Annotated in this window: 217 protein-coding genes, 3 tRNA genes and 2 pseudogenes (1 of these 222 cut by a window edge); 134 read left to right on the forward strand and 88 right to left on the reverse strand. The window is 70.2% G+C overall.

Annotation, left to right across the window (positions count from 1 at the left end):
- Positions 1-460 precede the first annotated feature (460 nt).
- The 3 genes from AB0M73_RS03485 to AB0M73_RS03495 all read right to left on the reverse strand — a co-directional run bounded on the left by AB0M73_RS03485 (position 461) and on the right by AB0M73_RS03495 (position 2,870).
- A complete protein-coding gene (locus tag AB0M73_RS03485; RefSeq protein WP_363886315.1) occupies positions 461-1,060 on the reverse strand; it encodes a hypothetical protein in 600 nt (199 codons plus the stop codon).
- 291 nt (positions 1,061-1,351) lie between these two features.
- Complete coding sequence (locus AB0M73_RS03490; RefSeq protein ID WP_198047321.1) at positions 1,352-1,498, reverse strand: hypothetical protein; 147 nt, start codon at positions 1,496-1,498, stop codon at positions 1,352-1,354.
- A 178-nt stretch (positions 1,499-1,676) separates the two neighbouring features.
- Entirely contained in the window at positions 1,677-2,870 is a 1,194-nt protein-coding gene (locus AB0M73_RS03495; RefSeq protein ID WP_363886318.1) for an AAA family ATPase, read from the reverse strand.
- Positions 2,871-2,994: 124 nt separating this feature from the next.
- Between AB0M73_RS03495 and AB0M73_RS03500 the strand changes: the two genes are divergently transcribed.
- Both AB0M73_RS03500 and AB0M73_RS03505 read left to right on the forward strand, forming a co-directional pair.
- On the forward strand, positions 2,995-3,819 hold the full coding sequence (locus AB0M73_RS03500; RefSeq protein ID WP_363886321.1) for a transcriptional regulator: 825 nt from the start codon (positions 2,995-2,997) through the stop codon (positions 3,817-3,819).
- Positions 3,820-3,871: 52 nt separating this feature from the next.
- Entirely contained in the window at positions 3,872-5,671 is a 1,800-nt protein-coding gene (locus AB0M73_RS03505) for an APC family permease (protein ID WP_363886323.1), read from the forward strand.
- On the opposite strand, the gene AB0M73_RS03510 is transcribed toward AB0M73_RS03505, so the two are convergent.
- Both AB0M73_RS03510 and AB0M73_RS03515 read right to left on the reverse strand, forming a co-directional pair.
- The gene (locus AB0M73_RS03510) at positions 5,668-6,315 is read right to left on the reverse strand and encodes a TMEM175 family protein (RefSeq protein WP_363886326.1); all 648 of its coding nucleotides are present in this window, start codon (positions 6,313-6,315) and stop codon (positions 5,668-5,670) included. The genes AB0M73_RS03505 and AB0M73_RS03510 overlap by 4 nt on opposite strands.
- A gap of 11 nt (positions 6,316-6,326) precedes the next feature.
- A complete protein-coding gene (locus tag AB0M73_RS03515) occupies positions 6,327-7,565 on the reverse strand; it encodes an acetyl-CoA C-acetyltransferase (protein WP_363886329.1) in 1,239 nt (412 codons plus the stop codon).
- A gap of 57 nt (positions 7,566-7,622) precedes the next feature.
- Between AB0M73_RS03515 and AB0M73_RS03520 the strand changes: the two genes are divergently transcribed.
- Both AB0M73_RS03520 and AB0M73_RS03525 read left to right on the forward strand, forming a co-directional pair.
- On the forward strand, positions 7,623-8,924 hold the full coding sequence (locus AB0M73_RS03520) for a 3-oxoacyl-ACP reductase (RefSeq protein ID WP_363886330.1): 1,302 nt from the start codon (positions 7,623-7,625) through the stop codon (positions 8,922-8,924).
- The gene (locus AB0M73_RS03525) at positions 8,924-9,727 is read left to right on the forward strand and encodes a MaoC/PaaZ C-terminal domain-containing protein (RefSeq protein WP_363886873.1); all 804 of its coding nucleotides are present in this window, start codon (positions 8,924-8,926) and stop codon (positions 9,725-9,727) included. The genes AB0M73_RS03520 and AB0M73_RS03525 overlap by 1 nt, the downstream gene beginning before the upstream one ends.
- Here AB0M73_RS03525 and AB0M73_RS03530 read toward each other — a convergent pair.
- A complete protein-coding gene (locus AB0M73_RS03530) occupies positions 9,720-10,367 on the reverse strand; it encodes a TetR/AcrR family transcriptional regulator (RefSeq protein WP_043720704.1) in 648 nt (215 codons plus the stop codon). The genes AB0M73_RS03525 and AB0M73_RS03530 overlap by 8 nt on opposite strands.
- A gap of 75 nt (positions 10,368-10,442) precedes the next feature.
- Here AB0M73_RS03530 and AB0M73_RS03535 point away from each other — a divergent pair, with 75 nt between their 5' ends.
- The 6 genes from AB0M73_RS03535 to AB0M73_RS03560 all read left to right on the forward strand — a co-directional run bounded on the left by AB0M73_RS03535 (position 10,443) and on the right by AB0M73_RS03560 (position 15,643).
- Positions 10,443-10,982 carry an SCP2 sterol-binding domain-containing protein gene (locus AB0M73_RS03535; RefSeq protein WP_363886334.1) on the forward strand — a complete coding sequence of 180 codons (540 nt, stop codon included), beginning with the start codon at positions 10,443-10,445 and terminating at the stop codon, positions 10,980-10,982.
- 13 nt (positions 10,983-10,995) lie between these two features.
- Positions 10,996-12,210 (forward strand): acyl-CoA dehydrogenase family protein, encoded by a 1,215-nt coding sequence (locus AB0M73_RS03540; RefSeq protein ID WP_043720700.1) that lies wholly within the window; start codon positions 10,996-10,998, stop codon positions 12,208-12,210.
- Positions 12,211-12,479: 269 nt separating this feature from the next.
- Positions 12,480-12,659, forward strand: coding sequence for a hypothetical protein (locus AB0M73_RS03545; protein ID WP_363886336.1), 180 nt, complete (start codon positions 12,480-12,482; stop codon positions 12,657-12,659).
- Positions 12,660-12,777: 118 nt separating this feature from the next.
- Positions 12,778-12,990 carry a hypothetical protein gene (locus tag AB0M73_RS03550; RefSeq protein ID WP_363886339.1) on the forward strand — a complete coding sequence of 71 codons (213 nt, stop codon included), beginning with the start codon at positions 12,778-12,780 and terminating at the stop codon, positions 12,988-12,990.
- Positions 12,991-13,328: 338 nt separating this feature from the next.
- Positions 13,329-14,684, forward strand: coding sequence for an amino acid permease (locus AB0M73_RS03555; RefSeq protein ID WP_363886876.1), 1,356 nt, complete (start codon positions 13,329-13,331; stop codon positions 14,682-14,684).
- Between the two features lie 47 nt (positions 14,685-14,731).
- Complete coding sequence (locus AB0M73_RS03560) at positions 14,732-15,643, forward strand: glutaminase (RefSeq protein WP_363886342.1); 912 nt, start codon at positions 14,732-14,734, stop codon at positions 15,641-15,643.
- On the opposite strand, the gene AB0M73_RS03565 is transcribed toward AB0M73_RS03560, so the two are convergent.
- Positions 15,640-16,326, reverse strand: coding sequence for a hypothetical protein (locus tag AB0M73_RS03565; protein WP_363886345.1), 687 nt, complete (start codon positions 16,324-16,326; stop codon positions 15,640-15,642). The two genes, AB0M73_RS03560 and AB0M73_RS03565, sit on opposite strands and share 4 nt — an antisense overlap.
- Positions 16,327-16,577: 251 nt before the next feature.
- A complete protein-coding gene (locus AB0M73_RS03570) occupies positions 16,578-17,522 on the reverse strand; it encodes a MerR family transcriptional regulator (protein ID WP_363886348.1) in 945 nt (314 codons plus the stop codon).
- Between the two features lie 203 nt (positions 17,523-17,725).
- On the opposite strand from AB0M73_RS03570, the gene AB0M73_RS03575 reads away from it, so the two are divergent.
- The gene (locus AB0M73_RS03575) at positions 17,726-17,944 is read left to right on the forward strand and encodes a S1 RNA-binding domain-containing protein (RefSeq protein WP_363886351.1); all 219 of its coding nucleotides are present in this window, start codon (positions 17,726-17,728) and stop codon (positions 17,942-17,944) included.
- 48 nt (positions 17,945-17,992) lie between these two features.
- Here the strand turns inward: AB0M73_RS03575 and AB0M73_RS03580 are convergent, their stop codons facing one another.
- Genes AB0M73_RS03580 through pdhA form a run of 3 tightly spaced genes read right to left on the reverse strand, consistent with a single transcriptional unit; the run spans position 17,993 to position 21,546 of the window.
- On the reverse strand, positions 17,993-19,312 hold the full coding sequence (locus AB0M73_RS03580; protein ID WP_363886353.1) for a dihydrolipoamide acetyltransferase family protein: 1,320 nt from the start codon (positions 19,310-19,312) through the stop codon (positions 17,993-17,995).
- 15 nt (positions 19,313-19,327) lie between these two features.
- Positions 19,328-20,350 carry an alpha-ketoacid dehydrogenase subunit beta gene (locus AB0M73_RS03585; protein ID WP_363886356.1) on the reverse strand — a complete coding sequence of 341 codons (1,023 nt, stop codon included), beginning with the start codon at positions 20,348-20,350 and terminating at the stop codon, positions 19,328-19,330.
- Positions 20,350-21,546 carry a pyruvate dehydrogenase (acetyl-transferring) E1 component subunit alpha gene (gene pdhA, locus AB0M73_RS03590; RefSeq protein ID WP_363886359.1) on the reverse strand — a complete coding sequence of 399 codons (1,197 nt, stop codon included), beginning with the start codon at positions 21,544-21,546 and terminating at the stop codon, positions 20,350-20,352. Before pdhA ends, AB0M73_RS03585 begins: the two co-directional genes overlap by 1 nt.
- Before the next feature lie 405 nt (positions 21,547-21,951).
- Here pdhA and AB0M73_RS03595 point away from each other — a divergent pair, with 405 nt between their 5' ends.
- From AB0M73_RS03595 to AB0M73_RS03615, 5 genes are all read left to right on the forward strand, one after another.
- Positions 21,952-22,242 (forward strand): hypothetical protein, encoded by a 291-nt coding sequence (locus AB0M73_RS03595; RefSeq protein ID WP_043720680.1) that lies wholly within the window; start codon positions 21,952-21,954, stop codon positions 22,240-22,242.
- A 1-nt stretch (position 22,243) separates the two neighbouring features.
- Positions 22,244-23,671: a M20/M25/M40 family metallo-hydrolase gene (locus AB0M73_RS03600; RefSeq protein ID WP_363886879.1), complete on the forward strand. Its 1,428-nt coding sequence runs from the start codon at positions 22,244-22,246 to the stop codon at positions 23,669-23,671.
- 104 nt (positions 23,672-23,775) lie between these two features.
- Positions 23,776-25,479, forward strand: coding sequence for an ATP-binding protein (locus AB0M73_RS03605; protein WP_363886362.1), 1,704 nt, complete (start codon positions 23,776-23,778; stop codon positions 25,477-25,479).
- Positions 25,480-25,617: 138 nt separating this feature from the next.
- Entirely contained in the window at positions 25,618-26,889 is a 1,272-nt protein-coding gene (locus AB0M73_RS03610; RefSeq protein WP_363886365.1) for a hypothetical protein, read from the forward strand.
- Positions 26,784-28,301 carry a hypothetical protein gene (locus AB0M73_RS03615; protein WP_363886367.1) on the forward strand — a complete coding sequence of 506 codons (1,518 nt, stop codon included), beginning with the start codon at positions 26,784-26,786 and terminating at the stop codon, positions 28,299-28,301. Before AB0M73_RS03610 ends, AB0M73_RS03615 begins: the two co-directional genes overlap by 106 nt.
- On the opposite strand, the gene AB0M73_RS03620 is transcribed toward AB0M73_RS03615, so the two are convergent.
- Complete coding sequence (locus tag AB0M73_RS03620) at positions 28,267-28,668, reverse strand: hypothetical protein (protein WP_363886370.1); 402 nt, start codon at positions 28,666-28,668, stop codon at positions 28,267-28,269. The genes AB0M73_RS03615 and AB0M73_RS03620 overlap by 35 nt on opposite strands.
- A 26-nt stretch (positions 28,669-28,694) precedes the next feature.
- On the reverse strand, positions 28,695-29,429 hold the full coding sequence (locus AB0M73_RS03625) for a DUF433 domain-containing protein (protein ID WP_363886373.1): 735 nt from the start codon (positions 29,427-29,429) through the stop codon (positions 28,695-28,697).
- Between the two features lie 163 nt (positions 29,430-29,592).
- Here AB0M73_RS03625 and AB0M73_RS03630 point away from each other — a divergent pair, with 163 nt between their 5' ends.
- Genes AB0M73_RS03630 through AB0M73_RS03640 form a run of 3 tightly spaced genes read left to right on the forward strand, consistent with a single transcriptional unit; the run spans position 29,593 to position 32,112 of the window.
- Positions 29,593-30,507 carry an ABC transporter substrate-binding protein gene (locus AB0M73_RS03630; protein ID WP_363886376.1) on the forward strand — a complete coding sequence of 305 codons (915 nt, stop codon included), beginning with the start codon at positions 29,593-29,595 and terminating at the stop codon, positions 30,505-30,507.
- Between the two features lie 10 nt (positions 30,508-30,517).
- Positions 30,518-31,351, forward strand: a complete 834-nt coding sequence (locus tag AB0M73_RS03635; protein ID WP_363886379.1) for an amino acid ABC transporter permease — start codon at positions 30,518-30,520, stop codon at positions 31,349-31,351.
- Positions 31,348-32,112, forward strand: coding sequence for an amino acid ABC transporter ATP-binding protein (locus AB0M73_RS03640; RefSeq protein WP_043720673.1), 765 nt, complete (start codon positions 31,348-31,350; stop codon positions 32,110-32,112). Before AB0M73_RS03635 ends, AB0M73_RS03640 begins: the two co-directional genes overlap by 4 nt.
- On the opposite strand, the gene AB0M73_RS03645 is transcribed toward AB0M73_RS03640, so the two are convergent.
- Positions 32,089-33,189 (reverse strand): alpha/beta fold hydrolase, encoded by a 1,101-nt coding sequence (locus tag AB0M73_RS03645; RefSeq protein ID WP_363886382.1) that lies wholly within the window; start codon positions 33,187-33,189, stop codon positions 32,089-32,091. The genes AB0M73_RS03640 and AB0M73_RS03645 overlap by 24 nt on opposite strands.
- A 108-nt stretch (positions 33,190-33,297) precedes the next feature.
- Here AB0M73_RS03645 and AB0M73_RS03650 point away from each other — a divergent pair, with 108 nt between their 5' ends.
- The 7 genes from AB0M73_RS03650 to AB0M73_RS03680 all read left to right on the forward strand — a co-directional run bounded on the left by AB0M73_RS03650 (position 33,298) and on the right by AB0M73_RS03680 (position 39,782).
- Positions 33,298-34,155, forward strand: coding sequence for an ABC transporter substrate-binding protein (locus AB0M73_RS03650; protein WP_363886384.1), 858 nt, complete (start codon positions 33,298-33,300; stop codon positions 34,153-34,155).
- Between the two features lie 4 nt (positions 34,156-34,159).
- Complete coding sequence (locus tag AB0M73_RS03655) at positions 34,160-34,969, forward strand: amino acid ABC transporter permease (protein ID WP_043720668.1); 810 nt, start codon at positions 34,160-34,162, stop codon at positions 34,967-34,969.
- Positions 34,966-35,715 (forward strand): amino acid ABC transporter ATP-binding protein, encoded by a 750-nt coding sequence (locus AB0M73_RS03660; protein WP_363886387.1) that lies wholly within the window; start codon positions 34,966-34,968, stop codon positions 35,713-35,715. The genes AB0M73_RS03655 and AB0M73_RS03660 overlap by 4 nt, the downstream gene beginning before the upstream one ends.
- A 123-nt stretch (positions 35,716-35,838) precedes the next feature.
- A complete protein-coding gene (locus tag AB0M73_RS03665) occupies positions 35,839-37,197 on the forward strand; it encodes an extracellular solute-binding protein (RefSeq protein ID WP_363886390.1) in 1,359 nt (452 codons plus the stop codon).
- Complete coding sequence (locus tag AB0M73_RS03670) at positions 37,194-38,063, forward strand: sugar ABC transporter permease (protein WP_363886393.1); 870 nt, start codon at positions 37,194-37,196, stop codon at positions 38,061-38,063. The genes AB0M73_RS03665 and AB0M73_RS03670 overlap by 4 nt, the downstream gene beginning before the upstream one ends.
- A complete protein-coding gene (locus AB0M73_RS03675; protein ID WP_363886395.1) occupies positions 38,064-38,879 on the forward strand; it encodes a carbohydrate ABC transporter permease in 816 nt (271 codons plus the stop codon).
- Between the two features lie 12 nt (positions 38,880-38,891).
- Positions 38,892-39,782 (forward strand): ROK family protein, encoded by an 891-nt coding sequence (locus AB0M73_RS03680; protein WP_363886398.1) that lies wholly within the window; start codon positions 38,892-38,894, stop codon positions 39,780-39,782.
- Positions 39,783-39,847: 65 nt separating this feature from the next.
- Here the strand turns inward: AB0M73_RS03680 and mctP are convergent, their stop codons facing one another.
- The 3 genes from mctP to AB0M73_RS03695 form a co-directional block, all read right to left on the reverse strand.
- Positions 39,848-41,503, reverse strand: a complete 1,656-nt coding sequence (gene mctP / locus AB0M73_RS03685) for a monocarboxylate uptake permease MctP (RefSeq protein ID WP_363886400.1) — start codon at positions 41,501-41,503, stop codon at positions 39,848-39,850.
- On the reverse strand, positions 41,500-41,709 hold the full coding sequence (locus tag AB0M73_RS03690; protein WP_052395462.1) for a DUF3311 domain-containing protein: 210 nt from the start codon (positions 41,707-41,709) through the stop codon (positions 41,500-41,502). Before AB0M73_RS03690 ends, mctP begins: the two co-directional genes overlap by 4 nt.
- A 118-nt stretch (positions 41,710-41,827) precedes the next feature.
- Positions 41,828-43,531 (reverse strand): M4 family metallopeptidase, encoded by a 1,704-nt coding sequence (locus tag AB0M73_RS03695; protein ID WP_363886405.1) that lies wholly within the window; start codon positions 43,529-43,531, stop codon positions 41,828-41,830.
- Positions 43,532-43,602: 71 nt separating this feature from the next.
- On the opposite strand from AB0M73_RS03695, the gene AB0M73_RS03700 reads away from it, so the two are divergent.
- The 3 genes from AB0M73_RS03700 (at position 43,603) to AB0M73_RS03710 (ending at position 47,199) form a co-directional block, all read left to right on the forward strand.
- Positions 43,603-44,904: a hypothetical protein gene (locus AB0M73_RS03700; RefSeq protein WP_363886408.1), complete on the forward strand. Its 1,302-nt coding sequence runs from the start codon at positions 43,603-43,605 to the stop codon at positions 44,902-44,904.
- A gap of 122 nt (positions 44,905-45,026) precedes the next feature.
- Positions 45,027-45,926, forward strand: a complete 900-nt coding sequence (locus AB0M73_RS03705) for a septum formation family protein (RefSeq protein WP_363886410.1) — start codon at positions 45,027-45,029, stop codon at positions 45,924-45,926.
- Between the two features lie 49 nt (positions 45,927-45,975).
- The gene (locus AB0M73_RS03710; RefSeq protein ID WP_363886413.1) at positions 45,976-47,199 is read left to right on the forward strand and encodes an alpha/beta hydrolase; all 1,224 of its coding nucleotides are present in this window, start codon (positions 45,976-45,978) and stop codon (positions 47,197-47,199) included.
- On the opposite strand, the gene AB0M73_RS03715 is transcribed toward AB0M73_RS03710, so the two are convergent.
- The 6 genes and pseudogenes from AB0M73_RS03715 to AB0M73_RS03740 all read right to left on the reverse strand — a co-directional run bounded on the left by AB0M73_RS03715 (position 47,160) and on the right by AB0M73_RS03740 (position 54,108).
- Positions 47,160-47,333: a hypothetical protein gene (locus AB0M73_RS03715; protein ID WP_363886416.1), complete on the reverse strand. Its 174-nt coding sequence runs from the start codon at positions 47,331-47,333 to the stop codon at positions 47,160-47,162. The two genes, AB0M73_RS03710 and AB0M73_RS03715, sit on opposite strands and share 40 nt — an antisense overlap.
- A 123-nt stretch (positions 47,334-47,456) precedes the next feature.
- Positions 47,457-49,268: a phosphoenolpyruvate carboxykinase (GTP) gene (locus AB0M73_RS03720; RefSeq protein WP_363886419.1), complete on the reverse strand. Its 1,812-nt coding sequence runs from the start codon at positions 49,266-49,268 to the stop codon at positions 47,457-47,459.
- 452 nt (positions 49,269-49,720) lie between these two features.
- Positions 49,721-50,392, reverse strand: coding sequence for a hypothetical protein (locus tag AB0M73_RS03725; RefSeq protein WP_363886422.1), 672 nt, complete (start codon positions 50,390-50,392; stop codon positions 49,721-49,723).
- Positions 50,393-50,463: 71 nt separating this feature from the next.
- On the reverse strand, positions 50,464-52,248 hold the full coding sequence (locus AB0M73_RS03730) for a dynamin family protein (RefSeq protein WP_363886883.1): 1,785 nt from the start codon (positions 52,246-52,248) through the stop codon (positions 50,464-50,466).
- A 23-nt stretch (positions 52,249-52,271) separates the two neighbouring features.
- Positions 52,272-52,586: pseudogene (locus tag AB0M73_RS03735) on the reverse strand (nucleotide exchange factor GrpE); the annotation flags it as partial.
- Positions 52,573-54,108, reverse strand: a complete 1,536-nt coding sequence (locus AB0M73_RS03740) for a dynamin family protein (RefSeq protein WP_363886423.1) — start codon at positions 54,106-54,108, stop codon at positions 52,573-52,575. The gene AB0M73_RS03740 and the pseudogene AB0M73_RS03735, both read right to left, overlap by 14 nt.
- 71 nt (positions 54,109-54,179) lie before the next feature.
- Between AB0M73_RS03740 and AB0M73_RS03745 the strand changes: the two genes are divergently transcribed.
- Positions 54,180-55,397 (forward strand): histidine kinase, encoded by a 1,218-nt coding sequence (locus tag AB0M73_RS03745; protein WP_363886425.1) that lies wholly within the window; start codon positions 54,180-54,182, stop codon positions 55,395-55,397.
- A gap of 5 nt (positions 55,398-55,402) precedes the next feature.
- Positions 55,403-56,062, forward strand: a complete 660-nt coding sequence (locus AB0M73_RS03750) for a response regulator transcription factor (protein WP_363886428.1) — start codon at positions 55,403-55,405, stop codon at positions 56,060-56,062.
- Between the two features lie 31 nt (positions 56,063-56,093).
- On the opposite strand, the gene AB0M73_RS03755 is transcribed toward AB0M73_RS03750, so the two are convergent.
- Positions 56,094-57,008 (reverse strand): alpha/beta fold hydrolase, encoded by a 915-nt coding sequence (locus tag AB0M73_RS03755; protein WP_363886431.1) that lies wholly within the window; start codon positions 57,006-57,008, stop codon positions 56,094-56,096.
- Positions 57,009-57,134: 126 nt separating this feature from the next.
- Here AB0M73_RS03755 and AB0M73_RS03760 point away from each other — a divergent pair, with 126 nt between their 5' ends.
- The 11 genes from AB0M73_RS03760 (at position 57,135) to AB0M73_RS03810 (ending at position 67,367) form a co-directional block, all read left to right on the forward strand.
- Complete coding sequence (locus AB0M73_RS03760) at positions 57,135-57,917, forward strand: HAD family hydrolase (protein ID WP_363886434.1); 783 nt, start codon at positions 57,135-57,137, stop codon at positions 57,915-57,917.
- 12 nt (positions 57,918-57,929) lie between these two features.
- Positions 57,930-58,718, forward strand: a complete 789-nt coding sequence (locus tag AB0M73_RS03765; protein ID WP_363886437.1) for a hypothetical protein — start codon at positions 57,930-57,932, stop codon at positions 58,716-58,718.
- Positions 58,719-58,811: 93 nt separating this feature from the next.
- Positions 58,812-58,991 carry a hypothetical protein gene (locus AB0M73_RS03770; protein WP_363886440.1) on the forward strand — a complete coding sequence of 60 codons (180 nt, stop codon included), beginning with the start codon at positions 58,812-58,814 and terminating at the stop codon, positions 58,989-58,991.
- A 124-nt stretch (positions 58,992-59,115) separates the two neighbouring features.
- Positions 59,116-60,033 carry an ATP-binding cassette domain-containing protein gene (locus tag AB0M73_RS03775; protein WP_363886443.1) on the forward strand — a complete coding sequence of 306 codons (918 nt, stop codon included), beginning with the start codon at positions 59,116-59,118 and terminating at the stop codon, positions 60,031-60,033.
- A complete protein-coding gene (locus AB0M73_RS03780) occupies positions 60,030-60,758 on the forward strand; it encodes an ABC transporter permease (RefSeq protein ID WP_363886446.1) in 729 nt (242 codons plus the stop codon). The genes AB0M73_RS03775 and AB0M73_RS03780 overlap by 4 nt, the downstream gene beginning before the upstream one ends.
- Before the next feature lie 186 nt (positions 60,759-60,944).
- Positions 60,945-61,844: an ATP-binding cassette domain-containing protein gene (locus AB0M73_RS03785; protein ID WP_363886449.1), complete on the forward strand. Its 900-nt coding sequence runs from the start codon at positions 60,945-60,947 to the stop codon at positions 61,842-61,844.
- A 195-nt stretch (positions 61,845-62,039) separates the two neighbouring features.
- Positions 62,040-62,552 (forward strand): hypothetical protein, encoded by a 513-nt coding sequence (locus tag AB0M73_RS03790; RefSeq protein ID WP_363886451.1) that lies wholly within the window; start codon positions 62,040-62,042, stop codon positions 62,550-62,552.
- Between the two features lie 104 nt (positions 62,553-62,656).
- Positions 62,657-63,304: a tRNA (guanosine(46)-N7)-methyltransferase TrmB gene (gene trmB, locus AB0M73_RS03795; RefSeq protein ID WP_363886886.1), complete on the forward strand. Its 648-nt coding sequence runs from the start codon at positions 62,657-62,659 to the stop codon at positions 63,302-63,304.
- 155 nt (positions 63,305-63,459) lie between these two features.
- A complete protein-coding gene (locus AB0M73_RS03800; protein ID WP_363886454.1) occupies positions 63,460-64,587 on the forward strand; it encodes a nitric oxide synthase oxygenase in 1,128 nt (375 codons plus the stop codon).
- 266 nt (positions 64,588-64,853) lie between these two features.
- A complete protein-coding gene (locus AB0M73_RS03805; RefSeq protein ID WP_363886457.1) occupies positions 64,854-66,017 on the forward strand; it encodes a histidine kinase in 1,164 nt (387 codons plus the stop codon).
- 12 nt (positions 66,018-66,029) lie between these two features.
- Complete coding sequence (locus AB0M73_RS03810) at positions 66,030-67,367, forward strand: amidohydrolase (protein ID WP_363886460.1); 1,338 nt, start codon at positions 66,030-66,032, stop codon at positions 67,365-67,367.
- A gap of 1 nt (position 67,368) precedes the next feature.
- Here the strand turns inward: AB0M73_RS03810 and AB0M73_RS03815 are convergent, their stop codons facing one another.
- Positions 67,369-68,286, reverse strand: coding sequence for a DMT family transporter (locus tag AB0M73_RS03815; RefSeq protein WP_363886463.1), 918 nt, complete (start codon positions 68,284-68,286; stop codon positions 67,369-67,371).
- An 83-nt stretch (positions 68,287-68,369) separates the two neighbouring features.
- Between AB0M73_RS03815 and AB0M73_RS03820 the strand changes: the two genes are divergently transcribed.
- A complete protein-coding gene (locus AB0M73_RS03820; RefSeq protein WP_363886465.1) occupies positions 68,370-69,278 on the forward strand; it encodes a LysR family transcriptional regulator in 909 nt (302 codons plus the stop codon).
- On the opposite strand, the gene AB0M73_RS03825 is transcribed toward AB0M73_RS03820, so the two are convergent.
- A complete protein-coding gene (locus AB0M73_RS03825) occupies positions 69,253-69,936 on the reverse strand; it encodes an SDR family oxidoreductase (RefSeq protein ID WP_363886467.1) in 684 nt (227 codons plus the stop codon). The two genes, AB0M73_RS03820 and AB0M73_RS03825, sit on opposite strands and share 26 nt — an antisense overlap.
- Before the next feature lie 209 nt (positions 69,937-70,145).
- On the opposite strand from AB0M73_RS03825, the gene AB0M73_RS03830 reads away from it, so the two are divergent.
- A complete protein-coding gene (locus AB0M73_RS03830) occupies positions 70,146-71,126 on the forward strand; it encodes a hypothetical protein (RefSeq protein ID WP_363886469.1) in 981 nt (326 codons plus the stop codon).
- Here the strand turns inward: AB0M73_RS03830 and AB0M73_RS03835 are convergent.
- Positions 71,096-72,067 carry a GDSL-type esterase/lipase family protein gene (locus AB0M73_RS03835; protein ID WP_363886472.1) on the reverse strand — a complete coding sequence of 324 codons (972 nt, stop codon included), beginning with the start codon at positions 72,065-72,067 and terminating at the stop codon, positions 71,096-71,098. The genes AB0M73_RS03830 and AB0M73_RS03835 overlap by 31 nt on opposite strands.
- A gap of 1 nt (position 72,068) precedes the next feature.
- Positions 72,069-72,788 (reverse strand): type 1 glutamine amidotransferase domain-containing protein, encoded by a 720-nt coding sequence (locus tag AB0M73_RS03840; RefSeq protein ID WP_363886475.1) that lies wholly within the window; start codon positions 72,786-72,788, stop codon positions 72,069-72,071.
- Positions 72,789-72,876: 88 nt separating this feature from the next.
- Between AB0M73_RS03840 and AB0M73_RS03845 the strand changes: the two genes are divergently transcribed.
- Both AB0M73_RS03845 and AB0M73_RS03850 read left to right on the forward strand, forming a co-directional pair.
- A complete protein-coding gene (locus AB0M73_RS03845; RefSeq protein ID WP_363886477.1) occupies positions 72,877-73,758 on the forward strand; it encodes a DNA-processing protein DprA in 882 nt (293 codons plus the stop codon).
- A 164-nt stretch (positions 73,759-73,922) separates the two neighbouring features.
- Positions 73,923-74,510, forward strand: coding sequence for a hypothetical protein (locus AB0M73_RS03850; RefSeq protein ID WP_363886479.1), 588 nt, complete (start codon positions 73,923-73,925; stop codon positions 74,508-74,510).
- Here the strand turns inward: AB0M73_RS03850 and AB0M73_RS03855 are convergent.
- Positions 74,507-75,583: an inositol-3-phosphate synthase gene (locus tag AB0M73_RS03855; RefSeq protein WP_363886482.1), complete on the reverse strand. Its 1,077-nt coding sequence runs from the start codon at positions 75,581-75,583 to the stop codon at positions 74,507-74,509. The genes AB0M73_RS03850 and AB0M73_RS03855 overlap by 4 nt on opposite strands.
- Before the next feature lie 205 nt (positions 75,584-75,788).
- Between AB0M73_RS03855 and AB0M73_RS03860 the strand changes: the two genes are divergently transcribed.
- From AB0M73_RS03860 to AB0M73_RS03880, 5 genes are all read left to right on the forward strand, one after another.
- Positions 75,789-76,193 carry a DUF5318 domain-containing protein gene (locus AB0M73_RS03860; RefSeq protein WP_043720625.1) on the forward strand — a complete coding sequence of 135 codons (405 nt, stop codon included), beginning with the start codon at positions 75,789-75,791 and terminating at the stop codon, positions 76,191-76,193.
- Between the two features lie 252 nt (positions 76,194-76,445).
- Complete coding sequence (locus AB0M73_RS03865) at positions 76,446-79,076, forward strand: transglycosylase domain-containing protein (RefSeq protein ID WP_363886485.1); 2,631 nt, start codon at positions 76,446-76,448, stop codon at positions 79,074-79,076.
- Between the two features lie 35 nt (positions 79,077-79,111).
- Positions 79,112-81,052, forward strand: a complete 1,941-nt coding sequence (locus AB0M73_RS03870; RefSeq protein ID WP_363886488.1) for a transglycosylase domain-containing protein — start codon at positions 79,112-79,114, stop codon at positions 81,050-81,052.
- Positions 81,053-81,362: 310 nt separating this feature from the next.
- Positions 81,363-81,629, forward strand: coding sequence for a hypothetical protein (locus tag AB0M73_RS03875; protein WP_363886491.1), 267 nt, complete (start codon positions 81,363-81,365; stop codon positions 81,627-81,629).
- A 244-nt stretch (positions 81,630-81,873) separates the two neighbouring features.
- Positions 81,874-83,451, forward strand: coding sequence for a glycosyltransferase 87 family protein (locus AB0M73_RS03880; RefSeq protein ID WP_363886492.1), 1,578 nt, complete (start codon positions 81,874-81,876; stop codon positions 83,449-83,451).
- Here AB0M73_RS03880 and AB0M73_RS03885 read toward each other — a convergent pair.
- The 5 genes from AB0M73_RS03885 to AB0M73_RS03905 form a co-directional block, all read right to left on the reverse strand.
- On the reverse strand, positions 83,421-83,891 hold the full coding sequence (locus tag AB0M73_RS03885; RefSeq protein WP_363886494.1) for a hypothetical protein: 471 nt from the start codon (positions 83,889-83,891) through the stop codon (positions 83,421-83,423). The two genes, AB0M73_RS03880 and AB0M73_RS03885, sit on opposite strands and share 31 nt — an antisense overlap.
- Positions 83,892-84,159: 268 nt before the next feature.
- Complete coding sequence (locus AB0M73_RS03890; protein ID WP_043720620.1) at positions 84,160-85,359, reverse strand: SGNH/GDSL hydrolase family protein; 1,200 nt, start codon at positions 85,357-85,359, stop codon at positions 84,160-84,162.
- A gap of 37 nt (positions 85,360-85,396) precedes the next feature.
- Complete coding sequence (locus AB0M73_RS03895; protein WP_363886497.1) at positions 85,397-86,623, reverse strand: hypothetical protein; 1,227 nt, start codon at positions 86,621-86,623, stop codon at positions 85,397-85,399.
- Complete coding sequence (locus tag AB0M73_RS03900; protein ID WP_363886500.1) at positions 86,607-87,842, reverse strand: glycosyltransferase 87 family protein; 1,236 nt, start codon at positions 87,840-87,842, stop codon at positions 86,607-86,609. The genes AB0M73_RS03895 and AB0M73_RS03900 overlap by 17 nt, the downstream gene beginning before the upstream one ends.
- Positions 87,839-88,609, reverse strand: a complete 771-nt coding sequence (locus tag AB0M73_RS03905) for a deoxyribonuclease IV (RefSeq protein WP_363886501.1) — start codon at positions 88,607-88,609, stop codon at positions 87,839-87,841. The genes AB0M73_RS03900 and AB0M73_RS03905 overlap by 4 nt, the downstream gene beginning before the upstream one ends.
- Positions 88,610-88,729: 120 nt before the next feature.
- Between AB0M73_RS03905 and AB0M73_RS03910 the strand changes: the two genes are divergently transcribed.
- The 12 genes from AB0M73_RS03910 to AB0M73_RS03965 all read left to right on the forward strand — a co-directional run bounded on the left by AB0M73_RS03910 (position 88,730) and on the right by AB0M73_RS03965 (position 100,259).
- Positions 88,730-89,740 (forward strand): hypothetical protein, encoded by a 1,011-nt coding sequence (locus tag AB0M73_RS03910; RefSeq protein WP_363886504.1) that lies wholly within the window; start codon positions 88,730-88,732, stop codon positions 89,738-89,740.
- Between the two features lie 116 nt (positions 89,741-89,856).
- Entirely contained in the window at positions 89,857-90,168 is a 312-nt protein-coding gene (gene rpsF / locus AB0M73_RS03915; RefSeq protein WP_363886506.1) for a 30S ribosomal protein S6, read from the forward strand.
- 3 nt (positions 90,169-90,171) lie between these two features.
- A complete protein-coding gene (locus AB0M73_RS03920) occupies positions 90,172-90,678 on the forward strand; it encodes a single-stranded DNA-binding protein (RefSeq protein WP_363886507.1) in 507 nt (168 codons plus the stop codon).
- A gap of 51 nt (positions 90,679-90,729) precedes the next feature.
- Positions 90,730-90,972, forward strand: coding sequence for a 30S ribosomal protein S18 (gene rpsR / locus AB0M73_RS03925; RefSeq protein ID WP_211764534.1), 243 nt, complete (start codon positions 90,730-90,732; stop codon positions 90,970-90,972).
- 17 nt (positions 90,973-90,989) lie between these two features.
- Positions 90,990-91,445, forward strand: coding sequence for a 50S ribosomal protein L9 (gene rplI / locus AB0M73_RS03930; RefSeq protein WP_363886510.1), 456 nt, complete (start codon positions 90,990-90,992; stop codon positions 91,443-91,445).
- A 431-nt stretch (positions 91,446-91,876) separates the two neighbouring features.
- On the forward strand, positions 91,877-94,378 hold the full coding sequence (dnaB, locus tag AB0M73_RS03935; RefSeq protein WP_363886889.1) for a replicative DNA helicase: 2,502 nt from the start codon (positions 91,877-91,879) through the stop codon (positions 94,376-94,378).
- A gap of 276 nt (positions 94,379-94,654) precedes the next feature.
- Positions 94,655-95,179 (forward strand): YlcI/YnfO family protein, encoded by a 525-nt coding sequence (locus AB0M73_RS03940; RefSeq protein ID WP_363886512.1) that lies wholly within the window; start codon positions 94,655-94,657, stop codon positions 95,177-95,179.
- Positions 95,180-95,252: 73 nt separating this feature from the next.
- Entirely contained in the window at positions 95,253-96,098 is an 846-nt protein-coding gene (locus AB0M73_RS03945; protein ID WP_363886513.1) for a DUF4097 family beta strand repeat-containing protein, read from the forward strand.
- A 27-nt stretch (positions 96,099-96,125) separates the two neighbouring features.
- On the forward strand, positions 96,126-97,067 hold the full coding sequence (locus AB0M73_RS03950) for an ATP-binding cassette domain-containing protein (protein ID WP_363886515.1): 942 nt from the start codon (positions 96,126-96,128) through the stop codon (positions 97,065-97,067).
- On the forward strand, positions 97,064-97,864 hold the full coding sequence (locus AB0M73_RS03955; RefSeq protein WP_363886517.1) for an ABC transporter permease: 801 nt from the start codon (positions 97,064-97,066) through the stop codon (positions 97,862-97,864). The genes AB0M73_RS03950 and AB0M73_RS03955 overlap by 4 nt, the downstream gene beginning before the upstream one ends.
- Positions 97,865-97,878: 14 nt before the next feature.
- Complete coding sequence (locus tag AB0M73_RS03960) at positions 97,879-99,069, forward strand: cytochrome P450 (protein WP_363886519.1); 1,191 nt, start codon at positions 97,879-97,881, stop codon at positions 99,067-99,069.
- A complete protein-coding gene (locus tag AB0M73_RS03965) occupies positions 99,066-100,259 on the forward strand; it encodes a cytochrome P450 (RefSeq protein WP_363886522.1) in 1,194 nt (397 codons plus the stop codon). Before AB0M73_RS03960 ends, AB0M73_RS03965 begins: the two co-directional genes overlap by 4 nt.
- On the opposite strand, the gene AB0M73_RS03970 is transcribed toward AB0M73_RS03965, so the two are convergent.
- Positions 100,243-100,836, reverse strand: coding sequence for a TetR/AcrR family transcriptional regulator (locus AB0M73_RS03970; RefSeq protein WP_363886525.1), 594 nt, complete (start codon positions 100,834-100,836; stop codon positions 100,243-100,245). The two genes, AB0M73_RS03965 and AB0M73_RS03970, sit on opposite strands and share 17 nt — an antisense overlap.
- Positions 100,837-100,923: 87 nt before the next feature.
- Between AB0M73_RS03970 and AB0M73_RS03975 the strand changes: the two genes are divergently transcribed.
- The 6 genes from AB0M73_RS03975 (at position 100,924) to AB0M73_RS04000 (ending at position 104,340) form a co-directional block, all read left to right on the forward strand.
- Positions 100,924-101,331, forward strand: a complete 408-nt coding sequence (locus AB0M73_RS03975; RefSeq protein WP_363886528.1) for a DUF4345 domain-containing protein — start codon at positions 100,924-100,926, stop codon at positions 101,329-101,331.
- Between the two features lie 16 nt (positions 101,332-101,347).
- Positions 101,348-102,451 (forward strand): serine hydrolase domain-containing protein, encoded by a 1,104-nt coding sequence (locus AB0M73_RS03980; protein WP_363886531.1) that lies wholly within the window; start codon positions 101,348-101,350, stop codon positions 102,449-102,451.
- Positions 102,452-102,492: 41 nt separating this feature from the next.
- Entirely contained in the window at positions 102,493-102,663 is a 171-nt protein-coding gene (locus AB0M73_RS03985; protein ID WP_363886533.1) for a ribbon-helix-helix protein, CopG family, read from the forward strand.
- Complete coding sequence (locus AB0M73_RS03990) at positions 102,660-102,998, forward strand: VOC family protein (protein ID WP_363886535.1); 339 nt, start codon at positions 102,660-102,662, stop codon at positions 102,996-102,998. Before AB0M73_RS03985 ends, AB0M73_RS03990 begins: the two co-directional genes overlap by 4 nt.
- On the forward strand, positions 102,995-103,834 hold the full coding sequence (locus AB0M73_RS03995; protein WP_363886537.1) for a class I SAM-dependent methyltransferase: 840 nt from the start codon (positions 102,995-102,997) through the stop codon (positions 103,832-103,834). Before AB0M73_RS03990 ends, AB0M73_RS03995 begins: the two co-directional genes overlap by 4 nt.
- A gap of 131 nt (positions 103,835-103,965) precedes the next feature.
- Positions 103,966-104,340, forward strand: a complete 375-nt coding sequence (locus AB0M73_RS04000) for a VOC family protein (protein WP_363886539.1) — start codon at positions 103,966-103,968, stop codon at positions 104,338-104,340.
- Here AB0M73_RS04000 and AB0M73_RS04005 read toward each other — a convergent pair.
- Positions 104,321-105,229, reverse strand: coding sequence for an oxidoreductase (locus tag AB0M73_RS04005; protein ID WP_043720580.1), 909 nt, complete (start codon positions 105,227-105,229; stop codon positions 104,321-104,323). The genes AB0M73_RS04000 and AB0M73_RS04005 overlap by 20 nt on opposite strands.
- 9 nt (positions 105,230-105,238) lie before the next feature.
- The gene (locus AB0M73_RS04010) at positions 105,239-105,928 is read right to left on the reverse strand and encodes a DJ-1/PfpI family protein (protein WP_363886542.1); all 690 of its coding nucleotides are present in this window, start codon (positions 105,926-105,928) and stop codon (positions 105,239-105,241) included.
- Positions 105,929-106,029: 101 nt separating this feature from the next.
- On the opposite strand from AB0M73_RS04010, the gene AB0M73_RS04015 reads away from it, so the two are divergent.
- Both AB0M73_RS04015 and AB0M73_RS04020 read left to right on the forward strand, forming a co-directional pair.
- A complete protein-coding gene (locus AB0M73_RS04015) occupies positions 106,030-106,977 on the forward strand; it encodes a GlxA family transcriptional regulator (RefSeq protein ID WP_363886545.1) in 948 nt (315 codons plus the stop codon).
- A 30-nt stretch (positions 106,978-107,007) separates the two neighbouring features.
- Complete coding sequence (locus tag AB0M73_RS04020) at positions 107,008-107,367, forward strand: DUF3224 domain-containing protein (protein ID WP_052395447.1); 360 nt, start codon at positions 107,008-107,010, stop codon at positions 107,365-107,367.
- Here the strand turns inward: AB0M73_RS04020 and AB0M73_RS04025 are convergent.
- On the reverse strand, positions 107,354-107,647 hold the full coding sequence (locus AB0M73_RS04025; RefSeq protein WP_043720572.1) for a hypothetical protein: 294 nt from the start codon (positions 107,645-107,647) through the stop codon (positions 107,354-107,356). The two genes, AB0M73_RS04020 and AB0M73_RS04025, sit on opposite strands and share 14 nt — an antisense overlap.
- A 35-nt stretch (positions 107,648-107,682) precedes the next feature.
- Between AB0M73_RS04025 and AB0M73_RS04030 the strand changes: the two genes are divergently transcribed.
- Together AB0M73_RS04030 and AB0M73_RS04035 are read left to right on the forward strand one after the other, a co-directional pair.
- Positions 107,683-108,558, forward strand: a complete 876-nt coding sequence (locus tag AB0M73_RS04030) for an exonuclease domain-containing protein (RefSeq protein WP_363886548.1) — start codon at positions 107,683-107,685, stop codon at positions 108,556-108,558.
- A 108-nt stretch (positions 108,559-108,666) separates the two neighbouring features.
- Positions 108,667-109,521, forward strand: coding sequence for a GGDEF domain-containing protein (locus AB0M73_RS04035; RefSeq protein ID WP_363886549.1), 855 nt, complete (start codon positions 108,667-108,669; stop codon positions 109,519-109,521).
- 48 nt (positions 109,522-109,569) lie between these two features.
- Here the strand turns inward: AB0M73_RS04035 and AB0M73_RS04040 are convergent, their stop codons facing one another.
- Positions 109,570-113,010: a chaplin family protein gene (locus AB0M73_RS04040; protein ID WP_363886551.1), complete on the reverse strand. Its 3,441-nt coding sequence runs from the start codon at positions 113,008-113,010 to the stop codon at positions 109,570-109,572.
- A 198-nt stretch (positions 113,011-113,208) separates the two neighbouring features.
- Positions 113,209-114,093 carry a hypothetical protein gene (locus tag AB0M73_RS04045; RefSeq protein ID WP_363886553.1) on the reverse strand — a complete coding sequence of 295 codons (885 nt, stop codon included), beginning with the start codon at positions 114,091-114,093 and terminating at the stop codon, positions 113,209-113,211.
- Positions 114,094-114,293: 200 nt separating this feature from the next.
- Here AB0M73_RS04045 and AB0M73_RS04050 point away from each other — a divergent pair, with 200 nt between their 5' ends.
- Positions 114,294-115,430 (forward strand): AI-2E family transporter, encoded by a 1,137-nt coding sequence (locus AB0M73_RS04050; protein WP_363886554.1) that lies wholly within the window; start codon positions 114,294-114,296, stop codon positions 115,428-115,430.
- Positions 115,431-115,509: 79 nt separating this feature from the next.
- Here the strand turns inward: AB0M73_RS04050 and AB0M73_RS04055 are convergent, their stop codons facing one another.
- Complete coding sequence (locus AB0M73_RS04055) at positions 115,510-116,724, reverse strand: diguanylate cyclase (protein ID WP_363886556.1); 1,215 nt, start codon at positions 116,722-116,724, stop codon at positions 115,510-115,512.
- A 107-nt stretch (positions 116,725-116,831) separates the two neighbouring features.
- Here AB0M73_RS04055 and AB0M73_RS04060 point away from each other — a divergent pair, with 107 nt between their 5' ends.
- Together AB0M73_RS04060 and AB0M73_RS04065 are read left to right on the forward strand one after the other, a co-directional pair.
- On the forward strand, positions 116,832-117,986 hold the full coding sequence (locus AB0M73_RS04060) for a DUF5931 domain-containing protein (RefSeq protein WP_363886557.1): 1,155 nt from the start codon (positions 116,832-116,834) through the stop codon (positions 117,984-117,986).
- Complete coding sequence (locus AB0M73_RS04065) at positions 117,983-118,639, forward strand: response regulator transcription factor (protein WP_363886559.1); 657 nt, start codon at positions 117,983-117,985, stop codon at positions 118,637-118,639. Before AB0M73_RS04060 ends, AB0M73_RS04065 begins: the two co-directional genes overlap by 4 nt.
- Here the strand turns inward: AB0M73_RS04065 and ptsP are convergent.
- Complete coding sequence (gene ptsP, locus AB0M73_RS04070; RefSeq protein WP_363886560.1) at positions 118,636-120,294, reverse strand: phosphoenolpyruvate--protein phosphotransferase; 1,659 nt, start codon at positions 120,292-120,294, stop codon at positions 118,636-118,638. The two genes, AB0M73_RS04065 and ptsP, sit on opposite strands and share 4 nt — an antisense overlap.
- Positions 120,295-120,297: 3 nt before the next feature.
- Positions 120,298-121,191, reverse strand: coding sequence for a ribokinase (locus AB0M73_RS04075; protein WP_363886561.1), 894 nt, complete (start codon positions 121,189-121,191; stop codon positions 120,298-120,300).
- Positions 121,192-121,258: 67 nt separating this feature from the next.
- Between AB0M73_RS04075 and AB0M73_RS04080 the strand changes: the two genes are divergently transcribed.
- Both AB0M73_RS04080 and AB0M73_RS04085 read left to right on the forward strand, forming a co-directional pair.
- Positions 121,259-123,055 carry a DUF2339 domain-containing protein gene (locus AB0M73_RS04080; RefSeq protein ID WP_363886564.1) on the forward strand — a complete coding sequence of 599 codons (1,797 nt, stop codon included), beginning with the start codon at positions 121,259-121,261 and terminating at the stop codon, positions 123,053-123,055.
- 167 nt (positions 123,056-123,222) lie between these two features.
- Complete coding sequence (locus AB0M73_RS04085) at positions 123,223-124,260, forward strand: YncE family protein (RefSeq protein WP_363886565.1); 1,038 nt, start codon at positions 123,223-123,225, stop codon at positions 124,258-124,260.
- A 13-nt stretch (positions 124,261-124,273) separates the two neighbouring features.
- Here AB0M73_RS04085 and AB0M73_RS04090 read toward each other — a convergent pair whose 3' ends face one another.
- Both AB0M73_RS04090 and AB0M73_RS04095 read right to left on the reverse strand, forming a co-directional pair.
- Positions 124,274-124,540 carry a glutaredoxin domain-containing protein gene (locus AB0M73_RS04090; protein ID WP_043720545.1) on the reverse strand — a complete coding sequence of 89 codons (267 nt, stop codon included), beginning with the start codon at positions 124,538-124,540 and terminating at the stop codon, positions 124,274-124,276.
- Between the two features lie 47 nt (positions 124,541-124,587).
- Complete coding sequence (locus tag AB0M73_RS04095) at positions 124,588-126,741, reverse strand: MMPL family transporter (protein WP_363886570.1); 2,154 nt, start codon at positions 126,739-126,741, stop codon at positions 124,588-124,590.
- Between the two features lie 110 nt (positions 126,742-126,851).
- Here AB0M73_RS04095 and AB0M73_RS04100 point away from each other — a divergent pair, with 110 nt between their 5' ends.
- A complete protein-coding gene (locus AB0M73_RS04100; RefSeq protein WP_043720543.1) occupies positions 126,852-127,607 on the forward strand; it encodes a TetR/AcrR family transcriptional regulator in 756 nt (251 codons plus the stop codon).
- Here the strand turns inward: AB0M73_RS04100 and AB0M73_RS04105 are convergent, their stop codons facing one another.
- Positions 127,608-128,384, reverse strand: coding sequence for a hypothetical protein (locus tag AB0M73_RS04105; protein ID WP_363886573.1), 777 nt, complete (start codon positions 128,382-128,384; stop codon positions 127,608-127,610).
- A gap of 3 nt (positions 128,385-128,387) precedes the next feature.
- A complete protein-coding gene (leuS, locus tag AB0M73_RS04110; protein WP_363886575.1) occupies positions 128,388-131,192 on the reverse strand; it encodes a leucine--tRNA ligase in 2,805 nt (934 codons plus the stop codon).
- Positions 131,193-131,358: 166 nt separating this feature from the next.
- Between leuS and AB0M73_RS04115 the strand changes: the two genes are divergently transcribed.
- Positions 131,359-132,702, forward strand: coding sequence for a PQQ-binding-like beta-propeller repeat protein (locus AB0M73_RS04115; RefSeq protein WP_363886578.1), 1,344 nt, complete (start codon positions 131,359-131,361; stop codon positions 132,700-132,702).
- Here the strand turns inward: AB0M73_RS04115 and AB0M73_RS04120 are convergent.
- Positions 132,699-133,859, reverse strand: a complete 1,161-nt coding sequence (locus AB0M73_RS04120; RefSeq protein ID WP_363886580.1) for an esterase-like activity of phytase family protein — start codon at positions 133,857-133,859, stop codon at positions 132,699-132,701. The genes AB0M73_RS04115 and AB0M73_RS04120 overlap by 4 nt on opposite strands.
- 66 nt (positions 133,860-133,925) lie before the next feature.
- Between AB0M73_RS04120 and AB0M73_RS04125 the strand changes: the two genes are divergently transcribed.
- Positions 133,926-134,333 (forward strand): SdpI family protein, encoded by a 408-nt coding sequence (locus AB0M73_RS04125; protein ID WP_043720536.1) that lies wholly within the window; start codon positions 133,926-133,928, stop codon positions 134,331-134,333.
- Positions 134,334-134,352: 19 nt separating this feature from the next.
- Here AB0M73_RS04125 and AB0M73_RS04130 read toward each other — a convergent pair whose 3' ends face one another.
- Positions 134,353-134,925 (reverse strand): YqgE/AlgH family protein, encoded by a 573-nt coding sequence (locus AB0M73_RS04130; RefSeq protein ID WP_043720533.1) that lies wholly within the window; start codon positions 134,923-134,925, stop codon positions 134,353-134,355.
- A gap of 72 nt (positions 134,926-134,997) precedes the next feature.
- Between AB0M73_RS04130 and AB0M73_RS04135 the strand changes: the two genes are divergently transcribed.
- Positions 134,998-136,281, forward strand: coding sequence for an MFS transporter (locus AB0M73_RS04135; protein WP_363886583.1), 1,284 nt, complete (start codon positions 134,998-135,000; stop codon positions 136,279-136,281).
- A gap of 16 nt (positions 136,282-136,297) precedes the next feature.
- Here the strand turns inward: AB0M73_RS04135 and AB0M73_RS04140 are convergent, their stop codons facing one another.
- The gene (locus AB0M73_RS04140; protein WP_363886891.1) at positions 136,298-137,725 is read right to left on the reverse strand and encodes a CCA tRNA nucleotidyltransferase; all 1,428 of its coding nucleotides are present in this window, start codon (positions 137,723-137,725) and stop codon (positions 136,298-136,300) included.
- A gap of 116 nt (positions 137,726-137,841) precedes the next feature.
- Between AB0M73_RS04140 and AB0M73_RS04145 the strand changes: the two genes are divergently transcribed.
- The 9 genes from AB0M73_RS04145 (at position 137,842) to AB0M73_RS04185 (ending at position 148,190) form a co-directional block, all read left to right on the forward strand.
- A complete protein-coding gene (locus tag AB0M73_RS04145; RefSeq protein ID WP_363886585.1) occupies positions 137,842-138,372 on the forward strand; it encodes an NUDIX hydrolase in 531 nt (176 codons plus the stop codon).
- A gap of 73 nt (positions 138,373-138,445) precedes the next feature.
- A complete protein-coding gene (locus AB0M73_RS04150) occupies positions 138,446-140,635 on the forward strand; it encodes a DUF6049 family protein (protein WP_363886587.1) in 2,190 nt (729 codons plus the stop codon).
- A complete protein-coding gene (gene murJ, locus AB0M73_RS04155) occupies positions 140,632-142,290 on the forward strand; it encodes a murein biosynthesis integral membrane protein MurJ (protein ID WP_363886589.1) in 1,659 nt (552 codons plus the stop codon). The genes AB0M73_RS04150 and murJ overlap by 4 nt, the downstream gene beginning before the upstream one ends.
- 70 nt (positions 142,291-142,360) lie before the next feature.
- Positions 142,361-143,929: a protein kinase family protein gene (locus tag AB0M73_RS04160; RefSeq protein ID WP_363886591.1), complete on the forward strand. Its 1,569-nt coding sequence runs from the start codon at positions 142,361-142,363 to the stop codon at positions 143,927-143,929.
- Between the two features lie 54 nt (positions 143,930-143,983).
- Positions 143,984-144,595: an RNA polymerase sigma factor SigM gene (gene sigM / locus AB0M73_RS04165; protein ID WP_043720519.1), complete on the forward strand. Its 612-nt coding sequence runs from the start codon at positions 143,984-143,986 to the stop codon at positions 144,593-144,595.
- On the forward strand, positions 144,592-145,392 hold the full coding sequence (locus tag AB0M73_RS04170) for a hypothetical protein (RefSeq protein WP_363886593.1): 801 nt from the start codon (positions 144,592-144,594) through the stop codon (positions 145,390-145,392). The genes sigM and AB0M73_RS04170 overlap by 4 nt, the downstream gene beginning before the upstream one ends.
- Positions 145,393-145,505: 113 nt before the next feature.
- Positions 145,506-146,483, forward strand: coding sequence for a thioredoxin-disulfide reductase (gene trxB, locus AB0M73_RS04175; protein WP_363886595.1), 978 nt, complete (start codon positions 145,506-145,508; stop codon positions 146,481-146,483).
- Between the two features lie 30 nt (positions 146,484-146,513).
- Positions 146,514-146,840 (forward strand): thioredoxin, encoded by a 327-nt coding sequence (gene trxA / locus AB0M73_RS04180; RefSeq protein ID WP_043720510.1) that lies wholly within the window; start codon positions 146,514-146,516, stop codon positions 146,838-146,840.
- Positions 146,841-147,044: 204 nt separating this feature from the next.
- The gene (locus AB0M73_RS04185; protein WP_363886597.1) at positions 147,045-148,190 is read left to right on the forward strand and encodes an N-acetylmuramoyl-L-alanine amidase; all 1,146 of its coding nucleotides are present in this window, start codon (positions 147,045-147,047) and stop codon (positions 148,188-148,190) included.
- A 46-nt stretch (positions 148,191-148,236) separates the two neighbouring features.
- Here the strand turns inward: AB0M73_RS04185 and AB0M73_RS04190 are convergent, their stop codons facing one another.
- Entirely contained in the window at positions 148,237-148,875 is a 639-nt protein-coding gene (locus AB0M73_RS04190) for a GNAT family N-acetyltransferase (protein ID WP_363886599.1), read from the reverse strand.
- Between the two features lie 155 nt (positions 148,876-149,030).
- Here AB0M73_RS04190 and AB0M73_RS04195 point away from each other — a divergent pair, with 155 nt between their 5' ends.
- Together AB0M73_RS04195 and AB0M73_RS04200 are read left to right on the forward strand one after the other, a co-directional pair.
- Positions 149,031-150,350, forward strand: coding sequence for a PLP-dependent aminotransferase family protein (locus tag AB0M73_RS04195; protein WP_043720503.1), 1,320 nt, complete (start codon positions 149,031-149,033; stop codon positions 150,348-150,350).
- Between the two features lie 21 nt (positions 150,351-150,371).
- Positions 150,372-151,325 (forward strand): D-alanine--D-alanine ligase, encoded by a 954-nt coding sequence (locus AB0M73_RS04200; protein WP_043720501.1) that lies wholly within the window; start codon positions 150,372-150,374, stop codon positions 151,323-151,325.
- Positions 151,326-151,482: 157 nt separating this feature from the next.
- Here the strand turns inward: AB0M73_RS04200 and AB0M73_RS04205 are convergent, their stop codons facing one another.
- The 8 genes from AB0M73_RS04205 to rpmH form a co-directional block, all read right to left on the reverse strand.
- Entirely contained in the window at positions 151,483-152,472 is a 990-nt protein-coding gene (locus tag AB0M73_RS04205; RefSeq protein WP_363886601.1) for a ParB/RepB/Spo0J family partition protein, read from the reverse strand.
- Complete coding sequence (locus AB0M73_RS04210) at positions 152,469-153,386, reverse strand: ParA family protein (protein ID WP_043720496.1); 918 nt, start codon at positions 153,384-153,386, stop codon at positions 152,469-152,471. Before AB0M73_RS04210 ends, AB0M73_RS04205 begins: the two co-directional genes overlap by 4 nt.
- 107 nt (positions 153,387-153,493) lie before the next feature.
- Entirely contained in the window at positions 153,494-154,180 is a 687-nt protein-coding gene (gene rsmG, locus AB0M73_RS04215; protein ID WP_363886605.1) for a 16S rRNA (guanine(527)-N(7))-methyltransferase RsmG, read from the reverse strand.
- Positions 154,181-154,371: 191 nt separating this feature from the next.
- Entirely contained in the window at positions 154,372-154,905 is a 534-nt protein-coding gene (locus AB0M73_RS04220) for a R3H domain-containing nucleic acid-binding protein (RefSeq protein WP_043720493.1), read from the reverse strand.
- A gap of 28 nt (positions 154,906-154,933) precedes the next feature.
- Entirely contained in the window at positions 154,934-156,040 is a 1,107-nt protein-coding gene (yidC, locus tag AB0M73_RS04225) for a membrane protein insertase YidC (RefSeq protein WP_363886609.1), read from the reverse strand.
- A 4-nt stretch (positions 156,041-156,044) separates the two neighbouring features.
- Positions 156,045-156,311: a membrane protein insertion efficiency factor YidD gene (yidD, locus tag AB0M73_RS04230; RefSeq protein ID WP_084579817.1), complete on the reverse strand. Its 267-nt coding sequence runs from the start codon at positions 156,309-156,311 to the stop codon at positions 156,045-156,047.
- The gene (gene rnpA / locus AB0M73_RS04235) at positions 156,308-156,694 is read right to left on the reverse strand and encodes a ribonuclease P protein component (protein ID WP_363886611.1); all 387 of its coding nucleotides are present in this window, start codon (positions 156,692-156,694) and stop codon (positions 156,308-156,310) included. The genes yidD and rnpA overlap by 4 nt, the downstream gene beginning before the upstream one ends.
- A gap of 12 nt (positions 156,695-156,706) precedes the next feature.
- A complete protein-coding gene (rpmH, locus tag AB0M73_RS04240) occupies positions 156,707-156,850 on the reverse strand; it encodes a 50S ribosomal protein L34 (RefSeq protein WP_084579815.1) in 144 nt (47 codons plus the stop codon).
- 579 nt (positions 156,851-157,429) lie between these two features.
- On the opposite strand from rpmH, the gene dnaA reads away from it, so the two are divergent.
- From dnaA to AB0M73_RS04300, 12 genes and pseudogenes are all read left to right on the forward strand, one after another.
- The gene (gene dnaA, locus AB0M73_RS04245) at positions 157,430-158,974 is read left to right on the forward strand and encodes a chromosomal replication initiator protein DnaA (RefSeq protein ID WP_363886615.1); all 1,545 of its coding nucleotides are present in this window, start codon (positions 157,430-157,432) and stop codon (positions 158,972-158,974) included.
- 1,870 nt (positions 158,975-160,844) lie between these two features.
- Positions 160,845-161,981, forward strand: a complete 1,137-nt coding sequence (gene dnaN / locus AB0M73_RS04250; protein WP_363886618.1) for a DNA polymerase III subunit beta — start codon at positions 160,845-160,847, stop codon at positions 161,979-161,981.
- A 35-nt stretch (positions 161,982-162,016) separates the two neighbouring features.
- Complete coding sequence (gene gnd / locus AB0M73_RS04255; RefSeq protein WP_363886894.1) at positions 162,017-162,901, forward strand: phosphogluconate dehydrogenase (NAD(+)-dependent, decarboxylating); 885 nt, start codon at positions 162,017-162,019, stop codon at positions 162,899-162,901.
- Complete coding sequence (gene recF / locus AB0M73_RS04260) at positions 162,901-164,037, forward strand: DNA replication/repair protein RecF (protein WP_363886620.1); 1,137 nt, start codon at positions 162,901-162,903, stop codon at positions 164,035-164,037. The genes gnd and recF overlap by 1 nt, the downstream gene beginning before the upstream one ends.
- Before the next feature lie 202 nt (positions 164,038-164,239).
- Positions 164,240-164,755: a DciA family protein gene (locus tag AB0M73_RS04265; protein ID WP_363886622.1), complete on the forward strand. Its 516-nt coding sequence runs from the start codon at positions 164,240-164,242 to the stop codon at positions 164,753-164,755.
- Between the two features lie 272 nt (positions 164,756-165,027).
- A complete protein-coding gene (gene gyrB / locus AB0M73_RS04270) occupies positions 165,028-167,004 on the forward strand; it encodes a DNA topoisomerase (ATP-hydrolyzing) subunit B (protein ID WP_363886625.1) in 1,977 nt (658 codons plus the stop codon).
- A gap of 49 nt (positions 167,005-167,053) precedes the next feature.
- Positions 167,054-169,567, forward strand: coding sequence for a DNA gyrase subunit A (gene gyrA, locus AB0M73_RS04275; RefSeq protein WP_363886628.1), 2,514 nt, complete (start codon positions 167,054-167,056; stop codon positions 169,565-169,567).
- A gap of 114 nt (positions 169,568-169,681) precedes the next feature.
- A complete protein-coding gene (locus tag AB0M73_RS04280) occupies positions 169,682-170,479 on the forward strand; it encodes a DUF3566 domain-containing protein (protein WP_363886896.1) in 798 nt (265 codons plus the stop codon).
- Positions 170,480-170,528: 49 nt separating this feature from the next.
- Positions 170,529-170,602: transfer RNA gene (locus tag AB0M73_RS04285), tRNA-Ile, on the forward strand.
- Positions 170,603-170,862: 260 nt separating this feature from the next.
- Positions 170,863-170,979 (forward strand): annotated as a pseudogene (locus AB0M73_RS04290) (DLW-39 family protein); the annotation flags it as partial.
- Positions 170,980-171,029: 50 nt separating this feature from the next.
- Positions 171,030-171,102, forward strand: a tRNA-Ala gene (locus tag AB0M73_RS04295).
- Between the two features lie 222 nt (positions 171,103-171,324).
- Positions 171,325-171,876, forward strand: a complete 552-nt coding sequence (locus AB0M73_RS04300) for a DUF2020 domain-containing protein (RefSeq protein WP_363886630.1) — start codon at positions 171,325-171,327, stop codon at positions 171,874-171,876.
- A gap of 31 nt (positions 171,877-171,907) precedes the next feature.
- On the opposite strand, the gene AB0M73_RS04305 is transcribed toward AB0M73_RS04300, so the two are convergent.
- From AB0M73_RS04305 to AB0M73_RS04315, 3 genes are all read right to left on the reverse strand, one after another.
- Positions 171,908-173,521, reverse strand: a complete 1,614-nt coding sequence (locus AB0M73_RS04305) for a cation acetate symporter (protein WP_363886632.1) — start codon at positions 173,519-173,521, stop codon at positions 171,908-171,910.
- A complete protein-coding gene (locus tag AB0M73_RS04310; protein WP_363886634.1) occupies positions 173,518-173,868 on the reverse strand; it encodes a DUF485 domain-containing protein in 351 nt (116 codons plus the stop codon). Before AB0M73_RS04310 ends, AB0M73_RS04305 begins: the two co-directional genes overlap by 4 nt.
- A gap of 203 nt (positions 173,869-174,071) precedes the next feature.
- Positions 174,072-174,617, reverse strand: coding sequence for a hypothetical protein (locus AB0M73_RS04315; protein WP_157494782.1), 546 nt, complete (start codon positions 174,615-174,617; stop codon positions 174,072-174,074).
- A 92-nt stretch (positions 174,618-174,709) separates the two neighbouring features.
- Between AB0M73_RS04315 and AB0M73_RS04320 the strand changes: the two genes are divergently transcribed.
- Together AB0M73_RS04320 and AB0M73_RS04325 are read left to right on the forward strand one after the other, a co-directional pair.
- Complete coding sequence (locus AB0M73_RS04320) at positions 174,710-175,240, forward strand: peptidylprolyl isomerase (protein ID WP_043720475.1); 531 nt, start codon at positions 174,710-174,712, stop codon at positions 175,238-175,240.
- A gap of 1 nt (position 175,241) precedes the next feature.
- Positions 175,242-176,123 (forward strand): rhomboid family intramembrane serine protease, encoded by an 882-nt coding sequence (locus AB0M73_RS04325; protein ID WP_363886637.1) that lies wholly within the window; start codon positions 175,242-175,244, stop codon positions 176,121-176,123.
- On the opposite strand, the gene AB0M73_RS04330 is transcribed toward AB0M73_RS04325, so the two are convergent.
- Together AB0M73_RS04330 and crgA are read right to left on the reverse strand one after the other, a co-directional pair.
- A complete protein-coding gene (locus tag AB0M73_RS04330) occupies positions 176,100-176,531 on the reverse strand; it encodes a PH domain-containing protein (protein ID WP_363886639.1) in 432 nt (143 codons plus the stop codon). The two genes, AB0M73_RS04325 and AB0M73_RS04330, sit on opposite strands and share 24 nt — an antisense overlap.
- 180 nt (positions 176,532-176,711) lie before the next feature.
- The gene (gene crgA / locus AB0M73_RS04335; protein WP_043720472.1) at positions 176,712-176,978 is read right to left on the reverse strand and encodes a cell division protein CrgA; all 267 of its coding nucleotides are present in this window, start codon (positions 176,976-176,978) and stop codon (positions 176,712-176,714) included.
- A gap of 131 nt (positions 176,979-177,109) precedes the next feature.
- On the opposite strand from crgA, the gene AB0M73_RS04340 reads away from it, so the two are divergent.
- From AB0M73_RS04340 to AB0M73_RS04350, 3 genes are read left to right on the forward strand one after another with little or no spacing between them, the layout of a single operon-like run.
- Positions 177,110-178,123 (forward strand): class E sortase, encoded by a 1,014-nt coding sequence (locus tag AB0M73_RS04340; RefSeq protein WP_363886641.1) that lies wholly within the window; start codon positions 177,110-177,112, stop codon positions 178,121-178,123.
- Position 178,124: 1 nt separating this feature from the next.
- Positions 178,125-178,280, forward strand: a complete 156-nt coding sequence (locus AB0M73_RS04345) for a hypothetical protein (protein WP_198047316.1) — start codon at positions 178,125-178,127, stop codon at positions 178,278-178,280.
- 9 nt (positions 178,281-178,289) lie between these two features.
- Positions 178,290-178,934 (forward strand): aminodeoxychorismate/anthranilate synthase component II, encoded by a 645-nt coding sequence (locus AB0M73_RS04350; RefSeq protein WP_363886645.1) that lies wholly within the window; start codon positions 178,290-178,292, stop codon positions 178,932-178,934.
- A gap of 47 nt (positions 178,935-178,981) precedes the next feature.
- Here the strand turns inward: AB0M73_RS04350 and pknB are convergent, their stop codons facing one another.
- Genes pknB through AB0M73_RS04385 form a run of 7 tightly spaced genes read right to left on the reverse strand, consistent with a single transcriptional unit; the run spans position 178,982 to position 188,359 of the window.
- Entirely contained in the window at positions 178,982-180,994 is a 2,013-nt protein-coding gene (gene pknB / locus AB0M73_RS04355) for a Stk1 family PASTA domain-containing Ser/Thr kinase (RefSeq protein WP_363886647.1), read from the reverse strand.
- 57 nt (positions 180,995-181,051) lie between these two features.
- Positions 181,052-182,287: a serine/threonine-protein kinase gene (locus AB0M73_RS04360; RefSeq protein WP_363886650.1), complete on the reverse strand. Its 1,236-nt coding sequence runs from the start codon at positions 182,285-182,287 to the stop codon at positions 181,052-181,054.
- Between the two features lie 2 nt (positions 182,288-182,289).
- Entirely contained in the window at positions 182,290-183,780 is a 1,491-nt protein-coding gene (locus tag AB0M73_RS04365; RefSeq protein ID WP_363886652.1) for a penicillin-binding protein 2, read from the reverse strand.
- Positions 183,777-185,234 (reverse strand): FtsW/RodA/SpoVE family cell cycle protein, encoded by a 1,458-nt coding sequence (locus AB0M73_RS04370; RefSeq protein WP_363886655.1) that lies wholly within the window; start codon positions 185,232-185,234, stop codon positions 183,777-183,779. The genes AB0M73_RS04365 and AB0M73_RS04370 overlap by 4 nt, the downstream gene beginning before the upstream one ends.
- Positions 185,234-186,637 (reverse strand): protein phosphatase 2C domain-containing protein, encoded by a 1,404-nt coding sequence (locus AB0M73_RS04375; protein WP_363886657.1) that lies wholly within the window; start codon positions 186,635-186,637, stop codon positions 185,234-185,236. Before AB0M73_RS04375 ends, AB0M73_RS04370 begins: the two co-directional genes overlap by 1 nt.
- A complete protein-coding gene (locus AB0M73_RS04380) occupies positions 186,634-187,095 on the reverse strand; it encodes an FHA domain-containing protein (RefSeq protein WP_043720461.1) in 462 nt (153 codons plus the stop codon). The genes AB0M73_RS04375 and AB0M73_RS04380 overlap by 4 nt, the downstream gene beginning before the upstream one ends.
- A 46-nt stretch (positions 187,096-187,141) precedes the next feature.
- Positions 187,142-188,359: a DUF3662 and FHA domain-containing protein gene (locus tag AB0M73_RS04385; protein ID WP_363886659.1), complete on the reverse strand. Its 1,218-nt coding sequence runs from the start codon at positions 188,357-188,359 to the stop codon at positions 187,142-187,144.
- Between the two features lie 115 nt (positions 188,360-188,474).
- Here AB0M73_RS04385 and AB0M73_RS04390 point away from each other — a divergent pair.
- Positions 188,475-188,557, forward strand: a tRNA-Leu gene (locus tag AB0M73_RS04390).
- A gap of 329 nt (positions 188,558-188,886) precedes the next feature.
- Here AB0M73_RS04390 and AB0M73_RS04395 read toward each other — a convergent pair.
- Positions 188,887-189,996 (reverse strand): hypothetical protein, encoded by a 1,110-nt coding sequence (locus AB0M73_RS04395; protein WP_157494781.1) that lies wholly within the window; start codon positions 189,994-189,996, stop codon positions 188,887-188,889.
- 634 nt (positions 189,997-190,630) lie between these two features.
- Here AB0M73_RS04395 and AB0M73_RS04400 point away from each other — a divergent pair.
- Positions 190,631-191,251, forward strand: coding sequence for a hypothetical protein (locus tag AB0M73_RS04400; RefSeq protein WP_043720456.1), 621 nt, complete (start codon positions 190,631-190,633; stop codon positions 191,249-191,251).
- A gap of 16 nt (positions 191,252-191,267) precedes the next feature.
- A complete protein-coding gene (locus tag AB0M73_RS04405) occupies positions 191,268-191,924 on the forward strand; it encodes an NAD(P)H-binding protein (RefSeq protein WP_363886664.1) in 657 nt (218 codons plus the stop codon).
- A 196-nt stretch (positions 191,925-192,120) separates the two neighbouring features.
- Here AB0M73_RS04405 and AB0M73_RS04410 read toward each other — a convergent pair whose 3' ends face one another.
- The gene (locus AB0M73_RS04410) at positions 192,121-193,464 is read right to left on the reverse strand and encodes a D-arabinono-1,4-lactone oxidase (RefSeq protein WP_363886666.1); all 1,344 of its coding nucleotides are present in this window, start codon (positions 193,462-193,464) and stop codon (positions 192,121-192,123) included.
- 88 nt (positions 193,465-193,552) lie between these two features.
- On the opposite strand from AB0M73_RS04410, the gene AB0M73_RS04415 reads away from it, so the two are divergent.
- The gene (locus AB0M73_RS04415) at positions 193,553-194,758 is read left to right on the forward strand and encodes an amino acid deaminase/aldolase (protein WP_363886668.1); all 1,206 of its coding nucleotides are present in this window, start codon (positions 193,553-193,555) and stop codon (positions 194,756-194,758) included.
- 15 nt (positions 194,759-194,773) lie between these two features.
- On the opposite strand, the gene AB0M73_RS04420 is transcribed toward AB0M73_RS04415, so the two are convergent.
- Positions 194,774-195,328, reverse strand: a complete 555-nt coding sequence (locus AB0M73_RS04420; RefSeq protein WP_084581317.1) for a TetR family transcriptional regulator — start codon at positions 195,326-195,328, stop codon at positions 194,774-194,776.
- 222 nt (positions 195,329-195,550) lie between these two features.
- Here AB0M73_RS04420 and AB0M73_RS04425 point away from each other — a divergent pair, with 222 nt between their 5' ends.
- Together AB0M73_RS04425 and AB0M73_RS04430 are read left to right on the forward strand one after the other, a co-directional pair.
- Positions 195,551-196,864, forward strand: coding sequence for a GH1 family beta-glucosidase (locus AB0M73_RS04425; RefSeq protein ID WP_363886671.1), 1,314 nt, complete (start codon positions 195,551-195,553; stop codon positions 196,862-196,864).
- Positions 196,864-198,144, forward strand: a complete 1,281-nt coding sequence (locus tag AB0M73_RS04430; protein ID WP_363886674.1) for an MFS transporter — start codon at positions 196,864-196,866, stop codon at positions 198,142-198,144. Before AB0M73_RS04425 ends, AB0M73_RS04430 begins: the two co-directional genes overlap by 1 nt.
- A 467-nt stretch (positions 198,145-198,611) precedes the next feature.
- On the opposite strand, the gene AB0M73_RS04435 is transcribed toward AB0M73_RS04430, so the two are convergent.
- Positions 198,612-198,980, reverse strand: a complete 369-nt coding sequence (locus AB0M73_RS04435; protein WP_363886675.1) for a hypothetical protein — start codon at positions 198,978-198,980, stop codon at positions 198,612-198,614.
- A gap of 13 nt (positions 198,981-198,993) precedes the next feature.
- Complete coding sequence (locus AB0M73_RS04440) at positions 198,994-199,251, reverse strand: hypothetical protein (protein ID WP_043720443.1); 258 nt, start codon at positions 199,249-199,251, stop codon at positions 198,994-198,996.
- 275 nt (positions 199,252-199,526) lie between these two features.
- Here AB0M73_RS04440 and AB0M73_RS04445 point away from each other — a divergent pair, with 275 nt between their 5' ends.
- The 3 genes from AB0M73_RS04445 (at position 199,527) to AB0M73_RS04455 (ending at position 202,148) form a co-directional block, all read left to right on the forward strand.
- Positions 199,527-200,843: a helix-turn-helix transcriptional regulator gene (locus AB0M73_RS04445; RefSeq protein ID WP_084581315.1), complete on the forward strand. Its 1,317-nt coding sequence runs from the start codon at positions 199,527-199,529 to the stop codon at positions 200,841-200,843.
- A gap of 4 nt (positions 200,844-200,847) precedes the next feature.
- Positions 200,848-201,753: an aminoglycoside phosphotransferase family protein gene (locus AB0M73_RS04450; RefSeq protein ID WP_363886679.1), complete on the forward strand. Its 906-nt coding sequence runs from the start codon at positions 200,848-200,850 to the stop codon at positions 201,751-201,753.
- 107 nt (positions 201,754-201,860) lie between these two features.
- Positions 201,861-202,148 carry a hypothetical protein gene (locus AB0M73_RS04455; protein ID WP_043720436.1) on the forward strand — a complete coding sequence of 96 codons (288 nt, stop codon included), beginning with the start codon at positions 201,861-201,863 and terminating at the stop codon, positions 202,146-202,148.
- Here AB0M73_RS04455 and AB0M73_RS04460 read toward each other — a convergent pair.
- Positions 202,132-202,977 (reverse strand): phosphotransferase, encoded by an 846-nt coding sequence (locus tag AB0M73_RS04460; RefSeq protein WP_363886683.1) that lies wholly within the window; start codon positions 202,975-202,977, stop codon positions 202,132-202,134. The two genes, AB0M73_RS04455 and AB0M73_RS04460, sit on opposite strands and share 17 nt — an antisense overlap.
- An 80-nt stretch (positions 202,978-203,057) precedes the next feature.
- Between AB0M73_RS04460 and AB0M73_RS04465 the strand changes: the two genes are divergently transcribed.
- Positions 203,058-203,840: an alpha/beta fold hydrolase gene (locus tag AB0M73_RS04465; RefSeq protein ID WP_363886686.1), complete on the forward strand. Its 783-nt coding sequence runs from the start codon at positions 203,058-203,060 to the stop codon at positions 203,838-203,840.
- Between the two features lie 88 nt (positions 203,841-203,928).
- Positions 203,929-204,249 (forward strand): tetratricopeptide repeat protein, encoded by a 321-nt coding sequence (locus AB0M73_RS04470; RefSeq protein WP_363886688.1) that lies wholly within the window; start codon positions 203,929-203,931, stop codon positions 204,247-204,249.
- Here AB0M73_RS04470 and AB0M73_RS04475 read toward each other — a convergent pair.
- The 4 genes from AB0M73_RS04475 to AB0M73_RS04490 are packed head-to-tail and all read right to left on the reverse strand — an operon-like array spanning position 204,227 to position 207,135.
- Positions 204,227-205,261: a CopD family protein gene (locus tag AB0M73_RS04475; protein WP_363886691.1), complete on the reverse strand. Its 1,035-nt coding sequence runs from the start codon at positions 205,259-205,261 to the stop codon at positions 204,227-204,229. The two genes, AB0M73_RS04470 and AB0M73_RS04475, sit on opposite strands and share 23 nt — an antisense overlap.
- On the reverse strand, positions 205,258-205,797 hold the full coding sequence (locus AB0M73_RS04480; protein ID WP_363886694.1) for a copper resistance CopC family protein: 540 nt from the start codon (positions 205,795-205,797) through the stop codon (positions 205,258-205,260). The genes AB0M73_RS04475 and AB0M73_RS04480 overlap by 4 nt, the downstream gene beginning before the upstream one ends.
- Complete coding sequence (locus tag AB0M73_RS04485) at positions 205,794-206,570, reverse strand: YcnI family protein (RefSeq protein ID WP_363886696.1); 777 nt, start codon at positions 206,568-206,570, stop codon at positions 205,794-205,796. Before AB0M73_RS04485 ends, AB0M73_RS04480 begins: the two co-directional genes overlap by 4 nt.
- 46 nt (positions 206,571-206,616) lie before the next feature.
- On the reverse strand, positions 206,617-207,135 hold the full coding sequence (locus AB0M73_RS04490; RefSeq protein WP_363886699.1) for a hypothetical protein: 519 nt from the start codon (positions 207,133-207,135) through the stop codon (positions 206,617-206,619).
- Between the two features lie 78 nt (positions 207,136-207,213).
- Between AB0M73_RS04490 and AB0M73_RS04495 the strand changes: the two genes are divergently transcribed.
- From AB0M73_RS04495 to AB0M73_RS04510, 4 genes are read left to right on the forward strand one after another with little or no spacing between them, the layout of a single operon-like run.
- Positions 207,214-207,861, forward strand: coding sequence for an ABC transporter permease (locus AB0M73_RS04495; RefSeq protein WP_363886702.1), 648 nt, complete (start codon positions 207,214-207,216; stop codon positions 207,859-207,861).
- Positions 207,854-208,987: an ATP-binding cassette domain-containing protein gene (locus tag AB0M73_RS04500; protein ID WP_363886705.1), complete on the forward strand. Its 1,134-nt coding sequence runs from the start codon at positions 207,854-207,856 to the stop codon at positions 208,985-208,987. Before AB0M73_RS04495 ends, AB0M73_RS04500 begins: the two co-directional genes overlap by 8 nt.
- Positions 208,980-209,717, forward strand: a complete 738-nt coding sequence (locus AB0M73_RS04505) for an ABC transporter permease (RefSeq protein WP_363886707.1) — start codon at positions 208,980-208,982, stop codon at positions 209,715-209,717. The genes AB0M73_RS04500 and AB0M73_RS04505 overlap by 8 nt, the downstream gene beginning before the upstream one ends.
- An 11-nt stretch (positions 209,718-209,728) precedes the next feature.
- Positions 209,729-210,691 (forward strand): glycine betaine ABC transporter substrate-binding protein, encoded by a 963-nt coding sequence (locus tag AB0M73_RS04510; RefSeq protein WP_363886710.1) that lies wholly within the window; start codon positions 209,729-209,731, stop codon positions 210,689-210,691.
- Here AB0M73_RS04510 and AB0M73_RS04515 read toward each other — a convergent pair.
- Complete coding sequence (locus tag AB0M73_RS04515) at positions 210,688-211,332, reverse strand: TetR/AcrR family transcriptional regulator (RefSeq protein ID WP_363886713.1); 645 nt, start codon at positions 211,330-211,332, stop codon at positions 210,688-210,690. The two genes, AB0M73_RS04510 and AB0M73_RS04515, sit on opposite strands and share 4 nt — an antisense overlap.
- Positions 211,333-211,454: 122 nt before the next feature.
- Here AB0M73_RS04515 and AB0M73_RS04520 point away from each other — a divergent pair, with 122 nt between their 5' ends.
- On the forward strand, positions 211,455-211,889 hold the full coding sequence (locus AB0M73_RS04520; protein ID WP_363886717.1) for a DUF6069 family protein: 435 nt from the start codon (positions 211,455-211,457) through the stop codon (positions 211,887-211,889).
- Here AB0M73_RS04520 and AB0M73_RS04525 read toward each other — a convergent pair.
- Positions 211,886-212,323: a DUF6474 family protein gene (locus AB0M73_RS04525; protein WP_363886720.1), complete on the reverse strand. Its 438-nt coding sequence runs from the start codon at positions 212,321-212,323 to the stop codon at positions 211,886-211,888. The genes AB0M73_RS04520 and AB0M73_RS04525 overlap by 4 nt on opposite strands.
- A 78-nt stretch (positions 212,324-212,401) precedes the next feature.
- Here AB0M73_RS04525 and AB0M73_RS04530 point away from each other — a divergent pair, with 78 nt between their 5' ends.
- Positions 212,402-214,039 (forward strand): TM0106 family RecB-like putative nuclease, encoded by a 1,638-nt coding sequence (locus tag AB0M73_RS04530; protein ID WP_363886722.1) that lies wholly within the window; start codon positions 212,402-212,404, stop codon positions 214,037-214,039.
- Positions 214,040-214,046: 7 nt separating this feature from the next.
- On the opposite strand, the gene AB0M73_RS04535 is transcribed toward AB0M73_RS04530, so the two are convergent.
- On the reverse strand, positions 214,047-214,805 hold the full coding sequence (locus AB0M73_RS04535) for an SDR family NAD(P)-dependent oxidoreductase (RefSeq protein ID WP_363886723.1): 759 nt from the start codon (positions 214,803-214,805) through the stop codon (positions 214,047-214,049).
- 228 nt (positions 214,806-215,033) lie between these two features.
- Positions 215,034-215,996: an aldo/keto reductase gene (locus AB0M73_RS04540; protein ID WP_043720418.1), complete on the reverse strand. Its 963-nt coding sequence runs from the start codon at positions 215,994-215,996 to the stop codon at positions 215,034-215,036.
- A 133-nt stretch (positions 215,997-216,129) separates the two neighbouring features.
- Here AB0M73_RS04540 and AB0M73_RS04545 point away from each other — a divergent pair, with 133 nt between their 5' ends.
- The 5 genes from AB0M73_RS04545 to AB0M73_RS04565 all read left to right on the forward strand — a co-directional run bounded on the left by AB0M73_RS04545 (position 216,130) and on the right by AB0M73_RS04565 (position 222,832).
- Complete coding sequence (locus AB0M73_RS04545; protein WP_363886727.1) at positions 216,130-217,443, forward strand: UDP-glucose/GDP-mannose dehydrogenase family protein; 1,314 nt, start codon at positions 216,130-216,132, stop codon at positions 217,441-217,443.
- Positions 217,444-217,450: 7 nt separating this feature from the next.
- On the forward strand, positions 217,451-219,247 hold the full coding sequence (locus AB0M73_RS04550) for a gamma-glutamyltransferase family protein (RefSeq protein WP_363886729.1): 1,797 nt from the start codon (positions 217,451-217,453) through the stop codon (positions 219,245-219,247).
- An 82-nt stretch (positions 219,248-219,329) separates the two neighbouring features.
- Positions 219,330-220,412, forward strand: coding sequence for a sensor histidine kinase (locus AB0M73_RS04555; protein WP_363886732.1), 1,083 nt, complete (start codon positions 219,330-219,332; stop codon positions 220,410-220,412).
- Positions 220,409-221,074, forward strand: a complete 666-nt coding sequence (locus tag AB0M73_RS04560; RefSeq protein ID WP_363886735.1) for a response regulator transcription factor — start codon at positions 220,409-220,411, stop codon at positions 221,072-221,074. Before AB0M73_RS04555 ends, AB0M73_RS04560 begins: the two co-directional genes overlap by 4 nt.
- A 69-nt stretch (positions 221,075-221,143) precedes the next feature.
- On the forward strand, positions 221,144-222,832 hold the full coding sequence (locus AB0M73_RS04565; RefSeq protein ID WP_363886737.1) for a multicopper oxidase family protein: 1,689 nt from the start codon (positions 221,144-221,146) through the stop codon (positions 222,830-222,832).
- Here AB0M73_RS04565 and trxA (AB0M73_RS04570) read toward each other — a convergent pair.
- The gene (trxA, locus tag AB0M73_RS04570; RefSeq protein ID WP_052395422.1) at positions 222,778-223,134 is read right to left on the reverse strand and encodes a thioredoxin; all 357 of its coding nucleotides are present in this window, start codon (positions 223,132-223,134) and stop codon (positions 222,778-222,780) included. The two genes, AB0M73_RS04565 and trxA (AB0M73_RS04570), sit on opposite strands and share 55 nt — an antisense overlap.
- Complete coding sequence (locus tag AB0M73_RS04575) at positions 223,089-223,490, reverse strand: MerR family transcriptional regulator (protein ID WP_052395421.1); 402 nt, start codon at positions 223,488-223,490, stop codon at positions 223,089-223,091. Before AB0M73_RS04575 ends, trxA (AB0M73_RS04570) begins: the two co-directional genes overlap by 46 nt.
- A gap of 58 nt (positions 223,491-223,548) precedes the next feature.
- Here AB0M73_RS04575 and AB0M73_RS04580 point away from each other — a divergent pair, with 58 nt between their 5' ends.
- A complete protein-coding gene (locus AB0M73_RS04580; RefSeq protein WP_363886739.1) occupies positions 223,549-224,280 on the forward strand; it encodes a GNAT family N-acetyltransferase in 732 nt (243 codons plus the stop codon).
- A 577-nt stretch (positions 224,281-224,857) separates the two neighbouring features.
- Here the strand turns inward: AB0M73_RS04580 and AB0M73_RS04585 are convergent.
- The gene (locus AB0M73_RS04585; RefSeq protein ID WP_363886740.1) at positions 224,858-225,235 is read right to left on the reverse strand and encodes a hypothetical protein; all 378 of its coding nucleotides are present in this window, start codon (positions 225,233-225,235) and stop codon (positions 224,858-224,860) included.
- A 448-nt stretch (positions 225,236-225,683) separates the two neighbouring features.
- Here AB0M73_RS04585 and AB0M73_RS04590 point away from each other — a divergent pair, with 448 nt between their 5' ends.
- Positions 225,684-226,672, forward strand: the 5' portion of a protein-coding gene (locus tag AB0M73_RS04590) for a hypothetical protein (RefSeq protein WP_363886742.1). 331 nt of this gene lie beyond the right edge of the window; 989 of the gene's 1,320 nt are visible here — the first part of the coding sequence; the start codon lies at positions 225,684-225,686; its stop codon lies beyond the right edge, outside the window.

Below are 226,672 nucleotides of genomic sequence, written 5' to 3' on the forward strand. Positions count from 1 at the left end.
TTTAACCATCTCAAAGGAACCCACTAAGGGGTTTATTCATTCAAGTACTGGCTATTACAGTACGCTGTTGAGTTCTCAAAGAACACACGCACACCGTCACTTGGCTCATTCAGGCCGCGATCAGGGGCTTGGTGTTTCTGTTTGCTTGTGTTTGAAGCTTATCCGGTCCGGATTCTCCCTGTCAAATCGGCTTGTTCTTGCCGATTTGCTGGGGTTCGTCCCGGCGTCACTGACTCTACCAGACTTTCTCAGTGGCTTTGTCGGTGACCCGCTGGCGTCCGTTTCCGTCCTGCCCTGCGGTACGTGGAGAACATTAGCAGCCGATCCAAGGCGTCTCCAAATCGGGCCCCTGGCGGTCCGGCCCAAGATCCATCCGCGCAGGTCAGGCCGGTGCGGACGACCCCTGCACACCCCTAAAACAGTCCCGGAACGGCGCGGCTATGACGGGGGTCACAGCGGCTCATCGGAGTGCGGCGAACACCGATCCACCGACAACAACGCCCAGAAGCGTTCCGACAAGAACCTGCTTCACCGTGTGGTCGCGCAGCTCTACCCGTGACCAACAGACGATGGCCACCGCGACGAAGGAAGCCAGCCACCCGAGTCCGAGCGACAACACCGCGATGGTGGCGGCGCCGCTGGCCACGGCCGCGTGCGCGGAGACCTTCCACCAGTGCGTGATGGCCATCGTGACCAAGAGAGAGGCGAACATGGAGGCGACGAGGGCCAGCATTTCCCGCGGGGCGCCGACGAGCGCCAGGACGGCCAGGCCGACGAGCACGGAGCCGAGGCCGATGAGCAGCGGGATGCGGCGTTGCTCGCGCACGCCTATGTGGTGATCGGTCAGCCGGCCACGGCGAACGCCGATGAGGATCGCGCCGAACGGCAGGACGCTGGCGAACATCGCGGTGAGCAGGCCCCAGAGCAGACCGGCGCCGATGGTGGCGCCGGCGTGCAGGCCGAGCAGGAAACAGATGGCCACGACCACCACCGCGGGGGCGAACACCTCGGTGGCGGCGCGGGCGGCCAGTCGGCGGAACGAACGAGTCTCGGCAGTCACTCGCCGAGTATGGGAAACCCCGCAGTGCTGCCAGGTCGGGGGTCCGACAGCACTGCGGGGTCATTCGGCTCATCGCTTCCGTCACGGAGCGCGTTACAGCGAACCGACGGTGTGACCTGGGTCACGTTAGGGTGAACCGTTCATCGCCCGGTGCGGAGGAGTCGCATCGGGAAGTGATGCCGGTCGGCGCGGGCCCTGCATCCCGCGCCGACCGGCGCTGGCTCGCAGCTGGGAGGGCACGCCCGGGTCGAAGCGGGCGCGGCTGCGGTGGCCGGTCTGGAGGAATCGGGGTCAGCGCAGGCCCTGCATGTGCGCCTGGGCGAGCAGCATGAGCTCGTGGCGCATGGCGGGCGTGGCAGCAGCGTCGATCGCCTTGCTCACGGCCTTGCGAGTACGAGTCTCGGCACGGCGGGCGCGGATCTTCGCGGCGATGTTCATGGGGTTTGCATCCCTCTCAACGTCTGTCTTCTGGTGCGGTAGTACCAGTATGCACCTGCGCGACCTCGTAAACCACCACTTTGTCCGGTGAGGTGCGGCACACGCCGATGAATCATCGGCATACACCCCGCCGTCACCCCAAGTTCATCCGGCAACCCGCCCCGGTACGCCGAACGAGCTACTCCTCCCGACCGAGCAGGAACCGCCCGAAGTGAGGCACGGTGAACGCGATCCGCCCGCGCTCGGCCGAGTAGACGAGCCCCTTCTTGATCAGGTTGTCCCGCGCCGGCGACAGCGAGGAGGGCTTCTTCCCCAGGTAGACGGCCACATCCGTGGTGCCAACCGGCTCGTCGCGGCCTTCGGTCAGGTCGGCCATCGCGCGCAGGTACTCGCGCTCGGCCGGGGTGGCGCGCTCGTACCGTGACCCGAAGAACCCGACCGCCAGCTCGGCCTCGGCCTCGGGCGCGGCCATCGCCACGTCCTGCGGGGTGATCGGGTCCGCCGGCGCCGCGTCCCAGGCCGCCTTCGCGTACGCCTGCACGAAGTAGGGGTAGCCGCTCGACGCGTCGAACAGCGCGTCCAGGGCGTGCGCGCTGATCTCCGCGCCCTCACGGGCCACCGGCGCGAGCACCGCGCGGTCGGCGTCCTCCCGGTCGAGCTGTCCGATCAGCACGTACCGGAACAGCCGCTCGGAGTAGGACTTGCTGGCCGACAGCAGCGCGGGCAGGTGCGGCAGGCCAGCGCCGACCACCACCAGGGGCGCGCCGGACTGGGACAGCTCGTGGCAGGCGGCGCACAGCGCGGAGATGTCGTCCGGCTGCACGTCCTGCATCTCGTCGATGAGCAGCGCCACCCCGGTGCCCACGTCCTTGGCCAGCTCGGCGACGTCGGTGAACAGCTCCACCAGGTCGATCTCGATGTCACCGGAGTCGGCGCGCCCCTGCGCGGCCGGCACGTCGATGCCCGGCTGCCAGCGTTCCCGCAGCTTCGCGCCGTCCGGGTTGGCACGCAGCGCGAACGCCTTGAGCACACCGAGCACCGCCTCCACCCGTTCGGGATCGCGGTGGCGCACGGCGAGGTCGCGGATCGCGCGGTGCAGCGCGGCGGACAGCGGCCGGCGCAGCTCGGCGTCCGGCCGGGCCTCGATCTTGCCGGCGCCCCAGCCGCGCTTGACGGCCATCGAGCGCAGCTCGCCCAGCAGCACCGTCTTGCCGACGCCGCGCAGGCCGGTGAGCACGAGGCTGCGTTCGGGACGGCCGCGGGCGACCCGTTCGAGCACCACGTCGAAGGCCGCGAGCTCGCGGTCCCGGCCGGCCAGCTCGGGCGGACGTTGCCCGGCCCCGGGGGCGAACGGGTTGCGCACCGGATCCATCATCGGACCGTATCGGCGTGTCTAGTGCTGGCTCAATACACCGGAAGACGCCACTACCGGTTGCGGACTGTGCAGTACTTGCGCTTTGATAAGTGCGAACGAAGCGACAAGTCGAGGGGACAAGATGGACGGCCACCCGGCGCAGCGGCTCGACGACGTGGTCCACCAGCGGGTGCGCCTGGGCATTCTGACCGTGCTCAGCAGCGAGCCCCGGGTGGCCTTCACGGTGCTGCGCGACCTGCTCGGCCAGCCGGACAGCGGCCTGAGCCGGCACATTCGTGTGCTGGAGGACGCCCGCCTGGTGGCCACCGACAAGGTGATCGAGGACCGCAAGCCGCGGACCTGGATCTCGATCACCGAGGCCGGTCGGGCCGCGTTGCGCGCGGAGCTGGCCGCGCTGCGCTCGATGATGACCGCCATCGAGACCGGCGGCGCGGACCCGCTGGCCTTCGCCGCATTGCTGGCCGACGAGCCGGGGGAGCGCGACCGGGAGCGCGCCGACCTGGTGATCAGCGAGGTGCCCGAGGGCTTCCGGCTGAGCCGGGAGTCCGCGGTGGACAGCAACTACCAGCTGATGTCCATGCCGGCCGCGGAATGGGGCAGCCACCACAGCCAGGCGCTGACCTTCCGCAGCCACGGCCTGCTCGGCGGGCACTTCCGCAGCTTCACGTCACCGACCGCGAACGCGCACGTGATGCTGGTGGAGCTGGGCAACGCCGAGGGCACGATCGCCATCCTGAGCGCGCTCGCGCCGTCCAACTTCCGGATCGACGGCATGGATCCGCACCGCGGCTTCCTGCTGGACCGGGAGGTCGGCGGCAAGGTGGGGATCTGCTGGCTGGCGGTGGACCGCTACCTGGTGTGCGTGTCGATGACCGGGGACGAGGAGGTGATCCGGGAGTTGCTGCCCCAGCTGGCCGCCGGGCAGCGGGCCAAGCTCACACGTTAGGAACGCGTCAAAACCGCTGTACGGCAAGCGAAAGCAGTCGCACAGTGCGGTCGTGACGACAACTGCGACCCGGCCCCCTCGATTAGCCGGCGACGATCAGAGGCACCGGTTGACCGCCGTGACCGGGATGGCCGGTCTCGGGCTCGACGCCATCGCCTCGGTGGCCTACGGGCCGGAGGCGATCGTGCTGGTGCTGGCCGCGGGCGGTTCCGCCGGTCTCGGTTGGACGCTGCCGGTGACAGTGGCGATCGTGGTGCTGCTGGGCGTGTTGATCGCCTGCTACCGCCAGGTCATCCAGGCGTTTCCGGACGGCGGCGGCGCCTACACGGTGGCCACCAGGTACCTGGGCCGTCGCGCCGGTCTGGTCGCGGGCGCGTCGCTGGTCGTCGACTACGTGCTCAACGTCGCCGTGTCGGTCGCGGCCGGCGTGGCCGCGCTGACGTCGGCGTTTCCGACCCTGCTGCCGTGGACGACCGAGCTGTGCGTGCTGGTGCTGCTGGTCGTCACGGGCGTGAACCTGCGCGGCATCGTGGTCGGCGCCAAGGCCTTCGCGTTGCCGGCGGCCGTGTTCGTCGCCTCGGTGCTGGCGGTGATCGTGGTCGGGCTGTTCCGGCCGGAGGTCGCCGCGCCGGCGTCGCAGTCGACGACGGTCGGCGGGGTAGGTGTGTTGCTGGTGCTGGCCGCGTTCGGCAACGGCTGTTCGGCGCTGACCGGTGTGGAGGCCATCGCCAACGCCACGCCGTCGTTCCGTACGCCGCGGCGCCGGCGGGCCCGGCGTGCGGAGGCCGGGCTGGGCCTGGTGCTCGGCGTGTTGCTGATCGGGCTGGCCGTGCTGATCCAGCGGTCCGACGTGCGTCCCGAGGCGGGCCGCACGATTCTGTCGCTGGTCGCGGAGGGCTCGGTCGGCGACGGCTGGCTGTACGTGGTGATCCAGCTGTCCACGGTGCTGCTGCTGGCGTTGGCCGCCAACACCTCGTTCGGTGGCCTGCCGGTGTTGGCCGCGAAGCTGGCGCGCGACGACTACCTGCCGCACGTGTTCGGGCTGCGGGCCGACCGGCTCGTGCACCGGCACGGCGTGCTGGTGTTGGCCGTGCTGTCCGGTGCGCTGCTGGTCGGTGCCGAGGGCCGGGTCGACGTGCTGGTGCCGCTGTTCGCCATCGGCGTTTTTGCCGGCTTCGCATTGGCGCAGATCGGCATGGTCCGGCACTGGCGGGCCGAGCGCGGCCGGGGATGGGCGCCGAAGGCCGTGCTGAACGGGTTCGGCGCGGCGCTGACGATCGCCGCGTTGATCGACGTCACCGCGTCCAAGTTCCTGGAGGGCGCCTGGCTGATCGTGCTGGTGATCCCGATCTTCGTGCTGCTGTTCAGCGTGGTTCGCCGGGCCTACGGCCGGATCGGCCGGGACATCGGCGTCGGCACGCTGCCGGCGCGGCCGCGGCGGACCGCCTCGGTCGTGGTGGTGCCGGTCGTCGCGATCACCAAGCTGACCGCGGAGTGCCTGTCGACCGCCTTGTCCATGGGCGACCGGGTGGTGGCCGTCCACGTGTCGTTCGACGACGAGCAGGAGAAGGCCCGGCGGTTCCAGGCCGACTGGCAGGAGTGGCGACCCGAGGTGCCGCTCGTGCTGCTTGACTCGGAGCACCGCCTGCTCGGGCCGCCGATCGCCCGCTACGTGAAGTCGCTGACCGGCGAGCACGTGGTGGTGCTGATCGGCGAGATCGAGCCGGCCGCCCTGTGGGAACGCATGCTGCGCAACCGGCGCGGGGCGGTGGTGGCCCGGTGCGTCGGGCGCAACACCGCGGCCGTCGTGTGCCGGCTGCGCTTCCGTCTGGGCTTCTCTACCGTTGTCTAGTGCTGAGGCAATACTTGCTTAGATTGGTTGAGACGGCGCGAGACGAGCACCAGCGGCACCAGCAGCCACCAGGCGTAGTTGGCTTGCCCGGGATGGCCGGAGACCGCGACGACGGCCCACACCACGAAGACGAAGCTGGCCGTGATCGGCTGGAGGTACCAGCCGAAACGCGGGAAGCGACCGGGTTTCGGGGTGAGGTCGCCGTTGCGCTGGGACACCGCGATGATCAGCGTCTGGACCGCAAACACCGCGACCACGTTGGCGGCGTAGACGGCGTAGGACACCGACTCGTCGCCGTGCTTGGCCAGTAGCGAGGACGGGAACGGCAGCAGCGCGACCAAGGCCAGCAGCACCATGTTCAGCGACATGATCCGCGCGTGCCGCACCCGCAGCTCGCGGAACAGCCGATGGTGGGCCAGCCACAGCACCCCGATCACCAGATAGCTGATCAGGTAGCCGGCGATGGCCGGTTCGAGGCCGGACAGCGCTCGGAGGAAGTCCGCGCCGTGGACCTCGTCGGGAATCCTGATGTCCAGCACCAACAGCGTCAGCGCGATGGCGAACACGCCGTCCGAGAGCGCGAGCACGCGCCCCAGGTCGACCTCGCCGCCGGCATCTGCATCATCCTCGTCGCCCTCGGTCACGGGGCAAGAAGTTAGGGCTTCTCCAGGATCGCGGTGACGCCTTGGCCGCCGGCGGCACAGATCGAGACCAGACCGCGACCGGAACCCCGCTCGTTCAACAGTTTCGCCAGCGTGGCCACGATTCGCCCGCCGGTCGCGGCGAACGGGTGGCCCGCGGCGAGCGAGGAGCCGTTGACGTTGAGCTTGGCCCGGTCGATGTCGCCTACGCCGTTGCGGTGCCAGGCCGCCAACGTGGCCAGCACCTGGGACGCGAACGCCTCGTGAATCTCGTAGAAGTCGAAATCGGCCAGCGTGAGGCCGGCGCGCTCCAGCATCTTCGGCACCGCGTAGACCGGGGCCGTGAGCAGGCCGTCGTCGCCGTGCACGTAGTCGACCGCACCGGTCTCGGTCCAGGTCAGGTAGGCCAGCACCGGGATCCGGTGCTGCCCGGCCCATTCCTCGCTGGCCAGCAGGACGACCGAGGCGCCGTCGGTGAGCGGCGTGGAGTTGCCGGCGGTCATCGTGTCGCCGAAGGCCGGCTTGAGCTTGGCCAGCTTCTCCACGCTGGTGTCGGCGCGGAGGTTCTGGTCCCGGGTGAGGCCGAGGTAGGGCGTGACCAGGTCGTCGAAGAAGCCACGCTCATAGGCCGCGGCGAGGTTGCGGTGGCTGGCCGCCGCGAGTTCGTCCTGGTCCTCGCGGGCGATGCCCCATTCCTTGGCGGTGATCGCCGCGTGCTCACCCATGGACATGCCGGTGCGGGGTTCGGCGTTGCGCGGGATGTTCGGCACCACGTGCGTCGGGCGCAGCTTGGTCGCCGCGCGCAGCCGTGCGCCGAACGACTTGGCCCGGTTGAACTCCAGCAACACCTGGCGCAGGCCCTCGTTCACGCCGATCGGGGCGTCGCTGGTGGTGTCGACGCCGCCGGCAATGGCCGAGTCGATCTGGCCCAGCGCGATCTTGTTGGCCGCGGCGATGATCGCCTGCAGGCCCGTGCCGCAGGCCTGCTGGAGGTCGTAAGCGGGTGTTTGCGCCGACAGTCGGCTGCCGAGAACGGCTTCCCTGGCTAGGTTGAAATCGCGGCTGTGTTTGAGCACCGCCCCCGCGACCACTTCACCGACCCGTTCGCCCTGCAGCCCGAACCGGCTGACCAGGCCGTCCAGCGCGGCGGTCAGCATGTCCTGGTTGGACGCCATGGCGTACGGGCCGTTGGACCTGGCGAACGGGATGCGGTTGCCGCCGAGCACGGCCACGCGCTGAACGGTCGGGGTCATGCCTCGACAATAACCTACTTATGAGTAGACTTACCAGCGAGTAGGGAGGCGTCTCGTATGTCAGATCCGTACCTCCGGTTCGCCCAGTCCGGCTTCGGGCGGTTCGTCACCGGTCGACTAGGCCTGCCTCGGCCCGCCCACCTGCGGCGGCACCGACCGGGCCAGCCCGCGCTGGCGGGTCCGGTGCTGACCGGCGGCTCCGGCCGGCTCGACGCCGTGCTCAAGGCGCACGCCACCGGCGGGGACGCGCCGTACGGGGGACTGGTGTTCGACGCCACCGGCATCGACAGCCCCGAACAGCTTCGGGCGCTGCACACCTTCTTCAATCCGGTGATCCGGCAGCTCGCACCGTGCGGACGGGTCGTGGTGCTCGGCACCCCGCCCGAGGAGCTCACCAGCGTGCCGGCCGTTGTCGCGCAACGGGCGCTGGAGGGTTTTGTCCGCTCCGCCGCCAAGGAACTCCGCGCCGGCAGCACCGCCCAACTCGTCTACGTGTCCGAGGGCGCCGAGCCCAACGTCGAGTCCACGCTGCGTTTCCTGCTCAGCGCCAAGTCCGCCTACGTGTCCGGGCAGGTCATCCGGGTCGGCGCCGCCGAGGTGGTCGAGCCTGTGGACTGGGAGCACCCGTTGGCCGACCGCGTCGCTCTGGTGACCGGCGCCTCACGGGGCATCGGCGCCGCCATCGCCGAGGTGCTCGCCCGTGACGGCGCGCATGTCGTGTGCCTCGACATCGCCGCCCAGGGCAGCGAGCTGTCCGAGGTCGCCAACCGGGTCGGCGGCTCCGCCGTGCAGATGGACATCACCTCGACCGACGCCCCCGCCCGGTTGGTCGAGTACTTCCAGCTGCGGCACGAGGGCGTGGACATCGTCGTGCACAACGCCGGCATCACGCGGGACAAAACCCTGGCCCGGATGACCGAATCCCAGTGGGATGCCGTGCTTTCCGTCAACCTCGCCAGCCAGCTCCGCGTCAACGACGGATTGTTGAAGGCCGGCGCGCTGCGCCGCAACGGCCGAATCGTCGGCGTGTCCTCCATCGCCGGCATCGCCGGCAATGTGGGGCAGACCAACTACGCCACCAGCAAGGCCGGCGTCATCGGCATGGTCCGATCCCTCGCCCCCGAACTGGCCAGCCGGGGCAGCACCATCAACGCCGTCGCCCCCGGTTTCATCGAGACCAAGATGACCGCCGCCGTGCCGCTGTTCATCCGGCAGGCCGGGCGGCTGATGAACAGCATGTCCCAGGGCGGCCTGCCCGTCGACGTCGCGGAAACCATTGCCTGGTACGCCAATCCCGCCTCGTCCGGCGTCAACGGCAACATCGTCCGGGTGTGCGGGCAGAGCCTGCTGGGGGCCTGATGTACCTGCGCGCCGCGCTCACCAGCTTCCGTCGGGGCGGCTCTTCCCTGCCTTCCGACGTCCTTTCCGCCTCGGACATGGCCGTGTCGCTGGAGCATTTATCCGCGTACAACCGCGTTTGCGGCTTCGGCTTACGCTCCCAGCTGCCCGCCACCTATCCGCATGTGTTGGCCTTCCCCTTGCAGATGCGGCTCATGACCTCTCGGGGCTTTCCCTTCCCCCTGCCCGGTCTCGTGCACGTGGGCAACCGCATCTCCTTGGCCCGCCCCCTTTCCCTCGACGAGCGCTTCGACCTCCACGTCCGGGCCGTCGACCTCCGACCGCACGAGCGGGGCCAGCAGTTCGACATCGTCAGCGAGCTGTCCGTCGACTCCGCCGTCGTGTGGACCGACGTCAGCACCTACCTCCGCCGTTCCGGCTCCGGCCCCGCCGGCTCCGGTTCGTCGGCGGTGCCCGAGCCCTCCGCCGTCTGGTCCGTGCCCTCCGCCATCGGCCGCCAATACGCCTCCGTCTCCGGCGACCGCAACCCCATCCACCTCAACCCCTTGACCGCCCGCCTCTTCGGCTTCCGCCGCGCCATCGCCCACGGCATGTGGACCAAGGCCCGCAGCCTGGCCGCCCTGGAGGAACGCCTGCCTTCGGCCTACACCGTGGATGTCCGCTTCAAGCTGCCCGTGCTGTTGCCGGCCAAGGTCGGCTTCAGCGCCACGTCCGTCGGCGACGGCTGGGAGTTCGCCGTCCACGACACCCGCACCGGCCGCCCCCACCTGTCGGGCACCGTCGGGGCATTCGTGACTACTTAGGCGGTTGCCACATCTGGCCGTCGACGAGGTTGCCGAAACCCATCCAGACGAGGTTCATGAGGCGGGCGGCGACGGCGCCGGCGGATTCCTCGGGGTGGTCGAGCCACCAGTCGGCGAGGGACTCGCCGGCGCCGACGAGGGCGGCGGCCATGGCGTCGGCGTGGAGGGTGGCGGCGTCGCTGTCGGAGGTGTTGAGCAGGAGGGCGGCGACGAGGCTGATGGCGCGGCGGCGCATGTCGAGCAGCTCCTGGGCGAAGGGGCCGCCCTGGGCGCTGGCCTGGCGGTGCAGGACGCGCCAGCTGTCGCGGTACTCGCCGACGAAGCCGAAGAATGCCCGCAGGCCGTGCCAGAGCTGCACGTCGGGCCGGTCGCCGGCCTCGCTGACGCCGGCGGCGATGGCCTCCATGAGGCGCGTGGCCTCGCGCCGGATGCAGGCGGCGAAGAGGTCCTCCTTGGAGCCCAGGTAGGCGTAGACCATGGGCTTGGAGATGTCGGCGACCTCGGAGATCTCGTCCATCGACGCGGCGTGGTAGCCGCGCTGCGAGAAGACCTCGACGGCGGCGTCGAGGATCTGCCGCTCACGCACTTCGCGTGGCAGCCGCTTGGCCCTCACTCGGCCGGCCGCGTCATTCGTCCGCATCCGATGCAGGCTAGCTTGCCGAGGTACCTACTACACAGTAGGCTTACTGGCCAGTAGGTACATGGAGGTGGGGCTATGGCCGACATCGAGCAGTTGGCAGCGATCGACCCGAAGAAACTCAGCAAGGACGAGTTCGTCACGCTGCTGTCCTCCTTCACCGAGGCGGCACAGGACGGCGTCCAGCTCGACCTGAGCACGATGCCGCCGCAGGACTTCGCGCGCATCATCTCCAGGGCGTCCAAGGAGCAGATCGAGGCCGTGATGGCCGTGCCGGCGCTGCGCGGGCCGATCCTGGACGAGGTGTTCCGCCGTATGGAGGTGCACTTCCGCACGGAGCGGGCCGGCTCGACGCGGGCGGTGGTGCACTTCCGCCTGACCAACGGCGAGGACTTCGACCGGTACCAGGTGCACATCGACGACGGCGCCTGCGCGATCACCAAGGACGGCCAGGACGAGCCGCGGGCGACGGTGACGCTGCCGCCGCTGGAGTTCCTCAAGCTGGCCACCGGCAACGCGTCGGCCCCCGTGCTGTTCATGACCGGGAAGCTGAAGGTCAAGGGCGACCTCGGTTTCGCGGCCGGCTTCATGAGCCTGTTCGACATCCCCAAGGCGTGAGAGGAAACTCCCGATGGCCGGCTTCTCCCTCGAACTCAACGAGGACCAGCGCGACCTGCGTGACTGGGTGCACGGCTTCGCCAAGGACGTGATCCGCCCGGCCGCCCCCGAGTGGGACGAGCGCGAAGAGACACCGTGGCCGGTCATCCAGGAGGCCGCCAAGATCGGCCTGTACGGATTCGAGTCGCTGGCCACCTGGTTCGCCGACCCGATCGGGCTGTCCCTGCCCATCGCCACCGAGGAGCTGTTCTGGGGTGACGCCGGCATCGCGCTGGCGATCATGGGCACCGGCCTGGCGGTGGCCGGCATCTTTGCCTCCGGCGAGCCCGAGCAGCTGGCCGAGTGGGTGCCGGAGTGCTTCGGCGACGAGAACGACCCGAAGGTGGCGGCCTTCTGCGCCTCGGAGCCGCAGGCCGGCTCGGACGTCAGCGGCTACCGCACGCGCGCCCGCTACGACGAGGCCACCGATGAGTGGGTGATCAACGGCCAGAAGGCGTGGGCCACCAACGGCGGCATCGCCAACGTGCACGTGGTGACCGCCGTGGTCGACCCCGCGCTGGGCGCGCGCGGCCAGGCCGGGTTCATCGTGCCGCCGGGAACCCCGGGCGTGGCCAGCACCCGCAAGATCAAGAAGCACGGCCTGCGCGCGTCGCATACCGCCGACGTCTTCTTCGACGAGGTGCGGGTGCCCGGCCGCTGCATCCTGGGTGGCAAGGAGCGGGTCGAGGCCCGGCTGGCCCGGGCCCGTGAGGGCAAGAAGGCCGGCGGCCAGGCCGCGATGGCGACGTTCGAGACCACCCGCCCGACCGTCGGCGCGATGGCCGTCGGCGTGGCCCGCGCCGCCTACGAGTACTCGTTGGAGTACGCCAAGGACCGCGAGGCCTTCGGCCGCAAGATCATCGAGAATCAGTCCATCGCCTTCGACCTGGCCAACATGCGCATGGAGATCGACGCCGCCCGCATGCTGGTGTGGCGGGCCGCCTGGATGGGCCGCAACAACGTGCCGTTCGAGGCGGGCGAGGGCTCCATGTCCAAGCTCAAGGCCAGCGAGGTCGCCGTCTGGTCCACCGAGCGCGCGATCCAGATCCTCGGCGGCGCCGGCTACACCCGTGAGCACCCGGTGGAGCGCATGCACCGCGACGCCAAGATCTTCACCATTTTCGAGGGCACGAGCGAGATCCAGCGCCTGGTGATCTCCCGCGCCATCTCGGGGATCCACATCCCCTGACGAGCTCACACGGCGAGGGGGCACCCGGGTGGGTGCCCCCTCGCCGTGTGAGACGGGAAGACATGGCGGCGACGAGGCGCGCGGGCGGAGAGCTGTGACCAGGTGACCGAGGTCTGGCACATGATCACGCCGCCGGGTGGTTCGCCCGCTGGACTGAAACCCGAGCACTCCTTCAGTGGAACGGGTGATTCCGCCTCGGCGAAAGAAGCCGGGCTGATCAACGGCGACCCTAGGTTGGCCCCCATGAGGAATGGCCGGGCGTGACGACGATGGGCTCGTCGGTGACGGTCGACGGCCGGGCGGCGAAGTTCCGTACGGAGCAAGAGAAGCCGATCGTCAACGTCCACAAGGGAGCAACGTTCGCGGTCAAGGTGGACTACGTGGCCGACCGCAGCCTGAACCCGCCGCCGGGGCCGACCACGGCTTCGAAAACCTCGACGCGAAAATGAAGGATCTGTACGGGATCGACGTCAAGAGCCGGGCCGATTCGGGACCGCCGGGGCACCTGAGGATCCCCATCGGCGTGCTGTTCGACACCGACAATCCGGCGCCCTGATGCTCTACGGCTTGCGCCAACTGGTGGGCGAGGAGAGCTTCCGCGACATCGAGCGGACCTTCTTCACCAGCTTCACCGGGCGCTCGGCCACCACGCAGGACTACATCGACGTGGCCGACCGGGTGTCCGGCCGCGACCTCACCGGCTACGTCAGGGCCTGGATGTACGGGGACACCACGCCGCCCATGCCGGGCCACCCGGACTGGGTGTCGAATACGGACTGAATCGATTTCAGCTTCCCGGAATGACGTGACGGGCAGCAAAAGCTGCCCGTTTTCGCTACTCGCCAGACAACCGAGAATTAAGGTTTTCCTAGGGTGAGAAGCGGTGTGATGTGCGACACGTCAAGGCTATATCAAACGTGATGGAACGGCGTCGGAGATCGTCACTACAGTCCCACCAATCATCGGGTGGGTAAGTCGGCCCACCCAGGTCGAGTTCTCCAGCGCCGGAGCCGGGGGCGGTTCCGACGCCTTTCGCAGTACCGAAGGGAAACCGTTCCGTGGATTCTTCCCACGGCGGCGAGGGCTACGCAAAGACCCTCGGCAACCGCCAGGTGCAGATGATCGCAATGGGTGGCGCCATCGGCGTCGGCCTCTTTCTCGGCGCCGGTGGCCGCCTGCACGCCGCCGGCCCCGGCCTGATCCTGTCCTACGCCCTGTGCGGCGCCGCCGCCTTTTTTGTCATGCGGGCCCTGGGCGAGCTGGTGCTCTACCGGCCGTCCTCGGGCAGCTTCATCACGTATGCCCGCGAGTTCATCGGGCCGTGGGCCGGCTTCGCCGCCGGCTGGATGTACTGGCTGAACTGGGCCATGGCCGGCATCGCGGAGATCACCGCGGTCGGCGTCTACGTGCACCGATGGCTGCCGGACCTGCCGCAGTGGATCACCGCCCTGATCGCGCTCGGCGCGCTGCTGGCCGTGAACCTGGCGTCGGTGAAGCTGTTCGGCGAGCTGGAGTTCTGGTTCTCGGTCATCAAGGTCACCGCGATCATCGCGTTCCTGCTGGTCGGCATCGGTCTGGTCATCAGCGCGACCAGCATCGGCGGCCACCCGGCCGGCCCGGCCAACCTGGTCGCCGACGGCGGCAGCTTCTTCCCGCACGGCTTTGGCATCACGCTGATCGTCATGCAGGCCGTGGTCTTCGCCTACGCCGGCGTCGAGCTGGTCGGCATCGCCGCCGGCGAGGCCAAGGACCCGGCCAAGGTCATGCCCAAGGCGATCAACGGCGTGCTCTGGCGGATCGGCGTCTTCTACGTGGGTTCGGTGCTGCTGCTGGCCATGCTGCTGCCGAGTTCGGTGTACGCCAACGGTGTCAGCCCGTTCGTCACGGTGTTCACCAACCTGGGCGTGCCGTGGGTGGCCGACGTGATGAACGCGATCGTGCTGACCGCGGCCCTGTCCTCCTGCAACTCCGGGCTGTACTCCACCGGCCGCGTGCTGCGTTCCCTGGCCGACCGCAAGGAGGCTCCGGCCTTCGCCGGCAAGATGAGTCGCAACCACGTGCCCTACGGCGGTGTCCTGTTCACCTCGGTCGTCTACGTCGGTGGCGTGGTGCTGAACTACTTCGTGCCGTCGGAGGCGTTCGACATCGTGGCGGCGATCTCGTCGCTGGGCGTGGTGACGGTGTGGGCGATGGTGCTGATAGCGCAGATGCAGATGCGCAAGAAGGCGCTGCGCGGCGAACTGGTCCGGCCGAGCTACCGAATGCCGGGCGCGCCGGTGACGAACTGGATCGCGCTGGCCTTCCTCGGCCTGATCGTCGTGATGATGGGCTTCGCCGGCGGGGCCGAGCAGATCGCCTTCTACGCGATCCCCGGCATCATCGGCGTGCTCGGCCTGGGCTGGTGGCTGGTCAGCCGCCGTCGGCCCGAGCCGGCGCCGGTGCTCGAACCGGTCCTGGTCGACATCGCCCGATAGCGTTGACGCTGGTCGGGGCGATCCGCCCCGACCAGCACAATGGCGAGGTGAACTACCAGCAGCTGATCGACGACGCCGTCGAGGCGGCCCGCACGCGTCTCGGGCACGGGCGGGTCGCGGACTACATTCCGGCGCTGGCGTGCGCCGATCCGAACGCGGTCGGCATGGCGTTGGCAACGGTCGACGGCGAGGTGTTCCAGGCCGGCGACGCGCAGGAGTCGTTCTCGATCCAGAGCATCTCGAAGCTGTTCACGCTGGCCCTGGTGCTGGCCGAGGGCGGCGACGCGCTGTGGCGGCGGGTGGGCCGCGAGCCGTCCGGCAATCCGTTCAACTCGTTGGTGCAGCTGGAAACCGAGCACGGCATCCCGCGCAACCCGTTCATCAACGCCGGCGCGATCGTGGTGACGGACCGGCTGCTCGACCTGACCGGCGATGCGGCCGAGCGGGTGCGGCAGTTCCTCCGGGCCGAGTCCGAAAACCCTGCGCTGGCAACGAATGCGTCGATCGCCGCGTCGGAGGCCGAGCACGGGCACCGCAATGCGGCGCTGGCCCACTTCATCGCCAGTCACGGCAATCTCGACAACGACGTGGAAACCGTGCTGGCGCAGTACTACGAGCACTGCGCGATCGAGGCCAGCTGCCGTGATCTCGCGCTGGCGGGCCGTTTCCTGGCCCGGCACGGGGTTCGGGCCGACGGCGAACGCCTGTTGTCCCGCAGCGAAGCCAAGCAGATCAACGCCGTCATGTTGACGTGTGGCACCTACGACGCGGCCGGCGAGTTCGCCTACCGGGTGGGGCTGCCGGGCAAGAGCGGCGTCGGCGGCGGGGTGCTGGCGATCATCCCCGGCCGGGGCGCGGTCTGTGCCTGGAGCCCGGCCCTGGACTCCGCCGGCAACTCGGTGGCGGCCGTCGCCGCGTTGGACGCTTTCACCACGGCCAGCGGCCTTTCGATCTTCTAGTCGTGGTCGGGCTTGGCCGGCGGCTGGTAGGTGTCGGTCGGCGGCAGGTTGACCGGGACCTCGAAGCCCATCGGCGGTGTGTCGACGTCGACCTGGTAGGCGATCGCCTCGTCCACCGGCGCCGCCGCCACCGGAACCGGACTGGCGTCCGGTGCCAGGCCGAGCAGCAGCACGGAGCCGAGCGCGCCCACCAGCGCCGCGGCGACGAGCAGCCACAGGCCCGCGCCCGCGGAGTAGTTGAAGGTGGTGGCGCCGGAGTTCGTGTCGATCGAGTCGACCAGGTTGGTGACAGCGAGCCAGATGTAGCCGGCGATCATGGCTGTCGCCGCGACCGCGAACATCCGGACCCTGGTCAGGCGGCGCGCCAGGTCGCGGCCGCGCAGCAGCTGGTTGGCCGCCACGATCGCCAGCACCCCGGCCACGATGATCGGCACGCCGAAGTAGTTGGTGCGGCTCGTCTCGCCGAACGGCAGGCCATAGGTGGGGTAGTTGGTGATCCACGACGTCACCGCGAAGGTGTGGTCGAACGAGGACAGCCCGAGCGACACCGTCACGTTCAGGTCGAACAGGCTGGCAAAGGTGCCACCGATCGCCAACAGGCCGGCCAGCAGCAGCACCACACCCGCCACCACCCGTCGGGTCGGCAGTCGGACCACCGGGACGGACGGCGTCGGTTCGCTCATGTCACCGATTCTGCACGAACTCGGGGCACTCAGTAGCGACCGATTCGGGCGGGTGCTCGTGTGTAACCAACCAATAGCCGCCACCCACCACTCCCGGGGGGCGTGCCCTTGGCCAGCCTACCGCCGCGACCCGGGAAGTGATCTTGAAATTGGTGGTCCTGTGGATAACTCGGCGGCTGTGGATGAAGGGGAAACGGCTGGTCGGGGCGCCGCCGACCAGCGGAGTACCGGTCGGCGGCGATTCGTTCCGACTATCCCCGGGCCGCCCGGGTGGCGGCGGTCAGCCAGTCTCGGGCCGGCTTGGGGCTGGGGTACGCGGGCCAGCCGTTGATCGTGCCGAGCAGGTTCCAGTAGCGCTCGGCCCGGTCGTCGCCGAAGGTGTCGTTGAGCTTGATGAGCCACTCGTCGAAGTCGGCGTCGCCCTCGCGGCCGAGCTCACGGGCGACGGCGGCGTTCATCTCCAGCACGATGCGACGACCGGCGTCGGACTCCGGCTGCTGGCCGGCGGCCATGGCGTCGGCGACCTTGGTCAGGGCCTGCTCCATGGCGGTGTTCCAGGCGTTGGACAAGGGGTTCGCGGTGCCCTCGGAGACCATCCGGGCGTTCTCGACGGCCATGGTGCGGATCTTGGCGCGGAAGCTGGGATCGCGGACCAGCTCGACCAGCTCGATCCATGCCTCGACCTGTTCGGGCGTCGGGTCGTCGGGCAGCTCGGCGCGGACCTTGCGCATCCAGGCGGCGTTCTCCGTCGCGGGCAGGCCGGCGTCGACCTCGGCCCAGAAGTCGTCGAGGATCGCCTGCCGCTCCTCCTCGGTCAAACGGGCGAGTTCGTGCACCATCTCCAGCTCCTTCGGGCTCGACCCGCGCTTGGCCACCGCGCGCAACACGGACCGTCGCAGCCGCAACGTCCTGATCTGGACGTCGAGAGCCTCGGCGTGCTCCGCGGCCAACTCCGGAATGCTCACCTCGCGGGAGAGCACCCGGTTCACCGTCGGCAGGTCGACACCGAGCTCACGCAGCGTGCGAACGAACTTGAGCCGTGTCAGCGCATGGATGTCGTACATCCGGTAGCCGGCGTGGGTGCGTTCGGTCGGGGGCAGCAGACCGGAGTCGGAGTAGAAGCGGATGGTCCGCACGGACAGGCCGGTCAGCCTGGCCAGTTCCCCGATTCCGTAGAGGTCGTCGTCCCCGTTCACGCCCACAACGGTGAAGTCTCCACCTACTGGAGGGTCAACGCATTTACGGCTAGGCTCGTCGTCGTGACTGCCGGGTCGGCCTTGAGCCATCAGCGGATCGGGTTCCCGGCTGCGGTTTGACCATCTCGCGGGCCCGTGGCCCGCCTCCACACGCAGCTGAGTCCACACAGGACACGCGCGGTGGAGAGGAGGTGAGTAGCGAAATGTCCGAGAACTGGAACGAGTTCCTGGCCGGCCACACGGTCGGCGACGTGGTCGACGGCACGGTGAGCAAGGTGCTGCCGTTCGGCGCTTTCGTGCGGGTGGACGGCTTCGACGGCCTGCTGCCGCAGGTCAATACCGTGAGCGACGGCGAGCGGGTGCGGGTGCGCATCCTGGCCATCGACGACGCCGGGCAGCGGTTCAGCCTGGAAACGGCTTAACAGAAGGGGGCCGGCAGGGGCGGCCGTATTCCGCCCCTGCCGGTGTCCTCAGTAGGTGATCGCCACGGACGGGTCGGCCAGCAGCGCGCCGACATCGGCCAGGTACTGCGAGCCCTGCTGTCCGTCGACCACGCGGTGGTCGAAGCTCAGCGCCAGCTGGCACACCTTGCGCGGCACGACCTGGCCGTTCACCACCCACGGCATGTCGCGGATGGCGCCGAAGGCCAGGATCGCCGACTCGCCGGGGTTGATGATCGGGGTGCCGGTGTCGACGCCGAACACGCCGACATTGGTGATCGTGATGGTGCCGTTCATCATGTCCGCGGGCGTGGTCTTGCCGTCCCGGGCGGTCACCGTGAGCTGCTCCAACGCCTCGGCCAAGCCCCGCAACGACAGCTGATCGGCGTCACGGACCTTGGGCACGACCAGGCCTCGCGGCGTGGCGGCCGCGACCCCGAGGTGCACGTAGTCCTTGTAGACGATCTCGTTGGCGGCCTCGTCCCACGTCGCGTTCACGTCCGGCGTGCGGCGCGCCGCGAGGCACATCGCCTTGGCGGCGAACACGAGCGGGGTGAGTTTGACGCCACGGAACTCCGGGCTGTCCTTGAGCTTGGCCCGCAGCTCCATCATCGGCGTCACGTCGATGGTCAGGAACTCCGTGACGTGTGGGGCCTTGAAGGCGCTGTCCACCATGGCCTGCGCGGTCGCCTTGCGGACGCCCTTGATCGGCACGCGGCGCTCGCCCCGGCCGGCGGCGAGGGCAACCGGAGCAGCCGCCGGCGCGACGGCCTGCTCCACGTCCTCACGGGTGATCACGCCACCCGGGCCGCTGCCGGCCAGCGCGGCCAGATCGATGCCCAGGTCCTTGGCCAGCTTGCGAACCGGCGGCTTGGCCAGCGGCACGTAACCGCCGGCGGTCTCCGGCTCGGGCGCGATGACCGGAGGCGTCGGCACGACCGTGACCGGCGCGACCGCCGCCGACACGGCGGCCGACGCGGGCACGGCCGCCGGGGCGCCGACCCGGACCCGGCGCTTGGCGGTGACCGCCTTGACGCCGTAGCCGACGAGGTTGGGCACCCGCTCCGGCTCGACCGAGCCGTTGACCGGCGCGGCCTCCCCGTTCGGATCGGTGTCGATCACGATGATCGGCGTGCCGACGTCGACGGTCGTGCCCGCCTCGACCAGCAGCTCCGAGACCACGCCCGCGAACGGGCACGGCAGCTCGACCGCGGCCTTGGCCGTCTCGATCTCCACGATGATCTGGTTGACGGTGACCGTGTCACCCGGCTTGACGTGCCAGGTGAGGATCTCCGCCTCGACCAGCCCCTCGCCGACGTCGGGCAGGGGGAAGTGCTTGAACTGCGGCATGCTGCGAGATCCCCCTTACCAGGCGAGCGAGCGGTCGACGGCGGCCAGCACCCGGTCCAGGTCGGGCAGGAAGTTCTCCTCCAACTTGGCCGGCGGGTACGGGGTGTCGAAGCCAGTCACCCGAAGCACGGGGGCCTCCAGCGAGTAGAAGCACTCCTGCTGGACCTTGGCCGCAATCTCGCCGGTGATGGACGCCTCGCTCGGGGCCTCGCTGACCACGATCAGCCGGCCGGTGCGCCGCACCGACTCGTAGACCGGGCCGAGGTCGAGCGGGGACAGCGAGCGCAGGTCGATGACCTCGAGGTCGAGGCCGTCCTCCGCGCCGGCGGTCGCCGCGTCCATGCTGGTGCGGACCATCGGACCGTAGGTGGCGATGGTCGCCGTCGAACCCTTGCGCAGCACCCGGGAGCTGAACAGCGGCTGCGGGGCCACGGACAGGTCGAGCTCGGCCTTCTCGTGGTAGCGGCGCTTGGGCTCGAAGAACAGCACCGGGTCGTCGCACTCGATGGCCTGGCGCAGCATCCAGTACGCGTCGACCGGGTTGGAGCAGGCCACCACCTTCAGGCCCGCGGTGTGCGCGAAGTACGACTCCGGCGACTCGGAGTGGTGCTCCACGGCGCCGATGCCGCCGCCGAAGGGCACCCGCACCACGATCGGCAGCTTGATCCGGCCCTGGGTCCGGTAGTGCAGCTTGGCCAGCTGGCTGACGATCTGGTCGAAGCCCGGGAAGATGAAGCCGTCGAACTGGATCTCGCAGATCGGCCGGTAGCCGCGGATGGCCAGGCCGATCGCGGTGCCGATGATGCCGGACTCGGACAGCGGCGTGTCCAGCACGCGCTGCTCGCCGAAGTCCTTCTGCAGCCCGTCGGTGACGCGGAAGACGCCGCCGAGCTTGCCCACGTCCTCGCCCATGACGATGACCTTGGGGTCGCGCTCCATCTCGGTGCGCAGGGCCTGGTTGAGGCCCTTGATCATGGTGATCGTCTGCGGCGCGGCCGACTGCTTGTCGGTCGAGCGGTCCATGGTCGGAGCGGCCATCAGTGCTCACCTCCGGCGAACCCGGCGAGGTAGTTCTCGTACTCGTCCCGCTGCGCCTCAAGGGTCGCGCTGGACTCGGCGTAGACGTTGTCGAACATCCGGCCCGGCGGGGGCTCCGGCAAGTTGACGCAGTGCTCGCGCAGCACCGCGGCCAGCTCGTCGGCGTCGGCCTGGACGGCGTCGAAGAAGTCGTGGTCGGCGAAGCCGTTGCGGCTCAGGTGCACCTTGACCCGTTCGATCGGGTCCTTGAGCTTCCACTCCTCCAGCTCGGTGGACAGCCGGTAGCGGCTGGCGTCGTCCGAGGTGGTGTGCGAGTCCATGCGGTAGGTGAAGGCCTCGATCAGCACCGGGCCGTTGCCGTGCCGGCACTCGTCCATGGCCCAGCGGGCGACCGCCAGCGAGGCCAGGACGTCGTTGCCGTCCACCCGGATGCCGGGGAAGCCGTAGCCGCGGGCCCGCTGGTACAGCGGGAGCCGGCTCTGCCGCTCGGTCGGCTCGGAGATGGCCCACTGGTTGTTCTGGCAGAAGAACACCAGCGGCGCGTCGTAGACCGAAGCCCACACGAAGGCCTCATGCACGTCGCCCTGGCTGGTCGCGCCGTCACCGAAGAAGACCATGGTGGCTTCCCCGTTGTCGTCGCCGACCTTGCCGTCGAAACGCTGGCCCATGGCGTAGCCGGCCGCGTTCAGGCACTGGTTGCCGATGACGATCGTGTACGGGTGGAACCGCTTGTCCACGGGGTCCCAGCCGCCGTGGTCGACGCCGCGGAACATGCCCACGATGTCCTTGGGGTGGATGCCCCGGCACCAGGCGACGCCGTGCTCGCGATAGCTGGGGAAAGCCATGTCGGTCGGCCGCAGGGCGTGGCCGGCGCCGATCTGCGCGGCCTCCTGGCCCAGCAGCGGCACCCACAGGCCCAGCTGGCCCTGGCGCTGCAGCGCGTTCGCCTCACGGTCGGCCCGGCGGACCAGGACCATGTCCCGGTACAGGCCGCACAGCTCCTCGGGCGTGATGTCGATGTGGAAGTCCGGGTGGTCGACCCGTTCACCCTCCGGGGTGAGCAGCTGGACCAGCTCCGGGCCGCCTTCGCTGGTGGCCCGCAAACCCGCGATCACCTGCTCCGCCGTTGGCCGGGCCGCGGTGGCGGCTGGGGCTCCCGACGGCTGCGGTTGCGTCCATCGTTCTGGGGACGACATTGCGCCTTCTCCTCGTCTACGACGCCGACCGGCCGCTTGTGGCGGACCGGATCCGGCTTCGTCGCCGGCCACCGCCGACCCGGTGGGGTGAAACGGTGGTCCGTCGACACTGACGGAACTCCCTTCCATCCTGACACGGGCTCACTCGAACCGGTGAGCGTCACCACACCAAAGTCAACCAAGCGTGACCACCTACACCACTGTGAACTGCGGAAACACCTGACCCGCCCAGGCTAACCGCCACCCCTGCCGCAGTACCCGGCGACACCGGCCCAGTACTCGTCGCACACCGTGTCCAGCGGGGTTCGCTATAGTGATCTTGGGGGATTCGTCGGGACCTGGGGAGGCAGCCGGCGAGTGCGAGGGGTGCAACCCACGCAGCCAGACCTGCCGAAGGGCCCGCCAATGCCGATCATCACCAAACTCACGCGCCGCATCGACGGCAGTGAGTACCCGTTCCAGAAGCGTGACTTCCCGACCACGCTCATCTCGGCCGTCACCGAGTGCGGCTGCACGCTGGGCGAGCACAGCTTCACCACGATCGCGGTGACGCAGACCGACTCGGCCACGCTGGAGCGCCGCAAGTGCGTGTGCTCCGGCTGCCACGAGTGCGAGACCTACGAGGTGCGGGTCATGCCGCACGCGCCGAGCACCGGCCGCCGCCACTCCGAACCGCTCGGCCGTTCCGCCTCCTAGTATCGGCCGGGTGGAGCCAACAGCACTGTTCAACACCGTCACCGGGCTGTGGGACGACGCCGTCCTGCCCAGCCTGTCCGAGTTCGTCGCGATCCCCGCCGTGTCGCCGGCGTTCGACCCGGACTGGGCCGCCAACGGCCACGTCGCCGCGGGTGTCGCGCACGTCAGGGCCTGGATCGCCGACCGTGGTCTGCCCGGCGCCGAGCTCGAGATCGTCCAGCTGCCCGGGCGCACCCCGCTGCTGCTGGTCGACATCCCCGCCACGCCCGGCCACGAGGACGCCGGCACCGCCCTGCTCTACGGCCACCTGGACAAGCAGCCGCCCGTCGGCGGCTGGGCCGACGGCCTCGACGCGTGGACGCCCGTGATCCGGGACGGCCGGCTGTACGGGCGGGGCGCCGCCGACGACGGCTATGCCGGCTACGCCGCGATTGCCGCCATCGAGGCCCTGCGGGCCAATGGCGGCGCGCACGGCCGGTGCGTGATCATGCTGGAGGCCTGCGAGGAGTCCGGCAGCCCTGACCTGGAGCCGTACGTCCGTCACCTCACCGACCGTCTGGGCCGGGTGTCGCTGGTGGTGTGCCTGGACTCCGGGTCCGCCGACTACGAGCGCATGTGGCTGACCACGTCGCTGCGCGGCATGGTGCAGGTGACCGCGACCGTCAAGGTGCTGAACTCCGGGCAGCACTCCGGCATGGTCAGCGGCATCGTGCCCAGCTCGTTCCGGGTGATGCGGCAGCTGCTCGACCGCATCGAGGACTCCGCCACCGGCCACATCAAGATCGCCGAGATGCACGTGGACGTCCCCGCCGGGCGGCAGGGCGAGATCCAGGAGAGCGTGGCCACCGCGCCCGGCTTCGCCAGCGCCGGCATCCCGTTCGCCGACGGCGTCGCGCCGGTCACCGGCGACGAGGTCGAGCAGGTCCTCAACAACACCTGGGGCCCCACCCTGTCGATCATCGGGGCCGACGGGCTGCCCCTGCCCGCCGACGCCGGCAACGTGCTGCGGCCCTTCACCACCCTCGTCCTCAGCTTCCGGCTGCCGCCCACCGCCGACTCCGCCGCCGCCCTGGAGGCCGTCACCAAGGCGCTCACCACCGACGTGCCCTACGGCGCCCACGTGGAGCTCACCCGGACTGAGCACGCTGACGGCTGGAACGCCCCCGACCTCGCGCCGTGGCTGCGTGCGGCGCTGGACAGCGCCGGCCAGGAGGTCTTCGGCGGCCCGTGGCGCACCCTCGGCGTCGGCGGTTCCATCCCGTTCATGGGGCTGCTCAACGGCATCTACCCGGACGCCCAGTTCCTCGCCACCGGCGCGCTCGGCCCGGGCAGCAACGCCCACGTGCCGGACGAGTCGCTGCACATCGACTACGCCAAGAAGATCACCGTGGCCATCGCCAAGGTGCTCGACGCCCACGCCAAGCACTGACCGAGTTCGCGGGTGCCGCCAAAGCGGCACCCGCGACTCTCAACTTGCAAGCTACTTTACCCTGAGGCGCGGCTGTCCTTTAGAGTAGTTTAGAGTATGCGGGCATGGACGACTCGACGTTGGCGCAGCTCATCGCGGGTCTGCGTCGCTTCGGAGCCGAACCCAGCCAGATCGAGGTGAAGGCCGCAGTCGGCGGACTGCCGAAGACGGCCGTCGAGACGTTGTCCGCGTTCGCGAACACCAACGGCGGCGTGCTGGTGCTCGGGATCGATGAGGAGCGGGGCTTCGCGCCGGTCGGTCTCGCCGATCCGGGCCGTCTGCGCGACAACCTCGTCGGCGTCGCGAGCGACAATCTGGACCCGCCGCTGCGACTGTCCACCGCCCTGGTCGAATTCGAAGGCCGTCCGCTCGTTGTCGCCGAGATCGACCCGATTCCCTCAGACCTCCGACCCTGCTTCGTGAGCAGCAAGGGAATCAGCGGCGGCTCGTTCGTACGCGTCGGTGATGGCGACCGCAGGATGACCCAGGCCGAAATCGGCCTGGCCATCGCCAATCGGGGTCAGCCTCGCCACGACCTGGACCCCGTGACCGACGCGAGCCTGGACGATCTGGACATGGCCGCGGTCGCCCGAACGCTGGCCCGGGTCCGCCGAAACACCCGTGCGCTCCGGGAAATCAACGACGAACAGGCAATGCAGCGTCTGCGAATCCTGGTGCCCGGCCCCGACGGCAAGCCGGTGCCCTCTCTCGCCGGTCTGCTGGCCTTCGGTGTCTACCCGCAGCAGTTCTTCCCCCAGCTGATCATCTCGGTCGTCGTGCATCCCGCAAGGCGAGACATCGGCGGCGGTCCCCGGTTCGACGACACCTCGTTCGTCAAGGGCTCCATACCGGACATGGTCGACGAGACGCTCTCCGCGCTGCGCACGCATATGCGGATCCGCGGCTACGTCAGTGAGTCGGGACGACGCGAGCAGCCGGAGTATCCGTTGGAGGCGGTCCGCGAGGCGGTCGTCAACGCCGTGCTGCACCGTGACTACAGCGGCGTCAGCCGCGGCACACAAATCCAGGTGGAGATGCACCCGGACCGGTTGGTGGTGAAGAGTCCCGGCGGTCTGTTCGGCCCGGTGACGTTGGACGAGCTCGGCAGCGAGGGAGTCACGTCCTCCCGCAACGGTTTCCTCGCGATCCTGCTCAGCGACACCTACATGCCCGACGGCGACCATCTCGTCGCCGAGAACCTCGCCTCGGGCATTCCCGCCATGATCCGCGCGACCAGGACGCTCGGTCAGCCGAGGCCGATCTTCCGCAACAGCCCGAGCCGGTTCGAAGTCGAGTTCAGCCGGTCGGAGCTGTTCGACCCGGCCACCAGGAAGTGGCTCGCCGGCCTCGATCAACCAGGCCTCACTCAGCTGCACCAGCTCGCTCTGGCCACGATGCGGCATGGTCAGCCGGTCAGCAACGCCGCGCTCCGTGAGTACGGAGCAAGCGCGGCACAGGCGACGCAGGTCTTGCGCGACCTCGTCGAACTTGGACTGGCCATCCGGGAGGGCGGTCGCCGCTACGCCTCGTACGGGCTGGCCGACAGTCGGCCCGATCTGTTCGAGGACGCGCCCCCTCCCGTCGACGTGGCCGACGCGTTGTACGAGCTCGGCGCGGCACGAGCCGGCCAACTTCAGGAAATCACCGGACTGTCGAGGCCGACCGTGCTGGCGAGGCTGCGGGCCCTGATGGCCGAAGGGCTCGTCACCGTGGAGGGAGCACCGCGCAGTCCCACCCGGACCTATCACTGGACGGAACGCCGCTCCTGACTTGACGTAGCGCCGGTGCGCGTGATCCCGCATGTGGAAGGGGATATTCGTGCGCCGGCACGGTATGTCGGCGGGAGCCGGGGCAACGCCCGGAGGACAACCCGCCGGAGGCCAGTCGGCGTGCCCCACACTGGAGAGGTGAGCGAGCAGATCGAGTGGGCGCGGCTGGCCGAGGCGGACGAGATGGACAGCCCGTGGCGGCACTGGGGTCCCTACCTGTCCGGACGGCAGTGGGGCACGGTTCGCGAGGACTACTCGGCCAGTGGGGACGCCTGGTCGTTCTTTCCGTTCGACCACGCCCGCTCACGCGCCTACCGGTGGGGCGAGGACGGCATCTCGGGCATCTGCGATCGGCACGGCTTCCTGAACCTGGCGCTGGCGCTGTGGAACGGCAAGGACCCGATCCTCAAGGAGCGGTGGTTCGGCCTGGCCAACGAGGAGGGCAACCACGGGGAGGACGTCAAGGAGCACTGGTGGATCCAGGACGGCACGCCCACGCACTCCTGGATGAGCGTGCTCTACCGGTACCCGCAGGCGGAGTACCCGTACCAACAGCTGCGGGAGATGGCCAAGGCGGCGGGGCGGCAGGGGCGGGAGCCGGAGCTGGCGGACACGGGGGTGCTGGCGGAGGACCGGTTCTTCGATGTGGTGACGACGTACGCCAAGGCGGGCCCGCACGACATCTGCGTGGAGATCTCGGCGACGAACCAGGGGCCGGACGCGGCGCCGCTGCATCTGTTGCCGCAGTTGTGGTTCCGCAACACCTGGGCGTGGGGTAGGGATGCCAGGAGGCCGGCGCTGGAGGCGATCCGGGTGCACGGGCGGTGCGCGGTGGTGGCGGAGCACTCGTCGCTGGGCCGCTACACGCTGCACCTGGACGGCGCGCCGACGCTGCTGGTGACGGACAACGAGACGAACGACGTGGAGCTGTTCGGCAGCGCCAACAACGAGACCCGGTACACGAAGTGCGGCATCGACGCCCACGTGGTGCGGGGCGAGAGCGGCACGTGCCAGGTGATCCACGACGGCAGCGCGTCGCGCCCGGGCACGAAGGCAGCGGCCTGGTACCGCTTCGACTCGGTGGCCCCGGGCGAGACGGTGATCATCCGGTTGCGACTGATCGCCGGCAACGGCCACGTCGACCCGTTCGGCGCGACCTTCCACACGGCCGTGCAGGACCGTAAGCGCGAGGCCGACGAGTACCACGACAGCATTGCCCCGGAGCTGGACAACGAGCGCAAGCAGGTGCTGCGACGGTCGCTGGCCGGTCTGATGTGGACCAAGCAGCATTACCGCGCTTCAAGGTGCGGGACTGGCTGGCCGGCGACCCGGCCCAGCCGCCGGCCCCGGACCTGCGGCGCGGCATCGGCCGCAACGTGCACTGGCGGCACTTCGACGTGGCCGACGTGATCTCCATGCCGGACGAGTGGGAGTACCCCTGGTTCGCGGCCTGGGACCTGGCCTTCCAGGCGGTGCCGTTCGCGCTGGTGGACCCGGCCTTCGCCAAGGAGCAGCTGCTGTTGCTGTGCCGCGAGTGGATGATGCACCCCAACGGCCAGCTGCCGGCCTACGAGTGGGACTTCGGCGACGCCAACCCGCCGGTGCACGCGTGGGCGGCGTTGCAGGTGTACAGGGCGGAGGCCGTGCCGGACCGCACGTTCCTGTCCAAGGTGTTCCACAAGCTGCTGCTGAACTTCTCGTGGTGGGTCAACCGCAAGGACGCCGACGGCAGCGACCTGTTCGAGGGCGGCTTCCTCGGCATGGACAACATCGGCCCGGTCAACCGGTCCACGCCGATGCTGGGCGACTGGCGGCTGGAGCAGTCGGACGCCACGTCCTGGATGGCGGCGTTCAGCCTGCACCTGTTGCAGATCGCGCTGGAGCTGGCCCGCGAGGACGAGTCCTACGAGGACGTGGCCACGAAGTTCGTCGAGCACTTCCTCTACATCGCCCGCGCCTTCAACCAGTTCGGGTCCAGCACCCGCGGGCTGTGGCACGACGAGGACGGCTTCTGCTACGACATCGTGTCCCGGCAACTGCCCGACGGCAGCGTCGAGTCCGAGCATGTCCGCGTGCGGTCCATGGTCGGTCTGATGCCGGTGCTGGCCCAGGCGGTGTTGGAGCCGTGGGTGTTCGCCGAGCTGCACGGCTTCACCAGCCGGTTGGACTACCTGCTGCGCAAGCAGCCCGAGTTCGCCCAGTTCATCACCTGGCAGCAGGTCGGCGACGAGCGCCGGGCCAACCTGGCGCTGCTGGACGCCAAGAAGCTGGGCCGGGTGCTGGGCCGCATGTTCGACGAGGGGGAGTTCCTGTCCCCGCACGGCATCCGCTCGCTGTCGGCGGCCCACCGGGACGGGCTGGACGTGCAGTTCGCCGGCCAGGCCCACATGATCGGCTACGAGCCGGGCGAGTCGATGACGCCGATGTTCGGCGGCAACTCCAACTGGCGCGGCCCGATCTGGTTCCCCACCAACGCCCTGCTCGTCGAGGCACTGCGCCAGGTGGACGACTTCCACGACGGCCAGTTCCACGTGGACCTGCCCACCGGCTCCGGCCAGGCGGTCACCGCGGGTCAGGCCGCCGACGAGCTGGCCCGCCGGCTGGTGAGCATCTTCCTGCCCACCGGGGACGGCAGCAGGCCGTGCGACGGCAAGCGGGTCGAGGCGACGGATTCGCCCTTGTGGCGACCCCACATCACCTTCAGCGAGTACTTCGACGGCGACACCGGCGAGGGTCTCGGGGCCACTCACCAGACCGGTTGGACGGCCCTGGTGGCCCGGCTGCTGGCTACACCGAATCACAATCGAGCACGACAGGCGTGAGTTCCCGTGCAGTGAGATGACGCACCCAGGGGCCCGGGATCTCCGCAGCGGCTTCGATGGCCGCCCGGTGATCCTGGATCCGCGCCAACTTCTCGACCGTGCTGATGTTGTTATTGGGATAGACGAGATAACGCGCGGCGGACAGGCACAACATCCGACGCTCGGCTGGATTGCGTCGAATGCGCCCGTCGGCGCCGAGCAACACGTAGCCGTCCCGAGCCGCCTCGGCGATCCATCGCACGTCGGCAACGAGCTGTCCCTGCTGCTCCCCGTAGCGCTCGGCCAGCGTCTGCACCTCGAACCCGAGCTCACGGACAGCAGTCGCGATGCGCCAGCTGATGCTGCGGTCGCAGAAGAGCTTCAACACGACAGAAATCGACCTCGCCCGAGCTCTCAGCCGACCCGCTCGGCCCTGAACACGGCTTCGGTCACTTCGTCCACGCTGAGTCGGAAGTCCGCAGCGACGTCCTCGATCGGGTCGCCCGCGTGAACCTGTCCGACAACCGCGTCCACCGGCACGCCGTTGCCGGCGAAACTGGGCCGACCAAAGTTGATGTTCGGGTCGGCGATCACCTTCGCGATCTCGTAGTCGGGAAGCACCAGCACATCGGCGAACCCATCCGCCGCGTAGTGGATACCCCGCAACCGATCCTGGACGACCTTGCGAAACACGTACTGGCCGTTGCGCAGTACCACCAGTTTCTTCGCCTCGGCCCGTGTGTTCTCGTCCCGGTCCGTCACTTCCCAGAGCAGGTCGGCACCGTCGGTGTAAAGCTGCTGGGAGGCCAGCGCGTGTTCGACGCCGAGCCGATCCCGCACGAGTTCCAGCGCCGGCCGGATCCGTTGCAGCGGAACTCCGGCGGCCCGTAGGGACGCCAAGAACGCCGCTTCCGCGAGTCCGACGAAGGGAATGGACGGGTCGCCGGCCCGAGCAGGCGGCACATACGTGACCAGTGGTCGGCCGACAACCGGCGGTCGCTCCACCCGGCGCCGCTGATAACCACGAGCCCAACTGGAAAATGTGCTCGCCCGCATGGCCAACGCCCGTGAGGCGTCGACCTGCGTGTACAGCGGGACGTCGAACCGCAGTTCGTCCGCTCCGGGCTGCTCGAGCACTGCCGTGGACACCCCAGCAGTATGGCAGCTGCGATCTTGCCCTACCCAGCTACCGTCGGTGACTTTTCCGCCACTTGGCGGACATGGTCGTGACAAAACGTAACCATTGGGGGCCTATCAACTGACACGATCGGGTGACAGGATGCGGCAAAACCGACAGTGAGCGGAGGCCGCCTTGTTCAGACCCGCAGGAAGAGCCGTGCTGGCCCTGCCCATCGTTCTGCTGATCGCCGCCGGGTGTGGCGCCACCGGCAACGGCAGCGGTGACAGCGGCAGCGCCGGCTCCTCGACGACGGCCGACAGCGGCCCGGGCAAGAACGCGGCGCTGGCCGCGATGGTGCCGGCGGACGTGGCCAAGGACGGCAAACTGACCATCGGCACCGACACCACGTACGCGCCCAGCGAGTTCGTGGACGAGAACAACAAGAACGTCGGCATGGACATCGACCTCGGCGACGCGGTCGCCAAGGAGCTGGGCCTGAGCGCCGACTTCCAGACCGCCAGCTTCGACGGCATCCTGGCCGGCCTCTCGGCCGGCAAGTTCGAGCTGGCGATGTCCTCCTTCAGCGTGAACACCGAGCGCCTGCAGACCGTGGACATGGTCAGCTACTTCACGGCCGGCACCTCGATGGCCGTGCTCAAGGGCAATCCGGGCGGCCTGACCCTGGACACCCTGTGCGGGCACACCGTGTCGGCGCAGAAGGGCACCACCCAGGCCGACGACCTGGCCGCCCGCTCGGCCAAGTGCACGGGCGACGGCAAACTGGCCATCACCGTCTCCGAGTTCCAGGCCCAGACCGACGTGACGCTGGCGCTGACCTCCAAGCGCGCGGAGGCCATGCTGGCCGACTCGCCGGTGGTGGACTACGCGATCAAGCAGACCGGCCAGCTGGAGAAGGTCGGCAACTCCTACGCCAACGCCCCGTACGGCATCGGCGTGGCCAAGAACAAGGGCGACCTGGCCAAGGCCGTGCAGGGCGCGATGCAGGCCCTCATCGACGACGGCACGTACAAGAAGATCCTGGACAAGTGGGGCGTCGGCGCGGGCGCGGTCACCAAGTCCGAACTGAACCCGCAGACCTCCGGCTGAGGCCACGACGGTGTCGAACCCGATCAAGGCCGTGCCGGTCCGCCACCCGGGACGGTGGCTGGCCGGCGCGGTGATTCTCGTGCTGGCCGCGATGCTGGCGCACAGCCTGGTCACCAACGAGAACTTCCACTGGGACGTCGTCGGCAAGTACCTGACCGCGTCCAACGTCCTCAACGGGCTGAAGAACACGCTGATCCTGACCGTGCTGTCGATGGCCATCGGCATCGTGGGCGGCATCCTGCTGGCGGTGATGCGGCTGTCGGCCAATCCGCTGCTGTCGTGGACGGCCGCGGCATACATCTGGCTGTTCCGCGGCACGCCGGTGATCACCCAGCTGCTGTTCTGGTTCTTCCTGGCGGCGCTGTATCCGCGGCTGGGCCTGGGCATCCCGTTCGGGCCGACGTTCCTGTCGGTGGACACCAACTCGCTGATCGCGCCGTTCACCGCGGCCCTGCTGGGCCTCGGCCTGAACGAGGCGGCCTACATGGCGGAGATCGTGCGCGGCGGCATCCTGTCGGTGGACCACGGGCAGACCGAGGCGGCCGAGGCGCTGGGCATGAGCCGGGCCAAGATCCTGCGCCGGATCGTGCTGCCGCAGGCCATGCGGGTGATCATCCCGCCCACCGGCAACGAGACGATCTCCATGTTGAAGACGACCTCGCTGGTGATCGTGATCGCCTACTTCGAGCTGATGACGGCCGTGCAGCAGATCTACTCCCGCAACTTCCAGACCATCCCGCTGCTCATCGTGGCGGCGATCTGGTACCTGCTGCTGACCTCGATCCTGACGGTGATCCAGGGCCGGATCGAGAAGCACTTCGCCCGAGGGGTGGCGACCCGATGACCGAGCTGATGGTCAAGGCCGAGGGGGTGCACAAGAGCTTCGGACGGACCGAGGTGCTCAAGGGCATCGACCTGGAGGTCCGTCCGGGCGAGGTGATGTGCGTGATCGGGCCGTCCGGCTCGGGCAAGTCCACGCTGCTGCGCTGCGTCAACCACCTGGAGAAGATCAACGCGGGCCGGCTGTGGGTCGACGGCGAGCTGGTCGGCTACACCCAGAAGGGCGACAAGCTCTACGAGCTGCGCGACCGGGAGGTGGCCCGCAAGCGGCAGGAGATCGGCATGGTCTTCCAGCGCTTCAACCTGTTTCCCCACATGACGGCCGTGGAGAACGTGATGGAGGCGCCGGTCCAGGTCAAGCGGGAGTCCAGGGCGGAGGCCCGCGACCACGCCATGCGGCTGCTGACCCAGGTGGGGCTGGCCGACAAGACCGGCTCCTACCCGAGCCAGCTCTCGGGCGGCCAGCAGCAGCGGGTGGCGATCGCCCGTGCGCTGGCCATGCGGCCCAAGCTGATGCTGTTCGACGAGCCGACCTCGGCGCTGGACCCGGAGCTCGTCGGCGACGTGCTGGCGGTGATGCGCCAGCTCGCCGCCGACGGCATGACCATGGTCGTGGTCACGCACGAGATGGGCTTCGCGCGCGAGGTCGGCGACTCGCTCGTGTTCATGGACGGCGGTGTGGTGGTCGAGCAGGGCTCGCCCCGGGAAGTGATCGCCGCCCCGCAACACGAGCGGACCAGGTCATTTCTGGCGAAGGTGCTCTGACAGCCAGCAGGCCAGGTCGGTCAGCGGCTGCTGGTCGATGGGCTGGAAGTCGTCGGCGAACACCGACGGCGTCCGGCCCAGCGAGTGCCCCAGCGTCGGATAGAAGCGCAACGAGCCGTGCAGGGCGGCGTTCAGCCTGAACGCCCCCGTCGGCGGCACGTTGGCGTCGCGGCCGCCCTGCAGGATCAGCGTCGGGAACTTGCGCAGGGCCTTGGCCTGGTCCAGCACCGACGGAAGGGCCCGGTCCGGGGCGTAGATGTTGAAGAAGCCGCCGGGCGCGAACTGCACGTCGAACGCCTTCTGCAGGCCGGGCAGGAACTCGGTGTCCACGTCCAGCTTGCCGTTGCCGTTGGTGTCGACGGCCGGGTCGACGGTGTAGTCGCCCTGGTACGCCTTGGGCGCGATGAGGCTGATGTACTCCGTGGCCACCAGGCCGCCGCCACCGGTGTTGGCCCGTTTCAGGTCGTCCGGCGCCAGCGCCGTGCCGAAAGTCCGCAGGTAGGGCTGGGCGACGCGGGTGGCCTGGTCGGTGAACAGGCTCCGCCAGTCCTGCGTCACCGGGCCCTGGAACACCACGCCGGCCAGCTCGGGGTGCTTCGCGGCCAGCGCGGCGGCGACGGTGCTGCCCTCGCTCCAGCCGTACAGGAACACCTTGTGCTTGTCGACGTGCTCGTCGGCCTCGGCGGCGGCCAGCACGGTGCCGGCGTCGTCGAGCATCTTGGGCAGGTCCAGCTTGGTGTAGAAGCTGGCGTAGTCGGCCGTGCCGTCCGGGTTGACGTACCGCTTGTCGTAGCGCATCACGGCGAAGCCGCGGGCGGTCAGCGCGGCCGAGATGTCGGCGAAGATCGTCGACTTGCCCTGGATGTTGGCATCCCGGTTCTCCGGCCCGGAGCCCGGGACCAGCACCACGACCGGCGCGTGCCCGACATTGGTCGGGTAGTCCAGCTGGCCGCCCCCGGCGAAGTCGCCGAACTGGAACGTGAACTGCTCGTGCGCGACAGCGGCCGGCGCCGCCTGCGCGGTGGTCGCGCCGCCCAGCACCAGGCCGGCAGCGGCGAGTATGGCAAGTCCCCTCATGCCCGGAACCGTATTCCGGATGCTGGTCTGCTGTCCGCTCAAATAGGCAGCGGGCCCGTCCGGTGGCAGGATTGCCGATCAACCAGTACCCGGACGAGGGAGAACGCCGTGGCCCGCCTCAAAGTGTTGACCGTGATCCCGGCGGTCGCCGTCGCGCTGGTCGCCGGCGGGTGCGTCGAGTCGACGACCACCTCCGCCCCCGGCACGGACGGCGTCGCGCTGGTCCAGTCGGGCAAGCTGCTCACCTGCGCCCACCTGCCGTACGTGCCGTTCCAGTACAAGGACGGCAACGACGTCGTCGGCTTCGACGTGGACGTGGTCGACTTCGCGGCCAAGAAGCTCAACGTCCCGCAGCAGATCGTGGACACGCCGTTCGACGGCATCAAGTCCGGCGCCGACCTCAACTCCAACCAGTGTGACGTCGTGGCCGGCGCGATCACCATCAACGACACGCGGGCCCAGAACTTCGACTTCACCATCCCGTACTTCCAGGCCACCCAGGCGCTGCTGACCAAGACCGGCAACGACTTCAAGACGCTGGAGTCGCTGGCCGGCAAGAAGGTCGGCGTGCAGTCGGACACCACCGGCGAGGCCTACATCAAGGGCTGGAACGCCAAGAACGGCGGCGTGATCACCGCGGTGGCCTTCGAGGACTCGGCGCTGCTGGAGACGGCGGTCAAGACCGGCCAGGTCGACGCGTCCATCAACGACAACGGCATTCTCTACGACTACGCCAAGAAGAACCCGGACACGCAGGTCAGCGCCGAGTTCAACACCAACGAGCAGTACGGCTTCGGCGTGAAGAAGGGCAACGCGGCGCTGTTGAAGGTGCTCAACGACGCCATCAAGGCCTCGGCCGCGGACGGCAGCTACGCCAAGGCCTACCAGAAGTGGTTCGGCAAGCGGCCGTCGTGGCAGCCGGGCGACTCGACCTCGGCCACGCCGACCACCACGAGCAAGGGCTGAATCGGTGGCGCTGACCCGTCGGCAGCGCCGGACGGCGATCCGCGGCACGCAGTACGGCGTGCTGGTGGTCGTCGTCCTGGTGGTGGCCTTCGCCGCCAACTGGCGTGACATCCAGCGCGGCTTCTTCGACCTGGACGCGGCCCGGCAGCTGTTCCCGGACGTGTTGAGCACCGCGCTGGTCAACACCGTCAAGTACACGGTGCTGGGCTTCGTGTTCGGCCTGGTGCTGGGCCTGATCCTGGCGCTGATGCGGCTGTCCTCGGTGCCGCCGTACCGCTGGATCGCCACCGTCTACATCGAGTTCTTCCGTGGTGTGCCGGCCCTTCTGGTGTTCCTGGCCTTCGGCTTCGGCGTGCCGATCGCGTTCCACATCCGGTTCACCACCCTGAGCACCGTGGTGGTGGCGTTGGGCCTGGTCGGCGCCGCGTACATGGCGGAGACGATCCGCGCCGGCATCCAGGCGGTGCCCAAGGGACAGATGGAGGCGGCGCGCTCGCTGGGCATGTCCCAGCTCCGGGCGATGGTGTCGATCATCATCCCGCAGGCCTTCCGGATCGTGCTGCCGCCGCTGACCAACGAGCTGATCCTGCTGGCCAAGGACTCCTCGCTGATCTACCTGCTCGGCCTGACCGGATCCGAGTACGAGCTGACCAAGTTCGGCCGGGACGCCATGAACACCGTGCAGTCGATGACGCCGCTGATCGTGGCCGGCCTGTGCTACCTGATCATCACCATTCCGCTGTCCTATCTGTCGCGCTACCTGGAGCGGCGGACCAGCGGCGAGTCGAAGCAGGGCCTTGAGGTGTTGTCGTGAGCGTTATTGAGATTTCCGGGCTGCACAAGTCTTTCGGCTCGCTCCAGGTGCTCAGGGGCATCGACCTGACCGTCGAGCGCGGTGACGTCGTCTGCATCATCGGGCCGTCCGGCTCGGGCAAGTCGACGCTGCTGCGCTGCGTGAACCTGTTGGAGCAGCCCGATTCCGGCCGGGTCGTGGTCGACGGCACCGAGCTGACCGACCCGGACGTGGACATCGACCGGGCCCGGCGCCGGCTGGGCATGGTGTTCCAGGGCTTCAACCTGTTCAACCACCTCAACGTCCTGGACAACCTGACCATCGCGCAGCGCAAGGTGCTGGGGCGCAACCGGGACGAGGCCGAGCGGATCGCCGGGCAGAACCTGGAGAAGGTGGGCTTGGCCGGCCGCGAGCGGTCGCTGCCCTCGCAGCTGTCCGGCGGCCAGCAGCAGCGGGCGGCCATCGCCCGGGCGCTGTCCATGGACCCGCAGGTGATGCTGTTCGACGAGCCGACCTCGGCGCTGGACCCGGAGCTGGTCGGGGACGTGCTGGGCGTGATGCGCACGCTGGCCGGCGAGGGCATGACCATGCTCGTCGTGACGCACGAGATGCAGTTCGCCCGCGAGGTGGCGGACAAGGTGCTGTTCATGGACGGCGGCGTTGTCGTCGAGCAGGGTCCGCCGGCCCAGGTCATCGGCGCGCCGACGCAGGAGCGCACGCGGACGTTCCTGGCCCGGGTGCTCAACCCCACCGGTGACAACCCGTGATCATGTCCGTTCTTGTCACGAACAGCGCCTAACTGGCGACAGTGCGTTGACTTTGTTCGAGCACCGGATTTACGGTCGCCCCCTGTCGTGGTCCACATCGCAGTCGACCAAGGGGAGACGCCCATGCGGGCACGCACCATCGCCGCCGGCCTGGCCGTCGCCGCGCTGACCCTGCCGCTGGCCGCCTGCGGCGGCGGGGACTCCGCGAGCGGCGACGCCAAGACGATCAAGATCGTCTACCGGAACTACAGCGACTTCCCGCAGATGGACACCTTCATGAAGTCGGTGAAGAAGGAGTTCGAGGCGGCCAATCCCGGCATCACCGCCCAGCTGACCCCGGTGTCCAGTCTGGACAGCGACTACCTGGCCAAGGTCCAGCTGATGCAGCGGTCCCCGTCGACCGCGCCGGACGTGCTGTTCGAGGACAGCTTCAACGTCAACGCGGACGCCGCCGCCGGCTACCTGCTGCCGATCGACGACTACCTGAACAAGTGGCCGGACTGGAACAGCCAGTTCATCCCCACCACCAAGCAGGCCGGCCGGGCGGTGGACGGCAAGACCTACGCGGTGCCGATGGGCACCGACTCCCGCGGCCTGTGGTTCAACAAGGACGTCTTCGCCAAGGCGGGCCTGCCCACCGACTGGCAGCCCAAGACGTGGAACGACGTGTTGGACGCGGCCCGCAAGATCAAGCAGACGCAGCCGGACGTCGAGCCCATGTACATGCCGCTGGGCAAGCCCGCGGCCGAGGCGATGTCCATGCAGTCGCTGGAGATGCTGCTCTACGGCACGCCGACCAAGGACCTGTACGACGAGAAGGCCGGCAAGTGGGTCGCGCCCAGCAAGGGCTTCGAGGACGCGCTCGGCTACGTGCAGACGGTGATGAAGGAGAACCTGGCCCAGACGGCCGCGCAGGCCGAGGACACGCAGTGGGCGCAGACCCAGATGCCGCTGCTGATGTCCCAGGGCAAGATCGGCTTCATGATGGACGGCGGCTGGTACGCCCGGTACTGGGAGCCCGGCGGCGTCGCGCCGTGGGCGGACTGGTCCAAGACCCTGGGCACCACCAAGTTCCCCACCCAGAACGGCCAGGCCCCCGGCAATGTGACGCTGTCCGGCGGCTGGACGCTGGCGGTCGGCGCGAGCACCGGCAACGCCGACGCCTCCGTCAAGTTCATCCAGACCGCGCTGAACAAGGAGAACTCGGCGGCCATCGACGTGGCCTGCTCGTGGCTGCCGGTGCGCGAGGACGTGAAGGCCGATTCGCGGCTGGCGCAGAAGGACCCGACCGAGCCGTTCTGGAGCAGCCTCGTGTCGTTCACCCGGTACCGGCCGACGCTGCCCGAGTACCCGCAGGTCTCCAACGCCATGGACGTGGCCGGCGACTCCGTGGTCAACGGCGGCGAGCCGGCGAAGGCGGCCCAGCAGTTCGCGCAGGACGTGTCCAAGGCGGTCGGCGCGGACAAGGTGAAGACCGGTTGAGGCGCTCTCCCCGGCTCGGGGTGTGGCTGCCGCCGCTCGCCCCGTCGATCGTCCTGTTGGGACTGTTCGTCGCCGGCCCGATCCTGTGGTGCTTCTACGCGGCCTTCACCAACTCCGCGCTGAGCGGGATCGCCGCCCGGCGGCCCAAGTTCGTCGGCATCGACAACTTCACCACGGCGTTCACCAGTCCCGACGTCGCCTCGTCGCTGTGGCTGACGGTGGTCTTCGTGCTGCTGTCGGCCGTGGTCGGGCAGAACGGGCTCGGCATCCTGCTGGCGGTTTTCCTTCAGCAGCGCGGAAAGCTGCTGCGGGGCATCGTCGGCACGGTGGTGGTCGCGGCCTGGGTGCTGCCGGAAGTCGTTGCGGCGTTTGCCATCTACGCCTTCCTCAACGCCCAGGGCACGCTCAACGAGGTGCTCGGCTGGTTCGGGATGGGCCAGAACTGGCTCTACACCGCGCCGATGCTGGCCGTGGTGCTGGCCAACATCTGGCGCGGCACCGCGTTCTCCATGCTCGTCTACCAGGCGGCGCTGAGCGAGGTGCCCAGCGATCTGGTCGAGGCGGCGCAGGTGGACGGGGCCGGGCCGCTGCGGCGGTTCTGGCACGTGGTGCTGCCGGTGATCCGCCGGACCGTCGTCACCAACCTGATGCTGATCACGCTGCAGACGCTGGGCGTCTTCGGGCTGATCTACGTGCTGACCGCGGGCGGGCCCGACAACAAGACCCGGACGTTGCCGCTGCTGATGTACGAGCAGGCCTTCAAGTTCGGGCAGATCGGCTACGGCACCGCGATCGCCCTGGTGCTGCTGGTGCTCGGCGCGGTGTTCTCCCTGGTCTACATCCGCAGCCTCAAGGCGGAGGTCTGAATGCGCGGCCCCCGCTTGGTGGTCAATCTGGTCCTGCTGGTCGTCGCGGTGCTGTTCGTGGCGCCGCTGCTGTGGCTGGTGACGGCGTCCTTCGACACGCACGGCGGCTTGGCCGCGAAGGTGCCGGGAGACTTCACCCTGGGCAACTTCGGCCAGATCCTCAACTGGGAGGTCGGCGGCCGGCCGCTGGTCAACGGCCTGTTGATCAGCTCCGGCACGGCGGTCATCGCGGTGGTGGTGGCGGTGCTGGCGGCGTATCCGCTGTCCCGCTTCCAGCTGCGGTTCCGGCGGCCTTTCCTGTACACGATCCTGTTCACCACCGGCCTGCCGGTGACGGCGATCATGGTGCCGGTGTACGGCCTGTTCGTCCGGCTGTCCCTGGTCGACTCGCTGTGGGGGACCACGGTGTTCCTGGCCGCCACCGCGCTGCCGATGGCCATCTGGATGTGCAAGAACTTCATGGACGGCATCCCCATCAGCCTGGAGGAGGCGGCCTGGGTCGACGGCGCCTCGTCGTTGCAGGCGCTGCGTTCGATCGTGCTGCCGCTGATGGCCCCGGGCGTGGCCGTGGTCGGGATCTTCACGTTCATCACGGCCTGGGGCAACTTCTTCGTGCCGTTCGTCCTGCTGCTCGACCCGGACAAGATGCCGGCCTCGGTGGGCATCTTCTCCTTCTTCGGCCAGAACGGGCTCGTCGCCTACGGGCAGCTGGCGGCCTATTCGATCCTGTACACCGCGCCCGTGCTGGGGCTGTATCTGGTGGTGTCCCGGTGGCTCGGCGGCGGCTTTAGCATGGCGGGAGCAGTCAAGGCCTGAGGGAGGCACCGCGTGACCGACCACGTGCTGGCGCTCGACGTGGGCGGCACCAAGATCGCCGCCGGGCTCGTCGACGCGCAGGGCTCCGTGGTGCGCCGGGCCGTCCGGCCCACTCCCGCGCACGACGCCGAGCTGGCCTGGCAGGCCGTCGCCGACCTGGTCACCGAGGTGTTGGACGGCGCCGTGCCCAGTGCCGTCGGCATCGGCTCCGCCGGTCCCGTCGACACCGATGCCGGCACCGTCAGCCCCATCAACATCAACGGCTGGCAGGCCTTCCCGCTGCGCTCTCGCGTCGAGGCGTTGCTGCCCGGCGTGCCCGTCTCGCTGGCCGGCGACGGCCTGTGCATCGCGCTGGGCGAGCACTGGCTGGGCGCCGGCCGCGGCAGCCGCTTCATGGTCGGCATGGTCGTGTCCACCGGCGTCGGCGGCGGGCTCGTGTTGGACGGCAAGCCCTTCGGCGGCCGCACCGGCAACGCCGGGCACATCGGGCACGTCGTCGCCGAACCCGACGGCTGGCCCTGCACCTGCGGCGGCCGGGGCTGCGTCGAGACCGTGGCCGGCGGGCCGAACATGGTGCGCTGGGCCCGCGAGCAGGGCTGGACCGGCTCCGACGGCATCGAGCTGGAACGCTCCGCCCGCTCCGGCGACCCCGCGGCCGCCGCTGCCTTCGACCGCGGCGGCCGGGCCGTCGGCCTGGCCATCGCCGCGGCCGCCGCCATCTGCGACCTCGACCTCGCCGTCATCGGCGGCGGCCTGTCCCGGGCCGGCGACCTGCTGTTCGACCCCATCCGCCAGACGCTGAAGATCCACGCCGGCCTGTCGTTCCTGCGCGGCCTCCAGGTCGTGAAAGCCGAACGCGACGACTCCGGACTGATCGGAGCCGCCGCGCTGGTCCTGCTGTGAATGCAGGGAAGGACGCCTTACCCGCGTTCAACGAGGGTAAGGCGTCCTTCCCTGCATAACCCGGGTCAGTGGACGGCGATCTCCTTCAGCTTGGGGTTGCCGTCGTCGGCGTCGTAGTCCGCCTTGTTGGTGGCGTCGAGGCCGTTGAACCACTTGGCCTGCCGCGCGATCAGCGTGACGACGACCGCGATGATCAGGTTGGCGGCCAGGGCGACCGCGCCGACGTAGATCTGCACGGTCGAGCCGGCGAAGGGGTGCCAGCCGAACAGCGAGATGTTGCCGGCGGCCAGGGCCGAGCCACCGAAGTGCAGGTGGCCGTTGGCCGGGTTGGGGATGGTGTAGAGCAGGTACAGGCCCCAGCCCATGCCGACGATCCAGCCGGCGACCAGGCCCCAGCGGTGCAGCCAGCGCGTGTAGAGCGCGATGGCCACGGCCGGCAGGGTCTGCAGGATGATCACGCCGCCGATGAGCTGGAGGTCGATGGAGAACTGCGGGTCGACGAAGAGCACGAAGGCGACGGCGCCGAACTTCACCACCAGCGAGGCCAGCTTGGCCTGGGTGGCCTCCTGCTTGGGGGTGGCGTTGCGGTGGAAGTACTCCTTGTAGATGTTGCGGGTCCACAGGTTGGCCGCGGCGATGGACATGATCGCGGCGGGCACCAGGGCGCCGATGCCGATGGCGGCGAAGGCGATGCCGGCGAACCACGCGGGGAACTGCTGCCCGAACAGCACGGGCACGATGGTGTTGGAGTCGGGCTTGCCGGTGGCCTGGTTGACGATGGGCTTGGCCCCGGACACCAGCGCGACGTAGCCGAGCAGCGCCAGCAGGCCCAGCACCAGCGAGTAGGCCGGCAGCGCGACCATGTTCTTCTTGATCACGGTCCGGCTCTTGGAGGCCAGGATGCCGGTGATCGAGTGCGGGTACAGGAACAGCGCCAGCGCGGAGCCCAGGGCCAGCGTGGCGTACTGGAGCTGGTTGGTCGGCCCGAGCAGCGTGGACCCGAACGGCTTGCCGGTGGTGGGGTTGGTCTTGGCCAGCGCGGTCGAGGCCTGGTCGAAGATGTGGCCCCAGCCGCCCAGCTTGGCCGGCAGGTAGATGATCGCCACGATGATCACCAGGTAGATCAGCGCGTCCTTGACGAAGGCGATCAGCGCGGGCGCCCGCAGGCCGGACTGGTAGGTGTACACGGCCAGGATCACGAAGGCGATGAACAGCGGCAGGTGGCCGAGCAGGCCGCTGCCGTTGACGCCCATGGTCCGCAGCACCGACTCCAGGCCGACCAGCTGCAACGCGATGTACGGCATGGTGGCGACGATGCCGGTGATGGCGATCAGCAGGGCCAGCAGCGAGGAACCGTAGCGGCCGCGCACGAAGTCGGCCGGCGTGACGTAGCCGTGCATCCGGGACACCGACCACATGCGCTGCAACGGCAGGAAGATGATCGGGTACAGCACGACGGTGTAGGGCAGCGCGTAGAAGCCGAGCGCGCCGGCGCCGAAGATCAGGGCGGGCACCGCGACGAAGGTGTACGCGGTGTAGAGGTCGCCGCCGACCAGGAACCAGGTGACCCAGGCGCCGAACTTGCGACCGCCGAGGCCCCACTCGTCGAGGTGGTCGAGGGTGCTGCCGGCCTGCCAACGGGACGCCATGAAGCCCATCACGGCGACCAGCACGAACAGCACCAGGAACACGACGAGCTGCACAACCTGATCGGTGCTCATCGGCGCTCACCCTTGCTCTTCGCGTAGACCACGCCGACGCAGATGACGCCCACCGGCACGAACAGGAACTGGTACCAGTAGAAGAACGGCAGGCCGAAGACCCGAGGCCCGTCGAAGTTGTACCACGGCGTGATCAACATCAGCAGCGGGACCAGCAGCAACAGGTTCCACGGGTTCCACCGCCGCGGTGGCGGTTCACTCGGCATGGCTTCCTCCCGGCATCGTGAATGAAGCGGATGTTAAGCCGGGATGATCGTGGCCGCCCCGATCAGGTGATCAGGTGTCTGAATTGTGACCGTCGAGGTGCCGAGACCACGGATTCGGTCAGCTCGGCGCCTGATCCAGCTGGGTGGCGCTGACCGCGCCCGCCACCTGCGCGCAGTCGTCCTGGGTGATGCCGGCGACGCCCGAGGCGAGATTGGCCCGGCACGAGATGGTCAGCGCGTTGCCCAGGTCCTGGAAGGTGGACCGCGGCGTGAGCAGGTTCTCCACGCCGAACCACACCTCCACCGCCTTGGTCACGCCCAGCCCGCGCACGGTCCGGCCGTTGAACGCGGCCCCGTCGGTGATCAGGAACGCCGCCTTGTTGACCACGCCGTCGTTGGCGTGCACATCGGGGTTGTCGGTCACCCAGAACGGGCCGTTGACCCGGTCCGGCTGCTGGAACCGCTGGGGGTTGCGCATGTCCCGGATGACGCCGATGGCCGAGCCGGCGCCGATGAACCAGCGGTTGGCGCCGGCGTCGTTCGGATCGCCGGCGGTGATGCCGATGAACTTGCCGAACACGTCGGACATGCCCTCGTTGATGGCGTCGGCCTGGCCTCCCTGCAGGCCCGACGTGTGCTGGGTGACGCCGTGGGTGAGCTCGTGGCCGGTGATGTCCTCGGTGGTCACGCCCTCGCCGAAGGCCATCTGCTCGCCGTCCCAGAAGGCGTTGAGGAAGGGGCAGCGGTCGCCGGTGACGCAGACCCGGACCGTGCCGCGGATGGCCTTGCCGTTGCCGTCGCCGTAGTCGGCGCCGATCAGGGTGGTCAGGTCGAGGCCGGTGAACCGGGCGTAGAAGGTCTGCGCGTCGCCGAAGAACTTGAAGACGTTGCCGACGTCGCCCGCGCCGCTGCCGCCGGCCTCGTTGCGCACGACCGGGAACGCCGTGCCGCAGCGGATCGAGGTCAGGCTGCCGCTGACCACCCGTCGCCGCGCGTCGCAGACGTCCCGGTTGGTGGCCTCCCGGGTCTCCGACCAGGACTGCACGACGTCGGTGTGGGTGGCCCCGACGACCATGGACCACTGCTGGTCGGCCTGGGTGCCCCGGATGTGCACCACATAGACCGGTTTGGCGACGGCCGCGCCGGTGACGCCGCCCAGGGTCGGATCCCACCAGTACTGCTCGGTGGACTGCACGTTCAGGTTCTTGGCCGGCAGCTTCTTGGCGTCGGCGGTCGCGGCGACGGCCTTCTGCCCGGCGGCCTGGATCGTCCGCGAGGGGTCGGCGGGGAAGTCGCCGGACCGGGCCCGTGCGGTCTTGCCGACCGCGCTGACCAGGGAGCCGTCCTTGCCCAGCGCCTCGACGATCTGGCCGCCGAGCACCGGCACGCCGTTGATCATCTGCTGGTACCGGACGACTGTGCCGAACGGCACCGGCCGCACGTCGGCCACCTGGAGCGAGTCCGGGTCGACCTGCCAGACCTGGGCGATGTCGGGCAGGTGGGACTGGGCGGCGGCCAGCGGGGAGTTGCCGCCGGTCGAGGGCAGCGGGGTCTGCGGCAGCAGCCCGACGATCCGGCCGGTGGCGTCGGTCTGCACGGTGATCTGCGCCCGCACGCCGGTGGTCGGCGTCGGCGTGCCCGTGGAGACCTTCGGCTGCGGGCCGGGCAGCGGCACCGCGGGCGGGTCATCACCGCCGGTCAGCTCGTGGGCAAACGCTTGCACCTTGGCGTTCGGGGCCGCCACCGCGACGAGCACACCGGACGCGAGCAGCACTGCCACTCCGACGATCGCCACATCGCCGGCCAAGCCTCTGCGTGCCACGCATGACCTCCGCCCGGAAACCCGACTACTTGCCGTGTTGCTCTACGCACGGATGCACGACACTCGTTCAGGTGGCGATTACGAAGAAAGTTCACGTCTTAGCCCCGGCCGTGCTCGCGTTGACCCTGCTCAGTCCCACGGTCGCCCAGGCCGCGCCGGCGGCGCAGTGCTTCACCACCAACGCCAAGCTCACGGTCGAGGAGCAGCGGCTGACCGCGACCATGCCGGCCGGCGGCCCCGCCGTCGGCCCGACGCTGGTCACCCAGGCCGGCTTCGACCCGCTGGTCGGCGACCTCACCACCAAGCTGTGCGCGACGAAGTCCACGTCGGCCGCGCGGCAGCTGGTGACCGCCGCCGGCGACAACCTCTGGCAGACCGCCGTCGACCGCGCCCAGGGCCGCCGCCCCGGCATGGGCACGCTCGACACCCACGACGACCGCCCGCTGTACTGGGCCCGACTCCAGATGAGCAAGGCCTTGCGGCAGTGGCAGCCGCGCTTCGCCCTGTCGGCTGCCGACCGCACCGCCCTGCTCACCGCGCTCGACCACGGCTCCCGCGGCCTCAACTCGGACAAGCTGCCGACCGGCGGCGGCGTCAAGAAGATCATGGTCAGCGGCTTCGACCCGTTCGAGCTGGACGGCACCGGGGTGCGCATCTCCAACCCGGCCGGCGCGTCCGCGCTCCAGCTGGACGGACTGACCATCAGCACACCCACCGGCCCGGCCGTGGTGCAGGCGGTGACCTTCCCGGTGGTCTGGGGCTACTTCGACCAGGGCATCGTCGAGGCCGCCTACGGCACGGCGATCAAGGACACCGCCCGCCGACCGGACATGATCATGACCATCAGCCAGGGCCGCCCCGACCAGTTCGACATCGAGCGCTGGGCCGGCGGCTGGCGCGGCGGCTTCCCCGACAACAACAACGTCGGCGCCACCGGCCCGGTCCCGGCGGCCGCCGGCTGGCCGCAGCCGACCGACTCGTTCATCGAGACCACGCTGCCGTACCAGCAGATGCAGGCCACGCCCACCGGCAGCTACAAGGTCAACTTCGACCTGCTGTTCTGCGTCTGGTCGGACAGCTCGCACCCCGGCACCGGCCAGCAGGTCTGCCGCACCGACCAGCCCAAGCCCGGTGAGGTCGCCGCGCAGGGTGGCGGCGGCGACTACCTGTCCAACGAGAGCATGTACCGGTCCAACCGGGTGCGCATCGGCCTGGGGGCCACAGCCGTGCGCGGCGGGCACCTGCACACGCCCGTGCTGGGTGAGCCGGCCGGTTCGACCGCGCTGACCGACGCGGCCTTCGAGGCGCGCCGGACCGCCATCGCCGACCAAACCGTGGCACTGGTCACGGCGGCGGTGAGTGGTTTGAGCTGACCTGGGTAACACGACCTGGGGGATGCTGCTTGCCCGGAGCATCCCTCAGGTCACTGCCAGCTTGCCTGCTGGTTGAGCCGGTACGGTCGAACGACCCATAGGCGATTCGGACGAGGAGGTCCATGGTGCGGGGCGGCTGGTTGGCGGTGATCGTGCTGGCATTGGTTGGCATGGTGGGCGCCTGCGGCAGACCGGCCACGGACCTGTCCCAGCCCGCGAGCGCGACGCCGAGCTCCCCCGACAACGCCGGCGGCGCGGCGCCGCTGCCGATGCCGCGGGTGGACAGCGGCGGCGTCAGCCGGGACGCGCTGCCGGCCGTCGGTGCCTGCATCGACGCCGCTCACAAGACCGTGACCTGCGTCGATCCGCACCAGGGCGAGGTGACGCTGATCGGCGATCTGCCCGACGGGCTGCCCAGTTCGCTGCCAGACGACACCACCATGACCAAGGCCGCGCTGCCGCCGTGCCGGGACGCGCTGGCCGAGTACCTCGGCAGCCACGACGCCGACGCCACCGACCTTCAGGCCTGGGCGTTCTGGCCGCAGGCCGAGGCCTGGACGCAGGGCGAGCGCTGGCTGGTCTGCGCGGCCACCCAGATCGACTCCGCCGGCAATCCGATCACCATCACCGGCTCGCTCAAGCACGTGCTGACCGGCGCCGGCTTCGCCCGGTACCAGACCTGCACGGTCTCCTCGCCGTCGCAGAGCCAGACCCTGAAGTTCGGCCCGTGCGACAAGCCACACCTCGGCGAAGCCATGCCGGGCGTGCAGGCGCTGGGCCGTTCCACCGATCCGATGCCGGCCGCGGACACCATCAACGAGGTCGCCCGCACCCGGTGCTCGCAGGAGCTGACCAGCTATCTGGGCACGGATGCGCGGTCGGACATCACCTACACCTGGCGCGCCCCGGACACCCGGCAGGCCTGGTCGCAGGGCTACACCAACCTCATCTGCTACGCCGAAGCCGCCCGACCGGTCGGCGCGCGACTCCACAACATCGGAAACCGTCCCCTTCCGGCCTGACCGCGGTGACAGCACCCTTCGACGCACGGTGAGCTGAGCACTCCGAACCGTGAGCGCCGGGTGCCGTCCGTTCGCGGGCGGCACGGGCGACAGCAGCAACACCACCTGCAACGGCGGCCTGGACATCGGGTCCACCCTGGACTACCGGGACCGCAGCCAGGGCAACCTGAACCTGCTGATCAACTCGGCCAAGCTGACGGCCCAGTACTGCCAGCAGTTCGGCGGCGAGTTCGGGCCGTTCGTGAACACCGAGCAGACCGTGAAGGACCTGGACCTGCTGCGCGCCCTGCTGGGCCGCGACAAGATCAATTGGGTCGGCTACTCCGGCGGCACCTGGCTCGGCGCCTACTACGCGACCTACTTCCCCAACCGGGTCGGCAGGTTCGTGCTGGACTCCAACACCAACTTCACCACCGACTGGCAGGACTCGTTCGCCTGGCAGCCGCTGGGCTTCCAGCGCCGGTTCCAGGAGGACTTCCAGCCCTGGGCGGCCAAGTACGACTCGACCTTCCACCTCGGCGCCACCGCCGCGGCCGTGAACCAGATGTACGAGCAGCTGCGGGCCAAGATGGCGGCCGCCCCGCCGGTCATCGGCGGCACCACGTACAACGGCGTCGCGCTGGACAACATGATCGTCGGCGCCATGTACTCGTCCCGCAACTTCTCGGTGCTGGCGCAGAACTTCGCCGTGCTGGAGTCGGTCGTCGGCGGTGGCGCGTTCGCCGCGCACACCACCCGGTCGCTGCAGCCGATCTCGGCCGACGCGTTCCTGTCCACGTTCACGTCGATCCTGTGCAACGACACCGCGTGGCACGGCGACAAGCAGTCCCTGATCCGGGATTCCGGGCAGTCCGGCAAGAAGTACCCGCTGATCGGCTACTCCACGATCAGCCAGCCGTGCCTGTCCTGGCACCGGCCCAGCCTGCGCATGCCCACGCCCGACGGCCGTGGCCTGCCGCCGATCCTGATGGTCCAGGACACGCACGACCCGGCCACGCCGTACGAGGGCGCGGTGTTGGCGCACAAGGCGTTCGCCAATTCCCGGCTGCTGACCGTGCAGGGCCAGGGCGATCACGGCGTCTACGCCTCGACGGGCAACACGTGTGTGGACAACACCGTCGAGTCGTTCATCGTCGACGGCGTCGTGCCGCCGCGGGACAGCACCTGCGCCGGCGTGCCGCTGCCGGTCCCGGCCCAGGCCGCGCCGGTCTCGGCGGTGGACAAGGCCGCCGCCTACCGCGCGGCGGCCGGGTCGCTGCCGAGCTCGAACTGATCTGTCGTCGTCAGCGGGGAGTCCTGCTCCCCGTCGGCGACGGTGGTCTTCTGGGCCGATCTGGAGAGCGCGATGGTCGCCATCGGTAGGGCGATCGCCGCGAGCACCAGCATGGCCAGCGCCGCGAAAATCACTGGGCACCTCCTCCTTCAAGAGGAGGACGCCGGACGCCCGTGTCCGGTTGCTCACTCGTACGGCGGACACAAATCGGCCGGCATCAGGGTCACGTCATTGGGACCTTGATGCCGGCCGAAAACTCAGCCCAGGCGCTGCTTGAGGGCCTCGAACTCGTCACGCAGCGAGGTCGGCAGCTTGTCGCCGATCTTGGCGAACCACTCCTCGATCAGCGGCAGCTCCGCCCGCCACTCCTGCGCGTCGAAGGCCAGCGCGGCGGCGATCTCGCCGGTCGAGGCGTCCAGGCCGGACAGGTCGAGGTCGGCCGGCGTCGGCACGTAACCGATCGGCGTCTCCTCGGCCGCGGCCGTGCCCTCCAAGCGCTCGATGGCCCACTTCAGCACGCGGCTGTTCTCGCCGAACCCGGGCCACAGGAAGCCCTTGTCTTCGCCGCGACGGAACCAGTTCACGTAGAAGATCTTGGGCAGCTTCTCCGCGTTGGCGTTCTTGCCCAGCTGGATCCAGTGGTTGAAGTAGTCGCCCGCGTTGTAGCCGATGAACGGCAGCATGGCCATCGGGTCGCGGCGCACCACGCCGACCTGGCCGACCGCGGCGGCCGTGGTCTCGCTGGACAGGGTGGCGCCCATGAACACGCCGTGCTGCCAGTCGCGGGACTCGGTGACCAGCGGCACCGTGGTGGCGCGGCGGCCGCCGAAGAAGATGGCCGAGATCGGCACGCCCTGGGGGTCGTCCCACTCCGGCGCGAGGATCGGGCACTGCTGCATCGGCGTGCAGTAGCGGGAGTTCGGGTGCGACGAGAGCTCCGTCGACTCCGGCGTCCAGTCCTGCTTCTTCCACGAGGTGAGGTGCGCGGGCTTCTCGCCCATGCCCTCCCACCAGATGTCGCCGTCGTCGGTCAGCGCCACGTTGGTGAAGATCGAGTTGCCCTTGGCGATGGTGCGCATCGCGTTCGGGTTGGTGTGGTAGTCGGTGCCCGGCGCGACGCCGAAGAAGCCGTACTCCGGGTTGACGGCGTAGAGCCGGCCGTCCTCGCCGAAGCGCATCCACGCGATGTCGTCGCCCAGCGTCTCCACGCGCCAGCCCGGGATGGTCGGCTCCAGCATCGCCAGGTTGGTCTTGCCGCAGGCCGACGGGAAGGCGGCCGCGATGTAGTGGACCTTGTCCTCCGGCGAGATCAGCTTGAGGATCAGCATGTGCTCGGCCAGCCAGCCCTCGTCGCGGGCCATCGCCGAGGCGATGCGCAGCGAGTAGCACTTCTTGCCCAGCAGGGCGTTGCCGCCGTAGCCCGAGCCGAAGGACCAGATGCGGCGCTCCTCCGGGAACTGCGTGATGTACTTCGTGTCGTTGCACGGCCACGCCACGTCGTCCTGACCCGGCTCCAGCGGCGCGCCCACGGAATGCAGCGCCTCCACGTACTCCGCGTCATCGGTGAAGCGGGCCAACGCCTTGGCCCCCATACGGGTCATGATCCGCATCGAGGCGACCACGTATTCGGAATCGGTGATCTCCACACCCAGCATGGGTTTCTCGGCCGACAGCGGCCCCATGCAGAACGGAATCACGTACATCGTGCGACCACGCATGCAGCCCCGGTAGAGCTCGGTCATGATGGCCTTCATCTCGGCCGGGTTCATCCAGTTGTTCGTCGGGCCCGCGTCTTCCGGGTCGACAGAACAGATGAAGGTCCGCTCCTCGACGCGAGCGACGTCCGTCGGATCCGAGGCCGCCCAGTACGAGTTCGGCTTCTTCTTCAGAGGCACGAAGGTGCCCGCGTCGACCAGGGCCGCGTTGATGCGCTCCGACTCCTCCTCGGAGCCGTCCACCCACACCACCCGCTCGGGGGTGGTCAGCTCGGCCACCTCCTGCACCCAGGTCAACAGCCGTTCGTTGGTGGTCGGTGCCTGGTCGAGACCGGGGATGGTCAGTGCGGTCATCTCGTCTCCTGCCCTGGGGTGTGCCGGACGAAAGCACAGGGACGCCGCTGTCCCTGTTGCAGACGACGGCGTCCGTGGTGGAAATGCGCAACCACACCCGGCGGCGTCCGGGTGTGAGGTGTTTAGGGGATGCCCAACTGTATCGGGGTTACGCGGGAGTGGCCGACCGTTCACCTGTCAGCCACCTCACATAAGCGATCAAGGAATCGATTCAGCACTCTTTTTGCGCACGCCAAGACCCCTGAATCCGATCAATGAGAGCGCTTCCACCCTGTAACGCCGGTCACTCCGGAATCGTTTCTGAATAACTATTGGTTCAGACCATCACGGACCACGTGGATCGACCCCACGAAATGCGATGGGAAAACGAGACATCCCCGACACCGGATGGTATCGGGGATGTGTCCTGCCTTACCTGCGACCGCCGCCACTACCGCTTGCGCACGCCGACGTCAGGACCACTCGCCGGTGGTGGAGTCGGTGCTGATCATGCGCTGGCCGCCGGAGCCCTGGTCGTTGCCGCCCCAGGAGCGGTCGTCGGCGCCGAACTCCAGGACGCCCTCGGCGGTGTCCTTCTGATAGTTGCCGCCGGCGTCGATGTGGCCGTGCTCGACCTGGGTCCACTGGTGCTCGCCGGTGTGCTCGGAGATGGTCACCTGGCCCTTGGTGTCGATCTCCATGGCGTAGTCGGCCCGGCCGTCGCCGTCGGTGTCGGTGTAGAGGAACGTGTTGCCCGAGGCGTCGGTGACCACGGCGGTGTCGTTGTGGCCGCTGTTGGTGGTGTCGGCGGTGGCGGGGCCGACGTTCTGGTCACCATGGGCGGTGTCGACGGTCATGGAGCCGGCGGGGGCGGAGCCGCCGGTGGCCGCAGTCCACTGGCCGGAGGTGGCGTCGAAATGGGACTGGCTGATCTGCTGGCCGTTGTCGTCGTACCGGGTGGCCAGGTCGGCGGTGCCGTCGTGGTCGGTGTCGGTGTAGTCGACCCGCCCGTCGTCGCCGTCGACCTCGGCGGTGTCCATGGCGCCGTCGTGGTGGTAGCTCTCGCTGGCCTCTTCGGTGTACTCGTGGCCGTCGATCTCGATCTTCAGCTCGTGACCGTCGTCGCCAGTGTTGTCGATGTACACCGCACTACCCCCGAATCCGCCCTGTGTTCCTGGTTGGACTCACGGTAGGGCGGATCGGTTCCCACAACCAGTCAGCCACGGTCGCGGAGCTGACGCATGGCGCCGAGCAGGGCCTCGCCGCGGTCACGGGCGGAGACGACGTCGGCGAGCTGCTGGCCGACGGCCTGGAGGCGGGCGGAGCGCTCGGCGGCGTCGAGCTTGAGGGCCTTGTCGACCTCGCGCAGCTCGTCCTCGATGGCCTCGACGCGGCTGGTCAGCGCCTCGTCGAGGGCCAGCGACAGCTGCCCCTCGGCGTCGATGAGCTGCTCGGACACCAGCTGGTCGAGGGTGGACCGGGCGTCGGCCAGCGCATCGGACAGCCACTGCCGCATGTGCTGCTTGTCGGCCAGGTGCTTGCGGGTGCGGGCCATCCAGTAGCCGGCGCCGAGACCGAGCACGATGGTCACGGGCAGCACGATGGGGTTCAACGCGGCGACGCCGATGCCGGCGAGAGGCAGCGCGGCGATGCGGCCGGCGCCCATGCCGCCGGAGATGCCCATGAACACCAGCAGCCGGTCCTCGGCCGTCGCGGCCCGCTTCTCCGGCGCACGGAGAACCACCGGGGGATGGGCGCCGCGGGCGAACTGGGCCCGGATCACCGCCAGTTCGGAAGTCGAGAACAACGAGGCCAGGGCGGCGTCGGCGGCCCGGCCGAGGCGATCGGTGAGCACGGCGGTGATCCGCGCCGAAATGACCTGCAAAGCGGCGTCGAGCTGCTGCGGCAGGGCGGCCAGGGCATCCTTGCCGGCGCTGTCGATGGCCTGCCGGAACCACGACTGGGCATCCCGGATCTGCCGGCTGACCTCGTGCGAGGACTCCAGCCGCGCCCGCTGGACCTCGGTGCGCAGCTTGACCTGCCAACTGCGGGTGGACGACTTGCGCTCGGCGGCCAGCTTGTCGCGCCGGGCCCGCAGCGCGTCGGCCTCCTCGTGCCCGGTGTCCAGGGCCCGCACGGAGGCCTGCAGCCGCGCCACGACCTCGCCGATGGCGGTGGTCAACGTGCGCAGGGCATTGGCCTCGGCCAGCATCAGCGATCGGCCGACGACCAGCTCCTGCACGGCGATCTGGAGCTCGCCGACGCCGGACTTCTCCCGCAGCAACGCGGCCGCGGAGGCGTTCGGGGCCTTGGCGGCCATCTCGAACAAGCGCGGCGACACGGCGTGGAACTTCGCGCCGGCGAACCGGGGGGCGTGCTCGGCCAGCAGCTTCTGGTCGGCGTCCAGGATCTCCCGCCAGCCGCGGAACTGATCCACCTTGGTCAGCGCGAACAGCACCGTCTCGACGCGTTCTCCAACCGTGACAAGGAAATCCAGCTCGCCGCGGGTGAACGGCGACGAGGCGTCCACAACGAACAGCAGCGCCGTCGCCGTTGCTGCGGCCTCGGCGGCCAGCTCTCCGTGCATGGAGTTGAGCCCGCCGACGCCCGGAGTATCCACAATGGACAGGCGCTGGAGCAACGGGATCGGGGCCTGGACGTCCACGTGCCGTGGCGGCTGCTGCTCGACGCCGGTGATCCAGCGGCCGAGGTCCTCGATCGGGAACTCGATCGGTTCGGCGTAACAGGCCCGCGCCGCCCACGACTCGCCGTGCCGCAGCACGAGATAGCTCGCGGTGGCCACGTCGGCGTCCACCGGGGACAGTCCCGGCGTCGCGATCAAGGCGTTGACCAGGGAGCTCTTGCCCCGGTTGGTCTCGCCGACGACCACGATCGACGGCGTCGAACCGCGGCCGGCCAGCACCTTGTCGACCTGGTCGGCGGCGCGCTTGTCGTGCTCACGCAGCAAGGCGGCCAGCCGCTCCCGGGCCTGCTTCACCATCTGCGGCAGCTGCGGAGTCGGCGTCACGAAGACTCCCGCCCGATGTAGACGATCACGATCGGGGCCCGCAGCGACTGTCCGCGGTCGACGAAGCCGGGGACCTCGGTCTCGGCGATCAGCCCGACCAGCGCCGGATCGTCGGTGGCCTCGCCGCCGCCGGCCTCGTGCACGGCCGGGTCGAACCGCTCACCGTCGGGACGGACCGCCCGCACGCCGACCTCGGCCAGCCCGGCCTCCAACCGCTCGACCACGCCGGCGCTGCGGGCCCGGTCCAGCGCGTACAGGCACATGCCGATCAGTGCCCGGCGCTCGTCCAGCGCCTGTTCAGCCTCCACCGGCCCCCCTCAACTGCTGCCAGATGAGGAAATATGCCCGATGCACGACGTGCGCGACCCGGCTTTGGGCGGGAGTGGCCCCGAACGAAGCGAACGAGCGCCACCAGCCGGCCCGCTCCAGCGCGTAGGCGACGAGCTCGTGCGGCGGACGGCCGACCAGGCCCAGCTGCTCGGGAACGCTGCCGGAGCCGCCGACCCGCAGCACCTCCTCGGCCAGGTCCTCGGGCATCGCCACGGCGTTGGCGGTGATCAACGTCAGCGCCTCCAGCAGCCGCAGCTGGTGCGCCTCGGGCCGGCCGAGCAGCTGCTCGATGGCATCGTTGACCCGCTTGCGCTCGGCCGGGTCGCCGGCGGCCAGCGCCGTCACGGAGGCCAGTGCGGCGGCGGCCTTGATGCCGTCGGCCCGAGCCCGGAACACGCCGTCCAGCTTCGACCGGACGGCGTCGAGGCCGGAGGCGTCGAGCAGCGCCCGGCGCAGAGCCCCGGCGGTGATGCCCGGCTCGGCCTGGATGGCCGCCACGGCGCGGTCGATGCCGTACAGGTCGAGCTTGGCCAGCAACCGCGCCCGGGTCGCGGCCGGCACCTCGCACTCCCAGGTCGTGAACAGGTCCGCCGACATCAGCATGGTCTGCCGGCTGGCTTCGTCGAGCTCGGCCAAGGCGTGCAGCGCGTCGGCGTCGGCCGAGGTGAACGCCCCGGACTCGGTCGACTCGGCCAGCAGCCCGATCACCGGCAGCACGTCGGCGACGCGGGGTCGCAGCGTCACGGCCTGCCGGCCGGCCAGGATCGCCGCCGCCCGCCAGACGTCGCCGTGGGAACCGGCGACCGACTCCGGCGGGATGGTGTCGGCCTTGTTCAGCACGGCGATGGCGTTGACCGGGCCGGCGTCGCGGCCGGCGGTCGCCGCGGTGAAGGCCCGCAACGTCTCCTGGTCGTCGGCCCGCACGGTCTGCGTGAACACGTACAGCACGGCCTCGGCCCCGGCCACCGCGTCCTGCGACACCTGGTCCAGCAGCTTCTCGGTCCGCGCGACCGAATCGGCGTCCAGGGAGCCCAGCCCCGGCGTGTCGATCACGGTCAGTTCCCGCAACACGTCGTTGGTGAGATACGCCTCCAGGTGAGACACCGTCTCGATGTCCACGTCCAGGTCGGCCGGGATCATGCCGTCGGCGTCGAACGGCAGCACCCGCCGCGAGCCGTCGACCCCGACCACCTCGATGCGGTCCACCGCGCCGTACTGGAACCGGGTCACCAGCCGGGTGCACTCGCCGACGCCGACCGGCGCCACCCGCCGCCCGATCAGGGCGTTGACCAGCGTGGACTTGCCGGACTTGATGCGGCCGGCCACGGCGACCTGCAACGGCGCGGCCAGCCGGCGGCCCACCTCGTCGAAGCCGGCGGCGGTGGCCGGACCGACCTGTGGCCGCAGCGTCTGCACCAACCGCGCCACCGCGGCGGACAGCGGCCCGGCCAGGGAGGAGGTCACCCGGCTGATGGTGCCATGGCGGCCCAGTGGATCACTCATTCTGGGGTAGTAGCTGTGCGTGATACCCCAGGGCGACGCTGACGGGCAGGTGGCGATCCTAGGCTGGGGGCGTGCGACGGCTGAGCCTCTGGATGCGTGCTCACCCGGTGATCGGGGACACCCTGATCGCCGGGCTGCTGGGCCTGCCCGACCTGGCCAGCACGGTCGAGAACCTGGCCGGCACACCGCGGGGGGTGTACCTGCTCGTCGGGCTGTTCCTGTGGGGCCCGCTGATCTTCCGGCGGGCCCGGCCCAAGCTGACCAGCAACATCATCCTGGTCGCGGCCTTCGTGCAGCTGGTCACCCACAACGTGGACTACGGCCCGTACGGCGAGATGACCGGCGTGCCGGTGCGGCCGGCCGACTTCGCGCTGGGCATCGCGCTGTACACGATGGTCGCCTACGTGGGCCGCCGGCAGGGCCTGATCTACGCGGCCTGGCTGCTGCTGGGCACCATCCTGTGGGAAGTGTGGCGGATCCGGGATCCGCAGTACGTCGTCTTCTCGCTGTTCATGATCTTCTGCGTCTTCGGCTTCTGCTGGGCGGTCGGGGAGTTCGTCGGGGCCCGCCGGCAACTCAACGCCGAGCTGCTGGAACGGCTCAAGCTGCTCGAGGTCGAACGGGACCAGCAGGCCCGCATCGCCGTGGCCGAGGAACGCACGCGGATCGCCCGTGAGCTGCACGACGTCGTCGCCCACGCGGTGAGCGTGATGGTCGTGCAGGCCGACGGGGCCAGCTACGCGCTCCAGTCGGATCCGCAGATGGCGCAGATGGCGCTGACCACGATCTCCGACACCGGCCGGCAGGCGCTGGGCGAGCTGCGGCGCCTGCTCGGCCTGATGCGCAGCGACTCGCAGAGCGATACCGAACGCCTGCCGCAGCCGGACACCAGCTCGCTGCCGCAGCTGGCCGAGCAGGTCCGCGGCGCGGGCCTGCCGGTGAGCCTGACCCTGCGCGGCGACGTGCAGGACCTGCCCGCCGGCGTCGGCCTGTCGGTGTACCGGATCGTGCAGGAGGCGCTGACCAACTCGCTCAAGCACGCCGGCGGCAGCGCGTCGGCCGACGTGTTCGTGACCAGGGCCGACGACAAGATCGAGGTGGTCGTGGACGACGACGGCTTCGGCACGCCGCGCGAGCTGGCCGGCATGTCCGGCGGCAACGGGCTGATCGGCATGCGGGAACGGGCCAGCGTGCTCGGCGGCAGCCTGGAGGCCGGGCCCCGGCCCGGCGGCGGCTGGCGCGTCCACGCGGTGCTGCCGGTGGGCTCGGCGCAGGGACCCCTAGTCTGATGTGCGTGATCCGAGTTCTGCTGGTGGACGACCAGGAACTGATGCGGATGGGCTTCCGCATGGTGCTCAACGCGCAGGAGGACCTGGAGGTGATCGGCGAGGCCGCGGACGGCGTGGACGCGGTGAAGCTGGCCGATGAGCTGCGGCCCGACGTGGTGCTGATGGACGTGCGCATGCCGCGGTTGGACGGCGTCGAGGCGACCAAGCAGATTGCCGAGGCCGGCACCGCCAAAGTGCTGGTGATGACCACCTTCGACATGGACGAGTACGCCCTGTCGGCGCTGCGCAACGGGGCCAGCGGCTTCCTGCTCAAGGACACGCCGCCGGCCGACCTGGTGTCCGCGCTGCGGGCGGTGGCCAGCGGCGACGCGGTGGTGTCGCCGAGCGTGACCAAGCGCCTGCTGGACCGCTTCCTCGGCCCCTCCGGCGGCGGCGAGCTGCGCGACGCGTCGGTGCTGGATGTGCTCACCGAACGTGAGCGTGAGGTGCTGGTGCTGATCGCCAAGGGCCTGTCCAACACGGAGCTGGCCAAGACGCTGTTCCTGTCCGAGGCGACGGTCAAGACGCACGTCGGCCGCATCCTGGCCAAGCTGGAGCTGCGGGACCGCGTGCAGGCCGTGGTGCTGGCCTACGAGACGGGGCTGGTCCGACCCGGCGACGTGTGAGACCGGGCCGGACCAGGGCAGGGTTCCCGGTTTACGTCAGGCAGTTGGGCGTCCAGGCGTGCGCCGGGTCAAGGGCGTTGCGCACCAGCTGGATCGCGATGTGGTCGTAGGTGATGTTGATGTGCTCGGTGCCGTCGATCAGGCAGTAGTCCTGCAATCGGTGGTTGGTCACCGTCGCCCCGGTCAGGTAGGCCGAGGTGTAGGGCGTGACGACCTCGTCGGTGCGGGTGGCGACGACGGTGTAGTTCACGCCGGACATGGTGTCGCCGCCGCTGTTGAGGTTGGTCAGAAAGCTGGAGCCGACCTCCTGCTGCACGCAGGCGGGGCAGACGGCCCCGATCACCCCGTCGGCGAAGTCGCCGCCGCCCGGCAGGGAGCGCACGGCGTCGACCAGGCCGTCCAGGTTCGTGCCGTGATTGGACGGCGCCAGCCCGACGAGCGTGCCGACCTTGGCCGCGCCGCCGAGGAACTTCAGGTAGTAGCGCGGCATCATGCCGCCCTGGGAGTGCCCGACGATGTCCACTTTGGACGCTCCGGTGGCCGCCAGCACCTTGTCGACGTACTGGCCGAACTGGCCGGCCACGGTGGGGATGTCGCCGGTTGCCTGGAACATCCCGCCCTCGGGACCGCCGAGATTGGGCGCGAAGACGCAGTAGCCGTCCCGCTTGAGCACTCCGGACAGGCCGGCCCAGTCGTCGTAGGCGTTGGCCCCGGTTCCGTTGGACAGCACGACCGGCCGCGGATGGGCCGCGGTCGGCCGGCAGGAGAAGTCGTTCGATCCCGGCGGGGACGCCGTCGGATGAGCCAGGGCGTACACCGCCGCCGAAATGATGCTGGGTTGGGCCGGGCCGGCGGCGGACTCGCTCGCCGACGCGACAGAGGTTGAGACGATCATCGTGGCCGTGACCAGGACAAGCCCGGTCAAGGAGCGTGCGACAGGACCCACGGACGCCCTCCGCTTCCGTAGGCGCCGGCTCCGTTGCCGGCGCGCACTATCCGAAACGACTCGTTTCCGTTTCGGTGATGGCGGTCACAGCGGATTCACCCCGGGGAGGTAGTTACGCTCCGTGTCGTGCGCCCTGCTCTCATCGCCCTTGACGTGGACGGCACGATCCTGGACTCGACCGGGACCATCTCACCGGCCGTGCTGGCCGCCATAGCCAGAGCCCGGGCCGCCGGCGCCCACATCGTGCTGTCCACCGGCCGCACCGTGCTCGGCGTCCGGGCCGTCGTCACGCTGCTCGGCTTCACCGACGGCACCGCGCTGTGCTCGAACGGGGCGGTGCGGCTCAACCTGGCGACCGGCGAAATCATCCCGCTGGCCACCTTCGAGCCGGCCCCGGTGATGGACCGGCTGCGGGCCATGTTGCCCGGCGTGACCTTCTCGCTGGAGGAGCCCGGCGTCGGCAACCGGGTCAGCACCGGCTATCCCGGCGACGGCTCCGGCACCCGCCGGCTGGTCGAAGACCACGAGCTGGGCGCGACCCCGACCACGCGCATGATCGCCTACTGGAACGGTGTCACCAAGGCGCAACTCGCCGAGCTGATGGACGTCTCACCCATTGCGGGCGTCACGTGGACGTACGACCATCACAGTGACGCGTGGCTGACCGTCGTCGCCGAAGGCATCTCCAAGGCGAGTGCGCTGGAGCAGCTCCGGAGGGAGCTGGGGGTGTCCCCGGACGCCACCGTGGCTTTCGGCGACGGACACAACGACATCGCGATGCTCCGCTGGGCCGCACTGGGCGTGGCCATGGGTGGCGCCGCGGCCGACGTCCGACAGGCCGCCGACGAGGTGACCGGCAGCGTCGCGGAGGACGGCGTGGCGACCGTGCTCGACCGACTTTTCCGATGAGGAGATGAGCTAGTGCGCAAGTCCTTAGTGGGTGTGGGAGTCGCCGCTCTGGTCGTGCTCGGGGGATGCGACGCGCAGCAGGCGGGCGCGCCGATGGCCAAGATCGGCGACACCGCCACCGCCACCGACGCCGTGCAGCTGGTCGCGATGGCCAAGAGCAGCACGTCGAAGAGCCGCACCGTCAAGATCGACGCGACCGTCGACGCCGGCGGCATGCACGTGACCATGACCGGCCAGGGCCAGTTCGGCGGCGACGCCTCGCAGATGGCCATGCAGGTCGGCTCGGCCGCCGGCGCCATGGAGATGCGCCTGGCCGACAAGGTGGTCTACATCCAGCCGCCGGCCGCGCTGCGATCCCACCTCGGCACCGACAAGACGTGGATCCGGCTCGGCGGCGGCGACGACTCGCTGTCCCAGCTCATCGACGGCGGTCTCGACCAGTTGGCCACCCAGGGCGATCCGACCACGTTCCTCAACCAGATCTCGCAGGGCGGCAAGGTCACCAAGACGGAGAAGACCACGCTGGACGGCCAGGCCGTCACCCACTACACGGTCGACGTGGACACCGCCAAGGCCAAGTCCGACCTGCCGCCGCAGCTGTCCGGAGCGGTCGAGCCGATGACCGTGGACCTGTGGCTGAACAGTGAGAACCTGCCGCTGCAGATGACCGCCGTCGCCGGCGACAAGTACACCTCGAAGATCCACTACACCGACTGGGGCGGCAAGGTCGACGTGCAGGCCCCGCCGGCCGACCAGGTCGCGAACCTCGACGACCTGCACCTGAACCTCGGCGGTCACTGAGTCACTGCCGCGCGTCCCGCGCGGCTCCCACCGAAAAATCGCTGTCCCCCTTGGTTACGCTCGATCCGGGCCGAGACCAAGGGGGACTTCACTGTGCGCAGAACCGTTGTGGCGCTTGCCGTGCTCCTGACGATCGCCGCCAACGCGGCCGCGACGCTGAAGCAGCCGGGGGCGGCGCCGACCTGGCGGCCCTGGCCGCGACGGGCTCCGTCGGGATCGCAGCAGTCGGGATCGGCGCCGTGGGCGGTGGCCAACCGCAGCCATGCCCGGTGATCAGTGGCCACCAGCCGTTGCGGTGTCAGCCATACGTTCGACCGTAGTGGTCCGCCGGGAGTAGTACCCGACATCGACCCCGGGGCCGATGTCCGATGACCTTGGGCCCCGTCATGCTTTGCCCATGATCGAGGCAATCGGCCTGACCAAACGCTACGGCCGGACCGTCGCGGTGCGGGACCTGTCGTTCACGGTCCAGCCGGGCCGGGTGACGGGATTCCTGGGGCCCAACGGCGCCGGCAAGTCCACCACCATGCGCATGATCCTGGGCCTCGACCGGCCGAGCGAGGGCCGCGTGCTCATCGACGGCCGGCCGTATCACGAGCTCAGGCCGCCGATGCGCACGGTCGGCGCGCTGCTGGACGCGAAGTGGGTGCATCCCAACCGGTCGGCCCGCAACCACCTGCGCTGGCTGGCCAAGGCCACCCGGCTGCCGGCGACCCGGGTCGACGAGGTGCTGGCCCAGGTCGGGCTGACGGCCGTCGCCGACAAGCGGGCCGGCGGCTTCTCGCTGGGCATGTCCCAGCGGCTGGGCATCGCCGCCGCGCTGCTCGGCGACCCCCAGGTGCTGCTGTTCGACGAGCCGGTCAACGGCCTCGACCCGGAGGGCATCCTGTGGATCCGCCGGTTCATGCAGGGCCTGGCCGGGCAGGGCCGCACGGTGCTCGTGTCCAGCCATCTGCTGTCGGAGATGGCGCAGACGGCCGAGGACCTGATCGTCATCGGACGCGGTCAGCTGATCTCGCAGGGCAGCACCTCGGCCTTCATCGGCGGGGCGACCGAGACGACGGTGCTGGTGCGCAGTCCGCAGGCCGCGAAGCTGGCGGAAGTGGTGACCCAGTGGGGCATGTCGGTGCGTATCACGGATGATGGCGCGCTGGTGATCAGCGGCGGCAGCAGCGACCAGATCGGCGAGATGGCCGCGACGCACGGCGTCGTGCTGCACGAGCTGAGCCCGCAGCAGGGTTCGCTTGAGGAGGCGTTCATGCGGTTGACCGGTCACGCGGTCGAGTACCAGGCGGACGAGGTGACCGTGGCATGACGCTGCTGGCCGTCGAGCGGATCAAGCTCTTCTCCACCCGTGCCCCGGTGTGGTGCGTCGCCGCCGCGCTGGCGCTGACCATCGGCGCCACCGCCGGCCTGGTCTGGCTGAACGCCCGGCACAGCGACGGGGTGTCGCCGGAGAGCACGCAGACCCTCTACATCCTGGGCCTGGCCGTCACCATGGTGATGGCCACGCTGTCGGTCACCACCGAGTACCGCTTCGGCACGATCAAGGCCACCTTCCAGGCCGTGCCCAGCCGGACCCGGGCGCTGCTGGCCAAGGCGACGGTGTTGGCGCTGGTCGCCGGTGTCGTCGGTGAGATCTCGTCGTTCGGCTCGTGGGGCGTGGCCCGGCTGATCACCGGCAGCCCGCACACCGACATCGCCACCGCCGACGAGTGGCGGGAGATCGCAGGCATGGGCCTGGTCTACGCCGTCGCCGCGGTGCTGGCCGTCGCCGTGGGCGCGCTGCTGCGGCAGAGCGCGGCGGCCGTGGCCATCCTGCTGCTGTTCCCGCTGCTGGTCGAACAGCTGGTGGAGATCGTCCCGGGGGTGGGCGAGCGGCTGCACGACTGGATGCCGTTCGTGGCCGCGAGCCAGTTCGCCGGCCCCGTCGACCCGACCCTGCCCTACGGCCCGTGGGGCGGGCTCGCGTACTTCGCCGCGGTGGCCGCGGCCCTGCTGGTGGCCGCCCTCGTGGTGGTCGAGAAAAGAGACGCCTGAACCGCGTCATGACGGCGCACGTGTGTCGTCACACGGGTACAGGGGCTGGGGAACGAGTGGGAATCGGGGCCCGCTCGGACGATGGTCCGGACCGCCGATCGGGGGGCGGCCCGGACCATCGATCCCTGGCATCGCAGGTCGACGCCTGATTCTCGGCGCCCCCGGATTCCCTGGGATCATGCGGACATGATCGAAGCGGTGGGGCTGACCAAACGCTACGGCCGGACCGTCGCCGTCGACGATCTGTCCTTCACCGCCCGGCCCGGCGTGGTCACCGGCTTCCTCGGGCCCAACGGCGCCGGCAAGTCCACCGCCATGCGCCTGGTGCTCGGCCTCGACCGGTCGGACACCGGCTTCGTGCTCATCGACGGCCGGCGGTTCGGCGAGCTGCGGCGGCCATTACGCGTGATCGGCGGCCTGCTCGACGCCACGTGGGTCCATCCGCACCGCACCGCCCGCGACCACCTGCGCTGGCTGGCCCGGGCCGCCGACATGCCGAGGACCCGCGTGGACGAGGTCCTCGACCTGGTCGGCCTGACCAAGGTGGCGCGCAGTCCGGCCGGCGACTTCTCGCTCGGCATGGCCCAGCGGCTGGGCATCGCCGCCGCGCTGGTCGGCGACCCGTCGGTGCTGCTGTTCGACGAGCCGGTCAACGGGTTGGATCCACAGGGCATCGCCTGGATCCGCAAGCTGATGCGCACGATGGCCGACAACGGGCGGACCGTGCTGGTGTCCAGCCACCTTCTCGCGGAAATGGCGCAGACCGCCGACGAGTTGATCGTGATCGGCCGCGGGCGGTTGATCGCGCAATGTCCCACTGCCCAATTCATCAGCGAGGCGACGGAGTCGTCCGTTCGTGTTCGCACCGCCCAGGTGGAACGATTGCAGACAGCATTGGTCCACAAAGGCGCGACGGTACGACATGAGCCTGGCGCACTTGTCGTCACCGGCCTCGACGCGGCCCAGATCGGCGAGTTGGCCGCCGCGCACGGCGTCGTGCTGCACGAGCTGAGCCCCCGTCGGGGCTCGCTCGAAGAGGCCTACCTCCACCATACTGGAGACGCGGCGGACTACCAGGCCGGATGATCACCTGTTTGGTCCAGACCAAGTCGCGTTCGGTGGTCCGCCGGCACGAATGGCGTAAGAAGTGCATGAAAACCACGTGAACTCCCGCACAGCACCGTGCGAAATGCGGTCAAAGATGATCGTATCGAGTTAATCCCGTCAGGCAGCCCTTGGAGGTGAGCGGTGGCGGTGACTGAATCGCACCCCCGTCGGAACGTGAAGAAGCAAGTGCGAGTGGAGCCGACGGCCACGCTGGAGTGGTCGCAGGCCGTCGAGTTGGCCGGCATGCCCAAGAATCCCACCGGCCCCGCCGACATCCGGCGCGCATGGATCCATCGGGCCCCCGAGCGGCAGGTCGTCGGCCTGTACCGGGTGCTCGGCAAGTTCGAGCCGGACCTGCCCGCGCCCTGGTGGCTGCGGGCGCTGGCCGCCGGTGGGCTGCCCACCCGCAAGGCCGCCTTCCGCATGGAGGACGAGGTCGGCGAGCTGCTGGCCGCCCGCCCGGGCTGGGTCTACGTGCCCTGGGAGGACGGCTACTGGGAATACGTGCCGTCCGAGGCCTACGCCGCCGGCGAGGCGCCGACCGTGCCCACCACCGTGGTGTTCACCGCCCGCCATCGCGGTTGGCTGGACGTGCTGCCGGCGCACCGGGGCAGCGTGCCGAAGTTGATCGCCGTGCGCGGCCTGGACGACCTGGTGACCAGGCTGGACGACATCGAGGCGACCTGATCTGGAAGAGTCTGGCAATCGTGACACAGTCAGACCCTGATCAGGCCGGCCAGCGCCCCCTGCACCACCGTTCCATCGTTTCCTACGTCCAGCGCGGCGAGCGGATGACCGTCGGCCAGCAGCGGGCCTGGGACACCCGGTGGCCCCAACTGGGCCAGGATGTCAAGGCGCTGCCGCCCGGTCCGCTCGCGCTGGACGAGTGGTTCGGCCGCTCGGCCCCCGTCCTGCTGGAGATCGGCTCGGGCATGGGCGAGACCACCTCGCAGCTCGCCGCCGCGCAGCCGGAGCTCAACTACCTGGCCTGCGAGGTGTACAAGCCGGGCCTGGCCCAGCTCATCCTGCGGGCCGACGTGCTCGGGGTCGACACCCTGCGGCTGCTGCGCGGCGACGCCGTGACCGTGCTGACCGACCACCTGGAGCCCGAGTCGCTCAGCGGCGTGCGGCTGTTCTTCCCGGACCCGTGGCCGAAGGCCAAGCACCACAAGCGGCGCATCGTGCAGCCCGCCTTCGTCGAGCTGATCGCGTCCCGGCTCGTGCCCGGCGGCGTGTTCCACATGGCCACCGACTGGGAGGAGTACGCGGAGCAGATGATGACTGTCTGTAGCGAAGAGACTCGGTTGCGCAACGTGCACGCCGATCAGCCGGGCGGGTGGGCGCCCCGACCCGACTGGCGGCCGGTCACCAAGTTCGAGAACCGGGCCGTCGAGGAGGGTCGGATCAGCCACGACCTGATGTTCGCCAAGGTCGACTAGGGTCACCCGACCGAGTGCTCAAGTCTCGGGCCGGTGGCGACGAGTCGAACACTGTCGGTCGAGCCTTCACCCGTTCGGGCGGAGATCCACTAGTCCGAGGTGTGCCCCTTCTGGCAGTGACGAGTGAGGCCGGGCGGCGGTTACGGTTGCCGACCGTGACGGCTTTGGCAACCCTCCCTGCTCTCGACTGCGTGGACCTCGACGCCGCCGAGGAGTTCCTCCGCATGTTCCACGACGCGCACCCCGACGCCGGGCCGGTGGGCCAACGGCTGACCGAGGTGCGGACCGAGATCGCCGACACCGGGACGTATCGGCACACGCCGCAGGAGCTCGCCTACGGCGCGCGGGTCGCACTGCGCGACAGCGGCTGGTGCACCAGCGGCGTGCCCTGGCGCCGGCTGAAGGTCCGTGACCTGCGTGGGCTACGCAACGCGCCCGCCGTCGCGGCCGAGTGCATGCAGCACCTGCGGCTGTCCACCAACAGCGGGCAGATCCAGCCGCTGGTCACCGTGTTCGCCCCGGACACCCCGTCCACGCCCGGGCCGTGCATCTGGAACGAGCAGCTGGTGCGCTACGCGGGCTATCGCGACGCCACCGGCCGCGTCGTCGGCGACCCGCGCTACATCGACTTCACCGAGGCCGTCACCGCGATGGGCTGGCGGCCGCCGACCCAGCGGGGCCGCTTCGACCACCTGCCGCTGGTGGTGGAGACCGCGCACGAGGGGCCGCAGCTGTTCACCGTGCCGCGGGACGTGATCCAGGAGGTGCCGCTGGAGCACCCGGACCTGTCATGGTTCGTCGAGCTGGGGCTGCGCTGGCACGCCGTGCCCGTGATCAGCAACATGCGGCTGGTCATCGGCGGCGTCACCTATCCGGCCGCGCCGTTCAACAGCTGGTTCGTGGGGGCCGAGATCGGCACCCGCAGCCTGGCCGACGAGGGCGCGTACGCCGTGGCCAGGGAGGTCGCCACGCGGCTCGGGCTGGACACCCGCACCGAGCGGACGCTGTGGCGCGATCGGGCAACCGTCGAGCTCAACCGGGCAGTGCTGCATTCCTTCGACGCCGCCCAGGTGACCATCACCGACCACCACGCCGAGGCGCTGCACCGGCTGGCGTGGCTGCGTTCCCGGCAGCGGGCCGGCGGCAACCGGCCCTCGTTCCGTATCGACTCGACGACGGCCCAGCGGGCCCGGCAGGGCACTCCGGCCCGGTTCGCCGACACCGCGAACACCGAGCCGCACGGCGGGCGGCTGGCCGCCCTGCTGCGCAAACGCCTTGGCTGAGCGTTACTTCGTCTGCTCGCTGTCGACCAGGATCCCGGTCACCACCATGACCGCCAGCACCAGCAGACCGACCGCCGCACCGCTGTAGGTCATCACCGTTGCGAACATCCCGCACCCCTTGTCTCCGACGTTGGCTCAACTGTCGTCGGCGGGCGCGTCATCGGGCGTCGGCCTGGCGCATCGACCTCGGCTACGCCGCAGGTCTGACCGGGCACCCGCCCACAGGCTGACGGCATCGGCCCCGGCTACGCCCTACGGTGGCCCACGTGGAGAACGGGTATCTCGGCTGGCGGGCGCTGGCCCGCCGGCAGTGGCCGCTGGCCACCGCTCTCGTGCTGCTGCTGTTCTTTCAGATGGTGGCGTGGCGCGGCATGGCGCCGGGGATGTGGCTGCTGCTGCCGGCCGACCTGATCGTCTGCGTGCTGGCCGTGGTCTGCCCGCGCCGTCCCTTCGACGCCGCGCTGGCCGCCGCGATCGCCATCGCCGGCAGCTCGCTGCTGCTGCACGGGCTGCGCCTGGTGGAGATCGGCGGCGAGATCGTGCCGCTGGCCGCCGCCATGGCGATCACCGCCATCACGGTCCGGCAGTCGTCGCGCGGGCGGGCGATCATCGGCACCGCCGCGCTGGCGTGCGCGTGGGCGGTCACCGCGTACCTCGATCGCCAGGCGTACGCCGAGGACAGCGACCCCGTCGGCATCGGCAACATCGTCGCGATCATGGTGGTCTGTTTCGGCCTCGGCGTCGGCACCGGCCTGTACTTCCGGGCCCGCGACCGGGAACGCCGCCGATCCGAGTCCGCCTCGGTCGCCGCCGCCCAGCAGGCCGAGCGGCTGGCCCTGGCCCGTGAGCTGCACGACGTCGTCGCGCACTACGTCACCGGCATCGTCGTGCACTCACAGGCCGCCGAGGCCATCGCCGACCAGAACCCCGACGCCGCCCGACAGGTGCTGCCGATCATCACCGCCAGCGGGCACGAGGCGCTGGCCGCCATGCGACGCCTCGTCGGCACCCTGCGCGGCACCGAAGCGGTGCCCACCAGCCGTGACAACGACGAGCTGACCGCCCAGATCAAGCGAACCGTCGATCAGGTCGGCGGGCCCGTACGGCTCGACGTGCAGTTGTCCGAGGCCGTGCCGCCCGAGCTGGCCCAGTCCGTGATCCGGCTCGTGCAGGAGTCGCTGACCAACGCCCGCAAGCACGCCGCCGGCGTCCGCCGGATCGATGTGGACGTCCGGACCTCCGACGGCGCCGTGCGGGTGCGGGTCGCCGACGACGGAACCGGTCAGCACAGCAGCCCCGTCGGCGGGTCCGGCGGTTTCGGGCTCGTCGGCATGCGGGAACGGGTCGAGCTGCTCGGCGGCACCTTCAGCGCCGGTCCCACCGGGGGCAGCGGCTGGACGGTGGTGGCCGAGCTGCCGCTGGGCGGATGACAGAATCCGGTCATGTCTGAGGCTTTCCGGCTCCATGCCCCCGTCGTGCTGCCCTGCGACGCGTCCTGCTCCGTCGTGCGCGACGCCGTCGTCGACGTGCTGGCCGACGGCCGCCTCGGCTACGTCGGTCCCGCCTCCAACGCCCCGGCCCTGCCGGCCGGCGTGCCCGTGCGGGAGCTGTCCGGGATCCTGCTGCCCGGCCTGATCAACACCCACGCCCACAGCCCCATGACCGTGCTGCGGGGCATGGGCGGCGACCTGCCGCTGATGTCGTGGCTGCAGGACGTCATCTGGCCCGCCGAGGGTCGTCTCGACGGCGACGACGTGCGGGCCGGCATGCGCCTTGGGGCCTTGGAAATGCTCCGGCACGGCGTCACCACCAGCGTCGAGATGTACTTCTACGCCGAGCAGATGGTCGAGGCCGTGCTCGAGGTCGGCTCCCGCATGGTGCTCACCCCCGCCGTCATCGCCGCCCCCGGCTGGGACCGGCTCGGCAGCTGGCTGCACATGACCGACCAGATCAGCGCGTGGATCGACGCCGACGGCCTCCGCTTCGGGCCCGGCGAGCGCATCGAGCTCGGCTACGGGCCCCACTCCGCCTACACCCTGCCCGCCGAGGCCCTCCCCGTCGTCGCCGCCGAGGCCAAGCAGCGCGGCGCCCTGCTGCACATCCACGTCGCCGAGTCCCTCGCCGAGGACCAGCACGTGCGCGAGGCCCACGGCTCCGTTCCCCTGCTGCTCAACTCCCTGGGCGTCTTCGGCGGCCGTGTCCTCACCGCTCACTCCGTGCATCTGTCCGATGTGGACATCCAGCTCTACGCCGCCAACGGTGTCGGCGTCGCCCACTGCCCCGGCTCCAACGCCAAGCTCGCCTCCGGCACCGCCCGGCTGCTGGACCTGCGCCGCCACGGCGTCCCCGTCGGCCTCGGCACCGACGGTCCCGCCTCCAACGACGACCTCGACCTGTGGGAGGAGATCCAACTCTCCGCCATGCTCGCCCGCCTCGGCTCTGCCGACGCCGCCGCCCTCACCGCCGCCCAGGCCCTGCTCCTGGCCACCCGCGGCGGCGCCTCCGCCATCGGCCGCACCGACCTCGGCACCCTCGCCCCCGGCTACTGGGCCGACCTCGTGCACATCGACCTCGACGACCCCGCCTTCGCCGCGGGCCTCGACGTCCCCGACCCCCAGCTCCTGTCCAACCTCGTCTGGGCCGCCGGCTCCCGCCGCGTCCGCGACGTCTGGGTCGCCGGCTCCGCCGTCGTCGCCGCCGGCGAATCCCCCCACGTCGACCGCACCGCCGCCTCCGCCGAGGTCCGCAAGGTCACCCACCGCCTGCTCACCGACGCCTGATCTAGGCGGCTGCTTCGCAGGTCTCCTGCGCGGCGGCCGTCTCGACAACCCGAGGCTTGGGCCTGCGGCGGCTGATGGCCACGCCGGCCAGGCACAGGGCACCGCCGAGCAGGCCGAGGGCGGTCGGGGCCTCGCCGAGCGTCGCCCACGACACGAGCACGGCAATGCCCGGGACGCACAGCGTCGTGGCGGCCATGCGGCCGGCATCGGTGCGGGCCAGGGCGTAGGCCCAGGTGGTGAAGGCGATCGCGGTAGGTCCGACGCCCAGGAACACGACGCCGGCGATCGCCGCGCCGGAGGCGTGGCCGAGCTCAACCACCGCCTGCGGGGCGAACGGCAGCGTGGCGACCAGGCCGGCGGCACAGCCGACCCAGGTCGCGGTGACCGCGTCGACCGTGCGCAGCGCGACCTTCTGCATCAGCACCCCCGCGGCGTAGAGCACCGCGGTGACCAGGCCCAACACGATGCCCAGCGTGTCGACCACACCGCCGCCGTCCCCGCCGAGGGCGATGACGAGAACCCCGGTGAAGGCGACGAGCATGCCGATCACCACTGGCCGCGGGAAGCCCTCGCGGAACACAAGACCGGCGACCACGGCGACCAGGATCGGCGCGACGTTGACCAGCAGCGCGGCGGTGCCGGCGTCCAGGTGTCGTTCGGCCCAGTTGAGCACCACGGTGTAGCCGGCGAACCAGAGCACGCCGTAGCCGAGCACGAAGGCGAGCGCCCGTCCGCGGGGCAGCGGGCGGCGGTAGCGAAGGGCCACAATCGCCAGCGCGATCGTGCCGACGGTCAACCGTCCGAAGGCGAGCGAGCCGGGGGACAGGTCATCGCCGACCGCGCGGATGACGACGAAGGCGGAGGCCCAGAGCAGCACGGTCGTCACGACGGCGGCCAGGGCCCGGTGCTTGAGTGGCATGTCGTCGACGATGGCCCGGCGGAAACGTAAGCACAAGCAAGAAAAGCCGCCGGATTGTTCAGTGTGACTGTAGTGTCGAGGTCATGGACATTCACCGGCTCCGCGTGCTGCGCGCGGTCGTGGCGGACGGCTCGATCCGCGGCGCCGCGACGAGCCTCGGCTACACCCCGTCGGCGATCAGCCAGCACATCACCGCGCTGCAGAAGGAAACCGGGCTCACGCTCGTGCAACGCGCCGGCCGGAGCATCGAGCCGACGGTGGCCGGCCGCACGGTGGCGGCCCACGCGGCCCGGGTCTTCGAACGGCTCGCTGAGCTGGAATCGGTGGTCTCCGACCTGCGGGCGGGCCGGGTCGGCGCCCTGTCGGTGAGCTACTTCGCCTCGGCCGGAGCCGTCTGGATCCCGCCCATGGTCGCCACGCTCGCCCGCGAGTTCCCCGGGCTCCGTCTCGACCTGCGGCTGATCGAGCTGGTCGGCGCGGACGCGGGCCAGCCGGACATCGCGATCTTCGTCGACGGCACGGAACCCGCCGACACCAGGGGATATCGGGTGCGCGCGCTGCTCACCGAGCCCTACTTCGCCGTCGTGCCGCGCGGCTCCGCGCTGGCCGACCGGGTCGAGGTGGACCTGGTGGAGCTGCGCGACGAGGCCTGGGTGGACAACGACGTGGCCCGTGGGGCCTGCCGGCAGGCGGTGCTCGACGCCTGCTCGACGGTGGGCTTCAGCCCGGCCTTCCACATCGAGACCCAGGACTACCCGACCGCGATCAAGTTCGTGGCCGAGGGCATGGGCATCACCGTGATCCCCCGGCTCGGCCTCGGCGCGCTGCCGGAGTCGACCGTGGCCGTGCCGATCGTGAATCCCACGCCGCGACGGAGCATCTCGGTCCGGGTCCGCGACGCCGTCGCCGATCACCCCGCCGCGGTCAGGCTGCTCGACCTACTCGACGCCCATGTCGGGCGGGCGGTTAGTGCGGGCGGGGACGGACGGTGAGGTCGACGACGTGGGCGTCGGCGGGTGCGAGCAGGGCGAAGGTGACGGCCTGGGCGACGGACTCCGGCGTCAGGTAGTCGTCGGGACGGAAGTCGCTGCCCTCGGACTCACGGATGGCGCGCTGCATGTCGGTGGCGGTGCGGCCGGGGTAGACGGAGGTGACGCGGAGGGCGGGCTCCTCGGCGCGGAGGGCGTCGGCGTAGGCACGGAGCGCGAACTTGCTGGCGGCATACGCGCCCCAGTTGGGGTTGGCGTACAGGCCGGCGCCGGAGTTGATGAGCACGACCTGGCCTGAGGCGGCGCGCAGCGCGGGCAGGAGGAGCCGGGTGAGCTCGGCGACCGCGACGACGTTGATCTCCAGGGTGCTCCGCCACACGTCGACGGGCGTCTCGGCGAGCAGGCCGAGGGTGGCGACGCCGGCGCTGTGCACGAGGACGTCGAGCCGGTCGATGGCGGAGGTGGCCTCGGCGACGGCGTCGGTGTCGGACAGCTCGACGGGCCAGGGGGTGGCGGAGGGGAACTGACCGGCGAAGGCCTTGAGGGCCTCGACGTCGCGCCCGCCGAGCAGGAGGTCGTGGGTGGGGGCTAGCGCGGTGGCCACGGCAGCGCCGATGCCGCGGGAGGCGCCGGTGATCAAGGCGGTCGGTCGGGACGTCATGATCCCCAAGCTAACTCGTTCGAGCTGAGCACCGACACCCGCGCGGACCGCGCCTGCGCCGACCGCACTTGTTTCACGTGCAACCACGCCGTCCAACCTGCGAAAACCCACCCGAAGCGGTGAAATCGCCCCCCGTCCGCCGGTCGAATCCCGGCGGCGGTGCGACGCTCGGAGATCGACAGAAGCGACCGGACGGGAGGGATTCCGTCATGGTGACTCGAACACTGGTCGTCGCGGCGGGCATCGTGCTCGCGGTGACGCTCGCGGTCCCGGCCGGAGCCGATCCGGTCGCGCCGGCGCCCGCGGCCTCGGGCGGCTCCAACTACGACTTCTACTACCTCGACGGCTGCTACCGGCAGCCCTACCAGGTCACGGCGGCGTTCGACAAAGCGCCGACGATCATCGCCTACCAGCTGGCCGGCATGAAGCGGGCCGGCCAGAACCGGCTGTCCATCGGCGTCTACCACCACCACGGCGCGGACGACGGCACGGCGATGGACTCCACCGGCGGCCACCTGCCGCCGCGCGGCCAGGAGAACCTCGCCGGCCTGCTCGCCGACATCAAGCAGGCGGGCTTCGCCGAGGTCACGGTGGTGGTGCATCCCTCGGACGGCAACAACCCGCGCACCTGGTCGTCCTGGCAGGACTCGATGTACGAGGAGAACTGGCAGCTGATCCAGTCCCTGCACCCGATCATCGCCGCCGCCGGGCTGCCGTTCCACCTCGATCTCGGCGGCGAGCTCACGGCGTCGACCGACGAGTCCCTGGTGCTGCGCTACGACCAGCAGCTGTGGCAGGCCTACACCGCGAGGTTCGGCCGCGCCGACACCGTCGGCTTCTCCGTCAACGGCACCGACCCGGGCCAGGTTCTCAACGTGGGCAAGATGTACGGGTCCGCCCAACCGTCCATGATGGACATCCACATCTACGGCGACGAGTACTCGCAGTTCGTCTACAACGACGATCGCCTACGACAGCAGGGTTTCACCAGCCAGCCGCTGATCATCGGCGAGGCGTACTACAACGACAAGGAGGCGGCGAGCGGCTTCGCCCAGGCGACGCGCAAGACGGGCCGGCAGATCTACTACCTCACACAGTGGCCGAAAACCCGGGCCGGCGACACCGAGTGCGCCCGGGTCGATGTCGCCCCGCCGACCAACTACGCCGAGTACGCCGCCGCCGGCTTCTGACCCAGCTCGGCCGTCAGCAGCGGCGAGATCCGCTCGGCCAGCGACTGGTATCCGTCGGGGCCGAGGTGCAGGCCGTCCACCACCAGATCCGCGTAGACCAGGTCCCGCCCGTCGATCACCCTCACGCCACGCGCCGCCGCGGCGACCAGGTCCCGGATGTCGGCCAGCGTCAGCCCGACCGCGTTGACCTCCTGCTCACGGGCCGGCGCCAGCGGCGGTGTGATCACCACGACCGGCTGGTCGGAGATCACCTCAAGGAAGCCCTCCAGCGCCGGGCCGAGCGTCCGCCGACTGAAGCTCGCCGCGTGGTGGATGTCCACGCCGACGCACAGGGTCACCAGGTCCGGCTCCCGCTCACGGATCGTCTGCGCGACAACGGGATCGAGGTGGCATTCGCCGGAGAACCCCAGGCAGGTCAGCCGCCAGCCGTGCCGGCGGGCCACCTCCGCCGGCCAGGTCTGGCTCGGTCCGTCGACCAGCCGGCACTGCGTGATCGCACTGCCGTACGCCACCCAGTGCGGGCCGGTGCGGCTCATCGCCCGGACCGTGCTGTGCGCCGCCAGCCGCAGCCGCCCGATCTTCGTCCGCCCGTAGTTCGGCAGCCACACGTCGACGTTGGCCGGCTGCCCCGGCAGCGCCACCGTCAGCACCTGCTCGCCCGGCCTGACCGCCATCCGGTGCGCCAACTGGCCGTCGACCAGCACGTCCACCGGTGACGAGTAGTCCGGATCACCGAGCAACGGCATCGATAACAGGCGCGCGTCCGTGCGCATGCCCACCCGGACCCCTGCCGGCATACGCGCCAGCTCCGACAGTCTCGCCGTCGGAATCCGGTCCGCCGGCAGCCGCCACGGCTGCCACCAGTCGCCCGCGCGTCGAAGGTCGACCAGTCCGTCCCAGCTCAGCTGCGGGTCGTCCGGGTCGAGCCAGACCTCGCGCACCTCAGGTCGTCAGTAGTCGATCGAACCGGCGCGCGAACAGGTAGGCGTCCCCCGGCCAGCGGGCCGAGAGGTAGTTGCCGTCCTGCACCGCGAACGCCGGGCCGTCATCGGTGGCCGTGCCTCTCGCCGTCGAGATCGGGCCTCTCTCGAATCTGGCCCCGGTCGCCCGGACCTCGTCCTCCACGTACGCCGGGTACGTCCGGTAGTAGCGGCCCAGCTTCCACGCCGTCGCGTAGTACGCCATGCGTTCCATGTACTTGGGCAGGCACGTCGTTCGTCGCTCCGCCAGCACCCCGGCCCGGGCCAGCACGATCACGCCGTGGCAGATCGCGCCCACCGGCCGCTCCAGCCGCCAGAACTCCGCCACCTTGGTCCGCAGCACCGCGCTGTCCAGGTACTGCCGCATGCCCGGGGCGTGGCCGCCGGCCAGGATCAGCCCGTCGTACTCCGACGGCTGGACCGCCTCCCACGCCACCGTCGCCGCGAACCCCGGGTCGGCCGTCAGCTCATCGTAGAACCGCTTCGGCTCCGGCTCGGCCCCCAGCTGCCCGAAGATCACCCCGCTGAGCAGCCGCGGATCGGCCGCCGGCCGGGCGCCCGCCCGCTCCGTCGCGAAGACCACCTCGTGCCCGGCGTCGGTCAGCAGCCGCCACGGCACCGCCACCTCGGTGACGTCGAAGTCGCTGTCCGGCAGGGGCATCAGGATTCGCACTCCGCGCATCCTGCCAGCACCCGAATGGGCGACACCAGTTACTGTGTCCGGCCGCCCGCACAGCCAGATCGAACCCGCGTTCGACTAGGATGACCTGGTGGCGGCCAACCTCGAGCAAGCGGCCCTGTTGCTCGCGCTGCGGCACAGTGACCGTGGCTGGGGCGCGGTGACCGCTGCCGTCGAGGAAGCCGGCTCGGCGCTGGAGATCCTTGACGACCTGCTCACCCCGAGCAAGCCGACTCTGGACCACGTCGACCGCGACCTGGACGTTGACCTGAAGCTGGTCGCCGAAGAGATCGACGGCTGGCGCGCGGAGGGCATTCATCTGGTCACCGTCCTGGATCGGGACTATCCGGTGCAGTTGATGCTGGTGCACCAACGGCCGCCGTTCCTGACCTGCCGCGGCATTCTCGACGCCGAAGACATCACCGCTGTCTCTGTCGTAGGCAGCCGGCAGGCGAGCGCGGCCGGGCTGCGCCGGGCCAGGGTCGTGGCCAGCACCTTGGCCACCAACGGATTCACGGTGATGAGCGGCCTCGCCGCCGGCATCGACACCGCCGCGCACCGCGCCGCGATCGACGCCGGCACGCGCACCGTCGCGGTGGTCGGGACCGGCCTGCGGCACTGCTACCCCGCCGAGAATCGGGAGCTCCACACCGAGATTGCCCGAACCGGCGCGGTGCTCTCCCAGTTCTGGCCCGATGCCGGCCCGGCCAAACACCAGTTCCCGATGCGCAACGCCGTCATGAGCGGCTGCAGCATCGCCACGGTCGTCGTCGAGGCGGGGGAGCACAGCGGCGCGCGGATCCAGGCCCGCGTCGCTGTCGAACACGGCCGGCATGTCTTCCTGTTGCCCGATGTGCTGGCCAACCAGTGGGCGATGGACCTGGCCCGACGCCCGAACACGACCGTTCTGGAGGGGCCAGAGCACCTGCTCCGGGTGCTCGGGGAGTTGACCGCGGAGCTGGTCCAGCTCTGAGCCCGCTCACCTGGGTAGCGGAAAGCTACCGAAACATTCTCGTGCCCGTGCCGCCCGTCGGACCCGGCGTGTGCTCGACCTGTCATCGCGACGCTCCGCTGCCGCATCGACAGTGCTACCGGTGCAACTCTCATCGAGAGCTGGCCGGCGACCAACTGGCGGACGTGGTTGTCCCCATATCGATCGCGTTCGCCGGCGAGCAGTTCGCCCACGACCTACGTCAGTACAAGCGGTCTCCCCTGGAAGCGGCCCGCAAGGAGAAGCAGCGCCGGCTGGCCGTGGTGCTGGAGAACTATCTCCGGGCACACGAGCGGTGCGTCGCCGCCGCATGCGGCGTGGCGGACTTCGACGTCGTGACGTCGGTGCCGAGCACGAAGGGCCTTGATCCCCATCCGTTGAGCGCGATGCTCAGCCGCATCATCGGGCAGACCCGCCCGCGGTATCGCGACCTGCTGCGGATCGGCGCGGACCTCGGTGAACGGGTATTGCACCCGGATCGCTTCGGCGCCTCGGACGATCTGCGGGGGCGGCGAGTGCTGCTGGTCGACGACACGTGGACCAGCGGTGCCAACGCCCAGTCGGCAGCCGCCCGGCTGCGGCTGGCCGGCGCCGAACGCGTCGCCGTCGTGGTGCTCGGGCGATGGTTCGACGCCGACCATGGACCGGCTGCTCCCTATGTCACGAATGTCCGTGGCGAACCCTTCGACTGGTTCACCTGCTGCCTGGACCGGTCACCGCATGGAGACCTCTAGCGCTCCAGCTCGCCGCGGATGAACTTCTCCACGGCGTCGTGAGCCACCGAGTCGGAGTACTGCTCCGGTGGCGACTTCATGAAGTAGGAGGAGGCGGACAGGATCGGTCCGCCGATGCCGCGGTCCAGGGCGATCTTGGCGGCGCGGACGGCGTCGATGATGATGCCGGCGGAGTTGGGGGAGTCCCAGACCTCCAGCTTGTACTCCAGGTTCAGCGGCACGTCGCCGAAGGCGCGGCCCTCCAGCCGGACGTAGGCCCACTTGCGGTCGTCGAGCCACTGCACGTAGTCGGACGGGCCGATGTGCACGTTGCGGGCCCCGAGGTCACGGTCGACCTGCGAGGTCACGGACTGCGTCTTGGAGATCTTCTTCGACTCCAGCCGGTCGCGCTCCAGCATGTTCTTGAAGTCCATGTTGCCGCCGACGTTGAGCTGCATGGTCCGGTCCAGCAGCACGCCCCGGTCCTCGAACAGCTTGGCCAGCACGCGGTGCGTGATGGTCGCCCCGACCTGCGACTTGATGTCGTCGCCGACGATCGGCACGCCGGCGTCGGCGAACTTGGCGGCCCAGGCCGGGTCGGAGGCGATGAACACCGGCAGTGCGTTGACGAAGGCGACGTGAGCGTCGATGGCGCACTGGGCGTAGAAGCGGTCCGCCTCCTCGGAGCCGACCGGCAGGTAGGAGACCAGCACGTCGACCTGGGCGTCCCGCAGCGCCTTGACCACGTCGACCGGGTCCTCGTCGGACTCCTCGATCGTCTCCCGGTAGTACCGGCCGAGCCCGTCGAGGGTGTGCCCGCGCTGCACGGGCACCCCGAGCGGCGGCACGTCGGCGATCTTGATGGTGTTGTTCTCGCTGGTCAGGATGGCCTCGGACAGGTCAAGACCGACCTTCTTGGCGTCCACGTCGAACGCGGCGACGAACTCCACGTCCCGCACGTGGTACTCGCCGAACTGGACGTGCATCAGGCCGGGCACCCGCGTCCCCGGCTCGGCGTCCCGGTAGTAGTGCACCCCCTGCACCAGCGACGCCGCGCAGTTGCCGACGCCCACCACGGCTACCCGCACACTCATCCGGACTCCTCCTCGGTGTGATTGGCAGTACCAGTGCCAACGCGGCCCGGCGCACGTGCTGTTCCATCGCTGGTCAGCCCGGCTTTCCAGCCTCTCATGACCGGCTGCGCGCGACCTGCCGCTGTGGCGCGGGTGACACAGCGTGGCCGGGCGCTGCCCTGAACGGCCCAGCGGGCCGTCACGGGGGCCACGTACCCTGTTGCGTGTGCGGACCCAGAGACAGGTGGTGGACTACGCGTTGCAGCGCCGTGCGCTGCTCGCGGAGGTCTACTCGGGTCGGGTCGGCACGATGGAGGTCTGTGACGCCAGCCCCTACCTGGTGCGGGCGGCGAAGTTCCACGGACAGCCGACGGAGACGAGCTGTCCGGTGTGTCGGAAAGAGCAGCTGACCTTGGTGTCCTGGGTCTACGGCGACGAGCTCAAGCACGTGGCCGGCTCGGCCCGAACTCCGGACGAACTGGACCGGATGGACTCCCTGTACGAGGAGTTCACCGTCTACGTCGTCGAAGTTTGCCGCACATGTAGTTGGAACCACCTGGTGCAGTCATACGTCCTGGGAACGGGCGGCTTGCGCGCACGCAAGCCGCGCCGGCGCACCGCCGCGGAGTGAACATCGCCCGCGGTCGCGGCGTCTAGCAGTAGAGACGATGGACCAGCACTACTGGTTGCCTACGTGGTGGGTACCGATCTGGAAGGCCGTTTGGTGAGTGACGAGCGTGGTGACGAGGCCCAGTGGCCGAGCTTCGACGAATCGGAGCAGCCCGGCCGCCGGGGCGGCGGTCAGCCGGCTTGGCCCGGTGAGCAGCCGCCGAGTCGGGGGCCCGGTGGGCGACCGCCGGTGCCGCCGTCTCAGCAACCGCCCATGCGGGGTGGTCCGAACACCCCGCCCCGCGGCTATCCGCCGCAGCAGCCGCCCCGGCGGCCGGCGGGTCCCGTCGGCGGCCCCGGTGGTCCGCCGCCGCCGGTGGGCCGTGGCGGGCGTCCCGGCCCAGGTGGCCCCAATGGCACGGGTGGCCGTCCGCCCGGCCCCGGCCAGCGCGGCGGCCTCAACGGGCCGACGCAGCGCACTCCGTTCAACCAGCCGACGGACATGCTGCCGCCGGTGCACGAGGAGTACCAGCGCGAGCCGGAGCTGATGACGCACCGCGAGCACGACCTGCCGCCGGGCGCCAGCGGGGACTACATCGAGCCCGACGAGTACCTGGACAACGAGTACGACGAGGCGGTGCTGCGCAAGAAGCGCATCTGGCGCCGCGTCCGCCGCGGCGCGTACGTGCTGGCCGCCGTCGGCTTCGTCGGCCCGATCGTCGCGTTCATCATCACGTACTTCATGGTCGAGCCGCCGGATCCCGCGTCGGTCCTCAACCAGCAGCAGACCATGACCATCTTCTACGCCGATGGCAGCGTCATGGCCACGCTCGGCCCGTCGACCGGCGGCGACCGCACGATCCTGCCGATCGACAAGATCCCGATGGTCGTGCAGCACGCCGTCCAGGCCGCCGAGGACGAGACGTTCGCGACCAACAGCGGCTTCGACATCAAGGGCATCGGCCGCGCCGTGTTCTCGCAGCTGAAGGGCGGTGGCGGCGGCGGTTCCGGCATCACTCAGCAGTACGTGAAGAAGGCCACCGGCGAGGAGGACCACACCCTCACGCGTAAGTGGACCGAGCTGGTCAAGTCCATCAAGATGAGCCAGCAGCAGTCCAAGGACCAGATCCTCGCCGCGTACCTGAACACGGTCTACTTCGGCCGCGGCGCCTACGGCATCCAGGCCGCGGCGCAGGCATACTTCGGCGTCACCGTGGACAAGCTGGACCCGTCCCAGGCCGCGTTCCTGGCCGGCTGCATCAACGTGCCGGCGTTGAACGAGGACCCAAGCCACACCAACGACCGCTGGTCCTACACGATGGGCCGGATGGTCGCCAACGGCTGGCTGACCGCGGCCGACCGGGCCAAGTTCCCGGAGCAGCCCAAGCCGGTCGCCAACGAGAGCGACGGCGCGCTGGACGGCCCGACGACGTTCGTGGTCCGCCAGGTCAAGCACGAGGCAGGCCTGCCGGAATTCGCCGGCCTCGATGAGACGGCACTGGAGCGCATGGGCGCGCAGATCCACACCACCATCGACAAGAAGGCCATGGACCAAGCGGCCCAGGCCAACCAGACGGTGATGGCCAAGGACAAGCCGCACAACGAGAACATCGCTTCGGCGCTCGTCTCGATCGACCCACGGACCGGCGGTATCGTCGCCTGGTACGGCGGTGACGACCCGAAGACGTTCTCCTACGACATGGCGGACACACCGAACCAGCCGGGCTCGTCGTTCAAGCCGTACGTGTTCATGGGCGGCATGCAGACCAATTCGTCCATCGGTCTGCAGTCGCTGTACAACGGCAAGAGCGGCCAGAAGTTCGGTAACGACCCGAACAGTCAGATCACCATCAACAACTCCGACGGCGAGGAATGCCCGTCCAACCCCTGCTCGGTCAAACAGGCGATGACGTTGTCGATCAACACGGTCTTCTACAAGATGACCGACGACATCGGCCCGACGGCCGTGCAGAACGCCGCGTTCGCCGCCGGTATCGCCAAGACGCAGACCATCGCTGGCAAGGTGCAGGACGCGCTCGGCGGCAAGTCGCCTGCCGACGGCATCGCGCTGGGTCAGTACGAAGTTCGGCCGCGGGACCAGGCGCAGGGCTACGCGACGCTGGCCAACAACGGCATGTACATCCCGTCGCACTTCATCACGTCCATCAAGGACAGCGGCGGGAACGTGCAGTACGACGCCGCGGCCAACGCGCATCTGACGCCGACCCAGGCGTTCGACAAGACGAACTCGACGCACAACACCCAGCTGGCCCGCAACGTCACGGAGTCGATGCTGGACGTGGCCAAGAGCTCCTGCGCCGATTCGGCCAAGACCCAGTGCGCCAACATCGGCACCCGCCCGGTGGCCTCGAAGACCGGGACGGCCGGCTATGTCGGCGCCGATGGCATCAACCACGGGGAGAACGCGAACGCGTGGATGGTGGGCTACACCCCGCAGGTCGTCACTGCGGTCTGGGTCGGCAACCGCAACGGCTATGCGCCGATCAAGGGCTTCTACCTCAACAAGATCGGCGGTCAGACGCAGAACTACGACATCTACGGCCGTGAAGAGCCCGCGTACATCTGGAAGAACTTCATGACGGCCTACCTCACGGGCCAGCCGGTGCTGCCGTTCCCGGCGTTCAAGGACCTGGGCGGCAAGGGCAACTTCAGCGGGCTCACCACCACGACCGTGCCGACCCAGACCACCACGACCGGCTCCACCACCACGACGACCACGACGGAACCGGACGACACGACGACGCACGGCCATCACACGACGACGAACACGTGCGTCGACTTCCCGGGCCTGCCGAGCTGTAATCCGGATACCACCAGCACGACCAAGGGCCAAGGCGGCGGAATAGGTCCAGGCGGGGGAGGAAACCCCGGCGGCAACCCTTGAGCAACTCCCCTGCCCCGGTGGGCGTCTGACCTGATGTGGCGGAGCAGGGGGACAGCAAGAAGAAGCGGGACTGGCGGCGGATCCGACGCACGTGCTACGTGCTGGTGTCCGCCGCCTTTCTCGTGCCGGTGGCGGCGTTCGTGATCACCTACTTCCTGGTCGACGTGCCCGATCCGGACGCGATCGCGTCGCAGGAGACGCAGACGGTGTCGCTGTACTACGCCGACGGCTCGAAGATGGTGGACATCGCACCCGAGGGCACGCGGTCGAAGGTGAGCTACGAGCAGATCCCGGACGTGGTCAAGCACGCGGTGTTCGCCGCCGAGGACGCGACGTTCGAGGAGAATGCCGGCTTCGACGTGAAGTCGATCGTGCGGGCGGTGTGGATCCAGCTGTCCGGCGGGCACAGCGGCGGCTCGGGCATCACCCAGCAGTACGTCAAGCAGGCCACCGGCGACGACGCCCCCAACCTCGGCCGCAAGTGGACGGAACTGGTGGCGGCGTTCAAGATGAACAACGAACGGTCCAAAGAGGACATTCTCACCGCATACCTCAACACCGTCTACTTCGGACGCGGCGCGTACGGGGTCAGGGCGGGCGCGCAGGCCTACTTCGGCAAGGAGCTCGATCAGCTCACCCCGTCCGAGGCGGCGCAGCTGGCCGGCATGATCCAGGGGCCGAGCAAGAGCGAGGACGCCGCCTACCGGTTGTGGCGCTGGCAGAACGTGATGCAGCAGATGGTCGACAAGAGCTGGCTGTCGACGAGCGAGCGGTCCGACTTCACGGCGCCACCGGCGCTGATCGACCGGGACAAGGCGCGGCCGACGTCGCTGTCCGGGCCGCGGCAGGCCATCGAGGACCAGGTGCTGGACGAGCTGGCCCAGCAGCCCTTCGGCCTCACGGAGGATCAGGCCGAGCGCCAGGGCGTGAAGATCTACACCACGGTCGACCCCAAGGCCCAGGACGCCGCCGAGCAGGCGGTCAACTCCGTGATGAACGGACAGCCGCGGTCGCTGCGGCAGGCGCTGGTCGCGGTGAACCCGAAAACGGGTGGCATCACCGCGTACTGGGGCAATTCCGGCCCGGGCACCACCGACAACGCCCAGACCCTGCAGCAGCCGGGCACCGCCTTCCAGCCGTTCGACCTGGTCGCCGCGCTGCAACAGGGCATCGGCACGAGTTCGGTCTTCAGCTCGGCCTCGCCGCAGACGTTCGACGCGCGGCAGATCACGAACGCCGAGGGCAGCTACCCGTGCAAGTCGTCGTGCACGCTGGCCCAGGCGTTGCAGTACTCGATCAGCACCGAGTTCGCCAACCTCGTCTACAACCGGGTCAGCACCAAGGCCGTCGCCGACGCCGCGCACCAGGCCGGCGTGCCCGGCGAGGTCGACGGCACGAAGCTGCTGGCCGGGGAGAACGGCGGCAACCCGGACATCAACATCGCCAACGGCGGCGGCTCCACCCAGGTCCGCCCGATCGACCTGGCCGCCGCCTACGCCACGCTGGCCGCCGACGGGCAGCGCCGGTCTCCGCACTTCATCAGCAAGATCACCTTCGGCGACGGCCGCAGCTTCGAGCGCCCCGACGACGCAGCCGCCGCGTTCGGACCCAACAGCCAGCAGATCGCCGACTCCGTCACCGCCGCCCTGGCCAACGGCGCGCAGCAGAACGCCCTCGGCCTCGCCGACAAGTGGCCGACGGCTGTGAAGACCGGCGCCCAGCCCCTCGACGGCCACGACAACGCCAAGGCCTGGACCGTCGGCTACACCCGCTCGCTGGCCGCCTCGGTGTGGGTCGGCTCCGACCGCTACGAGCCGATCCGCGACAAGGACGGCAATCCCATCGTCGGCAGCGGCCTGCCCGGCAAGATCTGGCAGGCCTTCATGAACACCTACCTCAAGGCCGCCGGCACGCCGCCGGAGTCGTTCCCGACAACCGTCGAGCACAACCCTACGACGACTCCATCCGCACGGTAAGCAACAGCCAAATGCGTCCGACAATCACCCACAAGCCCGAGCCGAGCGCCACCAGACAGCAATGGGCTACCCCAAAGGCAGCTCACAAACGGACAACACGGACTATTTCACCATCGATACAACCGGCGACACGCGACAATATCTATGTTGACGAAAGTCACTCCCACTGCTAGGTTCCATTCCAGGGGGTGATCGCTGGAAAATTCAGCACGGGGCGTTCTCCGCCCCGCGTGTTCACATACGAAATCGAACCACCTCATCGTGAGGTAGTTCGGGCATGTGCACGTGGATTTCAAGCGAAAGGTTATCAATGCGTAAGACACTTATGGCTGTTGCCGTCGTCGCAGCGGCGCTGACCTCGACGGTCACCATGTCTGCTACGGCTTCCGCCGCTCCGACCCACAGCGCCGCCGCCCAGTCACCACTGGGATACTGGGACTACTTCGGCCACTTCGACACCTCTGACCAGTGCAACTCATTCGGCCAGAACGGCGTCAACCAGGGTACCTGGCCGCAGTACGAATGTGACTTCGACTGGATCGACTGGGATTACGACCTGTACGTCTGGATCAACTGACAGGTTCGTTCTTCCTCACTGTTGAGTTAAATGCCATACACCCCGCCCTGTCGGAGATGAAGATTCCCCGACAGGGCGGGGTGCGGCCACATCACCTCATGACGACCGCGACAATTTTCCTACCGTGGAAGTCGTGTGGCATACCGGTTATCGCGCCGGCGAGCATCTTCACGGGCTCCATCAGCCAGTTGGTGTAGCGCACCGCTGACTCCGCGCACACGTGGGTGCCCGTAGCATGCCTCGGGTGTCAGGTGAACCGGATGGGATCGAGTCCGTGCAGCCGACCGGCACCTCCCTGTTGGAGGACACCGAGTCGCTGGGGCCGGACGAGCGGGTCGCGCCCACCTGGACGGAGTCGCTGGTCCGGTCGCTGAGCCGACCGTTCGGCGGCCCGCTCGGCCGGCACGCGTCGGTGGGGCGGCAGTGGTTCTGGACGGCCGGGCGGGTGATTCTGCTGCTGGCGGTGGTGATCCTGGCGCTGGGCTGGCTGCAGAAGTCGCCGTGCGTGCAGACGGTCAAGGACGACAAGGGCGTGCTCCAGCTGGACTGGAGCGGCAACCGCCAGTACGTGGCCATGTGCTACTCGGACGTGGTGCCGCTGTACACGGCGGAGCGGCTGGACCAGCCGGGCATGTTCCCGTACCGCACGTCCTGGGTGGACGGCGAGGGCACGCCGCAGGCGCACATCCGGTACATGGAGTACCCGGTGCTGACGGGCGTGTTCCAGTGGTTCAACGCGAAGCTGGCGCAGGGCTACATCTCCATCGCGGGCAGCGGCATATTGCCGTTCACGATGACGGTGGTGGCCTACTTCGACTTCGTCTCCTTCTTCCTGTCGCTGGCCTGGCTGGTGGTGGTGTGGTCGGTGATGCGAATAGCCGGCCGTCGGATGTGGGACGCGGCGCTGGTGGCGGTGTCGCCGCTGGTCATCGTGCAGGCGTTCACGAACTTCGACACGCTGGCGGTGGCGTTCGCGACGGCGGCGTTGCTGGCCTGGGCGAAGAAGAAGCCGGTGCTGGCCGGCATCCTGCTCGGCCTGGGTGGGGCGGCGAAGCTGTACCCGTTGTTCCTGCTGGGGCCGTTGCTGCTGCTGTGTTGGCGCGGCGGGAAGATGAAGCAGGGTCTGACCACCACGCTGTCGGCGCTGTTGATGTGGGCGGCGGTGAACGCGCCGATCTACATCCTCTACCGGCCGGGCTGGTGGGAGTTCTTCCGCCTGAACACCGAGCGCGGCGTCGATCCGGACACGCTGTACAACGTCGTCGAGTACTTCACGGGCTGGCTCGGCTTCGATGGACCGTTGGCCCAGAACCAGGTGCCGACGATCCTGAACACGGTCAGCGCGGTGCTGTTCCTGATCTGCTGCGCGGGCATCGCCTGGGTGACGATGTCGGCGCCGATGCGACCACGGCTGGCCCAGGTCTGCCTGCTGGTGGTGGCGGCCTTCCTGATCACCAACAAGGTGTGGAGCCCGCAGTACTCGCTGTGGCTGGTGCCGCTGGCGGTGCTGGCGATCCCGCGCTGGAAGCCGTTGCTGGCCTGGATGACGATCGACGCCCTGGTGTGGGTGCCGCGCATGTTCTTCTATCTGGGCACGGACAAGAAGGGCCTGCCGGCCGGACCGTTCCTCACGTTCGTGGTGCTGCGGGATCTGGCGGTGATCGGCCTGTGCATCCTGGTGATCCGCGAGATCTACCGGCCGGAGCTGGATCTGGTGCGCCGCAGCGGGGACGACGATCCGATGGGCGGCTTCCTTGACGGCGCGGCCGACAAGTTCACGTTCCGCAGGCGTCAGCGCTTGATGACGGCGTCGGTGAGCTGACCGGCGCCGACCGGGTCGAGGGCGCGGTGCAGCGCGCCGAGGAAGTTGTCGGTGCGCAGCCACCACGTGTACAGCAGCACGGTCACGACCAGGGCCGCGAGCAGCGGCGTCTGGTCCCAGAAGACCATGCCGACGACCAGGCCCGCGATGATCACGACCTCGCCCGTGAACAGGCGCGCGAAGATCATCGACCGGGCCAGCTCGACCACCGCCTTGCGATCGGGCCGCTTGGCCGGCGTCTTGCGCTTGTCGATCACGCCCACCGCGTAGGCGCCCACCACCCCGATCGCCACCGGGATCAGCGCGTACGGGGTGAGCGTCGCGGGCGCGGACGGCAGCACGATCACCAGCCCGACCACGACGAACAGCACACACGCCCAGAACACGGACAGGGCTAGTCGCCGGAACGCGCCGAACGCCGAGGTACCCGGTTGGAACATGCCGAGATCCTCGCACCCGGCGCTCGGGTGAGACACAGTCACCCTTCTGTGGCTGAGTCGACACCTGGCTCAGGTTCGTCAGGGACATACGCTCACCATCACCGATCGTGGCAAGCCGATCGCGCTGATCGTGCCGGTCGGACGGCCGACGACACTGGACCAGCTCATTGCCGATGGCGTCGTCCGGCCTGCGCGGTCGCGCCCGTCGGTGAGCGCTCGCGCCGACACCAACGCGGCGCTCGGCTGAGCGAGCGCCGCATCGGCCCGGTCAGAGCGAGTTGAGGTCGATGGCGTTGGCCATGGCCTGGTAGCCGGCGTCACCGGGGTGCAGGTGGTCGCCGCAGTCGTAGCGGGGGAGCATGCGCTGCGGGTCGGCCGGGTCGCGGGTGACCTGGTCGAAGTCGAGGACGGTGTCGTAGACGTGGCTGGTGCGGATCCAGTCGTTGACGGCGGCGCGCACCGCCTCCAGCTGCGGAGTCCAGACGCCCCAGCCCTTGAACGGCAGGATGGTCGAGGCGATGGTGCGGATGCCGCGGGCGTGGGCTCGCTGGGCGATGTCCTGGAGGGCGCCCTCGATCTTGGTGGGGTCGAGCTGGTGGGGATCCTGCTGGATGTCGTTGACGCCGAGCAGCACGATCATGCTGTGCACGTTGGTGCGGGACAGCACGTCCTCGTCGAGGCGCTTGATGGCGGCCTCGCCGCCGCCACCGCCGTCGAGCAGCAGCCGGTTGGCGCTGATGCCGGCGTCGTTGACGCCGTAGCGCTGGCCGAGCCGCTCGGACAGGTAGTTGGGCCAGCGGTGGTTGGCGTCGGGCGTCGAGCCGTAGCCGTCGGTGATGGAGTCGCCGAGCGTGACGACGGTGCCCTGGGAGACGGGATTGAGCACGTCGATGCCGGTCAGGTAGTGCCACACCGTGGTCTTCTCGGTGAAGGCGGTGCCCCAGGTGTCGGCGGTGTGGTCGCCGTCGCGGGTGAAGAACGAGGTCTGCATGGCCAGCGGGTGGTATGTGACCGGCCCCGACGGCGTCGGCACGAAGGTCGTGACCAGCAGGTTCGAGTTGGACGGGACGCGCAGCGCAACGGGGTCGCTGACGACGTCGAGCCCGGCGGCGACCGTGGTGGACACGCTGCCGTGGAACTTCACGGTGACCACGGAGGCGGCGTCGGCGGTGCCGACGCGGGCCTGCACACCCACGGTGACGTGCCCGAACGTGACGGGCGAGGTCCCGTAGCGGTTGCTGAGCCGTATCCGGGCCTGGCTGCCGCCGACGCTGGTGTGCACGACGTTGCGGATCGAGTAGTTCGGATAACCGTTGGGGGTGTTGTCGACGCCGGTGGCCGGCGAGGCCTCCCAGGTCCCCACCCAGTTCCCGGCGGCGCGGTCCAAGGTCCCGGCGGCCGCGAGGCCGGTGGTGACACCGAGCGCCAACAACACTGCAAGGGCGATACGTCCGAATCGGCTGGGCATGACACGCTCTCCCCTCCGCGGCGGCGGACCTCCACCTTCACTCCGGGACGGGATCCCGGGTATCGCCCACTGGAGTGGTGCTGATCACAACGAGGCCGGCCACGAGGAGTTCGGCGGCGAACACCCACTGGTTCAGGAACGTCTGCTTGTTGACCAGGTCGAACGCCGCGAGCACGACGCCGGCCCCGAGCAGGAAGCCGGCCTTGGACCGCACGACGAGCCAGTAGGCCAGCGCGAGCACCGCCACCACGACCACGGTGCCGAGCGCCCCGGGGATCAGCTGGTAGAGCGACACGGAGCGGCCGATCAGCGGCGTGAGCAGGTAGAAGTCGGCTGTGCAGGTGCGGAAACGGCCGGGATCGGCGATCACCCACGGTAGACACACGAGGGCGGCGCAGCCGAATGTGGCCAGCACCCGCCGCCAGCCGAACCGGGGCCAGAACGCCAGCAGCGGAATCAGCACGACCAGGTGCTGTTTGGTGGCCAACGCCAGCGCGAGCGGCACGATCGCCCAGTTGGCATGGCCCCGCTCGATCAGCACGTAACCGGCGACGAGCCCGAGCAGCAGCAGCGGTTCGGTCCAGGACTGCTGCACCACGAACAGCGTCCCCGGCAGCACCCCGATCAGCAGCGCCAGCGGCCAACGCCGGGTGTGCCAGCCGAGCAGGGCGCACGCGCCGAACAGGTAGCCGGTCTCCAGCCACCGAACGTCGCCGAACAGCCACTGCGCCGGGGCGGTGAGCAGGAAGGTCGCCGGGAGGTAGTTGAAGCAGTTGTCGGTCTGCCCCGGCGGCACATCGGGGAAGCGCATCTCGTACGGATTGAGCCCGCTCACCAGGCCGCCGGCGGAGTCGCGCAGGATGATCCACACATCGATCAGCGGCCGTCCGCCCAGGATGACCAGCGCATATCCGACGCCGAGCAGCACAAGCCCGACCCACCACCAGCGCGCCGGCAGCCACGGCAGCACGGCCACCACGGCGGCGGTCACGGCCCCGACGGCGATGCCGACATTCAGCCAAGGCGTCGTGACGACGTTCTCGATCGGCGGTTTCAGCAGCAGCGCCGCCAATGACAACAGGGCGGCGACGCTGACGGCCCAGCGCGGCACGCGGCCACCGGGGAGAAAAGCCAGCAGCACCACGACCAACGCCGCCAAGCCCAGCACGGCGTAGAGGTTGTAGCTCAGGTGCGTGACGGCCAGGAACGCCACCAGCGCGGCGCCGAGCAGCACGACCGAGCCCCGCTCACGTGACAGCCACACTGGTCCGCTCCGTCTTGAGGAAAACCACGAACAAACAGGCCAGCAGGATCGCCCGGCCCCACACGCCGGCGACCACGGCCTGCGCGGCCACGGTGTTGTAGATGCCGTCGGGCAGGCGGTTCTCGATCTCGTAGTACCACCGGAACACGCCGAGGTAGAGCACGACGTCGACGGCGAAGTAGGCCGCGATCCACTCCCAACGGATCGGCAGCAGCACCAGGAAAGGCAGCAACCACAGCGTGTACTGCGGGGAATCCACCTTGTACAGCAACAGGAATCCGCACAGCATCGCGCCGCAGACCGGCAGCAGCGGGAACTCCTGCCGTCGCCGGCCGACCGCGAGGGCCACCGCGAACGACACCAGGATCAACACCGGCGACACCACGCCGACCACCGACTGGAACACGGTGTTGCCGGGGTCGGACAGCGGACGGAACCACCAGAACCAGATGGAGTTGGAGGTGATGTCCACCGGCCTGATCCACTGGAACGTGATCGAAGCGGCCCACCCATCGGGGCCCGCGATGACGAACGGCAGGTTCACCAGCACGGCGACCACGGCCGAGGTCAGCACCACCCGCACGGCGTCGAGCGAACCCCGCCGGCCCAGCACGTACAGAGCCAGCGGCAACACGAAGATCGCCGGATAGAACTTGAACGCGAAGCCCAGCCCCAGCAGCGCCGCGGCGACCAGCGGCCGGTCCTTGCGCAGCGCGAAGAAGAAGGCGGCGACCGAACAGGCCACCGCCGGCAGATCCCAGTTGTGGAACCCGTACAGCACCAGCGGCGGGCCCAGCGCCCACACCAGTGCCCGCCACCGCGCCAGCCTGCCCAGCAGAAAACCGGTGAGCAGCCCGAACGGGGCCAGTAGCAGCGCGGAGAACAGGAGGTACTGGCCGTCGTTGTCGGCGAACCACGCCCCGGCCCGCATCAGCAGCCCGGTCAGCACCGGGTACTCGACGGCGCCCCCGGTCAGCTGGCCGTAGAGGTCGATGCCGCCGCCGACGTACGGGAAGACGTGCTGGTCGATGTCCCGCCCCAGCCACAGGTGCTGGATGTCGGAGTAGCAGACGTCCCGGTACCGGCGCACCTCATAGGACGGTGTGGTCCGGCCCTCGGCGTCATAACCGGGCCCGGTGCAGCGGGCCTTGTTCGCGTACCCGAGCGCCAGGGTGCAGCCGCACAGCAGGACCAGCAGGACCAGTCCGGCCTTTCTCACCCGCCGAGCTTGGCGCGCAGGAACTCGATGTCGGCGGCCTGGCCCTCGTCCGGCGTCTCGACCACGGCCGGCGCCTGCGCGGCGGCCAGCACCGCGACCAGCTGCTCCGGCTCGATCGTGCCGTCGGCGATGTTGGCGTGCCGGTCCCGCGCCGAGTTGAACTCGTCGCGCGAGCTGTTCAGGTGCACGAGGTCGATGCGGCCGGTGATCGCCTTGACCCGCTCCACGATGCCGACCAGGTCCTCGCCGGCGGCGAAGGCGTGGCAGGTGTCCAGGCAGAAGCCCGCGCCGAACTCGCCGACCGCGTCCCACAGCCGGGCCAGCGCGTCGAACCGGCGGGCCATGGCGTTGTCGCCGCCCGCGGTGTTCTCGATCAGGACCGGCACGTCGAAGCCGCCCGACTCGGCCTGCCGCTCGAACAGCTTGCGCCAGTTCTCGAAGCCGACGGCGGCGTCCTCGCCCTTGGTCACGTGGCCGCCGTGCACGATCAGGCCCTTGGCCCCGACAGCCTTGGCCGCGGTGGCGTGCTGCTGGACGAGCTTGCGCGACGGGATGCGGATCCGGTTGTTGGAGGAGGCCACGTTGATGACGTACGGCGAGTGCACGAAGACGTCGACGTCGCCGGCCAGCAGTTGCTCGGTCTGCGGATGCGGCTTCGGCGCCTTCCAGCCCTGCGGGTCGGCCAGGAAGAACTGCACGACCTCGGCGCCCCGCTCCCGGGCGGCGCCGATCGGGTCGTCGTCGCGGACGTGGGCTCCGATGCGCATGACCAGCAGGGTAGTCCAAGATCGAACACGAATTGGGTATGGCATCGCGTCACCGATCGGACGTACCGTCGTTCTCCTATTTGAAAGTTACCGACGGGTCACCGGCTGGACGGGGTGGGCATGCGAGGGCGAATCGGCACGCTGGCGACGGCGGCGGCGCTCATGCTCGCCACCAGCTCCCTCGGCTTCGCCGCGACGGCCGACGCCGCCCCGGCGCCCATCATCATCGGCAGCTGCGCCACCACCGTGCAGGGCGAGCCCGGTCAGCCGGTCTCACTGAGCCCGAGCGCGGTCGTGCAGCCCGTGACCAGCGTGCTCAGCGCCATCCCGCTGCTCGGCCCGCCGCTGGCCCAGCCGTTCCAGAAGGCCTTCACCGCGCTGCCGCCGATCCCGATCGGCGCGCTGCCCACCGGCAGCGGCGTCATCAGCGGCGGCACCATCGCCAACCAGGTCGTCGCCCAGCTCAAGAACATCCCGCTGCTCGGCCCGGTCCTCGGGCTGCTGGTCGGCGGCGTGCAGCAGGCGTTGACCGCCGGCTGCAGCGTCGTCGTGCAGGGCGTGAACACGGCCGCCGCGCCGATCCAGACCGGCACCGGCGCGCTCGGTGGCGGCTCCGGCGGCGGCGGGTCCACCGGCGGCGGCACGGGCGGTGGCTCCACGGGTGGCGGCGGCTCGACCGGCGGGACCGGGGGCACCGGCGGTTCGACCGGCGGCGGCGGTTCGACGGGCGGCTCCGGCTCGGGTGGCGGCGGCGTGAACTTCCCCACCTCCGGCGGCGTGACCAACGGCGGCGTCGACCTCTACCAGTTCACCGGCTCGGGCTACGACTACGGCCGGGTGCCGCTGTTCTCGTACACCAACCTGCCGTTCGCGGTGCCCGGCGACTTCGCGCCGTCCCCCGGCGTGCTCTACGGCGGCAACGTCTCCGGCTACGCCCCGCAGGTCGGCAGCCTCAGCAGCGTCACCTCCTCGGCCGACGGCGTGCAGACCGCGGGCCGCGCGCAGGCGCTGCCGGGCTCCGGCTCGGGCGGCGGCGTGGCCGCCCCGGTGCTGATCGCGGTGCTCCTGCTGGCCGGCGTCACCGCGGCTCTGGTGCGCACCTGGGTGCTACGCCGAGTGGCCGTCGCCTGACGCGATTTCGGCCGACCGGACCCCGGCTGTTACCCTCACTGGGTTGCTGACGCAACAGGCCCTCCTGCCACGGAAAGACCGTGGCCGCGCCAGTCCACAGGAGGTGAGTGGTCTCCATGCGTCATTACGAAGTGATGGTCATCCTGGACCCCAGTCTCGATGAGCGCACCGTCGCTCCGACTCTGGACACCTTTCTCAACGTGATCCGCACGTCCGGCGGCAACGTGGAGAAGGTCGACGTCTGGGGCAAGCGCCGCCTCTCGTACGAGATCAACAAGCAGCCCGAGGGCATCTACGCGCTGCTCGACGTGAGCGCCGAGCCGGCCGCGGTCAAGGAGCTGGACCGCCAGCTCTCGCTCCAGGACACGGTGCTGCGCACCAAGGTCCTGCGCCGCGACCCCGCCAAGGCTGTCAAGGCCAAGGCCTGAGCCATGGCGGGCGAGACGACGATCACCGTGGTCGGAAATCTGACCGCTGATCCCGAGCTTCGCTTCACTCCCTCCGGCGCCGCTGTCGCCAGCTTCACCGTCGCGGCCACGCCGCGCACGCTGGACCGGCAGAGCGGCGAGTGGAAGGACGGCGACGCGCTGTTCATGCGCTGCAACATCTGGCGCCAGGCCGCCGAGAACGTCGCCGAGTCCCTCACCCGGGGCGCTCGCGTGATCGTGACCGGCCGGCTGCGCCAGCGGTCCTACGAGACCAAGGAAGGCGAGAAGCGCACCGTCGTGGAGCTCGAGGTCGACGAGGTCGGCCCGTCCCTGCGGTACGCCAACGCCAAGGTCAACAAGGTCCAGCGCGCAGGTGGCGGTGCTGGCGGCGGCGGTGGTGGTTTCGGCGGCGGCGGTGGCGGCAACAGCGCCCCGGTCGACGACCCGTGGGGCTCCGCGCCCCCGGCGAGCTCCGGCGGCGGCGGTTTCGCCGACGAGCCCCCGTTCTAGATCGCGGCCCAGCAGACCTCATTCACGTAGAAGTATCCAGGAGAAGACCCCATGGCGAAGCCGCCTGTGCGCAAGCCCAAGAAGAAGGTTTGCGTTTTCTGCAAGGACAAGGCCAGCGCGAACCTGATCGACTACAAGGACACCACGCTGCTGCGCAAGTACATCTCCGACCGCGGCAAGATCCGCGCGCGTCGTGTGACCGGCAACTGCTCGCAGCACCAGCGTGACATCGCCATCGCGGTGAAGAACTCGCGCGAGATGGCGCTGCTGCCCTACACCTCGACCGCTCGCTGACGAAAGGAGTCGCACCGATGAAGCTCATCCTCACCACCGATGTCAGCGGTCTCGGCGGCCCCGGCGACCTGGTCGAGGTCAAGGACGGCTACGGCCGCAACTACCTGCTGCCCCGCGGCTTCGCGATCCTCGCGACCCGTGGCGCCCAGAAGCAGGTCGCGACCATCCGTCGGGCCCAGGAGACGCGCCGCGTGCGCGACCTGGACCACGCCAAGGAGATCAAGTCCGCGATCGACAACATGGGTCCGATCACGCTGACCGCGAAGGCCTCGGCCAACGCGAAGAAGCTGTTCGGCTCGGTCACCACCGCCGACATCGTCGCCGCCGTGAAGTCCGCGGGCGGCCCGGTGCTCGACAAGCGGACCGTGGACACCGCCGGTCACATCAAGACGACCGGCAAGCACACGGTCAACGTCCGGCTGCACCCGGACGTGACGGTGGCGCTGACCCTCTCGGTCGTGCCCACCGCCTGAGTCACCCGACAAGCTCCGCCCGGGGTCCCCTCGGGCGGAGCTTTCGCTCGTTTGCCGCAGCGCCGACCCGAACGGCTGTGGACAGCCCCCGCCACCGAGCCGGCCGCGACACGCCGAACAGGCGGTCGACCGCGACACGCCGTGTCGTTCCGCGGCGAGTTTTTCCACACCTTACCCACAGGCCCTGACCTGCGGTTCCGTGCCAACCTCCCGCGGTTGTCCACAACTTGTCCCCAGCCGTCGACCGGCCTGTGCCCCCTTGCCGCACGGCCGTCCACAGGTTGTCCACAGCGGCACCCACAGGCTGGTTTGCCTGCTCCGGACGGGGGACCTAGCGTGCACGCCCGGAACTGTCAGGGGTGCTGGGTACAAACGAGCACGACAACCTTCAACTTGGGGAGTTCGCGGTGGCGTTGGCAGACGACCGTGGCATGAGCGAGCCCGGCTTCGAACGGCAGCCGCCCCAGGACCTGGCCGCCGAGCAGTCGGTGCTCGGCGGCATGCTGCTGAGCAAGGACGCCATCGCCGACGTCGTCGAGGTGCTCAGCCCCAACGACTTCTACCGGCCCGCGCACCAGTCCGTGTACGACTGCGTGCTCGACCTCTACGGCCGGGGCGAGCCCGCCGACCCCATCACCGTCTCCGCCGAGCTCGAACGCCGCGGTGAGCTGATGCGTGTGGGCGGCGCGCCGTACCTGCACACCCTCATCGCCACCGTGCCCACCGCGGCCAACGCCAGCTACTACGCCGAGATCGTCGCCGAGAAGGCCGTCCTGCGCCGCCTGGTCGAGGCCGGCACCCGCATCGTGCAGCTCGGCTACAACGGCGCCGACGGGGCCGACGTCGACGAGGTCGTCGACCGTGCCCAGGCCGCCATCTACGAGGTGACCGAGCGCCGCACGTCCGAGGACTACTCGGTGCTGGAGGACATGCTCCAGCCGACCATGGACGAGATCGACGCCATCGCCTCCCGCGGCGGCCAGTCCCTGGGCATCCCCACCGGCTTCACCGACCTCGACGCCGTCACCAACGGCCTGCACCCCGGCCAGATGATCATCGTCGCGGCCCGGCCCGGCGTCGGCAAGGCACTGGCCCTGGACACCCCGTTGGCGACCCCGTCCGGTTGGACCACCATGGGTGAGGTCCGGGTCGGTGACGAGCTGATCGACGCCGCCGGCCGACCGACCCGCGTGGTCGCGGCGACCGAGGTGATGCGCGGTCGGCCGTGCTACGAGGTCGAGTTCTCCGACGGCAGCGTGATCGTCGCAGATGCCCAGCACCAGTGGCTGACCGAGACCAGGGCCTCAAGGCGTTCGGCTCAGCAGGCGGCCACCGGCTACAACCGGCACCGCAACCAGCGGACCTTCGCCGCGATCCGGACGACCGAGGAGATTGCCGCCACGCTGCGCTGCGCCACCGCGGACGGCCGGCTGAACCACTCGGTGACCAATGCAAAGCCGCTAGACCTGCCCGAGCAGGAGTTGCTGCTGCCGCCATACACCTTCGGCGTTTGGCTTGGCGGCGGACAATCGGGCTCGTCCCGGTTCACCACCGCCGACCCGGAGATCGCCTGGCACATCGAGGCGGAGGGCCTCAATGTGATTCCGCGCGGTGACCTCCGATACAGCCTGCGGCTGCCGGCCCGTGAAGGCATTCCAGCCCGGGAGTTCGTCTCAGCGGCCGTGCCGGCGCCGACATGCGTCGACTGCGGCGAGCCGTCGTGTGGCCTGGCGCAGTGCCAGCGGTGCCGCAATCACCATGGCACCGTCCAGGCAATGCTCCGCACGCTCGGAGTGCTCGGCGACAAGCACATTCCGGCCGAATACCTGCGTGCGTCGCCGTGGCAGCGGCGGGCGTTGCTAGCCGGTCTGCTCGACACGGACGGCACCGTCACCACTGGTGGCAGCGTTCAGTTCGCGGTCACCAACAAGCGGCTGGCCGACTGCGTCCACGAGCTCGTCACGAGCCTCGGCTACCGCAGCACGATGACCACGAAGCAGGTGCGTGGGCGTAGCGAGGAATCGTCGATCTCCTACGCGATCACGTTCGGCACCGAAGACGACGTGTTCCGGCTGGAGCGCAAGCGCCTTGTGCACAAGGAGCGGCGCAGGACCACGGGCACGGTCCGGACCGGCTCCCGGTACATCGTCGACGTGCGGCCGCTGGACAGCGTGCCGGTGCGATGCGTCGAGGTGGACAACCTGGAGCACCTGTACTTGGCCGGCCGGTCGATGATTCCGACGCACAACTCGACCTTGGGGCTGGATTTCGCCCGGTCGTGCTCGATTCGCAACGGGCTGGCCAGCTGCATCTTCTCGCTGGAGATGAGCAAGACCGAGATCGTCATGCGCATGCTGTCGGCCGAGGCCAAGATCCGGCTGGGCGACATGCGCGGTGGGCGGATGACCGATGACGACTGGACGCGGCTGGCACGGCGGATGAGCGAGATCAGCGAGGCGCCGCTGTTCGTGGACGACTCGCCGAACCTGACGATGATGGAGATCCGGGCCAAGGCGCGGCGGCTGAAGCAGCGCAACGACCTGCGGCTGATCGTGGTGGACTACCTCCAGCTGATGACCTCGGGCAAGCGCACCGAGTCCCGGCAGCAGGAGGTCTCGGAGTTCTCCCGGCACCTGAAGCTGATGGCCAAGGAGCTGGAGGTGCCGGTGATCGCGATCAGTCAGCTCAACCGTGGTCCCGAGCAGCGCACCGACAAGCGGCCGATGCTGTCCGACCTGCGTGAGTCCGGCTCCCTGGAGCAGGACGCGGACGCGGTCATCCTGATCAACCGGCCGGACGCCTGGGAGCGGGACGACCCTCGCGCGGGCGAGGCGGACCTGATCCTGGCCAAGCACCGTGCCGGCCCGACGGCGACGATCACCGTGGCCCACCAGCTGCACTACAGCCGCTTCGCCGACCTCGCCCAGGGCTGAGCCGAAGCACCGGCCGGGTCCAGGACCGCTTCGTGGATCAGGCCGCGGGACCAGCTATGCCCCCTGAGCCAAGGTGATGCCACCGGGGGCCGGCCCAGCACATGGTGGTGCCATCTTGGCACCGTCGACCGGCCGGGCGGCACCCGGCCATAAATACCACTTGACCTGCCAGAACGGCACACGACCACCATCCAGCCAGCACGAACGGTGCCACGCTGGTGCCAAACTGAGCCAAGATGGCTTGCAGTGGTGCCACGCGTGTGCCATAGTGGTGCCATGGACCTCACGACGTACGTCAGCAACCTCGGACGCGAATTCGCGACGCTGGCCGAGGCCAACGGCGAGGAAGCTCGTGCGTTGGTCGAGCGCCTGACCGGCTCGCTGGAGTCGGCGATCCGGATGACCCTGCTGGAGACCCTGTCGGCCGCCAGCGACGAGATCACCAGCGAACTGGCGCCGGGCTCGGTGGAGTTGCGCCTGCGCGGCCGAGACCCGCAGTTCGTGGTGTCGGTGCCCGAGCGGGTCGCCGACACCACCCACCAGGAGCCCGAGGAGATCGGCACGGCAGAGGGGAGCGTGCCGATCTCCGAGGACGGCCCCAGCTCGCGCATCAACGTGCGGCTGCCCGAGGCGCTGAAGACGGCGATCGAAGAAGCCGCCGCCAAGGAGGGCCGCTCGGTCAACGCCTGGCTGGTCCGGGCCGCCTCGGCCGGCCTTCAGCGCACCGACCGCCAGCGCCCACCGGCGCCGCGCGGCTCCACCGTCAACACCGCCCAGCGCATCACCGGCTGGGTTCGCTGACGCCGCACCGCATTTCATCCACACGTCTCTGACCTGCGGAGACGGTTCACAGACACACTTCAAGGGGACAGCCATGCCTACTTTCGCCACGCCCGAGCCCATCTCCGTCACCATCGAACTGAGCGTCGGGCAGGTCCAGATCATCGCCGGCGACCGCACCGACACCGTCGTCGACGTGCAGCCGAGCGCGCCGTCCGACGAGTCGGACGTGGAGGCCGCACAGCGGGTCCGGGTCGACTACGCCAACGGCGCGCTCCAGGTGGTCGGGCCGAAGGGCCGCATGTTCGACTTCTCCCGCAAGACCCGCTCGGTCGACGTGACCATCGAGCTGCCGGCCGGCTCCAGCCTGCACGGCGACGTGTCGGTGGGCAATCTGAACGGCACCGGCCGCCTGGGGCGCTGCGAGTTCAAGACCTCGGCCGGCAGCATCCGGTTGGAGCGCACCGGCGCGGTCGTGCTGCACACGTCGATCGGCAACGTCACCGTGGGCAGTGTCGGCGGCAACGCCGACGTCCACTCCAGCTCCGGCAAGATCCAGCTGGGCGAGGTCAAGGGCGCGCTGGAGGTCAAGAACTCCAACGGTGACACCGAGATCGGCACGGCCGACGGCACGGTGCGGGTGCGCGCGTCCAACGGCGCCATCGGGCTGGAGCGCGCCGGCAGCAGCGTGGACGCGAAGACCTCCAACGGCAACATCCAGGTCGGCGAGGTGGCCCGCGGCTCGGTCGTGCTGGGCACCTCCATGGGCGACCTGGAGATCGGCATCGCCGCCGGCACCGCGGCCTGGCTGGACGTGAACACCTCCTTCGGGCAGGTGCGCAACCAGCTGGACAACGCCGCCAGCCCCGAGGACTCGGACGAGACCGTCGAGGTCCGGGCCAACACCTCGATGGGCACCATCACCATCCACCGCTCCTGAGCTCCGAAGAGATCCTGAGGGGGACTCATGTCGGCCATCTCCGTCACCGGACTGCGCAAGTCCTACGGCGACCACGTCGTGCTGGACGGTCTGGACCTGGACGTGCCGCGCGGCACCGTCTTCTCCTTGCTGGGGGCCAACGGCGCCGGCAAGACCACCACCGTCCGCATCCTGTCCACGCTGATCAACGCCGATGCCGGGCAGGCCCGGATCGACGGCCACGACCTGACCCGTGAGCCGGACGCGGTGCGGGCCGCGATCGGCGTCACCGGCCAGTTCTCGGCGGTGGACAACCTGCTCACCGGCGAGGAGAACCTGCTCCTCATGGCCGATCTGAACCACCTGGCCCGCCGTGACGGCCGCCGCCGGGCGACCGAGCTGTTGGAGCAGTTCGACCTGGTGGAGGCCGGGCGCAAGGCGGCGTCCACCTACTCCGGCGGCATGCGGCGCCGGCTGGACCTGGCCATGACGCTGGTCGGCAGCCCGAGGGTGATCTTCCTGGACGAGCCGACGACTGGGTTGGATCCGCGCAGCCGCCGCAACATGTGGCAGATCGTGCGGGACCTGGTGGCCGGCGGCGTGACGATCTTCCTGACCACGCAGTACCTGGAGGAGGCCGACGAGCTGGCCGACCGGATCGCGGTGCTGGACAACGGAAAACTCGTCGCCGAGGGGACAGCCGACGAGCTCAAGCGTCGCATTCCCGGCGGCCACATCCGTCTGCGCTTCGCCGATCCCAACAACCTGGACACGGCCATGGGCCTGCTGGGCGACGCCACCCGGGACACTGACGCGCTGGCGCTGCGGGTGCCGAGCGACGGCAGCCTCCGCTCGCTCAAGACGCTCATCGACCGCCTGGACGGGCGGGCCGTCGAGGTCGAGGAGCTGTCCGTGCACACGCCCGATCTCGACGACGTCTTCCTGGCCCTGACCGGCACCACCAAGAACGAGAAGGTGACCGTCCGATGAGCACGCTCGCCGCACCCGACCTGCGGTTCCACCCACTGCGCGATTCGGCGACCATGTTGCGCCGCAACCTCAAGCACATGCTGCGGTACCCGTCGCTGACGGTGATGCTGATCGGGATGCCGGTCATCTTCCTGCTGCTGTTCGTGTACGTCTTCGGCGGCACGCTCGGCGCCGGCCTCGGCGGCGACCGCTCGTCGTACGTCGACTACGTGGCGCCGGCGATCATCTTCATGACCATCACCTCGGTGGTGCAGGGGACCGCGATCTCCATCGCGATGGACATGACCGAGGGGGTGATCGCCCGCTTCCGCACCATGCACATCGCCCGCGTCTCCGTGCTGACCGGGCACGTGCTCGGCAGCCTGATCCAGGCGGTGCTCTGCCTGTCGGTGGTGATCGGGGTGGCCCTGCTCGTCGGCTTCCATCCGGCCGCGAGCTTCGCAGGATGGCTGGCCACCGCCGGTTTCCTCATCGTCGTGACGTTCGCGCTGGTGTGGCTGGCCGTCGCGCTGGGCCAGGTCAGCAAGAGCGTCGAGACGGCGAGCAACCTGCCGATGCCGTTGCTGCTGCTGCCATTCCTCGGCAGCGGGTTCGTGCCCACCGACTCGATGCCCACCGCGCTGCGCTGGTTCGCCGAGTACCAGCCGTTCACGCCGATCATCGAAACCCTGCGCGCCCTGCTGATGGACAGGCCGCTCGGCGGCAACCTGTGGCTCGCGCTGGGCTGGTCGGCCATCATCGCCCTCGGCGGCTATCTGTGGTCCAAGCGTCTGTTCAATCGCGAATACGCTCACTGACAGGGGGACGGAAGATGTCGCATCTCACCGAGTTTCCGCTGGCCCGACCGGCCGGCTGCCCGTTCGACCCGCCCGCGGCCCTGACCGAGCTGCGTGCCGAGGAGCCGGTCGCCCGGATGACCTATCCCGGCGGGCACGAGGGCTGGGTGGTCACCGGTTTCGCCGAGGCCCGCACCGTGCTGGCCGACCAGCGCTTCAGCTCACGGCAGGAGCTGCTGCGCATGCCCTACCGGATGCCCGGCATGGACGAGTTGCCCGAGATGCCGCCGGCGGCGGTCGGCGACATGACCGGCATCGACGCCCCGGAGCACACCCGCTTCCGCAAGCTGCTGGTCGGCAGCTTCACCGTTCGCCGGATGCGCCAGCTGACCGAACGCGTGGCCCAGGTGACGGCCGAGCATCTGGCGGCCATGCGGGAGCTGGGGCCGGAGGTGGATCTGGTCGAGGCCTTCGCCCACCCCGTGCCGGCGGTGATGATCTGCGAGCTGCTCGGCGTGCCCTACGAGGACCGCGACACCTTTCAGCGCTACGTGACGCTGCTGTTCTCCGCCGACGCCCCGGCGGAGGAGCGGTACGAGGGCATCGTGAAGTTGCAGGAGTACGTGGGCCAGCTGGTCGTGGCCAAGCGGGCCGAGCCGACCGACGACCTGTTCAGCGACCTGACCGCCACCGACCTCACCGACGAGGAACTCGCCGGCGTCGGGAGCCTGCTGCTGGCCGCCGGGCTCGACACCACCGCCAACCAGATCGCGCTCGGCAGCTACGTGCTCCTGCGCCAGCCGGAGCAGATTCCCTTGCTGCTCAACGATCCCGACGCCGCCGTCGAGGAACTGCTGCGGTATCTGACCATCACCCACACCAACGTGCGGACCGCGCTGGAGGACGTGGAGATCGGCGGCCAGGTGATCAGGGCGGGGGAGACCGTCACCCTGTCGCTCCAGGCCGCCAACCGCGATCCGCTGCGCTTCGACAATCCCGACGAGCTGGACCTGACGCGCAGCGCCATCGGCCACCTCACCTTCGGGCACGGCATCCACCAGTGCCTCGGGCAGCAGCTGGCCCGCGTCGAGATGCGGGTGTCCATGCCCGCGCTGTTCACGGCATTTCCCACGCTGCGGCTGGCCGGCGAGCCGACCCTGCGGCCCGGTCACCAGAGCATCTACGGCGTGCAGAGCCTGCCCGTCAGCTGGGAGGAAACCCGATGAGCCTGCCCATGAACCGCGACGCCGGCCCGTTCGACCCGCCCCGCGGCATCTCCCGGTTACGGGAGACCCGCCCGGTCAGCCCGCTGGTCTTCCCGGACGGCCACGAGGGCTGGGTGGTCACCGGCTACGACGAGGTCCGCCAGGTGCTGGCCGACGTCCGCTTCAGCTCGCGGCAGGACATCGGGCCGATCCACGTGCCGTGGGAGGCGCCGGGCATGCCCGTGTCGAACGAGCCGTCGCCGCAGGTGCCGGGCCTGTTCATCTCGATGGACCCGCCGGACCACTCCCGGTTGCGGCGCAAGCTGATCGGGGCTTTCACCGTGCGGCGGATGAAGGCGCTGGAGGAGCGCGTCGCCGAGATCGTCGAGCAGCAGCTGGATTCGCTGGCGAACCTGACCCCGCCGGTGGACCTGGTCAGGGAGTTCGCGACGCCGGTGCCCTCGCTGGTGATCTGCGAGCTGCTCGGGGTCCCCTACGCCGACCGGGAGACGTTCCAGGCCAACTCCACCCAGTTCCTGGTCAAGGACCAGGAACTGGAAACGAAGATCGCTGCCTACACCGCGATGACCACGTACCTGGGCGAACTGGTCACCGGCAAGCGGGCCGAGCCCGGCGAGGACATCCTGTCCGACCTGGCCCGCGACGAGGAACTGAGCGTCGAGGAACTGGTCGGGATCGCCTTCCTGCTGCTGTTCGCCGGCCACGAGACCACCGCGAACATGGTGGCGCTGGGCACTTTCGCGCTGCTGGAGCACCCCGATCAGCTGGCCGAGCTGCGGGCCGCCCCCGAGCTGCTGCCCGACGCCGTCGAGGAACTGCTGCGGCACCTGTCGGTGGTCGACCTGTTCTTCCGTTACGCCGTCGAGGACATCGAGATCGCCGGGGAGACGATCACCGAGGGTTCGACCGTGGTCGTGTCGCTGCTGGCCGCCAACCGCGACCCCCGGCGTTTCGACGACGCCGACGAGCTGGACGTGCACCGCAAGGCCCGAGGTCAGATGGCCTTCGGCCACGGCGTGCACCAGTGCCTGGGCCAGCAGCTGGCGCGCATCGAGATGCGGGCCGGGTTCGAGGGGCTGCTGCGTCGTTTCCCGTCGCTGCGGATGGCCGTCCCGGTCGACGAGGTGCGGCTGCGCACCGACATGACGATCTACGGCGTGCACGAGCTGCCGGTCACCTGGGATCGCTGAGATCCGTGGCCCCGCTCAGGGCCCCGAGCAGCGCTCCGACGCACATCTGGCGCAGCTCGTCCCGGGAGAAGGCTTGGTGCACAAGCCATTCCACGCAGACAACGCGCACGAACACCAGCCAGCCGGCCAGCGCCGCGGACACCAGGCCCAGTGAGTCCGGGGACAGGCCGGACGCGTTGATGATCCGTTGCCGCAGGGCCGCCAGCTCCTCGTTGATCACGGCCTGGATCACCGGGTCGCCAGCCAGGGTGCGGTTGGCCGCCAGCACCGTGTTGCGGTTGGCGACGAAGTAGTCGAAGTGGGTGTCGAGCCCGGCGGCCACCTGCTCGATCACCGGGGTGGTCGAGTCGAACTCGGTCTCGACCAGCAGCACTTCGGCCGCCTTGCGGTACACGGCCTCGAAAAGGTCCCGCTTGGACGGGAAGTGCTTGTACAGCAGGGCCCGGGAGACGCCGGCGCGCGCGGCGACCTCCTCCATCAGCACCTCGTCGTAGGGCCGGGCGGCGAACAGCTCCGCGCCCACGGCGACCAGTTCGGCGCGGCGCTGGGTCGGGTCGAGCCGACGTCTCGGGGGCACCCCGGAATGCTAGTTGACACGTGTGCACCACCGCCGTACCGTCCCGTTAGTAGATACGTGTCTACTAACGGGACCGGGGTGACCGTTGTGCCCAAGCTGCTCAAAATCCTCCTGCTGCTCATGGGTTTCACCAACGTGGCGATCGGCGTCGTCCACTTCACGCTGGGCATCGTCTCGGTGCCCGGCGAGTGGGACGCCGGGGCCACCGTGGACAGCCGGGAGCGGTTCTACGCCGCGATGTTCATCGGCTACGGCCTGCTGTGGGTCTGGGCCGCGCGGCAGAAGCCGATCCGCGCCACCACCGTCCGCTGGCTGGCCGGCATCTTCTGGCTCGGCGCGGCCGGCCGGCTGATCTCGCTGGCGGTGTACGGCCCGCCGCAGTGGTTCCAGCTCGTGCTGGCCGCCCTTGAGGTGGCCCTTCCGCCGATCTACCTACTGCTGGCCACGGCCGACGAGCGGCAGGCCGAAAACCGTTGGAGTGAAGCGACCGCGTAGGCCGACACTGCGCGATGTGCTGAAGAGCGAGGGATTCGCCGCTGACGACTACGCGGCGGTGCGAGCGGCGTTCGAGGCCAACGACGAGGTGGGCGCGTCGGTCTGCGTCACCGTCGAGGGCGAGACGGTGGTGGACCTGTGGGGCGGGTTCGCCGACGAGCAGCGGACCCGGCCGTGGGACCGGGACACGATCGTCAACGTCTACTCGGTGACCAAGACGATGACGGCGCTCACGGCGCTGCTGCTGGCCGACCGGGGCGAGCTGGACTTCGACGCCCCGGTGGCCAAGTACTGGCCGGAGTTCGCCGCGGCCGGCAAGGAGAACGTCAGGGTCAGCCACCTGATGAGCCACTCCGCCGGCCTGTCCGGCTGGCGTGAGCCCATCGAGCCGGCCGACCTCTACGACTGGGAGAAGGCGACGGCGCTGCTGGCCGCGCAGGAGCCGTTCTGGGAGCCGGGCTCGGCGTCGGGCTATCACGCGGCGACCCAGGGCTACCTGGTCGGGGAGGTGGTCCGCCGGATCACCGGGCGGACGCTGGGCACGGTGTTCCGGGAGGAGATCGCCGAGCCGCTGGGCGCCGACTTCCACATCGGACTGCCGGTGTCGGAGGACGGCCGGGTGGCGGACCTGATCCCGCCGCCGGAGGGCTCGCCCTTCGACTCCGACGTCACCGAGCTCCAGGCCAACGCGGCCAGGAATCCCGACCTGACGGTGGAGATCACCCGCACGCGGGAGTGGCGGGGCGCGGAGATCCCGGCGGCCAACGGCACCGGCAACGCTCGGTCGATCGCCGAGATCCATGCCCTGCTGGCCAACGGCGGTGTCACCAAGGGCAAGCGGCTGCTGTCCGAGGCGGGATGTCGGCGGGCGCTGGAGGTGCAGGTCGAGGGCACGGACCTGGTGCTGCCGATGCGGATCCGGTGGGGTCTCGGCTTTGCCGTCAACGGCGGTTTTCTGCCCAATGCCAACACCATCTACTGGGGTGGCTACGGCGGCGCGCTGGCCTTGATTGACATGGATGCCCACATCTCGGTGGCGTACGCGATGAACCGGATGGCCGGCACGACCACCGGCGACGAACGGGGACTCGGCCTGATCATGGCGACCTACGCGGGCTGAGGGTCTTCACGACCCACGGCTAGAATGCTAGCATTCTAGCCGTGGGTGAGGACGTCAAGCAGTTCAACGTGTACCTGCCGGTCGAGCTGATCAAGCAGGTCAAGCACCACGCCGTCGAGGAGGGTCTCTCGCTGTCGGCGCTGGTCGCCGACGCGCTGCGCGCCTACCTCGACACCCACGGACACCAATCCGAAGGGGAGGGATCGGCATGACCACCGACGGCATCGACGCGGTCTACCTGACCACGCACAACTGGGGCCGGACCGCGAAGTTCCTGCAGTCGCTGGGGTTCCAGCTGGACTTCGAGACCGACCACAACTCGGGGCAGCTACGCAACGGCGACGGCCCGCACGTGTTCGTGGCCGAGGTGCCCAACCGGGAGCCCGGCCTGCAGCTGGTGCTGAAGGTCCCCGACGAGTCGAAGGTGCAGCTCGACCCGTCGGTCGAGGTGGTCACGCCGTTCGAGGACACCCATTACGGCACCAGGGAAATGGTGGTCCGCGACCCGGACGGCCGGACCTGGACGCTGCAGGCGCCGACGACATGACCGAGCCGGACAACACCGCGATCCGGGTGGCGCTGTGGCGGGCGCTCCACGTCGAGTTCGACCAGCCGCCGCCCGTCTTCGTGGACACCATCGGCCTGGAACTGGCCGATCCCGGCCCGGACTGGCGGCAACGACCGGACATGGATCCCCAGGCCACGGCCGGGTTTCGCGGCTCGGTCGTCGGCCGGGCGCGCTTCGTCGAGGACCTGGTCGCGGGGCACGAGTCCGAGCAGTACGTGATCCTCGGGGCGGGCCTGGACTCGTTCGCCCAACGCCACCAGGGGGAACGACAGGTCTTCGAGATCGACCAGCCGGAAACCCAGGCGTGGAAACGCAAGCGGCTGGACGAGCTCGGTCATCCGGCCCCGCACTGGGTCCCGGTCGACTTCGAGGCGGGCGACGACTGGCTGCAACGCTTGGTGGACAACGGTTTCGACCCGGGCATGCCGGCGGTCGTGGCGTCGACCGGCGTGTCGATGTACCTGACGAAGGAGGCGACGGCGGCCACGCTGGCCAAGGTCGCCACGCTCGCGCCGGGATCTACCCTCGTCATGACGTACCTGCTGGAATTGGACTTGGTGGCCGAACAGGACCGTCCCGGGCGGGCCATGTCGGCCCAGGGTGCGGCCAGATCGAGCACCCCGTTCGTCAGCTTCTACCGTCCGGAGGAAATGGCGGCGATGGCCACCGCGGCCGGCTTCGCCACGGTGGAACACGTGTCCGGGCAACAGATCGTGGACCGGTACTTCAGGGACCGGCCGGATGGCTTCAAGCCCTCCACGGGCGAGGATTATCTGGTTGCCACCACCGGAGAACGAGCTACAGTGACGACGTGATCACCGGACCGGCCATGGGCCATTCACGGATAGGCGATCCGGTGGATCGCTGACCGGGCGCTCGCGTGGACCTCCCGATCGGGGACGACAACCCCGATCCGCAGAGACCACAAGCGAAAGCGAGCATCCGTATGCCAGCGACGTTCAACCACACCATCATCCCGGCCAGGGACCGCGAGGTCTCGGCCCGGTTCTACCGTGAGCTGCTCGAGGTGCCCGAGGCGCCGTCCTGGGGCCCGTTCACCAACATCCAGCTGCACGACGGCGTGCTGCTGCAGTTCGCCGAGCCGCCGGTGGACATCCAGATGCACCACTACGCCTTCCTGGTCGACGACGAGCTGTTCGACCGGGCCCGGCAGCGGCTGCTCGACAACGGCGTGCAGACCTGGGCCGATCCGTTCCAGAAGCAGCCCGACGAGATCAACACCAATCACGGCGGCCGCGGTGTGTACTTCTCCGACCCGGCCGGGCACGGCATCGAGCTGCTCACCCAGCCGTATCTGTGAACCGGTAGACCACGCTGGTCAGGCGCTCCGACTTCTCCCAGAGCCGGCGCGCCACACCCGGGTCGTGTGACCGCGGGGCCGACGCGGTGCGGACGGGCTGTCCCTTGAACCCGTTCCACCCGTCGGGCCCGTAGTAGTCGCCGCCGCGCACGGCGGGATCGGTGGCGGCCCGCAGCGACGGCAGCGCCGCCTGGTCGCTGTCCTGCATCATCCACGACATCAGCGGCGAGGCCAGCAGCCACTGCACCACGCGCGGGTTCTCCCGGGCCAGTTCGGTGCGGGCCGAGCCGGGGTGCACCGCGACGGAGATGGGCCGGGCCTTGGCCGCGGTCAACCGCCGCTGGAGTTCGTAGGCGAACAGGAGGTTGGCCAGCTTGGACTGGGCGTAGGCGGCGATCGGGCGGTAGCGGTCGCGGGAGTTCAGGTCCTCGAAGTTGATCTCGCCGGCCCGGTGGGCGTTGCTGGACACGGTGACGATGCGCGACCCGGCCACCGGCAGCATCGCCGGCAGCAGCAGGCCGGTGAGCGCGAAGTGGCCGAGGTGGTTGATGCCGACCTGGAGCTCGAAGCCGTCCTGGGTGCGGTCGCGCGGCGTCATCATCACGCCGGCGTTGTTGATCAGCAGGTCGACGCGGGCGTGCTCGGCGACGATCCGCTCCGCGCCGGCCCGCACCGAGGCCAGCGAGGCCAGGTCGAGCAGCACCGGCTCGCCGCCGGTCTCGGCGGCCGCGGCGTCGGCCCGCGCCTGGTCACGGCAGGCCAGCACCACGGTGGCCCCGGCCTTGGCCAGCGCGCGGGCGGTGGCCAGGCCGACCCCGGTGTTGGCCCCGGTCACCACGGCGACGCGCCCGGTCTGGTCGGGCATGTCGGCCGTGGTCCACCTGGTCATGGCCCAACACTACGAGCCGATCAGCTCGCCGAGCAGCTTCGGATTGTCGGCGAGTCCCGTGCGCAGCCAGCTGTCGACCAGCGGCCGCCGGGCGGCGATGTCCACGCCGGCCCACTCGATGCCGCCCAGCGGCGGCTGCGGGTCGTACTCGATCATCAGCTGCACCTGGCGGGCGATCTCCTCGCCGGCCAGCTCCTGCACGAGGTGCAGGGCCAGGTCGATGCCGGCGGAGACCCCGGCCCCGGTCAGCACGTTGCCGTCACGCACCCAGCGCTCGGCCACGGGCGTCGCGCCGAACTTGGCCAGCAGGTCACGGCACATCCAGTGCGTGGTGGCGCGGCGGCCCTCCAGCAGGCCGGCGGCGCCGAGGATGAGCGAGCCGGTGCAGACCGAGCCGATGATCTCGGCGTGGGCGGCCATGTCCCGGACGCGTCCGAGCAGCTTCTCGTCGCCCATCGCGGCCATGGTCGGCACGCCGCCGCCCGGCAGGAACACCGCGTAGGGCGCGGGCACCTCGTCGAAGGTGTGGCTGGCGGCGACACCGAGCGGGGTGTCGGTGGGCGCCGGCGCCTTGTCCTCGCCGAGCACCACGACCCGGTACTCGGGGTCGAAGGAGGGCAGCGCGCTCAGCACCTGGAGCGGGCCGGCCATGTCCAGCAGCGTGAAGCCCGGGTAGAGCACGAACGCGATGTCCTTCATGGCCTTGAGGCTGGTCCGTGCCGCGAAGGCCGGCAATCATGTCCGGGAGCCCTGTCCTGAATCCTGGTATCCCTGTCTTTCGGACGGGTATCGTCGCCCGCATGCGCAGGATCGTGATCGTCGGCTACCCGGAGGTGGAGCTGCTCGACGTGGCCTGCGTGGCCGACACCTTCGACACGGCCAACCGGCACGGCGCGAATCCGCAGTACTCGATCGAGTTCGCCACGCTCGGCGCGCAGCCGGCCAGCAGCGGCTCGGGTCTGGTCCTGGCCGGACAGCACGCGCTGGAGCGGATCACCGGCCCGCTGGACACGATCGTCGTGTCGGGTGGGCTCGGGCACGAGCTCGCCGCCGCCGATCCGGTGCTGGTGGCGCATGTCCGACGGCTCGCCCGAGAAAGTCGCCGTGTGTCCTCGGTCTGCTCGGGCGCGAGCGTGCTGGCCGCGGCCGGCCTGCTCGACGGCCGCCGCTGCACCACGCACTGGTTCGTCGCCCGCGCCCTGCAGGAGCGTTATCCGCTCATCGAGGTCGACGCGAAACCCTTGTACATCAAGGACGGCAACGTCTACACGGCCGCGGGCGTGACGAGCGCGCTCGACCTGTCGCTGGCCTTCGTCGAGGAGGACAACGGCGCGGGGCTGGCCCGCTCGGTCGCCCGCAGCCTGGTGACCTACCTCCAGCGGCCGGGAAACCAGGCCCAGGTCAGCATGTACGTGCAGGCCCCCGCGCCGGAGAACTCGGTGGTGCGCAAGCTGGTCACGCACATCGCCGCCCACCTCGACCACGACCTCGGCGCCACCGCGCTGGCCGATCGGGCCGGCGTCAGCGAGCGCCACCTGACCCGGCTGTTCCTCGACCACATCGGCCGCCCGCCGGCCAGGTACGTGCGGGAGACCAGGGCCGAGGCCGCCGCCCGGCTGCTCACCTCGACCGCGCTGCCGCTGGCGGCGATCGCCCGGCGCTGCGGCTTCGGCTCGGCCGAGACGCTGCGGCAGGCCTTCGTCGGCCAGTACGGAATCCCACCGTCCCGCTACCGAAACCTGACATGATCTGTCAGGTACAGCTGCCAGGCTGGTCCCATGAGCACGTTCCGATACACCACATGGGATGAGAAGGTCGTCGTCGAGGCGGAAGGCGGCCCCAAGGTCGCGCGCGCCGACGTGGACTTCGTCTACGAAGGCCCGCTGACCGGCGAGAGCAAGGCCCAGATCCTGTTGCACTACCGACCCGACGGCACCGGCACGTTCGTCGCCTACGAGCTGCTGACCGGCTCCTTCGACGACAAGCCCGGCAGTTATGTGTTGGCGCACAAGGGAACCTTCGACGCCGGCGGCATCGAGTCGGCCTTCGAGGTCCGCCTCGACAACGACGTCGTGGCCACCGGGACCTACAAGAGCGGCCCGAGCCAGGAGGTGCCGTACACCATCACTTCCCGGTGAGCAGGTGCACGACGACGATGCCGATCACCGGGCCGGTGGCCAGCGCGCCGAGCGTGAACAGCACCCGGGTGACGACGTGGTTCTGCTCGCGGACGAGATCGCGGCCGCAGTTGGCGCACGCCTTGAGCCCGTTCCACGGCGTGCCGCAGTAGGGACAGCCCTTGCCCTCCAACGCCGTCTTCTCGCGCGGGCGGATCAGCAGGAACTCGAAGAGCCCGGCCGCCACCCAGAACACGATCACCGCGATCAGCCACGGCGTCGACGCTTCGAGCCACCTCACGTGGGCCATCGTGGCACAGCTAGTAACGTCGCCGCGTGCCGGATGGCTATGCGGTCGTTGACGTCGAGACGACGGGATTCGCGGCCAACGGCCGTGATCGAGTGGTCGAAGTGGCCGTGGTGGGGGTGGACCGGACCGGCGTGATCACCGACGAGTGGTGCACCGTGGTCAACCCCGGCCGCGATCTCGGGCCCCAGCACATTCACCGGATCAGCGCAGGGGATGCCCGCCGCGCGCCGTCCTTCGCGCAGGTGGCGGGGGCGCTGGCGGCCCGGCTGGCCGGCCGGGTCATGGTGGCGCACAACCTGTCGTTCGACGCGCGCTTCCTCGCCGCCGAGTTCGACCGGCTGGGCCTGCCGGTGCCGGTGGCGGCCGAGTTCGGCCTGTGCACGATGGCGCTGGGCGCCGCCTATCTCCCGCAGCGCAACGGACGATCGCTCAAGGCCAGTTGCGATGCGGCCGGTGTCGATCTGCGAGATGCACACTCGGCGTTGGACGACGCCCACGCCGCCGCCGGGCTCCTCACGCACTACCTGAGCCGCGCCGGCCGACCCGAGCCGTGGACGGATCTCCTTGCCGCCGCGTCAACCTGGCCCTGGCCGACGCTGCCGCCGGACGAGGTCGCCGAGTACCGGCGCGGCAGCTGGGTGCCGCCGACACCGACAGGTGAGGTTCCCTCACTGCGCATCGGGGACCTCGTGGTGTTCACCGGACAGACCGATCTTCCCCGCGCTGAGCTGGTCGAACGGGCAGTCGCGGCGGGACTGCGGGTCAATGCGGGCTATGTCACAAAGCAGACCGCGCTGCTGGTCGCCGCGGACCCGGAAACCATGTCCACCAAGGCCCGAGCCGCCCGCCGGTACGGCGTGCCCATCGTGTCGGCCGACCTGTTCGAGACGCTGATCACCTGAAACCGGCCAAAGATCACCGGTACGGGTGGATCGGGCCCCTTGTTAAGAAGCCACCTCGGGGGCAGGCTCTTGGACGAAACCTCCCTGCTCCAGGAAGGTGCGAGGCGGATGAGTGCCGTGGACACGGCGGCGCCGGCGACCACCGGGACGGTCTGGGACGAGCTGGTGTCCGAGCTTCCCGTCGGGGTGCTGCTACAGGACGAACATGGGGCAGTGCTGGCCGCCAACAGCCTGGCCGGGCATCTGCTCGGGCTCAGCCGGGCCGATCTGCTCCGCAACCGCCGGCCCGAGGGCTGGCAGGTCTGCGACGACTCCGGCGCCCCGCTGCCGCAGGGCGCCGAGCTGGCCGCGCAGGTGTTGCGGGGCAACGGGCGGCTGGCCGTGCCGATGGTGGTGGTGCGCAACGGGGTCGCCGGCTCGCGGCTGTGGGCCGACTTCCACGCGGTGAGCCATCGCGGCCGGCCGAGCGTGCTGACCTTGCTCCAGCCGGTGCACACCGACGTGCCGCACAGCCGCGGTCTGATCGATCCGCTGACCGGGCTGCCCAGCCGGGCGCTGCTGCTGGATCGCTTGGAGCAGTCGCTGACCCGGTCCCGCACCAACGGCTCGCTGAGCACGTTCGTGCTGGTGGACGTGCGCAAGCTGGCGGAGGTCAACACCGAGCACGGCTTCGACGTCGGCGACGGGCTGCTGACCGTGTTGGCCGGGCGGCTGCGCCAGGGCCTGCGCGACGATCACACCGTGGCCCGCTACGGCGGCGACGAGTTCGCGGTGGTGGCCGAGCATCCGTGCGGCACGGGCGAGCCGATCGCCGCGCGGGTACGGGAGTTGACCCAGCGGGCGGTGCTCGTCGGCAAGGTCCGCCTGCATCCGAAGGTGCGGATCAGCTGGGCCACCAGCGACGGCTCGGCCGCCGCGCACACCGTGATCGGGCTCGTCGAGAAGAGACTGCGCACCGCATGAAAGGAACCCCCGGGCTGGCTGCCCGGGGGTTCCTTTTATTCAACGAGCTCAGCCGAGGTGCAGGCCCTCGGTCATCGAGCCCAGGTCACCCAGCAGCTCCTGGCCGGGCAGCGCGCGAGCGCCACCGGCCAGGTTCGGCTGCACCTGCACGCCCTTGAGGGCGGGCAGCTGCGCCAGGTGCGCACCCGGGATCAGGTTGTCGGTCGGCAGCACACCCGACAGCGACGGCAGGTCGCGCTCCTGCGCGGGCAGACCCGGCAGCGCGCCACCCAGGGGAACCAGGCTGGTCAGACCCATGAGGCTGTCCACGCCCAGGCCGGCCAGCGGCAGGCCCGCGGTGGTCGGCAGCGCCGACAGCACCGGCAGGGACGGCAGCTCGCGGGCGCCCATCAGGCCACGGCTGGTGATCGGCAGGTCCAGGGCGGGCTTCTCCTCGCCGACCACCGCGGAGGTCACGTTGGCGCCGTGCGCGAGCGCGGTGCCGAACACCTCCACCGGCACGTCGAAGACCTGCACCAGGGCGCCGATCGGCAGGTGGCCGTTCAGGCCCGACAGCTTCTTGGTCACGCCGGCGGTGGACTGGCTGCCGCCCGAGGCCACGTCGGTGACGTTGACGCCCTTGGTGGCCGAGATGCCGCCGACGGTCACGGCGTCGGTGAACACACCGGCGATCGCGGCCACCGGGACCTGGAGCAGGTCGCCGGAGATGGAACCGGCGGTGCCGTTGGTCTTGACGTCGCCACCGGCGAGGTCGACGACCTTGTTGGCGCCCGCGTGGTACGCCTGGCCCGCGGCGGAGACGGCGTCCTGCGCCACCTGCGCGTCGGCCACGACCGGCACCGAGGCCAGGTTGCCGGCCACCGAGCCGAACACGCCCGAGGTGTCGGCCTCGCCACCGGCGGTGTTGATCACCGAGGTCGAGCTCTTGTCGAACGCCAGGCCACCCGCGCCGACGGCGTCGTCGAGGACCTCGGCGTTGGCGATGGCCGGCACCTGGGCGAGGTTGCCCGAGATGGCGCCGAACATGCCGGTGGTGTGGGTGTCGCCGCCGGCGAAGTTGCCGGTCCACGAGGTGGTCTCGTTGGCGGCGTTGCCCAGGGCGCCGACGGAGTCGGACAGCACCTGCGCGTTGGCCGCGGCCGGCACCTGCGCGACGTTGCCGGCGACCGAGCCCAGCTTGCCGGAGGTGTTGGTGTCGCCACCGGCCGACGGGTCGGTGTAGCTGTGGGCCAGCGCGTTGGCGATGCCGCCCAGGGTCACGGCGTCGCCCAGCACCTGCGCGGTCGCGGCGGCGGGCACCTTGGCCACGTTGCCGGAGACCGCGGCCTCGGACCCGTTGGTCAGGACGTCCTTGCCGGCGGTGTCGAACACCTTGTTGTCGGCGACGGAGTTGCCCACGCCCGCGGCGGTGACGGTGTCACCCAGCACGCCCGCGACCGGCGCCAGCGGCACCTGCGCGACGTTGCCGGCGAACGAGCCGCCCCAGCCGTTGGTGATGTCCGTGCCACCGGCGTTGGAGCTGGTCAGGTTGGCGGCGGTGGCGTTGTCCACGCCCGCGCCGGCGATGGCAGCCCCGAAGGCCTGCACCGCGCCGGCCACCGGCACATCGGCGATGTTGCCGGTCAGCGCGCCGCCCTTGCCCGACGCGTCGACGTCGCCGCCGGCGGTGGAGCTGGTGACACCCTTGGCGATCGCGTCGCCGTTGCCGACCAGGGTGGCGGTGTCGCCGAACAGCTGCGTGGGCAGCGAGACCGGGACCTGCGCGGCGTTGCCGGACGCGCTGCCCTTGTCGCCCACGGCCTCGACGTCGTGGCCGGCCGTGGTGGTGGTCTGCGACTGCGCGCCACCGGTGACGTTGGCGACCAGGCCGGCCGCGTCACCGAACAGCTGCACCGGCGCGGTGACCGGCACCGAGGCGATGTTGCTGCTGACCGTGCCGCGGTCGTCGTTGGTGTTGGTCTTGTCGCCGGCCTCGACGTCCTTGACCTCCTTGGACAGACCGTCGGCGTTGCCGGCCAGCGAGGCGCCGGCGCCGAAGATCTCGGCCGGGATGGCCACGGGCACGGCGGCGATGTTGCCGCCGACGACCCCGCCGTTGCCGAGCGTGCCGTTGTAGCCGCCGTCGACGACCGAGGAGTCGTTGCCGGCGGTGCCGCTGGCGTTGCCGATCAGCGAGCCGGCCGAGCCGAACGCGTCGACCGCGCCGGCGATCGGCGCGACGACGTCGTTGCCGCCCAGGGTGGACTTGTCGCCGTCGGTGTAGGTGTTGCCGCCGGCCAGCGCCGTGACCTTGTTGATGTCAGCGGCCTCGGCGGTGCCGATCCAGGTGACGCCGTCGCCGAAGACCTCGACGGGCAGCGCGACCTCGGGGTCGACGATGTTGCCCGAGCCGGTGGACTTCACACCGGTCGTGCCGGCCATGCCGCCGGACTTCAGGTCGTTCTCGGTGGCGCCCAGCGCCGTGGTGTTGCCGATCCAGGAGACGGCGTTGCCGGCCACCAGGACCTTGCTGACGATCGGCGCCTGGACGATGTTGCCCGACACGGTGCTCGGGTCGCCCGCGGTCAGCGCGTAGAACCCGTCCTGGGTGTCGCCGGCCTGCACGGCGCCGGTGCTGTGGTTCTTGGCGTCGGCGTTGCCGACCCACGAGATCGCGTTGCCGTTGGCCTCGACCGGCAGGCCCAGGGGCACGCCGATCAGGTTGCCGGCCAACGTGCCGCCGTTGCCGGTGCTCTGCAGCGAGCCGCCGGTGGCGACGTCGGTGCTGGCCTTGTTGACGGTGTTCGAGTTGCCGCCGACGCCCACGGCGTTGCCGGTCACCTGGACCGGGGTGCCCAGGGCGGCGTCGACGATGTTGCCGGCCAACGTGCCGCGCTCGCCGTTGGTGATGAACGGCGTGGTGCCGGTCTCGGTCATCGCGTCGGCGGTGCCGGCGGCGAACGCGTTGCCGGCGGCGGCGATCGCGTTGTTGTCCAGCTGGATCGGCAGGCCGTAGTCGACGCCGATGATGTTGCCGGCGATCGAGCCGCGCTTGCCGTCGGTCTGGGTGACCGACTCGGCCTCGCAGCCGACCTTCGAGCGGTTGAACGTCGCGGCGTCGCCGGTGGCGCCGATGGCGTTGCCGGAGATGTCGACCGGAACGCACACGTCGAGCGGGATGGTGTTGCCCCGGCTGATGTTCTGCGGCACGGCGACGGGGATGTTCTTGGCCTGCGTGGCCAGCGGGTGCGGAGCCAGCTTGCCCGTGAGCTCGCGGGTGCTCACGGTGTGGCTGACGGCCGGCAGGTCCGTCTTGCCGAGCACGGTGCCCAGCTGGTTGTTGGCCTCGTGGATCGGCACCTTGACGTTGACGTCGACCAGGTCCGCGGCGGGAACACCCAGCGGGTGAGCCGGCTGGGCCGCGGAGGCGTTGGCGATGCCGGTGCCGACGGCGATGAAGCCACCGGTGAGGAGCGCGGCTTGTAGTCCGCGCTTCGCCCACGTCTGCATTACTTCTCCTTGGGGTTCGTCCCTTGCGGGGCTAACGGGTGGCCGGGGGCAACGGCCACCCGGGGAAGTGGGATGCACCTAGCTGAGGGGGAGATGCATCCCGGGTCGTCAGCGCGGCTGGACGAGCGCAGAAGAATGCGCACGGACCGAAAACGGTGCGGGCCTCAAAGCCCTGCGACCGCCAGCCGCGCGCGGGAATCAGTCAGGCGTGATGCCGGCTTGCTTGCCGGTCAACACGGACACCGACTGCGAGGTGGCCACGACGGACCAGTGCGCAGCGGCGCCGAGGGTGGAGCCGAAGGGAAGCTGCTCGGGGTTGGGGACGCCGGCCGAGCCGAAGCCTCCCGTTCCGAAGCAGCACGGGGCCGGCGGTGCCTGGGCGGGCAGGGCCGGCATCGGCGTGGAGTTCCTCGGGCCGGACAGGTCCGAGCTCCGGTACGGCGGCAACGGGTGCCGCGCGTTGAGCGCGGTGGCGGCAGGCGCGCCGACGAAGGACGAGTGCAGGTCGGAGCCGGCCGCGCCGGCCGGGTCGAGCCCGGTCGGGGAGGCGGACTGCTGCCTGCCGTCGGTCGTCGTGGACGCGCCGGAGAGCTCGCCGATCACCGAGATCGGCAGCCGCACCGGCAGCGTGGCCAGCGGGAACTGGACCACGTGGCGCACCAGGGAAACCGAGTCCCCCACCAGGGCGGACGGGGCAGGAGTTGCCACGTGCCGCCCCACCTGGACGAAGTCGTCCTGGACCTGGTGGGCGAACCGGTCGAATTCGGCGGAGGAGGGCAGGCTCGCCCCACTCGCCACGGTCTGGTGCTCGTCGGCGAGCGAACCCACGGTCGGCTTGCTGGCGGTCGCGACCGCGCGGGCCATCTCGTGCACCCCGTTGTCCGCTGATGCGGTTTCCGGCGAGTGGCCGTGCGTGGCGACCGCGTGGTTCACCGGGTTGACCACGATGTGGTCGCCGAGGGTTCCCGCGGACGCGCAGGCGGTGGAGAGGCACCACGCGGCGGCCGTCAGGCCCGCCGCGCCGCCGACGGTCAGCAGTGCCCGGGTGAGTGCGCGGCGTAGCCGGCTGCCCCCCGTGGTCACGTGCCCGTCCGTCGACAAAATGAAGATCCTCTTCCGCTCGCCTGGGGAAACGTCGTCATCGGTGAAGGGACGCGAGAGGCATCCGTGATGTCGACGCCGAGAGATTGTCAGTTTCGGACCGGCCGCGCACCCTTGACGCCGCAAGATCCCCTGAACGTGTGAACAGTGCCTAACCACCGCCACCCGACTACGGTGATCGTGTGACTTCGCCCCGGCCAGGCCGTCCCGAGGACGTCAGCCAGTCCGTGCCCAAGGTGCTGCGGGTCAGCGCCGCGCTGAGCTGGCGGCTGCTGGCCGTGGCCGGCGCCGTCTGGCTCATCTCGTGGGTGGTCGGCTACCTGGCGGTGGTGATCATCCCGGTGGCCATCGCGCTGCTGCTGGCCGCGCTGCTCGCGCCGGCGGTGGCCCAGCTGGTGCGCTGGAACGTCCCGCGCGGGGTGGCCACCGCGCTGGTCGTGGTCGGCGGCATCGCGGTGGTCGGCGGCGTGCTCTACGGCGTGATCAGCGCGTTCGTCGGCGGCCTTCCCGACCTGCAGAAGCAGGTGGCCGACTCGGTGAAGACCATCCAGACCTGGCTGCAGGGGCCGCCGCTGCACCTGTCCCCGGCCCAGCTCACCGACCTGCCCAACCAGATCATCAAGCTGATCCAGGACAACCAGCTGACCATCACCACCAGCGCGCTGAGCACCGCGGCCAGCCTGGCCGAAGTGCTCACCGGCGTGCTGCTGGTGCTGTTCACCACGATCTTCTTCCTGCACGACGGCGGCGGCATCTGGTCGTTCCTGGTCCGGATCATCCCGGCCGACGTGCGGCCGCGGGTGGACGTGGCCGGCCGCCGCGGCTTCGCCTCGCTGGTCCGCTACGTGCGGGCCACCGCCGCGGTGGCGGTGGTGGACGCGGTCGGCATCGGCGTCGGCATCGGCATCATCGGCGTGCCGCTGGCCGTGCCGCTGGCCGCGCTGGTGTTCCTCGGCGCGTTCATCCCGATCATCGGCGCGGTCATCGCCGGCAGCGTCGCGGTGCTGGTGGCCCTGGTGGCCAAGGGCTTCATCTGGGCGCTGGTCGTGCTGGGCATCGTGATCCTGGTGATGCAGCTGGAGAGCCACATCCTGCAGCCGCTGCTGCTGGGCCGGGCCGTGCAGCTGCACCCGCTGGCCGTGGTGCTGGTGATCGCGGCCGGCTTCACCTTCGGCGGCATCGCCGGCGCGCTGATGTCGGTGCCGATCCTGGCCGTGCTGAACTCCGGCATCCGATCGCTGCTGCACGACCAGGGCGTCGATCCGTCCGAAGTGGACCCGACGCGGCCGCCCAAGGTGGAGCCGGGAACCTCCAAATAGACGGCGCCGCCAACTCGGCTAGGCGCGAGGTCGCGCCGGTCTCTGGAGCGAGCTCGCCCCGCGCGGAACGCGCCGCATGTCACGCCATGGCGACCAGGTTGCGGCCGTAGCCCTTGGCCGACAGCAGCGCCGAATCGGCCGCCACCAGCAGCGTGGACACGTCGTAGCCGTAACGGTCCGAAGTGGACACTCCGATGCTGACGGTGAGGCCGCTCAGCACGTGGGCGTGGCCGTCGGCGGCGGTGGTCGCCACCCGCAGCAGCGAGATGGCGTGCCGGACCCGTTCGGCCACCGACTCGGCGACGCCGGGCCCGGTGTCGGGCATCAGCACCACGAACTCCTCGCCGCCGAACCGCCCGACCAGGTCCCCATGGCGCACGCTGACCCTCAGCTCACGGGCGACCGCGGCCAACGCCGCGTCCCCGGCCAGGTGCCCGACCCGGTCGTTGACCCGCTTGAAGTGGTCGAGGTCCAGCAGCATCATCGCGACCGGCCGCTGCCGCGACGAAGCCTTGGCCAGCTCGTCACGGGCCTGGAGGTCCCAGTGCACGGCGTTGGACAGCCCGGTCTTGGCGTCCCGCTGGGCCGAGCGCCGCCACTGCGGCAGCTGCGCGGCCCGCTCCAGCAGGAACATCGGCGGCCCGGCCAACAGCGCCCGGATCGGGTCGGTCAGCACCGACACCGCCATCAACGCGCCGGTGCTCGCGGCCACGATGCCCAGCACCACGTCGATCGGCTCGCCGAACACCTCGTCGGAGCCGGCCGACGGGGCCCGCAGCCGCAGGCCGACCGCCACCAGCACGGCCCGGGTCGTCAGCAGCACGATGCCGCCGAGCACGAGCATGCCGAAGTCCCAGCTCGGCCGAGTCCAGCCGAGCGCGGCACGGGTGGCGAACACCGACAAGGTGGTCGCGGCCAGCGTGAACAGCCAGCGATGGGCCTCCGGTCCCGGGCCGAGAACGCCGTAGAGGGCGGGGCCGAGCAGGAGCAGCAGTGTCAGGTTCGGCGGCAACATCAGCAGGCCGGCCGACAGGTAGCAGATGTGCAGCGCCCACGGATTGCGCCGGGTCTCGTTGGACAGCTGCGTGGCGATCGCCGTGATGACCACGACCACCAGGCCGGTGCCCGCGATCGCGCCGAACCGGCCGAGGTCCTCCAGGGTGGGCGGGGCGGTCGCGGCCAGGACGTAGCCGCCGACGACCAGCGCGGCGAGGTCCACTGCGATCCAGTAGACCAACGCGGGCCTCGGCAGGGTCCACATCGACCAGTCACGCACTACGAGTCCGTTCGTCACCCGATGTCCTGAGCGTCGCACACACCGTGACACGAGCAGAAGTCCACCGGTCAGGGATACCCGCCACCACCCGGTCACGGCAGTATGAGCGCGGGGAGGGAGCCGTGGTGAACCGCAGACCAGCCATTCCGGGGATCACGCCCGACGACGATCCGGCCACGCCGTTCTGGCGGGGCGTGATCGTGCTACGCATCGTGACCTGGGTGTTCGCCCTGGCCAGCATCTGGGTCGACCGGGGCAGCTTCGACCTGGAGTGGGCGGCGTGGGTTGTCGCCGGCGTGATGACGGTGTGGACCGGGGTGCTCACCTACTTCTACCTGACACCGGCCGGCCGCAAGCCGCAGCTGGTGATCGCCGACCTGGTGCTGAACACCGTGCTGATGCTGAGCTCGGTGCCGATCGTCGGCCCTGGGCACCTCCAGGGCGGCGCGCAGACGATCACCACCCTGTGGTCGAGCGGTCCGCCCGTCGGCGGCGCGATATACGGCGGCCGGTACTGGGGGCTGCTGTTCGGCGGCATCACCGCCGTGGCGAATGTGCTGCCGCGCGGCTACTTCAACATCTACCTGGCCGAGGACACGGTGCTGCTGATCGGCGTCAGCTTCGTGGTCGGCGTGGCCTCGGAGGCCACCCGCAACTCCGCGGCCCGCGTGCGGCAGGCGCTGCGCACCGAGGCCGCGACCGCCGAGCGGGAGCGGCTGGCCCGGTCCATCCACGACGGCGTGCTGCAGGTGCTGGCCCGGGTGCGCAAGCGTGGGCTGGAGGTCGGCGGCGAGGCGGCGGAGATCGCCGAGCTGGCCGGCGAGCAGGAGATCGCCCTGCGGTCGCTGATCGCCTCCGGACCGTTGGAGTCCACTGTGGACGGCGACACCGACCTGCGGCAGTGGGTGCAGCTGATGGCCACGCCGACGATTTCCGTGGCGGCGCCGGCAACTCCGGTGCTGATGCCGCAGGTGGCCGCGGCCGAGCTGAGCGCCGCCGTGCGGGAGGCGCTGTCCAATGTGGAGCGCCATGCCGGCCCGGCCGCGCGGGCCTGGGTGCTGCTGGAGGACCTCGGCGGCGAGGTGGTGCTGAGCATCCGCGACGACGGCGTCGGCATCGCCGACGGGCGGCTGGCCATCGCCGAGGCCGAGGGCCACCTGGGCGTCTCGCAGTCGATCCGGGGACGGATCGCCGACCTGGGTGGCACCGTTGAGCTGGTGACGGCGCCCGGCGAGGGCACCGAGTGGGAACTGCACGTGCCGACGGGGGGACAAGCGTGAGCGTGTCGGTGATGGTCGTCGACGACCATCCGATGTGGCGGGCCGGGGTGGCCCGCGACCTGGAGGAACGCGGCTTCGAGGTGGTGGCCACGGCCAGCGACGCCCCGTCCGCGGTGCGGATCGCCAACGCCGTGCGGCCGGACGTCGTGCTGATGGACCTCAACCTCGGCGTGCAGACCGGCGTGGAGGCGACACAGCAGATCGTCGCCGCACGGCCGGAGACCCGGGTGCTGGTGCTGTCGGCCAGCGGCGAGCACGCCGACGTGTTGGAGGCGGTGAAGGCCGGGGCGTCCGGCTACCTGCTGAAATCCGCCTCCGCCGAGGAGCTGGCCAACGCCGTCAACCGCACCGCCGAGGGCGCGGCCGTGTTCACCGCCGGGCTGGCCGGCCTCGTGCTGGGCGAGTACCGGCGGATGGCCACCGAGCCGGCCGGGCGGGAACCCGCGCCGGAGCTCACCGGCCGGGAGACCGAGGTGCTGCGCCTGGTGGCCAAGGGCATGACGTCCAAGCACATCGCCACCCGCCTCGACATCTCACCGCGCACCGTGGAGAACCACGTCCAGTCCACGCTGCGCAAACTCCAGCTGCACAACCGCGTGGAGCTGGCGCGCTACGCCATCGAGCACGGACTGGACGTGGACTCCGCCAACTAATGCTGGCGGCGCGGGGTCAGGGCGGCGCGAGCGGCCAGGCGGGCGTGCTCCGGGTCGTGCGCGGCCAGTGCGGCCTTGGCCGCGAGCTGGCACTGGTCGAAGTGCACCTCGGCCAGGCCCCCGCCAACCCGGTTCAGGGCGCCGGCGTTCATCGACAGGCTGGTCATGCCCAGGCCGACCAGCACCGCCGCCAGGTGCGGGTCCGCGGCCGCTTCACCGCAGACGCCCGCCGGCTTGCCCACCTCGCCGGCCGCCTTGCCGACCAGGGCGATCAGGCGCAGCAGGGCCGGCTGCCACGGGTCGTTGAGCGCGGCGACCGCGCCGACCTGCCGGTCCGCGGCGAAGGTGTACTGGGCCAAGTCGTTCGTGCCGAGGCTGACGAAGTCGACGGCGTCGAAGATCTCCCGGGCGGTCAGCGCCGCCGCCGGCACCTCGATCATCACGCCGGCCTTCTCGATGCCGGCCGCGCGGACGCGCTTCGCGAACCAGGCCGCCTCCTCGGCGGTGGCCACCATCGGGGCCATGACCTGCACCAGCGCGCCGGTCTCGGCGGCGGCCGCGGCGATGGCCTCCAGCTGCCGGTCCAGGATCTCGGTGCGGGTGAACGCCACCCGCAGGCCACGCACGCCCAGCGCCGGGTTGGGCTCCGGCTCGGGGGCGAGGAAGGCCAGCGGCTTGTCCGCGCCGGCGTCCAACGTGCGGACCGTGACCGGCTTGCCGGCGAACGGCTTGAGCACCGCGGCGTAGGCGGCGGTCTGCTCGGCCACGGTCGGCTCGCTGGTCGCCGACAGGTAGCAGAACTCGGTGCGGAACAGGCCCACGCCTTCGGCGCCGTTGGCCGCGGCGGTCGTCGCGTCGGCAGCGGAGCCAACGTTGGCCAGGATCTTGAACCGGTTGCCGTCGGCGGTGGTGCCGACGCCGTCCCAGTGCACCTCCTTGGCCGCGCTGGCCGCGAGGACCTGGACCTGGCCCATCGGCACCTCCACCACGCCGGTGTCGCCGTCCACGATCAGGCCGCGGATGTCGCCCAGCGCCAGCAGGCCAGTGGTGGCCACGACGGCCGGGATGCCCAGCGAGCGGGCCAGGATCGCGGTGTGGCTGGTCGGGCCGCCCTCCTCCGTGACGAGGGCGAGGACCTTGCTCGGGTCGAGGCCCGCGGTGTCGGCCGGCGCGAGGTCGCGGGCAATCAGCACGGTGGGGCCGGTCAGCGTCGGCACGCCGGGCGGCTCCACGCCCATCAGCTCGGCGACGATGCGGTCCCGCACGTCCCGGATGTCGCGGACCCGCTCGGCCATGTAGCCGCCGGCCGCGGCCAGCGCGGACGCGAACGTCTCGGCGGCGTCGAACACCGCGCGGGCGGCCGGCAGTGACTTGGCGGTGACGAGCTTCTCGGCCTGGCTGGCCAGCGACGGGTCGGCCGCCATCGCCGCGGTCGTCTCCAGCACCGCCTTGGCCTCGCCGGTCGCGGCGTCGGCACGCGCGGTCAGCCGGTCCGCGACCGCCTTGGCCGCGGGCCGGATCCGGGCCGCCTCGGCCGCCGGATCCGCGGGCGCGGGCGTCGCCGCCGGCTCCGGCAGCGGGTCCGCGACCCGCACCACCGGACCGGAGGCCCGGCCCGCACTCACTCCGACACCCTTGAGTCGCGCGCTCGACATGGTCTAGACCATACCCTCCGTCGAATCCACTTCACCACGGGTCGGGTACGACGCCTGCGCGCCCGGCCGGGTCACCGACACCGCCGCCACCCGCACCGCCCTCTCCGCCGCCGCGACCAGGTCGTCCCCGGCCGCGAGCCGCGCGATCAACGCCCCGACGAACGCGTCGCCGGCCCCGGTCGTGTCCACCGCCGTCACCTCGGGCGAGGACACCTCCGTCGTGCCGTCCCGCTCGATCACCAGCGCGCCGCGGCGGCCCAGCGTGACAACGGCCGACCTCGGGCCCAGGTCCAGCAGCTTCTTGAGGTCCGTCCCGCCGTCCATCAGCCACTGCGCCTCATGCTCGTTCACGACCAGTGGGTCCAGCGCGGCAAGCGTTTGCGGCTGGAGTTTCGCCACCGGCGACAGGTTCAGCACCGCCCTCGTGCCCGCCTCCCGGGCCAGCGCCACCGCCCGCTCGATCGCCGGCAGCGGCACCTCCAGCGAGGCCAGCAGCACCTTCGCTCCGGCGATCACGTCCTTGGCCGCCTCCACCTGCTCGACGTCCACCGCCGAGTTCGCGCCGGGGGAGACGACGATCGTGTTCTCCCCGTCTGGAGTGACCGTGATGTAGGCGGCCCCGGTCGGCCGCCGTGCCGTGCGCACCAGATCCAGCTGAACGCCCGCCCGGCTCATCGAGTCGCGCAGCAACTCCCCGTGCTGGTCATCGCCCAGCGCCCCCAGCAGCGCCACCTGGGCCTCCTGCAACGCCGCCGCCACCGCCGCGTTGGCCCCCTTGCCGCCCGCTGCCAGCACCGTGTCCGACCCCAGCACCGTCTCGCCCGGCCCCGGCCTGCGCTGCACCCGCACCACCACGTCGGCGTTCGCCGAGCCGACCACCACCACCTCAACAGTCACATCACAACCCTGCCACGTGAGTAGCTCTACGGATCCATTCGACGAGGTCAGGACTCATCCTGTCGGCATGACCACCTCGGAACCACTGGCTCGACTGGCCGCCGAGCTGGACTTCATCGGCCGGCGGCTGCAGGTCGTCAGCCAGGAGTTGCAGCACGCCCAGCTCGTCGCGCCGGCCCCCGCGCCGATGCCGGCGCCGATGCAGCAGCCGATGCCCGCGCCGCCGCAGATGGCCCCACCGCCGCAGGTCGCATGGCCGCAGCCCCAGATGCCTACCTACGTTCCCCCGCCGCCGCTGCCCGAACGCCTCGGCCGCGCGGGCGCCGGCAGCAAGGTGGTGTCCTGGATCGGCGGCTCCGTCACGCTGCTGGGCATCGTGCTGCTGATGGTGCTGGCCGTGCAGCGCGGCTGGCTCGGCCCGGAACCCCGCGTCCTCGTGGGCGGCGGGCTCGGCCTGGCGCTGATCGCGGGCGGCCTGTGGGTGCACCGCAACCCCGCCGGCCGCAGCGGCGCCTATGCCCTGGCCGCGACCGGCATCGCCGTCCTCTACCTGGACGTCGCCGCCGCGACCTCGCTCTACAACCTGATGCCGCAGTGGGCCGGCCTGCTGATCGCGCTGGTGGTCGCCGGCGGCGGACTGCTGCTGTCGGCCCGGTGGAACGCCCAGTTCATCGCCGTCTGGGTGATCATCGGCTGCGCGCTGTGCGACCCGTTCCTGACCCACGGCTTCACGCCGCTGCTGGTCTCGTTCCTGGTCGTGCTGCAGATCGGCGCCATGCCCGTGCAGCTGCTGCGGAACTGGCCGTCGCTGGCGTTGGTCGCCGGCGTCCCGCCGGTGCTGGCCAGCCTGTTCACGACCGTGATCCATCTGCGCTCGGGCGACCCTTTCCAGACCGCCGGCGCCGCGCTGGCCTCCACCATCGTCGGCGTGGCCATCGCCGTGGTCATCACGCTGCGGGACCAGCGCAACCTGGCCTCGCCCGTGATCCTGCTGGCCACCTCGCCCATCGCCGCCCTGGTCGCCGGGTTCGCCCTGACGCGTCCCGAGGCGGCCTGGCTGGCCGCGATCGTGGCCGCGCTGATGCTCGTCGTCGTGTTGGGCGACCGCTGGCTGACCACTGCCACCACCGTCACCGCCGCGATGGTCGGTTCGGTCGCCCTGGTCGACGCCACCGTGCAGGCGCTGTCCGGACCGACCCAAGCCATCACCCTTCTGGGTGAATCTTTGGTTCTGGTCCTGGCCGCCGATCTCGCTCGGCACCGCGCGGCGCTGCTCGCCTCGGTGCTGACCAGCGTGTTCGGGCTGCTGTGGGGCCTGACCGTGGTCAGCCCCGCGCTGCTGGTGGTCTACCGGCCCGACGTGGACCTGACCGTCAGCACGGCGCTGACCGCGCTGCTCATGACCGCCGTGGCCATCGCGATTCCGCTGGTCGCGTACCGGATGAAGGTCATCGCGTCGCCCACCCGCAACGCCGGGCCGTGGATCGCCGCCGGCCTCGTCATGCTCTACGGCGCCGCCGGGGCCGTGCTGGCCACCGCCCTGCTCGTGTCGCCCGACCGCTCCGGATTCCTGTTCGGTCACACCGTGATCACGGTCTCGTGGACCGTCGCCGCCATCGCCCTGCTGCTGCGCGGAATCCGCTCCGGCGCCCTGCGCGCGGTCGGGTTGGTGCTGGTCGGAGCCGCTGTCGTCAAGCTCATCCTGTTCGACCTGGCGTTCCTCGACGGGCTGGCCCGGGTGATCGCCTTCCTCGTCGCCGGCCTGCTACTACTTCTGGCCGGTACCCGATACGCCCGGCTGGTCGTACATGGAGGAGTCATAACGGATGAGTCGCGAGGCGTAACAAATCAGGTGCCGGACTGATACACAGAGGTGTACCGGCTGATTCGTCCGTCGGTGAGGTGCCCTGGCGCCGGTCGCGTAGCCCCCCGAGCGACCCGGCACCAGGGCATCTACGTTTTCCCGGCCGAGCGGAGACGTTGACCCGTCCCGGGTGCGCGGCTGGCCGGAGCCATGGTCAAAATGCTCCCATGCGGCTTGTGACCACCACGCGCTGCCAGCGTCGGTTCGGCGCTCGGCGACTGCGAGCCTTGGTGGCGGCCGGAGTCGCGCTGGCGATGCTGACCGCCGGGGTGGTGATCGAGCAGCCCGTGCTGATCCGGCCCGCCGCGAGCGCCGCCGCCGTGCACGCCCTCGTCGCCGGCGAGAACGGCGAGCTGCGGATCATCGACTCCGCCGCCGGCCAGGTCACCGCGGTCGTCGATACCGGGGCCATGGTCACCGGCCTCACCCTCAGCCCGGACGGCCGCACCGCTTATGTCGTCAACGGCTGGTCCGGCACCGTCACCATCGTCGACGTGGCCGCGGCCAAGGTGATCAAGCGCATCAGGGTCAAAGCCGAGCTCGACTCGGCCGTCGTGCGGCCCGACGGCAAGCGCCTCTACGTCACCGGCACCGCCAACGGCCAGGGCGTCGTCCTCGGTTTCGACACCGCCACCAACTCGCTGGCCGCCGTCATCCAGGTCGGCGCCGCCCCCACCGGCGCCGCCATCACCCCCGACGGCTCGCACCTGTACGTGGTCAACAACCAGGGCGCCAGCCTCACCGTCATCGACACCCGCATCGCCACCGTCGTTCGCACCGTGCCGGTCGACGTCCTGCCCCAGTACGTCGCCGTCAGTCCCGACGGGGCCACCACCTACGTCTCGCACACCAGCAGCCTGTCCGGCGTCAACGGCTCCATCACCGTGATCGACAACCGCACCAACCAGGTCGCCGCGCACATCCCCGTCGGCGTCGGTGCCTGCGAGCTCGCCGTCGGCGGCGACCGCCTGTACGTCACCAACCTCCAGGACGGCACGGTGTCCGTTGTGGACACCACCACCCGCCGCGTCGTGCAGACCCTCGTCCTCACCGTGCGGGGCATCGCCGTCTCGCCCCGGGACCACAGCGTCTACTTCGCCGGGCGCAACGCCGTCACCGTCGTCGACGGCACCGGTCAGGTCACCGCCACCATCGACCTGGCCGACAACAGCAAGCCGGCGACCGTCATCGCGGTCGCCGGCTGAGTCCCGCTGTTCGTCACTTCTGCGGCAGCAACTCCGGCGCCTCCGCCTTCACGGCCGCCAGCACCTGGTGGATCGAGGGATTGACCATCCACGTGCTGCCCACGTTCACCGTCGGCACCGTCTCGTTCCCGTTCGCCGCCGCCCGCACCGCCGCCGCCGCATCCGGGTCCTGCCAGATGTCCAGCTCGCGGTACTTCAGCCCGCTCCGCTTCAGGTTGGAGCGCAGCATGTCGCAGAACGGGCACCCCGGCCGCACGTGCACAAGCACTTCAGTGGTCACTTGGTCTCCAACCTCTCCCCGGTCGTCCCGTATTCCCCTCGATTGTGCTAGTGCACCAGCTCGGGCTCACGGACGGGCTCGTCGTCGAGATCGTCGGACTCCTGGATGCCGACGCGTTCCTGGAGGCGGCGCAGCGGGCCGGGGGCCCACCACGCGGCGTTGCCGAGCAGGCGGAGGACGGCGGGCACGAGCATGAGCCGCACGACCGTGGCGTCGAGGACGAGGGCGACGATCATGCCGACGCCGATGAACCGCATGATGACGATGCTGGACAGGCCGAAGGCGCCGGTGACCACGATCAGGAGCAGCGCGGCGGCGCTGATCATGCGGCCGGTGCGGACGAGGCCCGTGCGCACGGCCTCGGCCGTGGACAGGCCCTTGTTGCGGGCCTCGACCATGCGGGACAGCAGGAACGTCTCGTAGTCGGTGGACAGGCCGAACACCAGGGCGCCGATGAGCACCATGACGCCGACCTGCATGGGTTGGGCGGTGACGTCGAGCAGGCCGGCGCCGTGCCCGTCCTGGAAGACGAAGGTCAGCACGCCGAAGGTGGCGGACAGGCTCAGGGCGCTCATCACCACGGCCTTGACGGGCAGCAGCACGGAGCCGAAGGCCAGGAACATCAGCAGCAGCGTGGCGCCGACGAGGATGGCCACCATCCAGGGCAGCCGGTCGAAGATGGACTGGGTGCTGTCGGCCAGCTTGGCGGTGAAGCCACCGACGAGCACCTCGGTGCCGTCGGGGTGGGGCAGCGCCCGCAGCGACGTCACGGCGTCCTTGGCCTGGTCGCCGAGGGGGTCGCCGGGCAGGTTGCCGGTGAAGACGTACACATCGCCCTTGGCCCCGACGGGATGCACGTCGGAGGCGATCTTGCCGGCGTCGGCGACCAAAGTGCCGACCGAGGCCTGGTCCAAGGCCTTGCCCCGCAACACGATGGAGGCGACGGAGTTACCGGTGGACGGGAACGCCCTGGTGATGGACTCGATGGCCTGACGGCCGGGATCGCTGGGCGGCAGCTGCTTCTCGTCGGCGGCGCCGAACTTGACGTTGAGGAACGGGGCGCCGAGCACGAGCAGCACGGCGACGATGGGCACGACGAACAGCGCGGGCCGCTTCATGACGGTGCCGGCGACGCGGTTGAGCCACCGCGGCTCGGGGTTGGCGGTCTTGCCCCGCCGCCACGGGACGGACAGCTTGTCGATGCGGAGACCGAGCACGCTGAGCAGCGCGGGCAGCAGGGTCAGCGACACGATGGCGGCGATGGCCACGGCGGACATGCCGCCGTAGGCGACGGCCTTGAGGAAGTCGAGGGGGAACACCATCAGCCCGGCCAGGGCGATCACCAGCAGCGTGGCCGAGAAGGCGACGGTCCGGCCGGCGGTGGCCACGGTGCGGCGCACGGCTTCGGCGGTGTCCCGGCCGGCGGCGAGCTCCTCGCGGAACCGGCCGACCGTGAACAGGCCGTAGTCGATGGCCAGCCCGAGTCCGAGCAGCGAGGCGACGTTGACGGCGAAGGCGTTGACGTCCAGGCCGAGGGAGATCAGCCGCAGCACGCCGAGCGCGCCGAGGATGGACAGGCCGCCGACCAGCACGGGCATGAACGCCGCGACCACGCTACCGAAGATCACCACGAGCAGCACGAGCACCAGCGGCAGCGACACGAACTCGGCGAACTCGACGTCGGTCATGGACTTGTCGGTGATCGTCTTCTGCAGCGGGGCCTGCCCGCCGATCTGGGTCTGCACGCCGTCGACGACGAGCTGGTCGGCGATGGCCGCGTACTGCTCGCGCTGCCTGGTCTGGTCGGTGGAGGCCAGGGTGATGGTGGCCAGCCCGTGCGTCTTGCCGGCGTCGGCCAGCTGCGGCACGTGGGTGTTCCAGTACGACACGACCTTGCTGACGTCCGCAGAGGGCAGCGCCGCCAGCCGATCGTTGATCCTGCGCGCGAGATCGGGGTCGTCGACCGTCTTTCCGGCCGGTGCGGTGTACAGCACGACGACATCGCCGCCCTGTTTGCCGATGGTGTCCTCAATGATCTTGTCGACGTGCGCGGCCTGGCTGCCCGGGTCGTCGTAGCCGCCCTGAGTCAGCCTGCTGTTCACGCCGGAGCCCCAGGCCCCGCCGATCACGGTCAGCACCAGCACCGCGATGATCACGATCCAGCGGCGTCGGTGCGCCGCCGTTCCCCAGGACGCGAACATCAAGCCCTCTCTCGTTGTACCGTTCCCCTAGGACAGGCACCCGTAAACACCGTTAACCCGAGCGACGGTACGGGACAGTTAACGGTGTTTACAACACGATGGGGTGAACTATGACGGAGACCACGCGACGTGATCGGCCCCGTGCCGACACCGAGCGGGAAATCCGCCAGCAGGCGCGCAGGCTACTGGTGGAGCAGGGCCGGGAGGCCGTCACGCTGCGCGCGATCGCCCGTCAGCTGGGCATCACCGCGCCGGCGCTCTACCGGTACTACGACTCGCGCGAAGACCTGCTGCGCCGTGTGATCGACGACATCTGCCTCGACCTCGGGGCCGAGCTGACCGCCGACCTCACCCGGATCGACGAGCACGACGCCGTCGGCGGCGTGCTGGCCGTCTGCCGCGGCTTCCGCCGCTGGGCCCTGGCCCACCCGCAGGAGTTCACCCTCGTCTTCGCCTCGCCCGACGACTCCGCCCACTGCGAGGTCGACGAGTCCACCGGCAAGATGATGCGCCCGGCCAAGGACCAGTTCGGCCGCATCTTCCTCAACATGGCCGGCAAGCTCCTGGCCACCCACAAGGTCCTGGTGCCCGAGGAGGAGAAGGTGCCCGCCGACCTCCGGGCCGACCTGATCGCCTTCCGCGGCCACCTGCTGGCCCAGATCGAGCACGAGGGCATCGAGCTGCCGGAGCAGGCGCTCAACCTCTCCGTGGTCTACCTCATGCTGCAGTTCTGGGTCCGCCTCTACGGCCAGGTCGCGCTGGAGGTCTTCGGCCGCTTCCCGTTCGCGGTGGCCAACCCGGAGCCGCTGTTCGAGTCCATGCTGACCGAGCTGTTCGACGACATCGGCCTGGCCGACGCTTCCTGATCAGGCGACCGGCGCAGGCTCGGACAGCCATCCCGCGGACCTCAGGTGCTCCCACGCGATGGCCACGTGGCGTGCGGTGAACAGATGCGACGGTATGTGGCTCCAACCGGCGATCACGTCGTACGCCTGCCGCGCGCTGCCGGCCGTGCCTTCGATGAAGGTGAACAGCGTGGTGGCCAGGAGCTCCAGCTCGTACGTGCTCTCCCAGCCGTCGACCGCGTCGAGAACGGCGTCGACAACCTTGTCGTAGTCGGCGGGCACCACCTCGATGGCGCGCCCCACAGCGTCAGGCATCAGGTGGATGGGTTGGAGCTCGAGCACCTTGTCCGTGGCGTCGCCGTAGCCGAGGACGAAATGCCCTTCCCAGTCCTTGAGTTCGCGCTCCAGACCGTGCGAGTAGGGCCCGTACCTACCCCGCTCGAACCTGTGCGTGGCCGCACCCGTGAAGACCTGCAGCAGGTAGGCCAACTTCTGGATCTCGATACGTGCCAACGCGTCCGCACGTTCCGCTACGCGGAAAGGCGCCGCCGCGCGTACGAAGGCCGACAGAAGCACCAGCAACTCAGCGCGTTCCACGGTGAGCTCGGGGGCTTCACTTCGGTTCGGCATGTCCTCCGGAGCCGGTGATCCAGCCGGAGCGAACAGGATGACCTCGGTGTCGAGGTTGCCCAGCTCCGTCAGCAGGATCTTCCTCACATCAGCCGGACGGCCTTCCGGCGAGTCTGACAATTCGCCGGTGCAGGGTCCGTTCGCGACTGTCGCGAACGGACCCTGCAAGCATCACGCGACGATGTTGACCAGGCGGCCGGGCACCACGATGACCTTGCGCGGCTCCTTGCCGCCCAGCAGCTCGGCCACCTTCGGGTCGGCCAGCGCGACCGCCTTGACCTGCTGCTGGTCGGAGTCGGACGGCACGGTGATCCGGGCCTTGACCTTGCCGTTGACCTGGATCGGGTACTCCACGGTGTCGGCGACCAGGTAACGCTGCTCGGCGACGGGGAACGGACCGTGGGCCAGCGACTCGGGGTGGCCCAGGCGCTGCCACAGCTCCTCGGCGATGTGCGGGCACAGCGGGGCCAGCATCAGCACCAGCGACTCGGCCACCGACCGCGGCGTGGAGCCGGCCTTGGTCAGGAAGTTGTTCAGCTCGATCAGCTTCGCGCCGGCGGTGTTGTAGCGCATCTCGGCGTAGTCCTCGCGGACGCCGGCGATGGCCTTGTGCAGGGCCCGCAGGGTGTCCTCGTCCGGCTCGACGTCGGTGACCCGCAGCTCACCGGTCTCCTCGTCGACCAGGTTGCGCCACAGCCGCTGCAGGAAACGCTGCGCGCCGACGACGTCCTTGGTCGCCCACGGCCGGGAGACCTCCAGCGGCCCCATGGACATCTCGTACAGCCGGAAGGTGTCGGCCCCGTAGTTGTCGCACATCTCGTCCGGGGTGACGACGTTCTTCAGGCTCTTGCCCATCTTGCCGTACTCGCGGTTGACCTCTTCGTCCTGCCAGAAGAACTTGCCGTCCCGCTCGACCACCTCGTCGGCCGGCACGTACACGCCGCGCGCGTCGGTGTAGGCGTAGGCCTGGATGTAGCCCTGGTTGAACAGGCGGCGGTACGGCTCGTCGGAGCTGACCTCGCCCAGGTCGAACAGGACCTTCTGCCAGAACCGGGAGTACAGCAGGTGCAGCACGGCATGCTCGACGCCGCCGATGTACAGGTCGACGCCGCCCGGGTCGGTCGGGCCGTGAGCCTTCGGGCGCGGGCCCAGCCAGTACTTCTCGTTGACCGGGTCGACGAAGCGGTCGCTGTTGTCGGGGTCCACGTACCGCAGCTGGTACCAGCAGGAGCCGGCCCAGTTGGGCATGGTGTTGGCGTCGCGGCGGTACATCTTGGGGCCGTCGCCCAGGTCCAGCTCGACGTTCAGCCACTCGGTGGCGCGAGACAGCGGCGGCGACGGCTCGGTGTTGGGGTCGTTGGGGTCGAAGGTCCGCGGCGAGTAGTCGTCCACCTCGGGCAGCTCGACCGGCAGCTGGTCCACGGGGATGTCGTGGGCCACGCCGTCCTCGTCGTAGACGATCGGGAACGGCTCGCCCCAGTAGCGCTGCCGGGAGAACAGCCAGTCGCGCAGCTTGTACTGCACGGTGCCCTCGCCGGCGCCCTGCTCGGTCAGCCACTCGGTGATCGTCTTCTTGGCCTCGACGACGTCCATGCCGTCCAGGAACCCGGAGTTGATCGCCGGCCCGTCGCCAGTGAAGGCCTTGCCCTCGAAGCCTTCCGTCGGCTGCACGGTGCGGATGATGGGCAGGCCGTACACCTCGGCGAAGTCCCAGTCACGGGTGTCCTGGCCCGGCACGGCCATGATCGCGCCGGTGCCGTAGCCCATCAGCACGTAGTCGGCGACGAACACCGGCACGCTGGCCCCGTTGACCGGGTTGACCGCGTGCGAGCCGGTGAAGACGCCGGTCTTGTCCTTGTTCTCCTGGCGGTCCAGTTCGGACTTGCGGGAGGCGGCCAGCCGGTACGCCGCAACGGCTTCCGCCGGGGTGGCCGCGCCGCCGGTCCAGCGGGCGTCCACATCGGACGGCCACTCGGCCGTGGTCAGGGTGTCCACCAGCGGGTGCTCGGGGGCCAGCACCAGGTAGGTGGCGCCGAACAGGGTGTCGGGCCGGGTGGTGAAGACCTCGATGTCGTCCGCGCCGGCCGCGAAGCGCACCCGGGCCCCGTGTGAGCGGCCGATCCAGTTGCGCTGCATCGACTTGATCTTGTCTGGCCAGTCCAGCCGGTCCAGGTCGTCGACCAGGCGGTCGGCGTACGCGGTGATGCGCATCATCCACTGGCGTAGATTGCGTCGGAACACCGGGAAGTTGCCGCGCTCGCTGCGGCCGTCCGCGGTGACCTCCTCGTTGGACAGCACGGTGCCCAGCCCCGGGCACCAGTTCACCGGCGCCTCGGACAGGTAGGCCAGCCGCTGCGAGTCGATACGGGAACGCCGCTCGTCGGCCGACAGCGTGGCCCAGGACGGGTCCTTGGCGTACTCCGCCGCCAGCTCGGCGATCGGCCGCGCGCGACCGGCCTGGGTGTCGTACCAGGAGTTGTAGATGCGCAGGAAGATCCACTGCGTCCAGCGGTAGTACTCCGGGTCGATGGTGGAGATCCGGCGGCGCTCGTCGTGACCCAGGCCCACCCGGCGGATCTGCCGCAGGTAGGTGGCGATGTTGTCCTCGGTCGTCTTGCGCGGGTGCTGCCCGGTGGCCACGGCGTACTGCTCGGCCGGCAGGCCGAACGCGTCGAAGCCCATGGTGTGCAGCACGTTGCGGCCGTTCATCCGGTGGAACCGGGCGAACACGTCGGTGCCGATGAAGCCCAGGGGGTGGCCGACGTGCAGGCCCGCGCCCGACGGGTACGGGAACATGTCCTGCACGAACATCTTGTCGGCCGGCAGCGGGGCGTCGCCGCTCAGCTTGCCGACCGGGTTCGGCGCGTGGAAGGTGCCGTTCTCGTCCCAGTAGCGCTGCCAGCGCTGCTCGAACGCGCCGGCCAGCTCAGCGGTGTAGCGGTGGGCCGGCGCCGCCTCGGCGGTCTGCTCGGTCATCACAAGTGCCTCTCGTCGTACCTGCCCCAGGAAACACAAAACCCTCCAGCCCGGATGGGCATGGAGGGCTGCCGCGCCGACCCGCTTCGTCAGGAGGTCAACGCGGCTGAATAAGGAGCAGATGGACCGTGCTCACCGGGCAAGTTTAGCGCACACTCTGTAGCTCATGCGCTGGGTTTGGATCGGCCTGGTTCTGTCGGTGGCGGCCTGCACCGCGACGCCCCCGCCACCCCCGTTGCCCACCGTCTCGACGACGGTCAACGCCGTGCTGCCGCCGGTGCCCAGCGGCGACTGGCAGACGTTCAACCGGACCAACCAGCGCGAGGGTGTTCAGCCCGACCTCGTGTCGACGGGTCCGCTGTCCTCGGCCTGGCACACCAAGCTGGACGGCGCGGTCTACGGCCAGCCGCTCATCGTGGGCGACCGCGTGCTGGCCGCCACCCAGGGCGACACGATCTACTCCCTGGACGCGGCCACGGGCAAGATCCAGTGGCAGACCCGATTAGGCACCCCGATGCCCCGCAAGGGCCTGCCCTGCGGCGACATCGACCTGGTGGGCATCACCGGGGCCATGGCCTACGACCGGTTCACCGGCCGGGTGTACGCGGTGGCCGAGACCGCGGGCGGCAGCCACACGCTGGTCGGCCTGGACCTGGACACCGGCACCGTCGAGGTGCGGGCCAGCGTGGATCCGCCGCGCGGGGACACCACCGCCTATCTCCAGGCCGGCGCGCTGACCGTGACCGACGGCCGGGTCTTCATCCCCTACGGCGGCCTGGCCGGGGGCTGTGGCAACTACGTCGGCACGGTGCTGTCGATACGAACCGACGGCACCGACGCGCACAGCTACACCGTGCCGACCCGACGCAAGGGCGGCTTCGACGGCCCGGCCGGCGGCGTCATGGACAACTCGCGCCTGCTCTACGCGACCGGCGGCGGCTCCTCGACCGGTGGCCAGTACGACGACAGCGACGCGGTGGTGGCGCTGGCCGTCGACAAGCTGAATCGGATCGACATCTTCACGCCGCCGGCCTGGAGCGACGACAACGCCAACAACCTGGACCTCGGCGCCACCAACCCCGTGATGCTCGGCTCGCACGTGGCCGTGACGGGCAACCGCGGCATCACCTACGTGCTGGACCAGTCCGATCTGTCGCATGTGACGTCGCAGCTCAACACCTGCCCCTCGCAGGGCTCAGCGGTGGCGCTGGACAACATGCTGGTCATCCCGTGCGCCAACCCGAGGGCGTTCCTCTGCGACAACGCCGGGCAGCTGACCCCGCTGTGGACCGCCCCGGTCGCCGCGGCCGGCTCCCCGACGGTGGGCGGCGACGCGGTGTGGGTGGTCGATCCGGCCGGCGGCATCCTCTACGCCCTGGCCATGGCGACGGGCGCGGTGCGGGGCCAGGTCCAGATCGGCCCCACACCGCACTACGCCTCGGCGTCGCTGTCCAAGGACCACGCGTACGTGGGCACGATGGACGGCGTGGCCGCGGTGGCCGGCGCCTAGCGGACGGCCAGCGCGATCACCTGGGTGATCTGGCCCGAGTTGAAGTTGTTGTCGCTGACCAGCAGCAACGACCGCTCGCCGGTGGGCAGCGTCGGCCCCCACGTGATGCCCTCGATGTTGTCGACCTTGGGCAGGCCGAGGGTGTCCAGGTCGACCAGCAGCTTCTTGCTCACCGGCTTGATCTTCTGGCCGGCCAGCGAGGCGACGTCCTTGACGTTGGTGGCGCCCTTGGTGTCGATCTCGTACACCCGGACCTTGTTGCCGACGCCGGTGACGAAGGCCCGCTCGACCATCAGGTAGCGGGTCGGGTCGATCGGGTCGAAGGCGACCATGCTGGAGACGCCGTTGGTGTCGGCCGGGCTCGGGGACGGCGCGAACAGCGGGTCGATCGGGTACGCGTACTGGGCCAGCACCGGGCCGAAACGGCTCTGCACGGTGATCCGGGTCAGCGCGCCCGAGGTCGCGGTGGGGTCGGGGCCGTCCTGGAGCAGCGGGTCCTCGACCTCGCTGACCAGCAGCGTGCCGGCGCCGGCGTAGGTGATGCCCTCCAGCGTCTGGTTCTGCCGGGGGCCGATGGTGTCGGTGGTCATCCGCTCGTTGGCCGGCAGCGGGTACTGGCCGACGTAGCTGCCGTCCGGCCGGGCCTGGCGGATCGACGGGTCGAGCAGGGTGGTCTGCGGGGTCAGGATCCGCTCGCCCTCCTGGCTCCAGGTCACGTTCCCGGTCCACGGGTCGACGCGGAGCTCCTCCGGGTCGACGGTGCCGTCCCGATCGCAGACCTCGCGGGACGCGGTGCACGGCGTCGCGGTCCAGTCCTTGATCGTCGGATAGGTCCTGCCGTCGGGACGCAGGAACGGGTGCGTCCCGGTGAACTGCACGGAGTTGACGCCGTGCGCGTCCACGTCGATCTTGGCGGTGTAGAACCGGGCCGGGTTGATGGCCGAGCGGTCGTCGCTGATCAGCACGTACTGGCCGGTGCGGGGATCGCGGTCGATGGCCGACAGACCGCCGACGGTGGTGCCTTGGAACGGCAGGTTGAACGGCACGATCTGCTCGCCGAGCAGGCGGACCCGGGACGGGCTCGCGGTCGCGGCGCCCGCGGTCAGTCCGGTCGCCAGCAGTGCCACGGTGGCGATGGTGAGGCTGCGTCTGAACATGGCGTGCAGCACATACGACCGGGGTGAAGTCCTGGTGGCCATGGGATAACGCCTACCCTCCATGGTGTGAACCTCGCAGTCACGACGGTATCGGTGGTTGTCCTGGTCGTCGGCGTGTCCTTCGCCGTGGTCGGCGGGCTCGGCCTGCGCGGCACGCTGCGCCGCAACCGGTTCTTCGGCGTGCGCACGGAGGCGGCGATGCGCAGCGAGGAGGCGTTCAGCCTCGCCAACCGCGTGTCCGGGCTGCCGACCGTGGTCGCCGGCCTGGTCGGTGTGATCGGCTCGGCCACCTCGCTGGCCCTGCACGACTCGATCGTGCCGCTGGCCGTCGGCGTCGTCGGCATGCTGGCGATCGTGGTCGCCGGCGCCGCCACCGGCACCAGGGCCGCCGACGCCCTGCCGGAACCGGAGCCGACGCTACCGGCGGGCTGCGCCGGCTGCGCCTGCGGTGGCTGCAGCCTGGTCAAGGGCTGACACCGACCTGCCCGAACGATCAGTTGCGCAGCACGTCGCCCGGGTGGCTGGCCTGCAGCGCCAGCGGCATGCCCTGGCGGCGCAACACCCGTCCCCACAGGTCGACGCCCGGCGGCGTGAGCACGTCGCCGGGCAGCCCGGCCACCACGAACCAGTCGCCGCGCTCGATCTCCCCGGACAGCTGGTCGACGTCCCAGCCGGCGTAGCCGGCGAACACTCGTAAACCGCGGACCTTCGACACCAGCGACTCCGGGTCGGAGTCCAGGTCGACCATGGCCACCGGGCCCCGCACCGCGATCACGCCGTCGGTGCTGCCGACGTCCTCGCCGGTGTTGAGCGCGGCCAGGCACAGCGCGGTCTTCTGGTCCACCGGCCCGCCGACGAAAACGGCCTGCGGCTTGGTGACGTAGGGACCCCAGGCCGGCAGCACGTCGTGCACCGCCACCTCGCTCGGCCGGTTCAGCACCACGCCGAGCGTGCCCGCGCCCCGGTGGTCGATCACGTAGACCACGGTGCGGCGGAAGTTGGAGTCGAGCAGTTTCGGCGAGGCCACCAGCAGTGAACCGGGCTCGACATCGCGGTCGGGGCGCACGCCGCCATGATCCCACTAAGCGGGACCGTCATATCGGGGACCGCGCCGATGTCCGGCACGTAGTCTGCTGCCGTGGTCGCAGACGGACACGCCGTGCGCAGGATGCTGGGTGATCCGGGCTTCCGGCGGCTGCTGTTCTGCCGGCTGTCCTCGCAGTGGGCCGACGGCCTGTTCCAGGCCGGGCTGGCCGGCGCGGTGCTGTTCAATCCCGAGCGCCAGGCCGATCCGCTGGCCATCGCCGGCGGCTTCGCGGTGATCCTCGTCCCGTACTCGGTGGTCGGCCCGTTCGCGGGCGCGCTGCTGGACCGGTGGGACCGGCGGCGGCTGCTGATCGTCGCGAACTTCCTTCGGGTGATTCTGGTGATGCTGTCGGCCGCGGCCGACGGTTTCGGGCTGAGCAACGGCCCGCTGTACGCCGCCGCGCTGCTGGTGATGGGCGCGAGCCGGTTCATCGGCGCGGGCCTTTCGGCGGCGCTGCCGCACGTGGTGGAGCCGAGGGACCTGGTCACCGGCAACTCGATGGTGGCGACGTTGGCCTCCGCGGCGGCGGCGATCGGCGGCGCGACGGCCTTCGGTCTGCGCAACGTGCTCGGCGCGGGCAACGTCGGATCCGCGCAGGTGACGGCCGTGGCGATCGTCGGCGCGCTGGTGTCGGCGCTGTTCGCGGCCCAGTTCGCGGCCGGCGTGCTCGGGCCGGACGAGGTCGACGAGTCGAACGTGGCGTTCATCGCGGTGGCCAAGGGCATGGTCGACGGCGGCCAGGCGGCGCTGCGCGTGCCGAGCGTGGCGGCGGGCTTCATCGCGCTGACCGCGCACCGCATCGCCTACGGCGCGTCCCTGCTGGTCATCGTGTTGCTGATGAAGTTCGCGCTGCACAGCAACGGCATGATGCGGGCCGGCGCGGGCGGGCTGACCGAGGCCGTGGCCGCCGGCGCCGCCGGTCTGGTCGTGGCCGGTTTCTTCACGCCGGGGCTGGTGCGCCGGTTCGGCCGGCCGGCCGTGGTGAGCGCCGGCCTGGTGGTGGCCTGCATCGGCCTGGTCGGGTTCGGCCTGCCGATGACCGTGCCGTCGCTGCTGGTGGCCACCTTCGTCGTGACGTTCTGTGGCCAGACGGTGAAGCTGAACGTGGACGCGGCCATCCAGCGCGACGTGGCCGACCAGTCCCGGGGCCGGGTGTTCGCGGTCTCCGACACGGTCTTCAACGCGGCGATGGTCGTCGGCGTCGCGGTGGTGGCCACCGTCGTGCCGCCCGACGGCCGGTCGCCGGGCGTGGTGATCGGCACCGCCGCGGTGTACCTGCTCGGGCTGGCCGGCTACCGGCTGGTGCTGCGGGCCCACCCCAACAGCCCCCGTTGACGTTTCACATGAAACATCAGTCCGGGACGTCGACGCCCTGCTCCCGGGCCCACGCGAACAGCGCGGCCACCGCCACGTCGTGGTCCAGCGGCCCGCGGTCGAGGCGGAGGTCCTTGAGGAACGTCCAGGCCTTGCCGACGATCGGCCCCGGCGGCACGTTCAGCAGCCGCATGATCTCGTTGCCGTCCAGGTCCGGCCGCACGCGGGCCAGGTCCTCGTCGGCCGCGATGCGGGCGATGCGCTCCTCGAGCTCGTCGTAGGTCCGCTGGAGGTGCTGCGCCTTGCGCTTGTTGCGCGTGGTGCAGTCGGCCCGCACCAGCTTGTGCAGGCGGGACAGCAGCGGCCCGGCGTCGGTGACGTAGCGGCGCACCGCGGAGTCGGTCCACTCGCCCTTGCCGTAGCCGTGGAAGCGCAGGTGCAGGAACACCAGCTGGGACACGTCGGTGACGATCTCCTTGCTGTACTTCAGCTCCCGCAACCGCTTGCGCACCATCTTCGCGCCGACCACCTCGTGGTGGTGGAAGCTGACGCCACCGCCCTCCTCGAACCGCCGCGTCGCCGGTTTGCCGATGTCGTGCAGCAGCGCGGCCAGCCGCAGGATCAGGTCCGGGCCGTCCTCCTCCTGGGCGATCGCCTGGTCCAGCACGACCAGCGAGTGCTGGTAGACGTCCTTGTGCTGGTGGTGCTCGTCGATCTCCAGCCGCATCTCCGGCAGCTCGGGCAGCACGTGGGTGGCCAGCCCGGTCTGCACCAGCAGCTCGATGCCCAGCTTCGGGTACGCGCCGCAGAGCAGCTTGGACACCTCGGTCTGCACCCGCTCCGCGGTGATGCGGGTGATCTGGTCGGCCATCGACGTCATGGCCTCGACCACGCGGGGCGCGGGCGTGAAGCCGAGCTGGCTGACGAAGCGGGCGGCCCGCAGCATGCGCAGCGGGTCGTCGGCGAAGGACTCCTGCGGGGTGGCCGGCGTGTCCAGCACCTTGGCCGCGAGCGCGTCCATGCCGCCGTACGGGTCGACAAAGCGCCTTTCGGCCAGCTCGACGGCCATCGCGTTCACGGTGAAGTCGCGGCGCAGCAGGTCGGCCTCGATGGAGTCGCCGAAGGTCACCTCGGGATTGCGGCTGACCCGGTCGTAGGCGTCGGCCCGGAAGGTGGTGACCTCCAGCTGGTGGCCGTCCTTGGCCAGGCCGACCGTGCCGTAGGCGATGCCGGTCTCCCAGACCGCGTCCGCCCAGGACCGAACGAGTGACAGCACCTGCTGCGGCCGGGCGTCGGTGGTGAAGTCCAGGTCATTGCCCATCCGGTCGAGCAACACGTCGCGCACCGGCCCGCCGACCAGGTACAGCCGGTGGCCCGCGGCCGCGAAGCGGGCGGCCAGCTCCTCGGCGACGGGGGCGACGCGCAGCAGTTCCACGACGGCATTCTCACGCACGGAGTCGGACAGGTCGGGGGAATTCGAACCGGGCACGACAAGGCAGCGTATCGGTAGCGCATGCCGGTGTCGGAGCGCGATCGCCCTGCAACGGCCAGCACACGGGACTGACCACTACCATCGCGTGCATGTCCCCGTCGACCGGTCGTTCCGGCGGAACCAAGCCGGGGCGCCGCAACCGGCGCCGGGGTCGTCGGCTGCGAACCGTCGACGAGACCTCGGCCGGTGGGCTGGTGCTCGACGAGGCGCACGGGGCCGCTGCGATCATTGGCCGGCTCGACCGGCGCGGTCGGCTGCTGTGGTCGCTGCCCAAGGGGCACATCGAGGCCGGTGAGACGTCCGAGCAGACCGCGATTCGCGAGGTCAGCGAGGAGACCGGCATCGAGAGCAAGGTCCTGCGCACCCTCGGCACGATCGACTACTGGTTCGTGGCCGAGGACCGCCGGGTGCACAAGACGGTCCACCACTTCCTGCTCGAAGCGGTGGGCGGAGAACTGTCAGACGAGGACGTGGAGGTCACCGAGGTGGCATGGGTGCCGCTGGGCGAGCTGGACGACTTGCTCGCCTACGCCGACGAGCGCCGCCTGGTGCGGCTGGCGCTCGACCTGCTCTCCGACGGGTCAGCCTCCAGCGAGCGTTCCGGGGCGGAGACAGCGTGAGCGAGCCTGCGAGCTCACCATTGAGCACAGGGAAATCTTTCCGGCGTTCGCCGAGCGCTAGCGAGGTGAACGCGTGAAAAAGCTGCTGGCCGCGGTCGCGGCCGCCGGCATCGCGACGCTGACTCTCGCCCCGTCGAATGCCACCGCTCAGGAGTCCGACCAGCAGAACCGCATCAGGATCGACATCAGCCAGGTCACACCCGAGCCCGTCACCTCGGGCCAGCCGGACGCGATCACGGTCAGCGGCAAGCTGACCAACGTCGGCGACCGCCGGGTGTCCAAGGCCGAGGTCCGCCTGGAGCGGGGCGACCGGCTGGACGAGAACGGGCTGCGCACGGCCCTGTCCAAGCCCCAGACCGGCGTCAAGTTCAGCAACTTCCAGCCGGCCGCGCCGTCGCTGGCCCCCGGCCAGTCGGCCACCTTCACCGTCAACGTCACGCTGCACGCCCCCAGCGCGAACAGCCTGGAGATCGACGCCCCCGGCGTCTACCCGCTGATGGTCAACGTCAACGGCGTGCCGGACTTCGGTGGGCTGGCCAAGGTCGGCCAGGCCACCACCGTGCTGCCGGTGCTGTCGCTGCCCGGCGGCGAGGGCCTGGCCAAGCCGCAGACTCCGGCCAAGGTCAGCGTGCTGTGGCCGCTGTCCGACCGGCCGCACCTGGTCAACGCCGCCACCGACGGCAGTGCCGTGCTCACCGACGACGACCTGGCCGGCGAGCTGGCCGCGGGTGGTCGGCTGGACGGCCTGCTCGGCGCGTACGAGCAGGCGTCGTTCGGGCTGACCCAGGCCATCTGCCTGGCCATCGACCCCGACCTGGTGACCACCGTGCAGGCCATGGCCGCCGGCTATCACGTGCAGGCGCCGGGCGGACAGGTCGCCGGCAAGGGGCAGGCCGCCGCGCACGCCTGGCTGGACCGCCTCAAGCAGGACGTGCCGGGCCGCTGCGTGTTCGCCCTGCCCGGGGCCGATGCCGACCTGAACGCCCTGGCCCGCGCCGGCGGCACCCCGCTCGTGCAGTACGCGCTGGCCGGCACTGTGCTGCGTCAGGCGCTGGGTGTCGCCCCGCTGACCGGCATGACCTGGCCGATCGACGGCCAGCTGGATCCGAAGACGCTGGCCGCGTTCACCGACAACTCGCAGCAGACGCTGGACAGCGACCTGCTCAAGAGCGCCAAGGTGAGCAGCGTCCTGCTGTCGTCGGCCACCGTGCCCGGCTCGGACCCGACGCAGCTGGGCGACAAGGGCCCGCGCGTGATCCGCATCGACGACCTGGTCACGGCCGCGCTGGCCAACGGCCCGGCGGCGGCGCTGTCCGCGCTTCAGCTGCACACGGGATCGGCGTCGCCGATCGTGATCGCCCCGCCGCACCAGTGGACCGCCTCCAAGGCCGACGCGCAGTCCCTCCTCGATGGCGTCCAGACGATGGTCGACCAGCAGTACCTGTCGGCCGCCGGGCTGGCGTCGCTGGCCTCGGGCCCGACGCCGAGCGCGAAGGTCGCCCCCGGCTACTCCGCGCAGGGCGCTGAGCTGTCCGAGGTCGCCGCCCGCGACGTGGCCGAGACGACCGCCCACGCGTGGGACGTCTATGACTCGCTCCAGCAGGACCCGACCCGCCCCGACACGCCCGAGCAGGTGATGTCGCCCACGTTCGACGCGCTGCTGAGGGCCGCCTCGGGCGCCTGGCGCGGCAATGACGCCGGCGCGGCCGCCGCCGCATCGGTGTCGGCCGGGCTGTTGGCCGGCATCGAGGGCCAGGTCGGCGTCGTGCAGCCGCGCAGCCCCATCACGCTGGCCTCCGAGGACAGCCCGCTGCCGGTGCGTATGGTCAACAACCTGCCGGTGCGGGTGAAGGTCAGCGTGAAGTTCCAGTCGCTGAGCGGGGTCACCGCCCCGCCCTCGTTCCAGTGGATCTCCGCCGGCCTGCCCCGCGACGTGCTGATCAACTCCACCGTGTCCCGCAGTGGCCGCTTCACCGCGACGGTCTCGCTGAGCACCACCTCCGGCCGGACCGCGCTGGGCGGCCCGGCCCGCATCGAGCTGACGTCCACCGCGTTCGGCACGGTCAACCTGGTGATCACCGGTATCGCCGCCGCGGCGCTGTTCGGCCTGTCCGGACGGCGCATCTACCGCCGGATCGCCGCGTCCCGCAAGCGCAAGGAGCAGCCGGAGGCCCCCGCCGAGGCCACCGAGCCGGTGCACGCTCCCGTCCCCGAGAAGCTGACCGCCGGCGTGCCCGGCGACGAAAGGTCGAGCGAGAGTTGAGCGAGCCGGCGACCATCGTCATCAGAGCGGCGGATCTCCAGGGAGAGGAGACCCCGTCACTGGCCAAGGCGAGCGGTTCGATGGCCGTCGCCACGCTGATCAGCCGGGTCACCGGTTTCGGCTGGCGGCTGGCCCTGACCGTGCTGCTGGGCATCACCGCCACCCAGGACGCCTACAACGCGGCCAACAACTTCCCGAACATGATCTACGAGCTCTTCGTCGGCAACGTGCTGACCAGCGTGATGATCCCGGTGCTGATCAAGGCCAGGCACGACGACGAGGACAAGGGCGTCGCGTACACCCAGCGCCTGGTCACCATGGGCACCGTCATGCTGCTGGCCGTCACGGTGCTGGCGGTGGCCTGCGCGCCGCTGTTGACCCAGGTGTTCGTGGACAGCTCGTCCGGCCAGTCCCGGCCCGAGGTGGTCACCGCCTTCGGCTACCTGGTGCTGCCGGAGATCCTGTTCTACGGGATCAGCGCCCTGTTCAGCGCCATCCTCAACGCGCAGAACATCTTCAAGGCGCCGGCCTGGGCCCCGGTGGCCAACAACGTGATCATGTTCGGCACGCTGGCCGCCTACGTGATCCTGCCGGGCGACCGCGACCTGAACCCGTTCCACTTCACCGACGCCAAGTTCCTGGTGCTGGGCATCGGCAGCTCGCTGGGCGTGGCCGCGCAGGCCGTCGTGCTGGTGCCGGCGCTGCTGCGCAGCGGCTTCAAGCTGCGCTGGCGGTGGGGCTGGGACAAGCGGATCACCCAGTTCGGCGGCCTGATGGGCTGGGCCTTCGGCTATGTGCTGGTCAGCCAGGTCACGGTGTGGGCGACCACCCGGGTGGCCACCGGCGCGGCCGGCGGCGGCCTGTCGATCTACCTCCAGTCGTGGAACCTGCTCCAGGTGCCCTACGGCGTGCTGGGCGTGTCCCTGCTCACCGCGATCATGCCGAAGATGAGCCAGGCCGCCGCCGAGGGTGACGTGCCCGGCGTGCTGGACTACCTGTCGCAGGGCAGCCGGCTGACCGCCGTGATGCTGGTCCCGATCAGCGCGCTGATGACCGTGCTCGGGCCGGCCATGGGCGTGGCGCTGTTCTCGATCAAGTCCTCGGAGTCGACGGGCGCGTTCGAGCTGGGTTTAGGCGTGACGGCGTCGGCCTTCCTGCTGCTGCCCTACGCCGTCACACTGCTTCAGCTGCGGGTGTTCTACGCGTTCAACGACTCGCGCACGCCGACCGTGCTGCGCCTGTTCATGGTGATCTTCCAGGTCCCGCTGACCTTCGCCTGCCCGTTCGTGCTCCCCGCCCAGGACGTGGTCTACGGCATCGCCTGTGTCAACGGCCTCACCTACACCGTCGGCATGGTGCTGGGGGAGCTGTGGCTGCGCCGCCGGTTCGGCAAGCTCGGCAGCCGCCGCGTGGTGAAGACCTACGTCAAGACCGGCGTCAGCTCGGTGTGGGGCGCCGCGGCGGCACTCGCCGTGGCCCTGGTGGTTACCCGATACATTCCCGGGGGTATCCACCGCGCGGGTGGCGCTTGGTTGACCGTCGTCGGCGGCGGTCTGCTGGGCCTCGCCTGCGCTTTCGGCATGATGACCTTGCTCAGGGTGCACGAACTTCAGCCGGCGTTGAGCCGAATCACCCGATTCGTGCGACGGACCTGAGGGTTCACCCAGGGCCCGACCGACCGGTTTCACGTACCCTCGACCCCGAGCGGGACGGGAGAAGCACGCGGTGAGCACCTGGCCGACCGAGATGGCCCCGCCCGGCAGAGAAGCTGCCGGGCCGCCCAGCCATGCCCTCCTGCCGGGCGGCATGGTCGGCGACGGCCGCTACCGGCTGCTCCACTACTCCGGCACGGACGCCCGCTGCAACGCGCAGCTGTGGCGGGCCCGCGACGGGCAACTGGGCCGGGATGTCGCACTGACCGTGTTGCTCGGCAATCAAGCTGACGCACGCGCGGCCGCGAGGGTTCGACGGACCGTCGAGCGGGCCATGCACGCCGCCAGCTACGCCCACCCCGGCGTGTCCCGGATCCTGGACGTGCTCAGCCCCGGCAACGGCATCACGCCGCGGGAGCAGATCCTCGGCATCATCGTCGCCGAGTGGACCAACGGCACCGACCTGATCGACCTCATCGCCGACGGGCCGCTGCCCGCCGCCACCGCGTCCCGCCTGCTGGAGCCGCTGGCCGCCGGCGTCGAGGGCGCGCACCACGCCGGCCTCGTGCTGGGCACCGAGCACCCGCAGCGGATCCGCGTGACCCCCGAGGGCCAGCTCCGGCTGGCCTTCCCCGGGCCGCGGGCCGAGGCGACGTCCCGTGACGACGTGAAGGGCCTCGGCGCGATCCTCTACCTGCTGCTGACCGGCCGCTGGGCGCTGCCCGGCGGGCCGGAGGGGCTGCCGGTCGCGCCGCTCGGCCCCAACGGCAGCGTTGTCGCCCCGCGCAGCCTGCACCCGATGGTCCCGCACTCGCTGTCCACGGTGGCCGTGCGCAGCCTGGAGGACACCAGCGTCGGCGGCATCCGCACCGGCGCCGCGATCCTCCAGGTGCTCGACGAGATCGCTGAGGCCGAGGCCGAGACGGGGCTCATCCCGGTCGTCGCCGACGAGCCCGAGGACGACGTCGTCTGGACGACGCAGCGCCCGGTCAAGGACAAGAAGCGGACCCGCAAGCTGGCCATCGGCGTCACCGCGCTGGCCGTGGCCACGCTGCTGGTGCTGGGCTGGGTCGCCATGCAGGTCGTCGGCTTCTTCAACGAGAACAACACCAAGGGCGACGGCGGCCCGCCGCTGGTCATCAGCCAGGTCGTGCCGACCAGCGAGAACAAGCAGTCCATCAACAACGCCCCCACGCCCACCTCGGGCCCGGTGAAGCCGGCCGGCGTGAGCGTGTTCAACGTGGCCAGCGACCCCGACAGCCCGACCAAGGGCGCGCTGGCCATCGACGGCGACCCCAACACGTCGTGGCGCACGGACAAGTACCTGAACAACTTCCCGGCCCTCAAGCCGGGCATCGGCCTGATGGCCACCTTCAGCCAGCCGGTCAAGCTGGCCCAGGTCGTCATCACCTCGCCCAGCGCCAACACCAAGGTCGAGATCCGCACCGCGTCCAGCGCCCAGCCGCAGCTCCAGCAGACGCTGGTCGTCGGCAGCGGCACGCTGACCGCGGGGGAGACCACGATCCCGGTGAAGATGGCCTCGCCCAGCGACCGCGTCATCGTGTGGATCACCACGATGAGCCCCAGCGGCAAGCTCTGGGCCTCGCAGCTGTCGGAAGTGAAGTTCATCGGCGCGCGGTGATCACCCGTTCGGCCGCGTCAAAGGGCCTGAACGCAGGACCGATATCCTCACCGGGTGACCGCAGCCGCCAGCTCGGACGCCGACCTGATAGCGGCTCATGCCGCCGGCGATCCGCACGCTTTCGGGGAGCTGGTCAGGCGACATCGGGATCGGATGTGGGCGGTGGCCGTTCGCACCCTGCGCGATCCGGACGAGGCGGCTGACGCACTCCAGGAGGCCTTCATCTCGGCGTTTCGCGCCGCCGGGTCGTTCCGTGCCGAATCGCAGGTGACGACCTGGCTGCACCGCATCGTGGTCAACGCCTGCCTCGACCGGATCCGCCGCCGCAAGCCGACCGTGCCGCTGCCGGAGGCCGGCGGGCAGGAGCCCAGCGTCCCCCGCGACGCCGTGTCGGAGCTGCAGACCCGGATGGTCGTCCAGGAGGCGTTGCACGAGCTGCCCGCCGAGCAGCGCGTGCCCATCGTCATGGTCGACGTCGAGGGATACTCCGTGGCGGAGACCGCCAAGATGCTGGGTATCGCCGAGGGCACGGTGAAAAGCCGCTGCGCACGGGGCCGGACGAAGCTGGCGAAACTTCTCGGGCACCTGCGGAACCCAAGTGCAGATGCGAACGTCCCAGGTAGTGCACCGGGTTCGCATCCGCAACGCCACTGGGAGGGCCGATGAACGGGGATTCGCCCCACGGTGGGCAGCCGTGGTCCGTTGACCTGCTCGCCGACCTGCACGCCGACGGTGGCGACCGGTCCGGTCTCGACGCCGATGCCCTCGCGGTGCTGGCCGCGCTCGACGCCACCCAGGCCGAGCTGGCCTCGCTGCCGCCGATGCGCATGCCCGACGACGTCGCCGCCCGTCTGGACGCCGCGCTGGCGGCCGAGGCCGCCGCCCGCAGCGACGCCACGCCCCCGCACGGCATTCCGCTGGCCGCCGTGCCGCCCCCTGTTCCCTTGCGACCGGCCGCCGGCCCCATGACGCCGCGGCAGCCGATCGCGCCCGTGGTCAACCTGGCCGACGCCCGTCGCCGCCGCAACCGTTTGCTGGGCATCGCCGGCGGGGTGGTCACCGCCGCCGCGGTGGCCATCGGCATCGTGGTGGTCACCGTGCCCGGCGGCGGCACCGCCGGCACGCCGCAGGCCATCCCCAACACCAGCATCCAGACCGACCCGCACAACGGGCCGCTGGCCTTGCACAGCACCGACCTGCCCGGCGCCGGCGTCAAGGCGCTCGGGGCCCAGGACTACGGGCCGTTCGCCGACGCCGACAGGCTCAGCGCCTGCCTGACCGCCAACGGTCTGGACGGCGCGGCCAAGCCGTTGTTCGGCCGGCAGGCCACGGTCGACGGCAAGCCGGCCGAGATGCTGCTGCTGCCGACCGGCAAGGCCGCCCGCTACCAGCTGCTGGTCGTCGGCACGGACTGCGCCGCCGGCAAGCCCTCGACGCTCGCCAACTCGACCATCGGCGGCTGACCAGGAAGTGACGGCCGGCCTGGTGCCGGCCGTCACTCTCCGGTGTGGAATGCCGGGCACCTACCATCGCGTTCTAGGGATTGTCTGGCGAGCGCGATACGGAGGTCGTGTCAGTGGCGGCGGAATCAGAAGTGCGGGACCTGATCATTGTCGGGTCCGGCCCCGCGGGCTACACCGCGGCGGTCTACGCGGCCAGGGCCCAGTTGGCGCCCCTGGTGTTCGAGGGGACCCAGTTCGGCGGCGCCCTGATGACCACGACCGAGGTGGAGAACTACCCCGGCTTCCGTGACGGCATCATGGGTCCCGACCTCATGGAGCAGATGCGGGCGCAGGCCGAACGCTTCGGAGCCGAGCTGCGCACCGAGGACGTGGAGCAGGTCGAGCTGACCGGCGACATCAAGTACGTCACGGCCAACGGCGTGCGCCACGCGGCCCGCGCGGTGGTGCTCGCGATGGGCGCGGCCGCTCGCTACCTGAACATTCCGGGCGAGCAGAAGCTGCTGGGCCGTGGTGTGTCGGCCTGTGCGACCTGTGACGGCTTCTTCTTCCGCGACCAGGACATCGCAGTCGTCGGCGGCGGCGACTCGGCGATGGAGGAGGCCACCTTCCTCACCCGCTTCGCCCGCAGCGTGACGGTCATCCACCGGCGCGAGGAGTTCCGCTCCTCCCGGATCATGCTTGAGCGCGCCCGGGCCAACGAGAAGATCAAGTGGCAGCTGAACACCGAGGTTCTCGAGGTGCTCGGCGACACCACCGTCACCGGCGTGAAGGTCCGCGACACGCAGACCGGCGTCGAGTCGGAGCTGCCCGTCACCGGCCTGTTCATGGCCATCGGGCACGACCCGCGCAGCGCGCTGGTCGCCGATCAGCTTGACCTGGACGAGGCCGGCTACGTGCAGGTCCAGGCGCCGTCCACCTACACCAAGCTCGACGGCGTCTTCGCGGCCGGCGACCTGGTCGACCACACCTACCGGCAGGCCATCACCGCCTCCGGCTCGGGTTGCGCGGCGGCCATCGACGCTGAACGCTGGCTGGCCGAGCACGCCGACGCCGCAGCCGAGCCCGAGGCGACCGCCGTCCCCGTCAACTGACATCCCCCTTCGACCCCGTAGGAGATCACCATGGCCGGCAACACCGTCATCGTCACGGACAAGTCCTTCGACGCCGACGTCATCAAGAGCGACAAGCCGGTGCTCGTCGACTTCTGGGCGACGTGGTGCGGCCCGTGCAAGATGGTCGCGCCGGTGCTCGAGGAGATCGCGGGCGAGCACGCCGACAAGCTGACCGTGGCCAAGCTGGACATCGACGCCAACCCGGAGATCGCCCGCAAGTACCAGATCATGTCGGTGCCGACCATGATGCTGTTCCAGGGCGGCGAGCCCGTGAAGCAGATCGTGGGCGCCAAGCCGAAGGCCGCGATGCTGGCGGAGCTGTCGTCCGTGCTGTGACACGCCGAGAGGCAACCCTTTCGAGTGGCCCGTGCGTCTTACTCTCTGACGCACGGGCCACCGCTCGTCTGGGCCGTTCGGACCAGCTCCGTAATGGGCCGAACGCTCTGAGTAGCCCCGTTCTGAGCATTGTCACGGACAGGGCACAATGAAGCGTCACACACCGCGCCGGAGGTATCCGGCGCCCTAGACGAGCGAGGGTGTATGCAGGTTCTCCGTCGCGGTGACGTCGGTCCGGCTGTTGCCGAGATCAGGTCGACTCTCATCGCGCTGGGGCTGCTGTCCGGGAACCCGCAGGACGGCGAGGTCGTCTTCGACGCCGAGGTCGAGCACGCCGTGCGTGCCTTCCAACAGCAGCGGGGCCTGATCACCGACGGCCTGGTCGGCCCGGCCACCTACGCGTCCCTGCGCGCCGCCACCTACCAGCTCGGCGACCGACCCCTGACCTACCTGGTCTCGCACCCGATGACCGGCGACGACGTGGCCGCCCTGCAGGAACGCCTGCTGGAGCTGGGCTTCGACGCCGGCCGTCACACCGGCATGTTCGATCAGCAGACCGAGCTGGCGCTGCGCAACTTCCAGCGCGAGTACGGCCTGACCACGGACGGCATCTGCGGCGCGGAGACGGTTCGCGCGCTGCGCCAGCTGACGCCCAAGGTCCGCGGCGGCCGTCCGGTGCTGCTGCGTGAGCAGGAGCGGGTCCGCAAGGCCGGCCCGCGGCTGCGGGGCAAGCGCATCGTGATCGACCCGGGCCACGGCGGCCGGGATCGCGGCGTGGTCGTCGGCACGCACAGCGAGGCCGACCTGGTGTGGGACCTGGCCCGCCGGCTGGAGGGCCGCATGCAGGCCACCGGCATGGAGGCGCTGCTGTCCCGCGGGCCCGACCAGTGCCCGCCGGAGCGGGAGCGGGCCCGATTCGCCAACGAGGCCGGCGCCGACCTGATCCTGTCGATGCACGTCGACGCCAACGCCTCGCCGCAGGCCAGCGGCGTCTCGACGTTCCACTACGGCACCGGCAACGGCACCACCACGTCCACCGTCGGCGAGACGCTGGCCGGCTTCATCCAGCGCGAGCTGGTGGCCCGGACCGGGCTGCCCGACTGCCGCACGCACGGCCGGACCTGGGACATCCTGATCGGCACCCGCTGCCCGGCGGTGCGGGTCGAGGTCGGCTACCTGACCAACGAGTCGGACCGCTCGAAGCTGGCCGACCCGGCCTTCCGGGACACCGTGGCCGAGGGCATCCTGGTCGCCGTGAAGCGCCTCTACCTGCTGGGCGAGAACGACCAGCCGACCGGCACCTTCACGTTCGCGGACCTGATCCGGCACGAGCTGGCCAAGGCCGAATAGCCGAGATATCGACAAATCGCCCCGTGCTGCCGGCACGGGGCGTTTTTCATGCCGGGCGCAGGCTCGGCTCGGCGCTGCCGACGCCGGTGATCGTCACGGTGCCGAGCAGCCGCTCCAGCGCCGCCTCCACGTCTTCCTTCCACGACAGCGCCGTGCGCAGCTCCAGGCGCAGCCGGGGCCAGCGCGGGTGCGGGCGGACCGTCTTGAAGCCGACGGACAGCAGGAAGTTGGACGGGATGACGCAGCCGGCCTCGTCGTCGATGGACGCGTCGCTGAAGGCCTCGATCGCCTTCACGCCGCGGCGGGTGAGGTCCTTGGCCACCGCCTGCACCAGCACCCGGCCCAGGCCGCCCCGCTCGAACTCGGGCAGCACCCGCAGCGCGGTCAGCAGCACGGCGTCGGCCGACACCGGGGCGGTGGGGAAGGCGACGGCCCTGGGCACCGCGCTGGGCGGGGCGTAGAGGGCGTAGCCGGCCGGCACGTTGTCCACGTAGATGATCCGACCGCAGGAGCCCCACTCCAGCAGGACGCTGGAGACCCAGGCCTCCTTCTCGAAGTCGGTCTGGCCGTACTCCTCGGCCTGCTCCTTGAGGTGCGGGGCGAGCTCCCAGAACACGCACTTCCGGCACCGCTTGGGGAGGTGCTCCAGGTTGTCCAGAGTGACGCCCACAACGCGCCGCGACACCCGACCTCCCACGCGCAGACTCGACCGCCCGCGTGACCCCACGGGACCGAACCAGCATAGGCCGGTGTGACGAGCGTCGGAAGGACTCAGCCCCGATCGGGACGCCCGTTACACTCGTCTGATCTACCACGCCTCACAAGTTGAGGGAGGCAGGCGTGAGCGACACCGGATCTCAGCCGGCGCACCAGGCCGGACGCAGCCTCGACCCGCACCTCGGCCGCTACGCGGCGCGCACGGCGGGCATGACGGCATCTGAGATTCGAGCGCTCTTCGCGGTGGCGAGCCGCCCCGAGGTTGTCTCCCTGGCCGGCGGCATGCCCTATCTTTCCGCACTTCCGCTGGAGTCGCTGGCCGCCGATGTCGGCCAGATGATCGCCGCCGACGGCCTGGTCGCGCTCCAGTACGGCTCCGCGCAGGGCACCGTCGAGCTGCGCGAGCAGATCTGCGACGTGATGGCGCTCGAAGGCATCTCCGCGCACCCCGACGACGTGGTGGTCACCGTCGGCTCCCAGATGGGGCTGGACATGGTCACCCGGGTGTTCTGCGACCCGGGTGACGTCGTGTTGGCCGAGGCCCCGTCTTACGTCGGCGCGCTGGGCACCTTCTCCGCCTACCAGGCCCAGGTCGTGCACGTCGAGATGGACGACGCCGGCCTGGTGCCCGAGGCGCTGCGCCAGGCCCTGGCCGCGGTCAAGGCCGGCGGCCGGCGGGTGAAGTTCCTCTACACGATCCCCAACTTCCAGAACCCGGCCGGCGTCACGCTGTCCGTGCAGCGGCGGGCCGAGGTCCTGGAGATCTGCGCCCAGCACGACGTGCTCGTGGTCGAGGACAACCCGTACGGGCTGCTCGGCTTCGACGGCCAGACCTACCCCGCGCTGCGCTCCGCCGACCCGACCAACGTCGTCTACCTCGGCTCGTTCTCCAAGACCTTCGCCCCCGGCCTGCGGGTCGGCTGGGTGCTGGCGCCGCACGCCGTGCGGGAGAAGCTGGTCCTGGCCGCCGAGTCGGCGACCCTGTGCCCGCCCGCGTTCACCCAGGCCGTGGTGAGCCGGTACCTGTCGCAGCACGACTGGAAGGGCCAGATCAAGACCTACCGGGAGGCCTACCGCGAGCGGCGGGACGCCACCCTGGCCGCGATGGAGCAGCAGCTGCCCGCCGGGTGCACGTGGACCAAGCCCCAGGGCGGTTTCTACGTGTGGCTGACCGTGCCGGAGGGTCTGGACACCAAGGCCATGCTGCCGCGGGCCGTCACGCAGCGCGTGGCCTACGTTCCCGGCACCGCGTTCTACGCCGACAGCTTCGGCAGCCGGCAGATGCGCCTGTCGTACTGCTATCCCACTCCCGAGCGGATCCGCGAGGGCGTTCGGCGGCTCGCCGCCGTGCTGGAGGGGGAGCTGGAGCTGCTACACACCTTCGGCACCGTGCAGCACCGCCGCCTGTCCGGCGCGCAGACGCCGACTCCGGACACCGCCTGACCGTCATCTACGGTGGCTCCCATGTCGGATCGCTGGGTGGCCGTGCTGTCGGGTGGGTTGTCGCACGAACGGGACGTGTCGTTGCGCTCGGGTCGCCGGTTGTCGGCCGCCCTTCGCTCGGTCGGGTTGACCGTCGAGGAGTGGGATGCCGACGCCGGCCTCCTGGAGCGCCTGCGCAGCAACCGCCCCGACGCCGTTGTCGTCGCCCTGCACGGCGGTGAGGGCGAGAACGGCTCGATCCAGTCCATCCTGGAGATGTTCGGCGTGCCCTACGTCGGCACCGACTCCCGGGCCTGCCGTCGGGCGTGGGACAAGCCCACTGCCAAAGCTGAGCTCGCCCGTGTCGGCCTCACCACGCCCGGCTGGGTCGTGCTGCCGCACAGCACCTTCCGTGAGCTCGGCGCCCAGGCTGTGTTGGATGCCCTCGTCGACCGCGTCGGCCTGCCCTTGATCCTCAAGCCCGATCAGGGCGGCTCCGCCCTCGGCACCCAGGTCGTCCGTGAGGCCTCCGAGCTCCCCGCCGCGATGGTCGGCTGCCTGGCCTACGGCGACACCGTTCTGGCCGAGCAATTCGTCGAGGGCATCGAGGTCGCCGTCGGAGTCCTGGACGGCACCGACGGGCCGGAGGCTCTGCCCGCCGTCGAGATCAGCCCCACCACCGGCACCTACGACTACACCGCCCGCTACACCGCCGGCCTCACGGAGTTCCACACCCCCGCTCGCCTCACCCCCGCCGCCACCGCCGAGGTAGGCGAGCTCGCCGTAGCCGCCCACCGTCTGCTCGGCCTTCGCGACGTCTCCCGCACCACCGCCATCGTCGCCCCCGACGGCACCGTCAACTTCCTTCAGGTCAACGTCTCCCCGGGCCTCACCGAGACGTCGCTCCTCCCGATGGCCATCGAGGCCGCCGGCCGCTCCCTGGGCGACACCTTCGCATCCCTGATCGAACGCGCCGTCACCCGCGGCCCCCGCTGACCCACGCCTCGGCCGTCGCCGGCCGGATTCACGTGAAACATCGGTCCGGCGGCGACCGCCGTCGCCCCGAAGGGCGGCTCCGCCCGGCGTGCTCCCCATCGGCCGCCGGGCGCCTCTCCCACTTCGATTTAGCCCATCGTCACCGTGACGTAAGTCGTCAAGGTGAGGGGATCTCCCCGATTCGTGTCTGATTTGTCGCATCCGGCGCGATGAGACCGACGATGCGCTCGAGGTCGTCGACCGAGCCGAACTCGACGACGATGCGGCCCTTGCGGCGACCGAGCTCGACCTTCACGCGGGTGTCGAACGAGTCCGACAGGCGATTGGCAAGGTCCTGGAGACCGGGGGCGTGGATCGGTTTGCGGGGAGCGGGCTTCGGCTTGGCCGGTGCCTCGTTCTTGGCCAGCGTCACCATTTCCTCGGTGGCCCGGACGGAGAGCCCCTCGGCGACGATCCGCGCGGCCAGGTCCTCCTGGGAGCCGGAATCCTCGAGACCGAGCAACGCCCGGGCGTGGCCGGCGGAGAGCACCCCGGCGGCGACGCGACGCTGGACCGGCAGCGGCAGCTTGAGCAACCGGATGGTGTTGGTGATGACCGGCCGGCTGCGGCCGATGCGGGAGGCCAGCTCCTCGTGCGTCACCTCGAACTCGTCCAGCAGCTGCTGATAGGCCGCCGCCTCTTCCAACGGGTTCAGCTGCGCCCGGTGGATGTTCTCCAGCAGGGCGTCGCGCAGCATGGCGTCGTCGGCGGTCTGGCGCACGATCGCCGGGATGACGTCCAGGCCGGCCCGCTGGGAGGCGCGCCAGCGGCGCTCGCCCATGACCAACTCGTAGGCGCCGCGGCCCAGCTCCCGCACGACGATCGGCTGCATGAGGCCGAACTCGCGGATGGAGTGCTCCAGCTCGGCGAGAGCATCCTCGTCGAACACCTGCCGGGGCTGCTTCGGGTTGGGCTTGATCTCGGTGATCGGCACCTCGCGGTACACCGCGCCGGCCACCGTGTTGCCCCCGACGACCGCCGGGGGAGCGTCGTCCGGGACGCTGCTCAGCTTCACGCCCGAGCCGTTGCTCTCGCCCGGCGGCGGCCCCTGGGGGATGAGCGCCGCTAGACCGCGGCCCAGACCACCCTTACGTTCCGGCGGGGTCATGCGCTCTCCATCTCCGTGCCGCGGTCGGCGATCTCCCGAGCGGCGTCCAGGTAACTCATCGCACCGCGCGAGCCGGGGTCATAGGCGAGCACCGTCTGGCCGTAGCCGGGTGCCTCCGAGACCTTCACGCTGCGGGGGATGACGGTCTGCAGGCACGTGTCGCCGAAGTGGCCACGCACCTCGCTGGTCACCTGGTCGGCCAGCTTGGTCCGGCCGTCGTACATGGTGAGCAGGATGGTGGAGACGTCCAGGGCCGGGTTGAGGTGGTTCTTGACGAGGTCGATGTTGCGGAGCAGCTGGCCGAGTCCCTCCAGCGCGTAGTACTCGCACTGGATGGGGATCAGCACCTCCTTGGCCGCCACGAGCGCGTTGACCGTGAGCAGACCGAGCGAGGGCGGGCAGTCGATGAAGACGTAGTCGATGCCGAGCGCGTCGAGCGCCTCGTCGGACAGCGCCTCCTTGAGCCGCGACTCCCGGGCGACCATGGAGACGAGCTCGATCTCCGCGCCGGCGAGGTCGATGGTGGCCGGCACGCAGTAGAGGTTGGGGGACTGCTCGCTGACCGCCGCCGCGTCGGCGATGGAGATCTCGCCGATCAGCACCTCGTAGACCGAGGGGGTGCCGGACCGGTGCTCGATGGCCAGGGCGGTGCTGGCATTGCCCTGCGGGTCGAGGTCGATCACGAGCGTCTTCAGTCCGTGCAGGGCGAGAGCGGCGGCCAGGTTGACCGTGCTGGTTGTCTTGCCGACGCCGCCCTTCTGGTTGGCCACGGTCATGATGCGACGGTGGGTCGGTCGGGGGAGCTTCAACGAATCCGGGTGCAGCACCTTGGCGGCGCGCTGAGCCTCGGCTTCGATCGGAGTCCAGGTCGCGCCTTCGCCGGCCATGACCGACTCGCTCATTGCTGGATTCATCGGGCGTAGTACCTCTCCGGCTCCGACGGGCCCGTCGTGTGCCTGTGCGTGTCTCGGTGTTTCACGTGGAACATGCGGTGCTCCGATCTGGGGATCCGAGTACACGCTCACCCATCCTTCCGTCTCCGACGCCCGCCGTCACGACGCCCGGCCTGTTCGTCTCGTTCCACTACGACGACGGTCGTCGGCACCTCGAGCACCTCGGCGCCGCAGGTGGCCACCCACTGCCGGGAGCCGCCCGCCTTCGCCACCGCTGCCGCGTCGCGTTCCAGTTCCTCGGCCGCGCTGGCCCCCTTGAGGGCCAGCAGCTGCCCGCCGGACCGAAGGAGCGGCAGGCACCACCGCGCCAGCTTCTCCAACGGGGCGACCGCGCGGGCGGTGACGATGTCGCTGCCACCGAGCCGCCGTCGCACCTCGGGCTCCTCCGCCCGGCCACGCACCACCTCGACGTCGAGGCCGAGGGTGTCCACGACTTCCTGGAGCCAGGCGACGCGGCGAGCCATCGGTTCCAACAGCGTCAGGCGGATGTCCGGTCGCACGATCGCCAACGGGATGCCGGGAAGTCCCGCCCCCGACCCTACGTCCACCGCCCGACAGTTCTGGGGAATCAACTCGCCGAGTACGGCCGAGTTGAACAGATGGCGATCCCAGAGCCGGTCGACCTCGCGCGGCCCGATCAGTCCACGCTCTACTCCATGGTCGGCCAAGAGCGCGGCGAACTTGATGGCCCCCGATGCCCTGTCGCCGAACACCCGCTCCACGACGTCTGTCGGCGGCTCCCACGCCTCGCTCATACGCTCCCCATCAGTCCGCACGTTTCACGTGAAACCGTGTCGGACCCATCTTCCCCGACGACCCCGTTTCACGTGAAACACGGCGACCAACGAACACCTCGCGTCGCCGTGCGGCAGAGGCCCCCGCGCGCGGCGCACAAAAAAGCGCGGCCCGTTTCACGTGAAACGGGCCGCGCTGGGGGAGCGGTGGGTCACTGCTCCTTGAAGACCACCACTCGACGCTGGGGCTCCTCGCCCTCGCTCTCGCTGTAGGTGCCCTTCACGGCGGCGACCGCGTCGTGCACCACCTTGCGCTCGAACGGGGTCATCGGCTGGAGCCGCACCTTTTCGCCGGTCGACAGCACCTTCTCGGCCGCCGACTTGCCGAGCTCGCGGAGCTCGCTCCGACGACCCTCGCGCCACCCGGCGATGTCCAACATGAGCCGGCTGCGCACGCCGGTCTCCTGCTGCACAGCGAGCCGGGTCAGCTCCTGCAGCGCCTCCAACACGGTGCCGCGCGGGCCGACGAGCTTCTCCAACTCCTCGCCACCGTCGATGCTCACGATCGCGCGGCCGGCCTCCACGTCCAGGTCGATGTCGCCGTCGTAGTCGAGCACGTCCAGCAGCTGCTCCAGGTAGTCACCGGCGATGTCGCCCTCCTGGACGAGCAGATCCTCGCCGTTGGCCGGCGACCGCTCCTCGGTCGCCTCCTGGTCAGCTTCGGCCGCCTGCAACGTCTCCGACACGTTGTCTCCTCTCCAGAACAGCGAGGCGTCAGCGACGCTTCCGGCTCTGCTTCTTGCGGGCTTGGTTCGGCGCCAGGCCGGGCACCTTGGTCGAGGGCTCGTCGCTCGTGACGGCGCTGCCGTTGGCCGGCGCGCTCGATCCGTTCGACTTCGACTCGGTCTGCTCCGCCGCGGTGTCGACGGCATCGGCCGCGTCGGTGGTGTCCGCCGCGTCCGCCGCACCGCCGGGCTTCGCCGCCTTGCGCACCTGCTGCATCGGCTTCTGCCCGGGCTTGGGCGCGAGGTTGTTGCGCTGCTCGACCTTCTTGGCCTTCGCCTCGGCTTCGTCCCGGTCGATCCGGTGGTACACGAAGTACTGCTGGCCGAGCGTCCAGGCGTTGTTGCTCAGCCAGTAGAAGAGCAGACCGATCTGCAGGAAGGCGCCGAAGGCCAGCACACCGAGCGGGAACAAGTACAGGGTCAGCTTGTTCATCATCGCGGTCTGCGGGTTGCCGGTCACCGCGGCGGTCTGCCGGGCCACGTTGTGCCGGGCGGTCAGGTGCGTCGCGATGCTGGCCACGATCATCAGCGGGATCGACACCAGGATGACGTCGAGGCGACCGACGTGCGGCACGAACGCGTTCAGCTCGTTGTCCGCCATCGCGATGTACGACGACAGCGGGGCGCCGAACAGGCGGGCCTGGAGGAACGACTGGACGTCCTCGGTCGGCAGCCAGTAGTTCGGGATCTTGATGTTCTGGTCGTAGGACAGCCCGGGTCGGTTGAACGACCGCAGCACGTGGTTGAGGCCGATGAAGACAGGCGCCTGGAGCAGGATCGGCAGACAGCCGGCGAGCGGGTTCACGCCGTGCTCGGACTGGAGCTTCTGCATCTCCGCCGCGAGCTTCTGCTTGTCGTTCTTGTACTTGGCCTGAAGCTTCTTGATCTCGGGCTGGAACTCGGCCATCTTGCGCATGGACTTGACCTGCGCGACGAACGGCTTGAACAGGATCACTCGCAGGGTGAACACGAGGAACACCACCGAGAGCGCCCAGCTGGCCGCGCCGCCGAAGGCCCCGTCACCGAAGATGGAGCCGAAGACCTTGTGCCATACCCACAAGATCCCCGACACGGGGTAATAGATGAAGTTGAGCACTGAGCTACTCCTCGGCAGCGGTGTTGGAACTGGCGCCGGTCCGCGGCTGCCGTGGCGGCACGGGGTCCAAGCCTCCAGGATGCCAGGGCCCGCAGCGCAGCAGCCGACGAACGGTCAGCCAGCTGCCACGCACCGCACCATGAACGGTCAGCGCCTCCACCGCATATGCACTGCAACTCGGGTAGAAGCGACAGCTCGGGGGGAACAGAGGGGAGATCCACCTCTGGTATCCCCGTATCGGGGCCACCAGAACTTTCGCGGCGACGGTCATGAGGAACCACCAACCAGTCCGAGGCGGCGCAGCGCGGCGTCCAGGTCGCGACCGAGCTCGGCACTGGTCGCGGCCGCGGCGGGCGCCAGCGCCCGGACCACGACCGCCGTGCCGGCCGGCAGCTGACCGAGCCGCTCCGCCATCTGGTGACGCAACCGCCGGCTGACCCGGTGGCGCATCACCGAGTTGCCGACGGCCTTGCTCACGACGAAGCCCACCCTGGTCCGAGCGAGCTCGGTCCGGGTGGGCGACGTCGGGGCTGAGGTGTCCGCCGGGCTCGTCAGGGCGTGCATGACGAGCCGGGGTCTGCCGGCTCGGCGACCCCGGCGGACGACCAGGCCGAAGTCGTGGCTACTGGTCAGCCGGGCGGCCGCGGGGAGCACGGCGCGTCAGGGTCAGGCGGAGAGGCGGGCGCGGCCCTTGCCCCGGCGAGCGGCCAGGATCGCGCGGCCCGCGCGAGTACGCATCCGCAGCCGGAACCCATGGGTCTTGGCGCGACGACGGTTGTTGGGCTGGAAGGTGCGCTTACCCTTGCTCACTTCTGGGTCTCCCGGTGCTCACTGCAAGCAGGTCTGGTGGTGTCCCCAGCCGCACTCACACGGTCACCGCACTACGCGGCCCTACCGGACGAGATGTCGTGGGCGCCGGATCATGTTCCGGCGCTCATTGGCACAGGCGCGCGAAGACGCCCGCTACCAGCGGGAGACCATTCGAGAGTACGCAGCTGCGCGCCGGTTCTCAAATCGGCTGCGCTGCGCCACCGCGCCGCACCCATCAGGCGACAGACGGACCACGGTGGGGGAGTGACCGGTCAGTTCATCTTGTGGCGGCCGCCACGCCTTGTTAGCGTGCTCCTCCGCGGTTTCGACCTCGGGCTCGGCCCGGGTCTTCCCCCACGTGGCGCCGAGGAGTCGCGCGGAACCCGGACCCCGCCGCTGGCCGACCCAGTGCGAGGCGCCGATGTGTCCCGGCGTACCTTCGTGCACAGTTGTGGACAACCTGTGGACTACATGGTCCGGGCGTCCACAGCACCACTGGACGTGACGCTCTGGGGCTGCTGCGCATTCGCACGCCGATCCCGGCGTCGGCGAAACCGGCGAGGGGAGGGGAGCAGGAACGTGTCCGACGACCAGACCAACCTCGGTCAGGTATGGGACCAGGTCGTCCAGGAACTGCTCGCCGCGGGGGCCCTGTCCTCGTTGCAGCGCGCCTGGATGCGGGTGACCCGGCCGATCGGGCTGCTGGACGGCACGGTCCTGCTCGGCGCGCCGAGCGACTTCGCCAAGGAGGCCATCGAGCGGGCGCTGCGTGATCCGATCACCGCCGCGCTGTCCCGCCGGCTCGGCCGCCCGGTGTCGCTGGCCGTCAAGGTCGACACCGTGGTGCCGCGCACCACCGCCGCCCCGCCGCCCGCGCCGACCCCGCAGCCGTTGATCACCACCCCCGTGCCCCGCCCGCCGGCCGTCGCTCCCGCCGAGCAGACCGCGCCGATGCAGGCGATCGCCGTGTCCGACGACGGCGAGTCCGAGGACGAGGTGGACGAGGAGCGCGAGGCGCTCGCCACCGTGCACGAGATCTGGCCGACGTTCAGCGGGCCGCCGGCCGCGCAGCTGAGCCAGACCAACTCACAGACCAGGCTGAACGAGAAGTACACCTTCGACACCTTTGTCATCGGCGCGTCCAACCGCTTCGCGCACGCCGCCGCGGTGGCCGTGGCCGAGGCGCCGGCGCGCGCGTACAACCCGCTGTTCATCTGGGGCGAGTCCGGTCTCGGCAAGACCCACCTGTTGCACGCCGTCGGGCACTACGCCCAGCGCCTGTTTCCGGGGATGCGCGTTCGCTACGTGTCCACCGAGGAGTTCACCAACGACTTCATCAACTCCCTGCGGGACGACCGCAAGATCGCCTTCCAGCGCCGCTACCGGGACATCGACGTGCTGCTCGTCGACGACATCCAGTTCCTGGAGGGCAAGGAAGGAACGCAGGAGGAGTTCTTCCACACCTTCAACACGCTGCACAACGCGAACAAGCAGATCGTCGTGTCCTCGGACCGGCCGCCCAAGCGGCTGGAGACCCTGGAGGACCGGCTGCGGACGCGGTTCGAGTGGGGCCTGATCACCGACATCCAGCCGCCCGAGCTGGAGACCCGGATCGCCATCCTGCGCAAGAAGGCCGCCCAGGACCGCCTGGCCGCGCCGGCCGAGGTGCTGGAGTTCATCGCCGCCCGGATCGAGCGCAACATCCGGGAGCTGGAGGGCGCGCTGATCCGTGTGACCGCCTTCGCCTCCCTGAACCGGCAGCCCGTCGACGTGCAGCTGGCCGAGATCGTGCTGCGGGACCTCATCCCGGACTCGCACGCCCCGGAGATCACCGCCCCCACGATCATGGCCGTCACCGCCGAGTTCTTCGGCGTGAGCATCGACGACCTGTGCGGGCCCGGCAAGACCAAGGCCCTGGCCCAGGCCCGGCAGATCTCCATGTATCTGTGCCGTGAGCTGACCGACCTCTCGCTGCCCAAGATCGGCCAGACCTTCGGCGGCCGTGACCACACCACCGTCATGCACGCGGACAAGAAGATCCGCAAGGAGATGGCCGAGCGCCGCCGCATCTACGACCAGGTGCAGGAGCTCACCTCCCGCATCAAGCAGCGCGCCCGCGGCTGACCCCGCCCCACCCCTGAGCGGCCCCCGGATCCCGGCGGGCCGCTCTCGGCTGTCAGGCCCCTACCGCCCCGCGCCGATTCCTTTCTGACGAGTTCCCCGGTCCGACCCCGCCCCCAGTGAGAAACCCTCCGCCGCCGGGCTCCCGGGCGGCCGACCTTTCTCACCGCCGCCCGGCGACGGTCGCCCAAGTCAGTGAGAAAGATGGCGGGCCGGCACGGGGGCGGCGCACCTTACTGATCGACGCGCGCCACCGGCGATCTCGCCCCGCGCCGCCGCATGGCGCCGGCCGATCACTCCCGCCCGATGCGGCGAACCTTTCTGGCTGAGGTGCCGGGCCGGCCGCCGGCCTCAGTCAGAAAGGTTGGGCGATCCCGACCCGTAGCGCACCACTCAGAGAGGTGCGCCAGCCCGATCCATCGAACTTTTCTGACCGAGCCCCCGCTCGCGCGACCCACCCCAGCCAGAAAGTCGACCCGTGGACGGCGTGGGGTCCGGCCACAGCGCCCACTCGCGACGCTCGCCCGAACAGACCTCACCTGGGGTTGCCGAGACCGAGCTGGGCCGGCCGCCGGCCCCGCCAAGCAATCAGAGCCCGGGCGGAGCACCGCCCCGCCCGCAGGCCCGACCAGCGACACCTTCGGGCGCGCCCCTGGCCGAGCCGCAGGTCCCGCCAGAAACCCGCCGCGCCAGAGGTGCCGATCCGCCCGCAGCCTCGATCGCCACACCTTTCTGCGCCCGACCTCGGGCCGGGCCACCTGACCAGCCAGAAAGCCGCCGGCGACGAGCCACAACGGGTAGGTCGTCCGGCCGCCGCCGCCATCTTTCTCACCAACCCGTCGGCCGACCCCACCCCCAACCAGCGAAAAGCCTGCGACGACGAGCCGGCCTGCCCGTCCACCGGCGACACCTATCTCACCGACCCGTCGGCCAGCCCCACCCTCACCAGCGAAAAGTCGCCGCCGGCGAGCCACGACAGGCCCGTCTGCCTGGCCACCGGCGCCATCTATCCCGCCGACCCCGCCAGCCGACCCCACCCCCGACCAGCGAGAAACCGGCGATCCACGACGGGCCGGCCGGGCCGGCCACCGGCGACATCTTTCTCACCGGCCCCGCCGGCCCACCTCACCCTGGCCAGGGAAAAGTCGTCGGCGCGCGGACCGGGTTCGCCGCCGTCGCGGCCCGGTGGGAAGCTCTCCGCCAGCAGCCGGCCGATCAGGCGTCAGCACCTCGACGTCGGCCCGGATCCGGGCGTCGACCTGGGCCCGGACGGCGTGATCTTTCTGACCTCGGCCCCTGGCGCCGGCCCGGCCGCCCCCAGAAATCCGGCCGGCCGCAACCCCGAGTCGATGAACTTTTCTGACGGGCCGGGGTGCCCGATCGACCTCCGATCCCAGAAAAGTTGTCCACAGTCACCCACATCGGGGAGACCTGGGCCACTTTCACCCTGTGCAACACCTGGGGACGAAGCAGCCCACATCTGGGGATGAAGATGTGGACAACTCGGCCGATCTGTGGACCGAACGGAGCAGCCCAGAAGTTGTCCACGGGGGGCCCGAGTTGTCCACCGGTCACAGGGGGTACTTGCCCACAGCCCCAGGCATCACCTGAACAGCGCAAACCGGGGTTGTCCACACAATCCACAACCCTTACTGCTGTTACTGGTTATCTCTCTGAAGAGATGAAAAAAAGAAAAACAGGGGGTGGCCGAAGTTGGGGACAGTCGCCTCGGGCGGTGGCTCCGGCGCAGACGCCCCGACATGACGAAGCGGCCCCGCACGCTCTACCGTTGGGCCTCCCCCAGGACCCGGTGGTGTGCCGAGCCCGGACGACACGGGGACGACCAAGGTCGTGCCGAGGAAAGGACGCCCTCATGAAGATCCGAGTCGAGCGCGACGGTCTAGCCGACGCCGTGGCCTGGGTCGCCCGAAGCCTGCCGTCGCGGCCGCCGGTCCCGGTCCTCGGCGGCGTCCTGCTGGACGCCGGCTCGGACGAGGGCGACACCGGCGACGCGCTGACGGTCTCCGGCTTCGACTACGAGGTCTCGGCCCAGGTGGGTGTCCCGGCGACGATCGCGGCCGGCGGCAAGACCCTGGTGTCGGGCCGGCTGCTGGCGGACATCACGAAGGCGCTGCCCAACCACCCGGTGGAGATCTCCGTCGACGGCGCCCGGGTCTCGATCACGTGCGGCAGCGCCAAGTTCAGCCTGCCGACCATGCCGGTCGAGGACTACCCGGCGCTGCCGGAGATGCCGCAGCGGGCGGGCGCGCTGGCCGGCGAGGTGTTCGCCGAGGCGGTCGGCCAGGTGGCGGTCGCGGCCGGCAAGGACGACACGCTGCCGATGCTGACCGGCGTCCGGGTCGAGTTCAACGGCGGCAAGCTGACCCTGGTCGCCACCGACCGGTTCCGGCTGGCGATGCGCGAGTTCGACTGGGAGCCGGCCGACGAGGTCGACACCGCGGTCCTCGTCCCGGCCCGCAACCTGGCCGACGCGGCCAAGACGCTGGGCGGCGCCGGCTCGACGGTCGAGCTGTCCCTGGCCTCCGGCGACGGCCTGCTGGGCCTGTCCGGCACCGGCCGGCGTACCACCAGCCGACTTCTGGATGCCGAGTTCCCGAAGTACCGGCAACTTCTGCCCGCCGAGCACAACGCGGCTGCGATCATCGACGTGTCCTCGCTCCAGGACGCGATCAAGCGTGTGTCGCTGGTGGCCGAGCGCGGCACGCAGGTCCGGCTGGAGTTCAGCGACGGCGGCCTGCGGCTGACCGCGGGCGGCGACGACGAAGGCAGCGCCGAGGAGGAGCTGCCCGTCGAGTTCACCGGCGACCCCGTGACGATCGCGTTCAACCCGGGATATCTGCTCGACGGCCTGGCGGCGGTGCGCACGGATCGTGCCCACTTGTCGTTCACCACACCGAGCAGGCCCGCGTTGATCAAGCCGGTGGGCGAGGATGGAAGCGTGGTCGAGGGTTACCTCTACCTGCTGATGCCGGTGCGCCTGCCCGGCTGATCCGCTAGCTGGCCTGTAACACGGAGAGGACCGCGATCGTGCAGCTCGGACTCATCGGTCTTGGCAAAATGGGCTTCAACATGCGGGAGCGGCTGCGCAAGGCCGGCCACGAGGTGGTGGGCTACGACCGCAACCCGGCCGTCACCGACGTCGCCAGCCTGGCCGATCTGGTCGGCGCGCTGGAGGCGCCGCGGACGGTGTGGGTCATGGTTCCGGCCGGCGACCCGACGCGGCAGACCGTGGAGGAGCTGAAGGGCCTGCTGTCCGAGGGCGACCTCGTCATCGACGGCGGCAACTCGCGGTTCACGGACGACTCGGCCAACGCCACCTCGCTGGACGAGAAGGGCATCGGCTACCTGGACTGCGGCGTGTCCGGCGGTGTCTGGGGCCTGGACGTCGGCTACGGCCTGATGGTCGGCGGCGACAAGAAGCACGTCGACCACGCGATGCCGATCTTCGACGCGCTGCGCCCCGAGGGCCCGCGCGAGGAGGGCTTCGCGCACTCCGGCCCGGTCGGCGCCGGCCACTTCTCCAAGATGGTGCACAACGGCATCGAGTACGGCCTGATGCAGGCCTACGCCGAGGGCTTCGAGCTGCTGGAGGCGTCCGAGCTGGTCACGGACGTGCCGGCGACCATCAAGGCCTGGCAGCGCGGCACGGTTGTCCGGTCCTGGCTGCTCGACCTGCTGGTCCGCGCCCTGGACTCCGACCCCGAGCTGGACGACCTGCGCGGCTACGTCGAGGACTCGGGCGAGGGCCGGTGGACCGTCGAGGAGGCGATCAACCACTCGGTGCCGGCTCCGGTCATCTCGGCCGCGCTGTTCGCCCGGTTCGCCTCCCGCCAGGACGACTCGCCGGCCATGCGGGCGGTCGCGGCGCTGCGCAACCAGTTCGGCGGTCACGCCGTACAGAAAGCCTGATGTACGTCCGGCATCTCCAGGTCGTCGACTTCCGCTCGTGGGCGCACGCCGATCTGGCGTTCGACCCGGGCGTGAGCGTCTTTGTCGGCTCCAACGGCCAGGGCAAGACGAACCTGGTCGAGGCGATCGGCTACGTGGCCACCCTGGGTTCGCACCGGGTGGCCACGGACGCGCCGCTGGTTCGCAGCGGCAGTCCGCGCGCGGTGATTCGCACCGCGGTGGTGAATGCCGGCCGTGAGTTGCTGGTCGAACTGGAGATCACGCCGGGCAAGGCCAACCGGGCGCGGATCAACCGCGGCCCGGTGCCCCGCCCACGCGAGGTGCTGGGCATCCTGCGCACGGTGTTGTTCGCGCCGGAGGATCTGGCGCTGGTCCGCGGCGATCCCGGCGAGCGCCGCAAGTTCATGGACGATCTGTTGGTCGCGCGGGCGCCGAGGTACGCGGGCGTCCGCTCCGACTACGAGCGGGTGCTCAAGCAGCGCAGTGCCCTGTTGAAGTCGGCGGGTGCCGCGAGGCGCGCCGGCGGCCGGGGCGACCTGAGCACGTTGGAAGTGTGGGACGGCCACCTGGCCGCGCAGGGCGCGCAGCTGCTCGCGGCCCGGCTCGATCTGATCGACGACCTCGCGCCGCTGGTCGCCGCCAACTATGCGGGGGTGGCCCCGGAGTCGCGGCCGATCTCGATCCGGTACCGGTCGACGCTCGGGGACGCGCTGCCGACACGGGAGCGGGCCGATGTCGCCGAGCTGGAGGAGGCGCTGCTCGCCGAGATCGCCAGGGTCCGCCCGCAGGAGGTGGAGCGCGGGGTCTGCCTCGTCGGTCCGCACCGGGACGAGCTGGACCTGACGCTCGGTGACAACCCGGCCAAGGGCTACGCCAGTCACGGAGAGTCATGGTCCTTCGCGCTGGCGCTGCGGCTCGGCGCGTACGACCTGCTGCGCGATGATGGGGCCGAGCCGGTGCTGGTGCTCGACGACGTGTTCGCCGAACTGGACCGCAGGCGGCGGCAGCAGCTGGCCAAGGTGGCGGCCAACGCGGAGCAGGTGATGGTGACCGCGGCGGTCGCCGAGGACGTGCCCGAGGAGTTGGCCGGCGCCCGGTACGAGGTCCGTGACGGTGAGGTGAACCGTGTCCGATGAGCCCGGCGGCAAGCCGCCACAAGGGGTACACATCTCCGGCCCGTCTTCCCCCACATCTGGGGATAAACCTGTGGATGGTGTGGATAACTCGGTGACTCCGAGGCGTCGGCCCACCGCAAAACCGGCCGGTAATGCGGCAGATGGCCCAAAACGGGCAGGATCTACCCCCAACCCGTCACCTGATGGTGGACAAGCCGAACGGGTGATCGACCGGCTGCCGGAGGGCCTGACCGGATCAGACCTCGCCCGCGCCGCCCTCGCCGCCGCCCGCGCGGCGGCCAAGTCCCGACAGCCGACCAAGCGTGCGGGCGCCGCCGTCAACCGGGGCCGTCGGCGGCGCTGGTCGGGGTCCGGGTCGGACGATCGGGACCCGCAGCCGCTCGGCCGCCTGGTGTCCCGGATGGCCAAGGACCGGGGCTGGAGCGAGCAGCTGTCCGGCGGCCAGGTGTTCGCGAAGTGGGCCCAGCTGGTCGGAGCCGAGGTGGCCGAACATGCCAAACCGGTGACGCTGCGTGAGGGTGAGCTGGTGGTGCAGGCCGAGTCGACGGCGTGGGCCACCCAGCTGCGGCTGCTCCAGCGCCAGCTGCTGCAGCAGATCGCCAAGGGCGTCGGGCCGAACGTGGTCAAGCGCCTCAAGGTGCAGGGCCCGTCGGCCCCCAATTGGCGATTCGGCCCGCTACATGCCCCAGGTCGAGGGCCACGCGACACCTACGGCTGACGTGCCATGTTTCATGTGAAACACGGCAGCGGGGAAATCACGGCTTTCGGAGACGAACGTAGCCAGACCGAGTGACGTCCGCAGCCCCGCGGACCCTCGTCCGTTCACTTCCGGGCTTCTGTGACGTTCTGAGGCGGGTCCTAGCCGCCTTTCCGACGGGGTCGCCCGGTATACTTTCCGGAGGATGTGAGCACGGCAGCGCTGGACGGGTCCGTCCGCGCAGGCTCGCACACCAGTCCTGCGTGGCGTCCCAGAGGGAGACAGCAAAGCTCGTGGCTGCCAACAACAACGCTGAGTACAGCGCCAAGTCCATCACCGTGCTCGAGGGTCTCGAGGCGGTTCGCAAGCGGCCGGGCATGTACATCGGCTCCACCGGCGAACGCGGTCTGCACCACCTCATCTGGGAGGTCGTGGACAACTCCGTCGACGAGGCGATGGCCGGCCACGCCACCAAGGTGGTGCTGGTGCTGCGGGCCGACGGCGGCGTGCAGTGCATCGACGACGGTCGCGGCATCCCGGTCGACGAGCACCCGGTGGAGAAGAAGCCGGCGGTCGAGCTCGTGCTCACCACGCTGCACGCCGGCGGCAAGTTCGACAGCGACTCCTACGCGGTCTCCGGCGGCCTGCACGGCGTCGGCGTCTCCGTGGTGAACGCGCTGGCGAGCAAGCTCCAGGTGGAGATCCGTCGCGACGGCTTCGTCTGGACGCAGACCTACGATCACTCGGTGCCGACCGGCCCCCTGCAGAAGGGCGAGCCGACCGACGAGTCCGGCACCATCATCACGTACTGGGCGGACCCGAACATCTTCGAGACCACCGAGTACAACCTGGAGACGGTGTCCCGTCGGCTGCAGGAGATGGCGTTCCTGAACAAGGGGCTGACCATCGTGGTGCGTGACGAGCGGGTCGCCGAGGTCGACGCCGAGGCGGACGCCGACGGCCAGGTGGCGCGGGTCAAGGAGCAGACCTTCCACTACCCCGGGGGTCTCGAGGACTTCGTCCGGCACATCAACAAGACCCGCGAGGCCCTGCACGAGAAGGTCGTCGCCTTCGACGCCAAGGGCGAGGACCTCGAGGTCGAGATCGCCATGCAGTGGAACACCGGCTACTCGGAGTCGGTGTACACCTTCGCCAACACGATCAACACCCACGAGGGCGGCACCCACGAAGAGGGCTTCCGCGCCGCGCTCACCCGGGTGGTGAACGAGTACGCCAAGGACAAGAAGCTGGTCAAGGAGAAGGACGGCAACCTCTCCGGCGAGGACATCCGCGAGGGCCTGGCCGCCATCGTCTCGGTCAAGCTCAAGGAGCCCCAGTTCGAGGGCCAGACCAAGACCAAGCTGGGCAACACCTCGGCCAAGTCCTTCGTGCAGAAGGCCTGCAACGAGTGGATCGCCGACTGGTTCGACCGGCACCCGGCCGAGGCCAAGATCATCATCAACAAGGCGGTGTCCTCCTCGCAGGCCCGGCTGGCCGCCCGCAAGGCCCGCGAGCTGGTGCGCCGCAAGGGCGCGCTGGACATCGGCGGTCTGCCCGGCAAGCTCAAGGACTGCCGGTCGACGGACCCCGAGGAGTGCGAGATCTACATCGTCGAGGGCGACTCGGCGGGCGGCTCGGCCAAGGAGGGCCGGGACTCCATGTACCAGGCGATCCTGCCGATCCGGGGCAAGATCATCAACGTGGAGAAGGCGCGCATCGACCGCGTGCTGAAGAACACCGAGGTGCAGAGCATGATCACTGCCTTCGGCACCGGCATCCACGACGACTTCGACCTGGCCAAGCTCAAGTACCACAAGATCGTGCTGATGGCCGACGCCGACGTCGACGGCCAGCACATCCGGACCCTGCTGCTCACGCTGCTGTTCCGTTTCATGCGGCCGCTGATCGAGCACGGGCACGTCTACCTGGCCCAGCCGCCGCTGTTCAAGATCAAGTGGCAGCGCGGCGTCGAGCCGGAGTACGCCTACTCCGAGCGCGAGCGCGACGGGCTGATCGAGACCGGCCTGGCCGCCGGCAAGAAGATCGGCAAGGACGACAGCATCCAGCGCTACAAGGGCCTCGGCGAGATGAACGCGCAGGAGCTGTGGGAGACCACCATGGACCCGGCCAACCGGGTGCTGCTCCAGGTGACCATGGACGACGCGGCCACCGCCGACGAGCTGTTCAGCGTGCTGATGGGCGAGGACGTCGAGGCCCGGCGGTCCTTCATCACCCGCAACGCCAAGGACGTCAAGTTCCTCGACGTGTGACGTCCCGGCCCCACCGCCTCCTCGCCTTGGTTGAAAGGAACTACCAGTCGTGACCGAAACCTTGCCCCCCGCGAACGGCGGGCGGACCGAGCCGGTCGACATCCAGCAGGAGATGCAGAACTCCTACATCGCGTACGCGATGAGCGTGATCGTCGGTCGCGCGCTGCCCAACGTGTACGACGGCCTCAAGCCGGTGCACGTGCGGGTGCTGTACTCGATGTTCGACTCCGGCTTCCGGCCGGACCGCGGTTACAACAAGTGCGCCCGCGTCGTGGGCGACGTGATGGGCAACTACCACCCGCACGGCGACTCGTCGATCTACGACGCGCTGGTGCGGCTGGCCCAGCCGTGGGCGATGCGCTACCCGCTGGTCGACGGCCAGGGCAACTTCGGCTCCTCCGGCAACGACCCGGCCGCCGCCATGCGGTACACCGAGTGCCGTCTCACCCCGTTGGCCATGCACATGTTGCAGGACATCGAGGAAGACACCGTCGACTTCCGGGACAACTACGACGGCCGCATCCAGGAGCCGATCGTCCTGCCGTCCCGGGTGCCCAACCTGCTGATCAACGGCAGCGCCGGCATCGCCGTCGGCATGGCCACCAACATCCCGCCGCACAACCTGCGCGAAGTCGCGAGCGCGGTGGTGTGGGCGCTGGAGAACCCGGACACCTCGGACGAGGACGCGCTGGAAGCCGTGATGGCCCGGATCAAGGGCCCCGACTTCCCGACCCACGGCCTGATCCTGGGCACCCGCGGCATCGAGGACGCCTACCGCACCGGCCGCGGCTCGGTGCGCATGCGCGCCGTCGTCGAGGTCGAGGAGGACAACAAGGGCCGCGTCATCCTGGTCGCCACCGAGCTGCCCTTCCAGGTCAACCCGGACAACCTGGTGGAGAACATCGCCACCCTGGTCCGCGACGGCAAGCTCACCGGCATCGCCAACATCGCCGACGAGTCCAACAGCCGCACCGGCATGCGCATCGTGGTCACGCTCAAGCGGGACGCGATCGCCAAGGTCGTGCTGAACAACCTGTACAAGCACACCCAGCTCCAGCACACGTTCGGCGTGAACATGGTCTCCCTGGTCGACGGCGTGCCGCGCACGCTGCGGCTGGACCAGATGATCCGCCTCTACGTGAAACACCAGATCGAGGTCATCGTCCGCCGGACCAAGTTCCGGCTGCGCAAGGCCGAGGAGCGGGCCCACATCCTGCGCGGCCTGGTCAAGGCGCTCGACCAGCTGGACGAGGTCATCGCGTTGATCCGCCGGTCGCCGACCGTCGAGGACGCCCGGATCGGCCTGATCGAACTGCTCGACGTCGACGAGATCCAGGCCAACGCCATCCTGGAGATGCAGCTGCGCCGGCTGGCCGCCCTGGAGCGGCAGAAGATCGTCGACCAGCTGGCCGAGATCGAGATCGAGATCGCCGACCTGCAGGACATCCTGGCCAAGCCGGAGCGGCAGCGGGCCATCGTCCGCGACGAGTTGATGGAGATCGTCGGCAAGTACGGCGACGACCGGCGGACCCGGATCCTGCCGTTCGACGGCGACGTCTCCATGGAAGACCTCATCGCCGTCGAGGACGTGGTCGTCACGATCACCCGGACGGGTTACGCGAAGCGGACGAAGACCGACCTCTACCGCTCGCAGAAGCGCGGCGGCAAGGGCGTGCAGGGCGCGGCGCTCAAGCAGGACGACATCATCGCCCACTTCTTCGTGTGCTCCACCCACGACTGGATCCTGTTCTTCACCAATATGGGCCGGGTCTACCGGGCCAAGGCCTACGAGCTGCCCGAGGCCAACCGGACCGCGCGCGGCCAGCACGTGGCCAACCTGCTCGCGTTCCAGCCGGGCGAGGAGATCGCCCAGGTCATCCAGATCCCCAACTACGAGGTCGCGCCGTACCTGGTGCTCGCCACCAAGACCGGCCTGGTCAAGAAGTCGCGGCTGGCCGACTTCGACTCCAACCGCTCCGGCGGCCTGATCGGCATCAACCTCAAGGAAGACGACGAGCTGGTCGGCGCCGTGCTCTGCGCGGCCGAGGACGACCTGCTGCTGGTCTCCGCCGACGGGCAGTCCATCCGGTTCCACGCCACCGACGAGACGCTGCGGCCGATGGGCCGGGCCACCTCCGGCGTGCTGGGCATGCGCTTCAACACCGGCGACGAGCTGCTGTCCATGGGCGTCGTGCAGCTCGACAAGTTCGTGCTGGTCGCCACCGACGGCGGCTACGCCAAGCGGACCCCGATCGACGACTACCCGATCCAGGGTCGCGGCGGCAAGGGCGTGCTCACGATTCAGTACGACCGCAAGCGCGGCCGGCTCGTCGGTGCTTTGATCGTGGACGAGGACGACGAGTTGTACGCCATCACCTCGTCTGGTGGAGTGATCCGTACCAGCGCGGTGCAGGTGCGCAAGGCCGGCCGACAGACGAAGGGGGTGCGGCTGATGAACCTCGACGAGGGCGGCACCCTGATGGGTGTGGCACGCAACGCCGACGAGCCCACGGACGTCTCCGGAGAGGACGACCAGACCCCCGCCCCGGACGTGGCCGAGTAAAGGCGCGGCGGGGACAACCGACAAGCTGACTGAGGATCGCTCGTGACAACTCCGGAGAACCCGGAACAGCCGGACGCCAAGACCCAGCCGGACGGCGAGGTCGAGAAGAAGTCCGTGGCGACCGAGGAGGCTCCCGCCCCCGAGCCGGAGCAGCCCGAGCAGCCGGCGGCCGCGGCCGAGCCGGTGACCAACGGCGCCGTCAGTCACGAGCAGGAGACTGCCAAGTTCAGCCCCGGGGAGGCCACCGTCTCGACCGAGACGGTGGCCTCCTCGGCCCCGCCGCCCTGGCAGCGGGTCACCGCCGACAACGCCGCCGCCGCGGCCGCCGCATCGGCCGGAACCATCGCCTCCACCGCGTACGAGAACGAGCCGGTCGACACCAGCTCCGAGGCCACGACCAACTTCCGCCCGGTCACGCCGCCCACGCCGGCCGCCTCCCCGCTGGACTCGCCGACCGTGTCCACCCGGACCTCGGTCAACCTCGGCGGCCCCACCGGCACCCCGCCCCGAGGCACGCCCGCGCCCACCGCGCTGCGCCGCCCCGGCCGCGGACCCCGGCGGGCCAGCCTCCAGATCAAGCGCGTCGACCCCTGGTCAGTGCTCAAGCTGGCCCTGGTGCTCGGCTTCGCCATGTTCCTGGTCTGGATGGTCGCCGTCGGCGTGCTCTACAGCGTGCTCGGCGGCATGAACGTGTGGACCAAGCTCAACGGCACCTACAACGACCTCGTGCAGGGCGGTGACACCAGCGGCGGCGACCTCATCAGCGCCGGCCGCGTCTTCGGCATCGCCGCCGTGGTCGGGCTCGTGAACGTGATCCTGTTCACGGCCATGGCCACCGTCAGCGCCTTCATCTACAACGTGTCCGCTGACCTGGCCGGAGGCGTCGAGGTGACCCTCTCCGAGCGCGAGTAGACCCGGTTTGGATCAGGGGAGAGGAGTACGGTAATCTTCTCCCTCGTAAGGGCCCATAGCTCAGGCGGTTAGAGCGCTTCGCTGATAACGAAGAGGTCGGAGGTTCAAGTCCTCCTGGGCCCACTGAAACGATGGGTTACGTGTGCCTGGAAGCTTTGCTTCCAGGCATTTATCGTTTCACGTGCCTTGTGGGGCTCCCGCCCCACGCCCCGAGGCAGGGCGGGCTTCGCCCCCCTGCACCCCCCACTCCCCGGCTGGCGGAGCCGTTCGGTTGGAGGGGTTCGGGGCGGGGTCTCTGGCCGGTTGGCTGGTCGGTGGCACGTGTATGTTGGGGACTACCTGTCCTGTGTTGCGGTGTGGAAGCGCCAAGGAGGCGACTAGACGTGAAGAAGCTCATCGCGCTCGTGGCTGTGGCCGGAGTCGTGCTGTTCATCGTGCGACGTCAGCGGTCCGCGAAGGCTGAGGCCGACCTGTGGCGCGAGGCGACGGCCCCGACCGACTGAGGTTGGGCGAACATCGGGGTCCGACGGCCTGACGGTCGCGACCCCTCGGGGACATAGCTCAATTGGCAGAGCACCGCCTTTGCAAGGCGGGGGTTAGGGGTTCGATTCCCCTTGTCTCCACTCGCGAGTGGGCGAGGTGTGCGGGGCGCTGGCGCGCCCTCGCCGCCTCGCTCGTTGTCTTTTGTGGGGCTCTCGCCCCACGCCCCGAGGCAGGGCGGGCTTCGCCCCCCTGCACCCCCCACTTTGGGGTGAGGGCTCTTTAGGGGCTCGCTGCGCATCGCGCGGGGTGTGGTCTACCCCCGGTCCTGGGTGCTGGTTGTCATGGTCGACACTGTCGGACCTATGAGGAACGCTGCGTGGTGCATCGGGGTTCTGGCTGCTGCCGTGACGCTGGGGGGGTGCTCGTCGCCGCAGCTCGCGGCGGGGACGGCGGAGCCGGCGCCTACGACCAGCAGCAAGGCTGTGCCCACGTCTACCAGTGCGGTGGCGCCGGCGGATCCGGTGCCGGCGAGCACTGCGCAGTGTCCGTATCTGAGCTCGACGTTTGTTGAAGATGCCAATGGGGAGAAGGTCACGAAGGTGATGGTGTCGGCGGACAAGCCGCACCCGGCGTGCTTCTTCTACAGCTTTGGCAACGACAAGCAGATGACGGTGCAGGTGTACGTGGGGGACGCGGGGTCGGCGACGGCGCTGGTCAACAAGGCGGCGCCGATCGACACTTCGGACAAGGCGGAGCTGCCGGGGGGATGGGCGGGCGGCTCGGAGGCGACCGGCAGTGGGGCGGTGTATGCCGTGTCCAAGGCGGGGTCCGCTGTGGTGGTGTCCACGGACCAGAAGCAGACGATCAAGGCCAAGCAGGTGGCCAAGCAGGCGATTGCCGCCCTCGGGTTGTGAGTGAGGGCGGCAATCGAGGGTTTGCTGTCTGCTAGTGATGGACGGCCTGGGCGGCGTGGGCGCCGGTGATGGCGCGAACCTCCATCTCGGCGTACTTGGCCTCGTTGGCCCGGTCCTTGCCCAGCACGGTGCCGAGGTAGCCGAGCAGGAACGACAGGGGGATGGAGACCAGGCCCGGGTTGCTCAGCGGGAACCAGTCGAAGTGAGCCGAAGGGAAGATCGACGTCTTCGCGCCGGAGACGACCGGGGAGAAGACGATCAGACCCACGGTGATGATGACGCCGCCGTAGATGCTCCAGAGTGAGCCGGTGGTGTTGAACCGCTTCCAGAACAGCGTGTAGAGAATCGTCGGCAGGTTGGCCGACGCAGCGATGGCGAAGGCCAACGCCACCAGGAAGGCGACGTTCTGGCCGTTGGTGGCGATGCCGCCGACGATGGCGACCAGACCGATCACCACGGCCGCCCAGCGGGCCACCTTGACCTCGGCCTTGGCCGCGCTCCGGTCACCCTTCTTGATCACGTTGACGTAGATGTCGTGGGCGAACGACGCCGACGCGGTGATGGTGAGACCGGCGACGACGGCCAGAATCGTGGCGAAGGCGACGGCGGCGATGAGGCCGAGCAGGACCGGACCACCCAGGGCCAGTGCCAGCAGTGGGGCGGCCGAGTTGACCTTGCCGGGCGCGGCGTTGATCGTCTCCGGGCCGACGAGCGCGCCGGCGCCGTAGCCGAGCACCAGGGTGAACAGGTAGAAGATGCCGATCAGCACGATCGCCCAGACCACGGAGCGCCGGGCCTCCTTGGCCGTCGGCACCGTGTAGAAGCGCATCAGCACGTGCGGCAGGCCGGCGGTGCCGAGCACCAGGGCGAGGCCGAGGGACAGGAAGTCCAGCCGGGAAGCGCCGGTGGCGCCGTACTGCTTGCCCGGGCCGAGCAGCGCCTCGCCGGTCTTGCCGCCGTGCGCGACGGCGTCGCCGAGCAGCGCCGACAGGTTGAAGCCGTAGTGGCCGAGCACCCAGACGGTCATCACGAAGGCGCCGATGATGAGCAGCACCGCCTTGATGATCTGCACCCACGTGGTGCCGCGCATGCCGCCGACCAGCACGTAGACGATCATGATGACGCCGACCACGGCCACCACCAGGGCCTGGCCCGTGCCACTGGACACACCGAGCAGCAGGGCCACCAGGCCGCCGGCGCCGTTCATCTGCGCCAGCAGATAGAAGAACGAGACGGCCAGCGTGGAGATGGCGGCGGCGGTGCGCACCGGGCCCTGCTTCATCCGGAAGCTGAGCACGTCGGCCATGGTGAACCGGCCGGTGTTGCGCAGCAGCTCGGCCACCAGCAGCAGCGCGACCAGCCACGCCACCAGGAAGCCGATGGAGTACAGGAAGCCGTCGTAGCCATAGATCGCGATCGCGCCGGCGATGCCGAGGAACGACGCGGCCGACAGGTAGTCGCCGGACAGCGCGACGCCGTTCTGCGGGCCGGTGAACGCGCGGCCGGCGGCGTAGAAGTCGGTTGCTGTCTTGTTGTTCCGGCTGGCCCGGAACACGATCACCAGGGTGATCAGCACGAAGACGGCGAAGATGGAGATGTTCAGCGTCGGGTTGCTGCCCTCGACGCCCGCGGCCAACACCTTCACGGCTGCTCCCCCTCGATCTCGTGCCGGATCTTCTCGGCGGCGGGGTCCACGACCCGGTTGGCGAACCGGACGTACAGGCCGGTGATCACGAAGGTGGAGACGAACTGGAGCAGGCCGAACAGCAGCCCGACGGTGATGTTGCCGAACAGCTTTGTCGACATGAAGCCGTGGGCGTAGTCGGCGAGCAGGACGTACAGCAGATACCAGGCCAGGAACAGCCCGGCCATCGGGAACACGAAACCGCGCAGCCGGCGGCGCAGCTCGGCGAAGTCAGGACTGGCCTGTACCTCGCTCCAGTCGGTCGCGGCCGGCGTCGGCGCGGCGGCGGAGTCTTCGGTGGTGCCCACGGCAACCTCCCGGACGGGGGTAGTTACCCGCCGCAACCTAGGAGATCCAGATCACATCGGCAGCCCTCAATCGGGCATAAGCGACCAGCGGGGCGACCGGGCCCTGGGAACGGTGTCGTTTCCGCGACGAACGGCGACCGGGCCGGGCGGAACGGGAAACCGCCCCGACCCCGCTGGTCAGCGGGGTCGGGGCGGCATCGGCCCTACTTCTTGTCCGCGGTCTTCGGCGCCTCGTGGCCGTTGCGGGCCGGCTCGGGCACGTGGACCGAGCCCGGCGGGTCCTCGCGCACGTCCTGCAGCCGCACCTCGCGCGGCCGCCGGGACAGCACGACAACCGCCGTCGCCCCGCCCGCGACCACCAGACCGACCAGCCACGGCCAGCGGCGGCGACGCTTGGTCGGCCGCGGGTCGACGGTGTCGGCCAGGTCCTCGGCGACCTTGCGGGCCTGCTTGCGGATCTGGTTGGCGTTGCGCACGGCCTCGGCTCGCGCCTTGCCCGTGGTCCGCTTGAGATCCTTGCGCGCCTGGTCCGCGGTGCGCTGGAGGTCTCTGCGGGCCTGCTTGGCCATCCTGCGGGCGGCCTTGCGGGTCGGTTTGAACTCCTCGCCGGCGAAATCCACCAGCTCGTGCGTCTTCTCGATGCCGGCCTGACCGGCGCGAGCGGCCTGCCGACGAGCGGCACGCACCGCCCGGCCGACCGCCTCGCCCGCCTTCGCGCCGGCCTCGGTCATGGTCTCGACCTCGTCCATCTGCTGCTCCAAGCCCTGCCGATCGGTACCGATCTGACCGATCCAGTCTGCCCCTCCCGCCGCGATCCCGCCGTGGATGGCACGATGGCGTCGTGGCTGACAACGACATCGTCGGGGCGACCCTGCACACCACGCAGGGCGACATCCGCCTCTACCTCTTCCCGAACCACGCCCCGAAGACCGTCCGCAACTTCGTCGGGCTGGCCGAGGGCACCAAGGACTACTCCACCCAGAACGCTCGTGGCGAGAAGACGGGGCCGTTCTACGACGGGTCCGTGTTCCACCGCGTGATCGCCGGCTTCATGCTCCAGGGCGGCGACCCGACCGGCACCGGCCGGGGCGGCCCCGGCTACCAGTTCGAGGACGAGTTCCACTCCGAGCTGGTCTTCAACAAGCCGTACCTGCTGGCCATGGCCAACGCCGGGCCCGGCACCAACGGCTCGCAGTTCTTCATCACCGTGGGCCCGACCCCGCACCTCAACCGCCGGCACACCATCTTCGGCGAGGTGCGTGACGAGGAGTCCCGCAAGGTCGTCGACGCGATCGGCAACACGGCGACCGACCGCAGCGACCGACCGCTGACCGAGGTCGTCATCGAGAAGATCACGATCGACCGCGGCTGACATGACCGCGCCGTACGGGCAGCCGACTGACGCGCTGCCCGCGTGCTATCGGCACCCAGGTCGGCACACCGGGCTGCGGTGCACCCGGTGTGACCGGCCGACCTGCCCGGAATGCCTTCGTGACGCCTCGGTCGGCCAGCAGTGCGTCGAGTGCGTGAACGAAGGCAACCAGGCCACGCGCCAGAAGGTCACCGTGGCCGGCGCGCGGCTGGTCCGGCAGCCGGTGCTGGTTTACGCGCTGATCGCGGCCAACGTGGCCATCTACGTGATCACCGCGCTGCAGGCCGGAAGTTTCGCCAACAACAGCGACTCGCCGCTGTTCGCCGAGTGGGTGACGTGGCCGCGGGCGGCCGCGCTCAACGGCCAGTGGTGGCGGGTCGTCACCGGCGGCTTCCTGCACTACGGCTTCATCCACATCGCGGTGAACATGCTGTCGCTGTGGATGATCGGCCGGGACATGGAGCGGATCCTCGGCCGGGTGCGGTTCGCCGCGGTGTACTTCCTGGCCCTGATCGGCGGCTCGATCGCGGTGATGCTGTTCTCCGACCCGGACACCGGGGCGGCCGGCGCCTCCACCGCGCTCTACGGCCTGATGGGCTGCTACCTGGTCGCCGTGGTCCGGCTCAAGCTCAATCCGCGTCCCATCCTGATCACGCTCGCGCTGAACGTGTTCCTCACGTTCAGCCTGCCCGGTATCTCGATCACCGGTCACTTCGGCGGCCTGGTCGTCGGTGCGATCGCGATGGCCGCGCTGGTCTACACGCCGGACAAGAACCGGACCTGGTGGCAGGCGGGCGCGCTGGTGGCGCTGTTCGTGGTGTTGGTGCTGATCTACGTGACCAGGGCGCAGCAGCTGCTGTCAGCCCTGGGGCCAGGGTCGTAGCGCCTGGAGCTGCTCGACGACGTCGGCCGGATCTTCGCCGAGGTCCAACTGGCCCAGCACGATCAGGCCGTCGTCGTGCAGCACCGTCAGCTCGACCGTCGAGGTGACGCGGCCGAGGCGCCGGCCGTGGGCCAGCCGGATCCGCACCTCGGGCCAGGTCCAGCTGCGGCTGGACAGGAAGCCGCGCACCGTCACGCCCTGCTCGTCGGCCCGCAGCCGTGGCCGCGCGACGGTGCCGAACAGCGAGATGGCCGCCAGCATCAGCGCCGCGACGGTCAGCAGCACCTTGCCGGCCGGGTCCTCGCCGACGAAGACCAGCAGCGCCGCGATCGCGGTGAGCACCCAGCCGATGCCGACCAGCGGCGCCTGTGGGGCCCAGCGGTGTTCCGTCGTCGTGGGCTCGCTCATGTGCACGCTCCGGCGCTTGTGCTTTATTGCGCAAAGTTGTCCACAGGAGTTGTCCCCAGTGGGGATGACTTACACGCGTGTCGTTCGATGACCATGCGGTGAACTGGGCGAACGACGGGGTAACAGACGACGACCCGGACGTGTCACGCCCGGGTCGTCGTCACGCGTGGTGAGCGGCGGTCAACGCCACCGCATCGTCATCAGCAGCCCGATGATCATCAGCGCGAAGCCGATCAGGAAGTTCCACGACCCGAGCGACTCCATCACCGGAATACCGGTCGGGACCAGGTAGTACGCCACCAGCCACGCCAAGCCGAGCAGCATCATGCCGAGCATGACCGTCACGTACACCGGGTGGGACGGGCCGACTGCCTTCACCTTGACCGGCGTGCGCCGGTCGGTCGGTGGCGTGTAGACGGTCTTCTTGCGGACCTTCGACTTGGGCATCTTTCCTCGCCTGACCTCGCGCGTGAGGCATCGGTGGCTGCGCGGGCAACCACTGCCAGGGGTAACACGTTAACGTAAACGAGGATGCCAGCGAACCACTAGTTGAGGTCAGGGGCACAGGAGGAGCACACGTGAGCTACGACCCGCCGCCGGCTGCGGGACGTCCGGCCGGTTGGCGCCCCCGTCCTGCGCCCGAACAGCCCACCGCGTTCCTCCCGAAGATCGACGTTCTTCACCCGGGACCGCTGGGCAGGCAGTTCATCCCCGAGTCGGACGAGGACGACACCGGCCGGATCGGCCCGGAGATCGGCGACGACCCGGCGGAGTCGCCCCCGCCGCCCAAGGACACCGCTCGCACGGTCGTCCGCTCGTTCGGCGAGCTGTTCATCACCGCCGGCATGGTGATCCTGCTGTTCGTGGTCTACGAGGTGTACTGGACCGACCTGATCTCCGCGGGCAAGCAGAACCAGGCCACGTCCTCGCTCGACACCCAGTGGAAGGACCAGGACACGGTCGGCGGGCCGCAGCGCGGCACCCACTACGACCTGGCCGAGGGCAAGGGCTTCGCCAAGATCTACGTGCCGGCGCTCGGCGCCGACTACCACTTCACCATCGTCGAGGGCACCACCGACGCCGACCTGGACATCGGCCCCGGCCACTACGTCGGCTCCGCGCTGCCCGGGCAGCCCGGCGACTTCGCGGTCGCCGGCCACCGCGTCGGCAAGGGCGCGCCCTTCAACGACCTGGACCTGGTCAGCTCGTGCGACGCCGTCGTGGTGGAGACCGAGACCGACTGGTTCGTCTACCGGATGCTGCCCACCACCGACGAGGTCGCCGGCTGGGCCGCGGGCAAGGGCGCGCAGCCGCAGTGCAAGGGCGTCGCCCCGCTCGGCGGCCCGTATGCGGGACTGGTCGGACAGGAGACGGTGCTGCCGTCACAGGGCGATGTCATCGCCCCCGTGCCGCACAAGCAGGACCTCCAGCTGCCGGCCGGCCAGCAGGCCTCGCTGATGACGCTGACCACCTGCACGCCGAAGTTCTCCGCGTCGCACCGGCTGATCCTGCACACCGTGCTGACCAACCAGTACGCCAAGGACCCGAAGCAACCGGACAAGGTCCCGCCGGAGCTGAAGGAGACCGACTGACGTGTACGGCTGGATCTGGCGGCACCTGCCGGGACCGACCGCGGCCAAGATCGCGGAGGCCACCGTGCTGGTGTTGGGCATCGTCGCGTTGCTGATGTTCGTCGTATTCCCGTGGGTAGAGCCGCTCCTGCCCTTCAACCAGGTGACAACGGGGTAGTTTCACATCATGCGTGTCCTGGTCGTCGACAACTACGACAGCTTCGTCTATAACCTCGTGCAGTACCTGGCGCAGCTCGGCGCCGAGTGCGTCGTGCGGCGCAACGACGTCGTGCAGCTGTCCGACGTCGACGCCGCGGACGGGGTGCTCATCAGCCCAGGTCCGAGCACGCCCGAACGAGCCGGCGCCAGCATGGATGTCATCCGCTACTGCGCCGAGAAGCGCGTGCCGGTGCTGGGCGTCTGCCTCGGGCACCAGGCCATCGGCGTTGTCTTCGGCGGCACCGTCGACCGGGCCCCCGAGCTGCTGCACGGCAAGACCAGCCTCGTGGAGCACGCCGGCGTCGGCGTACTGAACGGAGTGCCGTCGCCGTTCGTCGCGACCCGCTACCACTCGCTGACCGTGCTGCCCGAGACGGTGCCGGCCGAGCTGGAGGTCACCGGCCGCACCGAGACCGGCATCGTGATGGCCATGCGGCACCGCGAGCTGCCCATCGAGGGCGTGCAGTTCCACCCGGAGTCCGTGCTGACCGACGGCGGGCACCGCATGCTGGCCAACTGGATGGGCGCCGCCGGTTTCCCGGTCGCCCCCGAGCGCGTCAACGAGCTGGAGGCCGGCATGCGCCGCCTGGCCGCGGCCGCCGCCACCGGCTGAACCCGGACACACAAAAGGGCCCGGCAACAGCCGGGCCCTTTTGTGTGTCAGTGGTTGGTCGTCGACGTCGGCGGACCGCTCGTCAGCTGATAGACCTGGATCTGGATGGTCTGGTTGATGCCGACCGCCGCGTCCACGTCCGGGCTGAACGACTCGATGGTGCCGGCCGGCTTGGTGATGTCCACGTCGGTCGTCTGGCTGAACTGGCCCTTCCAGCCGAGCTGCGCCAGCTGGCTCTGAGCGGCGGAGACCGTCAACCCCGTCAGATTGGGCATCTTGAACTGGTCACCCAGCGACACGGTCAGCGTGACGGTGCTGTTCGGGGCGGCCTTGCTGCCACCGGACGGGCTCTGGCTCAGCACCTGGTCCTTGGTCTGGGGGCTGGACTTGTTCGACCGCGCGACGGTGAAGCCGGCCTTCTCCAGGTTGCTCTTGGCCACGTCGAAGGGCTGGCCGGTCTGGTCCGGCACGTTCACCTGGTCCGGGCCCTTGCCGATGACCAGCGTGATGGTCGCGCCCTCGGACACCTGCGAGCCGACCGGCGGGTTGGTCGAGCTGACCTTGCCGATGAGCTTCGGGTCGTCCACGGTCTCGGTGGTGGTGGCCGGCGCGACCGCGAGCTTGCGGCTCTGCAGGTCCTTGGTCGCGTCCTCCTGCGACTTGCCCGACTCGTCCGGCAGCGCGAAGGTGTTCGGCGACTTGCCCACCGTCAGCTTGATCGTGGTCGTCTTGTCCACGTTCTGGCCCGCGCCCGGATCCTGCTTGATGACGTTGCCGATCTGGTCGGCGGTGCACGGCGGCGTCGAGCCGTCCGTCGTGGGCGCGCAGATCACGTAGGAGATCTGCGGGCTGGTGAAGCCCTTGTCCCGCAGCGCCTGCTGGGCCGCCGGCAGCTGCATGCCCTCGACCTTGGGCACCTCGACGTTGGCGCTGCTGTTGCCGCTGTTGTTGCCACCCAGGAAAATCGTGGTCAGCCACGCGGCAAGGGCCAGCACGGCGATGCAGATCAGCACCACGCCGGCGATGGTCAGCGCCCGCTTGCGGCGGGCCTTGCGCTCGGCCTCCTCGTCGGCCTCGAAGTCGTACGCGTCGTACTCGGGCTCCTCCGACGCCGGGGCCGGGCGGTGGCGGCCGGTGACGACCTGGGTCCGGGCGCCGTTGCCGTTGCCCATGAACGCGGTCCGCTCCTCGGCCGTCATCACGGCCGGCGCGGACGGGCGCTGCCCGGACAGCACGCGCACCAGGTCGGCCCGCATCTCGGCGGCCGACTGGTAGCGGTTGGCCGGGCCCTTGGCCATGGCCTTGAGCACGATCGAGTCCAACGCCGGCGTCACCTGCGGGTTGACCGAGGACGGCGACGGCGGCTCCTCCCGCACATGCTGGTAGGCCACCGCGACCGGGGAGTCGCCGGTGAACGGCGGCTGGCCGGTCATCAGCTCGAACAGCACGCAGCCGGCGGCGTACACGTCGGAGCGGGCGTCGACCGCCTCGCCCCGCGCCTGCTCCGGCGACAGGTACTGCGCGGTGCCGATGACGGCGGCGGTCTGCGTGACGGCGGCCTGACCGTCGTGGATGGCGCGGGCGATGCCGAAGTCCATCACCTTCACCGCGCCGGTCTTGGTGATCATGATGTTGGCCGGCTTGACGTCCCGGTGGATGATGCCGTGCCGGTGGCTGAAGTCCAGCGCCGCGCAGACGTCGGCCATGACCTCCATGGCCCGCTTGCCCGACAGCGGCCCCTGGGTCTTGACGATGTCCCGCAGCGTGCGCCCGTCCACGTACTCCATGACGATGTAGGGCAGCGGGCCGTACTCGGTCTTGGTCTCGCCGGTGTCGTACACGGCGACGATCGCGGGGTGGTTGAGGGCGGCGGCGTTCTGCGCCTCGCGGCGGAAGCGCTCCTGGAACTGCGGATCCCGGGCGAGGTCGGCGCGCAGAACCTTGACCGCGACATCCCGGCCGAGTCGGACGTCGCGGCCTTTGTGGACCTCCGACATTCCACCGTAGCCGAGGGTCTCGCCCAGTTCGTAACGGTTGGAGAGCAGTCGCGGAGTGCTCATCGGTGCGTCGTCTCGTTCCTCGTCAACAGTCGTCCCATCATGCTCCTGCCGCCCGCCTCAGCCACCGGGCCCCCGTCCAGCGCAGATGACCGTCCCCAGACATCGGTCCTGTGCCGGGCGGTCGCCCGTGAGCTCGGCCGTGGTCGGCCTTCCAGTGCCCTCGGTCCCCGCACCCGAGCGCTGCCATTCGCGAATCCCCCAGACCGCGAGCAGACTCACCAGAATCACCACCAACAACGCAAGCAGGACCCACAGCCCGGTCCGGTTCGGTCTGGGCTGCGGCGGCGGTCCCAGCAGAAAGGTACCGGTGCCCGGCCCCACCGGAGCACCCGATGGGGGGACCTGGGGTGGAACCACCGGAATGGCCCCCGGCGGATACGTCGGCGGACCGCCCTGCGGCGGCCGGTGCTGCTGCATCGGGATCGCCATCACCAGACCCGAGGGGGTCGGCAGCGGCAGCCCGGCGCGCACCGCGCCCGCCGCCGCGGCGAACTCGCCGCCGTTGCGGTAGCGCTGCCGCGGGTCCTTCACCAGTGTCGCCTCGACCAGCGCCCGCACACCCGGCGGCACGTCCGGCGGCAGCGGCGGCGGCACCTCCCGGATGTGCATCATCGCGACCGTGACGGCGTTCTCCGACAGGAACGGCCGCCGGCCGGCCAGGCACTCGTAGCCGACGACGGCCAGCGCGTACACGTCGCTGGCCGGCTCGGCCTCCTGCCCGACGGCCTGCTCGGGCGCGATGTAGTGGGCGGTGCCCATCACCATGCCGGACCGGGTCACCGGCGCGGCGTCGGCCGCCTTCGCGATGCCGAAGTCGGTCAGCTTCACCTTGCCGTTCGGGCCGACCAGGATGTTGCCGGGCTTCACGTCCCGGTGCACGTAGCCCCGCTCGTGCGCGGCCTGCAGCGCCGCCCCGCACTGCTGGAGCAGGTCGAGCGTGCGGTCCGGGGTCAGCCGGCCCTGGCTGGACAGGATCGCGGCCAGCGGCTCGCCGGCCACCAGCTCCATCACCAGGTAGGCGGTGTCCTCCGGGCCGTCCGGCTCCGACGCCGTCTCGCCGTAGTCGTGCACCGCGGCGATGCCGGGGTGGTTGAGCGAGGCCGTGGTCCGCGCCTCCGTGCGGAACCGGTGCAGGAACTCGGGGTCGCCGGACAACTCGGGCTTGAGCACCTTCACCGCGACGGCGCGGTCCAGCCGGGAGTCGGTCGCCTCCCACACCTCGCCCATGCCGCCGACGGCGATGCGCCGGGCCAACCGGTACCGGTCGGCGAGCAGCTGCCCGGTGGTGAGCATCCTCAGCCTCCCCCGGCCAGGTAGGCGTTGATGGTCGCACGGCCGACGCCGGCGGCCACGGAACTGCCGGTGGCGGCCAGGCCGCGGTCGCCGCCGTTCTCCACCACTACGCACACGGCGATCTGCGGGTTGTCGGCCGGCGCGAACGCCACGTACCAGGCGTGCGGCGGGGTGTTCTTGGGGTCGGTGCCGTGCTCGGCGGTGCCGGTCTTCGAGGCGATCTTGATGTTGGCCTGCTTGCCGGCGCCCCCGGTGTGCTGCTCCGACAGCAGCATCATGGCCTTGACCTGGTCGGCGATGTCCTTGGGCAGCGCCGGGCCGCCCGGGGCCTCCTGCGCCGAGAAGCTGGAGATCGACGACATGTCCGGGGCCAGGATGTTCTTCACCAGCTGCGGCTGCATGCGCACGCCGCCGTTGGCGATGGTCGCGGCCACCATGGCGTCCTGGATCGGGGTCAGCTTCACGTCACGCTGGCCGATGCCGCTCTGGAACAGCGCCGCCTCGTCCGGGATGGAGCCGACGGTCGAGGTGGCCACCGGCAGCGGCACGGTCAGGTCGGTCTGCCCGATGCCGAACTTGGCCGCCTGCTGGATCAGGTTGTCCTTGCCGACCTTGCCGGCCAGCGTGGAGAACGCCGTGTTGCAGGAGTACTCGATGGCGATCGAGACCGAGACCTGGCCGTTGGTGGCCTCGGGGCAGGTCTCGTTGGCGAAGTTGGACAGTGTGGTGCTGGTGCCGGGCAGGGTGATCGTCGGATCGGCCGGCAGGTTCTTGGTGTTGGCGTCGTCGATGCCGTTGGCCAGCGCGGCCGAGGCCACCACCAGCTTGAAGGTGGAGCCCGGCGGCAGCGTCTCCTGGGTGGCCCGGTTCAGCGCCGACTTGTTCGGGTCGTCGTTCAGCTTGGAGATGGTGTCGCGCTGGGTGGTGTTGTCGTGCGCGGCCATCGGGTTCGGGTCGAACGACGGCGTGCTCACCATGGCCAGGATCTCGCCGGTCGACGGCTTGATCGCCACCACCGCGCCGCTGAAGCTCTTGGCCGTCATGCCGGCGTAGGCGGCGTCCTGGGCCTTGGGGTCGATGGTCAGCTGCACGTTGCCGCCGCGCGGGTCCCGGCCCGTGATCAGGTCGGAGAGCCTGCGCACGAACAGCTTCGACGAGGAGCCGTTGAGCACGTCGTCCTCGGCCCGCTCGATGCCGGTCGCGCCGAACTGCGACGAGTAGTAGCCGGTGACCGGGGCGTACTCGGGGCCGTTCTTGTAGACGCGCAGGTAGTGCTGGGCGTCCTTGGTCTCCACCGAGTTGGCCAGGATGGTGCCGGAGGCGCTGACGATCTGGCCGCGCTGTCGGCCGTACTCCTCCAGCACGCTGCGGTTGTTGCTCGGATCGTTGGCGTACGTGTCGGCGTTGATCACCTGCACGTAGGTCAGGTTGGCCAGCAGGAGCAGGACCATCACCATCATGGCGAGGCCGACCCGGCGAAGTGGCTTGTTCACGTCGGTCGCTCCACGAGGACGGTGCTTGCCTCGGCGATCGGCGCCTGCGGCTTGGGACGGCTGGCCTGCGGGCGGCGCGCGGCGTCGGAGATCCGCAGCAGCAGTGCCACGATGACGTAACTGGCCAGCAGGGACGAGCCGCCGGCGGACAGGAACGGCGCGGTCAGGCCGGTCTCCGGGATGAGCTTGCTGACGCCGCCGATGACCACGAACATCTGCCACATCAGCAGGAAGGACAGGCCGCCGGCCAGCAGCTTGCCGAAGGTGTCGCGCACCGCCAGCCCGCTGCGCAGGCCGCGCAGCGCCAGCAGCATGTAGATGACGATCATCGCGGCCAGGCCGATGAAGCCCAGCTCCTCGCCGAACGCGGTGACGATGAAGTCGCTGCTGACCACCGGCACCAGTTCCGGGTGCCCGGCGCCGAGGCCCGCGCCGGCCATGCCGCCGCTGCCCAGGCTCACCAGCGACTGGACCATCTGGTAGCCGGTGTCGCCCCGATCGGCGAACGGGTCGATCCAGTTCGCCACGCGCTGCTGCACGTGGACGAACATGCGGTCGGCCAGCGTGGCGCCGCCCATGAACAGCACGATGCCGATCCACACCCAGGCGGATCGCTCGGTGGCCAGGTAGACCATGGCCAGCACCGTGCCGAAGAACATCAGCGAGGCGCCCAGCTCGGTCTCGATCATCAGGACCAGGATCGCGATCGCCCAGGCGATCAGCAGCGGGCCGAGGTCACGCGGGCGAGGCAGCTCCAGGCCGAGGACCTTGCGGCCGGCGATGGTGAACAGGTCCCGCTTGGCCACCAGGAACGCGGCCACGAACAGGATGATCAGCACCTTGGCGAACTCGCCCGGCTGGATCGACACCGGGCCGATGATGATCCACAGCTTGGCCCCGCCGACACAGGAGATGCTGCACGGCAGCACGCCCGGCAGCACCAGCAGCACCAGGCCGACCAGGCCGAAGGTGTAGCCGTAGCGGGACAGCGTCCGGTGGTCCTTCACGCCCCACAGCACCGCGACCATCGCGACCAGCGACAGCGCGGTCCAGAGCAGCTGTTTGGGGGCCGCGTTGGAGTAGCCGTGCCCGCTCTCGAGGGCGAGCTGGGCCAGCGCCGGGTCCAGCCGGTACAGCATCGCGATGCTCAGGCCGTTGAGCAGCCCCGCGCACGGCAGGATCAGCGGATCCGCGTACGGCGCGAACTTGCGCACCGCCAGGTGCGCCACCCCGAACAGCGCCGCGTAGCCGGCGATGTAGAGCAGGATCTCCGGCTTCAGCTTCTGGGACTGGTTCTCCGAGATCAGCACGAAGGCGAGCACGACAAGGCCCAGCCCGAACCCGAGCAGCGCGAGCTCGGTGCCACGGCGGGTCGGTGTGGCGGGCGACGACGACGAACCCGGCGCACTCATGTGCGTGGTCGCCGCGCCCAGCACACCGGGCGGGAGGGCCATCAGCCCACCTTCCTACAGTTCTTGCCCGGCTGCTGCGATGCGCTGGTCAGCGTGGGTGTGGTGCTGGTCGTGCTGCCGGCGACAGCGCTGCCGGAGGCGCTGGTGCCCGTGGTGGAGGTCGCGGTCGTCGACGTGGCCGTGGACGCCGGATCCGCGGTGCACGTGGGCAGCAGCGCGCCCAGCCACAGCCGCCGCACCGCCTCCCGCGCGCCGTCCATGCCCGGCTTCTCCGGGATCACGCCCTTGCGCACGTCCTCCCGCGCCGACTCCTGGAGCTCGTCCAGGGTCAGCGACTTGCAGCCGGCCTCCTCCGGGGCGAGGCACGACGTCTCCGCGACGCGGTGCAGCGGAATGCCCAGCACCGGGCCCCCGCGCACCCCCTCGAAGATCGCGACATGGTTGTCGTCGGTGGCGCCCACGTAGTACTGGCCGAGCACCCACCACACGGTGCCGCCCGCGCCCAGCCCCAGCACGATTAGGATCGCCACGATCCAGACGAGTAACCGGACCCGCTTGCGATTCCTCGCCTTGGGGTCCGGTGTTGGTCCTACCTGCGCCATCGGCTGTGGCGGCGGCGTCCGTGGCGCGGTTATCGCGCCGGCCCGGGACGCCGGAGAGTCGGGCGGCGGCTGATCGCTGCTGCCGTCCCCGGCCGCCCCGCCCACGATGGGCGCGTCGTCGCCGTAGTCGACGTCGACCACGTCGGCGATGATCACCGTCACGTTGTCCGGGCCGCCGGCCTTGAGCGCCAGCTCGATCATCCGATCCGCGCAGGCCTGCGGGTCCGGGATCAGGATGGCCTCGGCCAGCGTCTCGTGGCTGACGTAGGAGCACAGGCCGTCCGAGCACAGCAGGTACCGGTCGCCGGCGCGGGCCTCCCGGACGGCCAGGCTCGGCTCCACCTCGTGGCCGGTCAACGCGCGCAGCAGCAGCGAGCGCTGCGGGTGCACGTTGGCCTCCTCCTCGGTGATGCGGCCCTCGTCGATCAGCGACTGGACGAACGTGTCGTCGTGCGTGATCTGGGTGAACTGGCCGCCGCGCTGGAGGTAGGCGCGCGAGTCGCCGACGTGCACCAGCCCGAGCCGGTTGCCGGAGAAGAGCACCGCGGTCAGCGTGGTGCCCATCCCGTCGAGGTCGGGGTCGTGCGACACCAGCTCGGCGATGGCGCCATTGCCCTCCAGCACCGCACCGCGGAGCTGGTCGAGCAGGTCGTCGCCGGGCTCGTCGTCGTCGAGCGGGGCCAGGGCGGCGACAACCACCTTGCTGGCCACCTCCCCGGCGGCGTGGCCGCCCATGCCGTCGGCAAGGGCGAGGAGTCGTGGGCCCGCGTAGACGGAGTCCTGGTTGTTGGCTCGAACCAGGCCCCGGTCACTGCGGGCGGCGTAGCGGAGGACGAGGGTCATGTGCGCAGCTCGATCACTGTCTTGCCGATGCGGATCGGGGCACCGAGCGGGACCCGGAGGGGTGCCGTGACCTTCGCCCGGTCTAGGTATGTTCCGTTCGTGGAGCCAAGATCCTCCACGTACCAGTCGCTGCCACGCAGCGACAGCCTCGCGTGTCGTGTCGACGCGAAATCGTCATCGAGCACAAGGGTCGAGTCGTCGGCCCGGCCGATCAGGATCGGTCTGCCGTCGAGCGAGATGCGGGTGCCCGTGAGCGCCCCGTGGGTGACCACAAGCTGTCTGGCCGTCTTCCCCTTGGCCGACTGCTTGCCACCCTTGCGGAACCCTCCGGGCACCGCGACTCTCAACCCCGACGCGGCATAGATGTCCGATCGGACCACGCGCAGCGCGGCCAGCACGAACAACCAGAGCAGGGCGAGAAACCCTGCTCTGGTTAGCTGCAACACCAGCTCTGGCACCTGTAGTGACCGCTCCCGCCCGACCTCGTACCCGCCCGCGACCGCCTCAGCCCTGCGTGCGGAACACGAGTGACGAGTGGCCGACCCGGACGACGTCGCCGTCCGCGAGCTGCCAGGTCTGCACCGGGGTGCCGTTCACCGTGCTGCCGTTCGTGGAGCCGAGATCCGCGAGCATCGCACTCTGACCATCCCAGGTGATCTCCAGGTGCCTCCTGGAGACCCCCGTGTCGGGCAGTCGGAAGTCCGCGTCCTGGCCGCGGCCCACCACGTTGCCACCCTGCTTCAGGTTGTACGTGCGGTTGGAGCCGTCGTCCAGCTGCAGGACCGCGGTGATCTGGCGCGGGCCCGGCGGCGGCCCGGGAGGGGCGCCGTAGGGATCCTGCTGGCCGTAGCCGCCCTGCTGCTGGCCGTACTGGTCGTAACCAGCCTGCTGCTGACCGTAGCCACCCTGCTGGCCGTACGGGTCGTAGCCACCGCCCTGCTGCGGATAACCGCCGCCCTGCTGCGGGTAGCCCTGCTCGTAACCGCCGCCGCCCTGCTGGGGGTAGCCCTGCTCGTAGCCGCCACCCTGCTGCGGATAACCGCCGCCCTGCTGCGGGTAGCCCTGCTCGTAACCGCCGCCCCCACCCTGCTGCGGGTAGCCCTGCGGGTCGTAACCGCCGCCCTGCTGCTGGCCGTACTGGTCGTACCCGCCCTGCGGCTGCTGCTGTGGTTGCTGCGGCTGCTGCTGCGGATAACCGCCGCCCTGCTGCGGGTAGCCCTGGTCATAGCCGTAACCCTGCTGACCCTGGTGCTGACCGTAGGGGTCCTGCGGGGGGTACTGGCCTGGTGGCTGGCTCATGGATCGGTCTCCTGCGTTGCGAGGTGGTGCTGGCCGTCGTACGTCAGGGTCGACGGACGAGTTGGTTCGGAACTGTCCCGTGTGCAGCGCGTCGGAGCGCTCCAGGGAGACTACGACGTCACCATAGGTATCCCATCCGTGCTCTGCGAGGTGCTCGCGGACGCAGTCCTCGAGCAGCTCCGATATGCGCTGTTCGTCCTGCTCGGCACCCGCCAAACGGTCGTGGTCGGCTGCGCCGAGCACCACGCGGTAACTGTTCGGCGCTAGCAGCCTGTCACCGGCGAGCTCCTTGACGTTCAGCTCGGCCTCGCGCTGCAGCGCCTGCGCCACCTCCTGCGGCACGACGCTGCCGCCGAACACGCGTGCGAAGGCGTTGCCCACAGCGCCCTCAAGTCGGCGCTCGAAGCGCTGCACGCGTCCCACGGCTGTTCCTCTCGCTACGGACTTCCTGACTCGATCGTATCCGGGCCCGCGAGGTGCGACACGGTCCAATTAGGAGACGGAGCCGCACCCGTGCTAGTGTTTCTCCCGTCACCGAGGGCGAGTGGCGGAATGGCAGACGCGCACGGTTCAGGTCCGTGTGTCCGAAAGGACGTGGGGGTTCAACTCCCCCCTCGCCCACTCGAAAATGGGGTTCCCCGTTTCCAGCATGCTGGAAACGGGGTTTTCTCGTTTTTTATGCTGGGGCTCGCGCCCCAGACCCCCGGGCAGGGCGGGCTTCGCCCCCCTGCACCCCCCCAATATGGGGTGCTGGCTGGTGAAGGTGCTGGTCGTGGCGTGGTGGGCGTGGTGGGGCGTGGTCGTTCCGGGGGGTGGGCGCCGGCGGCTCTGCGCGAGCCGCCGGGGCGTCCTGTCATTTCCCACAGCCCTGACATGGGCTTTTCCGATTACTTGCTACTCGCTATCTAAAAAGCGGGTGTGAAGTACTGCTAATGGGTGATGTCGGTCACTTATTGGCGAGCGGGGGACTGCTGGGGAAGGTGGGGATTGGCGGCGGCCAGGACGCGCTGCCAGGCGAGCCAGGGGGAGGCGGCGGCGCGCCAACCCGGCGAGGACAACTCGAGTGGACCATCCGGGGCGGGCTCGGGGCGCAGGGCCAGGACGGGCTCGGTCGACGCTGGGTGCATGGGGCAGCGCGGAGCGTGCGGATCGGCGACGACGAGGCCGGCCGCGTCGAAGTAGCGCACGTGATGTCCATCGCCGGGAAGACCGAAAAGCGGGTGCAGAAGAAGGCGGGCCACCCGCCCGAGTGACGGCTGCCCGGCCCACTCGACGTGAGTCGTCTCGCAGCCGCGAGACCACGGGGTGAGCCACAGGGCGTCGCCGAAGATGCGGGCGCGGCGCAACAGCGCGCTGTTCAGGGCGGCGGGGCCCGGCGCGCGGTGACGGGTGTCGAGGGCGGACCGCTCGGCGTCGGTCAGTGGTGTCGGGTCGTTGCCGAGCCAGCGGAGCTCGCCCAGATCGACCAGGGACTCGGCAAAGGTGAGCGCGGCGACCCACTGGCGGTAGGAGACGTTCGAGAGGTGCACGGTCGCCGAGACGTCGTCCACGAGATAGAGCTCGACGTGGCGGCGATGCAGGCGGGCGCGCAGGCCCGGCACGCCCAGCACCTCGTGGTCGGTGATCCGCGGCAGCAACTCGACCAGCAGCGGGCCGATGGCGCCGCTGTCCAGATGCAGGACCATCTCGTGGGCGTGCGGGCGGATCATGCGGAACACGCGGGCCGGGCGAAGCAGATCCGCCGGCATGCGCAGGTGCAGGTAGTTCACCGCGCGGCCGGCGGCGGTGAAGATCCCCGACTCCAGCTCGCGCTGGCCCTCCGTCGAGGCGTCGGCCAGCAACTCGCGACGCACGTGGGGCGGCGGCGGGGACCACTCGTCATGGCCGAACAGCCGGCCCACGTTGTCGTTGTCCAGGATCTCGTGCAGCTGGACCCGGTCGTCCGGGGTGAGTCGCTGCACGCCCGCGGTGACCGCGGGCAGCAGGCTCGAATCGGTCTCGCCCGTGTACATGCGGCGCAGCAGCGCCAGGCGTCGTACCAAGGACAGTCTGTGTGGCATTCGGGAACCTCGCTCCCTCACCGCCCGGCTCGGCGAAGGGCGCGTGGCAACCGACGTCGAGTTCAAGAACCGCACAATGCAAACAGGAGAGTTGGCAGTAGGCCCAAGTGACCCTTCGGCGACTTCTCATCCACAAGCCGGGTACGGGGATGAACGGCCAACCAGGCATCCGGGAATGCCAGTGACGGACTGTACCGGTTATGTCACCAGGATTGTCCACGCCCCGCGCGGACGAGGCCGACCGAGCGCCGACCGTTCGTCGCAGGCCGGGCCGGGATCCGTGCGACGAACGGTCGCCGTTCACCCGTCCGGCGGCCTGCGCGGCTGGTCAGCGGCATGTGTTCCGCCACTCGCGTGAACGGTACCGGGGCCCGATGCCTGCGCAGATGCACGTGCATCGGGCCGTGAAAGACCACTGGCCGACCGTCGACCGTCCGACGGAGCCGTTCACACGAACGGCAGCACCGCCGGACCGAAGTCGCTTTCCGGGCTCTCGACCGGTCACCGACCGCATGTTGCCGCCAACCGCACACCGCGGCGCACAGCGGAATCCGCGCCGGTCAGACCTGGTACTCCAGTAACCGGAAGAAATCGCGACGGCGAAGTCGTCGAGGCTGATGAGGAGGCGAAGTTCGTGAGCCGCTCCGCTGGCAACACGGCAGCAGTCCACAAGAACGCCAAGACCCTGCCGTCGCGCGCGGTCCCCGCCGTCGAACTCCCGGCACCGCCCGAGGAACTCGCCGCCAAGGCGGTCGAACGACTCGGCTGGAAGGGCGTGCTGCTGCCGCAGCTCACCCTGCTGGGCCGGAAGGTCTTCGTGGTCGCCGAGCTCCTGCCCGACGCGCATGCCGAACGGCTGTGCTTCGGTGTCGGGCCCGTCGTCGACCGCACCACCGTCGCCACGTGGGTGTGGCCCGAGCTGGCCGGCAAGGTTCCGCCGTCCGCCGTGCGCATCGTCGGCGTCCTGGCCGTGGCCAAGCACTGGCGCACCGGCCTCGCCTCCGCCGTTCCCTTCGCGCTGCAGGGCGACGCCGCCGTGGTGCTGCCCTCCTCCGTCGCCCTCACCGACGACTACCTGAGCAACTGCCTGCCGCGGGCGCGCCGCTACGGCCTGTCCATCGTCAGCGCCGACCCCGACGGCACCGTCTCCATGGACCTCGCCGGCACGCCCGAGCACGTCAGCCTGGAGCAGACCGCCGTCACCCGGTGGGTCAACGAGGTCGTCTACGAGCAGGTGCTGGCCACCGCCAGCTGAACTAGTGTCGGACCACATGCGCGTAGTGATCGCCGGCGGACACGGCCAGATCGCCCTCAAGCTCGGACGTCTGCTCTCCGCCCGCGGCGACAGTCCCGTCGGACTGGTGCGCAACCCCGCCCACGTCGACGACCTTCGCGACGCCGGGGCCGACGCCGTGGTGTGTGACCTGGAGTCCATCGCCGTCGACGAGCTCGCCGGGCACCTCAAGGACGCCGACGCCGTCATCTTTGCCGCCGGCGCCGGACCAGGCAGCGGGACCGACCGCAAGGACAGCGTCGACCGCGCCGCCGCCGTGCTCCTGGCCGAGGCTGCCTTGACCGCCGGCGTCCGTCGCTACCTGCTCGTGAGCTCCATGGGCGTCGGCCGACCCCTCGCCGCCGGCTCCGACGAGTCGTGGGCCGCCTACATGGCTGCCAAGACCGCCGCCGAGGACGCCGTCCGCGGCTTCGCCCTCGACTGGACCGTGCTGCGCCCCGGCGGTCTCACCAACGACGCGCCCACCGGTCGCATTCGGATCGAGACCCCCGGCGCCATGCGCGGCCCCGTGACTCGAGCCGACGTCGCCGCCGTGCTCGTCGCCCTGCTCGACACCCCCGGCACCGCCGGCCTCACCCTGGAACTGATCGCCGGCGACACCCCGATCGTGGACGCCGTCGCCGCCCTCGGCTAGCCCGCTACTCCAGCGGTCCCAGACCCAGGGGGCGACCCCGAGGTCAGGCTACCGGCGACCCTGGGTAGTTGATCTTCACTAGGGATTGCCTGTGGATAACTCAACGGCCTGTGGACAAGCGTTTGCGTAGGCTGTGACCTGCGGAGATGGAGAACCTGAAAGGGCTTGCGGGGTGGGTTGCCCCCATGACCGTGGGTCACACGGGGCCGAGCACAGTGTCCAGGTAGGCGTTGCGGAAGACACCGTTCGGGTCGACGGTGGCGCGGAGGGCGCGGAAGTCGTCGAACCGGGGGTAGCGGGTGGCGAGCACGGAGGCGTCGAGGGTGTGCATCTTGCCCCAGTGGGGGCGGCCGCCGACGGCGCCGGCGATGCGTTCGAAGCAGTCGAAGTACTCGCGGTAAGGCATGCCGACGTACTGGTGGATGGCGATGTACGCGCTGTCCCGGCCGTAGGCGGTGGAGAGCGGGATGTCATCGGCGGCGGCGACGCGGACCTCGACGGGGACGATGACGGGGTGGCGAAGGCGCGGGATGGCGGCGCGGAACTCGCGGAGCATGTCGTGCAGTGATTCACGTGGAACCGCGTACTCGGTCTCGACGAAGCGGACCCGACGGGGCGTGGTGAACACGCGGAACGAGTGGTCGGAGTAGGAGCGCTCGGACCATAGCGAGGCGCAGACCCGGTTCAAGGTGGGGACGACGGAGGGGACGGCGCGGCCGAGCTTGCAGACGAGGCCGAAGGCGCTGTTCTCCATCACCTCGTACTCGTAGAACTGCCGAGCGCGGGACAACGGGGCGATCGAGGCGTCAGCGGGCAGGCGAATGTTGTGCTTGACCTGCACACGGTCGCTGTGCGGGAACCAGTGGAACTCGACATGGTCCTCGGAGTCGCAGAGGGGGTCGAACCGCTCCAGGATCGCGTCCAGAGGCTGAGGGAACTCCCGAGCCTGGAGGGCGAAGGCGGGCACACACTGGAGAGTCACGGTGCTGATCACGCCGAGGGCGCCGAGACCGACGCGGGCGGCGCTGAACAGGTCGGGGCGCTCATCGGGGGAGCAGGTGACGACGGAGCCGTCGGCCAGCACCAGCTCTAACGCCCGGACCTGGGTGGACAGGCCGCCGAGGCGGGCGCCGGTGCCATGGGTGCCGGTGGAGATGGCGCCGGAAATGGTCTGCGCGTCGATGTCGCCGAGATTGGCCATGGCCATGCCGAGCCGGTGCAGCTCGGCGTTCAAGCGGTGCAAAGGCGTGCCGGAACGCACGGTGACCAGGTGATTCTCCCGGTCGGCGCGCACGACGCCGGACCACTCGCCCAGATCGATGGCGACGCCGTCGGTGGCGGCGATGCTGGTGAACGAGTGCCCGCTGCCCCGAGGGCGAACAGTGAAGCCGTCCTTGGCAGCGACGGTGACGGCCTCGGCGATCTCGCTCACGTCACGCGGCCGCGCCACATGCACCGGCTGTGACCGAGCGGTTCCTGCCCAGTTACGCCACGGCGCCGGCCGTGCCGTGTCGGTGCCCAACCGGAGACGTCCGACCATCTCTGTCCTCCGCGACCCTGTGATGCGCTGCACACAAGCTAGGTGAAAAGTATTCACATTTCAATGCGTCTCGACGTACCGTTCAACTGTGTCACCGCAGCAGCAGCGCGTCCGGTTCGACTCCGCGACCGAGGGCTTCGATCCGCCGTTCGCCCTGGTCGACCTGGACGCCTTCGATCACAACGCCACCGAGCTGGTGCGACGGGCCGGCGGCACGCCGATTCGCGTCGCCAGCAAGTCCGTGCGCGTCCGCGCCCTGCTCGAACGGGTGCTGGCGACGCCAGGCTATGCCGGACTGATGACCTACTCGCTGGCCGAGGCGATGTGGTTGTTCGCCGAGGGCACGAGCGACGACCTGCTGGTCGGCTACCCGACGACGGACCGGGCGACGCTGCAGAAGCTCGCCGTCGACGAGGCGGCCCGCGAGGCGATCACGATCATGGTCGACTCCGTGGACCACCTCGACCTGGTGGACGACGCGCTCGGCCCGGGCCACCCGGACATCCGGGTCTGTCTTGAGCTCGACGCGTCCTGGCGACCGCTCAACGGATCGCGCCGGCTGCACGTCGGCCCGCTGCGCTCGCCGGTGCACACCGAGGCCCAGGCCAGGGAGCTGACCAGGCGAATCGTCGACCGGCCGGGCTTCAAGCTGGTCGGGATCATGGCGTACGAAGGGCAGATCGCCGGCATCGGCGACGCCCCGCCCGGCAACCCGCTCCGCGGCGTGGCGGTGCGCTGGATGCAGGGGAAGTCGTCGGCCGAGCTGGCCGAACGACGGGCGGCGGTGGTGGCGGCGGTGCGGGCGCTGGCGCCGCTGGAGTTCGTGAACGGCGGTGGCACGGGCAGCCTCGAAGCCACGTCGTCGGAGCAGGCGGTCACCGAGGTCGCGGCCGGATCGGGCCTGCTCGGGCCGACGTTGTTCGACGGCTACCGGTCGTTCCAGCCGAGGCCGGCGGCGCTGTTCGCGCTGCCGGTGGTCCGCAGGCCGGGCCCGAACGTGGCGACGCTGTTCACCGGCGGCTACCCGGCGTCCGGGCCGATCGGCGAGGACCGGCTGCCCTCGCCCTACCTGCCGGCGGGCCTGAAGCTGACCAAGCTGGAGGCGGCGGGCGAGGTGCAGACGCCGGTCACCGGCAAGGCGGCCGACCGGCTGCGGGTCGGCGACCGGGTCTGGATGCGGCACGCCAAGGCCGGCGAGCTGGCGGAGCGCTTCCGCGAGTTCCACCTGGTCCGCGGCTATCAGGTGGAGCAGACGGCCCCCACCTACCGGGGTGAGGGCCAGGCCTTCGGCTGAGCGACGAGGGCGGCCCTACTCTGGCTCGCCGAGCCGGGTCGACAGGTAGCCCTTGATCAGGGCCTTGGCCTCGTCGACCACGATCTGGTCGCCGCGCTCGTTGCGGCGGAAGGCGAACTTCAGCACGCCGTCCGCCGCCTCGATGGCTACCGCGACCGGCAGCTGGAGCTCGGACATCGAGCGGCCGAAGCGCTCGGCGATGAGCGAGGCCAGGCCCTCGGCGATGACCGTGTTGTTGTCCTTGCCGTCGTCGAGCAGCCGGGTGTCGACCACATCGCCGAAGTGCAGCCGGCTGAACGCGGGCACCGTGCGGTGCATCTCCACGTACACGTCGAACATCGAGTCGACGGCGTCCCACCAGTGCTCCAGCTCGGCGGAGTCGAAGCGCTGGACCACGTTGGCCATGAAGCGCTCGAGGTTGCGCAGGGTCAGCGCCTGCACGACCGCGCGCTTGTCGGGAAAGAACTGGTAGAGCGAGCCGACCGCGACGCCGGCCCGCTCGGCGATCAGCGTGGTGGTCACGCCGTCGTAGCCCAACTCCTCGATCAGCGAGGCGCACGCCTCGAGCATGCGCTCGACCCGCTGGGCGCTGCGCTGCTGGACGGGCTTGCGACGCAGTGGGCCCACGTCGGTGGTCAGGTCGGCGGACACGTGGACTCCTTGGCTGGCGGCTGTGACAGGCATTCTCGCCTGCGACGGGTGCGGGGCACTTCCCTGTGACCGCGCACACGCCTACTATCCGAACAAATTTCACGTTTACTCGCCGGTAGTGCAAGTCTCAGAGGTGGTGCCATGAGCGAGCCGGTCCTCCCATCCTTCCCCGATGACTTCCTCTGGGGGGTCTCCACCTCGGCGTATCAGGTGGAGGGTGCTGTCTCTGAGGGTGGCAGGGGCAGGTCGATCTGGGACACGTTCTGCGAGACACCCGATCGGGTGTTCTCCGGGCAGAGCGGCGCGGTCGCGTGCGATCACTACCACCGCTACCCGGAGGACATCGGCCTGATGCGCGACCTCGGTGTCGGCGCGTACCGATTCTCGATCGCCTGGCCACGAGTGCAACCCGAAGGCACCGGCCCCGTCAACGCCGAGGGCCTCGACTTCTACGACCGCCTGGTCGACGCGCTGTGCGAGGCCGGCATCACGCCGGTCGCCACCGTCTACCACTGGGACACCCCGCAGCCGATCGAGGACGCGGGCGGCTGGCTCAGCCGCGACACCGCCAAGCACTTCGCCGAGTACGCCTCGATCGTCGGATCGCGGCTCGCCGACCGGGTGCCGATCTGGATTCCGATCAACGAGCCGATGGTCACCACGGTCTACGGGTACGGCATCGGCCAGTACGCGCCCGGCCAGTTCCTGCTGCTCGACGCCGTCCCGACCGCGCATCACCAGAACCTCGCCCACGGCCTGGCCGTGCAGGCGCTGCGCGCGGCCGGCGCCAAACAGGTCGGCACAGCCAACAACCACGGCCCGATCTGGGCGGCCACCGACTCGCCCGGCGACCACGAGGCCGCGAGCCGGGCCGGCGACCTGATCAACTGGCTGTTCGCCGACCCGGTGCTGGCCGGCACGTACCCGGAATCCATGCACCCGCTGCTGCCGCCGGGCTTCGCCGACGACCTGCCGACGATCAGCACCCCGATCGACTTCTACGGCGTCAACTACTACGAGCCGACCCAGGTCTCGGCCCCGTCGGAGGGCAATCCCTTGCCGTTCGACCTGGGCGAGGTCGAGGGTTACCCGATGACGACCAACGGGTCGCCGGTGGTGCCGGACGGGCTGCGCCAGTTCCTGGGCCAGCTGCGCGAACGGCACGGGGACCGGCTGCCGCCGCTGCAGATCACCGAGAACGGGTGCAGCTACGACGGCGTCGACGACCAGGCCCGGATCGACTTCCTGGCCGAGCACCTGCGCTCGCTGCGGCTGGCCATGCACGAGGGCGCCGACGTTCGTGGCTACTTCGTGTGGTCGCTGTTGGACAACTTCGAGTGGTCCAAGGGCTACGAGCCGCGGTTCGGCCTGGTCCACATCGACTACGAGACGCTGCGGCGCACGCCGAAGGCGTCTTTCACCTGGTACCGAGACCTGATCAGAGGTGAGCACTGATGGCCCAGGCGACCGAGGTCGACGGGGTTGGACCGTTCGACGATGAACCGAGCGCGCTCACCGAACCCGCCGTTCGGGTGCGTGGCGGTTGGACCACGCTGCTGTTCCTGGCCAACCTCGGGCTGTGGCTGGCCATCTACGCGCCGATCCAGGTGCTGCTGCCCGAGCAGGCCCAACTGCTGGCGAGCGCCGACAAGGAGTCGGTGTTCAGCCTGGTCACGGGCATCGGCGCGTTGATGGCGCTGATCGCCAACCCGGTGATCGGCGCGCTGTCCGACCGGACCACCTCGCGGTGGGGCCGTCGACACCCGTGGACGCTGGCCGGCTCCGTGCTCGGTGCCCTCGGCCTGGTCGTGCTGGCGGTCGCGCCCAACGTCGTGATCATGGTGATCGGCTGGTCGCTGGTGCAGGCCGGGTTGAACGGCATGCTGGCCAGCCTGACCTCGGCGCTGCCCGACCGGGTGCCGGTGGAGCAGCGGGCCGAGGTCGGCGGCTTCATCGGCATCAGCCAGATGCTGGGCACGGTGGCCGGCGCCGCACTGGTGTCGGTGGTGATCACCAGCCTGGCTGGTGGGTACGCGGCGTGCGCGGTGCTGGTCGTTCTGGGGGCGCTGGCCTTCGTGCGGTTCACACCGGACGCGGCGCTGCCGCGCCGGTTCCGGCCGGGCGGCGGCCTGCGGCAGATGCTCGGCGCGCTGTGGATCTCCCCGGCCAAGCACCCGGACTTCGGCTGGGGCTGGGGCACCCACTTCATGGTCAACCTGGGCAACGCGCTCGGCACGCTCTACCTGCTGTACTTCCTGGCCGACGCGGTGCACTACCAGGGCGATCCGGTCGACGGCCTGCTGATCCTGATGGTGCTCTACGGCATCGCGCTGACCATCGGGGCCCTGGTCGCCGGGCGGATGTCCGACAAGTCCGGCCGCCGCAAGCCGTACGTGGTGGCCTCGTCGGTGGTGATGGCTGTCGCGGCGATAATCCTGGCGATCTGGCCGACCTGGACGGCGGCGCTGATCGCGTCCCCGCTGCTCGGCATCGGCTTCGGCGTCTACTGGGCGGTCGCGCTGGCCGTGCTCACCCAGGTCCTGCCGGCCGCCTCGAACCGCGCCAAGGACCTCGGCGTCATCAACGTCGCCAACGCGTTGCCCCAGGTCATCGCCCCCGTAGTGGCCGGCCTGGCCCTCCAGCTGGCCGGCGGCTACGCCGCCCTGTTCATCCTGTCCGCCATCGCCACCGTCGCCGGCGGCTTCATGGTCACCCGAATCAAGGCCGTCCACTAGAAGTCAAGGCCGTCCACTAGAAGACCGCCCGACCTCCAACCCCAGAGAGCGCTCGGCCCCGCCCCTGCTTCGCCCGATTGCTGAATTTTTTGAGGTCCGCCGCCCAACGCGCCCACCACCATGCCGACGCGGGCCTCGAAAAATCCAGCAAGGGCGAGGCAGGGGCTTAAGGGGGGCCGAGCCGCGCGCGGAACGCGCGCCAAACAAACACAGACCGGTTGGGTGCCTGTCCGGGGAAAACAGGCACCCAACCGGGGTTGGTGGCCGCGGACCGTCGCCGGTTCGGGGTTGGCGCCCGACAGTCAGTCGCCTGGCGCCACACAGCGCCGGCCCGCGGAAATCTGTGGAGTTATCTGGCCAGCGACCCGGTACGTCGCGGTCGGGGGTTCGGACGTCCCCGGGTCGCCGGCCGGTGGCGGAGGATCAGCGTGCCCGGGTCGGGGTTTCCGGGTCGCCGACGCCGCCAGCTAGTGGGCCACCGCAACCGTGCTGCGGTGTCGAGAACCGCGCGGCGCCGGGGCCGGCTGCTGCGTGGTGAGCATGTGTCGAGCGGGTCGCGGCGCGAGTCCACCGGCGACCAGGTGTTCGTAGGCGGCGCGCCAGACGGCGCACGGCGACTTCTGCTGCCGCCAGCGGCTGGAGCACTCCGGGCAGTTGCCCTTCTCGTCGGGCTCGTGCGCGGCCAGCAGGGCCCGCCAGCCGTCGGTCAGCCGGGGCAGCTCGGAGCGAGCGACGGAGAGCAGGGACGGCGCGTCAGCCCGGTCGGCCAGCTCGGACAGCATGTCCAAGCGTTCCCACACGGCGTTGCGGAGCACCTGGCCGAGTATCTCGTCCACCTGAACGTCACCGTCACCTTTCCGCCTGGTCGGCGGCCTCGCGCAGGACCGTCCGCAGCTGGCCGAGTTGGCCGGCGGACAGGACCGCGGTCTCCCCAGGAGGGCCCATCAGGACCACCCTGCCCTTGTCCACGACCACGGTGAGGTGCCGTTCCCGGTTGACCACGTCGCGGCAGTGGATCTGCCATGCGCGTCGCCCGTCGGGGCAGCTCGCGGGCTGGTCGGCGAGCACGTCCGGGGTGAAACCCTGGACTCGTCCGATCAGTTCCACTTGCTGTGTCCCTCCGTGTGCGACCGCTTACGGAAAACTAGATTGCGACGACATCAAACGTTGTGGGGCGTCACAGCGCTGATCGGTGGGAGTTGCACGATGAGCGGTCATGAGGATTCGGTGCGACCGATCAGGTTCGCCGATCAGCACTTCTCCGGCGGGCAGAGCAGCCCTTACGCTTCGGATGACGCCCAACGGACCGTGAGGGGGCGCAATTGAACACCATCGGTTCCCAGAGCTCGCCCGTTACGCCGGACAACTGGGAGCGCCAGGAGATGCGCGACGCGCTGGCCGGCCGAGATGTCAGCTCGGTCTACCGGCAGCTTCGACGCGTCGGCGTGTCCCAGCGGCAGATCGCGGCGCTGACCGGCCAGTCGCAGTCCGAGGTCTCGGAGATCCTCAAGGGTCGCCAGGTCATGGCCTACGACGTGCTGGCCCGCATCGCGGACGGGCTCGGGGTCCCCCGCGGCTACATGGGCCTCGCCTACGACGAGACGACGGCGCTCAAGGTCGCCGGCTCCGTCGACGAGGCCGAGCAACGCGAGGACGAGGAGGTCAAGCGCCGCCGCTTCCTGCAGCACGCCGCCTCCGTCACGATGGGCGCCCAGGTGCTGGGCACGGACAGCGGGGCCTGGGTGCCGACCGCGGCCCAGACGCCGACGCCGAACCGGATCGGCACCACCGACGTGCGGCAGATCGAGGCCGCGACCAGGGCGCTGCGCTCGCTGGACTACCAGTACGGCGGCGGGTTCTGCCGCGACGCGGTGGTCGCCCAGCTGTCCTGGACCCGTCAGCTGCTCGAGGTCGAGGCGGCCGAGCCGGTGAAGCTCCGGCTGTTCAAGGCCGTCGCCGACATGCACAGCCTGGCCGGCTGGACCTCGTTCGACACGGGTCTGCTGGACTCGGCCCGCACGCACTTCGCCAAGGCCCTTGAGCTGGCCAAGATGGGCAACGACAACGGCCTCGTCGCCAACATCCTGTACCGGATGGGCCGCGTCTACCTGCACAACGACGCCGCCGGCGAGGCGCTGAAGATGTTCCAGCTGGGCCAGATCGCCGCCCAGGAGTCCGGCTCGGCCCTCACGGTCGCGGTGCTGTGCGCCAACGAGGCGTGGGCCTACGGCATGCTCGACCGCCCCGACCAGGTGCAGCGCATGATCAGCCGCACCCGGGACGAGTTCGAGCGGGCGCAGAGCGAGGAAGCTCCGAGCTGGGTCAAGTTCTTCGACGTCAACGACCTGCACGGGATGATCGGCTCGGCGCTGTCGGCGCTGAGCAAGTTCGAGGACAACCGTGTCAAGTACGCGCCGCTCGCGGTGAACGAGCTGATCAAGTGCACCGAGGGCTACGAGAGCAACATGCAGCGAACCCACGTCTTCGGCCTGTCCATGCTGGCGGAGAACCATATGCGCGTCGGAGACGTAGACCAGGGCGTGAAGATCGGCAACCACGCCATGCGGCTGGGCGAGTCGATCAAGAGCAAGCGGATCTCGGACCGGTTGATGCCGCTCCAGCTGGAGTCCGGCCGGCGCAAGAACAACTCGGCGGCGCTCGACCTCGCCGAGCGGATCAAGGTGTATCGGACGGTATGACCAAGTGACTGCTTCGTTGTCGGACGGACGCTCCACCACGGATCGGCTCAGGGCCGTCCTTGGTCAGGCGTGCGCGGAGGTCGGGCTGGACGCGACCGGTGCGGAACTCATCCGGTTCGTGAACAACGCTGTCTTCCGGCTGGCCCGGCACCCGGTCGTGGTGCGGATCGTGCTCACCCCGGGGCTGCGGCACCGGGCCGACAACGTGGTGAACGCCGCCCAGCTGCTGTCCGACTACGGCGTGCCGGCCGTCGAGCTGCTGCCCGACGTCGACCAGCCCCTGCACATCGGCGAGCACTCGCTGACGTTCTGGCAGGAGGTGCCCGACACCGGCGACGAGCCGACCGCCGTCGAGCTGGCCGACCTGCTGCGCCAGATGCACGAGATCCCGGTCGAGGACGCCAACCTGCCGGAGTGGAACCCGATCGACGACCTGCGCCGCCGCATCCACGACGCCGAGGGCTGGGACCCCGACGACGTCGAGTTCCTGCTGCGCCGGTGCGACGACGTGGAGACCCGGTTGGCCGAGGTGCGCTACGAGCTGCCGCCGGGTGTCGTGCACGGCGACGCGCACCTGGGCAACCTGATCACCACGCCCGGCGGCACCGTGCTGTGCGACTTCGACACCACCTGCGTCGGGCCGCGCGAGTGGGACCTGGTGCCGATCGCCGTCGGCCAGCTGCGCTTCCACCACACCGTGAACAAGCACGAGATCCTGGCCGAGGCCTACGGCTTCGACGTCACCCGGTGGGATGGTTTCCCGGTGTTGCGCGAGGTGCGTGAGCTGAAGCTCACCGCCGCTGTGCTGCCGATTGCCCGCAGCAACCCGAACATCCGGTCCGAGCTGCGGCGGCGACTTCGCTCGGTTCGTGCCGGCGACACCTTCACCAGGTGGGTCCCTTACCGGTAGCGTCACATCCCGGTAACGCGGTGCCGGACCGGTACGACGTCACAGGCATCGTGTCGGTGATGCTGGTGAGGTGAGCTGCAGCGGTGAAGGGCCTGGCGGGGACGCGAATGTTCGCGTGGACGGGGTGGCGTACCCGGCGCGCCCTGCGCACGGCGCAGCTGCTCGACGAGGTCGTCGACAGTCAGCTGCCGCTGTTGACCGCGCTACCTGAGGACCGCCGACGGCGCTCCGCCGACTATCTGGCCGAACTGGTGATGCTGTCCCAGGCCTATCGGCACTACGCGTCCGGCTGGATCGACCGCCGCGAACTCGACCGCCGTGGGCACGGCGTGCTCGACCGGCTCGGCGAGTTGCGCACCCAGCCGTCGGCCGCCCAGGTCACCGACCGCGACTGAGCAGCTCGCGGGCCTTTTCGATCATGTCGGCCCGGCCCGTCTCCAGTCCGTACAGGCCGGCGAACACCGGTTCGAGTGACGCGCGGTGCGCGATGTGCTCCCGCATGCCCGGCCAGACGTGCCCGCCGTGCCGTTCGTAGTCGATCAGCAGCCGTTCGAAGACTGCGGGCGCGAGGTGGGCGTACGGGTCGACGAAGTCCAGTGACGGGTCGCTGATCGTGGCGTCCGCCCAGTCGATCATGCCCACCAGGCGGCCGCCGTCCACCAGCAGGTGCTGCGGGTGCAGGTCGCCCCGGGCCAGCACCATGGCCTGCGGCCAACGGTCGGTGTCGGCCAGCCAGTCCTGCCAGCGGCGCCACCGCTCGTCCGCGATGGCGAAGGCCTCCCGGGCCTCGGCCAGCCGGGCGGCGATCCACCGACGCTGCTGTTCCGGGTCGAAAACCGGCACGCCCAGCGCTTGCGGCTCGTCGGTCGGCAGGGCGTGCAGCAGGGCGACGCACCGGCCCAGCAGGTCGTCGGTCGGCGTCCACTGCCGGTCCGCCTGCACGCCGGGCAGCCGCTCGTAGGCGATCAGCGTGTCGGTGCGGATCCGCCAGTCCGGCACCGCGATGGGCATCAGCGGCCGGACGTGGTCGAGCAGCGGTCCCTCGGCCGGCAGGTAGTGGCCGTCGGTGTGGCGGGGTGCCCGGAGGATCCACTTCGCGCCGTTCGCCGCCGTCGCGTGCAGCACGAGGTAGTCCCAGCCCGACTCGTCGACCTCATGCTGTTTCAGCAGGTCAAGGCCGTGTTCGGCGGCTTCACGGAGCATCGAGTCGGGTGTCGGCGGCACGGATCCACGCTAACGGGGTCTGGCAATCGAGTTACCGAAAGGTATTCTTACCGTCAGTAGGTTATGGGGAGGTGGGTCTTGTGAGCCTGTCTTACGACCGTGTCGGATCGGGCGATCCGCTGGTCCTGCTGCACGGTGTCACCCACCGCCGGCAGGCGTGGGCGCCGGTGGTGGACCTGCTCGCCCCGCACCGCGAGCTGATCCTGGTCGACCTGCCCGGGCACGGCGAGTCCGGCCCGCTCGACCACGACGGCCGCACCGCCCTCGCCCAGACGCTGGACGAGCTGATCAGGCTGTTCGGCCGGCTCGGCATCGAGCGCCCGCACGTCGCCGGCAACTCGCTGGGCGGCCGGCTCGCGTTGGAGCTGGGCGCGTTGAACGCCGTCCGCTCCGTGACCACCCTGTCGCCCGCCGGCTTCTGGCGGGCCAACTGGGACTTCGCCTACACCCGAGCCGTATTCGGCACCATGCGCGGCGTCAGCCGGGCCCTCGAACCGGCCCTGCCCCGGCTCGTCCACCACACCGCCGGCCGCGGCCTCATGTACGCCGCCATCGTCGCCAAGCCCAGCAAGCTCGATCCGAGTCAGGCCCTCGGCGACTTCGAGGCGTTCAAGATCGCCTGGCCCTCGTACAAGCTCATCGTGCGCGAGGGCACGCCGTTCGCCGAGCAGATCCCCGACGACATCCCGATCACCGTCGCCTGGGGCAGCAAGGACGCCATGCTGCCGCCCTACCAGGCCAAACGGGCCAAGCGGGCGCTGCCCAACGCCCGGCACCTGACCCTGGCCGGCTGCGGGCACGTGCCGATGAGCGATGATCCGGCCCAGGTCGCCGCCGTGCTGCTGCAGGGCAGCGCGGTCTGAGGAATTCGACGCATTCGACCGCGCAGCCCCGGTTATCCGGGATGCCGGTCTGGTCAGGCCACCTATGATCCGTCGCGGGGAGGCCGGTATGGACACGCAGACGGTCACGGCGTTGGTGGAGACAGTGGAGAAGAGCCGCGCCCGCGCGGCCGAGGACACGTCCCGCCTGTCGGAGCTGGCCGACGCCCTGACCCGGCTCGGCGTCGCCTACAACAACCAGGGCGAATTCCCGGACGCGGTGGCGACCATCGAGGAAGCCGCCGACACGTGGCGGCGAGTGGGCTCCGCGAAGGATCTCGCCGCCTCGCTGACCACCCTGAGCGGCTACTACGCCGCCATCGGCCTCGACGACGAAGCCGCCGCGGTAGCCAAGGAGTCGGCCGAGCTCACACAACCGGGGCGCGAGTGAGGACGACCGCCAGGCCGTAGGCCAGGCCCATCACGGCGACCTCGAACGTGAACCAGCCGGCCAGGGCCGGAATCCGCTGGTGCTGCTCGACCTGGGGCATGAGCCGGAAGCGGATGTTGGCCCCGAGCAGGCCGAGCGCCGCGAAGCAGAGCATCTTGCCGATGACGATCCAGCCGTAGTGCGTGACGAAAAGGCCGGTCCACAGGGTGACGCCGGGCGTCTCGACAAGGGTGATGACCGCGTTGACGAGGCCGGTGACACCGACGGCGACGAGGCAGACGGTGGCCAGCTTGGAGAACTTGGGCAGGGCACGGGCCAGCAGGGAGCGGTTGGCGAGCAGCAGGACGCCAACGGCTAGCAGGCCGCCGGTCCAGCCGGCGGCGGCCATGACGTGCAGCTCCATCGACACCATGGTCAGGCCGTGGCCACCCCAGGCGAGGCCGAAGTTGGAGGCGTGGCCGGTGACCGGGATGGGCAGCAGGCCGAAGACCGAGAGCACGATCCGGAGTTCGGCCGGCACCTTTTCGCCGTGACGCAGGGCCAGAACCGCGAAGAACAGGTAGACCAGCGCGATGGCCGCGCTGATGACGAGGGCCTGGCCGGCGCCGATGTCCGTGACGTACTCGACGATGGTGGCGAAGGTGGGGAAGGCGCCGGGGCGAAGGTCGGCGGCGGCGAAGACCAGGGACAGCAGGGCGGTGACGGCCCAGGCGGCGGAGCTGATGACCGCGGCCCGGCGGGCGACGTCGAGCACGGGCTCGGTCTGCTTGGGACGGTCGAAGCCGAGCAGCATGGGCAGCAGACTCAGCCCGACCGTCACCAGTGACGAAACGTCGAGCAGGACCCGGACCACGGGCAGCCCGAACCGGACCATCGCGCCGGGCTCGACCACACCGGGGGCGGCGGCCTCGCCGGTGAGTGCGGTCCCGATGAGGGCGCCGGCGACGGCCGCGAGCAGCAGGCCGACGCCGAGCCCGTAGTTGTGCCGCGCGATGGTCCGGGGAGTGGTCACTTCGAGCTGTCCTCCGGCACTCGACCCATGCGCAGCGCGACGAAGACCCCGACGCCCAGCAGCACGACGCCGCCGACGATCCACGGCCACACCGGCACGGAACCGCTGTCGGAGCCGCCGGACGACTGGGGACCGGCCGCCGCGGTGGGCGTGGCCGGCGTGCCGTTGCCGGCCTTGGTCAGGGTGAACTTCACCGAGCCGGACACCGGATGTCCGTCAGCCGACAGGATCCGGTAGCCGACGGTGTACACGCCGGCAGCGCCCAGCGGCCGCACCGGCGCGCTGATCACGTTGCTGTCCACCTTGGCCGAACCGGCTTCCCAGCGGGTGCTGTTCGGCCCGTTCACGGTGATCACATCGAAGTCACCCTGCTGGATCGGCAGGTCGAACGTCAGGCTCACGGTCGACGGCCCGGTCTCCAGCGACACGCCGTCCTTGGGGTCGCTGCCGACCAGGACGTTGTGCGCGAACGCCGGCCCGGCCAGCCCGAGCATGCCGCCCGCCGCCAGCAGCAGGCACGCCAGCAGCCGCTTCACTCCGACTTGCCTCCGTCTTCGGTCGGGGTGGTGGCCGACGCCGGCCGCCGGTTGCGCAGCACGGCCACCGCGCCGAAGCCCACGCCGAGAGCGCCGACCAGCAGGCCGGCGCCGCCGAGCCAGCGGGCGGTGTTGTCCGAGCCGACGGAGCTCGACGCGGCGGTGTCGGTGACGCCGCCGGTCGCGCCCATCGAGGTCATGTCCATCGCGCCGGGGTCGTTGGCCTTGGTCTGGAGCTTGATCGACGGCGCGGGGTGCTCGGGCTTGGGCTGGCCGGCGGCCGCGGGCTGGTCGGTCCAGTTCACCACGATGCCGTTGTCGTAGGTCTGCACGGCCGGGAACAGCAGCTCGTCGGTGTCGTCGGGCATCGGACCGGCCGACACGTCGAACTCCTGGAACTCGCCGGGGTTGACCCGGGTGCCCGGGTCGGCGGTCCAGGTGATCGTCTTGACCGCGTTCTTGACGTCGGAGTTGTTCTCCTTGACCGGCTTGGCCAGCGGCTCGATGTCGACCTGGCCCTTCCAACCGGGCACCGGCTTCACCGAGGCGCCGGCGATCGGGTACGCGTCGGGGAAGCTGACCTGCACCTTCACCGTGCCGGCGTTGTCCTCCTCGTTGGGCACGCGGAAGGTGATCTTCGCGTAGCTGCCCTGGACGGCGGTGGTGACGTTGGCGGTGACGTGCGCGGACGCGCCGGGCGCGGCCACGAGGGCGATCACGCCGGCGGCGGCGAGTGCGCCGCCAGCTCGCAGCGCGAGGCGGGTGACAGACATGGGGGTGTTCTCTCCTGAATGAGTAATGGCTTGGGGTGAAAGGGATTCAGGAGAGAACCGGCGGACCGCGGCGACCGAGGGCCCGGCGCAGCAGCACGTCGAGGACGTGACTGGGCGCCGACGTCGCCACGGGGGCGACCACGTGGTCGGGGTGAGGAAAGCTCGGCACGACCGGCAGCAGCCGGCGGACCGCGCCGGCGACGGCGACGATCGTGGCGTCGGCCTTGGCCAGCAGCACGGCGGTCAGCAGCAGCGCGACGGTGTGCGCGGCGGTCATCACGCCCGAGCCGAAGACGCCCTCGCCGTGCATCACCGAGAGCAGCACGTGCTGGGCCAGCTCGGTGGCGCCGAGCGCGCCGACGATGGTCCAGCTGCTGCGCCAGCGATCGGCCAGCGCGGTGCCGGCCAGCGCGATGAGCAGGCTCAACGGCAGCACGGGCAGCGTCTCGGGCCAACCGCCGCCGGCCACGCCGTGCGCGGTGACGGCCAGGGTGGTGGAGCTGACGGCCAGCATGACGCCGCGCATCAAGCGCACGGGGCCGGTGAGCTGCTGCCGTCTGGACACGTGGATGAGCGTAAGGGCTCCTCGTAATCGTTCCGAATGGTGGTTTGTAACTACTCCGTTTCGGGTAACCGTCACGTCATGGCTCTGTGGACGTACGTCACGGCGCGCTGGCAGTCCCTGCTGATGGATTCCTACCTGCACGCCAGCGCTGTGGTTCAGGCCACACTGCTGGCGGCGGTCATCGGCGTCGGGCTGGGCGTGGCCGTCTACCGAAGTCCCGTCGGCTCGGCCGTGGCCACGGCGCTGACCAGCGCGATCTTGACCATCCCGTCGTTCGCGCTGCTCGGCCTGCTGATTCCGGTGCTGGGGCTGGGCGTGCCGCCGACGATGGTCGCGCTCGTGCTGTACGCGCTGCTGCCGATCGTGCGGAACACGGTCGTCGGCCTGAACGGGATCGACCCGGCGGTGGTGGACGCGGCCCGGGGCATCGGCATGAACCGGCTGCGCGTGCTGACCGGCGTCGAGCTGCGGCTGGCCTGGCCGGCGATCCTGGCCGGCATGCGGGTCAGCACCCAGCTGCTGATGGGCGTCGCGGCCATCGCCGCGTACGTGAAGGGCCCGGGGCTCGGCAACCTGATCTTCAGCGGGCTGTCCCGGGTCGGCAGCGTCAACGCGGTCGACCTCGCGCTGGTCGGCACCGTCGGCGTGATCGTGATCGCACTGCTGCTGGACGGCGTGTACGTGCTCGTCGGCCGGCTGACCACATCGAGGGGCATCCGTGACTGACCAGGCCGTCGACATCCAGCTCGAGAACGTCACCAAGCGCTACGCCGGGACGAGGCAGGCGGCGGTCGAGGACTTCAGCATGAGCATCGCGGCCGGCGAGATCGTGGTGTTCGTGGGGCCGTCGGGCTGCGGCAAGACCACCACCATGAAGATGATCAACCGGCTGATCGAGCCGTCGTCCGGTCGGATCACCATCGGCGGCGCGGACGCGCTCTCGCTCGACCCGGACGAGCTGCGCCGCGGCATCGGCTACGCGATCCAACAGGCCGGCCTGTTCCCGCACCTGACCGTGGGGCAGAACATCGGCATGGTGCCGGGCCTGCTGGGCTGGCCCAAGCCGAAGACGGCGACCCGCGTCGAGGAGATGCTGGAGCTGGTCGGGCTGGACGCCGGCGAGTACCGCGACCGGTTCCCGCGCCAGCTTTCCGGCGGTCAGCAGCAACGGGTCGGCGTGGCCCGGGCGCTGGCCGCCGATCCACCGGTGCTGCTGATGGACGAGCCGTTCGGCGCGGTCGACCCGATCACCCGCGGCAATCTCCAGGACGAACTGCTGTCGCTGCAGTCCGAGCTGCACAAGACGATCGTCTTCGTCACGCACGACTTCGACGAGGCGGTGAAGCTCGGCGACCGGATCGCCGTGCTCGGGCCGCAGTCGAGCATCCTTCAGTTCGACACGCCGGAGGCGATTCTCGCCGCCCCGGCCAACGACACGGTGGCCGGCTTCGTCGGCGCCGGCGCGTCGCTCAAGCAGCTGACCCTGTTGCGGGTGCGGGACATCGAGATGGACGAGGCCGAGACGGCGACGATCGACGAGCGGCCGGAGGACGTGCGGGCGCGGCTCACGGCGAAGAACCGGAAGTACGCGCTGGTGCTGGACAACCGCCGCCGTCCCAAGCGCTGGGTGCACATCCGCGACCTCAGCGACCGCCCGCTGGGCACGGTCGGGCGGCCGGTGAACGACCTGGTCACCAAGCAGTCCACGTTGCAGGACGCGCTGGAGGCGATCCTCACCGAGGGCGGCTTCGTGCCGGTGGTCGGCACCCGTGGCGAGTACCTCGGCGCGGTCGGCATCGACACCGTGATGGACACCGTCCGCAAGCTGCGGGAGGAACACGACCATGGCTGACCGCTCCGACCGGATCCGGATGTTCGCGCAGCCGGTCGTGGTGCTGGCCGTGGTCGCGGGCCTGCTGGTGTGGATCGGCACCCGGCAGCTCGACGACATCGAGCAGCGCAACATCAACTTCTCCACGCTGCTCGACCTGACCTGGCAGCACCTGCTGCTGGCCATTGCCGTGACGGCGATCGTGGTGCTGGTCGGGGTGCCGCTCGGCGTCATCCTGACCCGGCGCTGGGCCCGGTTCGCGGCGCCGTTCGTGTTGGCGCTGGCCAACATCGGCCAGGCCGCGCCGGCCATCGGCGTGCTGGTGCTGTTCTTCCTGGCCACCTCCAGCACAGGGTTCTGGGTGGCGGCGCTGCCGATCGCGCTGTACTCGCTGCTTCCGGTGCTGCGCAACACGATCGTCGGCATCCGGCAGGTCGATCCGACGCTGGTCGAGGCCGGCCGCGGCATCGGCATGTCGCCCTCGTCGGTGCTGCGCCGGATCGAGCTGCCGCTGGCCGTGCCGCTGATCCTGGCCGGCCTGCGCACCTCCCTGGTGCTGGCCGTCGGCACCGCGACGCTGGCGTTCTTCGTGGCCGGCGGCGGGCTCGGCGTGCTGATCGACACCGGCGACAAGCTGGCCCGCTCCTCGGTGCTGATCGTCGGCGCGGTGCTGGCCATGGCGCTGGCGCTGCTCGTCGACTGGCTCGGCGGGCTGGCGGAGGAGTTTCTCGGACCCCGGGGGCTGCGATGAGGACGGCTGCGATGAGGAAACTGGTGGCGCTGGCCCTGGTCGGGACGCTGCTGACCGGGTGCGGGCTGAGTTCCGGCTCGACCGTGCCGGTGTCGGTCGGACCGGGGTCGATCAAACCGGTGCTGTCCGGCGTGAAACTGGCCGTGGGGTCCAAGGACTTCACCGAGAACATCGTGCTGGGCTACCTTGCCGAGCTGGCCCTGTCGGCGGCCGGCGCGCAGGTCAGCGACCTGACCAACATCCAGGGCTCGAACTCGGCCCGCAACGCCCTGCTGGCCGGGCAGGTCGACCTGACCTGGGAGTACACCGGCACGGCGTGGATCAGCTACCTCGGGCACAGCGACGTGATCGTGGATCCCCGGCAGCAGTTCGACAAGGTGCGTGACGCCGACAAGGCCAACGGCGTCAGCTGGATCGCGATGTCCCCGGTCAACGACAAGTACGCCATCGCGGCCAACGCCGAGGTGGTCAAGAAGTACGGCGTGCACACGTTGTCGCAGCTGGCCAAGGTCGATCCGTCGGCGGCGACCTTCTGCCTGGAGACCGAGTTCGCCAGCCGCAACGACGGTTTTCCCGGTATGACGAAGAAGTACGGCATCCCGTCGGACAACGTGAAGATCCTCGGCACCGGCGCGGTCTACCAGGCCACCAAGGACGGCAAGGCCTGCAACTGGGGCGAGGTGTTCACCACCGACGCCCGGATCCTGTCGCTGGATCTCCAGGTCCTCGACGACGACCAGCACTTCTTCCCGCAGTACAACGCCGCCCTGACCGTCCGCTCCAGCGTGCTGGCCGAGCACCCGCAGATCGAGCAGGTGCTGGCGCCCGTGTCGGCCAAGCTGGACAACCCGACCATGCAGAAGCTGAACGCCGAGGTGGACGTGCAGGGCAAGGACCCGGCCGACGTGGCTCGCGACTGGCTGGTCAAGGAGGGCTTCGTGACCAGCAGGGACGTGCCGGACAGCAACGCCTAGCGGCGGGGCGCGCTCAGCACCTGCTCGATCTGGGCCGGCGTGGGCGTGGCGCCCGGCAGCGGCTCGCGCTGCTGGGCGTCGGCCCGGTAGCCGTCCAGCACGAGGGCGAGCGCGCGCCGCCACAGGTCGGGGTCGATGCGCTTGGAGTGCTCCAGCACCGCCCCGACCATCTCCTGGACCAGGGGAAAGTCGCCGACGCCGACGTCGGGGCGCAGCTGCCCGGAGGCGTGCGCCCGCCGGACCAGCTCGCGCACGGCCGGGCCGATCCGAGCCTGGGCCCGGCGGGCCAGGTCGGTGGTGCGGCCGTCGCCGGTCATCAGGTCCTTCAACCCCTTGTCGCCGGCTTGCAGCTCCAGGTTGCCGGCGATGAACGCGCACAGCCCCGACCACGGGTCCTCGATCAAAAGCGAGGCCTCGACCAGGGCGATGATCCGGTCCACCCGCTCGTCGAACAGCTCGTCGATCAGCTCTTGGCGGTCGGGGAAACGCCGGTAGACGGTGCCGACGCCGACCTCGGCCGCGCGGGCGATGTCGTTGTGGGTCACGTCGAGGCCAACCTCCGCGACCAGCGCGTTCGCGGCGGCGAGGATGCGCTGCCGGTTGCGCTCGGCGTCGCGGCGCAGTGGTTTCGACCCGTCCATGGGACCCATCGTAGCTGTCAAATGGATAAGCATCGTCCATGTGGATAGCTCGTATCCGTTTCGACTGCTACGGTCGGTCGCAGAGAAACGGAGCATAGCTATCCACTTCTAGGGAGACGATCATGAGCACCCAGATCCACCCGCAGGTCGACACCTCGACCGCCCGCGTCACGCTCGGCGTCGCCGCCGCGGCGGTGGTCTCGATCGCCCTGAACACCGGTGTCGCGCTGGCCGCGACCGCCCTGAGTCCGAACGGCACCAGCATGGGTCTCCAGCTGGTGGCCTACGCGCCACTGACGATCATCGGGGTGCTCGCCGGCACCCTCGGCTGGGCGCTCGTCCGCCGCCGCGCCGCGAATGCGCGAGCCACCCTGCGCAAGCTGGTGCCGGCGGTCGTCGTCCTGAGCTTCATCCCGGACGTGCTGCTGCTGGTCACCGGCGTGGCCGACGGGGTCAACTTCGCCGGCCTGGTGGTGATGCACGTGGTCGTCGCGGCCGTCACCGTGACGGCAGTCAGCCGCGTGCTGCCGCTCGTCGGCTACCGCAGGACCGTCTAGTTCACGCCGAGCCGGCGGAGCAGATCCTCTTCCAGCCGGTCCAGCTCCTGCCCGACGGCCTTGTGCGCGGCCTTGCGGCGGGCGCCGGGCATCCGCTCCGCGGCCCGCACGGCGGCGGCGAGCTGGGCGAGCCTCGCCTCGCTCGTGTCGGCGAAGGCCGGGTCGGAAGCGCGCAGGTCGGCGGCCGCCGCCGCGGCGCCGGCGATGCGGGCGTGCAGCGCGCCGCCACGGCCGGAGTAGGAGGCGAGATCCTTCACTTCGACGCCGAGGCGGCGGGCCCGCATCCGGTCGACGGCGTCCCGGGCCATCGAGGCGGCACGCAGCGCGTACGGCGCGACAACGGGCACGACGGCCGGCGCGACGACCTTGGCCAGGCCGATCATGTTCTTGGCGCGAGCGGGAGTGATCCGAGGCTTCGACCGGTTGCGTGCCACGCCTCGACTGTAGTCCGGCCGGTGGAGATCCACCGGCCGTCGACACGGACCCCGACGGGCGGAACTAGGCTGGTCGCCGTGACGTCTTCGGTGCTGCTCGACGCCGGTGTGGTGACCCGCTGCCGGCGGCGCGTGCACCTGGAGAACGACCCGACCATGGCCGACGCTCCCCGGGCCGCCCCGGACCCCACCGGCGAGCAGCGCCGCGCGGACGCGATGGCCCACCGCCGGCTGGTCGCCGACCGGATGGCCACGATGGCCGGCTCGGCCTGGACGGAGATCCCGCTCGACGCCAAGACCGCCGACCGGGAGCGGGCCACGGTGGCCGCGCTCTCCGCCGGGGCTCCGTTCGTGTGGGCGCCGCAGCTGCCGCGGGACCCGTCCGGCGGCCGCCGCGGCGGCATCGACCTGCTGGTCCGCGTGAGCACGGGCTACGTCCCGGTGCTGGTCGTCCGGCACAAGGTCACCGACCCCGGCACGGGTGCCCGCACGTCGCCGCTGAGCGAGCCGACGCCGATGGGCATCCGCTCCGACCCGCTGCGCAAGGTCCGCCCGCAGCCGCGCGACCAGCTCCGGCTGGCCCACGCCCAGCGCATGCTCCAGGCCAGCGGCTTCGCCGCGAGCGGCCGGTCCTACGGCGGCGTGGTCGGCATGGACGCCGACGTCGTCCTCTGGCACGACCTGGACGCGCCGACCTGGCCCGGCGCCCGGACCGCGCTGTCCGAGTACGACATGCGCTTCGCCGACCGGCTGGCCGTGGCCAACACCGCCTCGACCGGCGGCGAGCCGCTGGCCCAGCCCTCCCGCATCGTCGAATGCCGCAGCTGCCCGTGGTGGCCGGTCTGCGACGTGGCGTTGAACGAGGCCCGCGACGTGAGCCTGGTCGTTCGCGGCGAGGACGCGTTCGCACTGCGCAAGCTGGGCGTCTCCACCGTCGACGAGCTGGCGGCGATGGACCCGGCGACCAAGCTGGCGACCCCGTTGGTGGGTATGCCGCTGTCGGACGCCGTGATCCTGGCCCGCGCCTGGCTGCGGGACCTGACCGTGGTCCGCCGGGTGCGCAAGGTCCGTGTGCCGCGGGCCGATGTCGAGGTCGACATCGACATGGAGAGCTTCGGCGACGCCGGGGCGTACATGTGGGGCTGCCTGCTCACCGGCAAGGACATCGGCGAGCGGCAGGGCTACCGGCCGTTCGTCACCTGGGAGCCGCTGCCGGACGATGACGAGGCCCGGTCCTTCGGCGAGTTCTGGACGTGGCTGATGCTGGTCCGCACCAAGGCGCTCGCCCACGGCTTCACCTTCCGGGCCTACTGCTACAACGAGCTGGCCGAGAACCGCTGGCTGCTGTTCTCGGCCGAGCGCTTCGCCGGCAAGCCCGGCGTGCCCACCGTGGCCCAGGTCAACGCCTTCATCCGCGATCCCGCCTGGGTCGACGTCTTCGGCAGCGTCCGCGACCAGTTCCTGTGCGCCCACGGCAAGGGCCTGAAGATCATCGCCCCGGTCGCCGGCTTCCACTGGCGCGACCCCGAGGCCGGCGGCGAGAACTCCATGCGCTGGTACCGCGACGCCGTCGGCATGGACGGCGCCCCCGCCGAGGTCTCCCAGCGGCAGCGCCTGCTGGAGTACAACGAGGACGACGTCCACGCCACGCTGGCCCTGCGGGAGTGGATGAGCTCGCCGGCGATGGCCGAACTGCCCTTCGCCGGCGACCTCTGAGCGGGAGCTAGCGGGGGGCCATGCGCAGCGAGCCGTCCATGCGGATGACCTCGCCGTTGAGGTAGTCGTGCTCGACGATGGCCACCGCCAGCTGGGCGTACTCGTCGGGACGGCCGAGGCGCTTGGGGAAGGGCACGCCGGCGGCGAGGCCCGCGCGGAACTCGTCGGAAACGCCGGCCAGCATGGGGGTGTCGATGATGCCGGGGGCGATGGTCATCACGCGGATGCCGGAGGAGGCCAGCTCGCGGGCGGCCGGCAGGGTGAGGCCGACGACGCCGCCCTTGGACGAGGAGTAGGCGGCCTGCCCGATCTGGCCGTCGAAGGCGGCCACGGAGGCGGTGTTGATCACGACGCCCCGCTGGTTGTCGGCCAGGGCGGGAGTCTTGGCGATGGCCTCGGCGGCCAGCCGCAGCACGTTGAACGTGCCGATCAGGTTGACCTCGATGACCTTCCGGTACGTGTCCAGGTCGTGCGGGCCGTTCTTGCCCACGATCCGGCCCGCGGTGCCCACCCCCGCGCAGTTGACGGTGATGCGCAGCGGCGCCCCGGCGGCGACCACGGTGTCCACCGCGGCCTGCACCTGCTCGGGGCTGGTGACGTCCGCCTCGACGTAGGTCACGCCGTCGACGGCCTCGGCGTTGGCGACGGCCTTGGGCAGGTCCAGGGCGAACACCCTGGCGCCACGGGCGGCCAGCGCCCGAGCGGTCGCCCCGCCCAGCCCGGAAGCCCCACCGGTCACGATCGCCGCGTTGTCAGAGATCTGCATTCGGCGAGGCTAACCTGCTGGATCGATCAGACGTCGTGTCGGTCGGCGGGCCCCTGCAACAGCCGCAGCATCGCCAACAGCGGCAGGGCCACCACCAGCGAGCCACCCACGAACAGTCCCGCGAACTGAAGAAGTTCCATGTCAAACAGGGTGCGCGACGGCAGGCGGATCCCGCGTCGGCCGCAGGTGCCGTTTCGGCCTCCTACCGGGGGATGACGAGCATCACACTCAGCGACGACCCGGCGGACATATTTCGTCTAGCTGGTCCAGGTCGGAGGGGGTGAGCGTGAACTCGCCGGCGCGGGCGTTGGTCCGCACCTGCTCGGGGCTCGTCGCGCCGCAGATCACCGAGGCGACGGCCGGCTGCGCGGCCAGCCAGCCGATGGCCAGCCGCACCATCGGCGCGTCCCGCTCCTCGGCGAAGGCCCGCAGCTTCTCGATCCGGTCCCACGGCGCCTCGGCCAGCAGCCGTTCCCGGCCGGACAGGCGGCTGCCGACCGGCGGCTCGCCGTCCTGCCGGTACTTGCCGGTGAGCAGGCCGTTGGCCAGCGGGAAGTACGGCAGCAGCCCGAGCCCGAACCGGCCGCAGGCCGGCACGACCTCGCGCTCGACCTCGCGCTCCAGCAGCGAGTAGTGGTTCTGCGCGGACACCGGGGCAGCGACGTGCTCGGTCTGCGCGGTCCATGAGGCGTCGGCGATCTGCCAGCCGGCGAGGTTGCAGTGGCCGACGTAGCGGATCTTGCCCTCGTGCACGAGGTCGTCCAGCACGGACAGCGTCTCGGCCAGCGGCGTGCGCGGATCCGGCCGGTGCAGCTGGTAGAGGTCGATCCAGTCGGTGTTCAGCCGCCGCAGCGAGGACTCGACGGCCCGTCGCACGTAGCGGCGCGAACCGCGGGCGCCGAAGTCGGGACCGTTGAGGCCCTGCATGTCCACGCCGAACTTGGTCGCGATGACGGCGTGCTCGCGGCGGCCGGAGAGCGCTTGCCCCAGCAGTTCCTCGCTGCGGCCGCGGGGCGCGCCGTAGACGTCGGCGACGTCGAAGAACGTGATCCCGTTGTCCAGCGCGGATTCCACCACGGCACGGGCGCCGGCCAGCGTCTCCGTGGATGTCCCTGGGCGGCCCAGGTTGTTGCAGCCGAGGCCGACCGCGCTGACGACAAGACCGGAATCACCCAGGCGACGTTGCTCCACGGGCGGTCACCCTAAACCTCGGGTAGCGCCACCGGGTGTTCACCACCTGTACGGCCTAAGCCAGCGGGCCCGTCAACTCGGCCTGCGAACGTCGGCGGCGGAGACTCCTGCGACCAGGTCGGGGTGGTGCGAGGTGTTCGCTCGTCGAATCGCGGTGATCGGGACCGGGTACGTCGGTCTCACCACGGGGGCCTGTCTGGCCTCGCTCGGGCACCACGTGGTGTGCGCGGACGTGGACGTGGCCAAGGTGCGGCGGCTGCGGGCCGGCAAGGTGACGATCCTCGAACCGGGGCTGGCGGAGCTGGTCGCGGAGGGTCAGGCCGGTGGGCGGCTGGAGTTCGTGGTGGGCGCGTCGGCCGCGGTCGGCGACGCCGAGGTGGTTTTCCTGTGCGTGCCGACGCCGATGGGCCAGGGCGGCGCCGCCGACCTCGCCGCCGTCGAGTCGGTGATCTCCGAGGTGCGGACCATGCTCCCGGTGGGCAGCATCGTGGTGAACAAGTCGACGGTGCCGGTGGGCACCGCGGCCCGGGTGTCCGGCCTGCTCAAGCGCAAGGACGTGCCGGTGGTGTCCAACCCGGAGTTCCTGCGTGAGGGCACGGCGGTGCACGACTTCCTCAACCCGGACCGCATCGTGGTCGGCTGCGACATCCAGGACGCGGCCGAGCGGGTCGCCGCCCTGTACGCGCGGCTGGGCGCGCCGACGGTGCTGACCGACGCGGCCAGCGCCGAGATGGTCAAGTACGCCGCCAACTGCTTCCTGGCCATGAAGCTCTCGTACGTCAACGCGATCGCCGAGCTGTGCGAACGGCTGGGCGCCGATGTCGCCGACGTGACCGAGGGCATGGGCTACGACCGCCGCATCGGCCAGTCCTTCCTGCAGCCCGGCCCGGGCTGGGGCGGCTCGTGCCTGCCCAAGGACACCCAGGCGCTGCTCCAGGTCGCGGCGGCGGTCGGTTACGACTTCTCGCTGCTGCAGGCCACCATCGACACCAACACCCACCAGCGCGAGCTGATCGTGGCCAAGATCCGCGAGGCGGCCGGCGGACGGCTGCGCGGTCACCGGATCGGCCTGCTGGGCCTGGCTTTCAAGGCCGGCACCAACGACCTGCGGGACTCGCCGGCGCTGGCCGTGGCCGCCCTGCTGCGGGCCGAGGGCGCCGAGCTCACCGGCTACGACCCGGGCATCGACCACGAGGTCGACGGCATCCGGGTGGTGTCGGACGCGTACGAGGCGGCCAAGGACGCCGACACCGTGGTGGTGCTGACCGAATGGCCGGAGTTCCGTGGCCTGGACTGGTCCCGGATCGGCGATCTGGCCAGCGGCTCCGTCGTCGTCGACACGCGCAACCACCTGGACCCGGACGCGCTGCGGCGCTGCGGGCTGACCTGGTGGGGCGTCGGCCGTGGTCACCTGGACGTGGGAAATTCGCTGGCCGCCGTGATCTGATGGGGTCATGTTCACGACTCGCCCGGAGCTGACCGGCACGGTCGGCATGGTCGCCTCCACCCACTGGCTCGCCTCCACCGCCGGCATGGCGGTGCTGGAGTCCGGCGGCAACGCGTTCGACGCCGCGGTCGCCGCCGGCTTCGTGTTGCAGGTGGTGGAGCCGCATCTGGTCGGCCCGGGCGGCGACATGCCGGCGATCTTCGCGACGGCCGCGGACCCGACGCCCCGGGTGTTGTGCGCGCAGGGCGTCGCCCCGCGGGGCGCGACGATCGAGCACTACCGGGACCAGGGCCTGGACCTGGTGCCCGGCAGCGGCCTGCTGGCGGCGGTCGTGCCGGGCTCCTGGGACGGCTGGCTGACGCTGCTGCGGGATCACGGCACCAAGTCGCTGCGGGACGTGCTGGACTACGCCATCGGCTACGCCCGAGGCGGATTCCCTTTGGTGGAGCGGATTCCGGCCACCATCGAGGGCGTGCGGCAGCTGTTCACGGAGCACTGGCCGTCCTCGGCCGAGCTGTGGATGCCCGGCGGCGAGGTGCCCAAGGCCGGCACCCTGTTCCGCAACCCGGTGCTGGCCGACACCTGGGAGCGGCTGCTGCGTGAGGCGGAATCCGTTGGCGGAGACCGGGAAGCGCAGATCGAGGCGGCTCGGAGGGCCTGGTACCAGGGGTTCGTCGCCGCGGAGATCGAGGCGTTCAGCCGCAAGCCGCACCGTGACGACTCCGGCCGCGACCACGCCGGCGTGCTCACCGGGCAGGACATGGCCACCTGGTCCGCGACCTACGAGGACCCGGTGACCGTGCAGGTCGGGGACCGGACGCTGGCTAAGTGCGGACCGTGGAGCCAGGGTCCGGCGCTGGCGCAGCAGGTGTTGATGCTGCATGAGCTGCGGGACCGGCTGGCCTACGTCGACGGCGTGCCGACCGCGGAGACCGTGCACCTGGCCATCGAGGCGGCCAAGCTGGCCTTCGCCGACCGCGAGGCCTGGTACGGCGACAGCGCCGACGTGCCGATGGACGACCTGCTGTCCGCCGAGTACACCGCCTCCCGGGTGGCGTTGATCGACGACCGCGCGTCGTTGGAGCTGCGGCCGGGCTCGCCGGGCGGGCGGGCGCCGCGACTGCCGTCGTACATCGCCGAAGGCCGGGGCGTCGGCGGCGGCGACTCGCCGATGAACGCGGCAGTCGGCGAGCCGACGGTGACCCGCGACGGCCAGATGCGCGGCGACACCGTGCACATCGACGTGGTGGACCGCTGGGGCAACGTCATCTCGGTGACGCCGTCCGGCGGCTGGCTCCAGTCCTCGCCGACGATCCCGTCGCTCGGCTTCGCGCTCGGCAGCCGGGCCCAGATGTTCTGGCTGGAGGAGGGCCTGCCGGCCTCGCTCGTGCCCGGTCGTCGCCCGCGCACCACGCTGAGCCCGTCGCTGGCCCTGCGCGACGGCGCGCCGCTGGCCTTCGGCACGCCCGGCGGCGACCAGCAGGACCAGTGGCAGCTGTGCTTCTGGCTGGCCCACACCGTGGGCGGGCTGAACCTCCAGGCCTCGATCGACGCGCCGATGTGGCACTCGGCCGCGTTCCCGCTCTCGTTCTATCCGCGCAGCTGGCAGCCCGGCGAGCTGGTGGCGGAGTCGCGCCTCGGCGCCGAGGCCTTCGAGCAGCTCCAGGCCCGTGGGCACCGCGTCGTGGACGCCGGCGAGTGGGCGCTGGGGCGGCTGTCCGCGGTCTCCCGCGACTCGGCGACCGGGCTCCTGTACGGCGCGGCCAACGCCCGTGGCATGCAGGGCTACGCCGTCGGGCGCTGATCAAGGTTCCACGTGGAACGTAGTTCGCATTGCCGCTTCGTGACGTACGCGCGGCGGCGGGCGATGTCGTAGCGTCGGCGGCGTGCCACACGGTCGGGCGAGGAAGGCCGCGCTGCTTCCCATACCGCTCGCGATCGGCTGCCTGCTGATCGCCGGCTTCACCTCGCGCTGGCACGAGCAGACCGTGCACTTCACGGTGCTCGGCGTGGCCTGGATGCTGTCCGGCGCGGTGCCGCTGTTCTGGCGCGACCGCTGGCCGTACACGGTGTACGCGCTGTCGACCGTGCTGGCGTTCAGCTACCTCTACTCCGACAACCAGGGCGCGCCGACGCCGATCTTCCCGGCGCTGGCCCTGTACGCGCTGGCCAAGCGGGTGGGGCCGGTCCGGTCCAGCATCGCCGGGCTGGTGCTGCTCGCCGGCTTCGCGGCGGCGCAGCTCGCCACCGGCGGGGACGCCACCGACGTGCGGTACGTGGGCTTCGTGCCGGTGGCGATCTCCATCGGCACCGCGGCCCGCAACGTGCGGGCCAGCCGGCGGTCGCAGCACGAGGTGTTCGAGGAGCGGGCCCGTCGGATCGCCGAGGAGGAACGGCTGCGCATCGCCCGCGAGGTGCACGACGTGGTCGCGCACAGCCTGGCCATGATCAACGTGCAGGCGGGGGTGGGTGCGCACGTGGCCGACCGGCGGCCGGAGGAGGCCAAACAGGCGCTGCTGGCGATCAAGGAGGCGTCGCGGGCGGCGCTCGTCGACCTGCGGGCCACCCTCGGCGTGCTGCGTTCCGGCGAGGACCGCGCGCCGGCGCCGAGCCTGGCCCGTATCGACGAACTGCTCGGTTCGGCCCGGGGCGCGGGGCTGTCGGTCGAGGTCAGCGGTGATCCCGGGGAGCTGCCGGCCCCCGTCGACTCGACGGCGTACCGGATCGTGCAGGAGGCGCTCACCAACACCGTCCGGCACGCGGTGGAGGCGCGTAGCGTCAGCGTGCGGTTCTCCCGCGACGACGGCAGTCTGGTCGTCGAGGTGCAGGACGACGGTCGCCCGGTGGAAACCGAACCCGGCAACGGTGTTCGCGGCATGCGGGAACGGGCGCTGGCGCTCGGCGGCACGCTGCTGGCGCGGTCGCGGGACGAGGGGGGATTCGTGGTTCGGGCGGAGCTGCCGCTATGACGGTCCGGGTGGTGCTGGCCGACGACCAGGCGCTGGTGCGGGCCGGTTTCCGGCTGCTGCTGGAGACCGAGGACGGGTTCGAGGTGTGCGGCGAGGCCGGCGACGGCGCGCGGGCCGTCGAGCTGGCTCGGGCGCACCGGCCGGACGTGGTCGTGATGGACATCCGGATGCCCGGTGTGGACGGACTCGTGGCGACCCGGCAGATCACCGCGGACCCTGCGCTGGCCGGCGTGAAGGTGTTGGTGCTGACCACTTTCGACGTCGACGAGTACGTGTTCGAGGCCCTGCGCTCCGGGGCGTCGGGCTTCCTGTTGAAGGACACCGAGCCGGTGGATCTGTTGCACGCCATCAGGGTCATCGCCGCCGGCGAGGCGCTGCTCGCGCCGACCGTGACCCGCCGGCTGATCTCCGAGTTCGCCAACCGGCCCGAGCACCGCCGCCCCGACCCGTCGGCCCTGCGTGAGCTGACCGACCGCGAGCGCGAGGTGTTGGCGTTGGTCGCGGGCGGGTTGTCCAACGAGGAGATCGCCGAGCACCTGGTGATCAGCCCGGCGACCTCGCGTACGCACGTCAGCCGGGTGATGACCAAGCTCGGCGCGCGGGATCGGGCGCAGTTGGTCGTCCTGGCGTACGAGTCGAAGCTCGTGCGACCGCGCGAGTAGTACGGCGCGGTGCCGCCTGTGAGCGGACGCCGCTACGGCTTTCCGTGGTGAGCATTGTGCGTCGTGTATGTGATCGCACTTATCGCGGAATTCCTGACTTCCTTGCTGCTCATCGTCGCGCTGGCCCTTCGCCGGTGGCGCAAGTGGACCGTGGGCGCCCTGCTCGTGCTCAAGGTCGCCGTGGCGGTGGTGATGCTGACCTACGGCTTCGAATTCGCACTACGGCCGTTGCGGGACCTGGCGTTGCTGGCCGTGGCCTTTGCCTTCCCACAACGGCAGAAGTTGCTCGTCGTCGCGGCGGCGGCCGCTTTCGTGCTGGATCTGCTGCTGCCCCAAGCAATTCCACAGTGGACCGCCGTTGCGCTGTTCGCGGTGGTGGGCCTGCTGACCGTGCTGCCGGTGCGACGCTGGATCGCCCCGGTGGCGCTGGTTGTGTTGGCAGGCCTCGGTGTCGCGGTCTGGATTCCCGCCTCGGCCACGCCGACGACGATGAACATGGGCATGCCGGCGATGCCCGGCATGGCCATGCGCAGCGTCACCCAGCTGACCGGTTCGCCGACCACCGGGCCGGTCAAGAAGATCACCATCACCGCCGTTCAGAACGGCGACCGATACTCCTTCAACCCCAGCGAGATCCATCTCCGGCAGGGCGACGTGCTGGACGCGACCCTGGTCAACCGGACCCCTTCGACGCCGGTGACCATCCACTGGCACGGCCTGGACGTGCCCAACGCCTACGACGGTGTCGCCGGCATCACCCAGGACGCCGTGAAACCGGGCGGCAGCTTCGAGTACAGGTTCCAGGTCAACCAGGTCGGCACCTACTGGTACCACTCGCACGAGGACACCAAGGACGAGGTGGTCCGGGGCATGTTCGGGCTGCTGGTCGTGGAGCCTCGGACCGGGCCGGTGGCCGACGTCGACCAGGCGCTGTCGATCCACACCTGGGGCGACAAGCTGTCCTTCGGCGACAACCCAGGCGTGCAGATCCGCCCGGTCAAGGCCGGTTCCTCGGTGCGGGTGCGGGTCGTGAACACCGACTCCGAGGTGGACAGTGTGCACGTCACCGGCTCGCCGTGGCAGCTGGCCGCCGTCGACGGCAACGACCTGCACGAGCCGGGGGAGCTGACCGATCAGACGGTCCCGATCGGCGGCGGCGGGCGGGCCGACATCCAACTGACCATGCCGAACCATCCCGTCCGGGTGTCGCTGGTCGGCGAGGACTCGCCGGCGTACGTGCTCAGCCCCGACGGGCGTTCCACTGTGGACGCCTCGGCGCCCGGGCCCGAGGTCGACCTGATGCACTACGGCAGGCCGGCACCGGTTTCCCTTGGCACGAACTACAACCGTGACTACACGGTCGACCTGGACCAGGGCATCGGGGCGTCGGGATTCAAGTGGACGATGAACGGCGGGGTGTTCCCCGACGCCCCGATGCTGATGGTCAGCGAGGGTGACACGGTGCGGGTGACGTTCCGCAACCTCAGCCTCGGCGAGCATCCGATGCACCTGCACGGACACGAAGTGCTGGTGCTGTCCCGGGACGGCGTCGCGTCAGCGGGCAGCCCGGTGTGGCTGGACACCGTCTCGGTGCAACCCGGGGAGTCGGTCACGGTGGCGTTCAAGGCCGACAACCCCGGGATCTGGATGGATCACTGCCACAACCTCGGCCACGCCAAGATCGGCATGGTGATGCACCTGGCCTACACCGACGTCACGACGCCGTTCGTGGTCGGCGACGGCAACAACCCGGAGTGAAACAGCTGCCGCTCCAGGGCGGCCTTGGGCTTCGCGCCGACGATCGTCGCGATCACCTCGCCGCCCTGGAACAGCAGCATCGTCGGCGCCGCCATCACCTGGTGGGCGCGGGCCGTGGCCTGGTTGGCGTCCAGGTCCATCTTCACGATCGTCAGTTCCGGGTGCTCGTCGGCGATGCGCTCCAACACCGGTCCCACCATGCGGCACGGGCCGCACCACGTCGCCCAGAACTCCACCAGCACCGGCTTGTCGCTGGTCAGCACCCGGTCCGCGAAGTCCGCGTCGGTGACCTCTTGCAGCATGAGTCCTCCCCTTGGTTGCGCTCGACCGCGGCGGCGACCTGCGCCCGCACCGCCTGCAGCCGGGCGATGCAGTCGTCCAGTTCGTCGAGCTTGCGGCGGTACACCGCCACCGAGGCCGGGCACACGTCGCCCGTCGGATTGCCCGCCCGCAGGCACTCCACGAACGGCCTCGTGTCCTCCAGCGCGAAGCCGATGGCCAGCAGCGAGCGGATCTCGTTCACCGCCCGCAGGTCGTCCTCGTCGTACTCGCGGTAGCCGTTGGCCGTGCGGCGGGCCGGCAGCAGGCCCTGCTCCTCGTAGTAGCGGAGCGAGCGGGTCGTGGTTCCGGCCCGGTCCGCCAGCTCGCCGATGCGCATGCTGACGACCGTAAACCTTGACGCCGACGTGAAGGCCAGCGTTCATACTCTGGACTTGATGAGCATCGAGATCGCCGCCTACCTGCGCGCCGGCCGCCGCGACCCGGTCCGTGTCGGCCCTTTCACCGTCGGATTCTCCGAGACCAGCGACAATCCCTACCGCAACTACGCCGTGCCCGACGACAACGCCCGGCCCACCGCCGAGGACGTCGCCGCGCTGATCGCCGCCTTCGAGGCACGGGGCCGCACACCGCGGCTGGAGTACCTGCCCAGCGCCTGCCCGTCGGTGCGGTCCGCGTTGGAGCGGGCCGGCTTCGTCGAAGAGGGCCTGCTGCCCGTGATGACCGTGCCGACCCTGATCGAGCCACCGGCCGTGGCCGGTGTGGAGCTGGTCGCCGCCGACTCCGACGACACCGTACTGGCCATGGCCACCGCTTTGAACCTGGCCTACGGCGAGCCGCCGCCCACCGAGGCGGATCTGGCCAGCCACAAGGGATCCCGCGACCGCGGCGGCTACGCCCTGCTGGCCCGCTCCATGGACGGAGAACCCGTCGGCGGCGGGCTCATCACCGTGCCCATCGACGGCGTCGCCGAGCTAGCCGGCATCGGCGTCGTCCCTTCGTGGCGCCGGCGGGGCATCGCCGCCCTGATCACCCACCGGCTCGTCCAGGTCGCCCACGACATCGGCGCCCGGCACCCGTTCCTGATGGCCGCCGACGACAACGCCACCCGCGTCTACACCCGTGTCGGCTTCGAGATCACCGGGCGCGTCCTGCACATCTCCCGCTGACGGCTTTCCCGCCCCCAGCAGCGCCTCCGCGTCCAGGCCCAGGTCCTCGCGCATGGCCCGGCGCATGACCTTGTACTCCCGCTGGGCCTCCCGCCACAGCGTCCGCTCCTCCTCGCCGTGCCGGTTGACCAGCAGCTTCGTCGCCAGCGTCGACCGGCGCACCAGCGACTCCCGCAGCATCGCCCTGATCCGCTCCGGCGCGTGCACGTTCACCGCCCCCAGCGAGCTCCGCGCCTGCGCCGCCACTTTCCGCAGATCAGCCGCCGCCGCTTCGTCCACCGTCCCGCCCTCGCGCAGCGTCCGCCGGGCGTCGTACAGCACCCAGTCGAACGCCTCCACCGCCCCGATCACCTCGGCGTACGCGTTGGCCCGGCCCTCGTAGCTACGGTTCTCCCGGTCCTTCTCCCGCTCCCGGCGCCACCGCAGCTCTTCCCGCTCGGTCTCCCGGCGCCACCGCCGATCCTCCCGCCAGCCCGCGATCAGCTGCGCCCCCAGCACACCCCCGAGCCCCAGCAACGCCACCACCACCGGCACCCACAGCGGCACCTGCCCAGAAGACATGCCGCAGAACCTAGCGTCAGGCGATGCCCTCCTGGGCCGTCCAGATGCGGAAGGGGTTGACCTTGGCGGGCACGAGGTCCGGCGCGGCGGACGGGCCGGCCAGGGTGGGCGCGGACGGGGTGCCGGGGGCGGGGAGCTCCAGGAGGCGGTCGATGGCCTCGGCCAGGCTGCCCTCGAAGAGCCAGACGGCCTTGCCGGGCTGGGCGGAGTCGTGCACGGCGGGCATGCGGCCGGCCTTGGCGTCGTCCTCGGAGCGGAACAGGATGGTGTCGACGAAGCCGCGGAGCTGGCGGTAGCCCATGATGCGGTCGAGGTGGCCGTCCTCGTCGGGGATGTTCATGAACTGGAAGCCACGGTCGCGCAGCTCGGCGAGCTTGCCCAGGACGCCGTCCATGCTCGGCTACCGGTCGGACGGGTTGGACGGGCGGTCGTAACTCGCGACCACGACGCGGACCAACAGCACGAGACCGACCGCAACCAACGCCGCCACCTGCAACGCCACAGCTGCCTCCAAGGTGTTCCGCCCCCACCTTCGCCGGCCCCTTGGCCCCGGCGAACCTGCGTTATCAAGGTGACAGGGATTCACCCGTTTGGGGAATACAGTCGTCCTTAACAGATTCACAGTTAAATACTGTGTGTAACACGCTCGTACCGTCTTGACCGTGTCCTGTCACGCTGGGCAGCTGAACCCATTCTGAAGTGATCGGGATCACATATTTGTGAGAAATACGTGACCTTCGACAAGGGGCTGTAGCGGTGTCATCTGCACGGGAGAACGCCCCGTGCGGTGGGTCACCGCAGACGGCCACGGTGGCGACGGGCACTGGGTTAGTGTGCAGGCCGTGGGGGACCTGGGCGAGGACACGCAGCCGATCGGACGACATGAGTCCTGGCTGCCGGATGATCACCCGCTCTACCGTCCCCGACACGGCAAGCAGCGGTTCGCCCTGGTCTGCGCGGTGGTCTTCTTCGTGACACCGCTGTTCGGCCTGACCCTGTTCGGCACGCCGCCGTCGATCGAGAACCGAGCGCTGCACCCGTTCCCCGGCGTGAGCGACGGCTGGTCCTTCTTCACCGAGCTCGGCCCCTGGGCCACCGACCACCTGTCCTTCCGCGAACAGGCGATCAAGCTGACCGACGGCATCAGCCGCTCGATCTTCGGCGAGCCGCCGAACCAGGACAGCGGGGACCCGTCACAGCCGTCCAGCGGGCCGATCGCCGCGGGGCCGCCGCCGACGGTCACCCCGCCGGTGCCGGGCTCGTCGCCGCTGGACAACGAGCCGCCGCCGATCGCGGGCTATCCCCGGGTGATCGAAGGCAAGAACAACTGGCTGTACTTCGGCTACGACACGCAGGGCAAGTGCCAGCCGCAGCAGCCGCTCGACACCGTCATCTCCAGCCTGGTCAAGCTGCGCAAGGCGGTCGAGCAGTCCGGCCGCAGGTTCGTGCTGCTGGTCCCGCCGGACAAGTCGACGGCGGTGCCGGAGAACCTGCCCGACCAGTACCCGGGCAAGTCCTGCGCCCTGGCCTTCAGCGCGAAGTTCTGGCCCCAGGTGACGGCCGAGGCCGGCGCCGTGGACCTGCGGCCGGCCCTGGCCCGCCTGGGCTCCTCGGTCTACTACCCGCAGGACACGCACTGGACCTACGCCGGCGGCCTGATCATGACCCGGGCCCTGGCCGGCGCCATCAGCCCCGGCATCGACGTGCCGTGGCGGGTCACCGAGGGGGCCAAGGTGGACGGCTCGGCGGACCTGCCGCCGATGCTGGCCCGCACCGGCACGGAGAGCAGCCACACCTACCGGCTGGCCCCGGACGGCGGCGTCGACCGCAC

This window comes from Kutzneria sp. NPDC051319 (genome assembly GCF_040682195.1).
Taxonomy (GTDB): Bacteria; Actinomycetota; Actinomycetes; order Mycobacteriales; family Pseudonocardiaceae; genus Kutzneria.

What these genes read in the sequence shown, in the direction of transcription:
- AB0M73_RS03490 (WP_198047321.1), bottom strand. Translation starts at nt 1,498, where the DNA reads ATGAACATCGCCGCGAAGATCCGCGCCCGCCGTGCCGAGACTCGTACT.
- AB0M73_RS03495 (WP_363886318.1), bottom strand. Translation starts at nt 2,870, where the DNA reads ATGGATCCGGTGCGCAACCCGTTCGCCCCCGGGGCCGGGCAACGTCCG.
- AB0M73_RS03500 (WP_363886321.1), top strand. Translation starts at nt 2,995, where the DNA reads ATGGACGGCCACCCGGCGCAGCGGCTCGACGACGTGGTCCACCAGCGG.
- AB0M73_RS03515 (WP_363886329.1), bottom strand. Translation starts at nt 7,565, where the DNA reads ATGACCCCGACCGTTCAGCGCGTGGCCGTGCTCGGCGGCAACCGCATC.
- AB0M73_RS03520 (WP_363886330.1), top strand. Translation starts at nt 7,623, where the DNA reads ATGTCAGATCCGTACCTCCGGTTCGCCCAGTCCGGCTTCGGGCGGTTC.
- AB0M73_RS03525 (WP_363886873.1), top strand. Translation starts at nt 8,924, where the DNA reads ATGTACCTGCGCGCCGCGCTCACCAGCTTCCGTCGGGGCGGCTCTTCC.
- AB0M73_RS03530 (WP_043720704.1), bottom strand. Translation starts at nt 10,367, where the DNA reads ATGCGGACGAATGACGCGGCCGGCCGAGTGAGGGCCAAGCGGCTGCCA.
- AB0M73_RS03535 (WP_363886334.1), top strand. Translation starts at nt 10,443, where the DNA reads ATGGCCGACATCGAGCAGTTGGCAGCGATCGACCCGAAGAAACTCAGC.
- AB0M73_RS03540 (WP_043720700.1), top strand. Translation starts at nt 10,996, where the DNA reads ATGGCCGGCTTCTCCCTCGAACTCAACGAGGACCAGCGCGACCTGCGT.
- AB0M73_RS03545 (WP_363886336.1), top strand. Translation starts at nt 12,480, where the DNA reads ATGGGCTCGTCGGTGACGGTCGACGGCCGGGCGGCGAAGTTCCGTACG.
- AB0M73_RS03555 (WP_363886876.1), top strand. Translation starts at nt 13,329, where the DNA reads ATGATCGCAATGGGTGGCGCCATCGGCGTCGGCCTCTTTCTCGGCGCC.
- AB0M73_RS03565 (WP_363886345.1), bottom strand. Translation starts at nt 16,326, where the DNA reads ATGAGCGAACCGACGCCGTCCGTCCCGGTGGTCCGACTGCCGACCCGA.
- AB0M73_RS03575 (WP_363886351.1), top strand. Translation starts at nt 17,726, where the DNA reads ATGTCCGAGAACTGGAACGAGTTCCTGGCCGGCCACACGGTCGGCGAC.
- AB0M73_RS03580 (WP_363886353.1), bottom strand. Translation starts at nt 19,312, where the DNA reads ATGCCGCAGTTCAAGCACTTCCCCCTGCCCGACGTCGGCGAGGGGCTG.
- AB0M73_RS03585 (WP_363886356.1), bottom strand. Translation starts at nt 20,350, where the DNA reads ATGGCCGCTCCGACCATGGACCGCTCGACCGACAAGCAGTCGGCCGCG.
- pdhA (WP_363886359.1), bottom strand. Translation starts at nt 21,546, where the DNA reads ATGTCGTCCCCAGAACGATGGACGCAACCGCAGCCGTCGGGAGCCCCA.
- AB0M73_RS03595 (WP_043720680.1), top strand. Translation starts at nt 21,952, where the DNA reads ATGCCGATCATCACCAAACTCACGCGCCGCATCGACGGCAGTGAGTAC.
- AB0M73_RS03605 (WP_363886362.1), top strand. Translation starts at nt 23,776, where the DNA reads ATGGACGACTCGACGTTGGCGCAGCTCATCGCGGGTCTGCGTCGCTTC.
- AB0M73_RS03640 (WP_043720673.1), top strand. Translation starts at nt 31,348, where the DNA reads ATGACCGAGCTGATGGTCAAGGCCGAGGGGGTGCACAAGAGCTTCGGA.
- AB0M73_RS03645 (WP_363886382.1), bottom strand. Translation starts at nt 33,189, where the DNA reads ATGAGGGGACTTGCCATACTCGCCGCTGCCGGCCTGGTGCTGGGCGGC.
- AB0M73_RS03665 (WP_363886390.1), top strand. Translation starts at nt 35,839, where the DNA reads ATGCGGGCACGCACCATCGCCGCCGGCCTGGCCGTCGCCGCGCTGACC.
- AB0M73_RS03675 (WP_363886395.1), top strand. Translation starts at nt 38,064, where the DNA reads ATGCGCGGCCCCCGCTTGGTGGTCAATCTGGTCCTGCTGGTCGTCGCG.
- mctP (WP_363886400.1), bottom strand. Translation starts at nt 41,503, where the DNA reads ATGAGCACCGATCAGGTTGTGCAGCTCGTCGTGTTCCTGGTGCTGTTC.
- AB0M73_RS03690 (WP_052395462.1), bottom strand. Translation starts at nt 41,709, where the DNA reads ATGCCGAGTGAACCGCCACCGCGGCGGTGGAACCCGTGGAACCTGTTG.
- AB0M73_RS03705 (WP_363886410.1), top strand. Translation starts at nt 45,027, where the DNA reads ATGGTGCGGGGCGGCTGGTTGGCGGTGATCGTGCTGGCATTGGTTGGC.
- AB0M73_RS03720 (WP_363886419.1), bottom strand. Translation starts at nt 49,268, where the DNA reads ATGACCGCACTGACCATCCCCGGTCTCGACCAGGCACCGACCACCAAC.
- AB0M73_RS03730 (WP_363886883.1), bottom strand. Translation starts at nt 52,248, where the DNA reads ATGGTGAAGCAGGCCCGGGAGCGGCTGGCCGCCTTGCTGCGTGAGCAC.
- AB0M73_RS03740 (WP_363886423.1), bottom strand. Translation starts at nt 54,108, where the DNA reads ATGAGTGATCCACTGGGCCGCCATGGCACCATCAGCCGGGTGACCTCC.
- AB0M73_RS03775 (WP_363886443.1), top strand. Translation starts at nt 59,116, where the DNA reads ATGATCGAGGCAATCGGCCTGACCAAACGCTACGGCCGGACCGTCGCG.
- AB0M73_RS03780 (WP_363886446.1), top strand. Translation starts at nt 60,030, where the DNA reads ATGACGCTGCTGGCCGTCGAGCGGATCAAGCTCTTCTCCACCCGTGCC.
- AB0M73_RS03785 (WP_363886449.1), top strand. Translation starts at nt 60,945, where the DNA reads ATGATCGAAGCGGTGGGGCTGACCAAACGCTACGGCCGGACCGTCGCC.
- trmB (WP_363886886.1), top strand. Translation starts at nt 62,657, where the DNA reads ATGACCGTCGGCCAGCAGCGGGCCTGGGACACCCGGTGGCCCCAACTG.
- AB0M73_RS03810 (WP_363886460.1), top strand. Translation starts at nt 66,030, where the DNA reads ATGTCTGAGGCTTTCCGGCTCCATGCCCCCGTCGTGCTGCCCTGCGAC.
- AB0M73_RS03815 (WP_363886463.1), bottom strand. Translation starts at nt 68,286, where the DNA reads ATGCCACTCAAGCACCGGGCCCTGGCCGCCGTCGTGACGACCGTGCTG.
- AB0M73_RS03820 (WP_363886465.1), top strand. Translation starts at nt 68,370, where the DNA reads ATGGACATTCACCGGCTCCGCGTGCTGCGCGCGGTCGTGGCGGACGGC.
- AB0M73_RS03825 (WP_363886467.1), bottom strand. Translation starts at nt 69,936, where the DNA reads ATGACGTCCCGACCGACCGCCTTGATCACCGGCGCCTCCCGCGGCATC.
- AB0M73_RS03830 (WP_363886469.1), top strand. Translation starts at nt 70,146, where the DNA reads ATGGTGACTCGAACACTGGTCGTCGCGGCGGGCATCGTGCTCGCGGTG.
- AB0M73_RS03840 (WP_363886475.1), bottom strand. Translation starts at nt 72,788, where the DNA reads ATGCGCGGAGTGCGAATCCTGATGCCCCTGCCGGACAGCGACTTCGAC.
- AB0M73_RS03855 (WP_363886482.1), bottom strand. Translation starts at nt 75,583, where the DNA reads ATGAGTGTGCGGGTAGCCGTGGTGGGCGTCGGCAACTGCGCGGCGTCG.
- AB0M73_RS03865 (WP_363886485.1), top strand. Translation starts at nt 76,446, where the DNA reads ATGCGGGGTGGTCCGAACACCCCGCCCCGCGGCTATCCGCCGCAGCAG.
- AB0M73_RS03875 (WP_363886491.1), top strand. Translation starts at nt 81,363, where the DNA reads ATGCGTAAGACACTTATGGCTGTTGCCGTCGTCGCAGCGGCGCTGACC.
- AB0M73_RS03885 (WP_363886494.1), bottom strand. Translation starts at nt 83,891, where the DNA reads ATGTTCCAACCGGGTACCTCGGCGTTCGGCGCGTTCCGGCGACTAGCC.
- AB0M73_RS03890 (WP_043720620.1), bottom strand. Translation starts at nt 85,359, where the DNA reads ATGCCCAGCCGATTCGGACGTATCGCCCTTGCAGTGTTGTTGGCGCTC.
- AB0M73_RS03905 (WP_363886501.1), bottom strand. Translation starts at nt 88,609, where the DNA reads ATGCGCATCGGAGCCCACGTCCGCGACGACGACCCGATCGGCGCCGCC.
- AB0M73_RS03910 (WP_363886504.1), top strand. Translation starts at nt 88,730, where the DNA reads ATGCGAGGGCGAATCGGCACGCTGGCGACGGCGGCGGCGCTCATGCTC.
- rpsF (WP_363886506.1), top strand. Translation starts at nt 89,857, where the DNA reads ATGCGTCATTACGAAGTGATGGTCATCCTGGACCCCAGTCTCGATGAG.
- AB0M73_RS03920 (WP_363886507.1), top strand. Translation starts at nt 90,172, where the DNA reads ATGGCGGGCGAGACGACGATCACCGTGGTCGGAAATCTGACCGCTGAT.
- rpsR (WP_211764534.1), top strand. Translation starts at nt 90,730, where the DNA reads ATGGCGAAGCCGCCTGTGCGCAAGCCCAAGAAGAAGGTTTGCGTTTTC.
- rplI (WP_363886510.1), top strand. Translation starts at nt 90,990, where the DNA reads ATGAAGCTCATCCTCACCACCGATGTCAGCGGTCTCGGCGGCCCCGGC.
- dnaB (WP_363886889.1), top strand. Translation starts at nt 91,877, where the DNA reads ATGAGCGAGCCCGGCTTCGAACGGCAGCCGCCCCAGGACCTGGCCGCC.
- AB0M73_RS03940 (WP_363886512.1), top strand. Translation starts at nt 94,655, where the DNA reads ATGGACCTCACGACGTACGTCAGCAACCTCGGACGCGAATTCGCGACG.
- AB0M73_RS03945 (WP_363886513.1), top strand. Translation starts at nt 95,253, where the DNA reads ATGCCTACTTTCGCCACGCCCGAGCCCATCTCCGTCACCATCGAACTG.
- AB0M73_RS03950 (WP_363886515.1), top strand. Translation starts at nt 96,126, where the DNA reads ATGTCGGCCATCTCCGTCACCGGACTGCGCAAGTCCTACGGCGACCAC.
- AB0M73_RS03955 (WP_363886517.1), top strand. Translation starts at nt 97,064, where the DNA reads ATGAGCACGCTCGCCGCACCCGACCTGCGGTTCCACCCACTGCGCGAT.
- AB0M73_RS03960 (WP_363886519.1), top strand. Translation starts at nt 97,879, where the DNA reads ATGTCGCATCTCACCGAGTTTCCGCTGGCCCGACCGGCCGGCTGCCCG.
- AB0M73_RS03965 (WP_363886522.1), top strand. Translation starts at nt 99,066, where the DNA reads ATGAGCCTGCCCATGAACCGCGACGCCGGCCCGTTCGACCCGCCCCGC.
- AB0M73_RS03990 (WP_363886535.1), top strand. Translation starts at nt 102,660, where the DNA reads ATGACCACCGACGGCATCGACGCGGTCTACCTGACCACGCACAACTGG.
- AB0M73_RS03995 (WP_363886537.1), top strand. Translation starts at nt 102,995, where the DNA reads ATGACCGAGCCGGACAACACCGCGATCCGGGTGGCGCTGTGGCGGGCG.
- AB0M73_RS04000 (WP_363886539.1), top strand. Translation starts at nt 103,966, where the DNA reads ATGCCAGCGACGTTCAACCACACCATCATCCCGGCCAGGGACCGCGAG.
- AB0M73_RS04005 (WP_043720580.1), bottom strand. Translation starts at nt 105,229, where the DNA reads ATGACCAGGTGGACCACGGCCGACATGCCCGACCAGACCGGGCGCGTC.
- AB0M73_RS04010 (WP_363886542.1), bottom strand. Translation starts at nt 105,928, where the DNA reads ATGAAGGACATCGCGTTCGTGCTCTACCCGGGCTTCACGCTGCTGGAC.
- AB0M73_RS04015 (WP_363886545.1), top strand. Translation starts at nt 106,030, where the DNA reads ATGCGCAGGATCGTGATCGTCGGCTACCCGGAGGTGGAGCTGCTCGAC.
- AB0M73_RS04020 (WP_052395447.1), top strand. Translation starts at nt 107,008, where the DNA reads ATGAGCACGTTCCGATACACCACATGGGATGAGAAGGTCGTCGTCGAG.
- AB0M73_RS04035 (WP_363886549.1), top strand. Translation starts at nt 108,667, where the DNA reads ATGAGTGCCGTGGACACGGCGGCGCCGGCGACCACCGGGACGGTCTGG.
- AB0M73_RS04040 (WP_363886551.1), bottom strand. Translation starts at nt 113,010, where the DNA reads ATGCAGACGTGGGCGAAGCGCGGACTACAAGCCGCGCTCCTCACCGGT.
- ptsP (WP_363886560.1), bottom strand. Translation starts at nt 120,294, where the DNA reads ATGTCGAGCGCGCGACTCAAGGGTGTCGGAGTGAGTGCGGGCCGGGCC.
- AB0M73_RS04080 (WP_363886564.1), top strand. Translation starts at nt 121,259, where the DNA reads ATGACCACCTCGGAACCACTGGCTCGACTGGCCGCCGAGCTGGACTTC.
- AB0M73_RS04085 (WP_363886565.1), top strand. Translation starts at nt 123,223, where the DNA reads ATGCGGCTTGTGACCACCACGCGCTGCCAGCGTCGGTTCGGCGCTCGG.
- AB0M73_RS04095 (WP_363886570.1), bottom strand. Translation starts at nt 126,741, where the DNA reads ATGTTCGCGTCCTGGGGAACGGCGGCGCACCGACGCCGCTGGATCGTG.
- AB0M73_RS04100 (WP_043720543.1), top strand. Translation starts at nt 126,852, where the DNA reads ATGACGGAGACCACGCGACGTGATCGGCCCCGTGCCGACACCGAGCGG.
- leuS (WP_363886575.1), bottom strand. Translation starts at nt 131,192, where the DNA reads ATGACCGAGCAGACCGCCGAGGCGGCGCCGGCCCACCGCTACACCGCT.
- AB0M73_RS04115 (WP_363886578.1), top strand. Translation starts at nt 131,359, where the DNA reads ATGCGCTGGGTTTGGATCGGCCTGGTTCTGTCGGTGGCGGCCTGCACC.
- AB0M73_RS04120 (WP_363886580.1), bottom strand. Translation starts at nt 133,859, where the DNA reads ATGTTCAGACGCAGCCTCACCATCGCCACCGTGGCACTGCTGGCGACC.
- AB0M73_RS04145 (WP_363886585.1), top strand. Translation starts at nt 137,842, where the DNA reads ATGTCCCCGTCGACCGGTCGTTCCGGCGGAACCAAGCCGGGGCGCCGC.
- AB0M73_RS04170 (WP_363886593.1), top strand. Translation starts at nt 144,592, where the DNA reads ATGAACGGGGATTCGCCCCACGGTGGGCAGCCGTGGTCCGTTGACCTG.
- trxA (WP_043720510.1), top strand. Translation starts at nt 146,514, where the DNA reads ATGGCCGGCAACACCGTCATCGTCACGGACAAGTCCTTCGACGCCGAC.
- AB0M73_RS04185 (WP_363886597.1), top strand. Translation starts at nt 147,045, where the DNA reads ATGCAGGTTCTCCGTCGCGGTGACGTCGGTCCGGCTGTTGCCGAGATC.
- AB0M73_RS04200 (WP_043720501.1), top strand. Translation starts at nt 150,372, where the DNA reads ATGTCGGATCGCTGGGTGGCCGTGCTGTCGGGTGGGTTGTCGCACGAA.
- AB0M73_RS04205 (WP_363886601.1), bottom strand. Translation starts at nt 152,472, where the DNA reads ATGACCCCGCCGGAACGTAAGGGTGGTCTGGGCCGCGGTCTAGCGGCG.
- AB0M73_RS04210 (WP_043720496.1), bottom strand. Translation starts at nt 153,386, where the DNA reads ATGAATCCAGCAATGAGCGAGTCGGTCATGGCCGGCGAAGGCGCGACC.
- rsmG (WP_363886605.1), bottom strand. Translation starts at nt 154,180, where the DNA reads ATGAGCGAGGCGTGGGAGCCGCCGACAGACGTCGTGGAGCGGGTGTTC.
- yidD (WP_084579817.1), bottom strand. Translation starts at nt 156,311, where the DNA reads ATGACCGTCGCCGCGAAAGTTCTGGTGGCCCCGATACGGGGATACCAG.
- dnaN (WP_363886618.1), top strand. Translation starts at nt 160,845, where the DNA reads ATGAAGATCCGAGTCGAGCGCGACGGTCTAGCCGACGCCGTGGCCTGG.
- recF (WP_363886620.1), top strand. Translation starts at nt 162,901, where the DNA reads ATGTACGTCCGGCATCTCCAGGTCGTCGACTTCCGCTCGTGGGCGCAC.
- AB0M73_RS04300 (WP_363886630.1), top strand. Translation starts at nt 171,325, where the DNA reads ATGAGGAACGCTGCGTGGTGCATCGGGGTTCTGGCTGCTGCCGTGACG.
- AB0M73_RS04315 (WP_157494782.1), bottom strand. Translation starts at nt 174,617, where the DNA reads ATGGACGAGGTCGAGACCATGACCGAGGCCGGCGCGAAGGCGGGCGAG.
- AB0M73_RS04325 (WP_363886637.1), top strand. Translation starts at nt 175,242, where the DNA reads ATGACCGCGCCGTACGGGCAGCCGACTGACGCGCTGCCCGCGTGCTAT.
- AB0M73_RS04330 (WP_363886639.1), bottom strand. Translation starts at nt 176,531, where the DNA reads ATGAGCGAGCCCACGACGACGGAACACCGCTGGGCCCCACAGGCGCCG.
- crgA (WP_043720472.1), bottom strand. Translation starts at nt 176,978, where the DNA reads ATGCCCAAGTCGAAGGTCCGCAAGAAGACCGTCTACACGCCACCGACC.
- AB0M73_RS04350 (WP_363886645.1), top strand. Translation starts at nt 178,290, where the DNA reads ATGCGTGTCCTGGTCGTCGACAACTACGACAGCTTCGTCTATAACCTC.
- pknB (WP_363886647.1), bottom strand. Translation starts at nt 180,994, where the DNA reads ATGAGCACTCCGCGACTGCTCTCCAACCGTTACGAACTGGGCGAGACC.
- AB0M73_RS04360 (WP_363886650.1), bottom strand. Translation starts at nt 182,287, where the DNA reads ATGCTCACCACCGGGCAGCTGCTCGCCGACCGGTACCGGTTGGCCCGG.
- AB0M73_RS04370 (WP_363886655.1), bottom strand. Translation starts at nt 185,234, where the DNA reads ATGGCCCTCCCGCCCGGTGTGCTGGGCGCGGCGACCACGCACATGAGT.
- AB0M73_RS04375 (WP_363886657.1), bottom strand. Translation starts at nt 186,637, where the DNA reads ATGACCCTCGTCCTCCGCTACGCCGCCCGCAGTGACCGGGGCCTGGTT.
- AB0M73_RS04395 (WP_157494781.1), bottom strand. Translation starts at nt 189,996, where the DNA reads ATGCCACACAGACTGTCCTTGGTACGACGCCTGGCGCTGCTGCGCCGC.
- AB0M73_RS04405 (WP_363886664.1), top strand. Translation starts at nt 191,268, where the DNA reads ATGCGCGTAGTGATCGCCGGCGGACACGGCCAGATCGCCCTCAAGCTC.
- AB0M73_RS04410 (WP_363886666.1), bottom strand. Translation starts at nt 193,464, where the DNA reads ATGGTCGGACGTCTCCGGTTGGGCACCGACACGGCACGGCCGGCGCCG.
- AB0M73_RS04420 (WP_084581317.1), bottom strand. Translation starts at nt 195,328, where the DNA reads ATGCTCGAGGCGTGCGCCTCGCTGATCGAGGAGTTGGGCTACGACGGC.
- AB0M73_RS04425 (WP_363886671.1), top strand. Translation starts at nt 195,551, where the DNA reads ATGAGCGAGCCGGTCCTCCCATCCTTCCCCGATGACTTCCTCTGGGGG.
- AB0M73_RS04430 (WP_363886674.1), top strand. Translation starts at nt 196,864, where the DNA reads ATGGCCCAGGCGACCGAGGTCGACGGGGTTGGACCGTTCGACGATGAA.
- AB0M73_RS04445 (WP_084581315.1), top strand. Translation starts at nt 199,527, where the DNA reads ATGCGCGACGCGCTGGCCGGCCGAGATGTCAGCTCGGTCTACCGGCAG.
- AB0M73_RS04455 (WP_043720436.1), top strand. Translation starts at nt 201,861, where the DNA reads ATGTTCGCGTGGACGGGGTGGCGTACCCGGCGCGCCCTGCGCACGGCG.
- AB0M73_RS04470 (WP_363886688.1), top strand. Translation starts at nt 203,929, where the DNA reads ATGGACACGCAGACGGTCACGGCGTTGGTGGAGACAGTGGAGAAGAGC.
- AB0M73_RS04485 (WP_363886696.1), bottom strand. Translation starts at nt 206,570, where the DNA reads ATGTCTGTCACCCGCCTCGCGCTGCGAGCTGGCGGCGCACTCGCCGCC.
- AB0M73_RS04495 (WP_363886702.1), top strand. Translation starts at nt 207,214, where the DNA reads ATGGCTCTGTGGACGTACGTCACGGCGCGCTGGCAGTCCCTGCTGATG.
- AB0M73_RS04505 (WP_363886707.1), top strand. Translation starts at nt 208,980, where the DNA reads ATGGCTGACCGCTCCGACCGGATCCGGATGTTCGCGCAGCCGGTCGTG.
- AB0M73_RS04510 (WP_363886710.1), top strand. Translation starts at nt 209,729, where the DNA reads ATGAGGAAACTGGTGGCGCTGGCCCTGGTCGGGACGCTGCTGACCGGG.
- AB0M73_RS04515 (WP_363886713.1), bottom strand. Translation starts at nt 211,332, where the DNA reads ATGGACGGGTCGAAACCACTGCGCCGCGACGCCGAGCGCAACCGGCAG.
- AB0M73_RS04520 (WP_363886717.1), top strand. Translation starts at nt 211,455, where the DNA reads ATGAGCACCCAGATCCACCCGCAGGTCGACACCTCGACCGCCCGCGTC.
- AB0M73_RS04535 (WP_363886723.1), bottom strand. Translation starts at nt 214,805, where the DNA reads ATGCAGATCTCTGACAACGCGGCGATCGTGACCGGTGGGGCTTCCGGG.
- AB0M73_RS04550 (WP_363886729.1), top strand. Translation starts at nt 217,451, where the DNA reads ATGTTCACGACTCGCCCGGAGCTGACCGGCACGGTCGGCATGGTCGCC.
- AB0M73_RS04560 (WP_363886735.1), top strand. Translation starts at nt 220,409, where the DNA reads ATGACGGTCCGGGTGGTGCTGGCCGACGACCAGGCGCTGGTGCGGGCC.
- trxA (WP_052395422.1), bottom strand. Translation starts at nt 223,134, where the DNA reads ATGCTGCAAGAGGTCACCGACGCGGACTTCGCGGACCGGGTGCTGACC.
- AB0M73_RS04575 (WP_052395421.1), bottom strand. Translation starts at nt 223,490, where the DNA reads ATGCGCATCGGCGAGCTGGCGGACCGGGCCGGAACCACGACCCGCTCG.
- AB0M73_RS04580 (WP_363886739.1), top strand. Translation starts at nt 223,549, where the DNA reads ATGAGCATCGAGATCGCCGCCTACCTGCGCGCCGGCCGCCGCGACCCG.
- AB0M73_RS04585 (WP_363886740.1), bottom strand. Translation starts at nt 225,235, where the DNA reads ATGGACGGCGTCCTGGGCAAGCTCGCCGAGCTGCGCGACCGTGGCTTC.